This is a genomic window from Streptomyces sp. DSM 42067, assembly GCF_055792885.1.
On record NZ_CM147706.1, the window covers coordinates 3067748 to 3295504 of the forward strand.

206 protein-coding genes, 5 tRNA genes and 7 pseudogenes (2 of these 218 only partly in view) are annotated in these 227757 nt (G+C 69.7%); 94 read left to right on the plus strand and 124 right to left on the minus strand.

Features of this window, described 5'->3' with window-relative positions:
• Positions 1–982, plus strand: partial view of an MFS transporter gene (locus ACSMXV_RS14285; protein WP_473178003.1) — the 3' portion only. It extends 329 nt beyond the left edge of the window; only the last 982 of its 1311 coding nucleotides appear in the window; its start codon lies beyond the left edge, outside the window; its stop codon occupies positions 980–982.
• Positions 983–1013: 31 nt separating this feature from the next.
• On the opposite strand, the gene ACSMXV_RS14290 is transcribed toward ACSMXV_RS14285, so the two are convergent.
• From ACSMXV_RS14290 to ACSMXV_RS14320, 7 genes and pseudogenes are all read right to left on the minus strand, one after another.
• Positions 1014–1220: a hypothetical protein gene (locus tag ACSMXV_RS14290; RefSeq protein WP_473178004.1), complete on the minus strand. Its 207-nt coding sequence runs from the start codon at positions 1218–1220 to the stop codon at positions 1014–1016.
• 90 nt (positions 1221–1310) lie between these two features.
• On the minus strand, positions 1311–2363 hold the full coding sequence (locus tag ACSMXV_RS14295) for a threonine aldolase family protein (protein ID WP_473178005.1): 1053 nt from the start codon (positions 2361–2363) through the stop codon (positions 1311–1313).
• A gap of 14 nt (positions 2364–2377) precedes the next feature.
• Positions 2378–2947 (minus strand): helix-turn-helix domain-containing protein, encoded by a 570-nt coding sequence (locus ACSMXV_RS14300; protein ID WP_473178006.1) that lies wholly within the window; start codon positions 2945–2947, stop codon positions 2378–2380.
• Entirely contained in the window at positions 2944–3639 is a 696-nt protein-coding gene (locus ACSMXV_RS14305; RefSeq protein WP_473178007.1) for an alanyl-tRNA editing protein, read from the minus strand. Before ACSMXV_RS14305 ends, ACSMXV_RS14300 begins: the two co-directional genes overlap by 4 nt.
• Before the next feature lie 139 nt (positions 3640–3778).
• The gene (locus ACSMXV_RS14310; RefSeq protein WP_473178008.1) at positions 3779–3997 is read right to left on the minus strand and encodes a DUF7427 family protein; all 219 of its coding nucleotides are present in this window, start codon (positions 3995–3997) and stop codon (positions 3779–3781) included.
• Between the two features lie 40 nt (positions 3998–4037).
• Entirely contained in the window at positions 4038–4283 is a 246-nt protein-coding gene (locus ACSMXV_RS14315) for a hypothetical protein (protein ID WP_473178009.1), read from the minus strand.
• Positions 4284–4622: 339 nt separating this feature from the next.
• A pseudogene (locus tag ACSMXV_RS14320) lies at positions 4623–5546 on the minus strand (peptidoglycan-binding protein); the annotation flags it as partial.
• Between the two features lie 628 nt (positions 5547–6174).
• Here ACSMXV_RS14320 and ACSMXV_RS14325 point away from each other — a divergent pair.
• Positions 6175–6492 (plus strand): hypothetical protein, encoded by a 318-nt coding sequence (locus ACSMXV_RS14325; RefSeq protein WP_473178010.1) that lies wholly within the window; start codon positions 6175–6177, stop codon positions 6490–6492.
• 15 nt (positions 6493–6507) lie between these two features.
• On the opposite strand, the gene ACSMXV_RS14330 is transcribed toward ACSMXV_RS14325, so the two are convergent.
• From ACSMXV_RS14330 to ACSMXV_RS14380, 11 genes are all read right to left on the minus strand, one after another.
• Positions 6508–6948 carry a hypothetical protein gene (locus ACSMXV_RS14330; RefSeq protein ID WP_473178011.1) on the minus strand — a complete coding sequence of 147 codons (441 nt, stop codon included), beginning with the start codon at positions 6946–6948 and terminating at the stop codon, positions 6508–6510.
• A gap of 9 nt (positions 6949–6957) precedes the next feature.
• A complete protein-coding gene (locus ACSMXV_RS14335; RefSeq protein ID WP_473178012.1) occupies positions 6958–8070 on the minus strand; it encodes a hypothetical protein in 1113 nt (370 codons plus the stop codon).
• Positions 8067–8996 (minus strand): hypothetical protein, encoded by a 930-nt coding sequence (locus tag ACSMXV_RS14340; RefSeq protein WP_473178013.1) that lies wholly within the window; start codon positions 8994–8996, stop codon positions 8067–8069. The genes ACSMXV_RS14335 and ACSMXV_RS14340 overlap by 4 nt, the downstream gene beginning before the upstream one ends.
• A gap of 11 nt (positions 8997–9007) precedes the next feature.
• Positions 9008–9883 (minus strand): phage distal tail protein, encoded by an 876-nt coding sequence (locus tag ACSMXV_RS14345; protein WP_473178014.1) that lies wholly within the window; start codon positions 9881–9883, stop codon positions 9008–9010.
• Entirely contained in the window at positions 9880–14121 is a 4242-nt protein-coding gene (locus ACSMXV_RS14350) for a phage tail tape measure protein (RefSeq protein ID WP_473178015.1), read from the minus strand. Before ACSMXV_RS14350 ends, ACSMXV_RS14345 begins: the two co-directional genes overlap by 4 nt.
• Before the next feature lie 352 nt (positions 14122–14473).
• Positions 14474–14998 carry a hypothetical protein gene (locus tag ACSMXV_RS14355; protein WP_473178016.1) on the minus strand — a complete coding sequence of 175 codons (525 nt, stop codon included), beginning with the start codon at positions 14996–14998 and terminating at the stop codon, positions 14474–14476.
• Between the two features lies 1 nt (position 14999).
• Positions 15000–15590: a phage tail tube protein gene (locus ACSMXV_RS14360; protein WP_473178017.1), complete on the minus strand. Its 591-nt coding sequence runs from the start codon at positions 15588–15590 to the stop codon at positions 15000–15002.
• 125 nt (positions 15591–15715) lie between these two features.
• On the minus strand, positions 15716–16042 hold the full coding sequence (locus tag ACSMXV_RS14365; RefSeq protein WP_473178018.1) for a hypothetical protein: 327 nt from the start codon (positions 16040–16042) through the stop codon (positions 15716–15718).
• Positions 16043–16149: 107 nt separating this feature from the next.
• Positions 16150–16581 (minus strand): HK97 gp10 family phage protein, encoded by a 432-nt coding sequence (locus tag ACSMXV_RS14370; RefSeq protein ID WP_473178019.1) that lies wholly within the window; start codon positions 16579–16581, stop codon positions 16150–16152.
• A 39-nt stretch (positions 16582–16620) separates the two neighbouring features.
• A complete protein-coding gene (locus tag ACSMXV_RS14375) occupies positions 16621–17070 on the minus strand; it encodes a DUF6093 family protein (RefSeq protein ID WP_473178020.1) in 450 nt (149 codons plus the stop codon).
• A complete protein-coding gene (locus ACSMXV_RS14380) occupies positions 17060–17422 on the minus strand; it encodes a hypothetical protein (RefSeq protein ID WP_473178021.1) in 363 nt (120 codons plus the stop codon). The genes ACSMXV_RS14375 and ACSMXV_RS14380 overlap by 11 nt, the downstream gene beginning before the upstream one ends.
• 232 nt (positions 17423–17654) lie before the next feature.
• Between ACSMXV_RS14380 and ACSMXV_RS14385 the strand changes: the two genes are divergently transcribed.
• Complete coding sequence (locus tag ACSMXV_RS14385) at positions 17655–18167, plus strand: hypothetical protein (protein ID WP_473178022.1); 513 nt, start codon at positions 17655–17657, stop codon at positions 18165–18167.
• Between the two features lie 66 nt (positions 18168–18233).
• Here ACSMXV_RS14385 and ACSMXV_RS14390 read toward each other — a convergent pair whose 3' ends face one another.
• The 4 genes from ACSMXV_RS14390 to ACSMXV_RS14405 all read right to left on the minus strand — a co-directional run bounded on the left by ACSMXV_RS14390 (position 18234) and on the right by ACSMXV_RS14405 (position 22525).
• Positions 18234–19250 carry an FAD-dependent oxidoreductase gene (locus ACSMXV_RS14390; RefSeq protein WP_473178023.1) on the minus strand — a complete coding sequence of 339 codons (1017 nt, stop codon included), beginning with the start codon at positions 19248–19250 and terminating at the stop codon, positions 18234–18236.
• On the minus strand, positions 19247–20716 hold the full coding sequence (locus tag ACSMXV_RS14395; protein WP_473178024.1) for a carph-isopro domain-containing protein: 1470 nt from the start codon (positions 20714–20716) through the stop codon (positions 19247–19249). Before ACSMXV_RS14395 ends, ACSMXV_RS14390 begins: the two co-directional genes overlap by 4 nt.
• A 216-nt stretch (positions 20717–20932) precedes the next feature.
• Positions 20933–22084 carry a hypothetical protein gene (locus tag ACSMXV_RS14400; protein ID WP_473178025.1) on the minus strand — a complete coding sequence of 384 codons (1152 nt, stop codon included), beginning with the start codon at positions 22082–22084 and terminating at the stop codon, positions 20933–20935.
• Positions 22085–22105: 21 nt separating this feature from the next.
• Positions 22106–22525, minus strand: coding sequence for an NUDIX hydrolase (locus tag ACSMXV_RS14405; RefSeq protein WP_473178026.1), 420 nt, complete (start codon positions 22523–22525; stop codon positions 22106–22108).
• Positions 22526–22691: 166 nt separating this feature from the next.
• Here ACSMXV_RS14405 and ACSMXV_RS14410 point away from each other — a divergent pair, with 166 nt between their 5' ends.
• From ACSMXV_RS14410 to ACSMXV_RS14440, 7 genes are all read left to right on the plus strand, one after another.
• Positions 22692–23492, plus strand: a complete 801-nt coding sequence (locus ACSMXV_RS14410; protein WP_473178027.1) for a TauD/TfdA family dioxygenase — start codon at positions 22692–22694, stop codon at positions 23490–23492.
• Positions 23489–23944, plus strand: coding sequence for an ATP-binding protein (locus ACSMXV_RS14415; protein ID WP_473178028.1), 456 nt, complete (start codon positions 23489–23491; stop codon positions 23942–23944). The genes ACSMXV_RS14410 and ACSMXV_RS14415 overlap by 4 nt, the downstream gene beginning before the upstream one ends.
• The gene (locus ACSMXV_RS14420) at positions 23941–24360 is read left to right on the plus strand and encodes a DUF6415 family natural product biosynthesis protein (RefSeq protein WP_473178029.1); all 420 of its coding nucleotides are present in this window, start codon (positions 23941–23943) and stop codon (positions 24358–24360) included. Before ACSMXV_RS14415 ends, ACSMXV_RS14420 begins: the two co-directional genes overlap by 4 nt.
• Positions 24361–24373: 13 nt before the next feature.
• The gene (locus ACSMXV_RS14425; RefSeq protein ID WP_473178030.1) at positions 24374–25372 is read left to right on the plus strand and encodes a D-alanine--D-alanine ligase family protein; all 999 of its coding nucleotides are present in this window, start codon (positions 24374–24376) and stop codon (positions 25370–25372) included.
• 46 nt (positions 25373–25418) lie between these two features.
• Positions 25419–26480, plus strand: a complete 1062-nt coding sequence (locus ACSMXV_RS14430; RefSeq protein ID WP_473178031.1) for a threonine/serine dehydratase — start codon at positions 25419–25421, stop codon at positions 26478–26480.
• A gap of 112 nt (positions 26481–26592) precedes the next feature.
• On the plus strand, positions 26593–27135 hold the full coding sequence (locus ACSMXV_RS14435) for a C39 family peptidase (RefSeq protein WP_473178932.1): 543 nt from the start codon (positions 26593–26595) through the stop codon (positions 27133–27135).
• Between the two features lie 33 nt (positions 27136–27168).
• Positions 27169–28578 (plus strand): UDP-N-acetylmuramoyl-tripeptide--D-alanyl-D-alanine ligase, encoded by a 1410-nt coding sequence (locus ACSMXV_RS14440; RefSeq protein ID WP_473178032.1) that lies wholly within the window; start codon positions 27169–27171, stop codon positions 28576–28578.
• Here the strand turns inward: ACSMXV_RS14440 and murC are convergent.
• Positions 28575–30032 carry a UDP-N-acetylmuramate--L-alanine ligase gene (gene murC, locus ACSMXV_RS14445; RefSeq protein ID WP_473178033.1) on the minus strand — a complete coding sequence of 486 codons (1458 nt, stop codon included), beginning with the start codon at positions 30030–30032 and terminating at the stop codon, positions 28575–28577. The two genes, ACSMXV_RS14440 and murC, sit on opposite strands and share 4 nt — an antisense overlap.
• Positions 30033–30192: 160 nt before the next feature.
• Here murC and ACSMXV_RS14450 point away from each other — a divergent pair, with 160 nt between their 5' ends.
• From ACSMXV_RS14450 to ACSMXV_RS14470, 5 genes are all read left to right on the plus strand, one after another.
• Positions 30193–30630 carry a hypothetical protein gene (locus ACSMXV_RS14450; protein WP_473178034.1) on the plus strand — a complete coding sequence of 146 codons (438 nt, stop codon included), beginning with the start codon at positions 30193–30195 and terminating at the stop codon, positions 30628–30630.
• 216 nt (positions 30631–30846) lie between these two features.
• Positions 30847–30978 (plus strand): hypothetical protein, encoded by a 132-nt coding sequence (locus ACSMXV_RS14455; RefSeq protein WP_473178035.1) that lies wholly within the window; start codon positions 30847–30849, stop codon positions 30976–30978.
• Complete coding sequence (locus ACSMXV_RS14460; RefSeq protein ID WP_473178036.1) at positions 30975–31862, plus strand: aminoglycoside phosphotransferase family protein; 888 nt, start codon at positions 30975–30977, stop codon at positions 31860–31862. Before ACSMXV_RS14455 ends, ACSMXV_RS14460 begins: the two co-directional genes overlap by 4 nt.
• Positions 31859–32335: an NUDIX domain-containing protein gene (locus ACSMXV_RS14465; protein ID WP_473178037.1), complete on the plus strand. Its 477-nt coding sequence runs from the start codon at positions 31859–31861 to the stop codon at positions 32333–32335. The genes ACSMXV_RS14460 and ACSMXV_RS14465 overlap by 4 nt, the downstream gene beginning before the upstream one ends.
• 62 nt (positions 32336–32397) lie before the next feature.
• Positions 32398–34242: an ATP-binding cassette domain-containing protein gene (locus tag ACSMXV_RS14470; protein ID WP_473178933.1), complete on the plus strand. Its 1845-nt coding sequence runs from the start codon at positions 32398–32400 to the stop codon at positions 34240–34242.
• Between the two features lie 361 nt (positions 34243–34603).
• Here ACSMXV_RS14470 and ACSMXV_RS14475 read toward each other — a convergent pair whose 3' ends face one another.
• The 3 genes from ACSMXV_RS14475 to ACSMXV_RS14485 form a co-directional block, all read right to left on the minus strand.
• Complete coding sequence (locus tag ACSMXV_RS14475) at positions 34604–35824, minus strand: hypothetical protein (protein ID WP_473178934.1); 1221 nt, start codon at positions 35822–35824, stop codon at positions 34604–34606.
• Positions 35824–36690, minus strand: a complete 867-nt coding sequence (locus tag ACSMXV_RS14480; RefSeq protein ID WP_473178038.1) for a YwqG family protein — start codon at positions 36688–36690, stop codon at positions 35824–35826. The genes ACSMXV_RS14475 and ACSMXV_RS14480 overlap by 1 nt, the downstream gene beginning before the upstream one ends.
• A gap of 429 nt (positions 36691–37119) precedes the next feature.
• Positions 37120–38100: a phosphotransferase family protein gene (locus tag ACSMXV_RS14485; RefSeq protein WP_473178039.1), complete on the minus strand. Its 981-nt coding sequence runs from the start codon at positions 38098–38100 to the stop codon at positions 37120–37122.
• A gap of 225 nt (positions 38101–38325) precedes the next feature.
• Here ACSMXV_RS14485 and ACSMXV_RS14490 point away from each other — a divergent pair, with 225 nt between their 5' ends.
• Positions 38326–38976: an HAD family hydrolase gene (locus tag ACSMXV_RS14490; protein ID WP_473178040.1), complete on the plus strand. Its 651-nt coding sequence runs from the start codon at positions 38326–38328 to the stop codon at positions 38974–38976.
• A gap of 205 nt (positions 38977–39181) precedes the next feature.
• The gene (locus ACSMXV_RS14495; RefSeq protein WP_473178041.1) at positions 39182–40408 is read left to right on the plus strand and encodes a bifunctional class I SAM-dependent methyltransferase/NUDIX hydrolase; all 1227 of its coding nucleotides are present in this window, start codon (positions 39182–39184) and stop codon (positions 40406–40408) included.
• Between the two features lie 96 nt (positions 40409–40504).
• Here ACSMXV_RS14495 and ACSMXV_RS14500 read toward each other — a convergent pair whose 3' ends face one another.
• Positions 40505–40930 (minus strand): tautomerase family protein, encoded by a 426-nt coding sequence (locus tag ACSMXV_RS14500; protein ID WP_473178042.1) that lies wholly within the window; start codon positions 40928–40930, stop codon positions 40505–40507.
• Between the two features lie 446 nt (positions 40931–41376).
• Between ACSMXV_RS14500 and ACSMXV_RS14505 the strand changes: the two genes are divergently transcribed.
• Positions 41377–41904 (plus strand): DinB family protein, encoded by a 528-nt coding sequence (locus ACSMXV_RS14505; protein ID WP_473178935.1) that lies wholly within the window; start codon positions 41377–41379, stop codon positions 41902–41904.
• A 112-nt stretch (positions 41905–42016) separates the two neighbouring features.
• Here ACSMXV_RS14505 and ACSMXV_RS14510 read toward each other — a convergent pair.
• Positions 42017–42367: pseudogene (locus tag ACSMXV_RS14510) on the minus strand (aminotransferase class IV); the annotation flags it as partial.
• A gap of 33 nt (positions 42368–42400) precedes the next feature.
• Complete coding sequence (locus ACSMXV_RS14515) at positions 42401–42868, minus strand: helix-turn-helix domain-containing protein (RefSeq protein WP_473178043.1); 468 nt, start codon at positions 42866–42868, stop codon at positions 42401–42403.
• 55 nt (positions 42869–42923) lie between these two features.
• Here ACSMXV_RS14515 and ACSMXV_RS14520 point away from each other — a divergent pair, with 55 nt between their 5' ends.
• The gene (locus ACSMXV_RS14520) at positions 42924–44141 is read left to right on the plus strand and encodes an MFS transporter (protein WP_473178044.1); all 1218 of its coding nucleotides are present in this window, start codon (positions 42924–42926) and stop codon (positions 44139–44141) included.
• Between the two features lie 185 nt (positions 44142–44326).
• Here the strand turns inward: ACSMXV_RS14520 and ACSMXV_RS14525 are convergent, their stop codons facing one another.
• Complete coding sequence (locus ACSMXV_RS14525) at positions 44327–44956, minus strand: TetR/AcrR family transcriptional regulator (protein ID WP_473178045.1); 630 nt, start codon at positions 44954–44956, stop codon at positions 44327–44329.
• Between the two features lie 112 nt (positions 44957–45068).
• Positions 45069–46274 (minus strand): IS110 family RNA-guided transposase, encoded by a 1206-nt coding sequence (locus ACSMXV_RS14530; protein ID WP_473174882.1) that lies wholly within the window; start codon positions 46272–46274, stop codon positions 45069–45071.
• Between the two features lie 211 nt (positions 46275–46485).
• Between ACSMXV_RS14530 and ACSMXV_RS14535 the strand changes: the two genes are divergently transcribed.
• Positions 46486–47544 carry an aldo/keto reductase gene (locus ACSMXV_RS14535; RefSeq protein WP_473178936.1) on the plus strand — a complete coding sequence of 353 codons (1059 nt, stop codon included), beginning with the start codon at positions 46486–46488 and terminating at the stop codon, positions 47542–47544.
• A gap of 225 nt (positions 47545–47769) precedes the next feature.
• On the opposite strand, the gene ACSMXV_RS14540 is transcribed toward ACSMXV_RS14535, so the two are convergent.
• The 9 genes from ACSMXV_RS14540 to ACSMXV_RS14580 all read right to left on the minus strand — a co-directional run bounded on the left by ACSMXV_RS14540 (position 47770) and on the right by ACSMXV_RS14580 (position 56619).
• Entirely contained in the window at positions 47770–48075 is a 306-nt protein-coding gene (locus ACSMXV_RS14540) for a hypothetical protein (protein WP_473178046.1), read from the minus strand.
• A 60-nt stretch (positions 48076–48135) separates the two neighbouring features.
• Entirely contained in the window at positions 48136–48423 is a 288-nt protein-coding gene (locus ACSMXV_RS14545; protein ID WP_473178047.1) for a hypothetical protein, read from the minus strand.
• Between the two features lie 2 nt (positions 48424–48425).
• Entirely contained in the window at positions 48426–49472 is a 1047-nt protein-coding gene (locus tag ACSMXV_RS14550; RefSeq protein WP_473178048.1) for a major capsid protein, read from the minus strand.
• Between the two features lie 21 nt (positions 49473–49493).
• Positions 49494–49904, minus strand: coding sequence for a head decoration protein (locus tag ACSMXV_RS14555; RefSeq protein WP_473178049.1), 411 nt, complete (start codon positions 49902–49904; stop codon positions 49494–49496).
• Positions 49905–50024: 120 nt separating this feature from the next.
• Entirely contained in the window at positions 50025–50738 is a 714-nt protein-coding gene (locus tag ACSMXV_RS14560) for a hypothetical protein (protein ID WP_473178050.1), read from the minus strand.
• A 67-nt stretch (positions 50739–50805) separates the two neighbouring features.
• Entirely contained in the window at positions 50806–52512 is a 1707-nt protein-coding gene (locus ACSMXV_RS14565) for a hypothetical protein (RefSeq protein WP_473178051.1), read from the minus strand.
• A 560-nt stretch (positions 52513–53072) separates the two neighbouring features.
• Complete coding sequence (locus ACSMXV_RS14570) at positions 53073–53741, minus strand: HAD family hydrolase (protein ID WP_473178052.1); 669 nt, start codon at positions 53739–53741, stop codon at positions 53073–53075.
• 54 nt (positions 53742–53795) lie between these two features.
• The gene (locus tag ACSMXV_RS14575; protein ID WP_473178053.1) at positions 53796–55193 is read right to left on the minus strand and encodes a condensation domain-containing protein; all 1398 of its coding nucleotides are present in this window, start codon (positions 55191–55193) and stop codon (positions 53796–53798) included.
• A 289-nt stretch (positions 55194–55482) separates the two neighbouring features.
• On the minus strand, positions 55483–56619 hold the full coding sequence (locus ACSMXV_RS14580; RefSeq protein WP_473178054.1) for a serine hydrolase domain-containing protein: 1137 nt from the start codon (positions 56617–56619) through the stop codon (positions 55483–55485).
• A 215-nt stretch (positions 56620–56834) separates the two neighbouring features.
• Between ACSMXV_RS14580 and ACSMXV_RS14585 the strand changes: the two are divergent.
• Together ACSMXV_RS14585 and ACSMXV_RS14590 are read left to right on the plus strand one after the other, a co-directional pair.
• Positions 56835–57044, plus strand: a pseudogene (locus tag ACSMXV_RS14585) (hypothetical protein); the annotation flags it as partial.
• A 58-nt stretch (positions 57045–57102) separates the two neighbouring features.
• Complete coding sequence (locus ACSMXV_RS14590; RefSeq protein ID WP_473178055.1) at positions 57103–57534, plus strand: DUF3592 domain-containing protein; 432 nt, start codon at positions 57103–57105, stop codon at positions 57532–57534.
• 48 nt (positions 57535–57582) lie between these two features.
• On the opposite strand, the gene ACSMXV_RS14595 is transcribed toward ACSMXV_RS14590, so the two are convergent.
• The 15 genes from ACSMXV_RS14595 to ACSMXV_RS14665 all read right to left on the minus strand — a co-directional run bounded on the left by ACSMXV_RS14595 (position 57583) and on the right by ACSMXV_RS14665 (position 67612).
• Positions 57583–59037, minus strand: coding sequence for a phage terminase large subunit family protein (locus ACSMXV_RS14595; protein ID WP_473178056.1), 1455 nt, complete (start codon positions 59035–59037; stop codon positions 57583–57585).
• Positions 59034–59576, minus strand: coding sequence for a hypothetical protein (locus tag ACSMXV_RS14600; RefSeq protein WP_473178057.1), 543 nt, complete (start codon positions 59574–59576; stop codon positions 59034–59036). Before ACSMXV_RS14600 ends, ACSMXV_RS14595 begins: the two co-directional genes overlap by 4 nt.
• Before the next feature lie 78 nt (positions 59577–59654).
• Positions 59655–59855 (minus strand): hypothetical protein, encoded by a 201-nt coding sequence (locus ACSMXV_RS14605; protein ID WP_473178058.1) that lies wholly within the window; start codon positions 59853–59855, stop codon positions 59655–59657.
• Entirely contained in the window at positions 59852–60055 is a 204-nt protein-coding gene (locus ACSMXV_RS14610; RefSeq protein ID WP_473178059.1) for a hypothetical protein, read from the minus strand. The genes ACSMXV_RS14605 and ACSMXV_RS14610 overlap by 4 nt, the downstream gene beginning before the upstream one ends.
• Positions 60048–60515: a VRR-NUC domain-containing protein gene (locus ACSMXV_RS14615; protein ID WP_473178060.1), complete on the minus strand. Its 468-nt coding sequence runs from the start codon at positions 60513–60515 to the stop codon at positions 60048–60050. The genes ACSMXV_RS14610 and ACSMXV_RS14615 overlap by 8 nt, the downstream gene beginning before the upstream one ends.
• Positions 60512–60763: a DUF6354 family protein gene (locus tag ACSMXV_RS14620; RefSeq protein ID WP_473178061.1), complete on the minus strand. Its 252-nt coding sequence runs from the start codon at positions 60761–60763 to the stop codon at positions 60512–60514. Before ACSMXV_RS14620 ends, ACSMXV_RS14615 begins: the two co-directional genes overlap by 4 nt.
• Positions 60760–61665, minus strand: coding sequence for a ParB/Srx family N-terminal domain-containing protein (locus tag ACSMXV_RS14625; RefSeq protein WP_473178062.1), 906 nt, complete (start codon positions 61663–61665; stop codon positions 60760–60762). The genes ACSMXV_RS14620 and ACSMXV_RS14625 overlap by 4 nt, the downstream gene beginning before the upstream one ends.
• Before the next feature lie 5 nt (positions 61666–61670).
• The gene (locus tag ACSMXV_RS14630) at positions 61671–63014 is read right to left on the minus strand and encodes a putative antirestriction adenine methyltransferase (protein WP_473178063.1); all 1344 of its coding nucleotides are present in this window, start codon (positions 63012–63014) and stop codon (positions 61671–61673) included.
• Positions 63015–63202: 188 nt separating this feature from the next.
• Positions 63203–63274: transfer RNA gene (locus tag ACSMXV_RS14635), tRNA-Gly, on the minus strand.
• Positions 63275–63403: 129 nt separating this feature from the next.
• The gene (locus ACSMXV_RS14640) at positions 63404–63610 is read right to left on the minus strand and encodes a hypothetical protein (protein WP_473178064.1); all 207 of its coding nucleotides are present in this window, start codon (positions 63608–63610) and stop codon (positions 63404–63406) included.
• Positions 63607–64017, minus strand: a complete 411-nt coding sequence (locus tag ACSMXV_RS14645; RefSeq protein WP_473178065.1) for a DUF488 family protein — start codon at positions 64015–64017, stop codon at positions 63607–63609. Before ACSMXV_RS14645 ends, ACSMXV_RS14640 begins: the two co-directional genes overlap by 4 nt.
• A 252-nt stretch (positions 64018–64269) precedes the next feature.
• Positions 64270–65364, minus strand: coding sequence for a ParB/RepB/Spo0J family partition protein (locus ACSMXV_RS14650; RefSeq protein ID WP_473178066.1), 1095 nt, complete (start codon positions 65362–65364; stop codon positions 64270–64272).
• A 177-nt stretch (positions 65365–65541) separates the two neighbouring features.
• On the minus strand, positions 65542–65775 hold the full coding sequence (locus ACSMXV_RS14655) for a hypothetical protein (RefSeq protein ID WP_473178067.1): 234 nt from the start codon (positions 65773–65775) through the stop codon (positions 65542–65544).
• Between the two features lie 225 nt (positions 65776–66000).
• Complete coding sequence (locus ACSMXV_RS14660; protein WP_473178068.1) at positions 66001–66918, minus strand: recombinase family protein; 918 nt, start codon at positions 66916–66918, stop codon at positions 66001–66003.
• 496 nt (positions 66919–67414) lie between these two features.
• Positions 67415–67612 carry a DNA-binding protein gene (locus ACSMXV_RS14665; protein ID WP_473178069.1) on the minus strand — a complete coding sequence of 66 codons (198 nt, stop codon included), beginning with the start codon at positions 67610–67612 and terminating at the stop codon, positions 67415–67417.
• A gap of 337 nt (positions 67613–67949) precedes the next feature.
• Between ACSMXV_RS14665 and ACSMXV_RS14670 the strand changes: the two genes are divergently transcribed.
• Positions 67950–69497 (plus strand): tyrosine-type recombinase/integrase, encoded by a 1548-nt coding sequence (locus ACSMXV_RS14670; RefSeq protein WP_473178070.1) that lies wholly within the window; start codon positions 67950–67952, stop codon positions 69495–69497.
• A gap of 40 nt (positions 69498–69537) precedes the next feature.
• Here the strand turns inward: ACSMXV_RS14670 and ACSMXV_RS14675 are convergent, their stop codons facing one another.
• A complete protein-coding gene (locus tag ACSMXV_RS14675; RefSeq protein WP_473178937.1) occupies positions 69538–70410 on the minus strand; it encodes a LysR family transcriptional regulator in 873 nt (290 codons plus the stop codon).
• A gap of 94 nt (positions 70411–70504) precedes the next feature.
• Here ACSMXV_RS14675 and ACSMXV_RS14680 point away from each other — a divergent pair, with 94 nt between their 5' ends.
• Positions 70505–71245 carry a CTP synthase C-terminal region-related (seleno)protein gene (locus ACSMXV_RS14680; RefSeq protein WP_473178071.1) on the plus strand — a complete coding sequence of 247 codons (741 nt, stop codon included), beginning with the start codon at positions 70505–70507 and terminating at the stop codon, positions 71243–71245.
• 106 nt (positions 71246–71351) lie between these two features.
• On the opposite strand, the gene ACSMXV_RS14685 is transcribed toward ACSMXV_RS14680, so the two are convergent.
• A tRNA-Val gene (locus tag ACSMXV_RS14685) sits at positions 71352–71423 on the minus strand.
• 178 nt (positions 71424–71601) lie between these two features.
• Here ACSMXV_RS14685 and ACSMXV_RS14690 point away from each other — a divergent pair.
• From ACSMXV_RS14690 to ACSMXV_RS14700, 3 genes are all read left to right on the plus strand, one after another.
• Entirely contained in the window at positions 71602–73092 is a 1491-nt protein-coding gene (locus ACSMXV_RS14690; RefSeq protein WP_473178072.1) for a hypothetical protein, read from the plus strand.
• A 223-nt stretch (positions 73093–73315) separates the two neighbouring features.
• On the plus strand, positions 73316–73945 hold the full coding sequence (locus tag ACSMXV_RS14695; protein ID WP_473178073.1) for a DUF4383 domain-containing protein: 630 nt from the start codon (positions 73316–73318) through the stop codon (positions 73943–73945).
• 142 nt (positions 73946–74087) lie between these two features.
• Positions 74088–74318: an FmdB family zinc ribbon protein gene (locus tag ACSMXV_RS14700; RefSeq protein WP_473178074.1), complete on the plus strand. Its 231-nt coding sequence runs from the start codon at positions 74088–74090 to the stop codon at positions 74316–74318.
• 93 nt (positions 74319–74411) lie between these two features.
• Here ACSMXV_RS14700 and ACSMXV_RS14705 read toward each other — a convergent pair whose 3' ends face one another.
• The 4 genes from ACSMXV_RS14705 to ACSMXV_RS14720 all read right to left on the minus strand — a co-directional run bounded on the left by ACSMXV_RS14705 (position 74412) and on the right by ACSMXV_RS14720 (position 79719).
• Positions 74412–75071: an O-methyltransferase gene (locus ACSMXV_RS14705; protein ID WP_473178075.1), complete on the minus strand. Its 660-nt coding sequence runs from the start codon at positions 75069–75071 to the stop codon at positions 74412–74414.
• Between the two features lie 140 nt (positions 75072–75211).
• The gene (locus ACSMXV_RS14710) at positions 75212–76042 is read right to left on the minus strand and encodes an HAD family hydrolase (protein WP_473178076.1); all 831 of its coding nucleotides are present in this window, start codon (positions 76040–76042) and stop codon (positions 75212–75214) included.
• On the minus strand, positions 76042–78534 hold the full coding sequence (locus ACSMXV_RS14715; protein ID WP_473178077.1) for a phosphoribosyltransferase: 2493 nt from the start codon (positions 78532–78534) through the stop codon (positions 76042–76044). The genes ACSMXV_RS14710 and ACSMXV_RS14715 overlap by 1 nt, the downstream gene beginning before the upstream one ends.
• A 3-nt stretch (positions 78535–78537) precedes the next feature.
• Positions 78538–79719 carry an HpcH/HpaI aldolase/citrate lyase family protein gene (locus ACSMXV_RS14720; RefSeq protein WP_473178078.1) on the minus strand — a complete coding sequence of 394 codons (1182 nt, stop codon included), beginning with the start codon at positions 79717–79719 and terminating at the stop codon, positions 78538–78540.
• A gap of 187 nt (positions 79720–79906) precedes the next feature.
• On the opposite strand from ACSMXV_RS14720, the gene ACSMXV_RS14725 reads away from it, so the two are divergent.
• Positions 79907–80773, plus strand: a complete 867-nt coding sequence (locus ACSMXV_RS14725) for a TerD family protein (RefSeq protein ID WP_473178079.1) — start codon at positions 79907–79909, stop codon at positions 80771–80773.
• A gap of 305 nt (positions 80774–81078) precedes the next feature.
• Here the strand turns inward: ACSMXV_RS14725 and ACSMXV_RS14730 are convergent, their stop codons facing one another.
• The 6 genes from ACSMXV_RS14730 to ACSMXV_RS14755 form a co-directional block, all read right to left on the minus strand.
• Positions 81079–81822 (minus strand): TerD family protein, encoded by a 744-nt coding sequence (locus ACSMXV_RS14730; RefSeq protein ID WP_473178080.1) that lies wholly within the window; start codon positions 81820–81822, stop codon positions 81079–81081.
• 218 nt (positions 81823–82040) lie between these two features.
• Positions 82041–83189, minus strand: coding sequence for a DUF475 domain-containing protein (locus ACSMXV_RS14735; RefSeq protein WP_473178081.1), 1149 nt, complete (start codon positions 83187–83189; stop codon positions 82041–82043).
• A gap of 85 nt (positions 83190–83274) precedes the next feature.
• Positions 83275–83850 carry a TerD family protein gene (locus tag ACSMXV_RS14740; protein ID WP_473178938.1) on the minus strand — a complete coding sequence of 192 codons (576 nt, stop codon included), beginning with the start codon at positions 83848–83850 and terminating at the stop codon, positions 83275–83277.
• A 173-nt stretch (positions 83851–84023) separates the two neighbouring features.
• Complete coding sequence (locus ACSMXV_RS14745; RefSeq protein WP_473178082.1) at positions 84024–84599, minus strand: TerD family protein; 576 nt, start codon at positions 84597–84599, stop codon at positions 84024–84026.
• Positions 84600–84766: 167 nt separating this feature from the next.
• Complete coding sequence (locus ACSMXV_RS14750; protein WP_181865920.1) at positions 84767–85225, minus strand: peroxiredoxin; 459 nt, start codon at positions 85223–85225, stop codon at positions 84767–84769.
• A gap of 158 nt (positions 85226–85383) precedes the next feature.
• A complete protein-coding gene (locus ACSMXV_RS14755) occupies positions 85384–85821 on the minus strand; it encodes a DUF3052 domain-containing protein (RefSeq protein ID WP_181659752.1) in 438 nt (145 codons plus the stop codon).
• 511 nt (positions 85822–86332) lie between these two features.
• Here ACSMXV_RS14755 and aceE point away from each other — a divergent pair.
• Both aceE and ACSMXV_RS14765 read left to right on the plus strand, forming a co-directional pair.
• Complete coding sequence (gene aceE, locus ACSMXV_RS14760) at positions 86333–89080, plus strand: pyruvate dehydrogenase (acetyl-transferring), homodimeric type (RefSeq protein WP_473178083.1); 2748 nt, start codon at positions 86333–86335, stop codon at positions 89078–89080.
• Between the two features lie 101 nt (positions 89081–89181).
• A complete protein-coding gene (locus ACSMXV_RS14765; RefSeq protein ID WP_473178084.1) occupies positions 89182–89976 on the plus strand; it encodes a potassium channel family protein in 795 nt (264 codons plus the stop codon).
• Between the two features lie 257 nt (positions 89977–90233).
• Here the strand turns inward: ACSMXV_RS14765 and ACSMXV_RS14770 are convergent.
• Positions 90234–91863, minus strand: a pseudogene (locus ACSMXV_RS14770) (MFS transporter); the annotation flags it as partial.
• Between the two features lie 114 nt (positions 91864–91977).
• On the opposite strand from ACSMXV_RS14770, the gene ACSMXV_RS14775 reads away from it, so the two are divergent.
• The 3 genes from ACSMXV_RS14775 (at position 91978) to ACSMXV_RS14785 (ending at position 95042) form a co-directional block, all read left to right on the plus strand.
• Positions 91978–92679, plus strand: a complete 702-nt coding sequence (locus tag ACSMXV_RS14775; protein WP_473178085.1) for a TetR family transcriptional regulator — start codon at positions 91978–91980, stop codon at positions 92677–92679.
• 128 nt (positions 92680–92807) lie between these two features.
• Positions 92808–94076 carry an alpha/beta hydrolase gene (locus ACSMXV_RS14780; protein WP_473178086.1) on the plus strand — a complete coding sequence of 423 codons (1269 nt, stop codon included), beginning with the start codon at positions 92808–92810 and terminating at the stop codon, positions 94074–94076.
• Between the two features lie 57 nt (positions 94077–94133).
• Positions 94134–95042: a DUF4429 domain-containing protein gene (locus ACSMXV_RS14785; protein WP_473178939.1), complete on the plus strand. Its 909-nt coding sequence runs from the start codon at positions 94134–94136 to the stop codon at positions 95040–95042.
• Positions 95043–95154: 112 nt separating this feature from the next.
• On the opposite strand, the gene ACSMXV_RS14790 is transcribed toward ACSMXV_RS14785, so the two are convergent.
• A complete protein-coding gene (locus ACSMXV_RS14790; RefSeq protein WP_473178940.1) occupies positions 95155–96165 on the minus strand; it encodes an aldo/keto reductase in 1011 nt (336 codons plus the stop codon).
• Positions 96166–96170: 5 nt separating this feature from the next.
• Positions 96171–96731 (minus strand): MerR family transcriptional regulator, encoded by a 561-nt coding sequence (locus ACSMXV_RS14795; RefSeq protein WP_473178087.1) that lies wholly within the window; start codon positions 96729–96731, stop codon positions 96171–96173.
• 106 nt (positions 96732–96837) lie between these two features.
• Between ACSMXV_RS14795 and ACSMXV_RS14800 the strand changes: the two genes are divergently transcribed.
• The 4 genes from ACSMXV_RS14800 to ACSMXV_RS14815 all read left to right on the plus strand — a co-directional run bounded on the left by ACSMXV_RS14800 (position 96838) and on the right by ACSMXV_RS14815 (position 102086).
• Complete coding sequence (locus tag ACSMXV_RS14800) at positions 96838–97308, plus strand: GNAT family N-acetyltransferase (protein WP_473178088.1); 471 nt, start codon at positions 96838–96840, stop codon at positions 97306–97308.
• Between the two features lie 19 nt (positions 97309–97327).
• Positions 97328–98143, plus strand: coding sequence for a serine hydrolase domain-containing protein (locus tag ACSMXV_RS14805; protein ID WP_473178089.1), 816 nt, complete (start codon positions 97328–97330; stop codon positions 98141–98143).
• Between the two features lie 407 nt (positions 98144–98550).
• On the plus strand, positions 98551–100314 hold the full coding sequence (locus ACSMXV_RS14810) for an ABC transporter ATP-binding protein (RefSeq protein ID WP_473178090.1): 1764 nt from the start codon (positions 98551–98553) through the stop codon (positions 100312–100314).
• Positions 100311–102086: an ABC transporter ATP-binding protein gene (locus ACSMXV_RS14815; protein WP_473178091.1), complete on the plus strand. Its 1776-nt coding sequence runs from the start codon at positions 100311–100313 to the stop codon at positions 102084–102086. The genes ACSMXV_RS14810 and ACSMXV_RS14815 overlap by 4 nt, the downstream gene beginning before the upstream one ends.
• Before the next feature lie 100 nt (positions 102087–102186).
• Here ACSMXV_RS14815 and ACSMXV_RS14820 read toward each other — a convergent pair whose 3' ends face one another.
• The 3 genes from ACSMXV_RS14820 to ACSMXV_RS14830 all read right to left on the minus strand — a co-directional run bounded on the left by ACSMXV_RS14820 (position 102187) and on the right by ACSMXV_RS14830 (position 103950).
• Positions 102187–102741, minus strand: coding sequence for a PIN domain-containing protein (locus ACSMXV_RS14820; protein WP_473178092.1), 555 nt, complete (start codon positions 102739–102741; stop codon positions 102187–102189).
• Positions 102738–103223: a helix-turn-helix domain-containing protein gene (locus ACSMXV_RS14825; protein ID WP_181865877.1), complete on the minus strand. Its 486-nt coding sequence runs from the start codon at positions 103221–103223 to the stop codon at positions 102738–102740. Before ACSMXV_RS14825 ends, ACSMXV_RS14820 begins: the two co-directional genes overlap by 4 nt.
• A gap of 67 nt (positions 103224–103290) precedes the next feature.
• A complete protein-coding gene (locus tag ACSMXV_RS14830) occupies positions 103291–103950 on the minus strand; it encodes a pirin family protein (RefSeq protein ID WP_473178941.1) in 660 nt (219 codons plus the stop codon).
• Between the two features lie 62 nt (positions 103951–104012).
• Here ACSMXV_RS14830 and ACSMXV_RS14835 point away from each other — a divergent pair, with 62 nt between their 5' ends.
• From ACSMXV_RS14835 to fabF, 5 genes are all read left to right on the plus strand, one after another.
• Positions 104013–105218, plus strand: coding sequence for a PucR family transcriptional regulator (locus ACSMXV_RS14835; RefSeq protein ID WP_181659763.1), 1206 nt, complete (start codon positions 104013–104015; stop codon positions 105216–105218).
• Between the two features lie 89 nt (positions 105219–105307).
• On the plus strand, positions 105308–106228 hold the full coding sequence (locus ACSMXV_RS14840; RefSeq protein WP_473178093.1) for an ACP S-malonyltransferase: 921 nt from the start codon (positions 105308–105310) through the stop codon (positions 106226–106228).
• A gap of 16 nt (positions 106229–106244) precedes the next feature.
• Positions 106245–107276, plus strand: coding sequence for a ketoacyl-ACP synthase III (locus tag ACSMXV_RS14845; protein WP_181659765.1), 1032 nt, complete (start codon positions 106245–106247; stop codon positions 107274–107276).
• 65 nt (positions 107277–107341) lie between these two features.
• Positions 107342–107590, plus strand: a complete 249-nt coding sequence (locus tag ACSMXV_RS14850) for an acyl carrier protein (RefSeq protein WP_181659766.1) — start codon at positions 107342–107344, stop codon at positions 107588–107590.
• Positions 107591–107715: 125 nt separating this feature from the next.
• Positions 107716–108978: a beta-ketoacyl-ACP synthase II gene (gene fabF / locus ACSMXV_RS14855; RefSeq protein WP_473178094.1), complete on the plus strand. Its 1263-nt coding sequence runs from the start codon at positions 107716–107718 to the stop codon at positions 108976–108978.
• 174 nt (positions 108979–109152) lie between these two features.
• On the opposite strand, the gene ACSMXV_RS14860 is transcribed toward fabF, so the two are convergent.
• Positions 109153–109647: a DUF3145 domain-containing protein gene (locus ACSMXV_RS14860; RefSeq protein WP_473178095.1), complete on the minus strand. Its 495-nt coding sequence runs from the start codon at positions 109645–109647 to the stop codon at positions 109153–109155.
• Positions 109648–110054: 407 nt separating this feature from the next.
• Here ACSMXV_RS14860 and ACSMXV_RS14865 point away from each other — a divergent pair, with 407 nt between their 5' ends.
• Complete coding sequence (locus ACSMXV_RS14865) at positions 110055–110966, plus strand: SGNH/GDSL hydrolase family protein (protein ID WP_473178096.1); 912 nt, start codon at positions 110055–110057, stop codon at positions 110964–110966.
• 82 nt (positions 110967–111048) lie between these two features.
• Positions 111049–112062 (plus strand): aldose epimerase family protein, encoded by a 1014-nt coding sequence (locus ACSMXV_RS14870; protein WP_473178097.1) that lies wholly within the window; start codon positions 111049–111051, stop codon positions 112060–112062.
• 9 nt (positions 112063–112071) lie between these two features.
• Here ACSMXV_RS14870 and ACSMXV_RS14875 read toward each other — a convergent pair whose 3' ends face one another.
• Complete coding sequence (locus ACSMXV_RS14875) at positions 112072–114528, minus strand: glycoside hydrolase family 3 protein (protein ID WP_473178098.1); 2457 nt, start codon at positions 114526–114528, stop codon at positions 112072–112074.
• 229 nt (positions 114529–114757) lie between these two features.
• On the opposite strand from ACSMXV_RS14875, the gene ACSMXV_RS14880 reads away from it, so the two are divergent.
• Together ACSMXV_RS14880 and ACSMXV_RS14885 are read left to right on the plus strand one after the other, a co-directional pair.
• The gene (locus tag ACSMXV_RS14880) at positions 114758–115555 is read left to right on the plus strand and encodes an ArsR/SmtB family transcription factor (protein ID WP_473178942.1); all 798 of its coding nucleotides are present in this window, start codon (positions 114758–114760) and stop codon (positions 115553–115555) included.
• 81 nt (positions 115556–115636) lie between these two features.
• On the plus strand, positions 115637–116194 hold the full coding sequence (locus tag ACSMXV_RS14885) for a TetR/AcrR family transcriptional regulator (protein WP_473178099.1): 558 nt from the start codon (positions 115637–115639) through the stop codon (positions 116192–116194).
• Positions 116195–116211: 17 nt separating this feature from the next.
• On the opposite strand, the gene ACSMXV_RS14890 is transcribed toward ACSMXV_RS14885, so the two are convergent.
• Positions 116212–117024, minus strand: a complete 813-nt coding sequence (locus ACSMXV_RS14890; protein WP_473178100.1) for an EI24 domain-containing protein — start codon at positions 117022–117024, stop codon at positions 116212–116214.
• Positions 117025–117256: 232 nt separating this feature from the next.
• Here ACSMXV_RS14890 and ACSMXV_RS14895 point away from each other — a divergent pair, with 232 nt between their 5' ends.
• Positions 117257–118180 carry a hypothetical protein gene (locus tag ACSMXV_RS14895; protein ID WP_473178101.1) on the plus strand — a complete coding sequence of 308 codons (924 nt, stop codon included), beginning with the start codon at positions 117257–117259 and terminating at the stop codon, positions 118178–118180.
• Positions 118181–118605: 425 nt separating this feature from the next.
• Here ACSMXV_RS14895 and ACSMXV_RS14900 read toward each other — a convergent pair whose 3' ends face one another.
• Positions 118606–119091, minus strand: a complete 486-nt coding sequence (locus ACSMXV_RS14900) for a MarR family winged helix-turn-helix transcriptional regulator (protein WP_473178102.1) — start codon at positions 119089–119091, stop codon at positions 118606–118608.
• Between the two features lie 90 nt (positions 119092–119181).
• On the opposite strand from ACSMXV_RS14900, the gene ACSMXV_RS14905 reads away from it, so the two are divergent.
• Positions 119182–120213, plus strand: coding sequence for an NADP-dependent oxidoreductase (locus ACSMXV_RS14905; RefSeq protein ID WP_473178103.1), 1032 nt, complete (start codon positions 119182–119184; stop codon positions 120211–120213).
• Positions 120214–120297: 84 nt separating this feature from the next.
• Positions 120298–120441, plus strand: a complete 144-nt coding sequence (locus ACSMXV_RS14910; protein WP_473179257.1) for a hypothetical protein — start codon at positions 120298–120300, stop codon at positions 120439–120441.
• A gap of 245 nt (positions 120442–120686) precedes the next feature.
• On the opposite strand, the pseudogene ACSMXV_RS14915 reads toward ACSMXV_RS14910, so the two are convergent.
• Positions 120687–120959: pseudogene (locus ACSMXV_RS14915) on the minus strand (SCO2400 family protein); the annotation flags it as partial.
• A gap of 221 nt (positions 120960–121180) precedes the next feature.
• On the opposite strand from ACSMXV_RS14915, the gene ACSMXV_RS14920 reads away from it, so the two are divergent.
• From ACSMXV_RS14920 to ACSMXV_RS14955, 8 genes and pseudogenes are all read left to right on the plus strand, one after another.
• The gene (locus ACSMXV_RS14920; RefSeq protein WP_473178104.1) at positions 121181–122341 is read left to right on the plus strand and encodes a mandelate racemase/muconate lactonizing enzyme family protein; all 1161 of its coding nucleotides are present in this window, start codon (positions 121181–121183) and stop codon (positions 122339–122341) included.
• Positions 122338–123348 (plus strand): zinc-dependent alcohol dehydrogenase, encoded by a 1011-nt coding sequence (locus ACSMXV_RS14925; protein ID WP_473178105.1) that lies wholly within the window; start codon positions 122338–122340, stop codon positions 123346–123348. The genes ACSMXV_RS14920 and ACSMXV_RS14925 overlap by 4 nt, the downstream gene beginning before the upstream one ends.
• A gap of 150 nt (positions 123349–123498) precedes the next feature.
• A complete protein-coding gene (locus ACSMXV_RS14930; protein ID WP_473178106.1) occupies positions 123499–124461 on the plus strand; it encodes a hypothetical protein in 963 nt (320 codons plus the stop codon).
• Between the two features lie 135 nt (positions 124462–124596).
• Entirely contained in the window at positions 124597–125709 is a 1113-nt protein-coding gene (gene chvE, locus ACSMXV_RS14935; RefSeq protein ID WP_473178107.1) for a multiple monosaccharide ABC transporter substrate-binding protein, read from the plus strand.
• 45 nt (positions 125710–125754) lie between these two features.
• Entirely contained in the window at positions 125755–127305 is a 1551-nt protein-coding gene (gene mmsA, locus ACSMXV_RS14940) for a multiple monosaccharide ABC transporter ATP-binding protein (RefSeq protein ID WP_473178108.1), read from the plus strand.
• Entirely contained in the window at positions 127302–128546 is a 1245-nt protein-coding gene (gene mmsB, locus ACSMXV_RS14945) for a multiple monosaccharide ABC transporter permease (RefSeq protein ID WP_473178109.1), read from the plus strand. Before mmsA ends, mmsB begins: the two co-directional genes overlap by 4 nt.
• 133 nt (positions 128547–128679) lie before the next feature.
• Positions 128680–129744, plus strand: coding sequence for an aldose epimerase family protein (locus ACSMXV_RS14950; protein ID WP_473178110.1), 1065 nt, complete (start codon positions 128680–128682; stop codon positions 129742–129744).
• A gap of 128 nt (positions 129745–129872) precedes the next feature.
• Positions 129873–131174 (plus strand): annotated as a pseudogene (locus tag ACSMXV_RS14955) (pyridoxal phosphate-dependent aminotransferase); the annotation flags it as partial.
• Positions 131175–131564: 390 nt separating this feature from the next.
• Here ACSMXV_RS14955 and arfA read toward each other — a convergent pair.
• The 7 genes from arfA to ACSMXV_RS14990 form a co-directional block, all read right to left on the minus strand.
• Positions 131565–133073 carry an arabinosylfuranosidase ArfA gene (gene arfA, locus ACSMXV_RS14960; protein WP_473178111.1) on the minus strand — a complete coding sequence of 503 codons (1509 nt, stop codon included), beginning with the start codon at positions 133071–133073 and terminating at the stop codon, positions 131565–131567.
• Between the two features lie 136 nt (positions 133074–133209).
• Entirely contained in the window at positions 133210–134187 is a 978-nt protein-coding gene (locus ACSMXV_RS14965; protein WP_473178112.1) for an arabinan endo-1,5-alpha-L-arabinosidase, read from the minus strand.
• 21 nt (positions 134188–134208) lie between these two features.
• Positions 134209–135072, minus strand: a complete 864-nt coding sequence (locus ACSMXV_RS14970) for a carbohydrate ABC transporter permease (RefSeq protein WP_473178113.1) — start codon at positions 135070–135072, stop codon at positions 134209–134211.
• Positions 135069–136007, minus strand: a complete 939-nt coding sequence (locus tag ACSMXV_RS14975; protein ID WP_473178114.1) for a carbohydrate ABC transporter permease — start codon at positions 136005–136007, stop codon at positions 135069–135071. The genes ACSMXV_RS14970 and ACSMXV_RS14975 overlap by 4 nt, the downstream gene beginning before the upstream one ends.
• Entirely contained in the window at positions 136004–137353 is a 1350-nt protein-coding gene (locus tag ACSMXV_RS14980; protein WP_473178115.1) for an extracellular solute-binding protein, read from the minus strand. The genes ACSMXV_RS14975 and ACSMXV_RS14980 overlap by 4 nt, the downstream gene beginning before the upstream one ends.
• Positions 137354–137628: 275 nt before the next feature.
• Positions 137629–138477: an SMP-30/gluconolactonase/LRE family protein gene (locus ACSMXV_RS14985; protein ID WP_473178116.1), complete on the minus strand. Its 849-nt coding sequence runs from the start codon at positions 138475–138477 to the stop codon at positions 137629–137631.
• A complete protein-coding gene (locus tag ACSMXV_RS14990) occupies positions 138477–139247 on the minus strand; it encodes an IclR family transcriptional regulator (RefSeq protein WP_473178117.1) in 771 nt (256 codons plus the stop codon). The genes ACSMXV_RS14985 and ACSMXV_RS14990 overlap by 1 nt, the downstream gene beginning before the upstream one ends.
• 286 nt (positions 139248–139533) lie before the next feature.
• Between ACSMXV_RS14990 and ACSMXV_RS14995 the strand changes: the two genes are divergently transcribed.
• From ACSMXV_RS14995 to ACSMXV_RS15005, 3 genes are all read left to right on the plus strand, one after another.
• Positions 139534–140202, plus strand: coding sequence for a hypothetical protein (locus tag ACSMXV_RS14995; protein ID WP_473178118.1), 669 nt, complete (start codon positions 139534–139536; stop codon positions 140200–140202).
• Between the two features lie 75 nt (positions 140203–140277).
• Positions 140278–140538: a type II toxin-antitoxin system VapB family antitoxin gene (locus ACSMXV_RS15000; RefSeq protein WP_473178119.1), complete on the plus strand. Its 261-nt coding sequence runs from the start codon at positions 140278–140280 to the stop codon at positions 140536–140538.
• Positions 140535–140948 carry a PIN domain-containing protein gene (locus tag ACSMXV_RS15005; protein ID WP_473178120.1) on the plus strand — a complete coding sequence of 138 codons (414 nt, stop codon included), beginning with the start codon at positions 140535–140537 and terminating at the stop codon, positions 140946–140948. The genes ACSMXV_RS15000 and ACSMXV_RS15005 overlap by 4 nt, the downstream gene beginning before the upstream one ends.
• A gap of 62 nt (positions 140949–141010) precedes the next feature.
• On the opposite strand, the gene ACSMXV_RS15010 is transcribed toward ACSMXV_RS15005, so the two are convergent.
• The gene (locus ACSMXV_RS15010) at positions 141011–141730 is read right to left on the minus strand and encodes a FadR/GntR family transcriptional regulator (RefSeq protein WP_473178121.1); all 720 of its coding nucleotides are present in this window, start codon (positions 141728–141730) and stop codon (positions 141011–141013) included.
• Positions 141731–141947: 217 nt separating this feature from the next.
• On the opposite strand from ACSMXV_RS15010, the gene ACSMXV_RS15015 reads away from it, so the two are divergent.
• From ACSMXV_RS15015 to ACSMXV_RS15025, 3 genes are all read left to right on the plus strand, one after another.
• Positions 141948–143309, plus strand: coding sequence for an SLC13 family permease (locus ACSMXV_RS15015; protein WP_473178122.1), 1362 nt, complete (start codon positions 141948–141950; stop codon positions 143307–143309).
• A gap of 144 nt (positions 143310–143453) precedes the next feature.
• The gene (locus ACSMXV_RS15020) at positions 143454–144926 is read left to right on the plus strand and encodes an acyl-CoA synthetase (RefSeq protein WP_473178123.1); all 1473 of its coding nucleotides are present in this window, start codon (positions 143454–143456) and stop codon (positions 144924–144926) included.
• Complete coding sequence (locus ACSMXV_RS15025; protein WP_473178124.1) at positions 144919–146358, plus strand: carboxyl transferase domain-containing protein; 1440 nt, start codon at positions 144919–144921, stop codon at positions 146356–146358. The genes ACSMXV_RS15020 and ACSMXV_RS15025 overlap by 8 nt, the downstream gene beginning before the upstream one ends.
• Before the next feature lie 78 nt (positions 146359–146436).
• Here the strand turns inward: ACSMXV_RS15025 and ACSMXV_RS15030 are convergent, their stop codons facing one another.
• On the minus strand, positions 146437–150168 hold the full coding sequence (locus ACSMXV_RS15030; protein ID WP_473178125.1) for a S8 family serine peptidase: 3732 nt from the start codon (positions 150166–150168) through the stop codon (positions 146437–146439).
• A 322-nt stretch (positions 150169–150490) separates the two neighbouring features.
• Here ACSMXV_RS15030 and ACSMXV_RS15035 point away from each other — a divergent pair, with 322 nt between their 5' ends.
• Positions 150491–151528, plus strand: a complete 1038-nt coding sequence (locus tag ACSMXV_RS15035; protein ID WP_473178126.1) for a rod shape-determining protein — start codon at positions 150491–150493, stop codon at positions 151526–151528.
• 44 nt (positions 151529–151572) lie between these two features.
• Here ACSMXV_RS15035 and ACSMXV_RS15040 read toward each other — a convergent pair whose 3' ends face one another.
• The 9 genes from ACSMXV_RS15040 to ACSMXV_RS15080 form a co-directional block, all read right to left on the minus strand.
• Positions 151573–151929, minus strand: coding sequence for a VOC family protein (locus tag ACSMXV_RS15040; RefSeq protein ID WP_473178127.1), 357 nt, complete (start codon positions 151927–151929; stop codon positions 151573–151575).
• Positions 151930–151991: 62 nt separating this feature from the next.
• Positions 151992–153347 carry an FAD-binding oxidoreductase gene (locus ACSMXV_RS15045; protein WP_473178128.1) on the minus strand — a complete coding sequence of 452 codons (1356 nt, stop codon included), beginning with the start codon at positions 153345–153347 and terminating at the stop codon, positions 151992–151994.
• 11 nt (positions 153348–153358) lie between these two features.
• On the minus strand, positions 153359–153484 hold the full coding sequence (locus tag ACSMXV_RS15050; RefSeq protein WP_473178129.1) for a hypothetical protein: 126 nt from the start codon (positions 153482–153484) through the stop codon (positions 153359–153361).
• A gap of 320 nt (positions 153485–153804) precedes the next feature.
• On the minus strand, positions 153805–154164 hold the full coding sequence (locus tag ACSMXV_RS15055) for a hypothetical protein (protein ID WP_473178130.1): 360 nt from the start codon (positions 154162–154164) through the stop codon (positions 153805–153807).
• Complete coding sequence (gene ctaD / locus ACSMXV_RS15060) at positions 154161–155891, minus strand: aa3-type cytochrome oxidase subunit I (RefSeq protein WP_473178131.1); 1731 nt, start codon at positions 155889–155891, stop codon at positions 154161–154163. The genes ACSMXV_RS15055 and ctaD overlap by 4 nt, the downstream gene beginning before the upstream one ends.
• Positions 155892–156138: 247 nt before the next feature.
• Positions 156139–156726, minus strand: a complete 588-nt coding sequence (locus ACSMXV_RS15065; RefSeq protein WP_473178132.1) for a hemerythrin domain-containing protein — start codon at positions 156724–156726, stop codon at positions 156139–156141.
• 310 nt (positions 156727–157036) lie between these two features.
• Positions 157037–157113 (minus strand) — tRNA-Ile (locus ACSMXV_RS15070).
• Positions 157114–157334: 221 nt separating this feature from the next.
• A tRNA-Asn gene (locus ACSMXV_RS15075) sits at positions 157335–157407 on the minus strand.
• A gap of 5 nt (positions 157408–157412) precedes the next feature.
• Positions 157413–157485: transfer RNA gene (locus ACSMXV_RS15080), tRNA-Asn, on the minus strand.
• A 152-nt stretch (positions 157486–157637) separates the two neighbouring features.
• Here ACSMXV_RS15080 and ACSMXV_RS15085 point away from each other — a divergent pair.
• The 4 genes from ACSMXV_RS15085 to ACSMXV_RS15100 all read left to right on the plus strand — a co-directional run bounded on the left by ACSMXV_RS15085 (position 157638) and on the right by ACSMXV_RS15100 (position 163420).
• Positions 157638–157937: a YtxH domain-containing protein gene (locus ACSMXV_RS15085; protein ID WP_473178133.1), complete on the plus strand. Its 300-nt coding sequence runs from the start codon at positions 157638–157640 to the stop codon at positions 157935–157937.
• Between the two features lie 120 nt (positions 157938–158057).
• Positions 158058–159506, plus strand: a complete 1449-nt coding sequence (locus ACSMXV_RS15090; RefSeq protein WP_473178134.1) for an FGGY family carbohydrate kinase — start codon at positions 158058–158060, stop codon at positions 159504–159506.
• 201 nt (positions 159507–159707) lie between these two features.
• Positions 159708–161441 (plus strand): ABC transporter ATP-binding protein, encoded by a 1734-nt coding sequence (locus tag ACSMXV_RS15095; RefSeq protein ID WP_473178135.1) that lies wholly within the window; start codon positions 159708–159710, stop codon positions 161439–161441.
• Positions 161441–163420, plus strand: coding sequence for an ABC transporter ATP-binding protein (locus ACSMXV_RS15100; protein WP_473178136.1), 1980 nt, complete (start codon positions 161441–161443; stop codon positions 163418–163420). Before ACSMXV_RS15095 ends, ACSMXV_RS15100 begins: the two co-directional genes overlap by 1 nt.
• A 116-nt stretch (positions 163421–163536) precedes the next feature.
• Here the strand turns inward: ACSMXV_RS15100 and ACSMXV_RS15105 are convergent, their stop codons facing one another.
• The 5 genes from ACSMXV_RS15105 to ACSMXV_RS15125 form a co-directional block, all read right to left on the minus strand.
• Positions 163537–164877 carry an RNA polymerase sigma factor gene (locus ACSMXV_RS15105; RefSeq protein WP_473178137.1) on the minus strand — a complete coding sequence of 447 codons (1341 nt, stop codon included), beginning with the start codon at positions 164875–164877 and terminating at the stop codon, positions 163537–163539.
• Between the two features lie 165 nt (positions 164878–165042).
• Positions 165043–166953 carry a DNA primase gene (gene dnaG / locus ACSMXV_RS15110; protein WP_473178138.1) on the minus strand — a complete coding sequence of 637 codons (1911 nt, stop codon included), beginning with the start codon at positions 166951–166953 and terminating at the stop codon, positions 165043–165045.
• Positions 166954–167031: 78 nt separating this feature from the next.
• Positions 167032–168294: an NAD(P)/FAD-dependent oxidoreductase gene (locus ACSMXV_RS15115; protein WP_473178139.1), complete on the minus strand. Its 1263-nt coding sequence runs from the start codon at positions 168292–168294 to the stop codon at positions 167032–167034.
• Between the two features lie 212 nt (positions 168295–168506).
• Entirely contained in the window at positions 168507–169820 is a 1314-nt protein-coding gene (locus ACSMXV_RS15120) for a deoxyguanosinetriphosphate triphosphohydrolase (protein WP_473178140.1), read from the minus strand.
• A gap of 97 nt (positions 169821–169917) precedes the next feature.
• Positions 169918–170838: a sirohydrochlorin chelatase gene (locus ACSMXV_RS15125; protein WP_473178141.1), complete on the minus strand. Its 921-nt coding sequence runs from the start codon at positions 170836–170838 to the stop codon at positions 169918–169920.
• Between the two features lie 272 nt (positions 170839–171110).
• Between ACSMXV_RS15125 and ACSMXV_RS15130 the strand changes: the two genes are divergently transcribed.
• Together ACSMXV_RS15130 and ACSMXV_RS15135 are read left to right on the plus strand one after the other, a co-directional pair.
• Positions 171111–171785 carry a SanA/YdcF family protein gene (locus ACSMXV_RS15130; RefSeq protein WP_473178142.1) on the plus strand — a complete coding sequence of 225 codons (675 nt, stop codon included), beginning with the start codon at positions 171111–171113 and terminating at the stop codon, positions 171783–171785.
• A 670-nt stretch (positions 171786–172455) separates the two neighbouring features.
• Complete coding sequence (locus ACSMXV_RS15135; RefSeq protein ID WP_473178943.1) at positions 172456–174657, plus strand: molybdopterin oxidoreductase family protein; 2202 nt, start codon at positions 172456–172458, stop codon at positions 174655–174657.
• Between the two features lie 317 nt (positions 174658–174974).
• On the opposite strand, the gene ACSMXV_RS15140 is transcribed toward ACSMXV_RS15135, so the two are convergent.
• Both ACSMXV_RS15140 and cutA read right to left on the minus strand, forming a co-directional pair.
• Positions 174975–175382: a gamma-glutamylcyclotransferase family protein gene (locus ACSMXV_RS15140; protein WP_473178944.1), complete on the minus strand. Its 408-nt coding sequence runs from the start codon at positions 175380–175382 to the stop codon at positions 174975–174977.
• On the minus strand, positions 175382–175753 hold the full coding sequence (gene cutA, locus ACSMXV_RS15145; RefSeq protein ID WP_473178143.1) for a divalent-cation tolerance protein CutA: 372 nt from the start codon (positions 175751–175753) through the stop codon (positions 175382–175384). The genes ACSMXV_RS15140 and cutA overlap by 1 nt, the downstream gene beginning before the upstream one ends.
• A 404-nt stretch (positions 175754–176157) precedes the next feature.
• Here cutA and ACSMXV_RS15150 point away from each other — a divergent pair, with 404 nt between their 5' ends.
• From ACSMXV_RS15150 to ACSMXV_RS15165, 4 genes are all read left to right on the plus strand, one after another.
• A complete protein-coding gene (locus ACSMXV_RS15150) occupies positions 176158–177828 on the plus strand; it encodes a M4 family metallopeptidase (protein ID WP_473178945.1) in 1671 nt (556 codons plus the stop codon).
• 22 nt (positions 177829–177850) lie between these two features.
• Entirely contained in the window at positions 177851–178663 is an 813-nt protein-coding gene (locus ACSMXV_RS15155) for an aminotransferase class IV family protein (protein WP_473178144.1), read from the plus strand.
• Between the two features lie 256 nt (positions 178664–178919).
• Positions 178920–179438 (plus strand): hypothetical protein, encoded by a 519-nt coding sequence (locus tag ACSMXV_RS15160; protein WP_473178145.1) that lies wholly within the window; start codon positions 178920–178922, stop codon positions 179436–179438.
• Between the two features lie 124 nt (positions 179439–179562).
• A complete protein-coding gene (locus ACSMXV_RS15165; protein WP_473178146.1) occupies positions 179563–180243 on the plus strand; it encodes a class F sortase in 681 nt (226 codons plus the stop codon).
• 241 nt (positions 180244–180484) lie between these two features.
• On the opposite strand, the gene ACSMXV_RS15170 is transcribed toward ACSMXV_RS15165, so the two are convergent.
• Entirely contained in the window at positions 180485–181267 is a 783-nt protein-coding gene (locus tag ACSMXV_RS15170) for a sulfite exporter TauE/SafE family protein (protein WP_473178147.1), read from the minus strand.
• A 254-nt stretch (positions 181268–181521) separates the two neighbouring features.
• Here ACSMXV_RS15170 and ACSMXV_RS15175 point away from each other — a divergent pair, with 254 nt between their 5' ends.
• From ACSMXV_RS15175 to nirD, 3 genes are read left to right on the plus strand one after another with little or no spacing between them, the layout of a single operon-like run.
• Positions 181522–182742 carry an NAD(P)/FAD-dependent oxidoreductase gene (locus ACSMXV_RS15175; RefSeq protein ID WP_473178148.1) on the plus strand — a complete coding sequence of 407 codons (1221 nt, stop codon included), beginning with the start codon at positions 181522–181524 and terminating at the stop codon, positions 182740–182742.
• 1 nt (position 182743) lies between these two features.
• Positions 182744–185335: a nitrite reductase large subunit NirB gene (gene nirB / locus ACSMXV_RS15180; protein ID WP_473178149.1), complete on the plus strand. Its 2592-nt coding sequence runs from the start codon at positions 182744–182746 to the stop codon at positions 185333–185335.
• Positions 185332–185700: a nitrite reductase small subunit NirD gene (nirD, locus tag ACSMXV_RS15185; RefSeq protein ID WP_181660072.1), complete on the plus strand. Its 369-nt coding sequence runs from the start codon at positions 185332–185334 to the stop codon at positions 185698–185700. Before nirB ends, nirD begins: the two co-directional genes overlap by 4 nt.
• A 166-nt stretch (positions 185701–185866) precedes the next feature.
• Here the strand turns inward: nirD and ACSMXV_RS15190 are convergent, their stop codons facing one another.
• Positions 185867–186799, minus strand: coding sequence for an oxidoreductase (locus tag ACSMXV_RS15190; RefSeq protein ID WP_473178150.1), 933 nt, complete (start codon positions 186797–186799; stop codon positions 185867–185869).
• 203 nt (positions 186800–187002) lie between these two features.
• Here ACSMXV_RS15190 and ACSMXV_RS15195 point away from each other — a divergent pair, with 203 nt between their 5' ends.
• On the plus strand, positions 187003–188160 hold the full coding sequence (locus ACSMXV_RS15195) for an alkaline phosphatase PhoX (protein ID WP_473178151.1): 1158 nt from the start codon (positions 187003–187005) through the stop codon (positions 188158–188160).
• Here ACSMXV_RS15195 and ACSMXV_RS15200 read toward each other — a convergent pair.
• Positions 188126–189874 carry a SulP family inorganic anion transporter gene (locus tag ACSMXV_RS15200; RefSeq protein ID WP_473178152.1) on the minus strand — a complete coding sequence of 583 codons (1749 nt, stop codon included), beginning with the start codon at positions 189872–189874 and terminating at the stop codon, positions 188126–188128. The genes ACSMXV_RS15195 and ACSMXV_RS15200 overlap by 35 nt on opposite strands.
• A gap of 53 nt (positions 189875–189927) precedes the next feature.
• Positions 189928–190659, minus strand: coding sequence for a carbonic anhydrase (locus tag ACSMXV_RS15205; RefSeq protein ID WP_473178153.1), 732 nt, complete (start codon positions 190657–190659; stop codon positions 189928–189930).
• A gap of 170 nt (positions 190660–190829) precedes the next feature.
• Between ACSMXV_RS15205 and ACSMXV_RS15210 the strand changes: the two genes are divergently transcribed.
• Positions 190830–191714: a response regulator transcription factor gene (locus tag ACSMXV_RS15210; protein WP_473178154.1), complete on the plus strand. Its 885-nt coding sequence runs from the start codon at positions 190830–190832 to the stop codon at positions 191712–191714.
• Between the two features lie 28 nt (positions 191715–191742).
• Positions 191743–193242 carry a sensor histidine kinase gene (locus ACSMXV_RS15215; RefSeq protein WP_473178155.1) on the plus strand — a complete coding sequence of 500 codons (1500 nt, stop codon included), beginning with the start codon at positions 191743–191745 and terminating at the stop codon, positions 193240–193242.
• Between the two features lie 216 nt (positions 193243–193458).
• Here the strand turns inward: ACSMXV_RS15215 and ppdK are convergent, their stop codons facing one another.
• Positions 193459–196188 (minus strand): pyruvate, phosphate dikinase, encoded by a 2730-nt coding sequence (ppdK, locus tag ACSMXV_RS15220; protein WP_473178156.1) that lies wholly within the window; start codon positions 196186–196188, stop codon positions 193459–193461.
• Between the two features lie 470 nt (positions 196189–196658).
• The gene (locus tag ACSMXV_RS15225; RefSeq protein ID WP_473178157.1) at positions 196659–197870 is read right to left on the minus strand and encodes an ROK family protein; all 1212 of its coding nucleotides are present in this window, start codon (positions 197868–197870) and stop codon (positions 196659–196661) included.
• Between the two features lie 223 nt (positions 197871–198093).
• Here ACSMXV_RS15225 and ACSMXV_RS15230 point away from each other — a divergent pair, with 223 nt between their 5' ends.
• Together ACSMXV_RS15230 and ACSMXV_RS15235 are read left to right on the plus strand one after the other, a co-directional pair.
• Positions 198094–199596 carry an MGH1-like glycoside hydrolase domain-containing protein gene (locus ACSMXV_RS15230; protein WP_473178946.1) on the plus strand — a complete coding sequence of 501 codons (1503 nt, stop codon included), beginning with the start codon at positions 198094–198096 and terminating at the stop codon, positions 199594–199596.
• Entirely contained in the window at positions 199593–201575 is a 1983-nt protein-coding gene (locus ACSMXV_RS15235; protein ID WP_473178158.1) for an amylo-alpha-1,6-glucosidase, read from the plus strand. Before ACSMXV_RS15230 ends, ACSMXV_RS15235 begins: the two co-directional genes overlap by 4 nt.
• 137 nt (positions 201576–201712) lie before the next feature.
• Here ACSMXV_RS15235 and dusB read toward each other — a convergent pair whose 3' ends face one another.
• The gene (gene dusB, locus ACSMXV_RS15240; protein ID WP_473178159.1) at positions 201713–202885 is read right to left on the minus strand and encodes a tRNA dihydrouridine synthase DusB; all 1173 of its coding nucleotides are present in this window, start codon (positions 202883–202885) and stop codon (positions 201713–201715) included.
• Positions 202886–202962: 77 nt separating this feature from the next.
• On the opposite strand from dusB, the gene ACSMXV_RS15245 reads away from it, so the two are divergent.
• Complete coding sequence (locus tag ACSMXV_RS15245; protein ID WP_473178160.1) at positions 202963–204420, plus strand: MFS transporter; 1458 nt, start codon at positions 202963–202965, stop codon at positions 204418–204420.
• Here the strand turns inward: ACSMXV_RS15245 and ACSMXV_RS15250 are convergent.
• Positions 204387–205280, minus strand: a complete 894-nt coding sequence (locus ACSMXV_RS15250) for a helix-turn-helix transcriptional regulator (protein ID WP_473178947.1) — start codon at positions 205278–205280, stop codon at positions 204387–204389. The genes ACSMXV_RS15245 and ACSMXV_RS15250 overlap by 34 nt on opposite strands.
• A gap of 203 nt (positions 205281–205483) precedes the next feature.
• Between ACSMXV_RS15250 and ACSMXV_RS15255 the strand changes: the two genes are divergently transcribed.
• From ACSMXV_RS15255 to ACSMXV_RS15265, 3 genes are all read left to right on the plus strand, one after another.
• Positions 205484–206923 carry an MFS transporter gene (locus ACSMXV_RS15255; protein ID WP_473178161.1) on the plus strand — a complete coding sequence of 480 codons (1440 nt, stop codon included), beginning with the start codon at positions 205484–205486 and terminating at the stop codon, positions 206921–206923.
• A gap of 106 nt (positions 206924–207029) precedes the next feature.
• Positions 207030–208046 carry an aldo/keto reductase gene (locus ACSMXV_RS15260; RefSeq protein ID WP_473178162.1) on the plus strand — a complete coding sequence of 339 codons (1017 nt, stop codon included), beginning with the start codon at positions 207030–207032 and terminating at the stop codon, positions 208044–208046.
• A gap of 24 nt (positions 208047–208070) precedes the next feature.
• Positions 208071–208682, plus strand: a complete 612-nt coding sequence (locus ACSMXV_RS15265) for a TetR/AcrR family transcriptional regulator (protein WP_473178163.1) — start codon at positions 208071–208073, stop codon at positions 208680–208682.
• 44 nt (positions 208683–208726) lie between these two features.
• Here the strand turns inward: ACSMXV_RS15265 and ACSMXV_RS15270 are convergent, their stop codons facing one another.
• The gene (locus tag ACSMXV_RS15270; protein WP_473178948.1) at positions 208727–208936 is read right to left on the minus strand and encodes a hypothetical protein; all 210 of its coding nucleotides are present in this window, start codon (positions 208934–208936) and stop codon (positions 208727–208729) included.
• 283 nt (positions 208937–209219) lie between these two features.
• Positions 209220–210602, minus strand: a complete 1383-nt coding sequence (locus ACSMXV_RS15275; protein ID WP_473178164.1) for a glycine--tRNA ligase — start codon at positions 210600–210602, stop codon at positions 209220–209222.
• 206 nt (positions 210603–210808) lie between these two features.
• On the opposite strand from ACSMXV_RS15275, the gene ACSMXV_RS15280 reads away from it, so the two are divergent.
• From ACSMXV_RS15280 to ACSMXV_RS15295, 4 genes are all read left to right on the plus strand, one after another.
• Positions 210809–211819 (plus strand): metal ABC transporter substrate-binding protein, encoded by a 1011-nt coding sequence (locus ACSMXV_RS15280; protein ID WP_473178949.1) that lies wholly within the window; start codon positions 210809–210811, stop codon positions 211817–211819.
• A 50-nt stretch (positions 211820–211869) separates the two neighbouring features.
• Entirely contained in the window at positions 211870–212658 is a 789-nt protein-coding gene (locus tag ACSMXV_RS15285; RefSeq protein ID WP_473178165.1) for a metal ABC transporter ATP-binding protein, read from the plus strand.
• A 10-nt stretch (positions 212659–212668) separates the two neighbouring features.
• Positions 212669–213619 (plus strand): metal ABC transporter permease, encoded by a 951-nt coding sequence (locus ACSMXV_RS15290; RefSeq protein WP_473178166.1) that lies wholly within the window; start codon positions 212669–212671, stop codon positions 213617–213619.
• 102 nt (positions 213620–213721) lie between these two features.
• Entirely contained in the window at positions 213722–214141 is a 420-nt protein-coding gene (locus ACSMXV_RS15295) for a Fur family transcriptional regulator (protein ID WP_181660091.1), read from the plus strand.
• A 28-nt stretch (positions 214142–214169) separates the two neighbouring features.
• Here the strand turns inward: ACSMXV_RS15295 and ACSMXV_RS15300 are convergent, their stop codons facing one another.
• Genes ACSMXV_RS15300 through ACSMXV_RS15315 form a run of 4 tightly spaced genes read right to left on the minus strand, consistent with a single transcriptional unit; the run spans position 214170 to position 216657 of the window.
• Positions 214170–214709, minus strand: a complete 540-nt coding sequence (locus tag ACSMXV_RS15300; protein WP_473178167.1) for a YcxB family protein — start codon at positions 214707–214709, stop codon at positions 214170–214172.
• Positions 214710–214761: 52 nt separating this feature from the next.
• Positions 214762–215595 (minus strand): isoprenyl transferase, encoded by an 834-nt coding sequence (locus ACSMXV_RS15305; protein WP_473178168.1) that lies wholly within the window; start codon positions 215593–215595, stop codon positions 214762–214764.
• Between the two features lie 60 nt (positions 215596–215655).
• Positions 215656–216402 carry a DNA repair protein RecO gene (gene recO / locus ACSMXV_RS15310; RefSeq protein ID WP_181660094.1) on the minus strand — a complete coding sequence of 249 codons (747 nt, stop codon included), beginning with the start codon at positions 216400–216402 and terminating at the stop codon, positions 215656–215658.
• 39 nt (positions 216403–216441) lie between these two features.
• Positions 216442–216657: a hypothetical protein gene (locus ACSMXV_RS15315; RefSeq protein ID WP_181660095.1), complete on the minus strand. Its 216-nt coding sequence runs from the start codon at positions 216655–216657 to the stop codon at positions 216442–216444.
• A gap of 377 nt (positions 216658–217034) precedes the next feature.
• Here ACSMXV_RS15315 and ACSMXV_RS15320 point away from each other — a divergent pair.
• Positions 217035–217469, plus strand: a pseudogene (locus tag ACSMXV_RS15320) (helix-turn-helix domain-containing protein); the annotation flags it as partial.
• On the opposite strand, the gene ACSMXV_RS15325 reads toward ACSMXV_RS15320, so the two are convergent.
• From ACSMXV_RS15325 to leuA, 6 genes are all read right to left on the minus strand, one after another.
• Positions 217397–217639 (minus strand): type II toxin-antitoxin system Phd/YefM family antitoxin, encoded by a 243-nt coding sequence (locus ACSMXV_RS15325; protein ID WP_473178169.1) that lies wholly within the window; start codon positions 217637–217639, stop codon positions 217397–217399. The pseudogene ACSMXV_RS15320 and the gene ACSMXV_RS15325 sit on opposite strands and share 73 nt — an antisense overlap.
• Before the next feature lie 18 nt (positions 217640–217657).
• Positions 217658–218389 (minus strand): response regulator, encoded by a 732-nt coding sequence (locus ACSMXV_RS15330; RefSeq protein WP_473178170.1) that lies wholly within the window; start codon positions 218387–218389, stop codon positions 217658–217660.
• Complete coding sequence (locus ACSMXV_RS15335; RefSeq protein WP_473178950.1) at positions 218386–219708, minus strand: sensor histidine kinase; 1323 nt, start codon at positions 219706–219708, stop codon at positions 218386–218388. The genes ACSMXV_RS15330 and ACSMXV_RS15335 overlap by 4 nt, the downstream gene beginning before the upstream one ends.
• Before the next feature lie 67 nt (positions 219709–219775).
• Positions 219776–221872: an MMPL family transporter gene (locus ACSMXV_RS15340; protein WP_473178171.1), complete on the minus strand. Its 2097-nt coding sequence runs from the start codon at positions 221870–221872 to the stop codon at positions 219776–219778.
• Between the two features lie 189 nt (positions 221873–222061).
• Positions 222062–222766: a tellurite resistance TerB family protein gene (locus ACSMXV_RS15345; RefSeq protein ID WP_473178172.1), complete on the minus strand. Its 705-nt coding sequence runs from the start codon at positions 222764–222766 to the stop codon at positions 222062–222064.
• 172 nt (positions 222767–222938) lie between these two features.
• Entirely contained in the window at positions 222939–224687 is a 1749-nt protein-coding gene (gene leuA, locus ACSMXV_RS15350) for a 2-isopropylmalate synthase (protein WP_473178173.1), read from the minus strand.
• A gap of 312 nt (positions 224688–224999) precedes the next feature.
• Here leuA and ACSMXV_RS15355 point away from each other — a divergent pair, with 312 nt between their 5' ends.
• Entirely contained in the window at positions 225000–226088 is a 1089-nt protein-coding gene (locus ACSMXV_RS15355) for a M4 family metallopeptidase (RefSeq protein ID WP_473178951.1), read from the plus strand.
• Between the two features lie 25 nt (positions 226089–226113).
• The gene (locus ACSMXV_RS15360; RefSeq protein ID WP_473178174.1) at positions 226114–226380 is read left to right on the plus strand and encodes a protealysin inhibitor emfourin; all 267 of its coding nucleotides are present in this window, start codon (positions 226114–226116) and stop codon (positions 226378–226380) included.
• A gap of 14 nt (positions 226381–226394) precedes the next feature.
• On the opposite strand, the gene era is transcribed toward ACSMXV_RS15360, so the two are convergent.
• The gene (gene era / locus ACSMXV_RS15365) at positions 226395–227354 is read right to left on the minus strand and encodes a GTPase Era (protein WP_473178175.1); all 960 of its coding nucleotides are present in this window, start codon (positions 227352–227354) and stop codon (positions 226395–226397) included.
• Positions 227355–227696: 342 nt separating this feature from the next.
• Between era and ACSMXV_RS15370 the strand changes: the two genes are divergently transcribed.
• Positions 227697–227757, plus strand: partial view of an ammonium transporter gene (locus tag ACSMXV_RS15370; protein ID WP_473178176.1) — the 5' portion only. Its footprint extends 1280 nt past the window's final position; 61 of the gene's 1341 nt are visible here — the first part of the coding sequence; the start codon lies at positions 227697–227699; its stop codon lies off the right edge, out of view.

A 227757-nucleotide genomic window follows, 5' to 3' on the forward strand; every position in this document is an offset into this window, starting at 1 on the left:
GCTGCTGATCCCAGTGGCGTTGATCTTCGGCGTGCTCGACGCAGTATTCATGCCGGCGGTGGGCGCGCTTCCACCACGCATCACGGCACCGGAGCAACTCTCCCGGGTCCAGGGGATGCGCGGCCTTTCGATCCGGCTGAGCAATGCCATAGGCCCCCTTCTCGCGGGAGCCGTACTGGCAGTCGGCGGCGCGGCCGGTACGTTCGCATCCGCCGGCGTCCTCTTCGCCGCCTCGCTGGCCCTCCTGCTCACCGTACGGATGACATCTCCGCCACCAATACGTCAACCGACCTCGGCCTGGCGTGAGTTACGTGATGGCTTGCGCTACGTCCGCCAACACCGGATGCTCGCGCCACTGGTCACCGTGATCGGGTTGAGCGAGATGTGCTTCAGCGGTCCGGTCGCCGCCGGCCTGGTGCTCTTGGCAGACGAACGCGGCTGGGGCGCCTCGGGCATGGGCTGGATCGCAAGCGCATTCAGCGTCGGAGCCGCGGCCGCCGCGCTGCTGATCACGGTGTGCGCCCGCATACCGCGCGCCGGACTGGCAATGTCCGGCGCGTTGTTCGTCACGGCCGCGGGGGCGGTTGCCTTGGGGCATGCGCCCTCCTTGCCCGCCGCCGCCATGGTCGGCGCGCTGATCGGCCTGACCAGCGGGATCACCACGACGGTGACCAGTGCGCTGATCCAGACGGAGGCCGATCCCCGGTATCTCGGCCGGGTTACCTCAGTCACGACCCTGTGCGTACTGGGCCTCGCCCCAGTGCTTTTCCCCGCCGTCGGCATCACGGTGGCCGTATGGGGAGCGGCCGTGTTCTTCACCGGATGCGGCGGGATCTGCTTGCTCGCCGCTGTGCTCGGCATCTCCGTCCCGGTGTTGCGCCGCGCCGAACTCCGAGCGCCGAGGTCAGCAGGAGACCAAGGTCAACCGGGGCAGAACGAGAGGACCGGCAAGCTGCCAGGCAACACCACTCCTCCGTCGTGACCTGGTCCTACTCCATCCGAGCGCATGTGATTCATTGCCTCTGGTCCCGAGCATTCTGGATGCTTGCCTCCAGCGCGGCCATGAGGTCCACAGCGGGCTGCGGCTCGGGGGGCTCCACCAGCTTCCCGCCAGTGACCTTGGCCGTCACCAGCTGCTCGAGCGCTGCCGCGTACTCGTCATGCAGCTGATCGATGTCGACGCCGGCCTGCTGGTCCATGAGGAGCTCGGCGAGCTGCAACTCCCTGTCAATGACTGGGGCTGGGCTGGAGAGGTCGCCGGGGTCACGGATCTCCTCCGGCCACAGCAGTCCATGACTGAACGGGGCCTGTCAGGCGGTAAGTCGGCGGACGGCGTTCACCAGACCATCGACGTCCTCCGGTGTGGTCGCGAAGGAGGTGACGAAGCGGACGACTCCCGGCTCCCAGCGGTCGTGGTAGAAGGCGTAGCCCTCGGACAGGAGTCCGTCGATGACGTGCTGGGGAAGGCGGCAGAAGACGATGTTGGCCTCGGCCGTGCCGGGGAGGTGGATGTCCGGCAGGGCCTTCAGTCCCTGTTGGAGGCGGGCGGCCATGGCGTTGGCGTGGGTCGCGTTGCACAGCCACAGATCGTCGGCAAGGTAGGCGTCGAGCTGGGCGGCGTGGAAGCGCATCTTGGAGGCGAGCTGGCCGGCGCGCTTGGCGCGGAAGGAGAGTTCGGGGGTGAGGGAGCGGTCGAAGACGACGACGGCGTCGGCGGTCATGGTGCCGTTCTTGGTGGCCCCGAAGGACAGCAGGTCGACGCCGGCCTGCCAGGTCATCTCGGCGGGGGTGCAGCCGAGCGCGGCGACGGCTCCGGCGAAGCGGGCGCCGTCCATGTGGAGGCGCAGGCCCGCCTCCTTGGCGATGGGGCCGAGGGAGTGGAGTTCGTCGAGGGTGTAGACGGCGCCGGTCTCGGTGGCCTGGGTGATACTCACCACGGACGGCTCCACGCTGTGCACGTCCCCCCGCTTGTGCCGGGCATCCGCCCGTAGTGCGTCGGGGTCGATCTTGGCGTCGTCGCCGGGGAGCGGGACGAGCTTGGCGCCCGCGGTGTAGAACTCGGGTGCGCCGCATTCGTCGTTGTTGATGTGGCTGTCGCGGTGGCACAGCACGCTGCCCCAGGGCGGGGTCAGGGCGGCCAGGCTCAGGGCGTTGGCCGCGGAACCGGTGGAGACGAGCAGCACGTCGACGTCGTAGTCGAATATCTCGCACAGGCGGCGCCGGACGTCGGCGGTGATGCTGTCCGCGCCGTAGGGTGCGGCCGGTCCGGATGCGGCCCGGGCCACGGCGTCGATGATCTCGGGAGACGCTCCGGCGACGTTGTCGCTGGTGAAGGCGTGGGCGTAGGGAGTGGTGGTGCTCATGGTGTGGGCGTCTTTCAGCTGACGATGGGCGAGGCGATGACGACGGTGACGTCCGCCGGTTCGGTGTCGGTGCGGTAGATGTGGGGGGCGTCTCCGGCGAAGGCGAGCAGATCGCCCGCCCCCAGCAGGCGCGGGGTGTCGGTGGGTCCGGCGGTCAGCCGGCCCGAGGCGACCAGCAGGTGCTCCACGGTGCCGGTCGCGTGCGGCACGCCCGCCAGCTCGGTGCGGGGAGGCATCCGCAGCCGCCAGATCTCCAGGCTGTGGCCGCTGCTGATCCGCCGGAGCAGTTCCCGGCCGACCTCGTCCTCGGCGAGTTCGGTGCCGGCGACGAACACCGGGCCGGGGTCGGTGTCGCGGGTCAGCAGGTCGGTCAGCGGGATCCTGAGCGCGATCGCGAGCGCGTCCAGCGTCTCGATCGTCGGGTTGCCCTTGCCTGCCTCCAGTTGCGACAGCGTCGCCTTGCTCAGGCCCGCGCGCCGCGCCAGCTCCGAGCCGCTCATCCCTCGCTGTTCACGACGCCGGCGGATCTGCGCCCCCACCGCGGCGGCGGTGCTGCTCGTCGACTGCCCGGGCGGCGGGGTCATCGGAGTGGCCCGTGCGCGGCGGAGTACGACACGCGGATTCGGCCCCGCTTGACCTTCAGCGCGGGCAGGACCAGATCGTGGAGGTCGCCGAGGCTGCGCACGTGGGTTCCGCCGCAGGGTGCGGAGTGCAGGGCACCCAGGGAGACCACGCGCATCCCCTGCTCGTCGACCTGCGCGGTCACCGGCAGGTCCTCGGCGATGGCCGCCTCGACCGTCTTCCGCAGTTCGGCGAGCACCTCCTCCCGGCCCTCGGGCTCGGCCAGCCGAGGATCCGGCTGCGGGGCGGTGAACTCGATGCGCGCCTGGCCGGGGAAGTGGTTGTTCCCGGCCAGCTCCCATCCCTGGGCGCGGCCCGCTGCCTCGACCAGGTGCCCGGCGGTGTGCAGGGCCGCGTGCGTCATCCGCGTCTCCAGGTCGATGCGTGCCCGCACCGGCTGCCCGTCGGTGAAATCCGGCCACCCGCCTTCCTCGGAGGCGGGCACGGCCACGATCAGCCCCGACTGCTCGTCCCGGACGGGGACGACCTCGATCTCCTCCAGCCATCCCCGGTCGGCGGGCTGGCCGCCGCCCTGGGGGTGGAACAGGCAGTGCTCCACGGCCGCCCAGGGCCGCCCCTCCTGGTGCCCCACGGCGATCACCCGTGTATCGGCCTGCTCTGCATAGGTGTCATCGACATAGGTCCTGACCTGCATCACGCTCTCCATAACACTAAACGATGTGTTCACTATAACGAACGCTGGGCGTGTGCACCATGCAATCAAGCGCGGTGCCTGCATCGAGCGTGGGCGTGACCGCTGCGGTCAGGCGGTTCGGCGAGGGATCCGGTGCCTCCTATGGCTTCTTGACGCTGATGTGGGCGGCGAACCAGGCGGCAAAGCTGATCCAGGTGATCAGGAAGATGGCCCGGCCGGGCTCGGTGTGGACGGCGAACCAGGCACGGATGCGTTCGGAGATCGTGTCGCCCGGGGCACCGTTGGTCAGCGCATACACCTCGTAGATGAGGCCGGCAGCCAGCAGTGCAGCCCAGATGATGTTGGCCACTGTCACCACCGCTCGCTTCCTGTCCCGCCGTAGAGATTCAGGGGCATCGTTACGTTCCAAGGCTCTGTACCAGCACGATGACGGCCGACGTGATGGCTGCCAGGACGGAGAGGGTGGGCAGCGGCCAGCGTGTCTTCTCCAGCGAGGTGACCCGGGCCTCGAGGTCGGCGAGATCCTTGTCGGTCTGGTCCGAGCGCTGCACGAGAAGGGCGAGCTGTCCGTCGATGCTGGTCAGTCCCACCTCCAGGAGGCGGCGCAGCTCGGCGAGCGCCAAGGCGACCTCTCCCTCTGGCATACCGGTACTCCTGTCGTGTCGGACGGTGAGTGGGGGCGGGCAGGGGTGTCATGCTGCGGGATCTCGCTTGAACGGGAGCCACGAGGCGGTGCCGAGGCGCCCGATCAGGGTTCCGGCGGTGCTCTTCAACGCGGCGAGGGTGGCCGGCATGGTGGACACTGCCGCCGCGCCCAGCGTGGAGAGGTCGACGAGGCCGGTGGTCTTGGTGGCGATCAGCAGGCCGAGGAAGGATTCGGCGTACGTCATCACGGTGCGTTCGGCGGTGTCGGCCAGGGACTGGGGCAGCGTCACCCTTTTCTCCGCCTTTTCCTCCTCGTCTTCTGCGGTGGTTGTCTGCTGGGGAACCCGGAGCTTGTCCCAGCTGGTCTGGCCCGGGATGCCGTCCGCGTCCGGGCCGCTGTAGCCGCACTTGAGCTGCCAGGCGGCGTACGAGCGGCGGTGCGCAGCGTTCCATGCCGTACCGGGCTTGGTGGGGTAGGTGTTGCAGCCCTCGGCGACCAGGCGCTTGCCCATCGCGGCGATCAGCGGGGACTCGCGGCCGGTACGGAAGTAGTCGGCGCCGGGGAAGGTGGCGTACATCGTCTTGGGCTGCTCGTCGCCATTCTTGTCCGACTCCTTCGGCTTCGTGCTGGACGTCCTCTTCGCCGAGGACGTGGACGACTTCGCGCTACTGGTGAGGTGCTTGGCGACGCGGGCGCGGAACTTGTCCATGTCGATGCCGTGGGGGTCTGGTTTGCCGGGCTGCCACTCCTTGTGGCCGATGACGCTGTGCTCGTTCCAGCCGTGCGCCTCGCAGACCGCGGCGGCGGCGCGCGCCATGGCGTCCAGCTGGGCAGCCGGCCAGGCTTGGCCGGTGCCGGTGTTGATGGCCTCGAAGCCGTAGAAGTGCCGGTTGCCGTCGGTGTCGGCCTCGTTGTCGGCCGGAAGGTCTTCCTTCTCGGCGATGACGGCGAGCAGGACGTCGGTGTCGCCCATGCCAGCGTGGTTGGTACGGCCGTAGCCGACCAGATGGATCGTGCCGGATCGGTCGATGACGCCGTGGCAGAGGGGGCCGGGGAGGTCGTTGTAGCCGGTGCGGCACAGCTCGACCATGTCGTCCTCGGACGAGTAGGCACCGGTGTGGTGGATCATCACCCCGTTCACCGGGCCCCAGTTGCCGTGCTGGTTGCGGTTGTGGGTGCGCCACTTGCCGTGCTCGACCACGCCGAGGCGGGCGTTCTTGAGCACGGACAGGAACTTGTCCGCGGACAGAGGGGTGGCCATCCTCAGTTCACCTTCACCCGGTGCCTTCACGGCAGTTGGCCGTACCCGGGCTGTCCGGGCCGGTCCCTCAGGGAGGTCTGGCGCTGGCTCTTCAAGTGGGCGGAGGGTCGTCCACTGCCGGGCCGAGTCTATCGGCTTCGGGGAACGACTTCCGGCCGCCCGGCGTAAGGCTGATGGGCGAAGGGCTCCACGATCGGAGCCAGCGAGTCCGGGAGATTCCGTGACGGCCGGGCGAACCCGCCTGGATACATCGATTTTGCGTGAATGGGTGGTGCTGGACGCACCACGCCAAGCACGCAAACGGACTGTCCCGGAAGTCATGTTCCCGACAGGAGATGGGCTTGCGTACCGTGTGGCACGAGCCGCCAGGTGCGGCCACGGGGGACTGTGCCACCCGGGGGAGATGCGGCACAGAAACGGGAGGGGAAACATGAGAGGTGCACGAATTCTGTGTGCGACGGGGGCGGCCTTCGCGCTCGCCCTCACTTCTGCGCCGGCCCACGCCTCGCCGGACATTCCGTCAGGTAAGGATCAGTGCGACTCGTCCGCCGCCCACCTTGTCGGGGTATACGGCAACTCTGGGCGCTTCGAGCACGAGGGCCGAACCGTAACCCTCCTGACGGAGAAGGTGGGCGACAACTATGCCGTCGCCCGTGTCTGGAACGTGAAGCGAGGGGACAAGTTCTGGATCGACCGGAGCATCAACGTCTTCTTGATGGGCGACAAGCCAGGTCATCCAGATACGGATGTCGTGGAAGCCAACGGGGCCTGGAAGCAGTGCGGCCCCTTCACGGCGAGCTTGCTGGACGACATCGCGAACTACAGCGTGACCGACGGCGTGAACCTTCAGGCCGATAACCCGTGGAGCTATGCCGTACGGGCGTGTATCCGGCCGGCCGACTCCGACGACTCAAAGTGCGGCGACTGGTATGTGGACCACACCTGACAGGCATGGCCCAAGCTAGGCCGTCTCCGGGTCGTCGAGGCGGCAGTTGGCCCCGTCCAGGCTGATCCAACTGGCCTTGGTGGTACTCCCGGAGGAGAGGCGGAGCAACATCTGCCCGTCGGGGTGAATCTCCAGGTGGAGGGTCTTACGGGCCGCGTCGGAGGCGATCGGGAGGCGGTGCAGAGCGGCGGGGCGGTAGTCCTCCGGCAGGAGGGCGAGGACCGCCTCGTCGCTGGCCTTCTGGTCGGGGATGCTGATCTGGCCGCTGAGGTGCAGGGTGTTCTGTTCAGTGATCCGCATCTGTGGTGCGGGTTCATCGTCGGCGACCGCGGTGTTGCCGGTGAGCGGGAGGTCGCGCCAGGTGGGTGGCTGGATGCGGCGGGCGCGTTCCAGGGCGGTGACGCGGCGGCCCAGGCGGACGAGTTCCTTGGCGAGTTTGCTGATGGTGTCCGGCATGACGGACTTCTACGCCTCCTCGTCGATGTCGTCTGAGTCCTCGGGCTTGGTGGTGCGCTCCAAGGCGAGCGTGATCCGCTCGGGCTCCTCGCTCTGCGACGCGTGCAGGGTCCAGCCGGTGATGCGGTGCCAGCCCTCGTACTCGATGTGCTGCTCGTGGAGACGTACAAGGACGTCGTCGCCGACCGCGAACGAGCCGAGCGGGGCGGATGGGTGGTCAAGGACGTCGAGTTCGGTGAGGTCGGTCAGCGCTTGGCGGGCCAGACGTTCCTTGCGGGCCCGTGCCTGGAGCGCGGAGGCCGTCTTCTCGTTGGTCTCCAAGACGTGTTCCAGGCGCAGGCGGCCGTCACGGGCCGTGTCGACGGTGTTCACACGTTTGCTGCCCTCGCCCGCGCCCAGCGCGATGACGGTCTGCGCGTACGCGTCGGCGTCCTGCACCGCCTGCGGGGTGGAGGCGATGTTGATGCCCGAGGTGAAGCTGATGTCCTCGCGACGGCGGCCGAGGCGGGGTGCGCCGAGGAGGATGCGGTGCTCGGCGCGGTTTCCGCTCCAGGTGACGGCTTCGGTCCACTCCAGACCGTCGTCGATGTCGGCCATTTCGTCGATCACCTCGCCGAGGTTGCGCGCCTCCGTTTTGGCCAGGGCGTAGGGCGTCTTGGAGGTGCCGACGGTCGCCTCGGACTTGGTGTCGTCGACGACGACCTGGAGGTCGCCGTCCGGCTGGTCCTGCAGGTACGCCCATACGTCCCGGATGACCTGGCAGGGGTCGGCGTCGATGTAGGGGCCGCGGCCGTCGAGGTTGCCGTGCAGGTCGTTGCGGCGGTGCGGGTACGAGCCGAAGCCGGCCGATTCGATCGGGTACGCAGCGCCCTGGGGTTCGGCGCGCCAGACCAGTCCGCCCCACAGCAGTTTCCCGTTCCGCTCGGCGTACAGGACGGTGTTGCCCGGGTCGAGGATCTCGGACACGGGGCGCTCAAGGCCGGGCTCGAGGGTGGCGGTCAGGCTGCCGGGGCCGGAGAGCTCCGGGCCGAATTCGACGCCGGTCAGAGGCAGGTTCCAGGACAGGATGTCGCCGGTCAGGGCGTGGGCGGCGATGTAGCGGTAGTCGGGCACCGGGCTCACTCCGGGCTCTCGGTGAAGTCGATGGTCGCCACGATCGCCGTGCCCTTGGCGACGTACGGATTGCCCTTGCCGTACTTCGCGTTCTGGTTCGTCTGCACCGCCAGTCTCTGAGTGGTGCCGCGCAGGGCTGCCGTCAGGGAGTAGGTGTGGGCGAGAGTGCTACTCACGCGGTGGATTGGGCTCTGGTTGTCGTCGACCACCGTCGCCGTCCCCGTCGTACCGCCGAGAACGGGGCGCAGTTCGGCCCAGATGCTGCCGCCCTCGATCCGTAGTCCCGAGACAGTCATCGTGACCACGGCCTGCGTCGCCCAGGACGGGATCTCCACGTCCCAGGCCGCCTCGGCCGGCCAGGACTGCCAGGTGCCTCGTTCCCCGGGGAGCTGCTGCGTGGTGGTCGGATGGGCGGTGTAAGCGCGGTGCTGGTCGCGGGGGTTGGCGAGCTGCCGCAGGTCCGTGATCATTTCGGCGGTGACGGTGCCGGTGTCGCGGGGCAGGGTGATCCGGGCGAGCGGGATCGCGGACATCCCTTCCGGCGCGCTCGTGGTCTCGGCGTCGACGCCCTGGATGACGTGGAAGTAGCCGATATCCCCGCAAGCGGGGTCGCGATCGCCTTCGTACTCGGGGTCCTCGATGCGCAGCACCAGCAGGTCGGTGCGGGCGAACGGGCCGGTCGGCTCGATGTCGACCAGGGCGTCGCCGATGTTGCTCTGGCCGTAGGAGCCCTGCCAGGGGCGGGAGCCGTGGATGATGGCCGAGCCGTCCGCCACGCGCACCCCACAGGCCGGGCGTTGCAGCGGGGAGACCTTCAAGTCGCCTGGCTCAGCGATGCCCTGGCCGCCGCGTACCAGGTCGCGGATGAGCAGGCGTGCGGCGCGGGCCGGATGCCGGGCGCCGTGGACCATCAGCGGGGGCTGCTGAAGCGTCAACTCCCTCTCCTTCACAGGGTGGTGTAGGCCGAGCGCCACGACATGTCGAGGCGGCTGGTTCCCGTGGGATCGGTGCCGCTCCAGGCGACCTCGGAACGGCCGGGCGGGATGACGAAGCGGTCGAGTCGGGAGGCCGGGCTGAGCGCGTTGGCGGCGTTCGTGCGGCCGTTGCGCCTGACCCAGCGGGTACCGGGCCGGGTTTCGATGTCGATGTACTCGCCGGAACGGAGCGTCACATCCAGTTCCAGGGCCTGGCCGGTGGCCGTGTTCCAGACCTTCGGGTCCACGACCGGGCCGTTGATCCGCAGGCTCGGCCAGGCGGCCGCGTCACCGTCGCTGACGATCCGGCCAGGGCGCGCGGCCTGGTCCAGGCCGAGGCTGAGGCAGGTAGCGGTGTCGGCGTGGAAGAGTGGGTCCATCGCCACAAACTCGATGTCGAGGGGGATCCAGCCGTGCACGGCGCTGGCGGTGCTGGTGGCCTCCATGCGTCGGATCCGCCCGTACAGGCGGCGGGTCTGGTGGCCGGGCCAGCGGGCCCGCAGCACACTCAGCCTCCCGGTGCTGGTGCGCACGCCCTCCGCCCGAGCCGCGGCCTGGAGTCGGGTGAGGACGTGGGCCGCGGCGGCGGGATCGCCGGGGGTCTTGATGCCGGCCTCGATGCGTACCGTGCGCGGGCCGTAGAAGTCGATGCCGGGCAGCGTGCCGTCCCCGATGGGGTTATCCACATCCTGTGGACGCACGTCCGGGGCACCGAGTCCTTCCAGCTCGCCGATGGGAATCGGTGTGCCGGGGCCGAGGAGGGCGAGGCTGCCGATCTCGACCTGCCAGTCGGCGAGTGCGCGGTCGTCGTTGGATGCGGTGGTGTTGGGGGTGGTTGTGGGGGTCATCGGATCCTCCCGCCGCGTTGGGCGTTGCGCAGGCGGCGCATCATCTCGGTGCCGATCTGTTCGGGGGTGGCGCTGCTGTCGTGGACGGTGACGGGCATGGTGCCGATCAGCGGCTGCTGTTCGCGTACGACGACGACCTGCACGCCGCGGCCTGCGCGGGCATCCACCCGGGCGGTGGCCGAGAAGGTGTCGGCGGCGGGGCGGATCTCGAAGCGGCGGACGATGTCGGCCAGACTTCGGGCCATGGTGGCGCCGCGGGCGGCCGCGGTGATCGGGGCCGTGGGATCGGTGACCGTACGGCCGGTGGTGCCGCCGTCGGCGAACCACTGCACCTTCCCGTCGAAGCGTCGTACGACCTCTTGCACGATCTGTTTGCTGCGCTGCCGCTTGCCGGGCGCGAGCGGTACATACGCCTCGCCGCCCGTTTCCGGTTCACCCCAGACCCGCCATGAGCCGGCCGGGGCGATCTGCGCGACGTGCTGCTCGGTGGGGCGTCGCAGCCCACCCTGGGCGTAGTAGTCGATCACCCCGCCCTTCGCCTGCCCGAACTGGAAGGGAACGAGGTTCTTGCTGGCGTCCGCGATGTCCTGCTGCGCCTGCTGGATTTGCACGGAGATGGGGAGGGTCTTGCCTTTCAGCGCGTTGATGCGCTGCTGGATCTGGTCCGCCGCGGTCTTCGCCTGCTTGGTGGGGACGGTGATCTTGACGTTCTTGCTGCCGGGAACGTCCTTGATCCGGAAGCCGAGGGCCGCGAGCTCCTTGCGGGCCGCCGCCGTCGGCGCCTTGACCGTGATCGTCTTCGCGCCCGGCGTCGCCCGGATCTGCTTCTGGACCGCCTGGAGGCTGCTGATCGCAGCCGCGGTCGCCGCCGAAACGGTCACCTTCTTCGAACTCGGAGTCTTCCCCAGGTCGGCGATGAGCTCCGCCAGGCTCTTGCGCGCCGTGTCGGTAGGGGCGGTGATCTTGATCTGCCGCGTTCCGGCGACGGTCTCCACCGTGAAGCCGAGTTCCCTCAGCTTCTTCTGGGCGCCCTCGCTGACCGAGTCCACCTTGATGGTCTTCTTCTCCGGGAAACGGTCGAACTCCGCCTGCACCGCGAGGAGGTTGGCGAGGGTCGAGTCCATCCCCTCGGTCTGAAGGAGCAGGGACACCTTCGAGGGCAGCAGACCGAGGCTGTCGGCGACCTTCTCCGCCTCGCTCCTCGTCAGCCCGTATCCGCGCGCGGCCTTGATCGCTTCCTCCCGGGCCCGGGCCATCTCGGCCTGCGCCCTCGCCAGGGCGACGGGGAGTTCCTCACCGTTCTGCTGCGCCAACGAGTAGATCGCCGTCGATGCCTCGGCCGCGGCATCCGACAGCGACGTCATCTGGGTGTAGAGCTGCTGGCCGTTGCGGGTGGTGGTGTTGAGCGTCTTGTCCTTGTTGACCAGCTGCCCGCCGCCGTAGCCGTCGTCGCGGTTGACGTTCTGGGCCGAGTCGTTGATGTCGAGGACGGCCGCGTTGACCCGCGCCTTCGCAGCCTGCAGGGAGACCTGTCCGCCGGAGAGCAGGTCGAGGGCGTCCTTGAGGGCGCGGGTGCGCTGGTCGGCGTCGGCGGTCTCGTCGGCAAGGTCGCCGGCCGCGGTCTTCAGCCGGTCGTACGCCGAGGTGCCGGCACCCGTGCCGCGCTGCGCCTCGGCGAGTTCCTTGGCGCGCTTGACCGACTCGCCCATCTCGCCCTTGACCCGGCCAAGTTCGTCAGCGGCGTCCTTCGCCTGGCGGCCGACCACGTCGTAGCCCTGCCAGGTGTCGCCGTACTCGTTGGTCTGCCACACGTCGCCATGGGCGGCGGCGACCGACTGCAGCTGCCGCTGGAGGGTCCCCAGGGAGGTGCCCTGGCCGAGGTAGGCGTCGGTCAGCTGGGACAGGGAGACGCCCGCGTTCTTCATGACGTCCACCAGCCGCTGCTTGCCGTCAGCGGTCTTTGCGTCCATCAGGATCTGCGCGGCCTGGGCGCGGACGTTCTGGTCGATGACCCCGTTGGAGTCGCGCAGGGCCTGGGTGAGGTTGGCGATGCGCTGCTCGTGTTCGGCCGCGGCCCGGGCGGCACGCTGCTGGACGGAGGTGTAGATGCCCAGTCCGATGGAGGCTGCGGCCAGCGCCGCGCCCCACGGGCCGCCGAGAGCGTTCACCAGGCCGCGGCCTGCCGAGGCGACGGCCGAGCCGGCCGCGCGGCCCACCCCGTTGAGGGTGCCGATGAAGGTGGCCCCCTGGCCGTTCGCCGTACGGAAGGCAGCGGTCATCTGCCCCAGGAAGCCGACCCGTGCCTGGAGCGTGGCCCAGGCCGCCCCGTACCGGGTCAGCGATACTCCGGCCGTCGCCGCCAGCGCCCGCTGGACCTGCATCTGCTGGGCGAAGCCCTGGAACGCGCCGCGCACCGGACCGGTGACCGTGGTCGCCAGGCCGGTCAGCGCGGGGCGCATCCGCGTGAACAGCAGCAGCGCCAGGGCCGCGGACTGGATCGGCCCCGGCAATGCGGCGAAGGCGTCGACGATCCCGCCGACGAGGTGGCCGACCGGCACGAGCACCACCGAGAGACCGGCGACCGCGTCTAGAACCAGGTTCGCGGAGGTAGCCAGGACGTCGAGCGTTCCCGCGGCCCCGCCGGAGTCCTCGCCCAGCCCGGCCAGGGACGAGGCCACCGGCTCCACGCCGCCGACGAGGTTGCCGAGCACGTCGCCGAAGGTCTCCGCCACATTGATCAACAGGTTCAGCCCGGTGGCCAGGGCGTCCTCGCCGAGTTCCCGCAGCGGTCCGAGCAGCGCTTTAGCTTCGTCGATCAGGCCGCCCAGGCCCTGGGCGGCCTCGCGCTTGAGGTCCGGGCCGAAGATCGTGGCGAGGTCGTTGCCGTACTCCAGCGCCGCCGTCAGGTGCGGGGTCGCCCCGGCGAGGCCGCGGGTGAGGAGCCGTACGACGTACTCAAGCCCCGGGGCCATCCCCTCATACAGGGCGATGCCGGTCTGGCGTGCCTGGGTGTTGAGCTGCACCATCGCACCGGACAGGCCCTCGCCGCGGGCTGCGGTGATGTCGGCCGCAGCGCCGGTCTGCCGCACGGCGAGGGACAGGGCGTCGAAGGAGGCGGTGCCCTGGTGGGCCATCGCGATTGCGCCGGACATCGCGGGCTTGCCGAAGGCTTCCTTCACCGCGCCCGTGAAGTCCTGCTGCGACATGGTGTGCTGGGCCTTCGACAAGCCCTCGATCACGGTGCGCAGGCCGCGGAAGTTGCCCTGGGCATCCCACGCCTCGATGCCGAGCCGCCGAAGCGCGCTGATCATCTGCGGAGTCGGGGCGGCGAGGTTGGCCATCATCCCGCGCAGCGAGGTGCCGGCGGTCTGGCCGAGGATGCCCGCCTTGCCGAGCATGCCGACCGCGGCGGCCGCATCCTCCATCGAGACGCCGAGGCCGGCGGCGACCGGCCCGGCGTACCGCATCGCGTAGTAGATGTCGATGATGCCGCCGGAGGCGTTGTTCGCGGTGGCGGCCAGGATGTCGGAGGCACGGGCGGCCTGGTCGGCGCCCAGGCCGAACTGGTCCATGATGTCGCCGAGGTACTTCGCGGAGTCCGCGGCGTTCACATCTGCTGCGGCCGACAGCTGGAGGGAGGCGCGGACCGCGTCAATGGACTGGTCGGTGCGGAAGCCCGCCTTCGCCAGCTCGACCATCGCCTCCGCAGCATCGGCGGCCGTCGCGCTCGGCAGGCTCAGGTCGTTGCCGAGCTGCTGCGCCATCCAGGCCGCGCGCTGCATCTGGGTGGCGGTGGCCGAGGTGACCGCGCGGAATACGTTCATCTGCCGCTGGTAGCGGTTGCCGTCCTCCATCGCCTGCCCGGCACCGAGGGCCAGTCCGGTCACCGCCGCGACCCCGGTCATGCCGGAGGAACCGCGGCTGAGCGTGGCCATGGCCCGCTCCAGCTGCCGCAGCGAGGTCACGCCATCCCGGCCGGCCGCGCGCAGGCGCGTACGCATCGAACCCGCGCGCGTGGCGATGGTGCTGAGACCCGCGGCAGCGCGGCGCGAGCTGGTGCCGAGCGTGGTGAACTGCCTGGACGTATGTGTGCTGGTGGAGGTGAGTCGGGCGAGCGCGCGATTGGCGGCCGCGGTGCGGTCTGCCAGCGTGCGCGCCTCGCGGGAGGCCGCGCGCAAGCCACGGATCAGGCCGTTGACCTCGGCCCGCATCTGGACCGTCATCACGTACCCGCTCATGCGTCGCCACCGCCGTGCAGCCATACGTGCTCAGCACGAGGTAGCAGCTGGATCTTCACGCCGTACCCGGCGCGGCCGTCCGGGACCTGGTCGCGTTCCTGCTCGATCACCTCGCAGCCGGGGCAGCGAACGGTGTCCGGGACGTACGCGTGCGGATCGCCGCCCTGCTGCGGGTCCCACTCCTCCAGCCGCGTACGACACTCCGGGCACAGGCTGTGCTGCCAGGACCGCCAGGCCAGAGCCTTCGCACGGTCCAGTTCCGACCAACGGCCATCCCCGCCCAGGAAGCGCGAATGGGGGATGCCCCAGCGGTCACAAAGCTCCAGCTCGGCCCGCAGCCGCCCATCCGCGCTCAGCCTTTTCCCACATCGGCCCGGCTGACCTGCTGTACCTGCCAGGCCGCCTCCCACAGCGCGTTCGCATCCGCGGCCGACCACGAGCCGAGCAGTTCCGCGGCCTCCGCCTCGCTCATCCCGTCGACGGAGGAGGCGGCCACCAATGCGGCCGGGAAGGTGTCCGGGTTGAACGCCGCGCCCTCCGCCGCCTGTTCGTCGGTCGGCGGATGCTGGCCGAGCAGCTCCTCCATCACCGGGCGGGGCAGGGCCCGGAAGGTGAGGACGATCGAGGCGGCATCCAGGGCCGCTCGGGCGGCGGCCTGCTGCTCTGCGGTCTCGGTGACGCGTTTCGCGAGGTCTTCGTCGTCGGGGTTGGCGTTGGCCAGGTATCGCGTGCCCTCGGCGGCCTGTTCTGCACGGGCATCGGCCCTGCGCAGCTCGTCGTCGTCACAGATCCGTACGGTGTGCTGCGGCAGCGGACGCTCCCGCAGCCGCTGCATCTTCTCTGCCCACAGATCCTCGGCAGGCTCCGTACCGGCCACCTCACTGGCCGCCGTGATCGGTCACCGCCGCGGCGGCGACGACCGCGATGTCCACGTGCTCGTCGTCCTCGCAGTCCCCGTCCTCGGCTGGCGCCGGGAGCGTCTTCGGGGTGGCCGGCGGGACCGCGACATCCAGCGCGGGCGGCGCGGTGATCGTGTAGGAGACCTGGAACTTCGCCGCCTCATTTCCGGTGCTGTACTGCGCCGACCGCGAGGCGACCTGCACCGGGAAGACATCGACCGACTTCGAGCCCGGCACATCGCCCTTGCGCAGGAACACCACCCAGCCCTTCGCGCCCTTGGGCAGCAGCTGCTCGACCGCGTCGTTGACCTTGTCCTCGTAGAAGGTGAACGACGAATCCTCCGCCTTGTCCTCACCCGGGATGGAGCTGGTGAACGTCGACGCCATGTCCGGCGTCTCGATCGCCTCGTTGGTCAGCGCCCACCCCTCGACGTCAGAGATAGCCTCCGACAGCTCGGTCGCGTTGGGCTCGGACAGCTCCGCGCGCGTCGGACTCTTGGACTCGGCGCTGATCTCCCTCAGCCAGAAGATCTTGGTGATACCGCGCCGCATGAAACGCTGCTGGGACATGGGGGCTGCTCCCGCTTCTGGGGCAGCAACTCGCAGCGAATCACCGCCCCTTTAAGGTCCAGAGGGGACCGCCGGGCCAGCAGGTGGGCCGGGCGTCCGCGAGGACCTCCGCGGTAAGGAGAAGCTCAGGCAGGGCTCACAGTGATCGCGAACCGCTGTACGTAGGTAACGATATCGCCCTGCGAACCGTCAACCGGATCCCCGCCCGCATCGGCAGTCAACTCCCGGTCTACCACTGCCATTCCGAGCACGCCCAGTTCCCAGCACCAGCGCCCGTCCGCGCGATCGACGACCACCGCGCGCACCCGGTCGGCGAGCCACTGCACCTGATCGGCTCGCTCGCCCACGCTCGTGACCTGGTACGTCCACACCGCATCCGCATGCCAGTCCGCGAGCGGCGGCCCAGAGAACTCCCCGGCCAGACTGTCGAGGATCGCGTACGGAAACGCCACAGGCCCACCATCGGCAGCCCGAGGCAGCACCCCCAGCCCACACGGCCGCCCCGTCCCCGCCGCCAGTACCTCGACGAGCGCCCGAGTCAGCGGCAGCCTTGGCAGACTCACCCCAACACCCCCTTCTCCAAGGCATCGAGATAGCCAGGCTCGGTCTGCCGGAAGGCAGGCTCGATATGCGGATACGGCGGCTGCCGATACTGCCGGCCAATCCGGTCCACCCCGACGAACCCGTACTCCAACCGCCGCGACTGCGGCGCCTCCGTGAACACCACCGCCGTCACCCGGCCCCCGCTGACCGTGACCTTCACATCCCACGACGCCCGGTACTGCCCCGTGATGACGTTGGGGCCCGGCCGTCCCGAGGCGTTCCGCTGAATCCGCGCCCGCAACAACATCGCGTGATGCCGCGAGATCGCCCTCGTCCGTGCCCGCACCGCGGGGACCATCCGGGCCAGCGAGGTGGCCAGTGCGATCGGGTCACGGAAGGCGGCAGCGTCGGGATGGGCGTTCGGATGTGGGTTCACCGGCGTCGTCACCGGCGGAGCCTAATGACTCCGCGACTGGGACACCGCCCGTCAATCGACTTCACCGGACCCCGGACGGCATCGCGCACCGAGCAACTGCAATCGAACTATTCGCACCACCACAAAGGAGCTTGAACCAACTCCGGTAACCCGAAAGCGGGAACCTGAGAGCTGGGCATCCCGAGCCGAATCCGCCACCACAAGAAGGTCACCGGCCTGTACGCGGGGCACGCTGAGGGGCAGCATGCCCTGATACGCAGAGTCGAAGGGCAGCTTCGCCATCGCACCGTCCAGTGGTGGTGAGCCGGTCGGCAGTCCGGACAGGAGCACCGCTCCCGCTCCCTCCCAGACCAGTGAGGCCCCGGCCGGGGCGGGAGTCAGCACCCCAGACTCCTCATCGAGCACGTCATCGGCCTCCCCTTGGGGGTCACGCCACAGCTGCAGGGAGTCCTCAAGGAGGTCCTCCACCGCCCGTCGCACTCCGGAGAGATCAAGCCCCACGGGCCCACTCCGCCAACTGCCGCATCACTGCCGCGGTTCCACCACCTGGCACGCTCTCTAGGTCAGCGCGAGCGAGCGCCGCTCTCTCCACCTCGACAGGGTCCATGGCCTCAAGGAACTCGGCGGCTGCAGGGCCGGGCTCCGGCGGTACCCCGATCTGCACGCGGGCCAGCAGATCCAGGACAGCCGGGCGTGCTTTCGCCGACGCGAGCTGCAGCACGACGACAGGCAGCTGGTCGGGCTCCGCGTGCACATCGACGGACGTCACGAGGTCGCTCACGTCGTTCCCGTCCACGACGACCGCGGGAGAGCGGCCGTCCATGGTCATCTGAAACCGGTTCGGCATGGTCATCGGCGGAGCCTAATTCCATGCCCCGAGAGGTCAACAACCTGCGCCCACGCCCCACGCCGCGTACGATCAACTTCCCGCTTTATACGCCGAGTTGTATCCGTCGCGAGCCCATGAAGGTCGATGGCCAATGGCTGACTCCCGCCAGGACGAGCACTCCTCTCTCTATTACGCCGGGATCTGTACCGCCGTGCCTGGAGGACTCCTACTCCTCGTGGCGGGATGGGGAGGAGACATGGTGGGGGTCATCGGCGCTTTCGCGCTCGCTGCGGGCGCGATCCTGTATGCCCTGTCCCCCGAGGGCCGCGCAGCGCAGGCGCGTCACAGTGCGAAGGCTCGGGCCACACAAGCACCACACGTCGTGGCACGAACGAGCGGGGGCGGGGCATCGATTCCGGCGAAGGCCAAGCGACTCCTGCAGCTTGAAGTCTTCGGCAGCAGAGCCTCAGCTCCGGGCCAGGACGCGATCGACATCAAGGGCGCCCGCGCTACGGTCGAGACCTCGGGCTCGGTACACCGCCGGGCGACGGCGACACGCATGACCGCCGGGGCACTTCTTGCAGGGCCGATCGGTGCCGTGATTGCAGGTCTCGCCGTTCAGAAGAAGGTCGACGACCGGCACGTCTTCGTCGTCATCGAGAACCCTGCCGGAGGCCAGCTCCTCCTGGCGGCGGACAAGAAGTCCGAGACCGACATCCGCCGATGGACAGCACAGTTCAATACGTGGGCCGCTGAACTGGGCAATTGAGCGCCCGGGCACACCCAGCCCACCTGCCCCACCACGAAGGCGCCGATCGCCAGGCTCCCTCTCCGCTCATGTCTCTCCAGTGGGCTTCGCCCCGTCAGTCGCGGTCCCGCGCCGGTCCCTCTTTGACGCGGCGACGAGAGAAACGACCTCTCGTGCACAGCCCCAGGACAGAGTGACTCCGGCGCCGCCGTGTCCGTAGTTGTGGATCACGGGGGACGTGTCCGGGCGCTGTTCCCTCTCTACCCGGACTTCCGGCCGCATGGGCCGGGCCCCCGCACGTAGCGCGAGGACCCGTGCACCGGACAGGCGAGGGAAGACGTCGACACACCGCTCGACGATGCCGCCCGCCGCCGCTCCGTCGGCGTTCTGCGGGGCCTCCGCGCGGTCCATGGCAGTGCCGCCAAGCACCACGGTGTCTCCGTGCGGATAGATGCAGAGCAGCTCTGGAGACAGGCCGGTGTCCTCGGAGAAGAACTCCGAGATCCCGGGGTTCTCGACGACCACATTCTGTCCGTGGACGGGACGCAGGTCGATGTCGGCGGCGAGTTCGCGGGCACCCAGGCCGGAACAGTTCACAACGGCGAACGCTTGCAGGACTTCGAGCTCGTCAAGGGTCTTCAACCTGCGCTCTTCGCAGGTTCCGCCCAGCGCCTCGTAGCGGCGAAGGAGGTAGTCCAGATAGCGCGGCATGTCGATCAACGGGACTGTGAATCGGTAGCCCTCGTGGAAGCCGGGCGGCAGCTCATCCGTCGTGCAACGCCGGAAGTCGGGAAGCAGGTCGCTCCACTCCGGCGCGGCCATCGGGTGCCGGGCAGCCTCGACGCCGCTCACCATGCGCACGCCGGTCGCAGGGTCTGAGGCGAGGCGCTGGAAGACGCCCAGCGACACAAGGCTCCACCCCCGCACCTTTACCCACGGCTCGGCCAGATAGGGGCCCCACATCGCCCCCGCCGCCAGCGACGTACGCCCGGGGATCTCCTCCGCCACCAGATGAACGGACAGACCGGCCTCGAGCAGCGCGACTCCCGTCGTCAGGCCGGAGACACCCCCGCCCACGATGACGACCGTCCCCATGTTGCTCATACTCCGAACCTAGCCGCCGTCCGGCCCGGGGCAGAGCCCGCGTGCGCATTCAGTGCCTCCTCCAGTTCCGGAAGGAAGCTCCGGGCATGCGCATTCCGGGCCCTGCGGCGCAGCTCGGCGGCCAGCTCCTGCAGGAGCGCAGCGCTGCGCGGGGAGCGAACCGTCTCCAGGCGCGCCGCAGCCACTCGCCCGACCTCACAGGACCGCTCGAGTTCACCCGACGCGCTGTATCCCAAGGCCAGCCAAGCCCCTTCGAAGAGGGCCCTGCGCTGACTTGGGTGGCCCTTCGCCACCGCGTACGCTCCTGACTCCAGTAGCGCCTGCCCTTGCTTGACGTACTTCCGCCCGAGAGTTCGGCTGCCGTCACGGGATGTGGATCGGCCGAGGCTGATCAGCGAGTAACCAGCCTGGCAGTCCAGGTGGCTGGCCGTGAGGAAGTACATCCACCGGGGATCATCCTCGCCGTCGGACCGTTGTTCGATCAGCTCTCTGGCGGGGTCGCGGGTGCGCTCGAAGTCGCTGGTTCGCCCAGCCGCCGCGTACCCGTGTGCCAGCCGCGACAGGACCGATGCGCGTACGGATGTCGGCCCGCCCTCGCTCGCGCGTCGGGCGGCTTCGCCCAGTGCGACGGCGTCGGCAGGTTGCTGTCTGGTCGCCGCCTGGAAGGACATGTCGGCCAGGATGTGTGCACACAGCGGCCGGTCGTTGATCTGGTGTGCGGCGCGCAGGGCGGTCAGGAAGTATCGCTGCGCGAGTCCGTGATCGGCTGCGTCGAAGGCCATCCACCCCGCGAGTTGCCCCACCTCTGCGAGTGCCCTCAGGAGCCGCACCATGACGGCCTCCTTGATCCCCCCGTCGTGCAGGAGCAGACCCACGGCGCGGAACTGGGCGCCGACATACGGGAGATGACGAGCACCGCCATGCTCATCGTCAAGGCGCTGGAGGAGCGGAAGGTTCTGCTCGACCTGGGTCACGAGCGGATCCCCGGACATGTCGTCCGTCATCCGCGGGCTGAACGAACCGCGACCGGGACTAGCCATACCGTCCAAGTACCTCGCGACCGCGGTCGTCAGCCCAGCCCCCGAGATCGCCAGAAAGCGGCGCCGGTCAACAAGTCCGCCGATCACCCAGTCCTCCACGATGTGCATCAGCCCCTGGTAGGTCCAGGGATGTTCAAGGCTCTCGTCAGCCGGCACGAGCAGCGGCGCGTCGGGAGCCTTGCCCTGCCACAACTGGTTTGCGGAGATCACCCGTCCGAGTGCCTGAGAGAGGACGTACGCGGCCATGGCCGGAAGCGGTGACCTCGGCACGCGTCCGGCGTCGCGCCAGTGGTACGGAGCCGACTCAGCGACTGTGCCCGCTCCGAAGGCTCGGTTCAGTTTGCGGGCGAGCACCTTCGGGTTCCAGCCGAGTTCATCCAGGCAGGCAGCCAGCGCCTCGTTGCGCTCCCTCGGTGCTCTCGGCATGCGACACCGCCTCCCCGTGGATCGTCTCGCAGACGACACGTGCGCGTAGACGACATTCCCAGCCTGCACCACGCCTGATCAACCTGCGTGCAAGTTGACCGAGTTGACCGGTCGGGCGGCTGTCTAGCGCACGGCCGGGCGGGTGTTCTTGGTGACCAAGAGCCATCCCTTCCCACATCCGAGAGGCAGGTCGTGACAGGTCAAAACAGGCGATTGCTAGGCCGCCATCTCCTGACGCAGCTGGTCCAGCCCCTGCGCCGCAGCGCCCTGTACGTCGGGCAGCCGCTCCCCCGCCGTACGCATGATTCGCTGCAGCTGGTGCGGAAGTCTCTGCGCCACGGCTTCGCGCACCGCGGTATCCAGCGACTCAGCGGCCCCGTTCCGGTTCTCTGCGAGCAACCGCACGTGCGCGACGGTCACCAGCTCGATCACGCGCCACTGCGGCGCCACGGTCGTAGCCGGGACCGGGCTGTCCTCGGCCAGCCGTATGGCGATGTGGGTACGCCCCGTCGCGACGAGACCGCGGAGCCTGATCTCATGCAAGGCGTACGGGTTGAAGAGCGAGGTGTGCTCAGCCTCCTCGAGCAGGGCGTCGGTCTCCCGCATCACCGCGTCGAACATCTCCCGGTCCCGCATCGCTCCGGCCGCACGCGCGAGCAGGGGAAGCGCCGCAGCGCGGGCGTCCCGGTCAGGGGCGAGGGCGACGGCGCGGCGCAGGCGCTCGACCGCGGCGCCATGAATGCGGGCTTTTCGCAGTTCGTTGCCGTGCATGCGCAGGACGTACGACGAAAAGCGCGGGTCGTCGAAGTACCGGGCGATCTCCAGGCTCTTGGCCGTCCAGCGGGCGGCGGTGCTCAGGCGTTCCTCCGGCAGTACGTTGCCGAGCGCCACACCGAGTCCGACCCGGGCGCGGCCGAGCAGCCGCAGGACATCGCGTTCTGTGTGGCCGTCCTCGAGGCGGGCTTCCAGCCGGGCGACCAGGGGCCACAGCTCGGCGACGGCCTCGGAGGCGTGACCGGTCTGCCGGGCGATCTCCGCGAGACGGACGGTGGACTCGCCGAACTGCAGCATCGCGCGGTGGTCGGTATCGGCCGGATCGGTGACGCCCAGGATGTGCGGCGGCAGGCAGAGCCGCTCGGCGACGCGGCGCCTCGATGCCACGTCGTCCAAGCTCCGCTTCCGGATTTCAAGCGACGAGATATACGTCTTGTCATAGCCGAGGAGCAGCCCGAGCTGGGTCTGGTTCATGCCGCGTACGGCGCGGTAGAAGCGGAGGATCGCACCAAGGTCGCCAGTGGCCAGGACGCGTTCGGCCTGCGGAGTCGCCCAGTGCCACACGGCATGCTGGGCCGTCGGTCGAGACTGCAAGTCACCCCTGGGCACGGCGGGTTATCCCCGTCCGTACCAGGCGTTGATCGACTGCTTGTAGCCGTCGGGCATCCTCAGCGTGGGCACCTCATCCGCGCCGAACAGCCCGATCTGCTTGTGTTCGTGGCTCAGCGCGGGTTCGGCGTCCGGGGTGAGGACGGTGCAGCCGTACGTGACGATCAGGACGCGACGGTCCGGCATCGTCTCCGGGAGCGGCTGGTAGATCCACACGTCCAGCAGCGGTCCGGCCTTGACGACCCAGCCGGTCTCCTCGGCGAGTTCGCGCTCGACGGCCGACTCGGGGCTTTCGTCGGCGGGTTCGAGACGGCCGCCGGGCAGCTCCCACTCATCACGCTCGTTCTTGAGCAGCAGCACTCTGCCGCGGCCGTCCAGGGCCACGCCCTTGACGGAGACGGGCCAGGTGGGGGGTGTGTACGCCATGACAGTCCTCGTCGTTCGCGGCCGGACCCGGACGTTCGGAACGTAGCACGCAGGCTGCTGGCAGCCGTCCCGGACGGGCGAATTGCCCGAGTCGACAGTCTGTCGCTTTACCGCCGGACGTGCCGGCCCGAACAGTGAGAGCCCCGACCAGCGAAGGAGTCCCGCGATGCGACATGCCTTACAGCACCCCGACGACGTATTCACGCCCCACCGCGTGGAACTCACCTCATCACAGGCAGAAGCCCACATCGCCGTGCGGCTTCGCGATACCGGGCTGGTCACCTTCGACGGGCTGACGTCCCGTACCGCTGTTCTCGCCCTCGCCGCCCGGATCATGAACATCACCCCTCACCGGGACAGCGACACCGACGGGCTGACGACGATCCGCGACACCGGCCGTCACGCCCACCGCCCCGGGTTCGCCGGCCTCGGCAACGGTGAACTCGCCCCGCACACCGAACGGTCGGGCACTCCCACGCCGCCCCGTTTGATGCTGCTGGTGTGCGGCCGCCCTGCCGCGGAGGGCGGCGAGAGCCTGCTGACGGACGGTCGCGCGGTGCACGCCGACTTGAGCACTCACCAGCGCGAGGCGACCGCCGACCTCTCCCGGCCACGTACCGCTTTCTTCGGTGCGGGTGACGGCCACGCCACCCAGGTGTTCACCCTTGCCCAGGACGGCCGGGTGTCGCTGCGGCTGCGTCTGGATGGACTGGCCCGTTGGAGCCCGATCGTGCAACCCCATCTGCCGCGGCTGCGCGCCGCGATCACGCAGCACCAGCTGCGCATTCCGCTTACCGCGGGCCAGGGCTACCTGCTCGACAACGAACGGTGGCTGCACGCACGCACCGCCTTCACCGGCGATCGCCTGTGCTGGCGAGCCCTGGGCGATCCGCGCTTCTCCCTCCCCCGCGGCTTCGCTCCCGAGCCGGTCGCACTCACCTTGCCCATGACCCTGGAGTTCCTGTGAGAACAGCATCCACCGCGTCGCCAGAGAGCACGACCGTGGACGGTGACCATGTCACCAGAGCGCTCTCGTTCAGCATCCGGCCCGACCTCAGCGAGGTCCGCCGGGCACGGACGCTGGTTCACGGCTCGCTGACCGCATGGGGTCTGGAGGTGCTGGCACAGGACATGGCGCTCCTCACTTCCGAGCTCGTCGCCAACAGCGTCCAGCACGTCGGCGGATCCAGCTCCCTCGTGCTCCAGCAGCACGACGGCGCGGTCCTCCTCGAAGTTCGAGACACCTCACCGCGCCCGCCGCGCCTCTGCTGCCGCGACGAGGAGGCCGAAGAGGGCCGCGGCTTACAGCTCGTAGCGGCACTGGCCGAGACATGGGGCTGGCGACCGTACGAGACCGGTAAGGCGACCTGGTGCTTCCTATCCATCCCCCAGCGCCGGGCGTGGGAGGCCACACCATGACTGGTCCTGGCGCCGAAGCCGCCGGTCCCCCGATCGACCGGGAAACGATCCAGAACACCATCGACACAGTCCTTGATCGCTCCGCGTCACGCCTGCCGACCGCGGATGCCCAGCGCCTTGAGCTGCTGCTGCGTGGACACATCGGGCTCCTGATCCCGGAGACACAGGCGTACGCGGACCGCCTCTACAAGGGCGACCGGCGCTGGTACCTCATCCAGACCGGAATCGACGCCGCCCGCAACGACCTTGACGACGCGAGGACCGCCCCCAGCCTGGAGGCGCTTGCCCGCTCCTGCCGCTTCCTGCTCTCCGTCCTCCGTGAGGTCTACGAATCGCAGGGGCTGAGTCGTGACACCGACCGAGACCGCGCTGCTCGATGCGCGCCACAGATGCAAGCACTGCGCCGACCCCACTGACCAGGAGACCGACGTGAACGTGCCCCTGCTCGACCCTGCAGACTTCTCCGAGCCGATCGCGGTCATCACCGGCGGCTGGTCACGAGAACGCGACCGCTCGCTGCTCTCCGGCCGCACCGTGTTGGACTCCCTGAACCGACAAGGCATTAAGACCACCCAGATCGACCTCGAGGAAGCCCACATCACGCTCCTCGAAGACCTCGTCGGCGTCAGCCTGGCCTTCCTCGCGATCGCCGGACGCGGCGCCGAAGACGGAACCCTCCAAGGGCTCTTGGAAACCCTCGGCATCGACTACACCGGCTCCGGGGTACGCGCCTCCGCGCTCGGCATGGACAAGCCGCTCGCTAAGACCATCGTCGCGGCCGCCGGCATCCGCGTCCCCGAGGGAACGGTCGTCGACCCGGCCCGAAGCACATCGGATGAAGCCCAGCGCATCACCGACCAGCTCGGGCTGCCTCTGATCGTGAAGCCCTCCGGCGAGGGTGGTTCGATCGGCCTCCGCCTCGCTCGCGACGGGGACGAACTCGCCACTGCCCTGCATGCCGCTGAGGGCGAGGCCCTGATGGTCGAGCGATTCCATGCCAGCCGACCGGTCAGCGTCGGCGTCCTCGAAGAAGACGGCACACTGCGCGTTCTGCCGCCGCTGGAAGCCGTCACACCAAGCGGGCTCTACACCTACGAGGCCAAGCGCGCACAGGCCGAGTGCCACTACCTATGCCCTGCGCCCCTGCCCTCGCAGACCCTGGACCTCCTACGCCACCAGGCCATCACCGCGCACCGGGCGCTGGGCTGCCACAGCTACAGCCGCCACGACTTCATCATCGACCAGGCCGACGTGCCCCTGTGGCTGGAGGTCAACACGCTTCCGGGGCTGTCCGAGACCGGGAACCTCGCGCAGATGGCACGGGCCTACGGCCTCAGCTACGACCAGCTCATCGCCTTCATCACTCGTGGAGCACACACCGACCGACGCGCCCCCGCCACGGTCACATCCGCGCTGCTTGTGTCCTGATCTCGCCCACCCTGACTTGCGTACGCCCTCGCAAGGGAGCCCGCCCGTGTCGTCCTTCACCGACCTGTCCGCGCAGCACGTGGCCGTCGCGGCTGAACGCCTTCGCGGTATCGCTGTCCCCACACCGATCCTGACCTCGGAGGCCATCGATCGCAGACTCGGACGGCGCGTGCTGATCAAAGCCGAGAACCTCCAGCGCACCGGATCGTTCAAGTTCCGCGGCGCCTACCACGCCCTGCAGCAACTGCCCGATGCACAGCGCGAGCGAGGCGTGATCGGCGCCTCATCCGGCAACCACGCCCTGGCTCTCGCGCTCGGCGCAAAGCTCTTCAAGGTCCCCGTGACCGTGGTCGTCCCCCACGACGCGCCAGACGTGAAGCTCGCCGAGCTGTCATCGCTCGGCGCGAAGGTCGTCACCTACAACCGGGAGACCGAACGCAGGGACGCGATCGTCGCCCAGTACGCCCACGCCCACCACCTGACCGTGGTGCCTTCGGCCGGAGCACCCGACGTGATCGCCGGGGCCGGAACAGTCGCCTGGGAGCTGCTGCGCGCAGACCCCAGCCTGCAAGTGATGTTCGTGCCGGTCGGCGGCGGGGGCCTCGCCGCAGGCGCGGCACTGGCCGCATCCGCCCATCCCGGGCAGGTCCGGGTCATCGGCGTAGAACCGGAGGACGGGGACGACACCCGCCGGTCCCTGGCTGCAGGCCAGCGCGTCATCATCGACACCCCGGAGTCCATCGCTGACGGGCTACGGCACACCACGCCCACCGAGGAGACGTTCCGTATCAATCAGCGGCTTCTCGACGATGTGATCACGGTGCCGGACCAGCTCATCTCCGAGGCGATGGCCCACCTGTGGCGCCACTACCGCACCGTGGCCGAACCCTCCGGCGCCATCGCCTTCGCCGGCATGCTGTCCGCGGCCGCCGCCCGCTGGCTGCCGAACGGCCGCATAGGCGTGGTGCTGTCGGGCGGAAACGTCGACTGGTCCACCTTCCGGCACTTCGCCGGCCTCGCCCTCGACCGAATGGAACTCGGCCGTGCCCTCTCCCGCTCCTTGTCCGGCATGCAGCCCCACGAGGCCACCGGGGCCTCAACTGCATGACGGTGTACCGCTCATCACCCAGTACGCCAGCCCTGACCTGATTGCCCAGATCGCGTACGACAACCTGGCGCCGGACACCGACCCTGCCTGGGCGGTGTCCGGGGCCCCCGATGTGGACACGTACGCGACGTGGTGTCGGCGGATCTGTGGCATGGCCTGCCTGCGCATGATCCTCATGCACCGCGACGGGCACGCCCCACCGCTGTTCGAGCTGCTCGCGGGGGCCCGTAGCTACGGCGCGTACCGCGAAAACGAGGACGGCTCCAGCTCCGGCATGATCTACGCGCCGTTCGCCGACTACGCCAAGACGATCCACCAGCTCGACGCGATCGTCCACCCGCGCCTCAGCCTCGACGAGCTTCTCCAGCTCCTGGAGGCCGGGCGGATGGTCATCGCCTCCGTGCACAAGGAGATCCGCCGCATCGACCGCACCGCACCTGGGCGTGGCGGTCACCTCGTGCTCCTGATCGGCACGGACTCCGAGGGCTGCCTGCACTGGCGCAACCCGTCCGGGCACACACCCGCTGCCCAGAACGCCGCCGAGCCGGTCACCGCCTTCGAGTCGTTCTTCGCCGGGCGCGGCGTCTCCCTCGACCCAGGGTGTTCGCTGCGCGCCGGGCGTGCCCGCGACGCTTCCGTCGTATCCCGTCAGTAGCGTCACAGACCCCACCAGAACAGGAAGAAGACCATGCTGCCCATGTCGCTGCGCGAGATCACCGACGTCGTGAACGGCTCGCTCGCAGATGCCCCCGCCCCAGAGGCTCGTGTCACCGAACCCGCCGCATTCGATTCCCGCAACGTCCCCCGCGGGGGATTGTTCCTTGCGCTGAGCGGCACCCAGGCCGACGGACATGCCTACGCCGCCCAAGCAGTCGCCAATGGAGCCACCGCCGCCCTTACCACCCGCCCGGTCGGCGTGCCGGCCATCGTCGTTCCCGACGTCCTTCACGCCGCCGGGAAGCTTGCCCATCACCTCATCACCCGGCTCCCGCACACGAAGGTCGTCGCCATCACCGGCTCGGCGGGCAAAACAAGCACCAAAGACCTCATCGCCCGGCTCTTGCAGGCGGACGCGCCGACCATCGCGACCTACCAGTCCTTCAACAACGAGATCGGCCTGCCGCTGACGGTCTCACGCGCCGACACCACGACGCGCCACCTGGTGCTCGAGATGGGGGCCCGAGGGATTGGGCACATCCATGACCTGACCCGCATCGCGCGGCCTCACGTCGCGGTCGTCACCAACGTTGGTACCGCGCACGTCGGCGAGTTCGGCGGGCGCGAGAAGATCGCCCAGGCCAAGGGCGAGCTTCCCGAATCCCTGCCGCCCGGCGGGCTCGCCGTCCTCAACCACGACGACCCTCTCGTCCGGGCCATGGCCAACCGCACCCACGCCCGCATCGTCACGTTCGGCCTGGATCCGGCCGCCACTGTTCGCGCCCTCGACGCCCGCCTCAACGACGACGGCCAGCCCTGCTTCACCCTGCACACCCCCGAAGGAGAGGCGCCGATCGCCCTGCACCTCGTAGGGGAACACCACGTCCACAACGCCCTGGCCGCGGCCGCCGTCGCCCGCGAAGCCGGTCTGCCCGTCGAGCGGATCGCGGAACTCCTCAACTCGGCCAAGGCACAGTCTCGCTGGCGGATGGAGACTCACCTCCGCGACGACGGCGTCACGGTGATCAACGACGCTTACAACGCCAACCCGGACTCCATGCGGGTCTCTCTCGAGGCCCTCGCCCGCATCGGCCGAGGCAAGAACAAGCGGGCTATCGCCGTACTGGGGCAGATGAACGAACTCGGTGATGCCTCCCGCACTGCTCACGAAGGCGTCGGACGCATCGCCGCCCAGCTCGGCCTGGACGAACTCATCACCGTCGGAGGGGACGAGGCCCAATGGATGCAGAAAGCCGCTGCCGAGGCCGGAGCGATCACAGCGCACCACGTGCCCGACCCGGACGCCGCCCTGCATTTGCTGAACTCCATCCTGCGCCCCGGGGACGTTGTCCTGATCAAGGCGTCACGTGGGGTCCAGCTGCAGCAGCTCGCTCAGGCGCTGCTGCCGCCGGACCCCGATGGGGACCTGCCAGCCGTTTAGGCTGCGGCCGCAGCAGCCCGTGCCATCTTCGTCACCAGGTCGGCAGTCAGGTGCGCGCCGTACTCGGTGAGGTCTCCGGTGCCGATCAGCACGATGACGTCCCCGGGCTCAGCCGCTTCGGCTACTGCCTGCACGGCGGCCGCCCGGTCGGGCTCCACGGTCCGCACCGCGCCGCCGCCGTCGATCACTCCGGCTGCCAGCTCCTGGAGCGTGGCGGGCACCAGCGCCGAAGGGTTGTCGGTGATCACGACTTCGTCGGCCGCCGCCAGGGCCTGGCCGAAGTCACCGCAGAACGCGGCGAGTCGGGACTGGGCCGGGGGCTGGAAGACCGTCAGGACGCGGCCGGTCCCCGCCAAGGACTGGGCGGCGACCAGGTCAGCGGTGATCTCAGTCGGGTGGTGGGCGTAGGAGTCGTACACCCGCACCTGCGCCTGGGCGCCCTCCACCGGGCTGAAGCGCCGCTTGACCCCGCCGAACGCCGTCAGCTCGCGCACCACGGCCGCGACATCCAGGCCGAGCACATGGGCGGCGGCCACAGCGGCGGCCGCGTTGTGGAGCTGGTGCACGCCCGGAATGCTCAGCGCGAGGGCATACGCGATGCCGTTTGGGCCGTGAAGGGTGGCGGTGCTGGTGCCGTTCGCGGTGCGCACTGCGCTCAACCGCCACGCCGCATCCTCGGCCTGGCCGAAGGTCACCAACCGTGGCGGCTCCTCCATTCCCCTGACCCGGGCGGCGAGTTCACGGCTGGCGGGGTCGTCGGCGTTGAGGATCGCGATGCCGTCCACCCGCAGCCCTTGCAGGAACCTCTCGTACGCGTCGATGTGCTCGGACAGACCGGAGTACGTCTCGGGGTGGTCGTGCTCGATGCGCGTGATCACCGCGACGTTCACGCTCACGTCGTAGAAACTGCGGTCGGACTCGTCGACCTCGGCGACGAACAGGCCGCCCCTGCCGAGCCGGGCCCCGCTGGCCGGCCCGGCCAGCTCACCGCCGACCGCGTACGTGGGGTCATACCCGGCACCGGACAGCGAGGTGCCGAGCATCCCGGTCGTGCTGGACTTGCCATGCGTACCGGTCACCGCGACCGCCGTCCGGCCGACCATCAGGGCGTCCAGCACGGTGGAGCGGTGCACCAGCGGAAGGCCGCGCCGACGCGCGGCCGTCACCTCGGGGTTCTCCTCGCCGACCGCCTGCGTGAACACCACCGCGGTCGCGTCGACCGGTACCTGCTCGGCGGCATGCCCGATGTGCACCCGCACGCCGAGCTCGGACAGCGCGCGGATCGCGGCACTCTCCTTGATGTCGCTGCCGGACACCGTGTGTCCCATCTCGGCGCACAGACGCGCCAACGTCTGCATGCCCTGGCCGCCGATGCCGACGAAGTGCACGCGCCGGAGATCGGGCACCCCGGACAGCACGGTAGGGGTGATCTTCGGGATTGCCGTCTCAGCCATGAGAGTCCTCCTCCAGGCGGCCACGGGCCACCACAACCGGCCGGCGCCCCACAGCGAGCGCCGCCCCGCCAACGTCTCGGCCCCGCCGTCACCGCCGCTACCGCCTGCGGTGTTGCGAACACGACCGCAACACCCGCCCGCCCCCCACAAAGGAGCCGGCATGACGCAGAGCCCGAACTTCCCGCTTGCACACGCCATCACCCGCACCGGATGGAGCCACGGGGAGACCGCCCGGCGCCTCAACGCCTACGCCCTCGAGCGCAACATCACCGGCATCGCCGTCGACGCCTCTCGCATAGGCCGCTGGCTGCGTGACGGGGAGCGACCCCGCTCCCCTGTCCCGGAACTGCTGGCCGCGCTTCTCAGCAAGCACCTCGGCGAGCACATGACCCCGGCCGATCTCGCGCTCGGGCCTCTCGTCGACCTTCGCCTACGGCTCGATGCCGCCGATCACGAAGCACTGGTACGGCGCGCCACCCGCGCACGTCTCAGCCCCGAGCAATACGCGCGCGTCCTGATCCAGCGTGCCGTCGCATCAGCGAACTCTTCTGGTTCCACAACGCCACGGCAGAAAGGAATATCCGCCCCACCGGCATGACCGATTTCCGGGCTGAGCGCAATCCCCGAATCGGGTATCCAACCCCACTCGGGTGGTTCGAAAACTAGATCACGACCGCCCCTCCCCGCCCTGAAGGGCCCGTCCCGCCTGTTCGAACTTTCGATCGGCAAATAGCCCCTGCGACACCGTTACGCACCCCCGATCGGCCCCGTTCTCCGAGCACCTGTCCGGATCGACGTCGACTGAGGAGCCCACATGGAACCCCATACCAACGTCGTTGGTGTTCATCTCGTGTTCGAAAAGGACGGCTTCGTGCTCCTCGGACGGCGCGCCCTGGAGGGCATGGAAGCCGGCCGTTTCTACACCCCGATGGGGTGGGCCTCATGAGCCAGGGCAAGGCCCTCCCGGATGAACTGCTCGCCTGGGCCGAGCGGATCGTCACCACGGTGGATGACGTACGAGATGTGTCGCACGATCGTCCTAACTCTCGGGTATGGCGGCTCACGTGCGGCTCACGTCTCGTCTATCTGAAGGCTTCACCGACCCCGAAGTTCTTCGCTCGCGAGACGCGGGCCTACCGGCACGCAGCCCCCGCCCTGCCCCCAGGGGAAGTCCCGCACCTCCTGGAGACAAACGCGCAGCACCTCGCGCTGCTGCTGACCGCCGTGCCCGGCCGGGCTGTCAAGACACTCTCGCTCTCGCCGACCACGCACCGTGAGGTGCACCGTCAGGCCGGTGCCTGGCTGCGCCGCTTCCACGGCGCCCATGATCTGGCCCCGCAAGACCACGCCGAGGCGGAAGCCGAATTCGCACGCGCCACCCAGGGCGCGGAGACACACCTGGAACGCGCCGGAGACCTGATCGGCGAACAAGAACAGAAGCTCGTGCGCCGCCATGCCGCCCAGCTGGAACTACTGGAGGCATTGCCTATCGGCTTCGTCCACGGCGACTTCCAAGAGCGCAATTGGCTGTGGGACGACCAGACCGGTCGCCTTGCAGTGATCGACCTGGAGAGAGCCCGGCCGCACGCCGCCGTGCACGACATCGTCCGCCTCGCCTGCGGACCGTGGCTGGAGCGGAGTGATCTACGCACGGCTTTCCTCGACGGCTTCGGCCGCTCTCTGACGAAGACCGAGGAGATCGCGCTCAAGTGCCTGGCCGCGCTGGATGCGGCAAGCGCCATCTCCTGGGGCGTACCGAACAAGGACCACGAGGTCGTCGAACGTGGCCGGCGCACTCTGGACAGTCTCATGAGGGGGGACTTCGCATGACCGAGATCAGCGACCGCTACCGCAGCATCGTGGATGTGCTGATGCTGCTGCATCGCGACGACGGCCGGGTACTGGTGCTGCGCCGGGCGGCCGACACCCACGCCGAGGGCGCGCTGGTGGTCGTCGGCGGGCACTTGGAGAGCGGCGAGCCGGCCGACGCCGGCGCCCGACGAGAGGCGCAGGAAGAGGTAGGCGTCATCGTCGAGCCGCACGACACGGAGTTCTGCGGGCTCATGCACTACTTCAGCGGGGACACTGGCGGCCGTATCGGGGCAGTGTTCACCGCACAGCGCTGGCACGGGCAGCCCCGCAACATGGAGCCGGACAAGCACACCGCCCTGGTGTGGGTGGAGCCCGGTCATCCGCCTGCCGACTGCCACCCCTACAGCGCCGCCGTCCTGCGGGCGCTCGCCACCGGCCAGCTGTACGCGAACATCAACTGGCCTGCCGATCTCCCGGGGGAAGCAGCGTGATCAACCACACCCGTCGCTGGGGCGCCGAGACGACCGACCAGACCGCTCCCGACACCCCACCAATGCCGCCACCTGCGGATTTCAGCTTCGAGGGCCACCACGGCAAGAACCCGCTGGGCGATGCGTCCTTCAAAGCGATGTGCGCCCGGCTGCCCTCAGTGCTGCAGCAAACCGCCCGAATGGCGTGGGCCATCGACCGCCGGGCCGTCATAGTGCTGTTGGGCTGTCAGCTGTTGACCGGCATCGCAGCCGCCATCCTGCTGGCCTTCACTGCCCGCGCCATGCAGCCCATCCTCGGCGCCGGCCCTGTCGCGGAGCGGCTGCAAACGGCATTGCCCGCACTGCTCGTCGTGTCCGCCGCGGCCGCCGCTGGGCGGATCTCCACCGCCGTGTCCTCCTACGCGGACGGGCGGATCACCCCACGGCTGACCACCGCCGCCGACACCGCGCTCGTTGAGGCCGTGTGCCGGGTGGAGGCCACGGCCTACGCGGAGGATGGCTTCGCCGACCGGCAGGAGGCCGCAGAGATGGGCGTGGTCCGCTCGCACTTGATGGTGCAGGACGCGACGCGCTTCACCACCTCCTTGGTCCGCATGGTCACCGCCACCGGCGTGCTCTCCGTCCTTCACATGGCGATGCTGCCCCTGCTCCTCCTCGCCGTCGTCCCGGCCGGGATCGGGGCGGTGCTCTCCGCCCGGGTCACCTACGAGACCCACTACGCCAACGTCGGCGACCGCAACGTGCGCCACATGATGCGCTGGTGGTCCACCACGCCGAAATACACGGATGAGGTCCGCGCGAACGGAATGACCGCCTACCTGCTGTATTGGTACCGGACGGTCTCAGAACGCATCGACGAGCGCACCCTGACCGTCGCGCCCCGGATGCTCCGCATCGTCCTGGCCAGCTCGGCGCTCGGTGGTGTCTTCCTCGTCGCGACCTGGGCCGCGCTGGCTTGGCTGGCGATCACCGGGCGCGTGGATCTCGCCATTGCCGCAACCGCCGTCGTAGCGGTGCAGACCACCCTGGCCGCACTGAGCCAGGTTGTCATCTACGGAGCGGCCATGTTCCACACATCTCTGTACCTCGCGGACATGCGAGCGTTCCTCGATCTTGCCAACGAACGCACGCCGCAACGTGGCGAGTTGACCGTGTCCGCGCCAGTGGAGGAAATCCGGCTGGACGAAGTGGTGTACCAGTACCCAGGCAAGGAGAGCCCCGCTGTCGACAACGTCTCCCTCACTCTGCGGCGGGGCGAGATCCTGGCGATCGTCGGAGAAAACGGATCCGGAAAATCCACACTGACGCGGCTAATTACCGCAATCTATCTCCCCGACAAGGGGCGAGTGGCCTGGGACGGCCTCGACCTCGCTGCCGTCGACCCCAACAGCATCTGGGCGCACACCGGCCTGGTGCCCCAGAACTTCGCCCAATGGCCGCTGCGCGCACGGGAGAACGTCACCCTCGGCCAGCCCCGCACGCACGACGACCATCCGGTGTGGGAGGCGATCGACGCGGTCGGCATGCGCACTGCGATCCAGGAACTCCCACATGGTCTGGACACCCTGCTGGCTCGCGAGTTGTTCGGGGGTACCGAGCTTTCCGGCGGGCAGTGGCAGCGCCTGGCCTGCGCCCGCGCCCTGTACCGGCGGCCCGCTCTTCTGATCCTGGATGAGCCGACCTCCCAGATGGACGCTCGGGGCGAGCACGCAATCCTCGAGGAGATCAAGGCGATCGCCGCCGACCGCATCACCATCGTGATCACCCACCAGCTGGAGAACACCCGAGTCGCAGATCGGATCGTCGTCATGGAACACGGCCGGATCGCCGAACAGGGACGCTACGAGGACCTGGCCAGGGCTCACGGCCTCTTCGCGGAACTCCTCACCCTCTCCAAAGACCGCTGACCACCGGTGCCGCACCTCTAGGATCCGCGGCTTCGTTGGCAATGAAGGCGGTTCGTTAGCAGTGGATCAGCAAATCCGCGACTGCCTGAGCAACGGTGACGGTCAGTGGTGATCTGCTGGGGAGCACTTCCGAGTCCAGCTCCCCGGACACCGCACACGCCGGCAGCCGCCATCAGCCTGGGCACCCCCGCACTACGCTCCACCAGCGGGCCGCGCGCGTCATCGAGACGGCTGCCAGCTTCCAGGTCATCAACCATCGCCACCGCCCATCACAGCCACGAAAGCCGGTCAGGGCGTTGAGGCGAAGCGGCTGTTCACACTCCTCGACGAGCGGTAGCCCCTTCGCCCTGCTTGCTGAGGGTCAGCCATAGGCGGCCGCCCCGACATCCTCCATGACGAGGTCCGGGAGGATGGCCAGCCCCAAATCCCGAAGGGCGACGTTTGGGCTGGCGATCTTCTCCGCAACGCGTGGCAGCCACAAGGACAGTCGGTTCAGCGCTGCCTCCAAACGGTCTTGGTCTCCGCTGAGAAGCGCTGCCATCAGAGCCGCTACGTCGGCACGACCGGTGCCCATCGGGGCGGGCAGTTCTTCCAGCCTGGACAGCATGTGGGAGGCACGTCGGTCACAGACCGCAGTAAGGGCGGCGAGAACGAACCGGGCAGCGTCACTCTCCGCCTCCCAGCGAGACAGCAGGCGCGGCAGTTCGTGGCCGATGGCTTTCCGTGTCAGGTAGTCGGCGGCAGACTCCTGCCATGCGCCGCCGAGGGCGGCGATGCGGTCGGTCAGAGAGACGGCCGCCGCGGGCCCGCTGGCAGCGAGCCGCAGCAGATCACCGAGCAGGATCACCTGAGTGCCGGCGGGAACGCTGTCGTCGCAGACCAGCTCGGCCAGGAACGGAACGGCCTCGACCGTACCGTCGGTGCAAGTGCCCTGGTGGGCAACGGCGTCCGCCAGATCTCCCAGGAACTCGCCCGTGGTCTCGTACGGCTCGCCGAAGGCGAACTCCTCGCCGAGCAGCCACCCCACTGCATCCGGAGCATCCTCCGCGCTGCCGTACATCCGCTCGGCGGCCGCCACCACCGCCCGGACCACCGCCGTCGGCTCACCCGCCCCGGCGCAAGACCACGGCGGACCGGCCGGAGGCCGCGCTGGTTCCGTGGGCAGGGCGTTGGGGAGGAGCACCTCGGCCGCTACCTGTTCGTGCACCAGGCCGTCCCTCGTAAAGACCCGCTCAAGGGTCTCCGCGTGCCCCTCGCTGCAGCCCTGCTGGAAACCACCATGTGCACGGGCAACGCGGGCCACCCGTACCCGTTCACTGCGGAAGAAGGGCTCAAGAGCCATTCGGTCGTGACCGCTGTAGACGGCCAGCGAAAAGACCTGCCACCAGCCTTCCAGCTCGGGATCCATCGACGGTCTGCCGTACCAGAAGTTCGACGGAACGTACCGGAAGTGATCGTGAACCCGCACCGCAGTCAGACGGTGCCCCCAGCCGGCCAGCTCGACTGCGGCAGCCCTTGCCGCATCCTCGGTGGGCAGACACAGCGTGTACTGAACACCCCAGGTGGGTGGTCTGGCGGCCATCAGCTGCACTGCCAGGTGAACATCGCCCGGTCGAAACGCCGCTCGGCCAGATCCTGCGGACGGATCAGCCAGTACAAGGCCCCGCAGTCACCCCACATCATGTCCGCGGCGTCCTCGCTGTCGAACTGAGCCAGGAGCACCCAGCTGCCCGCCTCGTCGGACAGTCGAGGGTCGTCCCAGGACGCCGCTCCGTCGAGGACCGCTTCCGCTATCTCTATCTCCACTGGATTCTGAATCGAGTGCGCATGGCCGCCGATCTGGTGGCCCACGGCGTCGTCGAACTCCCACAGCGCGTCGAGGAACTCCTGAGCACACACCGGGTGGTCGTACCGCTGCCCGAGCGGAGTACCCGGCGCAAAGGTCTCGCGGATCTGTGGATGCCAAGGCTCGGCCGCCGTCATCTCCACCCGCGCGGCCAGCGGCACCAGCGGGTACGGCTTGAGTTCCCCGGGTGTGTCACGCTCCGACACTTGCCCTCCGGCCGGTACGTAGAGCACGCGGGCGCCCGCCCAGCTCTCCTGGTCCTCGGCCAGGACAAGAGTCTCGCCGTCATCCAGCTGGCCGTCGAAGTAGAAGAAGAGCAGCATCCCGTCGCTCGGGAGCTCGATGTCCAGAGCATCGACGGGCAGCGCCGCGCAGTCGATCGAAGCGATGAACGCGAGTGGCCCGTGCCCCTCCCATCTCGGCCAGTCCGTAGCGGCTGGAAGCTTCGGCAGACCACCGAGCTGCCCGACCCGCTTGTCCGAGCCTGCGGCAGCGTCAAGGCGCACACCGGGGCGCAGCAGACCAAGCCATTGCTCGGCTGTGTCAGGAGACAGATGCCGCAGAGCAAGGACGCGCAGGGCATCGGAGGATCCATGTGTCATGCGCTCGATCATGCCCGGCGCCACTGACAGTCCGCCCAGCAGTCGCTCCCCACTGGGAAATGATCAACCTGGGTGGGAAATGATCTCTACGCGCTCGCAGGCTCGCGGCCAGGACGCACCGGTTCCCGGACAGCAAGCGCGCTCTAGTGGGCCTGCTACAGCGGTGGGGCGCTGGACTGGCGGCCAACCGCACTGAGCGGCGCATGGCGGTGCGGCTGTCGCAGGAGCGGCTGCGGGTGGTCGGCGAGGACGAGGCGCCCAAGGACGAGAAGGACGAGGTCGCATCGCTGCCGTCGGTCCGGCGCCTTGCCGCCTTGAGTACAACGCCCCGCAGCTGGTCGCTCTGCACGAGGACCTGGCGGAGATCGTCGAGTCCAACCGGCACGACGGGGACAAGACAGCCCTCGGCCGCGGTCCGCAGCGCCGCGCTCAAACCGCCGAGACCAGCGCCAGCGCCTCGTTCAAGTTGTGCTCGGCGACTCCCTGCATGAACGCCCGGTCAGGGAAGTCCCCCTCAAGCAGCCGGAGCGGACCCGCCGTCAGTGACAGCCGCTGAGCGAGCATATAGAGCGCGAGTCGGTCTTCGTCGAGGCCACCCACCGCCAACCGCCGGTAGTGGCTGTCGGGATGGCGGATCCGCAGGAACACGTGCTCCCACTCGACATCGAAGTACATCAGATCCTCGATGTCGATCAGAACCGGATTGCCATCCCGGTCCACCAGCACGTGGTCCAACCCCAGCTCGCCATGAACGACCGAGTACTCGGCACGCGGCCGCACCGCTGCGGCGAGCTCTCGCAGCCGCTCCTCCAGCCGGCCGCGGGCACCAGCAACCCTGCGGTCGCGCGAAGCCGCCTCGGCGAGATTACGCAGCGCGAAGTCGAGCACGGCGCCCTCGCAGGACCTCCCCCGCGACGTTCCGCCTCCGTCGATCAGAGCTACCTTGCCGAAAGATGGCGCCCGGTGACTTCGCATCGCTGTCAGTGCATCGGCAAGACGCGCCATCGTCGGCTCTGCGGCGCGCGGGTCACGGTTGAGCAGGTCCATCAGGTCCTCGCCGGGGAAGTCCTCCACGATCGCGAGGTCGGCCGGGTAGTGGGTGCGGTCGCGGTCGACCAGATGGACCTGAGGAACCCGAAGGCCCAGAGAGCCCAACCGCGCGTGGGCGGCCTCGAACAGGTCGAGCCCGACACCGGGCGAGAACGGATCGGTGAGGTCGTCGTCGCCCTCGGTCGCTGGCCAGTAGTTCTCCGACCTCTCCCACAGATAGGCGATCGCCGTCGCAGCGTCGTCCATCGTCAGACGGTAGACGCCCTTCTTGCTGCCGCCCGCGAGCCGCTCGACCACCTCCAGCCGCCGCCCGCCACCCAGCGCAGCCCGCGCCGCCCCCGCCAACTGGTCTCGCGTCACTTTCCGAGGTGCCACGTCCACAACCCGCCTTTCCGGTTCAACAACTGGGGCACCCTACGCGGGCCACCGCTCAACGCCGAACGATTTTGTTCCGAAGCGTCACCCCTCGACCCCGCACGCTTCAGGAAGCGGCTCCCAGGCATCCGAGGCGGCAATCGACGTCCTCTGGAGGTTTCTGCCGAAGGTCACGAGCATCGGCTGTGAGGACATGATCTACTGCCGCCCATGCCGCTGCTGATGCTCGACCTCGACAACACCCTGGTCGACCGCGACGCCGCCTTCCGAGACGCGGCGATCGCCTTCCTGGCCGAGCACGCACTGCCGGAAGACGACCTCGCATGGCTGATGTCCCTCGACGCCAGCGGCTACACGCCGCGACAGGCTGTCGCCCACGCCATGACCAGCCGCTACGGCTCCGCCGTTCGCGACAGCGCCGTCCGGGCCTTTCTCGACCATGGCGCCGCCGATCGCGTCGTCCTGCCTGACACCACCCGCGAAGCACTCGGCAAGGCGATCGCCGATGGCTGGACCTGCGCGATCGTCACCAACGGCCGCGTCGCGCAACAGGAAACGAAGATCAGGAAGACCGGACTGGATCGGATCGTCCACGGCTGGGTGATCTCAGAGGCCATCGGCCACAAGAAACCCGCACCGGAGATCTTCCACGCGGCAGCGGCCGCCACCGACGCCTCCCTTCCCGGCGCCTGGGTGATCGGTGACTCACCGCACGCCGACATCGGCGGCGCGACGAGCATCGGCGCACACAGCGTCTGGGTGTCGGGCAGTCGGCCATGGACGGAAGCGGCATACCGGCCCACCCACACCACCGACGACGCCGCATCCGCCATCAACTACGCTACCGACACCGCCAGATGACAACACAGGACCAAGCACCGGCCGCGTCTCACCGAGCGTGACACCCGAAGACGTCGCTCAGCCGCCGATTGCGCACCAACCGCCGACAGCCCCACGCCCCCGCACTGCGCACGTCGGCAACACCGCAGGCCAATGGCCCGCCGCTGCTGACTAATCCGCGGACCCTACAGCACCATTCCGCCGCCTGCCCAGGAGTACGAACACGGTGAACAGCCACGACATCAACACGGCGAGCTGGATGACCTACGGCGACCACCACCTGACGCACGGGACAGAAATCGCAGAAGTGGACCAGATCCACTGGGGGTTTTGGAACACCGGCCCGGGCAGCGAGGTCCTGGGCTGTGTGGCGGGACGGCGCGTTCTGGACCTCTGCTCCGGCCTGGGCCGCCACGCGGCCCACCTCGCGCGCGACCACACCGCCCTCGTTGACGCGATCGAGTCCTCACCCACCCAGCACCAGCGGGCCCTCGCCCGCTACGCCAGCCTGGACAACCTGCGACTGGTCCGGTCCGACGCCGTCGACTTCCTCAAGGCGGTCGACTCCCCTTACGACGTCATCTACTCGCGGCACGGAATGGGCTACCTCGACCCGCATGCGGTGCTGCCCGTGCTCGCGCGGGCCATCCGGCCCGGCGGAAAGCTCGTCTTCTCGGTCATCCACACCACCAAGACCGGCGCGGCGCCCTCGACCTGCGTCGAGCCGAGGACCGAGGAACTCCCGCTGGGCACGGAGCGCAATCTGCCCGTACGGATGTGGATCCTCAGCGCGGAGCTGTGGGAGGACCTGCTTGTCGACAGCGGTTTCATCGTCGAGAAGATCGATGTGCTGGATGCGCCGGAGTCTCATAATCCGGTCTCCTGCCGCCTCTTCCACGCGCGCCGTACTGATCCGGTGCGTACGGCATGCATCACCAGCCGCCCGCGCAGTACTCGGGCCCCGAAGCCTCATGCGGCCCTTGGGGTGGGGGCCATCGTTCACGGGCCGCAGGGCCTACTCCTTGGCCAACACCGGCTGGGCACTTGGGATCTGCCGGGCGGGTCCGTCGAGCCCGGGGAAAGCCTGCACGCGGCGGTCGTGCGAGAGCTGGCCGAGGAAGCCGGGCTCGTCGCCCGTCCCGAGGACGTCGTCCTGCTGGGCTCCCTGCTCGACCACGTCCAGGACGTTGTCCGTACGACGGTCGCCGCCCAGGTCACAGCCTGGCAGGGCACCCCCGTCACCCGCGAGGCGACCATCGGCAACTGGCGGTGGTGGTCGCTCGGCGCCCTGCCGGACGGGCTGTTCGAGTGCTCGGCCCAGATCCTGACAGCCTGGCGCCCCGACCTGCCGATCAACCACCCGCCCGCCCACTACACCCCCTACGCCCCCGCCCAGGCGCTCGCCGGGAGCAAGCGCTCCGCCCTCAACGGCAACCGCCGTACTTCCGACTGACCGCCTTCATCCGCCCGGCGAGTCCATGACCGTAAGGACAACGGCGATGTCTTCGGCCTGATCAGGCATGGCTCGTACATCGATCTCGCTGTTGCTCTAGTTCCTGGCGACCGCCGATGGCGAGCTGGCCACATCGGAGGAAGCGACGTACTGCGCTACCCCGTCGCCGAACGACCAGTCAATCGACTCGTTCTCGGTCACGGTGACGAACATGTTCCGCGGCTCGGTTCCCGCGTACTCGTGGGCGAGCTCGGCGATCCGCCAGTACAGCGCCTGCTTCTGCGCGGGCGTGCGCCCGGAGCGCATCGTGATCGCGACAAACACGATGCCGTCATCACGGTGCACACCGAGGTAATTGTCGTAGCGCAGGGTGCTGTTGGTGCCGTCATGACTGACCAGGACTTGGAACCGGTCGTCGGGTGGGAAGCCAATCGTCTCGACCAAGGCGTCGTGCACGGCGCGGCCGAGCGCGTCGAGCCGATCACTGTCGGCCCTCAACGCGTCAATACGAACAAATGGCATGTCGGCGGTTCTCCTTCCAGAGCGCCTGGATCAATGACTCGTCACCGGTGAGTTCGCTCCTGGATCGCCTTCGGGCTCGCGGCCACGTAGCCGCGCCCCCAAAGCAACTTACGGATGCTCTTGACGAGTCGTTCCGTCGTGTCCATGACCGCGGGTGATCGTACATACCAGTAGGTACAATCGCCACTCCACCGCGCCCTCGTCACGTAAGGAACGAACCTGTCCCCGCGACCCGCAGCGGACATGCCGCGGAGCCGGGAAGCGTGGGTGTCCTCAACGGCACGGCACACGTGGCGTATCAGCAAGTAGCTACGTTGGTGCGCATGGCGCCCGACGAAAAGCCCATGCACACCGACCAGTTACTCACCGCGCTGGCTCCCTGGGGCTGCAGGTGGACTCGACTGAGAGACTCGTCGGCGCTCGGCTGCTTATGCAAGGGTGCGGTCATGACTATGACACCGGATGGGCGCCCTATCCCGCCCGCGCATGCCGATGAGCGCGCCATGCTGGAAGCTTGGCTGGACTTTCACCGTGCCACTCTCGTCCTCAAGTGCTCCGGCCTTAAAGGTGATCAATTACGTCTGGCCTCGGCGGCGCCCTCGTCGATGACGCTGTTGGGCCTCGTCCAGCACATGGCAGAGGTTGAACGCAACTGGTTCCAGCGTGTGTTCGCAGGCCAGGACGTGCCAGCGGTCTTCGGGGAGAGCAATGCCGACGGCTTTGCTCTTCAGCCCGACCGAGGACTCGACGAGGTGATGGCTGTCTGGCAGGCGGAAATCGCTCGAGGTCGCGAGCTCATCGCCGCCGCATCGCTGGACGACTCCGGCCACCTGTCTGAACAGGAAGCCGGCCATGTAGGCGGTGATGGGGTCTCACTGCGCTGGATCATGGTTCACATGATCGAAGAATACGCGCGACACAACGGTCATGCCGATGTGCTTCGAGAAAGCATTGACGGGGTCACAGGGGCGTGAGACGCGTCAGCACGGATGGGCGACTGCGCGAAACCCTCACTGTTCCTGCCGGGCGGGGAGGGCGATAGGCGATCGCCTCCCACCGGGTGACCGACCTGCGCAGCCCGGCGCGTCAGAGCGCCTCCCACGGCACGGACGCGTACACGTCCGCCACCGTCCCCATCAGCTTCTCGTCGACCATGAACTCCGTGGCGTCGATCCGCCGTACGGGAGCGATGCCCTGCGAGTTCATCACGAAGGCGGACGGGTACGAGGCCAGATCGCCGAGGCGTACGGGAGCGCGCCGCGAGCGCAGTCCCGCGTCACCGAGCCGCGGCTCGAGCAGCTGCAGCGTGATGCCCGCCAGGCAGTGCGCGTCGGGCCACACGACATCCGATCCGTCGTAGAAGGGGGTGTTCGCGACGGCGCCCTCGCTGACGGTGCCGTCGGGGCCGATCAGCAGCGCGTCGTCGAAGCCCGCCCGGCGGGCGAGGCGCCCACCGCCGCACGCGCGACCTCACCCCTCTCCCTCAAGCCCTGACCGCGCCAGCAGGAGCAAATCGAGGAGGCGGCCCAGATCCCGTTCACCGAGGTCGCCACCGGCCACCGCCGCCAGCGCGACCAAGGCTTCCCGCAGACGTTCCGTCACGATCGACACGTCCACCCGGTTTCTCCTGGCCAGTCGCCGGGCCACGGCCAGCGCACGCGGCGAGCCCATCAGCCGACGTACCGCCTCCGGCACCTCCGACTCGTCCGGGCCTCCGTTGTCACCGCGCAGGCCGATCTCCAGACGAGTGCCGAGCGCGGCGGCCAGCTGCTGCAGCGCCGACAGCGTCGGATTGCCCCGGCCGTTCTCCAGATTCGCGATGTACGGCACCGACAAGCTGGCGTCCACCGCCACCGACGCAATCGTCCGCCCAGCCTCCTGGCGCCGCGCCCGCAGCTCCCGGCCAAGTTGCACCCCGTCCACGCCAACCTCGCCCATTATCTCTGTAGAATAATATTTTCGAGAAGTATTCTACAGAGACACATTGCCCGGCGTGAACCTCTCCGTGCTGAAGAACCGCGGTTTCCGCCACCTCTGGACCAGCGGCATCGTCTCCGGACTCGGCTCGTGGCTGCTCGTCGTAGCCCTCCCCGTCCACGTCTTCCAGCTCACCGGTTCCCCGGCCGCGACCGGACTCGCCCTGGCGCTGGAGGCCCTGCCGGCGCTGCTGGTAGGCCCTTGGGCCGGCGCGCTCCTGGACCGCTGGAACCCGGCCCGCGCCATGTGGTTAGCCGACCTCGCCGCCGCCGGGAGCGTCGCCCTGATCCTGCTCGTGGACAGCCCGGACCACGTCTGGCTGCTCTACTTGGCCATCCTCGGCGAGAACCTGGCGACCACGGTCTTCCGACCGGCTGCCCGCGCACTGACGCCCGCCGTCGTCGGCACTGGGCCCCAACTCACCGCGGCGAACGCGCTCAACGCCGTCTCCGGCAGCGTGCTCCGCCTGGCGGCCCCTCCCCTCGGCACCCTATTACTGGCAGGGCCCGGCATCACCTGGGTGCTGCTCATCGACGTCGCCAGCTATCTGGCATCGGCGAGCCTGATCGCGCGGGTGGGACGCCACCTCACCATCCCCAATGCACCACCCCAGGATGAGCGGAACACACCGGCCGGCCTACGCGCCGGTCTCGCCCACGTCGCCCGCTCTCCACTACTGCGTGGTCCACTGATCGGCAACGGCGTGTTCCTGACCGCGAACGCGGCCCTGACCGCACTCCTCGTCCCGTTCGTCGCCGGCCCCCTGAACGCCCCCGGAGCCAGCGTCGGCTACATCATCTCGGGGCTGGGCGTGGGCTTCGTCCTGGGCTCCATCGTCAGCCGCACCCTTCTCGACCGGTTCGGCATCCGACAAGTGCTGGGCGCCACCCAACTCGCCAACGGCATCGCATACTTCGCCCTCTTTAACGCACCGACCCCGGCAGCCGCCGTCGCCGCCGCGGTCCTGATCGGCCTACCCGGCAGCATCCTGCTGATCTCCGTGGAGACCCACATCCAGCGCACTGCCCCACCCGACATGCTCGGCCGCGTCGGCGCCCTATTCTTCGCCACGGACTCCCTCGCCGCCATCGTCGGCGCACTCACCGCACCCGCCCTCGTCGCGGCCCTCGGCCTCACCGCCGCCCTCAACGCCATCAGCGCCGCCGCCCTGCTCGCAGCACCCCTCACCTGGACCCTGTCGCCAGGACCGACCCCCCGGAACAGCGTCCAGTGAGCGGCGGGCGCGCGAGCGAGCGATCCCCCACCTCGTCCTCCAGGCTCCCGCCCTCGTGGTCGCCCGGCATGCTCGGCTAGAGACCGCCGCCCAGCTCGCCGCCGAGGCCGGCGGGGCCTGGCGCCACTACGCCCCCGGAGATCACGCGCAGTGACCTGCACTCAGCGACGGATGCGGGAAGCCGGTTACACAAGGCCCCCTTCGCCCCGCAGGTACGCTCCCGCGCGCGCCGCTGCCGCGGCGGCCTCGGCGGCCCGGTCTGCGGCGGCTTCGTCGAGGCGGTCGTCGCTGGTCAGCAGGCGGTAGTAGAGGGGGGCGGAGACAGCACGGATCACCTCGTGGGCATCGGTGCCCTCAGGCACCTCGCCCCGGTCGATGGCCTGCTGGACGCAGGGTGCCCACTCCTTGACGCGGATGTCGTAGAAGCGGTGCAGGGCCTCGGCCGTCTTCGCCTCGCAGGTGGCAGCCGCGATCACTGCCTTGAACAGCGCTCCCTGCCGCGGGTCGGCCAAGGTGCGCTGCACGAGCCCAGCGTTGGCCTTGAGGTCGCCGAGCAGCGAGCCGGTCTCGGTACGTGGCAGTGACTGCTCGGCCATGTCCATCAGCAGGTCGGCCACCAGGCTGGTCACGGTTCCCCAGCGGCGGTAGACGGTGGTCTTGCCCACCTCGGCCCGGCGCGCGATGTCGGCGAGGTCCAGGTGGGCAAAGCCCCGCTCCGCCAAGGCGTCCCCAGCCGCCTGCAGCACCGCCGCCCGCACCCGCGCCGTGCGCCCTCCGGGACGGACGGTCCCTGGATCCGCACCCTCAAACCCCATAACGGGACTCCAGTTTCGTTAGTCGCTTGCTTCTGCTACGTTGAGGACACGCTAACGGAACTCCAGAACCATTAGCTAGTTCGGCAACAAGAGAGGAATCTCAATGATCGTGTCAAGCCGCCTGCGTGACCGGCGGGACGGAGGTGAACAGCCTCTTGTCACGCAGCATCGCCCACAGCACGTCGACGCGGCGGCGGGCGAGCGCGAGCAGGGCCTGGGTGTGCAGCAGCCCCTCGGACCGTTTCTTGAGGTAGTAGTCCCTGGAGGGGCCGGGGCGCATCATTGCGGTCTGGGCGGCCAGGTAGAAGATGTGCCGCAGGCGCCGGTTGTAGCGCTTGGGCCGGTGGTAGTTGCCGCTGCGTCGGCCGGAGTCCCGGGCGACCGGGGCCAGGCCAGCGTGCGAGGCGAGACGGCCCGCGTCACGGTAACCGGACAGGTCGCCCACGATGGCGACGAACTCGGCGCCCAGGATGGGGCCCATGCCGGGCATCGATTCGATGATCTCGGCGCGCTCGTCGGTGTGGAACGTCTCGCGAATCTCCCGGTCGTTGTCCTTGATCCGCTCGTCCAGGGCCAGAAGCTGGTGGGCGAGGTCGCAGACCAGTTTGGCGGCCCGCTTCTCGCCAGGCAGCGAGGTCATCTGGGACTGGGCCGCGTCCACCGCCTTGGTGGCAACGGTGTTGGCGCCGCGGACCTTGCGGCGTTCCAGCCAGGTCGTCAACCGTTTGGCACCGAGCCGGCGCAGGGCGGCCGGGGTCTGGTACTCGGTCAGCATGACGACCGGGCCCTTGGCCGCGGAGTAGTCGAAAGCCCTCTCCAACGCGGGGCAGATACCGACCAGCAGGTCGCGGAGCCGGTTGATCAGCCTCACCCGGTCGGCGATCAGGTCGGCCCGGTAGTTGGTCAGCACCTGGAGCGTGGAGACCAGTTCCGCAGGCGTGTCCAGCGGGGCGAAGTCCCGTGGGCGCATGCGGGCCTGGTCGGCGATGACCCGGGCGTCCTTGGCGTCGGTCTTGCCTTCGCCCTTGTAGGCGCCGGACATGCGGTTGACTGTGCGGCCGGGCACGTAGACGACCTGCTGGTCGTGTGCGATCAGCAGGGCCAGCAGCAGGGTGGAGGCCCGGCCGGAGATGTCCACCGCCCACCGCACGTCACCGGCCCGTCCGCGGGCGGTCTCGATAAGCGTGAGGATCTGGGCCTCGTCGTTGATCACCTTCGTCGAGAACAGCGTCTCGCCGTCGGCGTCGATCGCAACTGCCCAGTGATGCCCCTTGCCGGCATCGATGCCGACCCATATCCGCGCGTGAGACGTGCTCAAGCCCGTGGCTCCGTTCCTCCGTGACCAGCACTTCAGTGGCCCGAGGAACACTCCGCCGACAGGTCCCTAACCAGCGATGACCGCAGTTCTCAATCAGTGGTCGGAGCGTCCCGGAGGACCGGGCGGCCATTCCTTCCGAGCCATCAACGGCAAACAGCCATCAGCCATACCCGGTCCTCCCGGACCGGCCAACATTCTTAGGGAAACAGCCATGGAATACAGGCGGCTGGGTGCATCCGGCCTCAAGGTCCCCGCACTGAGCTTCGGCGCCGGCACCTTCGGCGGCCAAGGACCGCTGTTCGGCGCCTGGGGCAACACCGATGCGCAAGAAGCGCGCCGCCTCGTGGACATCTGCCTCGACGCCGGGATCACGATGTTCGACACCGCCGACGTCTACTCCGGCGGCGCCTCCGAAGAAGTACTGGGCGAAGCGATCAAAGGCCGCAGGGACCAGGTGATCGTGTCCACCAAAACCAGCCTGCCGATGGGCGACGGCCCAGGCGATGCGGGCTCCTCCCGTTCGCGCCTGATCACCGCATGCGAGGACGCGCTGCGCCGGCTCGGCACCGACTACATCGACCTGTTCCAGCTGCACGCCTTTGACGCCGGCACGCCGATCGAGGAAGTCCTGTCCACACTCGACGATCTCGTTCGAGCGGGCAAGGTCCGCTACCTGGGAGTCTCCAACTTCTCCGGATGGCACGCGATGAAGTCCCTCGCGATCGCGGAGAGGTACGGCCACCCGCGCTACGTCGCACATCAGGTCTACTACTCCCTCATCGGCCGCGACTACGAATGGGAGCTGATGCCCCTCGGGCTCGATCAGGGCCTCGGAGCCCTCGTCTGGAGCCCCCTCGGCTGGGGACGGCTCACCGGCAAAGTACGCCGCGACCAGCCGCTACCGGCCAACAGCCGACTGCACCACACCGCGGACTACGGCCCGCCGGTCGAGGACGAACACCTCTACCGCGTGGTCGACGCCCTCGACGAGATCGCGCAGGAGACCGGCAAAGACATTCCGCAAATCGCCATCAACTGGCTGCTGCAGCGACCGACCGTCTCCTCCGTCATCATCGGCGCCCGCAACGAGGAGCAGCTCCGTCAGAACCTCGGTGCCGTCGGCTGGACGCTCACGCCCGACCAGATGGCGAAACTCGATGCGGCGAGCGGCAAGACAGCGACTTACCCATACTTCCCCTACCAACGCCAGGAAGGCTTCGCCCGCCTCAACCCACCAGTGGGTGACGTCACGCCTTCGCCTGCTGCCTGACATTGGCGTCAAGTAGCTGGAACGGATAGGCACGCGTCCCAGGTTCGGGCTGGCGGGGTGCCACCGCGCCCAACGCCTACCCGAACCTGGGACAGCTGCGGTGATGGCCCCTCGCTCCCCATGTCTATCAACTCGGCCAGCGCGACAGCAGACGGTGGCCACGAGACCGCACACACCGAGGAATATGCGACAGCCGATTACGCGAGGTCGCCAGTTTCCCGACCCTTATCGGGTCCGGCAACGCTCCAATGCCACCGGAAGGACGGCTTGCGAAGGCGTCTCTTCAATCTCCACAAGGTCGGCCATCTGGCGTTCCAGCGCCTTGACGTTCTCCGTGTTGTTGACGGTCGCCACGCCCTGCACGGTGACTGTCAGCGGGTCCGCGACAAGCGACGCTCTGCGCTCACGGAGCACCTCCAGAGCCACGTCGCGGATATCTCTCAGCCGCGCGAAACGCTGGTCAAGGTCCTGCCGCTCAACCTCCCCGAGCTCGGAGCGGAGATAGGCGAAGTCATCATCGCTGAGTCGCATGAAATCAACGCCTCTGCAGAGAACGCAGGCAAGCGGAGCGCTGGCCGCCCGCCAGCTGGGTCAGGTGTTTGAACGGGTTCGGCGCCCGCCACGAGGAGACGGCGACGTCTCCTCCTCGGAAGCGGCGGCAGACGCATCCTGCGGAACTTCCACCGGCTCCGGCGCCGCTGCCTGATCGACAATTTCCCCAGCCCAGGCGGAGGGGTGAGTGATCTGATCAGCGAGCGCAGGGTCCGAGACCTCGCTGCCAGCCTTGAGCAGGATGGTGTCGTGCGTGGCCGGGTCGGTCACGAAGACCGTCTCCGCAAGGCGGCGGCTCAGCGGCTTTGGTGCGGCTTGGTTGGCCATGGTCAGAGGACCTTCGCGGTGATGTGGATGTCGGGAACGTACAGGACCGGCATGGCGACGGCGGCGCCCTTCGTCCAGACCTGGACCGGGTCGTCCTGGTGGCCGTTGGTGATGACGATGCCGGGGGCGTCCTCGCGCAGGATCGCCGGGTTCGTGCCGGAGGCGAGGACCAGTGACTCGGCGGTGATGCCGTACTGGGTCTCCGCCCAGGACTGCGGGTTTGGTGGGAGGAGGATCCAGCGATCCTCGGGGATGACGCGCTGGAAGGTGTCGTCGACGGAGATTTGGACGTCGTAGACGGTGATCGAGGGGAGGTTGTAGCGGGCGCGGACGACCTCGACCTCGTTGGGGGCGAGGACCGCAGTGGGGGTGGTGGAGCCGTTGACGCTTCCGTAGTACGCAGCCCGGTAGGCGTCGTTCGCTGCCAGGGTCGCGCGGGCCTTGTACGAGGTGATCACGCGGGATGGGAGTGGGGCGCCGATGGAGCGCAGGTACTCGATCCAGCGGAGTTCGTCGGCGATGGGGTCGCTTGTGGGATCCGACCAGGGCTTGGCGGCGGTGGGCATGTTGGCGGCCGGGACGCCGAAGTCGGCCTCCAGGTGCAGGCCATTCTCGCCGTTGAGCGTGAAGACGCCGTCGACCAGGAGGTCGCCAGCGGCCAGTTCCATGCGGTTGTGGATCGATTCGACGTGGCGCTCGATGTCGTCGTAGAGCAGCTCCACGAACTCGCTCGCGTCCGCGCCGCGGGAGGTGTCGAGGAGGATCTGCTCCAGTTCGCCGACGATCAGCTTCTGGCCCAGAGGCGGGAGCATGCCCTCGGTGATGATGCGTTCGGCCTGGCGGCGGGCGACGGCGGTCTGGGCGTCGTATGCGCGGAACTTCGCCGCGTTCACGCGGCGCTTGCCGCTCTTGATGCGGAACTTGACGGAGTTCAGGCGCCGTTCGGGCATGACCGTGCGGGTCAGCTCGAAGTCGGCGGGGGTGGTGATGGTGCGCGCGAACGCGTTGATGTCCGTGGCGTCGATGTCGCGCAGCAGGGTGTCCAGCATGGCTGTGGCGGCTCCCGTCGGCTACACGAAGTGGAGCTGGGCGGTGGAGCGGGTGACGGTGGCCGGGTCGAAGCCGCATGGGAGCTGGGCGGCTGCGATGACGCCGTGCCAGTGCAGGGCGCCTGCCACGCGGCGGGAGCCTGGGGCGAAATGCGCCTCGGCGAGCAGGACGCCGGCGAACACCTCGCGGCCGTCGCACGCCTCCGGATCCCACGGGCCGTACAGGCCGGTCGCCGTCACCCGGCCGAGGGGGATGCCGGACGTGAAGCAACACCGGGGCTGCGTCTCGTGGCCGGGGCTGTAGTGCTCGCCCGGCGTGAACAGCGCGATGTCCAGGGTGATGGAGAGCGGCGTATCGAGGCCGTGGCGGGAGACCAGCCAGGGCCGGTCGGCGGTGACGTGCTCGCAGATGGTGATCGGCTGGAGATCCATGGGGACGGTGTCCTTACGCGAGACCCGGTACACGGGTTGGCGGCGGGCGCCACGGGGGTGGTGGCGTCGTCCGTGGTCTCGAAAGTGGGCACGGTCCCCGGTGTGTCGATCTGTGATCAGTCAGGTGCTGGTCAGATGTCCGCGGCGGCGCGCCATGTCGAGGCCGGCGGCTCCAGGGCGTGGCGGGGTCTTGCCTGAGCGCGCGGGTACACCGCCGTCGGGGCTCCCGGATGGCGGAGGTGTGGGGGGCTGCTGCCCAAAGAGCTCCGGGCGGCGGGCCTTGAGACGCTCGCCGGCCTTCTGCAGCGCTGCGTCGTCGGCGTCCTCCTCGGTCGTACGGGTCAGGAGGAGGGCCGCGTCTTCCAGTTCCGTTCCGGCGGCGCCGAGGCCAACCAGGACCGCGCGCCGCGCGGCGTCGCGCTCCCTGGCGGCCGCACCTGCTTCTCGCTCAGCGGCTTGCTGCTCGCGGGTGGTGAGTTCCTGCTCGCGGCGGTCCAGGTCCGACAGTTTCGACTGCTCGGCGTCGCGCTGCGCCCGTACGAAGTCACCGAGTGCACGGGTGGAGTCGAAGCCGAGCTGGGCCAGCAGGTCTCGGATACCCGCCCGGCGGCCTTGGTCCTTCTCCCGAGTGAAGCGCCGAGACAGCTCATCCTGAGAGAGCGTGACCTGCCCTGTCTCGGCCGAAGGCGTGGTGCCGGGGTCGGCGGTGTCCTCGGTACGCTGCTCGTCGGGATCGTCACCGGAGGCACCGAGAATCGGCAGGATCGGCCGGCCATCGCGGCGGTAGCCCAGGGGCGCGAGGGGAAGCGGCGGCCGTGTCGGACGCGCGTTCATGGGCACACTCTCCTTGCCCAGCCGCCCCCGCGCCGACGGAGTCTAAACCCTCCCTGGCTCGCCATCGCTAGGCCGCCTCTGCGTCAGGCGTCTGCGCTGCTCCGCTAACTCCCTCATCCTCCTGGTCGTCGTCCCCTGAAGCACTGGCCCCATTCAGCGTCGCAGCTTGTCGGGCCGCGGCCGCGGTCTTCTCCGCCCGGATCCGCTCCAGTTCCTGCGCGGCGTCCTTGATCGGGAAGCCCGCGTCCGCCAGCATCCTGACCCCTGTCTCCAGAGAGAGCACTCCGGCCTGAACGCCGCGCGTCACTAGATCGAGGGTTCCGGCCTGGTCGCTGGGCAGGTACGAGCCGAAGGCCACCTCCGCCCGCGGGTTCTCCCCGGCAGGCAGCACCCCGCCCGCCTGGTACAAGCGGAGCACCATCTTCAGTAGTAGCGGGTACTTGCCCGCGCGGGCCAGTCGCATGGACCGCACCATCGCGTTCAGCGGTCCGAAGCTGAGCTGCATCGCGTATCCGGAGGGCACCTGCGACGGGTCGACCGTCCCCAGCACGCTGCCCGGCAGCCGGGTGACCATCGACAGGCGGTCGCGTAGTGCCTCCACGTATGCGCGCATCTCGGCGAGCTGGGCGGAGGTGTCGACGGTGCTGAGCTGCCCGCTCTCGCCCAGCGGCCACACCATTCCGGGCTCCACCCGGACTGGCAGCGGCTGGCCGGTCTTCCGGTCGACCGCCAGTCGGGCCCCGGACAGGCCGATGATGGGCGAGCCGGTCGTGGCAGCGGCGCGCTGGCTGTCGGTGTCGGCCGCGCCAAGGTCGTCGAGGAGCTGGGCAGCGGACATCAGGCTCGACTGCCCGTAGTGCTCTGGGCCGCTGACGGTGTTGGGGACGTGGACGATCGGGATGAAGTCCACTTGCAGGTCGAGGCGGTTGAGGAGGTCGCCGTCAGCGTTCTTGCGAAAGTGGGCGTGCTTCAGAGATAGCGTGTCGATGCCCTCGCCGCGGTTGACGTGCTCCAAGTCCCATTCGGCGTCGGTGAGATAGCAGGTTCGGGAGCTGGGGCGGGTCGACCAGGGGTAGCGGCGGGTAGCGGTGCCGCCCTCGCCGACGTCGCTGCTGTCACCGATCGAGCCGAGCTCGTATGTCACCCGGCGCAGCATGCCCTTGCGACCAGTCGCCGGGTCGGCCGGGATCTCCCATGCCAGGTGGATGCGCTCCGGGTAGGTGTCGGCGCCGATCGCGCCGTCCGCCAGTACGGGGAAGTAGAAGCCGGGGTCGATGGTCTCCAGGACCGGGCGCCCTTTCGCCCGTGACCAGGCCAGCAGGTACACAGTGTCGCCGAGGAGGACGGCGGCCCGTTCCGCGTGCTGCATGCGCAGCCACAGGTGCTCAGACTCCGCCCATTCCTCCAGCAGGGATTCACGCGCGGTCGCCGCCCCCGTGCCAGGCACGTCTGGCTCCTCACCGACCGCGTCCGGCACCGTGATCTTCTGGGTCTCCCCCAACAGATGGGCCAGGGTCTGGTCGACGATCAACGAGGGGTCGCCGTACTCGCGCCGGTCCGCACCGTCCTCTCCCAACAGTGCCGCTGCCTGGTTGGTGTCGTACGCGGCCAGCACGGTGTACGCCGCCAGACGACGGCGGTCCTCCTCCGGCACCCACGAGGCTGCGGCAGACCCAGGCAGACGCGACGGCCGCCCCTCGACTGCGGCCTGGAAGGCCGGCTTGTAGGCGAGCGCACCCCATGTGTCGATGACGAGCTTCTGCCAACGCCGCATTTCGCGCCCACTTCCGGCCGTGTCAACTTCAGGGGCGGGCAGCCTAAGACAACTCCTCAGGGTGCCGGATCCCAGCCATGGGACCTTGAATCCCCTCTTCGCGTTCCACCGCCTGCCCGCCGCTGCAGGGCGTGCGACCAGCACATCGGATGTCCTCCGTGAGACCCGTTGGTCACTCCGCGGCGCTGGGTGTGCTGCCTTATGGATCTCCAAGGGGTCGGCCCCGGGGAAACCGGGGGCGCCGGCTGGGCCGCGAGCGGCACGGTCCGGGGATGCGCGATGAGGGCGGCTACTTCGGTGAGGACGTCGCGGACACTTATGACGAGTCGGCGGTGGACATGTTCGAGCCGGACGTGGTGGACCCGGCGGTCGCCGTGCTGGCCGAGCTCGCCCACGACGGCGGTGCGCTCGAACTCGGCATCGGTACCGGCCGGATCGCGCTGCCGAAGCAGCGCGGACTCAGCCCGGCGAATGGGGCTACACAGGACGGCTCCGACGCCGTACGTCAAGATCGTGTCACAGCGGCCGGTTCCCTTGGCGGGCCTCGGGAGGCGAATCGCTCAGGTCACGGAATCCATGATCGTGCCAGACGCAAAAGCGAGGATTGCGGGCGCTGCCTCACGCAGGCTCTCGAAGTGGCGGTGCACGCCATCCACCGCGATAGGAAGGTTGACTCCCCACACCGTCATGCCGGCACGCATCCCGGACATCACCCCAGAAGGCGCGTCCTCAACAACCAGGCAATCCTCCGGCTCGGCACCCAGGCGCTTGGCCGCCAGTAGATAAGGGACCGGCGACGGCTTGCCCTCGTCGACAGCGGCAGCATCCACGAGAACGTCCGGAACGGGCAGACCGGTCCGGGCGAATCGTCCACGCACACGATGCTCGTAGTTCGAGGTCACCAGCCCCCAGCGCCCTGACGGCAGGGCGGACAGCAGTTCCGACGCGCCTTCGAAGGCGGTATACACGCCGGAGCGGACATCCTCGTCCTCCAGTTCATGCAATACAGCCAGACACTCACGCGGGTCCCGCTCCGGGACAACGGCCCCGAAGGTCTCCATGGGCCGCGTCCGCAGCGCCACCCGGTACACCTCATCAGGGTCGAGTCCGTATCGCGCCGCCCACGTTCCCCAGACACGGCGCTGGTTCTCCACAGCGTCGATCAACGTACCGTCGACATCAAACAGGACAAACTTCCCCGGAACGGGCTCTGCAAGTTCGCTGGTCACGCCGCGATCATGCCATCAGCCCATCGAGCGAGCAGTTGCGGGACAACCCTTCGCTTAGGCGCGCACGGCCAAGTCTTCTCGCGCCACCGAAACGATGAGTTCCCGCAGCTGCTCGACGTACAGCCGCATGTTCTTGTACGCGACATCGGTGTCCGGATAGCGGCAGGCGAACTGCAAGCCCTCGTGGAGCCTAGTGATCCACGCACACACCTGATCGCCGTACGAAACACGGATCAGCCCGTACGCCTTCAGGCCCTGCCACCGCTCGGATCCCGGGATGCCGCGCGCGTCGACGAACGAGACGATCGAGTACAGGTCCGGAGACGTGGGCCGGAAGTCGGATCCCAGTAGACGGAGCACGCGGGCGATGGGCATCCGCGACAGCGGCCGGTTCGCCCGCAGCGCGGCGCGGACCATCCGCAGTGCGCTGTCGAAATCCGGTGCCTGCGCCACGGGAATCTCGATCGGCGCGCCGCCCACGTACCAGCCCACCGAGTCCGACCACTGGGATTTCGCCCTGGTGTGGAACGGCACGACGGTGCGGTACACCTGCTGCCCGCTGATCTCGCGGACGATGAGGCCGGTGGCCGCGAGGACGCCGATCAAGCTTCCGCCGTACGGGCGGCAGTACGCCTCGAAGGCTGCCGCGTCCGCGTCGTCCACGAGCATCTCGTGCATGAACTTCTGGGTGGGCAGCGGCCCTTCGGGGTCGAGGCCGAGGTCGACGGGGAAGTTCGGCAGCTTCCCGTCGCACTGCGCGATGAACTCCCGCCAGCGAGCGACGATCCCGTGCGTGTCGTCGATCTGATCGGCGTTCGTGCGCTCGGTTGCGCAGAAGTCGACGTAGCTGGCGACCGGTGTCGTATCCACCACCCGGCCTTCGAGGCCGGCCGCGTAGAGTTCGTGGATCTCGGCGGTGATGCGCTGGATCGAGTACGAGTCGACGTTGCTGTGGTCGAACGCCATGTAGACACTTGTGCTGTCGTCCCTGACGACCGCGGCGTAGATGAAGTTCGGCCAAGTGAGCGCGTCCGCCGCGACGTCGAAGCGATCCTGCAGATACCGGGTCAGCGTCACCGCGTCGTGAAAGTCGCCGATGTCCTCGCGATGCAGTGTGACGGCATCGGCGTCCAGCGTGAAGCGCCGCATTTCGTCGCCGACCCAGCGGAAACCGCTGCGCAGCGTTTCGTGTCGAAGTGTCCAGGCCCGCAGCGCGCCTTGGAGGACGTCGAGATCGGCCTGTCCCGGGATATCGAATGCTGTGCCGAGCCAGGTCGGTACGAAAAGGCCATCTTGGCGTACCGATCGTGCCGTTCGGACGTGGGACTCCTGGACGTACGCGGGCGGTCGGGAATCTTCCGGCAAGCTGGTCGCGGCCTCGACCGTCGTCGGGTGCAGCATCCATTCCACGAGACGTCCAGGCCGGATCTCGCAACGCTGGATGTCGGTCATTCGCACAGGGCTCTCCTTCGCATGCCCTCGGGACACAGTAGGGCAGGGAGGCATCGGACAAATTGAGAGCGGGGCAGCGGCCGCCTTTCGTGTCGTGGGACATAGCCACCACCGGTCCGCCGTCGATCCACGCCCATGGGGGCATCGCTCAATGACACGACCAGACCAACGATCAGATGATCTGAAAGAAACGCTGCAGAAGAGACCCGACGGTGTCAGAGAATGGAGTGCAGTCGGCCGACCCTCCTTGTGTGGAGACCGGCGTCCAGAGCCCAAAGGGCATGCTTTCCTAGGTCGGTCTAGTAGGACTCCTGGTCTGGGCGATGCTCGGCCTCGACTGGTAGCGCACCGCCCGCGAGACGCCCGCCAGGAGCGACTCGACCTCCGCCCCCCAGCGCGAGCTGATCACCAGGTCACGTGCCGGGTCGACCCACAGCAGGTGGCTGCCGCCGTTGCCGCGGGCGCAGCGCCCGGTCGCGGGCGCTGCGGGCCACACTGTGCGGTCGTCGTTCAACCACCAGGACAGGCCGTAGTTCGGCTTGACGCGGCAGGGCGTCCACAGCTCCTCGATCCACCGCTGTGAGACGACCCGGCGCTCGCCCCACAGTCCGCCGCGCAGACAGAGATGGCCGATGCGAGCCAGGCTGAGGGCGCTGATCCACAGGCCGCCGCCCCAGTGTGCGCCGCCGGACACCACGGGCACCTGGGCACCGTCGATCTCGACCGCCGAGTTCTTGTAGCCGTGCCAGGACCACCGGTCGGATGCGCCGATCGCTGTCATGATCCGGTTGCGCAGTACGTCCGGCAGGGAGCGGCCATACAAGGCCGTGAGCGCGAGGGCGGTGAGGTTCACGCGTACGTCGTTGTAGGCCCAGCCCTCGCCGGGCGGGCCGCCCGCCGACTCCGTGCCCTCACGGGTGCTCTGCGCGTCGACTCGTGTCGGTTTGCCCCATAGCTCGCCCTCCCACTGGCTGGTCTGGTCGAGCAGATGTCGCCACGTGATCGCGCGCCCATGGGAGTCGGCGAACTGTGGCAGGTCGACCGACGCGGACACAGGTTCGTCCAGGCGCAGCAGCCCGTCATCGAAGGCGACGCCCGCCACCAGGCACAGGACGCTTTTGGTTGCGCTGTAGGCCATCTCCTCGCGCGTCGGGTCGCCCCACGAGGCGATGACCACGCCACGCCGGACCACGACGCCGCTGGCCCCCTGACCGTCGAGGAGCGGGCCCACCACCTCGCGGTGCGAGGTGTCCGACACCTGGGCCGCGAGATAGGACGCCATGTCCTCCACGCCGGGCACCGGCCGCTCGGACTGCTCACGGACGGCCCGCGACAGGGCGTCCCTGTCCACCCCCTGCCAGGGGTCGCCGAGCTGGGCCCCGCCCTCCAGGACGTCCCCGTCGCGCTCCGGCGTCACTGCACCCATCCCAATCTCCGTCAAACCGTCCGACAGCCGCATTCGACCGGCATGCTCCCTACCCGCGTGATCGGGAAGACCCGACGGAGCCCTACTGGCGCTATCTGTCCTTGAGGACATCTGGGCGGGCCAGGCTCCTACCGGCGATCGGTCAGACGACCGTCCGTTGCCCGTGAAGGCGCAACCGATACCGAGGAGTCGAGGAGCAGATCCGTCAGGGCCTCGAGTCGAATCCCGACGGCTTGCGCGACACGAGCGTGTACGACGCCTTCGAGTCCAACGGGAGGACGGCCGCGAGGACATCACCCCAGCAGCTCGCCGCACTCGCTGAGATGTCCGACGCCGTCATCCGCGAGTTCAAGAAGGCGCAGCCCCGGACCACGCCAAGCCCAGGTTCCGGGAGCACGCGCCATCGACTCGTCCGACCGCGTTGACTAACCTAGCCGAGGTACGTGGTCTGTGCATGAGAAGCAAACGGGGAAGGACGCGACCGTGCACTCGAACGACGTCGCGCTGCCATTCTTAGTCCCGCTTATTGTCGGCTGCTTCTGGGCCGGCGCTGGGATTCTGCAGCTGATGACCATCAACAACCTGCGACAGCATGGGGTTCGGATCCAGGCCGAGGTCGTCGGCCCGCAGCCGAACGCTCCCGCCTCGCAGTCCCGGATCCGAGCAGGTTGGGTGATCAACCCGCTGGTCAGCTGGACGACCTCCGACGGTCGGACGATCCAGCAGGGGATCGGCAGCAGAAGAAGGCCGATACGGGTCAGCGTGGGCGAGCAGATCACGCTGTTCCATGAACCAAACGATCCAGAGCAGCTTGTGGTCGACGGTCATGGGGTGCGCGGTCGCGCCTACACCGACATCGTTCTCGGGGTGCTGCTGGTCGCCATATCAATAGCGCTCCTCGTCGGGAGCCTCTGATCGGACTGGCCTGCCGCGCGGCCGTGGCTCACGCCGCCCCTTTGAGGACTATCGGCGGCCTCGGAGGCGGTGGTCCGCTGCGGTCCTTGGAGACCCCGGCACCGTGGCGTCGAGGAACAGATCCGTGAGCGCCCACACGCACGAGTCGAGAAGGTCTGGGGACTTCTCCTCCTGCTCGGAGGCCCCGACGTACGTCGTCATCTGCTCCTCGAGCGTGGTGAAGGTGCGCGGCGGCCCGGCGTGGCTGATGCGGGACTGCTCGTAGAGCATCGCGACCGGGGCGGCTCGGGCTCGCTTGTTGCGGGTGGCGTGGACGATGCGCCACTGGACGGTGGGGTCGAGTTCGGTGAGGAGGGCGGGGAGGTAGTCGCCACCGTTGTTGGCCTCGATGACCACGCAGTCGGCCTGGTGCTCGTGGTACAGCATGGCGGCGCGGCGCATCGCAGCCGTGGGGGTGTAGCGGTCCTGTTCGGTGTGCAGGACGTAACCGCGGGGGCGGTGATCGCCGTACATCTGCTCCAGGGGGTACGAGCGGCCGGCCACCGTGAAAGCTGTGAAGTCCGCGGTGTCGGTGGTGGTGACCGCCGGGTCGACCGCGATCACCAGGCGCTCCAGCGGCGGCACGGTGTGGAGGGCGATGCGGAAGCCCTCGACCTCGAACATCCACTGCTTCCACAGAGCGCCTTCGACGTCTTCGAGGAGTACGCCGTCAAGTTCCTGGCGACCCAGGCGGGTGCCGCCGTATTCGGAGTCGAGTTCGGCGAGCGCGGCCGGGGAGAGGTTGGCGCGGTTGTCCTCCGTACGGCCCATGGTCAGCACCACTGGCGAGTTCGCCAGACGGCCGCGCTCGACGAGCCGGATGACGTGCGGCAGCGGCTTGGGAGTCGTAGAGATGACGACCTGCGGCGACGGAGCCTCACGCAGGCAGAACCACAGCATGTCGTATACGGACTGGGCAGTGTGGCGGTTCCAGGCTGCGTATTCGTCCAGCCAGCCCTTGTCGAAGGCGAAGCCGCGCAGGTTGTCGGGGGTCTCGGCGCCGAAACCGTAGATCGCGGAGCCATTGGTGAGTCGGAGGGTGGTCAGGCCGTTGCCGGGGCTGTAGCGGCGGATGTCCTCGGGCGGGATGACCGCGAGGAGACCGGACTTGGGGGACTCGAAGCAGATCTCCTTGACCAAGGTGGCGTTCTTGGCGACGACAGCGATCATCGTGCCGCTAGTAGTGGCCCAGGCTCGTACGGCTTCGGCGGCGGACTTGCTCTTGCCCCAACCGCGGCCCGTCAGCATCATCCACGCTGTCCAATCCCCGTCCGGCAGGCGCTGGCTGGCGCGGGCGTGGTGGTGCAGCCAGCCCTCGTGCGGGAGACCGTTGCAGCCGGGCCGGTCGCAGGCCCAGCGGCGGGCCGCCTGGGCATCTGCCTCCAGCAGGGCCGCGACCTCGGCGTGCAGTTGGGCGTCCGACATGCCGGCCGGGTTCGGAAGGGCGGGACGCTGTGCGCTCACCCCGACTCTCCGTTCAAGGTGCCGATGCGGGCTTCGAGTTCGCGGCGCAGCTGCTCCATGCGTGCCCGTCGTTCCTCGTCGCTCAGCGCGGTCACGTCCGCCACGTCAAGGGCCGCGGGCCCTGTGGCGGACTCGGCGAGGTCGATGCCATATGCCTGGCGCTCAATGCGGACGGTGACCTCCAGCCAGCGGATCACATCGGCGGGGCTGAGCCTCGACGGATCGAGCTGCTGCAGCTGGGCGACGAGCTTGGCCTGGGCGGCGGAGGCGAGGCGGGCGTGGCGGCGGGCGACTTCTCGGGCCGCCTGCTGGCGCTCGGTGCGCCAGAGCCGGTCCTGTTCGCGGTCGAACGCCTCTGCCCTGAGCACCCACTGATGGGCGACCGACCACCGCTCGACGAGACTGCGGGCCTTGCGGAGGGTTTCGGCGACCTTGCTGATGCTGCGGGGCAGGCCGAGATCGCGGTAGCAGGCAAACGCCTCCCACGCGGCGGCCGACTCACCCGGCTGCCGCTCCCACTCCTCGGCCCGCTCTGCCATGACCGCTCGCTGCTCCTGCCTTCCTCCGCCCTCCGATGCCTCCTCGTGTCTGACCAGTTCCGATGTCGTACGCGTGCGTCACCGGGTGGTGGCCCGCAGCTCCGGGTCCAGGAGCCCGAGATGCGCCAGAAGAGACCGGACATCGTCCCGGCGCTGGGAACGGCTGCGCCCCACGGCGCGGCCGGCCACGTACAGGGCCGCCTTCCGGCGCACCTCTACAGGTAGCGGGGTGACGGAGAGAGTCTGCTGCCAGTTCGCGTTGTCCCTCGCGAGATTCACCCCAAACCTCCCGCGTCCAGGTCTTCGGGCTCCAGGCGTCCTTCGAGGAGACCGGCGAGTTGGTCCGCAAGACGGAACGGATCGTCAGCAAGGTGCTCGCTGAGCGCACGAGCCAAGCGGGCTGCGGTGCGGTGCACGGTGACCAGGTGATCAATCTCAGCGTGCAGCCGGTTGAGTTCTGCAGCATACGGGCTACGCATATGGCGGCCTCCGGAAGTTCGGCGGCAGGGCGGCACGCTGCCTGGCCGGGCCCAAGACGCGCAGCACGGTGCGCAGGTCACGGGGCCGCCATAGGGCCACCTCGAAGCCGCAGTCGGACAGGTGCGCCAGCCACGACCGTTGATCGGGACGTATCCGTCCGCTGTTGGTCTTGAACTCCACGAATAGCGTCCGGCCTTGCCCGATATGCCCGAACACCTCGTCCGGCCAGCCCGCATCAGACCGGCGCGAGTCTGCCGTGTGGTACTGGAGCTTCCAGCCGTAGCGGGTGGCGATCTCCCGGACCTGACGGCGCCACTGCTCCTCGCTTGCCCCAGTGGCCAGCCCCGGGACGGCATCGATGGCAGGGAAGCGCTCGGCTTCGAGGCGATTGAGCGGTCCGTACCGCTCGGTGAGCAGCTTCTCGTACAACTGCTGATCGGCGCGCAGGGCCGGGGTCACTCGAGAACCTCCGATCCACCCTCGTCAGGATCGGCGTCGGTGAGCAGCCGGTAGCCGGTACTCACCGGCTTCATCCGCTCCAGCAGGATCCGAACCGTGTGCCCGGTACGGCCGCCCGGAGTGGCCGCGGTGAGGACAACGCACTGGGCATGCCGGGCGGATACGGCCTCCACGCACAAGGTGCGGCCTTCGCAGCGCCTGTCGTTGTCGGCCCAGACCTGGCCGGGCCGTACGTCGGGGAGCGTCACGCGGCCCCCGCGAGACAGTCGGCGGCCCACAGCTCCAGGGCCCGCCACCGCTGCCCGGTGTCGATCTCCCCGTCGCGTTCCATGCGGTCGATGGCCTGCTGGACGACCGCGGCGGCATCGGCCGGCATGGTGCGGGTGGCCAACACCGTCTCGATAGGGGCACTGCCCTTGCGGCTGGCGAGCTGCTCGTCGGGGTCGTACCAGCCCTCGGCAAGTTCACCAAGGTGCCGCTCGACGACCGTGAGGAGGATCGCGAAAGCGGCGGCGACGTTGCCGATGTTGTGCGCGCCCTTCACCGTGTCCAGGGTGTCCAGCACGCTCTCGTACTGGTCGAGGCGCGCTAGCCAGCGGGCATCTGCGGAAGCCGCCTTGCGCGCCGCCTCCAGAGCCTTCTCCGCCGCCTCCTTCTCGTCGGGCAGGAAGACGATCTGCACGGTGGCGAAGTCGAGATTGGCCTCGGCCAGGCTCGGCACGCTGACCTCTTCGAGCAGCTCCAGGGTCTTGTCGTCCAACCCTGAGTACAGGCGCATCGAGACGTCTTCGAGCTCGTCGTAGAGCGCCTTGAGGGTGGCCGGGTCGTCCTCACCGGTGATCGCGTTGTGGGAGAGCTGCAGCGCGATCTGCCGCTGCCGTGGGAGCGGTTCGGTGATCTCCATCCACCAGATCCGCTCCAGCCCGGCCTCGATCGCGGCCTTGGTGCGGTGGTTGCCGGACAGCACGATCCGGCGGCCGGTCTCGGCGTCGTTCCACACCAGCGGTGTCGATGTCAGCGTGCCGTCCGCCCGGATGTTGGCCACGAGACGCTGGAACTGCTCGTGCCGCATGAACCGGGCGTTCACGTCCAGCAGCGTCAGCTCCCGAGGGTCGCCCTCGACCATCTGAGGCTTGAGTTGTTCACTCAACGGGCCTATTCCTCCCTGAGTCCTTCCGCCCGGCCGTGCTTGCTCCTCCACTGCGCGAACCCCTCGGCGAGCGTCCAACGGCCCAGCTCGGAGCCATAGTCGAGCTGGTAGCGATACAGCAGATCCGGAGAGTCCTTGCGGGAGTTGAGGCGCAGCAGGCCGCGGTACTTCATCGACACCGGCCGCTGCGTGAAGGCCGTCGTGTTCAGCCGGGTGAGGCGGGTGTTCATGGTCCGCTGCGCCAGGAACTGCGCCTCCGTCGACAGCGCCGCGTACAGCACGAGCTTCGCCAACCGCCCGTACGAGGTGGGGGCGACCGGGAAGTCGGACAGCAGGTACACGTTGTGCGGGTCGTACTTCGGCGTGGACAACGCGAACGCACCCACCACCACCCCGTCGACCAGGACCGCGAGCGCCATGGTCGGGGTGCCGGGCCGGATGTTGTGGTTCATGTACTGAGAGCGCAGGGTCGCGAACTGCCCCATACTCAGCGGCGCGAGCGTCAGCCGCTCCCCCAGAGCCAGCCCGGGCACGAGCCTCGGCGCCTTGACCATCTCAAGGCGCTGGCTCGGCCGCACGATCCGCGACCGCGGCACCGACGAGTACACGTTGATCGGCAGGCCGCGGTTGGCGGTCTGCACCTGCCCGCGCAGGTGGTCCGCGAGTTCGTCGACGTCGAAGTGCAGGCCGAGCACCCAGTGCGGCCGGTCCGTGATGCGCTCGATCAGCGTCTGCTTCGCCTCGTCGTCCAGCATCGGATACTCCGGCGCCGGCCACTCCAGATGCTGGTCAAGGGCGGCGAACTGCGACTCGTAGTCCCCGGCGAAGAACGGCGGGAAGGCCACCACCGGCGCGTCCGGCGGGACCTCCTCGGCAAGCCACTGGTTGACGTCCATCGGCGCGTACGAGGCGAGCCGTAGCGGCAGCGCCTCGATCTTGGCGACCGTCTTCGCGTGCAGCTCGGGGAACTGCTGCCGGTACGCGGCCAGCATCCGCCCGTAATACGGATGCCCCTCGCGCCCGAGCCACTGGAAGAACCGCGACCCGAGCAGCACCACGGCCAACGTCCCGGCCTGGCCGTCCATGTACGGGGCCAGCCAGGAGAGTTCGTCCGCCGACTCGGGCCGGATGGTGATGGGCAGTTCTTGCCCGGCGAGGTACCAGCCGATCGCCGACGAGTACAGCTGAACATCGCAGCCGTGCAACCGGAACCCGGCATCGTGCAGGACGCGTTCGATGGTGAAGTTCCCCGAGCAGCCGACGTAGATGTCCTCGGCCTGTCCGGCCCAGGTGGCGGTGTGCTCGTGGATGATCGCCCGGAGGTCGGCGGGGATCGAGCCGTGGAACACCGGGCCTCCCCGCCATCGCCTTGACCTGTACAGAACTGGGGTGGGATGTGGGCCCGGAGGGGCAGGGGGCTGAAGCCTGCCGTGCCGGGCCGCCTGGGGGAACCAGGAGGCGCGGGGGACGCCTGGAGGGATTGGCTCCGTCAGGGAACAAGCGCTCCGCACCACATACCCGTGCGGACACATCCTCGAGCGCCGGGCCCGACTCGAACGGGCTGCTCCCCACCGGGGGCGGGGCGTGCTGCCAGGTGCACTACCGGCGCGCGGCGGCACCCGCCCCGAAGGGCGGGCCCTCACCGACGCCTGAACGCTATCAGACGGATTACTGTCTCCACAGATGCTCGAGACGCTCTTCAGTGCTTGCCGTAGATCCGTACCCCCACCTGTAGCTGCTACTCGTCCGGCTCGGCGAGGCTCATGATGTCGATCGTCCCGTACGGGCACGGCTCCACCGGCGGAGTCCGCCGCGCCTTCCTCCGGGCCGGCGGCGGCTCGAACAACTCACCCTGTCCGGGCGGCGCGGGCTTTGGTTCCGGCCGCTTCTCAAAGTCCTCCGGCTTCATCTCCACCCAGTTCCGCAAAGGTTCCTGCTCGCTCACATCAACACTCCTTGCTCGTACGCCGGCCCCACAGGGCCGAGCTCCCTCACCTGCGCCCCGGTCCGCTCCAGCCACCACGAAGCGAACATCCGTCGATGGCACCACTCGCCCGGCTTAGCCAGATCCTCGAAGCACAGCAGTACCAGCCGCAGATCGCCCCCGGCGACCGCGATCTGCTGGAACCTCGCAGCCAGTTCCTCGATGCCGTGCGAGTCGAGCTGTGTCCGGTAGGCCGCTTCGAACTCCGGTCGTGCGGACCCGAAGTACGTCCGGCTCGGCGCCAACTCCCGTACCTGGTGCTTCAGTGGGTAGGGCAGGGTCCACCTGGGTGGGGCCAGGGTGATGCGTACCGGGGTCCCCATAGCGGGTTCGAACCCCTGGTAGCGGCACGTGAACAACTCGAACATGCTCCTCCTTGCCGAAACCCGCTGCTATTGCGCAGCTCAGACAATTAAATTCTATCAACAATTACTCTCCTATCAAGCATGATCTATCATGTGCTGCTGGTGCTGAAGGCGAGGGTCCCGAGGGGCTGCCGGGCGCTGAACCGCCCCACTCTCACCCCAGTTCCGCCCCACCGACACCACCCGAAGGCGCTTTGCCGGGACACGCAAGCGGCCAGGGTCCCGTCGGGATCCTGGCCCTCGCGCGCGGGGTGGTCAGGCGGCTGCAGGCTCGGCCTCGCGCTCTTCCGACTCCTGCTCGGCCGCCGCCGTCAGCTCGGCCAACTCCGCCGCTGCCTCGGCCAGCTCCGCCTCCGTCGGCTCTTCCTCGACCGAAGCCGCAGCTTCCGCGGACTCGCCGCCCTCGGCGTTCGGCTCGACCTCCAGCTCAGGCCGTACCGTCAGCTGCTTCGCCTCGGACATCGCCTTCGCCTTGCGCAGCTTCTTCACCACCTCGGCCGCGGCCTTGCGCACCCGCTCCACCGCGTCCAGGTGCTTGCCGACCTCGCCCTCGAACAGCTCGGCCAGCTCGCCCGGCGTCTTCTTCGCCAGCTCCTCCAGGAGCGCCCCGGCCCGCTCGACGTGGTCGACCTTGCCCTTGGCCTGCCTGCGCTCCTTTGCCTGCTCCTCCTTCTCCTTGTCGGAGAGCTCCTTCTCCGAGAAGAAACCCTCCTGCTTTTCCTTCATCCGCATGGCCTGCGCGAACGTGGACGCTTCGGTCTCCGACTTGAAGTCACCCTTCATGTACCGGGTTACGGCAGCCTTCTGGTTGGCCGGGGTGAGCCGTGACAGATGCCAGGCGAAGTCCGGCTTGATCTTGCCGTCCGAAACGAGCGCCGCGATGTCGGTGGTGAGGTTGAGCAGGTCCATCCGCCACTTCACGTAGTCGGCGCTCTTGCCGAACATCTCCGCGATGCGCTCGGCCTCGTACCCGAACCCGACCAGGTCCGCGTACGCCTGCGCCTCCTCCATGAGCGTCATGTCGGCACGGCCAATGTTCTCCGAGATGCCCGAGATGAACGCCTGCTCGTCATCGAGGCTCTGGACGATCTCGGCCCGGATGGTGGTGGCGCCCTCGACCAGGTGCATCGAGCGCCACCGCCGCTCGCCCATTACGATCTGGAACTTCTTCTCGCTGCCCTCAGCAGCCGGCCGGAGGACGATCGGCTGGAGCTGGCCGACTGTGCGGAACTGGGCGGCCAGCTCCTGGAGCTTGGCCTCGTCGAAGAACTTCCGGGGCTGGTCCGGGTTGGGCTCGATGTCCTCGAGGGGGACGTTCCTGACGGAGACCCGGGACTTGGTGGCGCTCATGATGTCGCTCTCCTCGCACTCTGAGGTCTCAAAGAAGTGGGCTTCTTTGAGGTGATGACATCACTTTATTATTCAACAACTTTTAGCGTCAAGTCTTTTATGTCATTGATCGGAGTAAGCGGGCACCCCTACCCGGCCTCACAGAGGTAGGGGTGTCGCGCCAGACCTTCACACTGTCTAGACAGAGCCGGGAGGCAAAGAAGAGCCGCCTTCATCCACGGTCCTGTCAGCCTCCCGGTTCACGCCGAGGAGGGCATCGAAGGCGGCATCTATGTCGAGCGGCTCCCTGAAGACGACTCTCACGTCAACCGCCTCGCTGCGTTCCGACCCCCGGGCGGGATCACCCCGCATCTTCCGCTCGTCGGCCGCCGAGGCGGCCCTCTTCTTCGCCGACGAGCCACGCGCTTCCACGTCTCAACTCCTCTGGCTATGCGCGGAGTTCGGGTCCGCGCTGTGATCCGCCACCCGGAACGGAGACGGACCCAGAGGCACTTACCTGCGGCAAGTTACTTTGGCGTAACCGGGCGGGGTCGCGTCAGGTTATGACGGTCCATGAGGGGCGCGCAAACATTTGATCAAGATTCCTGAGAACGATTCTGCGTGTGATGAGCAGCGCATCTGTTCCTGTGAACTTCCTTAGCGGTAGCCGATGGTGAAGCGGTCCTCGTCGAACCTGTTGGATCCCCTTCGGGCTGCTGGCTCGACCCGCACTTCGGCCACCACCAGCTGGATCAGCACGCGCCGCTGCTCCTCGTCTGCCGTCGTGTTCCACCACTCGGTCAGACCCTCGTGGGTGAGCTCCGGGAACTCATCGAGGTGCTTGCCGCGTCGCTGTACCTCGAGCGCGGCTCGCCTGCGCTGGTCCAGCTCCTTCTTCGCGGCTTGGAAGTCCTGCACGGTCAGCTCGTTCGCACCGAGTGCCTTGCGCAACTCCTCCTTGCGTACGTCCAGTTCAGCCAGCGTGCGTGATGCCTCCTTGGCCTGCTCCTTGAGATGATCACGCATCGCCGCGAGCTTCCGCAGAGTGTTGGGCCGGGCCAGCCTGGCCAGAACCCGATCGGAGACGTACGCGTCCAGCGGCGGCGCGGAGATCCAAATCTTCCCGCACCCTTCGGCTTCGCACATGTAGCCACGGGCCCCCTTGGAGCTCGACCGCGACACCAGCGGCGTATCGCACAGGTCGCACACCACCGTCCCACCCGACAGCCGGTACACATGCTGCGGACGCTGACCCCGCTCTTTCTGCGAGAAGTGTTCGTCCAGCTTGTCGAACAGCTCACGGTCCATCAGCGCTTCCGCGGGGCCCTCCACCAGCTCCCCCTCGGCGTTCCGCTTCAGGCCGGCGATCGCCGGATTCCGCAACCGGCGCCGCAGCGTCGTCGCCGACCACGGGCGCCCAAAAACCGTCGGCCCCGCCGTCTCGGTCATCCACTCCGCCGTGTTCCCGAGCGTCGCCCCCTCCACCTCGAGCAGCCTGCGCGCCGCAGCAACCAAATGCTCGGCCTCATGCGGCACCCTTGTCGTTCCATCGTTCTCGTGGCCGTACGCCCTCATGCCCTCTCCAGCCCACATACTTCGGACATCACGACTAAGGGTATGACGAGTCCCTCCACTGTCACCCCTGGATGCGGTCACGCCTGTCCAGCTAGCTAGACCCCCGAAGCGGGACTGTAGTGACGTCACGCACGTCCGTCTATCTACATGCGGCCAGTCCCCCCATTGGTCGCTTGCGAGCCTCATCCGCGCAGGTCAGGCGCGAGATCTGACATGTCAACAACACCATGCCGCAATTGCGCAGGTGGGAGGCAGTCCGTGGAAGGCGAGAGGGGGCGTCTGCGGTACCTCGAACATGGAGAGCAGAGTGGACGGCTCTGCGCCCTCAAGTTTTACGCGGCATGACAGATATCACGCACATGCGTACTGAGTTCCGTGGAGGCAGAGACCACGAAGCACCTCCCGTCCAGACCGAGCCCCTTGTAGCAAACTGACGAACACCCCGTGAGGCGCGAGCGGCGTCACGGGGTGCCGCCCCGCACTCCGGCACCGCCGACTATCCGGGACTGATACCCAACGCTGCCCACAAGTCCGCAGTGATGACCCGCTTCACACCGCCCCACGGGTGCACCGGCACGGGGAACTCCCCAGTCTTGATCAAGTCGTACGTCAGGTTCCGCCCCAGACCGAACGCCTTGCCGGCCGTCACCACGTCGACGGTCACCGGCAGGGCCAACAGCTCTTCGCGCGTCATACGGACACCACCGCCAACACGGCGCGGTGGCTGGCCGAAAAGCGTCGATCAAGCATCTTCAGGCACTCCCGTTCTGCCCCCGCGCCTCCCGGATCGCCTCTGGAGACCTTAGATTCTCCTCAGGCAGGCGACAAGATCCAGGCCGAGCAGAACCGCAGCTTCTACACGATTGTCTCCACATAGCTTGTTGTGTGCGCTCGAACGCACACACCTCTGTGATCCAGAAATCGGCAGCAGGGCGCCAGAGAGGCCACAGTTGCATACGTGAGGACACAGGATCTGTCTCCACATATGATCGCCTCGCTTTCGAAGCACCTACACACCATGGGAGGGATGCGTGTTCAAGGGCTCCGTCTACCGGCGCTGCACCTGCCGGACCGAAGTCGTCGACGAGCTAGGGAAGCCCGTACTCGCAGCCGACGGGGAACCCAAGCTCCGCGAACTCGGCGCCGACTGCCCCGATCTCGGCAAGCGTGACCACGGCAGCTGGTACTACTACGTCGAGCTGCCACCCGGGCCCGGAGGCAAGCGACGCCGACCCCGCAAGGGAGGCTTCGCCACCAAGAACAAGGCCGAGAAAGCGGCCCAAAGGCTCTGGGACGAGGCGCAGGACGGCATCGACGTCCTCTCCGACGAGACCGTCGCCGACTTCCTCCAGCGCTGGCTCAAGAAACGCGTGGACCTGAAGCGCTCCACCTGGATCGGCTACAAGGATCACGTCGACCGCTTCCTCATCCCCCACCTCGGCCATCTCAAGATGCGTGACCTGCGCACCAGGCACATCCAGGAGATGTTCGAGCACATCTGGCGAGACAACGAACAGCACGCCGCGAACCGACTCGCCGCCGCCCAGGCCAAGGACAGAGTCGACGCCGCACATGCCGACTGGAAGGCTGCGGCAAGGCCCCGCCCACCCGAACTACGCCACCGCTGGAACGAGGCCAAGCAGGCCCTGCGCGAGGTAAGGCGCAAGCCCCGCAACATCACCGGCCCCGGCGCCCAACTGAAGATCAGGAACGAGCTAAGTGCCGCACTCGACTACGCACTGCTCACCGAAAAGCTGATCAGCGAGAACTGGACCAAGCACGTCGTCCTGCCCAAGTACTCCCTGCCCAAGCCGATGATCTGGACCGACGAACGCGTCGCACGCTGGCGCGAGACCGGCGAGAAACCCGGCCCCGTCATGGTCTGGACACCGGAGCAGACCGGTGCGTTCCTCGACGCCGTCGCCGAACACCGGCTCTACCCGATGTTCCACCTTATGGTCTTCAGGGGCCCACGCCGTGGCGAGTCCGCCGGGCTGCCCTGGACAGAGACCGATCTGCAGACCGGCGTCATCCGCATCAGCGAACAGCTCGTCTCGTACTCCTACGAGCTCTGGGAAGACACCCCCAAGAGCGACAGCGGCGCCCGCACCATCCTCCTCGACACCCAGAGCCGCGAGCTGCTCCTCTTCTGGCGGCGACGCCAGCAGGCCGAACGCGCGGAGTGGGAGGAGAAGCACCGCAAGGAACCGAAGAAGTACGGCCCTTACGTCGATTCGGGGCGCGTCTTCACGTGGGAAGACGGGCGTCCGTACCACCCCGAATACCTCTCGCAGGTCTTCACCCGTCTCATCGCCAAGCTCGATCTCCCGCCTGTACGACTGCATGACCTGAGGCACTGCGCAGCCACGCTCTCCCTCGCCGCCGGCGTCCACATGAAGACAATCCAGGCCCTGCTCGGGCACTCCTCGTACCAGCTCACGGCCGACACCTACACCAGCGTGCTGCCGCAGCTCGAACAGGCCGCAGCAGACGCCCCGGTCGCACTCGTACCTCGAGGCCAGACGACGCAGCCGCGGCCCACACCGGAGAATCCGCAGCGCCGAGCGGAGAGTGCGTGAAGTGCGAGGACACCAATGCCGTCCCCACCGAGGCAGCCGCCTACTCGGCCTCGGCAACCGCGATCCGCTGGGCCAGCGTCGCGGCCGCGCCTCTCAGAGCCGCCCCGTAGAGCAGCTCCGTTCGGTGGACGATACGGGGCGCAATCAGGGGGACTGCCGCCACTCCGGCCGAATTGGTGACCGCGGAGCGGGGCAGCAGCGTGAGCCCATGGCCGGCGGCGGCCAAGGCCACGAGGGTGCGGACGTCCGTGCCCTCGTAGCGGAGGGTAGGGCGGAACCCGTCACTGCCGCTCGCGGCACGCAACTGCTCCAGGGGCAGGCCAGCGCCCGGTGCGTCGAGCCAGCGGGCATGGACGAGGTCGGCGAGCCTCAGCCCGGCGCGGCGCGCCAGCGGATGGCCCTCCGGCAGCAGGACGCAGACGGGCTCCTCGCCCGCGCCGCGCGCCGTGAGCGGCGCCACGTCGGGGATGCGGAGAGGATCACTGGGTGCGGCAAGCCCGTCCACAAGGGCCAAGTCGGCGGCGCCTGTTGCCACCTCGGCGGGGATGCCCTCTCGCGGCAGCACGCGAAGGGTGACGCCGACGGCGGGCAGTGCCTGGACGGTGCGGGGCCGAAGGGCGGTCGGCGTGGCCGCGAGGGTCAGCCCCTGCTCGGCCGCGCCAGCCATGCGGACGATGTCGGCGCGCGCGGCATCCAGCCGCAACAGCAGGGGGCGCGCGTGCTCCAGCAGCCGCTCGCCCGCCGGAGTAGCCGCGACGGGCCGGCGCGTGAGCAGGGGTGTGCCCAGGTCCTGTTCGAGCGCCGCGATGTGCTGGGACACGGCGGACTGCGTGTAGCCCAGTTCCCGTGCGGCCTCCGAGAAGGAGGCAAGCCGACTCACCGTGACGTAGGTACGCAGCAGATGCGGATCCATGCCGCACAGCGTCGCACAGGACATCAGCAGCACTTATGGATGGTTCAGAAACCATCGTTGGACGTGAATCACGGGTCGCGCTGATGATGGCCGCATGACTCGGACCGCTTCAGATAGCACTGCCCGGATCGCCCTCGTCGGGGACCGCTCGCCGAGCGTCGTCTCGCACACCCGCGTACCGCTCCTGCTGGACGCGCTCGCGCAGCGTGATCGCCTCTTCCTCGACGCGTACTGGATTCCCACCGAGGACGCGGAGGCCGAGGGTGCCGTGCGTGGGTTCGACGCTGTGTGGCTGCTGCCCGGCAGCCCGTACCGCAGCGAGGCGGGCGCGCTCGCCGCGGTCAGCACCGCACGCCAGGAGGGAATCCCGTTCCTTGGCACGTGCGCCGGCTTCCAGCACATGCTGCTCGAGTTCGCCCGCAACGTGTGCGGCCTGACGGGCGTGGCACACGCCGAGAACACCGCCGATGCCGAGGACCTGTTGATCACCCCGCTCGCCTGCTCCCTCAAGGGGCACGAAGGAGCCGTCCAGATCAGCCCCGGCTCGCTTGCCGAGTCCGTCATCGGCGCCACCAGGTCGGTCGAGCGGTACCACTGCGCGTATGGGCCTTCTCGCCACCTGGAAACCCTGCGCGCGCACGGCCTGCGCTTCACCGGCGAGGACGAGGACGGCCACGTCCGCATCGCCGAGCTTCCCGGCCACCCCTTCTTCCTGGCCACCCTCTTCCAGCCCGAACTGCACAGTGACGGTTCACGCCCGCACGCGATCGTGAGCGCCTTGGCCCGTGCGGCTGTCGCCCACGCCGCGGACACGGCGGCAGCCAAGGCTGCATGACGAGCCCCTGGCACTGCGTCCCCGCTGTGTCCCCGCACACGTGAGAAGGGCCCTCCGGAGTTGATCCGGAGGGCCCTTCTCGTTGCTGCTGCGCTGGTCGGCGCTGTGGGCGCGGACGGTTTCGAACCGCCGACATCTGCCTTGTAAGGGCAGCGCTCTACCGCTGAGCTACGCGCCCGGGACGACTCGACAGCCTACCTTGCCTGCGCCCCTGCCCCGCAAACCCGTATCGAGGCCGGGGGACCGAGGACGGCAAAGTCACGGTGCGGAGTGCGAACTAAACGGCCCGTGTGTTCGTCCTTAACGGGTGGGAGAATGACACCGGGCACTGCGGATGACAGCACGGGGAGAGGGACGTGACGGCGACACCTTCACAGCCGTACACACCACAGCCGTTCACGCCGTTTGTGCCGCGCAGTCAGTACGCGCGCCCCCGTGTTCGTAACAGCACCACGGCCGACGCCGGGACAACGCCTGACGCCGGGACCAGAGCAGCCGCCGGGACCAGGGCCGGTACGGCCGGCACCTTCCGCGACATGGCCACCCTGCTCCTCCTCCCCCTCCCCCTCCTCGCCGCGACGCTCCCGGCCGCGTTCGCCGGTGGTGGTACGCGGCGGTGGTTCGGCGGGCGTGGAGAGAGTCAGCGGGCCGAGGCGCAGGCCGCGAAGGATGCCGCCGCGGCCGCCTTCTACGAGCTGGACACGGCACAGCGCGATCTGAGGATCTCGATCGAGACGATCACCGCGGTCGACGACTCTCCCGCGGCCCGGCGGGCGGTGTCCGACTTCGAGTCGCTGGGCCGCCGTATCGACGAGGCCAGCCTGCAGTACATCACCGCGGTAGACGCCCATGACCTCGACCGGGACGATCTCGAGGCCTCGGTGGCGGCGCGTGCCCGGACCGAGCTGGCCAGGGCCAGGGACGAGCTGGGCAAGGTCAAGAAGGACCTCGACCGCTTCTCCGAGGGACTCGGGCCGCTGCTCGACAAGGCCGAGACGCAGCTGGCGCGCCTCGCCCCGGCCGTCGAGCGGGCCCGGCAGTCGCTGCTGGCCGCAAGCAACGCCCTCGACGCGGTACGCGGATCCGGGCTGAAGGCCGACGATCTGGCCGCCCGGCTGGCCGTCCTCGGGCCGGAGCTGACCAAACTCAACCAGGGCGCCGGGCGGCACGGCGTACCGGAGACCCTGCAGCGGGCCGAGCGAGTGGCGCGCGACGCGGAGGCCGTGCGGGCGGAGGCCGAGCGGCTGCCGGAACGGGCCGCAGAGATCGACCGCCGCCTCGTCTCGCTGCGGACGCGCGCGCAGGCCCTCACGACCCGCGCGGGGCAGGTCGACCCGGTGCTGAGCGAGCTGCGGCGCCGCTTCACGGCCGCGTGCTGGCAGGACCTGCAGCGGGTGCCGGAGCAGGCGGAGGAGAACGTCCGTCAGGCCGAGGCGAAGCTGAGGGAGGCGCAGCAGGCGCGTGAGGCGCAGCGCTGGCCGGATGCGACCTCGCTTCTCTCCACGGTACGGGCGCTGCTGAACGCGACGGACGAGGCGGTGTCGGCCGCCGGGGACCGGCTGCAGCGCCTCAACGCGGTGGCCAAGGACCCGCAGCAGGAGATCGAGCGCACCCGGTTCGCCATCCGCGACGCCCAGCGACTGGCGATGGCGGGCCGTCATACCCCCGATCCCCGGCATGCGCGACCGCTGGACGACTCGGTGGCCCGTCTCGAACGCGCCATCGCCACGCTGGAGGGGCGCCACCCCGACTACTGGCACTTCCTGACGGAGACGGAGACTGTGCGGCGTACGGTGGCGCGGGTTGTCGGCCAGATCCGGGACGAACGGGGGGCGGCGGGGGCCTGAGCCCGCGCGACCCGGGGCGGCGATGTCGCCACAGCCCGTGCCGCGACTTCCACGCTCCTGGCCGCCCGTGACCCGTGCCGGATGCAGCGCGTCCGGCACGAGCATTGGCGATGTCCGGGCCGCAGGCGGATCCTGGTGTTACGTACGCGGCGCGGCGCCATGCCGCGCCTCGCCGCGATACATCCCGTACGCGCGGCCTCCGCGAGCGACAAGGAGGGCGGACATGGCAACGCACATACTTCACCCGGAGACCAAGCGGCACTTCAGTCTCGACGAGCATCTGCCCGTCGACCACCGCCTCAGCAAGTTCTACCGCGTCGGCGCAGGTCTGATGGGTCTCGTACTGGTCGCCTTCGGGATCTTCGGGCTCATCGGCAAGGTCGGCTTCTTCGACACGCGCGGCGACACGGTCGCCGGGCTGAGTACCAACGGCGCGCTGAGCGTGCTGTCGATCTGCATCGGGCTTCTGCTCTTCGTCGGGATGGTGATCGGCGGGAACTTCGCCTCGACGGTCAACATGATCGTCGGCGTCGCCTTCATCCTGAGCGGCTTCGTCAACCTCGCCCTGCTGGACACGAGCTTCAACTTCCTCGCCTTCCGCATCCCGAACGTGCTGTTCAGCTTCGTGGTCGGGGTGATGCTGATGTTCTTCGGCATGTACGGCCGGGTCGGATCGGCCCTGCCGCACGACAACCCGTACTGGCGTCAGCGCCATCCGGAACAGGCGGCCGAGGAGGAGCGGCAGCGCTCGCTGCCCGGGCGCGGCCACCTGAGGCTGGACCCCAGGCTGGACGCCGGTGCCGACCGCAGCACCAGCATGGGCGTCGCACCAGGGCGGCCACCGCAGCGGTGACCCAGCGCAGAGCGACGCAGAGGCGACGCAGACGCAAAGGCGACGCAGAGGCGATGCAGACGTGAACGCGGCGGCCGAGCGCGCTCCATAACCGTCCGCGGTACTCCGTGCCGTCTCCGCACCCGCCCGATACTCTGTGGACATGCCTCGCTACGAGTACCGCTGCCGGACCTGCGGCGACACCTTTGAACTGAGCCGTCCGATGGCCGAGTCGTCCGACCCCGCGGACTGCCCCGCCGGGCACGAGGACACCGTCAAGCTGCTCTCGACAGTGGCGGTCGGCGGTACGGCGTCGGCGTCGGCCGCCTCCGGCCGTACCAGCCCCGGCGGTGGTGCCGGTGGCGGTTGCTGCGGCGGTGGCTGCTGCGGCTGACCGCCGCGCCGCTCGACGTGTGGGCCCGACGCCGCCACCAGGCGTCGCTCACGCTCACGCCTTCCAACGCGGCTGACACCTTCCCGGCGTCGCTCACACCTTCCGGGCCAGCGTCAGCCCGTCCGCCACAGCGAGCATCACGCTCTCGACCCGCTCGTCGACCTTCACCCGCTCGTTGAACTCCTTGATCGCCGCCGCCGGCCCGGTGGCCTCGGGATCTGTCACGCCACCGTGCAGGAAGACGTTGTCCACGACGAGCAGCCCGCCCTGGCGCATCCTCGGCACCAGGGCGTCCCAGTACCCGACGTAATTCTCCTTGTCCGCGTCGATGAACGCCATGTCGATGCTCGGCTCCGCCGGCAGCGCGGCCAGCGTCTCCAGCGCGGGTGCGATCCGCAGCTCGATCTTGTCCTCGACACCGGCCTTCGCCCAGGCCTCGCGCGCGTGCTTGGTCCACTCCTCCGAGACGTCGCAGGTCAGGAGCGTGCCGTCGGGTGGCAGCGCCTGCGCCATGGACAGGGCCGACAGTCCCGTGAAGGTACCGACCTCCACGATCCGCCGGGCTCCGGTCAACCGTACGAGGAACGCCAGCAGCGGCCCCTGCTCCTGAGCGACCTGTTTGCCCGCCACCAGCGGGAGCTGGGTGTGGGTGACGTCTACGAGCATGCGCTGCACCGGGTCGAGCGGGGGATTGTGTCCGAGCATGTACGCGTACAGCTCTTCGGTCAGCGGAGTGCTCTTGCTGTGGGTCACGTGGATCTCCTCGCTCAGCTCTCGCAGGGTGGAGTACCGCCGGCTCTCTGCGAGAGTAGTCCTCCCCCGGCGGGCAACAGCGGGCAAGGAGAGCCTCAGGCACCGTTCGAAGAGATTCTCAGCCCCGTTCGAAGAGAGCCTCAGACCTCTCCGTCGCCCGCAGCGGCCCCACCGACCCCCGTAGCGAACCGCCGCAGGATCTCCTCACCCGCGGCGACCCCCCGCTCCGCGAGAGCGGTGATCCCGGGTGCCGTCCAGCCGGTGTCCGCGAGTTCGCCGTGGCCGGGTCGCCAGGCCCGGTCGGCGGCGAGCAGGAGGTCGGCGTCGAGGAGGGAGTCCCCGGCTGCCAGGGTGAGTTCGGCGCCGGTGCGGCGGGCGAGCTCGTACACCGCGGCACTCTTGGTGAGCGGCTTCGGCACGGCGTAGATCTTGCGGCCCTGGAGGGACACGGTCCATCCCTTGCCGTCGGCCCAGTCGGCGAGCTCCTTGACCCAGCCCTCGGGGAGCAGGAGGCGCTCGACGACGAGATAGGCGAAGAGGTCCTCGGCGACGCGCTCCTTGCGCAGCCAGGACGGATCGGCGGTGGCCAGCATGTGGGCGCGAACCTCGTCGAGCGAGGCGCACTCGTCGGCGAGCCGGGCATCGACCTGCCGCCGCCAGTCGCGGTCGGAGACGCCGTCGACGAGCAGATGGCCGCCGTTGGCGCAGATCGCGTACCGCGGCTGCGGGCCGGGGAGGCGGATGCGGCCGTACTGCTTGCGGGTGCGGGTGGTGGTCGGTACGAACACGGCGGACCGGCCAAGCTCGGCGAGGAGACCGGCGGCCGTCTCCGTCATGTACGACAGGGGCTTGCTCTCGTGGACCTCGACGCAGAGCAGCCGCGGTGCCTCGGCGTCGGGCATGCCGAGGGCGAGGGCCGCTGCGGAATAGATGAGCGTGCGGTCGAGGTCGCTGGCGACGAGTACCGTCATCAGTTGCTCACCGCCTTGCCGTCGGCGCCCGTGGCGCCCCGGGTGTACTTGGGGTGGATCAAACCCACGCAGCTGTAGGGGAGTTCGGCTACTTCCTCGACGGGTACGCCGCGCTGTTCGGCCAGCAGCCTGACGTGGTCCAGGTCCGTGCCCGCACCGCTGTGGGCGAGGATCTTCCAGGGGACGCGGCGCAGCAGCACGCGCGTCGTCTCGCCGACCCCCGGCTTGACGAGGTTCACGTCGTGGATCCCGTACTCCTCGCTGATCCGCTCGACGGCGGCCCAGCCCTCCCATGTGGGGGTCCGGTCCGCGGAGAGCAGCTCCTTGACCTGCGTTTCCACGGCGTCGGCGACCTCGTCGAAGCGGGCCGCGACGGCGTCCAGGAAGGCGCCCGAGACGTCCGCGTCCGCGAGCTCGCGGTAGAACTTCGCGCCGTGGTAGTCGTCCGGCCCGACCAGGTCGGCGCGGAGCACGGTGCGCGATATCAGGCCGGAGACGGTGGAGTTGAGGCAGGCGGAGGGGATGAGGAAGTCCTCGCGGGTGCCGTAGGTGCGGACGCACGAGCCGGGGTCGGCGAGCACGGCGATCTCCGGGTCGAACCCGCTGACCCCCTCCGCCTTCTCGAACTCCACCAGGGCCTGGGCGAGTTCCCGTGTGATGGCTCCCTTGCCGGTCCAGCCGTCCACGAAGACGACGTCGGCGGGGTCGTGGTGGGCGGCCAGCCAGCGCAGGGCGTTGGCGTCGATGCCGCGTCCGCGCACGATGGAGACGGCGTAGTGGTGCAGATCGAGGCCGTGGCGGTGCTGGGCCCAGCGGCGCATCAGTACGCCGACGGGCGTGCCGGCGCGGGCGAGCGAGACCAGCACGGGGCGGGGTGACCGCTCGGCGAGCACGGTCTCCGTCACGACGCCGACCGCCTGTGCGATACGGGTGGCCGAGGCCTCCAGGGCGGCGTGGAAGAGCTCCTGGTACGCGGGGCTGGGCTGGTACTCCACGGGCAGCGACTCGGCGTAGTGCGCGCCGCCGCTCTGGATGGCCTCCTCGCGCTCCTCCGTCGGCGCCTCGAGCGGGGCGTCCGAGAGGTCCTGGAGCAGCCAGCCGACCTCGTCGGGTGCGTACGAGGAGAAGGCCGGGCCGCGGAGGGGCTCTGGCAGCATGGAGTGCCTTTCGGTGGCGCGCGGGCGCCCGGGGGCGCGCGACGGAACGTACGCGGCGGCGTACGACGGGACGTAGGACGGGACGACGGCCAGCACGACGTGCGGGGCGTGCGCGGCGAGCTGCGCCAACAGCCCATCGGGCGCGTGCAGTTCGGGGGTGTCGGCCGCGGAGTCGACGACGGCGACGACGGCGTCGAAGCCCGCCCCCGCGACGTTGTAGGCGTAGCGCTCGCCCGGTCCGTCGTCCGGGGCGTCGTGGGCGGGGAAGACGATGCGGCTGCGTATCGCATAGCCGGGGTCGTCGACCGCCAGGACGGGTGAGCGGGTGGTCGTGGAGTACCGGACGTCGGCCTCCAGGATGCGCTCCAGCTCCCCGGCCAGCCGGAGAGGCGCGTACATCAGCTCCTCGAAGCCGAGGACGAGGACGCGCCGGGCGTCGGCGGGCAGGGCGTCGGCAATACGTTCCGCCATGGCGGGCAGGGCGTGCTCCAGGCGCTCGCGGTGCGCGGGCGTGAAGCCGTGGCGTCCGCCGTCGGGGACGTCCTGCGGCCAGTGAAGTTCGACGCGCGTGGCCGCCGCAGCAGCCTGTGCGGCCCGGACGCCCTGCTGCTGCGCCGACTCGTAAGCGGCGACCAGCTCCTGGCCCTTCTGCAGCACCCCCTCCGGCAGCCGCACCGTCCCGCTCGCCGCCGTCACGAGGTCCACGCGCGCGTCGATCTCGCGGGCGAACTCGTCGAGGCGTCCCTGGTCCCCGGCCGACCGCATGTCGACCAGGGCCACGATCACGTACCGCTCGCGCGGGTAGCGGCCGTGGAGGGCGCGGATGGTGTTGAGCACCGTGTTCCCGGTGGAGAACTCGTCGTCCACCAGCACCAGCGGGCCGTCGCCTGCGAGCAGCGCGGGGTCCTCGGGGAGCAGCAGATGCGAGGTGGCGTGCGAGTGCGACTCCTCGAAGCCGCCGGCCTGCGCTACTCCCGGCACGGAGCGCCGCGTCGAGTGCAGATACGGGGCGAGCCCCACCCCGTCGGCGACCGAGTGGCCGAGCCCGGTGGCCGTCTCCGCGTACCCGAGGACCACGGCGCGCCCTGCCTCGTCGGCGCCGAGCAGCTCCCGCACCCGCTCGCCGAGCTCGAGCCCCTGGCCGTACACCACCGCCGGCGACTGCGGCACATGCTTGCCCAGGACGTTCGACACGAGCAGATGCGCCCGCTTGGGGTTGCGCCGCAGCGCGAGACCCAGCAGGTCGTGCAGCTTCTCGTCGCCCTTGAGCTCGACACCGAGCCGCTGGGCTACCCACGTCCCGGACCACACCACGTTGTTCACAGTTCCTTGCATTCCTCAGTCGACCAGACCGGCGGTGAGCAGCTCGACGAAGCTGACATCCTCCTTGACGACGCCGAAGACCTCGGCGCGCTGCATGGTGCGCTCTGCCCAGGCGCGGTGCGGTTTCACCTCGTTCATCTTGTTCGTGTACGCGGACCGCATGACGCCTCCGCCGCACCGCTCGGGCCGCAGGATGTCCTGTGCGTCGCTGAACTCCTCATGGCTGACGACCGACAGCGCGTGCACGGGCAGCACGTGCGACGGGTGGATGCAGGTCTTGCCGAGCAGGCCGTTGGCGTGGTCGAGGGCGATCTCGCGGAGCAGGCCGTCCATGTCGTGCTCGATGAGCGTCTCACGCAGGTTCTCCGCGCGGCCCTCGAGGAAGGGGCTGCGGCGCAGCTGGGGCTTGAACATGCGTTCCTGGACCCGGAAGTACTCCCACACCGGTCCTGTCACCGTGAAACCCGTGCCGTCGGCCCGGCCCAGCAGATTGACCACGTCGGCGATCACCGAGGCCACGATCCGCACGTCGTACGCGGTCATGTCGGGCGACCTGCGCAGCCCGTACGCCGAGCAGAAGTCGGTGACGCCGAGCCGCAGCGCGAGCACGCGCTCCCGGTACTTGTCGACGGTGCGGAAGATGCCCGTCAGCGTTTCTACGCGCGTTTCCAGGTGCAGAAGCTCGGGCGACTCCAGCACGGGCATCGCGAAGAGCCGGAGCCCGCTCGCGGCCTCCGTCGCGGCGATCGCCTCGAGAAAGGGCACGCCGCGCTCCTCGGTGAACTTGGGCAGCACGAAGCCGGACACCAGCCGTGCCGCGGCACCGAGGCGCTGAACGAGGTTCGGGATCTGCTCCGGGGCGCGGACCCGGACGAACAGGAGCGGCAGCTCCTGGTCCGTGGCCACTACGGCGGGCCGCTCCGCGAGGTCGCTGAACTGACGTACGAGGTTCTCCTCGGCGTCCCGGACATCCGCGTCGCCGATCGAGTCTTCGAGACACACCACCATGGAGACGACACCCCGGCCGGCCTGTTTGACGATGTCGTCGGCCAGGCGTGGTCTGGTCGCCGGGCTGTACAGGGTCGCGCCGAGGGCCACGGAGAGGATCCGCGCCGGAGAGCCGGCAGTGAAGTCGCACGGCTCCTGGTGGAAGAGGCGCTGACGCACCTCAGGGGCGATGTGCCCGAAATGACGCATGTGACTCCCCGTATCGCCAAGGTGGCCCGTTGATGGTGGCCGGTAATAGTACGTAGACATCCATGTCGGAGGTTCCCGTCGGCCATGAAATTCAGGTAACCCGCCCATGTCGGAAGTGCGCAAGACGAAAGTCGGCTCTGGGAACCCCACGTTGTCCCCACCCGTACCGGGAGGGCAGGATGACCGCATGACGCACGCGATGCTGAAGGGCTCGAACGTCCCGATCAAGGCCACGGCGGTGCGCGCCGTGCTGCGCTGGACCCCGGGCCAGGGTGTCCCGGACGTGGACGCGTCGGCACTGCTGCTGGGCCCCGACGGCCGCGTGCGGTCCGACGAGGACTTCGTCTTCTACAACCAGCCCCGCCACCCCTCGGGCAAGGTCTGGCGGCTCGGCAAGAAGCGCGTGACCGAGGGCCTGACGGACACGATCCAGACGGACCTGGCGGGGATGGCCGCCGAAGTGAGCCGGGTGCTGCTCGTGGCGTCGGCGGACGATGTGTCCTTCGACCAGGTCCGGGCGCTGCGCATACTGCTGCACGACGCCGCCGACGCGGACGGTGAGCCGCTCGCTTACTTCGACGTCAAGCCGGAGACGGGTGCGGAGACCGCGCTGATCTGCGGCGAGCTCTACCGGCGCGGGGACGGGTGGAAGTTCCGTGCGCTGGGCGAGGGCTATTCCAACGGGCTGGTGGGGCTGGCCACGGATTTCGGCATCTCCGTGGACGAGTCGGAGGGTGCCGGCGAGGCCGAGCCGGACGCTCCGGCGTCGCTGCCGCTGCCGCCGGAGCAGACGACTGTGCAGCCGTCGGCCGCGCGGCCTGCGGCGGCGCCTACGACAGCCCAGCCGACGGCCCAGCCCGGGTACGGCTATCCGCCGCAGGCGCCCGCTCCTGTGCCTGCGCCGCAACCTGCGTACGGCTATCCCGGCCCCGCGGCCGCGCAGCCCGCGGCCGCGCAGCCAGGGCCCGCTTACGGCTATCCGCAGCCGATCGCCCCCGTGCCGGATCCGAACTTCAGGCTGCCGCCGCAGGGTCCGCAGTTCCTCGGCCGGTGAGCGGCCGGGCCCCTCTCAGCCGTTTACGGCCCCCGAGCGCAGGCCGTACGGAACGCACCCGCCGTCGTGGGTTGCGCCCGCCCTCCCCCAAGCTCTCGGCTTCTCCCCCAGCCAACGCTGGGAGGTGCCCCCAGAGCAGGGGGACTCCCATCGCCCTGCATAACGCCTGCCCACAACAGTGACCCCGTCGGCCCGCAGCTGCAGACAGGGGGCGCGGCCCCGACACACAGAGGTGCGCGCGCGGCCACCCACGGCAGCAGCCCGGCGGCGTACGGCACGCACTCCCGGCCTGCCAGCGGAGCGCCTCAGCGGCCGCCCGTCTTCGTCTTGTACCCCCGCCCCCACTGCAGCCCCCACCCGTAGAGCCGGTCCAGCTCCGCCTGGAAGCCGTAGACGAACTTCACCTCGCGGCGCACGATGAGCTCGCCCTTGATGTTCTCGATGGACACCACGGCGCAGGAGCGGGCCTGGGGCGCCCGCTCGTCGAGGCTGATCTCGATCCGGGGCCCGTTGTTGGGGTAGAGCGTCACCTTGGCGTGCGTACGGTCGAAGGCCGGGGTCTGGTCGTAGATGTAGACGAAGACGAGCAGACGCTTGATGGACTCGCGGTGGTCGAGATTGACGTAGATCGTCTCGCCCGACGGGGAGCCGAACCGGTCGTCGCCGCTGAGCTTCACGAATGGCGGGGCGTTGAGGGCGCCGAAGAAACTGCCGAGCGGCTGCACCACTCCCTTGTCCCCGTCCATCAGCTCGTACAGGCAGCCGATGTCGAGGTCCACATTGACCACACCCTGGGTGTGTGCCTGCACCACATCGGGCTTGAACAGTTTGAACGGATGCCGCAGACTGCCGCTCCCCCGCGGCTTGCCGATGATGTCCGACGTACGCATCTGCCAGGACAGATTGATGCGCAGATTGCCGGTTGCCGCGCCCTGCTGGGTGAGCGAGACCGACGGGTTCCGCTTGGTGAGTTCGATGGAGTTGCTCGCCGCGCTGCCCGACTCGAACTGCGTCGAGCGACCGCGCCACAGACCGTCCCAGAAGGACATACCGCCCCCCACGTCCTATGCGCCTCATACGCATGTGCGCCTCGTACACATGACCGCGGGGCGGCCACGAGGACTCGTCCTCGATGGCCGCCCCGCACTGAGCGTTCCTCACTCCGGCCCCGGTCACACACGGGAACCGGACAAGCCCCAGCCGCTGCGGGCCGGATCAGACCAGGGCCGCTCAGGCCGGATCAGACCCGGGGCCGCTGCCGGTCGGATCAGACCCCGGACGAGACCTCGGCCTTCTCGCCCGAGGCCTCAGCTTTTCCCTCGGCCGCCGCCAGAGCCCGGTTGCGCCGCACCGACGACCAGAAGGACCAGGCGATCAGGACGACGCCGACGAGGCCGGTGATGATCTCACTGATCTCGTACTGGATGGTGACGAGGAGGATCACGGCGAGGGCGCCGATCGCGTAGTGCGCGCCGTGCTCCAGGTAGACGTAGTCGTCGAGGGTGCCCTGGCGGACCAGGTAGACGGTGAGCGACCGGACGTACATGGCGCCGATGCCGAGGCCGAGCGCCATCAGCACGATGTCGTTGGTGATCGCGAAGGCGCCGATGACGCCGTCGAAGGAGAAGGACGCGTCCAGGACCTCGAGGTAGAGGAACATGAAGAACGCGGCCTTGCCGGCGAGCTTGACGGCCGAGACCGGCTTTCCGGCCCGCTTGGCCTCTTCCTCCTCCTCGTGCTCGCGCTCCTCCTCTTCCTCGAGCTTGTCCTCGAAGAAGCCGGAGAGACCGCCGACGACGAGATAGGTGATCAGGCCCGCGATGCCGGAGAGCAGCACGGTCTCCGCCTTGTCGACGTGCGCGCCGCCGTGCTGGTGGGCGTGTGTCGCGAAGGTCATCGCGGTGATCAGCAGCACGATCAGGGCGATGCAGACCGACAGCATGTCGATCTTGCCGAGCTTGGCGAGCGGCCGCTCCAGCCAGGCCAGCCACTTGATGTCGCGGTCCTCGAAGATGAAGTCGAGGAAGATCATCAGCAGGAACATGCCACCGAAGGCGGCGATCGCCGGATGGGCGTCGGTGACCAGCTGCTGGTACTGGTCCTTGTCGGTCAGCGCGAGGTTGACCGCGTCGATCGGACCGATCTTGGCGCTGATGGCGACGATCACGACGGGGAAGACCAGCCGCATACCGAAGACGGCGATGAGGATGCCGATCGTGAGGAAGATCTTCTGCCAGAAGGCACTCATCTTCTTCAGGATTCCGGCGTTGACCACTGCGTTGTCGAAGGACAGCGAGATCTCGAGGATGGACAGGATCGCCACGATCCCGAATGCGGTCCATCCCCCGTAGAACACCGCTGCGACCAAGCCGAGCGCGGTGACCGCGAACGACCAGCCGAAGGTTTTCAGAACCACTGGCTACCCAATCGTGTGTTGGGGGGTTACCCCGGGCTACCCCCGGACGAAATCCGGAGAGGGTCTCCCCCCGCCGTACCCGGCTTTACGAGACGTTGACCCCAAAGTCTAGAGCGATGCCCCGAAGTCCCGACGCGTACCCCTGACCCACGGCCCGGAACTTCCATTCGTCGCCGTACCGGTAGACCTCACCGAAGATCATCGCCGTCTCCGTGGAGGCGTCCTCGCTGAGGTCGTAGCGCGCGAGCTCCTGGCCGTCCGCCTCGTTGACGACGCGGATGAAGGCGTTGCTGACCTGGCCGAAGGTCTGCCCGCGGTTGTCCGCCTCGTGGATCGAGACGGGAAAGATGATCTTGTCGCAGCCGGCCGGCACCTTGGGGAGGTCCACCAGGATCGACTCGTCGTCGCCGTCGCCCTCACCGGTCAGGTTGTCGCCGGTGTGCTCGACCGAGCCGTCGGGGCTCTTGAGCTGGTTGTAGAAGATGAACCACTCGTCGCCCAGCACGCGGCCGCCGCTGCACAGCAGGGCGCTGGCGTCGAGGTCGAAGGGCGCTCCGGTGGTGGAGCGTGCGTCCCAGCCCAGCCCGATCATCACCTTCGTGAGGTTCGGTGCGGCCTTGGAGAGGGAGACATTGCCCCCCTTGGCTAGCGTGACGCCCATGATCTGGTCCTCCCCGAGCTGCTGCATGTACCGGGCGGCGTGACATCGGCGGCCGTCCGCCGCAGGCCCCCCGCACCCCCGGCCGGGGGTGGTTGCTGATCGCTTGAGTTTCCCAAGCCGTCCGGCGCCGCACTCGGTGTGCGGCGCCGGTCGGGAAAGCAGACGGGCCTGGCTCAGACGTTCACGCCGAAGTCCTGCGCGATGCCGCGCAGGCCCGACGCATAGCCCTGGCCGATGGCCCGGAACTTCCACTCCGCGCCGTGGCGGTAGAGCTCGCCGAAGACCATCGCGGTCTCCGTGGAGGCGTCCTCGGAGAGGTCGTACCGCGCGATCTCCGCGCCGCCCGCCTGGTTGACCACGCGGATGAAGGCGTTGCGCACCTGGCCGAACGACTGCTGGCGGTTCTCGGCGTCGTAGATGGACACCGGGAACACGATCTTGGTGACTTCCGCCGGCACGCCGGCGAGGTTCACCTTGATCTGCTCGTCGTCGCCCTCGCCCTCACCGGTGAGGTTGTCGCCGGTGTGCTCCACGGAGCCGTCGGCGCTCTTGAGGTTGTTGAAGAAGACGAAGTCCTGGTCGCCCCTGACCTTGCCGTCCTCCTTCGTCAGGATGGCGCTGGCGTCCAGGTCGAAGTCCGTACCGGTGGTGGTACGGACGTCCCAGCCCAGGCCGACCATGACCGCCGTCAGGCCCGGCGCCTCCTTGGTCAGCGATACGTTGCCGCCCTTGCTGAGGCTGACTCCCACGAGTCCTCCCAATGGTGTTCAGGGGCGGGGAGCCCCCGTCGTGCGTTGGCATCGGATCAACGAGTGGATCCTAGTGACGGGTTCCCGGCCTCCGCAGGCCCTGAGCCCTGACAATCAGGGTGTCGGGCATGAGACGCGGGGGCCGGGACATGCGGGCCGAGGATGCGTCAGAGGGTCTCGAGAGCCTTGACGTACTCGTTCAGGTCGCGGGCGTCCGGCAGACCGTTGACGACGGTCCAGCGCACCACACCCTCCTTGTCGATGATGAAGGTGCCGCGCACCGCGCAGCCCTTCTCCTCGTCGAAGACGCCGTACGCGCGCGAGACCTCGCCGTGCGGCCAGAAGTCGGACAGCAGCGGGTACTCCAGGCCCTCCTTCTCACCGAAGACGCGCAGCGTGAACGGGGAGTCGTTGGAGACGGCCAGCAGCTGGACGTCGTCGTTGACGAACGTCGGCAGCTCGTCGCGCAGGGCGCACAGCTCGCCGGTGCACACGCCCGTGAAAGCGAACGGGTAGAAGAGCAGCACCACGTTCTTCTCGCCACGGAAGTCGGAGAGCTTCACGGCCTGGCCGTGGTTGTCCTTGAGCTCGAAGTCCGGGGCCTTGGTGCCGACCTCGATCGCCATAGTCACGCATCCCTTCCATGGGGCTGTTCGGATGACGCCCACCCTACGCAGTGGCCCGTGCACCGCGATGCGCGAGGCCCCCGCCCGACGTGCGTCGGTGGGGGCCTCGCGGCGGCCGTGCCCGGCCCGGCAGGGCGAGCTGCCGGGCCGGGACCGGTTCAGCGCTTCTTGGCCGCCGCCTTGGGCGTGACCAGACGGCTGCAGATCCAGTCCTTGCCGACGCTGACGCTCTTGGTCTGGGACAGACCCGCGGTCTGCGCGGCCTCGTTGATGTCGCTCGCCTCGACATAGCCGTCGCGGCCGGTCTTCGGCGTCATCAGCAGCACCGGAGACCCCTCGTCGATCAGCGTGGTGGCGTCGACCAGCGCGTCGGTCAGGTCGCCGTCGTCCTCGCGGAACCACAGCAGCACGACATCCGCGACGTCGTCGTAGTCCTCGTCCACGAGCTCGCCGCCGATGACTTCCTCAATGGCCTCGCGGAGCTCCTGGTCGACGTCATCGTCGTAGCCGATCTCCTGGACCACCTGCTCGGGCTGGAACCCCAGCCTCGCGGCAGGGTTAGTCCGCTCCTCCGCGTGGTCCGCGGTCGCGCTCACGGGTTGCCTCCTGATCATGTTTCCTATGGGGGTTTCCCCCGGCTCCTGCGGAGCCCTGGGGGAAGTCTTCCAGCCACGCGCGTGCGCGAAGCATTGGCCGTAGTCCACACGGGCCGGACGGATCGCGCAAGTACCCGGCCCCCGAGACCGCCGAAACGGTGACGTTCCCGGCCGTCTCGCCGCAACTCCAGGCAGGAAATCGCGCCATCCGGCGGCCCGTGACCCACTGTTCTGTCCGAGTTTGCCAACTTCGCCCCCACGAGTGCCAGAGAGGGCCGAACTCCGTTACGGATCTGGGGGCACCTCCCAGGCCCTCAAGGCACTGGGGGAGGCGCAGACGGGCGTATCGTTGCGATGTGGACGAGCCCCCACAGGGCTGCCGGACAAGCGGTTACCTATCGGTAGAGATGACGTATCCGTCCCCTAGGTACACGATGGGGATCGCGCAACCAGCAGAACCAAGCCCCAGCAGTGGTCCCAGTCAGTGGCTCCCAGACAGTGAAGGAACAGCGTGGCTTCCGGATCCGATCGCAACCCGATCATCATTGGCGGCCTTCCCAGCCAGGTCCCGGATTTCGATCCCGAAGAGACCCAGGAATGGCTCGACTCCCTTGACGCCGCCGTCGACGAGCGGGGCCGTGAACGCGCCCGCTATCTGATGCTCCGGCTGATCGAGCGCGCACGCGAGAGGCGCGTCGCCGTGCCCGAGATGCGCAGCACGGACTACGTCAACACGATCGCCACCAAGGACGAGCCGTTCTTCCCCGGCAACGAGGAGATCGAGCGCAGGATCCTCAACGCGACACGCTGGAACGCGGCTGTGATGGTCTCGCGCGCCCAGCGCCCCGGCATCGGTGTCGGCGGCCACATCGCCACGTTCGCCTCCTCGGCATCGCTGTACGACGTGGGCTTCAACCACTTCTTCCGCGGCAAGGACGAGGGCGACGGCGGCGACCAGGTCTTCTTCCAGGGACACGCGTCGCCGGGCATCTACGCGCGCGCGTACATGCTCGACCGCCTCTCCGAGCAGCGGCTCGACGCATTCCGCCAGGAGAAGTCGAAGGCTCCGTACGGCCTGTCGTCGTATCCGCATCCGCGGCTGATGCCGGACTTCTGGGAGTTCCCGACCGTCTCCATGGGCCTGGGCCCGATCAGCGCGATCTTCCAGGCGCGGATGAACCGCTACATGGAGGCGCGCGGTATCGCCGACACCTCCAAGTCGCACGTGTGGGCGTTCCTCGGCGACGGCGAGATGGACGAGCCCGAGTCGCTCGGCCAGCTGTCCATCGCCGCGCGGGAGGGCCTGGACAACCTGACCTTCGTCGTCAACTGCAACCTGCAGCGCCTCGACGGGCCGGTGCGCGGCAACGGCAAGATCATCCAGGAGCTGGAGTCGCAGTTCCGGGGCGCCGGCTGGAACGTGATCAAACTTGTCTGGGACCGCTCCTGGGACCCGCTGCTCGCACAGGACCGCGACGGCGTCCTGGTCAACAAGCTCAACACCACGCCCGACGGCCAGTTCCAGACGTACGCGACGGAGACCGGTGCGTACATCCGGCAGCACTTCTTCGGTGACGACCACCGGCTGCGCAAGATGGTCGAGAACATGACCGACGACCAGATCCTGCACCTGGGCCGCGGCGGTCACGACCACCGGAAGATCTTCGCGGCGTACTCGGCGGCGCGCGCCCACAAGGGCCAGCCGACCGTGATCCTCGCGCAGACGGTCAAGGGCTGGACGCTCGGCCCGAACTTCGAGGGCCGCAACGCGACCCACCAGATGAAGAAGCTGACGGTCGACGACCTGAAGCGCTTCCGCGACCGGCTGCACCTGCCGATCTCCGACAAGCAGCTCGAGGACGGCCTGCCGCCGTACTACCACCCGGGCCGCGACTCGGAGGAGATCCAGTACATGCACGACCGCCGCAAGGGCCTCGGCGGGTATGTGCCGACGCGTGTGGTGCGCTCGAAGCCGCTGGCCCTCCCCGAAGACAAGACGTACGCGAGCGTGAAGAAGGGGACCGGTCAGCAGTCGATCGCCACGACCATGGCGTTCGTCCGGCTGCTGAAGGACCTCATGCGGGACAAGGAGATCGGCAAGCGCTTCGTGCTGATCGCGCCCGACGAGTACCGCACCTTCGGCATGGACTCGTTCTTCCCGAGCGCGAAGATCTACAACCCGCTCGGCCAGCAGTACGAGGCCGTGGACCGCGATCTGCTGCTCGCGTACAAGGAGTCGCCGACCGGCCAGATGCTGCACGACGGCATCTCCGAAGCGGGCTGCACGGCGTCGCTGATCGCCGCGGGCTCGGCCTACGCGACGCACGGTGAGCCGCTCATCCCGGTCTACGTCTTCTACTCGATGTTCGGTTTCCAGCGGACCGGCGACCAGTTCTGGCAGATGGCGGACCAGCTGGCGCGCGGCTTCGTCCTGGGCGCGACCGCCGGGCGCACGACGCTGACCGGTGAGGGTCTGCAGCACGCCGACGGACACTCGCAGCTGCTCGCGTCGACCAACCCCGGCTGTGTCGCCTACGACCCGGCCTACGGCTTCGAGATCGCGCACATCGTCAAGGACGGTCTGCGCCGCATGTACGGCTCGTCGCCCGAGCACCCGCACGGCGAGGACGTCTTCTACTACCTCACCGTCTACAACGAGCCGATCCAGCACCCGGCAGAGCCCGCGAACGTGGACGTCGACGGCATCCTGAAGGGCATCTACCGCTACAAGGCCGGTGAGCAGGGCGAGCTGCCCGCGCAGATCCTCGCCTCGGGTGTGGCGGTGCCCTGGGCGGTCGAGGCGCAGCAGATCCTCGCCTCGGAGTGGAACGTCAGGGCGGACGTCTGGTCGGCGACCTCCTGGAACGAGCTGCGCCGCGAGGCCGTCGACGTGGAGCGGTACAACCTGCTGCACCCGGAGGAGGAGCAGCGCGTCCCGTATGTGACGCAGAAGCTCTCCGCCTCCGATGGCCCGTTCGTGGCCGTCTCCGACTGGATGCGGTCGGTTCCGGACCAGATCTCGCGCTGGGTGCCGGGCACGTACCAGTCGCTGGGCGCCGACGGTTTCGGCTTCGCCGACACGCGTGGCGCGGCCCGCCGGTTCTTCCACATCGACGCGCAGTCGATCGTGGTCGCGGTGCTGACCGAGCTCGCCAACGCGGGCAAGATCGACCGCTCGGTGCTCAAGCAGGCGATCGACCGCTACCAGCTGCTCGATGTGGCGGCGGCCGATCCGGGCGCGGCCGGCGGCGACGCGTAGGACGTTCCAGCACGTCAGTTCGCTCGAAGGGGCGGCGGGCCGCGGGTCCGCCGCCCCTTCGGCGTTCCGCGCGTCCCGCCCGCTTTCCCTACGATGCGCGCATGAAAGTACAACCGGCACAGATCCGTTGGGAGCACCGCACACAGCGGCCGCTGATGGCGCTCGCGATGGCGTTCGCCGTCGCGTACGCCGTACCGATCGTGAAGCCGGATGCGGGCAGGACCGTCGAGGTCGCGTGCACGGTTGTCGAGTGGGTGGTCTGGGGCGCGTTCGCCGCCGACTACTTCATACGCCTCGTACTCGCCGAGGACCGATGGCTGTTCGTCCGATCGCACCGGCTGGATCTGTGTGCCGTGGTGCTGCCGCTGATCCAGCCGGTGCGGCTGCTGCGTCTCGTCTCCACGCTGCTGCTGGTCGGACGGCGGGCCCGGATGGCGTCGCAGGTACGGCTCACGACGTATGTGGCGGGCTCTGTCGTGGGCCTGCTGATGTTCGGCTCGCTGGCGGTGCTGTCGGTGGAGCGGGAGTCGCCGGACGGCAACATCAAGACGCTGGGCGACGCGGTGTGGTGGTCGTTCACGACGATGACGACCGTCGGGTACGGCGACCATGCGCCGACGACCGGGCTCGGCCGGGTGCTGGCGGTCGGGCTGATGCTGTCCGGTATCGCTCTGCTGGGTGTGGTGACCGCCAATATCGCGGCGTGGTTCATCGCGCGGTTCGACGACGACGTGGAGGAGCGCCGCCAGACGGCGGCGATCCAGGCGCTGACGGAGGAGGTCAGGGCGCTGCGGGCGCAGGTTGCGGCGCTGTCGGACGCGGGAGACGCCACGGCGGCGGGTGCCGCTGTGGCGGGCGAAGGCCCCGCCGGGGAGCGGCGGGGCCTTCGTACCTAGGGCCTGTGTCGGAAGTGGCGTCGTTCGCCCGAAGGGCGGGCCTCGCGGCGTCTGGTGCGTGCGATCGCAAGGCGCCGCAATGTCCTCGATGGGGGCACCTCCCATGCCCTTAAGGCAATGGGGGAGGAGCTACTAGGGCAATCCGGCAACGCGGCGTGGGGGCACCTCCCAGCGTTAGCTGGGGGAGTGCGTGCCAGGCGTCGCGAGGCAGGCGCCACTTCCGACACAGGCCCTAGGTGCGCCAGGACTGGATGTGGACTCCTAGATGTGGACTCCGCCGGCGCCGGCCTCCGTGTTGGCGCCGCGCTTTGTGAGCACGGCGACCAGGGCCGCGATCACCGAGACGATGCCGGCCACCGTGAAGGCCAGGCCCATGCCGGACATGAACGTGTCGTGGATGACTCCCGTGATCCTGCCGAGGATCTCCGGCGTCATGCCCTGCGCCTTGGCGATCTGCTCCGGCACGTAGCCGATGGTCGCGGCCTTGTCGAGGCCGGGGGGCGGCACGTCCGGCAGGCCGGCGCCCTTCCAGTTGCCCGCCAGTTCCGAGTTGACCTTGTTCGACATGACGGCGCCCAGCACCGCCGTACCGAGGCTGCCGCCCACCTGCATCGCGGCCTGCTGCAGACCGCCCGCGACGCCGGAGAGCTCCAGCGGGGCGTTGCCCACGATGACCTCGGTGGCGCCCACCATGACCGGGGCGAGGCCGAGGCCCAGGAGACCGAACCAGACGGACATCGGCAGTGTGCCGGTGTCGATGGTCATCGTGGTCATGCCGAACATCGCGACGGCCGTCAGGACCATGCCGCCGACCAGCGGCACACGCGGACCGAACTTGGTGATCAGGGCGCCCGCGAGCGGCGAGGAGACGATCATCATGGCCGTCAGCGGCATCAGGTGCAGACCGCTGTCGACGGGGCTCATCCCGTGCACGTTCTGCAGATAGAAGGTGACGAAGAACAGCCCGCCCATGAAGGCGAAGGCCATCAGCACCATCAACACCGTGCCCGCGGAGAGCGCCACGGACCGGAACATGCCCAGCGGGATGAGCGGTTCCTTGACCTTGGTCTCCCAGAAGGCGAAGACCGCGAAGCAGACCACCGCGGCGACGAGGAACCCCCACGTCTTGCCGCTGCCCCAGCCCCAGGAGTCGCCGGCCTTGATGAGCGCCCAGATGAGGGCGAACATGGCGGCCGACAGCAGGACGATGCCGGGGATGTCGAAGGAGCGGGGCGCGTTCTCGGCGCGGTGGTCCTTGAGGATCCACAGGCCGACGGCGACCGCCAGGACGCCCACCGGCACGTTGATGAAGAACACCGACTGCCAGCTGACGTGCTCGACGAGCACACCGCCGAGGATCGGGCCGCCTGCCGTGGAGGCGCCGATGACCATGCCCCAGATGCCGATCGCCATGTTGAGCTTCTCGGCCGGGAAGGTGGCCCGCAGCAGGCCGAGCGCGGCGGGCATGAGGAGCGCGCCGAACAGGCCCTGGAGCACACGGAACGCGATGACGAGGGCGACGCTGTTGGAGAGGCCGATGGCTCCGGAGGCGATGGCGAAGCCCGCGACGCCGATGAGGAAGGTCTGCCGGTGGCCGAAGCGGTCACCGAGCTTGCCCGCCGTGATCAGTGCGACGGCCAGCGCGAGGAGGTAGCCGTTGGTGATCCACTGGACGTCGGCGAGCGAGGCCCCGAGGTCCTTCTGGATGGCCGGGTTGGCGATGGCCACGATGGTGCCGTCCAGGGCGACCATCATCACGCCGATCGCGACGGAGATGAGCGTCAGCCATGGGTGGCCGCGCAGCCCCTTGGCCGGTGCCGGTGCGGGCGCGGCCGCCGGGGCCTCGTCCGCCGGACCGGTCTTGTCGACGGTGGTCTGACTAGTCATACGGGCGAGATTATGACAGTCACTGACAGTTGACAAACCAATTCACAAGTCGGTAACTGTCATGTTGCCCGGAGGTATTCTGAGCTGCCAAAACAGGCGAAAAGAGGCCTTGGAGTGAAGACGCGGCAAGAGGCGGCGGAAGCTGCGGAACCAGCCGCCGCGGCGGCGCGGCCCGGTCTGCGCGAACGCAAGAAGCAGCGCACCCGCGACGCCCTGCTCCGCGCGGCGCTCGAGCTCTTCACGACTCAGGGGTACGAGCAGACGACCGTGGACGAGATCGCGGCCGCCGTCGACGTCTCGCAGCGCACGTTCTTCCGGTACTTCGCCAACAAGGAAGAGACCACGTTCGCCGTCCAGGACATGATGGAGTCCCACTTCGTCGCCGCCGTGCGCGAAAGGCCCGCGCGCGAGGCCCCCTTGGATGCGCTGCGCCGCGCCCTCCTCGACAGCTGGGACACACTCGGCGAGGTCATCGAGCAGGTCATCCCGGTCGAACTGCACATGCGCACCTATCAGTTGATCGAGTCGACACCCACGCTCCTCGCCGCCCATCTGCGCCGCTCCTCGGAGCTGGAGGAGGAGGTCGCGCGCGTGATCGCCGAGCGTGAGGGCCTGGACGTGGACACCGACCCCCGGCCCCGGGTCGTGGTGGCCGCGTTCAGCGGGGTGATGCGACTGACCGGGCGGTTGTGGGGTGCGGGCGACGACACCAGCATCGAGTCGATGCGCCGCGTCACCGAGTCGTATCTCGACCAGATAGGACCGGCGCTGGCGGAGGACTGGAACCGCAGCGGCCGAGGACCCGAACGAGACTGAAGTGGCGTGCACGCTCTGTGACGACCCCGTGTAAGGTGTGCCCGTTTTAACCCAATTACCCCTCGCGAAACGTGATCTCCCTCACCGGTTGCATGGGTTGGCGCGCCGTTCTCCTAGGGTGTCCCGCAGTGACTTCTTTGGACTCGCACCCGCAACTCAACGTTTGGCGCGCACTGCTTGCGCTCGCCGTCGTTTTCGTCATGCTGGCCACCACCGGCTGGACGGCCGTACGCCATCACCGGGGCACTTCGTCGCCGCTCGAGGCCTCCCGGTCGGCCTGGGAACACGGTCACCTGCACGGGCGCCGGCTGCCGGGACTCGACTCCCCGCCCCGGAGGATCGCCCGCTTCTTCGCCTCGCTCAGCGCGTACCAGCGCACCGGGCTCGCCCAGCGCTACCCGCTCGCGGTGGGCAATATGAACGGTGCCCCGGTGAAGCTGCGCTATCGAGCGAACCGCATCGCCCTTGACCAGGCACGCAAGGTCGAACGGGGGCGCATGCAGGACAGAAGACTGTCCGCCGCCGGTCAGCATGGAGCGGCACGCCGGATGCACCGGCTGGAGTTGCTGATGCGGCCGGGACGCAAGATCCTCGCCTTCGACCCCATGGGCGGCGGTCGCGTGGCCGAGGTCTTCGGGAATCTCGACCGGGCCAAGCGGGTGTCCGTGGTGGTACCGGGTGTCGACACCAATCTGCTGACCTTTCAGCGGAGCGACCGCAAGTACTCGGCTCCGGTGGGCATGGCCCGGGCCCTGTACCGCGCGGAGCGCTCGGTCGGCCACCGCACCCACCACCGGACTTCGTCCGGGGGTGCCCCCGTCGCCGTGATCGCGTGGGCCGACTACACCGCGCCCGCCGGGCTCGGCGTGGAGGCGGCCACCGCCATGCGGGCCGAGAGCGGCGCGGTGCGCCTCAACGCACTCGTGCGGGCGCTGCCGGGGCGCTCTCACGTCGCTCTGTACTGCCACAGCTACGGCTCCGTGGTGTGCGGCGTCGCCGCCCGCGACCTGCCGGACCGGGTCACCGACATAGCCGTCGCCGGCAGTCCGGGCATGCGTGCGGACAAGGCCTCGAAGCTCGGCACCGGTGCACGCATCTGGGCCATGCGGGACAGCGACGACTGGATCCAGGACGTGCCGTATCTGGAGGTCGGCGGGCTCGGTCACGGCGCCGATCCGGTCTCCGCGGGGTTCGGCGCACGAGTCCTGTCGGCGGACGGCGCGACGGGGCACGCGGGCTACTTCGAGCCGGGCACCCAGAGCCTCGCCAACTTCGCCGAGATCGGCGTCGGTGCGTACCGCGCGGTGCGCTGCGCAGGCGAGGACGACACGTGCCTGAGCGGTTTGTCCGGGGCAGGGAGCGGTTTGTCCGGGGCGACGACGGCCCGACGCGCGTAGAAATCGAAGAAACACCGGCCCGTCGCAGGAGGGACGCACGCGCGCGTGCCGCATACGATGAGCCGCATGGGTGACGTACTGGCCGGATTTCATGCCGCCTGGGAGTTCGAGTCCGACTCCGTGCTCATCCGCTTCGAACGGGGGATCAGAGCGCCGAAGCTCTTCCATGTGCTCGGCGAGCGCCGCATCCCCCACGAGGCGATCGCGGCGGTGACCCTGACTCCAGGGAAGCGCGGGACCGTCGTCCTGCATGCCGTGCCGAGACCCGGCGCCGACCCGCTCATGGAGGCGGCCGCGGGCCAGCTCAAGGAGAGCAGCGACCCGTACCGGCTTGTGCTTCCCGCAGAGCGGGAGACGCTCGCCGAGTACTACGCGGACGAGCTGCGGGCCCTGCTCGTACCCGACGACGAACGCGACGACGGCGGGCACCCGGAGCGCTATCTCGTGGCCGCGCCCAAGCCGCCGCTGCACTTCAAGGCGTACGACGGGAAGGCGTCCTTCGACGGCGAGTCGGTGGCCTTCCGGTGGTTCTGGACGGGCGCTTCGTCGGCGAAGTGGAAGGCCGGCGACCAGAGCTTCCGGGTGGGAGAGCTGAGCGGAGTCGAATGGCGCTCCCCCGAGGTCTTCCAGGGCCATCTGCGGCTGCTGCGCCGCGAGGCGTCGGTCGCGCAGCCGGCGCAGGCGGACCAGGATCCTGCGTCGGTCGTCTTCGGGCTCGGCTACGGGCCGGTGCACGAGTCGCTGCCCTTCGCCGCGTCGGTACTGGCCGCGGTGCGGGCCTCCGGGCCGGCTGCGGTCACGGGGGCCGAAGCCGAGTCCCTGCCGGGCGCCCGGGTGCGGACCCCGCGGCCCGACCCGGCCGACATCGCGGAGCGCATCCGCCACCTCGGCGAGCTGCACAAGGCGGGTCTGGTGACGGACACGGAGTTCACGACGAAGAAGGCCGAGCTACTGGCCGAGTTGTGACCCGGGCCCACCCAGGCCCTTCGCCCGGCCGCCGCCCCTTGGACCCGCGCACTGGGCCCGCGTACCTCGGAAGCCGTCCGCGCCGAGCCGTTTCGGCTCGGCGCGGCCCGCGCTACTCCCGCCCCGCCGAGGTGAACGACATGTCGGGGTAGCGGTCTCCCGCGACCTTGGCGGCGATGGGCTCCAGCAGAGCGAGGTCCTCGTCGGTGAGGGTGATGCCCGTGGCGGCGACGTTCTCCTCGACACGGGTCCGCTTGCGGGTGCCCGGAATGGGGACGACGGGCAGCCCGTGGACAAGGGCCCGCTGCTGCACCCAGGCCAGGGCGATCTGCCCGAGCGAGGCACCGTGTGCGTCGGCGACGGCGCGCACCGGCTCCAGCAGAGCGGCGTTGGCCGCCGCGTTGTCGCCGGTGAAGCGGGGCTGCTGGCGGCGGAAGTCGTCGGCGGTGAGGTCCTTGTCCGCATGCACGAACGAGCCGGTGAGGAAGCCGCGGCCGAGCGGCGAGTACGGCACGAGCGTCACTCCGAGCTCGGCGGCCGTCGGCACCACGCCGTCCTCGATGTCGCGGCTGAACAGCGACCACTCCGACTGGACCGCGGCGATGGGGTGGACAGCCTGGGCTGCGCGCAGTTCGGAGCCCGTGACCTCGCTGAGCCCGAGGTGCTTCACCTTGCCGGCGGCGACGAGTTCCGCCATGACGCCGACCGTCTCCTCGATCGGCGCCTTCGGGTCGCGGCGGTGCATGTAATAGAGGTCGATGACGTCGATGTCCAGGCGCCGGAGACTGGCGTCGACGGCCTCACGGATGTACGGCGGGTCGTTGCGGATGATCCGCTTCGTCGGGTCGTCCGGCGGAATGGACAGGGCGAACTTCGTCGCGATGACGATCTCGTCGCGGTGCGCTTTGACGAAGGGGGACAGGAACTTCTCGTTCTCACCCATGCCGTACGCGTCGGCGGTGTCGTACAGCGTGACCCCGAGTTCCAGCGCGCGCTCCAGGGTGGCCCGGGCCTCGTCGGCGTCCGTCGGGCCGTAGGCGAAGCTCATCCCCATGCAGCCGAGACCCTGGGCACCCACCTCGGGCCCGTCGGTCCCCAGTCGCATCGTCGGCATACCACTCATCAGGCTCAAGCCCTCTCCGGCGCCGGTCGGGCGCCGCCATAGAACTGGATCTTGTAGTCGAGCACGGCCAGCGTGTCCTGGAGCTCGGCGATACGGGACAGAACGTCCCTGCGGGTCGACTCCAGCAGCTCCTGCCGCTCGTGGAACGTGTGGTCGCCCTCGCGCACCAGCTCGGCGTAGCGGACCATGTCCGCGACCGGCATCCCGGTCAGGCGGAGCTTGCCGACGAAGGCGAGCCAGTCCAGGTCGCGGTTGCTGTAGCGGCGCTGTCCGGTGTGCGAGCGGTCGATGTGGGGCATCAGACCGATCCGCTCGTACCAGCGCAGGGTGTGCGCGGTCAGTCCGGTGAAGGCGACGACCTCACTGATCGTGTAGCGGTCCTGGCCGTCCGGACGCGGATGCGCCTCAGGCGCCGAGGCGCAGACGTCGGTCCTGGTGTCGGCCTGGGAGTCGCTCGCTGCGGCGGTCGAGGAGCCGGTCCCGCCGGATTTGGTTCCGGTACTGGTACTGGTCCTGGTTCTGGTCGTGGTCCGTACGGGTGTGGCTGTGGTTTCCATCACCGTCATGGCCTCCACGCTATGGCCTTGGAGTGCACTCCAAGCAAGCGCAGACCGGTCAAATCCCGGCGAAAATCGGAGGACGGCGCGGAGCCCGGTCGCTAGCGTGCCGATCATGAATCTTGTACGCCGCGCCGGACCCGCAGACGCCGAGGAACTGATAAGGCTGCGCCAGATCATGATCGACTCAGCCTTCGCCGAGGGCGAGCGGACCGACTGGCACGCGGAGTCGGCCATCACGTTGCGGGGCAGACTCACGGATCCCGACGGGGATTTCGCGGCCTTCGTCCTCGACCATCCGGACCGGCCGGGTGCGCTGGCGACGATGGTGGCCGGGACGATGGAGTACCGGATCGGCCGCGCCGGCAATCCGCACGGCGCGGTGGGTTACGTCTTCAGCGTCGCCACGGATCCGGACCAGCGGCGGAAGGGGTACGCCCGCGCGTGCATGGGCGCGCTGCTCGACTGGTTCCGTGAGCGCGGGGCGGGCAGCGTGGACCTCAACGCCTCCGCGGAGGCGGAGCCGCTGTACGCCTCGCTCGGTTTCGTACGCAAGCCGGACCCCTCGATGCGGCTGATCTTGTAAGGCGCTTACGCTCGTACGCATGCAGAGCCTGGCGCTGATCGAGAACTGGCCGGTCCCGACCGCGGCCGCCGCCGTCGTCCGCGCGGACGGAACGCTCCTGGGGGCTCACGGTCCCACGGGCCACCGCTTCCCGCTCGCCTCGGTCACCAAGCCGCTCGCGGCGTACGCGGCGCTGGTCGCGTACGAAGAGGGCGCGATCGAACTCGACGAGCCGGCCGGACCCGAGGGCTCGACGGTCCGGCATCTGCTGGCCCACACGTCCGGTCTCGCCTTCGACGAGCACCGGGCGACTGCGGCGCCGGGCACGCGGCGGCTGTACTCGAACGCGGGTTTCGAGGTGCTCGGTGATCATGTCGCCAAGGCGACGGACATCCCGTTCGCCGAGTACGCCCGGCAGGCCGTCCTGGAGCCGCTCGGCATGGCCTCCACGACGCTCGACGGCTCGCCCGCCAAGGACGGCGTCTCGACGGTCGACGATCTGGTCAGGTTCGCGGCGGAGGTGCAGGCGCCGCGGTTGCTCGACCCTCGGACGGTGGCCGAGGCGATGACCGTGCAGTATCCCGGGACGAAGGGGGTCCTTCCCGGGTACGGGCACCAGAACCCCAACGACTGGGGGCTCGGCTTTGAGATCCGGGACTCCAAGTCGCCCCACTGGACGGGGAGTTCGTCCTCGGCTCGGACGTTCGGGCACTTCGGGCAGTCCGGCACGTTTCTTTGGGTCGACCCCGTTGTGGGGGTCGCTTGCGTGGCCCTTACGGACCGGGCGTTCGGGCCGTGGGCGGTTGAGGCTTGGCCTGCTTTTACGGATGCGGTTCTGTCCGAACTGCGCCGCTGATGACGCCGCGCCACAAACCCGAGACGGCCTGCTTCACCGCGTCCGGCACGTCGAACGGTCTCCGGCCCGTCATCGCCGAAGGCAAGACGCAGCTCGGCGGCAACTGCTCAGCCTCGGCCAAGCTGAGACGCAGCTGCCCATAGGGGGCGGACCTGCGTCGAGCGCCTGCCGTCGGCTTCGATACGGAACGTCTCGTTTGTGCTTTCGCGTGCCGCTGCGGGCTGGACGCACGACGCTGGCCTGCCGCTGGCCGTTCGTAATAATGGGCGCGGCGTGCACCCGCCGCGCGCCTGTTCCGCAACTCACCTTGCGGACGTTGCATCTGGGCGGAGTCCGACGTGTTCTTCGCGTGCATGTGTGAGGCCGAGCTGCTGCACGCCAGCGCGTGAGAAATGGGGTCTGCACCAGTGAGAGACCAGCACACGAGGCCTCGTGAACAGGATGTCAGCGGAGCTCTGCGGTACATCTGGTGGCTGGTCACAAGCCAGCGTCGGCGGGTCCTGCTCGCAATGCTGCTGGGGGTCCTCTGGATGCTGGGCCTCACGTTGCCGCCCTACGTACTCTCCCGCGCTGTCGACGACGGGCTACGACCGGGGCACTATTCCTCGCTGGTGGGCTGGGTCCTGGTGCTTCTCGCGGTGGGCGTGCTGAACGGTGTGGTTGCCATCACCCGTCACCGCACACTCACGAAGGTGCGTATGGATGCCGCTTTCAGGACGGTCAACGCGGTTGTCGAACAGTCCACGAGGCTGGGGAGCTCGCTCACACGCAGGGTCACGGCCGGTGAGATAACCACGATCGGGATCGGCGACGTGTGGGTCATCAGCCAGAGTCTGACCATCGTCGGCCCTGGAGTGGGCGCCGTAGTCGCCTACATCGTGGTGGCGGGAATGCTGCTGTCCATTTCGCCGTTGCTGGCGCTGATCGTGTTGCTTGGGGTTCCCGTTGTCGCGGCGGCCGTGGGACCGGTGCTCGGACGACTGCGCGAGGTCGGCTCGGACTACCGCCAGCGGCAAGGCGAGCTGACGGGCCATCTGGTCGACATCGTCGAGGGCCTGCGTCTGCTCAACGGCATCGGCGGGAAGGACCGATTCGCCGAACGCTACCGGAGGGAATCCCGGCAGTTGCGTGATGAGGGCTTCCGGGTCGCGTCTGTCGCCAGTTGGGTACCCACCCTCGGCGTCGGGCTCCCGCTGCTTTTCCTGGCTGCCGTGACGTGGCTGGCCGCCCGGATGGCCGCCCAGCACACCATCTCCATCGGAGACCTCGTCGCTGTCTACGGTTACGTCGCCTTCCTCGTGATCCCGGTGACGGAACTGATCGAGAACGGCTCGTACCTTTCTCAGGCCGTGGTGTCCGCGCGGCGGGTCATCGCGCTGTTGAACCTGCGACAGGACACGGCGGGCGTGCCCGCGACGGGCGACGGGCCGAGCGAAGCCGCCAGCCTGCGTGATCCGGCCTCCGGCGTCGAGGTCGCTGTCGGCCGATTCACGGCCGTGGTGAGCGCGCGGCCGCAGGACGCCCAGGCCGTCGTCGACCGCTTGGGGCGGTTTCAGCCCTCGGAGGCTGCCTGGGGCGACATCCCGCTCGATGCCGTAGCGCCTCGACGGATTCGTGATCGCATCCTGGTGGCGGACAACGAAGCTGACATCTTCGCAGGCACGCTGCGCGAGGTCGTCGCCGGCCGGCTGAATTCGGATGATCAGTCCGTCCTACGCGCGCTGCATCTGGCGGCTGCGGAGGACGTCGTCAAGGGCTTGTCCAACGGACTCTCCTCGACCGTCGAGTCCCAGGCCCGGAATTTCTCAGGCGGCCAGCGGCAGCGCATCCGCCTCGCTCGCGCGCTGTTTGCCGATCCTGAGGTGCTCGTCGCTGCCGAGCCCACGTCAGCGGTGGACGCGCGCACCGAGGCGACGATCGCGGCCCGACTGTACGACGGGCGCAGCGGCCGCACGACCATGGTCACCACCACCTCCCCGTTGCTGCTGGACCGGGCAGACGTCGTGCACTACCTCGTCGAGGGCCGCGTCGCCGCTACAGGGACCCACCACGATCTGTTGGAGCGGGAACCCGGATACCGTCGACTGGCATCCCGGGGCTTGGAAGACGAGCACGATCCTGGTCCGCAGAGAGGCATCGGGATTCCGCCGGCACCGAGCACAGCGCGATGAGCGGCGCCGCGCTGGCAGGTGACCAGCTTCCCACCGCTTCTCCGGCCGAGGCGCGTCGCGCGGCGTTCGGCCTCATCCGCCGCGAGAAGGGCCCGTTCAGCTCGATACTCCTGTTCAACTCGCTCGCTACCGTCGCTGGACTGGCCGGGCCATGGCTGTTCGGACGTATCGTCAACACCATCGAGGCCGGGGCCGGCAATGTTCACCAGATCGATCGTCTTGCAGTGCTTCTGGTGGTATTCGCTCTGCTGCAGATCACCTTGACCCGCTACGCGCGCTACCTCAGCGCACGCTTCGGGGAGCGGATCTCTGCACATGTGCGCGAGCAGTTCCTCGCTCGGATTCTCGGCTTGGAGCCCGCCACCGTCGAGCGGGTGGTCACCGGCGACTTGACAGCCCGTGGCGCCGGTGACGTCAGGAACGTGGCCATGACCATGAGTTCCGCCGCCCCTGACGTGCTCGTCGCGACCGTCCAGGCCCTGCTCATCCTCACCGCCGTCTTCCTCGTCGATCCCCTGCTCGGTACCTGCGGTGTGGTCGGCCTCCTCGGCATCGTGGTCGCCACCCGCTGGTATCTGAAGCGGGCGCGAAGCGCCTACCTCGACCTGGGCGATGCCAACTCGGCACTCGCCGAAGAGCTCGTTGCCACCGTGTCCGGCGCCCGTACCGTGGAGGCGCTCAGTCTTGAGCAACGACGGCTTGAGGCGACCGCCGCGGCCGTTGAGCGCGCCCGACGTAGCCGCCTTCGCACGCTGACACTGCGGACCGTGCTCTACCCCACCATCGACATCTCCTACTTCATCCCGATCGCCGGCGTCCTGCTCGTCGGCGCCGCGCTGTACGAGCACGGCGTCCTCAGCCTCGGGGCCGTCGTCACCTGCGCCCTTTACCTGCGGCAGCTCGCCGGTCCGCTCGAAACAATGGAGATCTGGATCGATCAGCTCCAGAGTTGTGCGGCGTCGTTCGCGCGACTCGAAGGCCTGAGCACGCTCCCGCGCTCCCGGCCCACCAGCACGGATGTGCCTACGGACGACCGCATCGAGGTCCTTGACGTCCGCTACGCCTACGACGGCGGGCCCGAGGTGCTCCACGGCGTCGACTTGACCGTACGGTCTGGAGAGCGCCTGGCGATCGTCGGACGGTCGGGCGCGGGAAAGTCCATCCTGGGCAGACTCCTGGCTGGCATCGACACGCCGCTTAGCGGTTCCGTGACCGTGGGCGGGGTCCCCGTCGCAGCCTTGCCGCCCGAGCAGTTGCGCCGCCAGATCATCCTGGTCACCCAGGAGCACCATGTGCTCCAAGCGTCGGTACGCGACAATCTGCTCATCGCCAAACCATCGGCCTCCGACGACGAGCTGCACGCAGCGATTGCCGCCGTCGGCGCGGGCTGGCTGGACGACCTGCCCGACGGCCTCGACACCGAGCTGAGCCCCACTCGACACCGGCTCGATGCCGGGCAAGCCCAGCAGCTTGCACTGGCCCGCGTCGTCCTTGCCGACCCGCACACCGTCATACTCGACGAAGCCACGGCGATGCTGGACCCAACCACCGCGCGCGATGTCGAACGCGCTCTTTCGTCCGTTCTCAAGGGCCGCACCGTACTGGCCATCGCCCACCGGCTGCACACCGCTCACGACGCCGACCGGGTAGCCGTCATGGAGGTAGGCAGAGTCATGGAAATCGGCACACACGACGATCTTGTCGCCAGTGGCGGACCCTATGCAGAACTCTGGCACTCGTGGCACGGCGACCGGCCCCGCCCGTCGGTTTAAGACGTACCTGATCAGATAGCGCCTGTCCCTTTTGCGGATATCGCGTCAATCGGCGTCTCCCCTGCCAACGGCCCGCACCCCGGAACCAGCGACTGGCCCCCTACCAGATATGCCTCCGCACCTCCTCACCGAACTCAGGAACGCCGCATCGATCCAGTCGAGCCAAGAGGGCTCCCAGATCCATCGGCGGTCTGCGGTAGCGCTTGCTCTGGTCGGTCAGCGCGCTGATCACCGAGGTCGGGGACTCGTCGAACCGATCGATCAGAAACGCGTCGGGATGGAAGATCTCGATGTCGCCAGGCAGTGGCTTCGGACCGAGGAAGTCGCTGGTGTTGAAGGTGACGATCGCATGGGCCCGACCGCTGATCGCAGCCGCCAGAACGTGCCGGTCGTCCGGGTCCCGGACTTCGATATCGGGGACGAGAGGCTCCCAATCCTCGACGAGGGCGTCGTCAAAGGCGCTGTTCATCAGCGCGATGGTGCGGTCCAGTGCCTGCGCGTCCACGGGCCGCTTCGCCAGCACGTTGCGGCGCACCTCGCTGAGGATCTCCAAGGACCACAGCGGGCGGAACAGATCGCGCTCGGCCAAACTGAGCATGGTGTCCCGTAGGACATTGGGAAAGAGCACGCAGGCGTCAAGTACGGCGTTGATCATCGCGAAGGGCTGCTCGGCTCTTCCGACCCATCGGTCCCGTTCTCGTACAGGCCCAGATCCTCGCTTTCACGCACCAGGTCGTCGAGGCGGCGCCTGCGCTCGGCCCTGCGCGCCTCCTGATACGCGAGCACATCGTCGAGCCGCACTCGTCGGTGGCGCCCAGGCTGCTCGTACGGGATCTTCCCCTCGTCCAGAAGTTTGACCAGGGTGGGACGACTGACGCCGAGCACGTCGGCGGCTTCCTGGGTCGTCAGGCGCTGCGCGCGTGGGGCGATGGTGATGGCCCGGCCGGCGTGCATGGCGAGGATGACCTGCACCAGGATTTCGTGGACGGCCGGTGGCAGCCTTAGCAGTGTGCCATCCGGCCCGACAAGTGCCGCGCTTTCGGCTGTGTCGGTGACCAGCGCGGCCAGCTCGTCTAGCTCCTGGCGCTCCTCCGGGACGCTGGGAGGCAGTACCGTCCGGTCTGTCATAAGGGTCATAGGGGCAAGGATTCTCGTAATTCGAAAGAATCGCAAGGCGCATCGCCCAGCTGTCTCAAGCGAGGGCTCAGGGCGACATCTCCCACACCAGTACCTCCGCCGGCCCCTCCGCTCCCGTCTCCAGCTCCAGGCCCTTCGCGTCGGCGATGCGGGCCGAGTCACCCGGGGCCAACTGCACTCCGTCCAGGCGCACTTCGCCCCGCACCACGTGCACGTACGCGAAGGCGGCGTCAGGTACGGCGGTGCGCTCGCCCGGTGTCAGGCGGCGGACGTGCAGCATCGCGCCCGCCTCCGGCACCGCGTACGGCGTCGAGTCCGCGATGCCGTGCACGACCTCGTACGCGGGGTCGCCGCCCGGTTCCTCGGGGGCCAGCCACATCTGGATGAAGACCAGCGGGTCTGCGCCGTCGTTGCGCTCGACGTGCCGTACGCCGCCGCCCGCGCTGAGGCGCTGCACGTCGCCCGGCCGTACGACGGACTCGTGGCCCTGCGAGTCGCGGTGTGTGAGTTCGCCCTCTACGACCCAGGTCACGATCTCGGTGTGGCTGTGCGGGTGCTCCGTGAAGCCGGCACCGGGCGCGAGGCGCTCCTCGTTGCACGCGATGACGGCGCCGAAGCGCAGATTGCCGGGGTCGTAGTGGGGCCCGAAGGAGAAGGCGTGCAGGGACTCGATCCCGGTGGCCGGGTCCCCTCCTGGGTAGCGCTCGCCCGCGCGCCGTACGTCCATCACGGATTCCACGGTAGACCCGACTGGCGGACCGTCCGTCCGGATGAGGCAGTCTTGTCCATGTGCCCGAACCCGAAGCCGCGCTGCCTGCGCATCCCGCATCCGTCCCGCATCCGCATGCCGCGACCCTGAAGCGGCTGGAGAAATCCTCCGGCAGCCTCGCCGCGCAGGCCATCGCCCGGATGGACGAGACGCTGCCGTGGTACCGGGCGATGCCCCCGGAGAACCGTTCCTGGATCGGTCTGGTCGCACAGGCCGGTATCGCCGCGTTCACCGAGTGGTTCCGGCACCCGGACGCGCCCCAGGCGATCTCCACGGATGTCTTCGGCACGGCGCCGCGCGAGCTGACCAGGGCGATCACCCTGCGGCAGACCGTCGAGATGGTGCGTACGACCATCGAGGTGATGGAGTCCGCGATCGAGGAGGTCGCGGCGCCCGGGGACGAGTCGGTGCTGCGCGAGGCCCTGCTCGTATATGCGCGGGAAATCGCCTTCGCCACCGCGCAGGTGTACGCGCAGGCGGCCGAGGCCCGCGGTGCATGGGACGCCCGCCTCGAGTCGCTGGTGGTGAACGCGGTGCTCTCCGGCGAGGCCGACGAGGGCGCCGTCTCCCGGGCCGCCGCCCTCGGCTGGAACTCTCCCGAGCATGTGTGCGTGGTGCTGGGCACGGCACCGGACGGTGACAGCGAGCTGACGGTCGAGGCGATCCGCCGCGCGGCCCGCCACGCCAAGCTGCAGGTCCTCACCGGGGTACTGGGCGACCGCCTGGTCGTCATCGCGGGCGGCGACGACAATCCGCTGCGGGTCGCGAAAGCGCTGATCGGGCCGTATGCCCCGGGGCCCGTGGTGGCAGGACCCATCGTCCCCGACCTGCTGGCCGCCACCAGGTCCGCGCAGGCCGCCGCGGCCGGGCTCAAGGCGTGCCTCGCTTGGCAGGACGCTCCCCGTCCTGTGCTCGCGGACGATCTGCTTCCGGAGCGTGCGATCGCCATGGATCCCTCCGCACGCGAACAACTGGTGGAGGAGATCTACAGACCGCTGGAGGAGGCCGGTTCGGCGCTCCTGGAGACCCTGAGCGTCTATCTGGAGCAGGCGAGCTCCCTCGAAGGGGCGGCCCGGATGCTTTTCGTTCACCCGAACACCGTCCGCTACCGGCTCCGACGTGTGACTGACGTCACCGGCTGGTCGCCTTCCGATGTACGCTCCGCGTTCACATTGCGCATCGCCCTGATTCTCGGGCGCTTGACCAACGGCGATCCTCAGTCGTAGCCAATTGTCGGGGGCCTACAATTCCCCCTGCGGTTCTTCGTCCCTGTCCCCACGGGCGGCTGCGGCCGTCCACAAGAGAGAGTGTGAGAGTGCTCGTACTCGTCGCTCCCGGCCAAGGCGCCCAGACGCCCGGTTTCCTGACCCCCTGGCTCGATCTCCCCGGCGCCGCCGACCGCGTCGCCGCATGGTCGGACGCCATCGGGCTCGACCTCGCCCACTACGGCACGCAGGCCGACGCGGACGCGATCCGCGACACCGCCGTGGCGCAGCCGCTGCTGGTCGCCGCAGGTCTTCTGTCGGCCTCCGCACTCGAGGTGACGCCGGGCGCGGTCGCAGGACACAGCGTCGGTGAGATCACCGCAGCCGCCTTCGCCGGCGTCCTGGACGACACCGCCGCCCTCCAGCTCGTACGCACGCGGGGCCTGGCCATGGCCGAGGCCGCCGCCATCACGCAGACCGGTATGTCCGCCCTGCTGGGCGGGGACCCCGAGACCGTGGTTCCGCACCTGGAGAAGCTCGGCCTGACGCCGGCGAACGTGAACGGCGCGGGCCAGATCGTGGCCGCCGGCACCGCCGAGCAACTCGCCGCGCTGGCCGATGACAAGCCCGAGGGCGTACGCCGCGTGGTGCCGCTGCAGGTCGCCGGCGCCTTCCACACCCGGCACATGGCGCCCGCGGTCGACAAGCTCGCCGAGGCGGCGGAGGCCCTGGCGCCCGCCGATCCGACGGTCGCGTACGTCTCGAACAAGGACGGCCAGACGGTCGAGACCGGTGCCGAGGTCGTCTCGCGCCTGGTCGGCCAGGTCGCCAACCCGGTCCGCTGGGACCTGTGCATGGAGACGTTCCAGAAGCTGGGTGTGACCGCGCTGCTTGAGGTGTGCCCGGGCGGGACGCTGACCGGCCTCGCCAAGCGCGCGCTGCCCGGCGTCCGGACGCTGGCACTGAAGACCCCCGACGACCTCGACGCTGCCCGCGAACTCATCGCCGAGCACAGCGCGCAGACGGCCTGAGAAGGAGCCCCGGAGCATGTCGAAGATCAAGCCCAGCAAGGGTTCCCCGTATGCGCGCATCCTCGGTGTCGGCGGCTACCGTCCGACCCGGGTGGTGCCCAACGAGGTGATCCTCGAGAAGATCGACTCGTCCGACGAGTGGATCCGCTCGCGCTCCGGCATCGCGACCCGCCACTGGGCATCGCCCGAGGAGACGGTCGCGGCCATGTCGATCGAGGCCTCTGGCAAGGCGATCGCCGACGCCGGGATCACGGCCGAGCAGATCGGTGCCGTGGTCGTCTCCACCGTCTCGCACTTCAGCCAGACCCCGGCCGTCGCCACCGAGATCGCCGACAAGATCGGTACGAACAAGGCCGCCGCGTTCGACATCTCGGCCGGCTGCGCGGGCTTCGGTTACGGCCTGACGCTCGCCAAGGGCCTGGTCGTCGAGGGCTCGGCAGAGTACGTACTTGTCATCGGCGTGGAGCGGCTCAGCGACCTGACCGACCTGGAGGACCGCGCGACGGCCTTCCTGTTCGGCGACGGCGCGGGCGCGGTCGTCGTCGGCCCCTCTCAGGAGCCCAACATCGGCCCCACCGTGTGGGGTTCGGAGGGCGACAAGTCCGAGACGATCAAGCAGACCGTCCCGTGGGACCGTTTCCGCGTCGGCGATGTCGCGCAGCTGCCGCTCGACGACAAGGGCGAGATCAAGTTCCCCGCGATCACCCAGCAGGGCCAGGCGGTGTTCCGCTGGGCCGTGTTCGAGATGGCGAAGGTCGCGCAGCAGGCGCTGGACGCGGCCGGAATCGCCCCGGACGACCTGGACGTCTTCATTCCGCACCAGGCCAACATGCGGATCATCGACTCGATGGTGAAGACTCTCAAGCTGCCGGAGCATGTCACGGTCGCCCGTGACGTGGAAACCACCGGCAACACCTCGGCCGCCTCGATTCCGCTCGCGATGGAGCGGCTCCTGGCGACCGGCGAGGCGAAGAGCGGCGACACCGCGCTCGTCATCGGCTTCGGGGCGGGTCTCGCATACGCCGCAACGGTCGTTACCCTCCCCTAGGCACCGTCCGGATCTTCCGGGCGGAAACCGCCACACCCTCTGGATACATACGAAGGAGCGCCAACATGGCCGCCACTCAGGAAGAGATCGTCGCCGGTCTCGCCGAGATCGTGAACGAGATCGCCGGGATCCCCACCGAGGACGTCCAGCTGGACAAGTCCTTCACCGACGACCTGGACGTCGACTCGCTGTCCATGGTCGAGGTCGTCGTCGCCGCCGAAGAGCGCTTCGACGTCAAGATCCCGGACGACGACGTCAAGAACCTCAAGACGGTCGGCGACGCCACCGAGTACATCCTCAAGCACCAGGCCTGATCGACCGATCAAGGGCTTGGGTCCGTGATCAGGGGCTGTGCCCGGATCAAGGACCAAGTGCCCGCCGCTCCGCCACCCGGCGGTGGCGCCGCTGAATCCTCTTATCCGTTGGAGAAAGAATTCCTGTGAGCTCGACCAATCGCACCGTGGTCGTCACCGGTATCGGCGCAACCACACCGCTGGGTGGCGACGCAGCCTCCACCTGGGAGGCACTGGTCGCCGGCCGTTCCGGCGTCAGCCTCCTCGAGCAGGAGTGGGCCGCCGAGCTGCCGGTCCGTATCGCCGCGCAGATCGCCGTCGACCCGGGTGAGATCATCCCGCGGCCGCAGGCCCGCAAGCTGGACCGCTCGGCCCAGTTCGCGCTGATCGCGGCTCAGGAGGCCTGGAAGGACGCCGGTTTCACCGGCAAGGCCGGCGAGGATGCTTCGGTCAACCCGGACCGTCTGGGTGCGGTCATCGCCTCCGGCATCGGCGGCGTGACGACCCTCCTCGACCAGTACGACGTGCTGCGGGAGAAGGGCGTACGCCGTGTCTCGCCGCATACCGTCCCCATGCTGATGCCCAACTCCCCGGCGGCCAACGTCGGCCTGGAGGTGGGTGCCCGCGCCGGTGTCCACACGCCGGTGAGCGCCTGTGCGTCCGGCGCGGAGGCCATCGGCTACGCGATCGAGATGATCCGCACCGGCCGCGCGGACGTCGTCGTCGCAGGCGGCACGGAGGCGGCCATCCACCCGCTGCCGATCGTCGCGTTCGGCAACATGATGGCGATGTCCAAGAACAACGACGACCCGCAGGGCGCCTCGCGTCCCTACGACTCGGGCCGTGACGGCTTCGTCCTCGGCGAGGGCGCCGGCGTGGTCATCCTCGAGTCGGAGGAGCACGCCAGGGCCCGCGGCGCCAAGATCTACGCGGAGGCGGTCGGCCAGGGCATCTCGGCCGACGGCCACCACATCACGCAGCCCGAGCCGTCCGGCAACGGCATCGCTCAGGCACTGCAGAATCTGCTCGACGGGACCGACCTCAAGCCGGCCGAGATCGCGCACATCAACGCGCACGCCACGTCGACGCCGCAGGGCGACGTCGCCGAGATCAAGGCGCTACGCAAGGTGTTCGGCGACGACGTCGACCACATGGCGATCTCCGGCACCAAGTCGATGACCGGTCACCTGCTGGGCGGCGCCGGAGGCGTGGAGACCGTGGCCACGGTCCTCGCGCTCCACCACCGCATCGCCCCGCCGACCATCAACGTCGACGACCTCGACCCCGAGGTCAACGCCGACGTGGTCCGCGGCGAGGCCCGCGCCCTGCCCGAGGGCCGGATCGCGGCGCTGAACGACTCGTTCGGCTTCGGCGGCCACAACGTGGTGCTGGCTTTCCGGACGGTCTAGCAACGTACGTACGTTGAAGGCCCGCCCCGTCATCCCGGGGTGGGCCTTCAACGTATTGCGTGCTGCGCATGGTGTTTGAAAGCGAAGAACACCGAAACCGTCAATTGAGGAACCCGCACGGCGAGCAACCAGGTCCGCGAGAGCGGCGCCGGTTTAGGCGCAAAGAGGGGTCCGTCACACGACCTGGTGGAGCCAGCGCACCGGCGCGCCCTCGCCCGCGTACCGGAAGGGTTCCAGTTCGTCGTCCCAGGGCTTGCCGAGGAGCTTGGCGATCTCCGCCTCGAGGTCGGTCTCACCGCGCTGTGCGCGGGCGAGCGCGGCGCGCAGCCGGTCCTCGGGGATCAGGATGTCGCCGTGGATGCCGGTGACGGCGTGGAAGATGCCCAGCTCGGGCGTGGCGCTGTAGCGCTCGCCCTCCGCGGTGGCGCAGGGCTCGGCCGTGACCTCGAAGCGCAGCAGATGCCAGCCGCGCAGCGCGGAGGCGAGTTGGGAGGCCGTGCCCACCTGGCCCTGCCAGGAGAACTCGGACCGCCACGTGCCCGGCGAGGCGGGCTGCCTGACCCAGTCGAGGTTGACGCGCGTGCCGAGCACGCCCGCGACTGCCCATTCGATGTGCGGGCACAGCGCGCGCGGTGCGGAGTGCACGTACAGAACTCCACGTGTCGTCACCGGGACCTCCAGGGTGGGACGAGGTGCGCCGTTCCCGGCGGCCTCGCGCCCGTGCCGAGCGATATTCCTCAAAAGGGGCAGAGCAGACTTGTTGTAATTTAGCGGAACCGGTACCGCGGGGTGCCGCTGGGTCGACCGGCCGCCCTGTCGCTGCCGAGCGGGCAGTGGCCGGGCGCCACGGGGCCGAGGCTACCGTGCGGCGGGGCAAGGAGTGTGACGTACCGTCGGTCCCGCTGCCGGGAAACGCCCGGCATTCACCCGGCGGGACCCCCAGGTGCCGCCGCCCGGGGGGCGGGTGCGTCCCCTCGCGTCCGGTCCGGGGATCCTGTCGCATACGGTCCGCCGGGAACGGCTGCCCCAGGTACGACGTTCTCCAGGGGTGGTCCGAACGACAGAGGAGAGCAGGGATGCGGAAGCGCAGCCACCGCGTGCATGCCGCCGTCGCCGGGGTGACGGCGGTTCTTCTGGGCGCCTCCGGTCTGGTCGCGTGCAGCGGCGGTGGCAACTCCCCCGGTCCGGGCGCCTCCTCGAAGCGTCAGGCGGCTGTCTCCCCCAAGCCCACCCCGACCTGGGACCGCAGCCCGGCCTCGGTGGCCGCCGTCGGGGACTCCATCACCCGCGGGTTCGACGCGTGTTCGGTTCTCTCCGACTGCCCCGAGGTGTCCTGGGCGACGGGCAGTGACACGACGGTGCGCAGCCTGGCGGTGCGGCTGCTGGGGAAGCAGCGTGCAGCCACACAGAGTTGGAACTACGCCGTGACCGGTTCCCGGATGGCGGACGTGGCCGCGCAGATGGAGAAGGCGGCGGCGCGCCGTCCCGCACTGGTGGCGGTGATGGCCGGTGCCAACGACGCATGCCGCTCGTCGACGTCCGCGATGACCAAGGTGAGCGACTTCCGCGACCAGTTCGAGGACGCGATGCGGACGCTGCGCCGCGAGCTGCCCAAGGCGCAGGTGTACGTGGCGAGCGTGCCGAACCTGAAGCGGCTCTGGTCCCAGGGGCGCACCAATCCGATGGGCAAGCAGGTGTGGAAGCTGGGCATCTGCCCGTCGATGCTGGGAGACGCCGATGTGGTGGACGCGGCCGCGATGAAGCGTCGGGACAAGGTGCAGAAGCGCGTGGTCGCCTACAACAAGGTGCTGAGGGACGTATGCGCGAAGGACGACCGCTGCCGGTTCGACGGCGGGGCGGTGTTCGAGTACCGGTTCGGGACCCAGCAGTTGAGCCACTGGGACTGGTTCCATCCCAGCAAGGACGGGCAGTCACGCCTGGCCTCCATCGCCTACCGCACGGTGACGGCGAAGAACGCGCCCGAGTAGCGCCGGTCAGCGGGGGTAGTGCCGGCCGGCAGCGGGCGCCCTGATCACGCGCCGCCCGTGGCCCGGGCGTAGGGTCCTGATCATGCACAGCGAACTCTTCGGCACGCTTCCCGACGGCACGCCCGTCCACCGCTGGACCCTGGAGCGCGCCGGTGTGCGCGTCCGCGTCCTGACGTACGGCGGGATCGTGCAGTCGGCCGAGGTCCCGGACCGGGACGGGCGTACCGCCCAGGTGGCGCTGGCGCTGCCCGGCCTCCAGGGATATCTGGAGAACTCCGGGCCGTACTTCGGCGCCCTGGTCGGACGCTACGCGAACCGGATCGCGCACGGCCGTTTCCGGCTCGACGGGTCCCTCCACCACCTGGCGCAGAACAACGGGCCGAACAGCCTGCACGGCGGCGAGGAGGGCTTCGACCGGCGCGTGTGGGACGCGGAACCGGACGGGCACGGCGTACGGCTGTCGAGGGTGAGCCCGCACGGCGAGGAGGGCTTCCCGGGCCGTCTGGAGGTCTCGGCGACGTACTCGCTGGACGAGTCGGGCGCGCTGCGCATCGCGTACGAGGCGGTGACCGACGCACCGACCGTGGTGAACCTGACGAACCACAGCTACTGGAACCTGTCCGGCGCCGACGCCGGTGCCGACGCCGCTGCGGGGCACGAGCTGCGCATCGAGGCGTCCCGGATCACACCGGCCGACGCGGACCTGATCCCGACCGGGGAGCTGGCGGAGGTGGCCGGCACCCGGTTCGACTTCCGCACACCGCGGAAGGTGGGCAGCGGGTACGACCACAACTTCGTGCTGGACAAGGGGGTCACGAGCGCTCCCGAGCCGGTCGCGGAGCTGTATGACCCGGCATCGGGTCGGGTGCTGACCGTCGCCACGACCGAGCCGGGCCTCCAGCTGTACACGGCGGACCACCTCGACGGCGATCCCTACGCCCCGGGCGCCGGTGTCGCCCTGGAGACCCAGCACTTCCCCGACTCCCCCAACCGGCCGGAGTTCCCGAGCACGGTGCTGCGGCCGGGCGAGGTGTACCGGTCGGAGACGGTGTACGGGTTCGGGGTGCGGGGTGCGGGGCTGACGCTCAGACCTTGATCGTCTCGCTCAGACCTCGATCGTCGTGCTCAGGCGGCGGTCCGCGACCGACCGGCCCGCCTGGATCTCGTACGCCCCCTTCACCGCCGCCCAGGCGCCGGACTGCTCGTCCCAGATCTCGAAGGCACGGCGCGGGAGTTCGACGGTGACTTCGGCGGTCTCGCCCGGTGCCGCCTCGACGCCCGTGAAACCTGCGAGTTGGCGCACCGGCCGGTCGGCGCCTGGTTCGGCGGGAGCGACGTAGATCTGGACGACCTCGCGGCCCGCGCGCTCGCCGGAGTTGCGGACGCGGACCGTCACCGTGGTGCCGTCCGTCTCGATCGATTCGTACGTCCAGTCGGTGTAGCCGAGGCCGTGGCCGAAGGGGTACGCGGGGGTCGTGCCCGCCTTGTCCCAGGCCCGGTAGCCGATGAACACGCCCTCGGAGTAATGGAGTTCGCCGTCGGTGGGGGTGATCCCCGTGACCGGGGCGTCCTCGAGCGTCGCGGGCCAGGTCGTGGGCAGCCGGCCGCCCGGTTCGTACGCGCCGAGCAGGACGTCGGCCAGCGCGGCGCCGCCCTCCTGGCCCGGGAACCAGCTGAGCAGGACGGCCGCGACGTCCTCGCGCCACGGCACCTCGACCGGGGAGCCGGAGTTGACGACCACGACCGTGTTCGGGTTGACGGCGGCCACGGCTCGTACGAGATCATCCTGGCGGCCGGGGAGCCGCAGGTCCGTGCGGTCGAAGCCCTCGGACTCGACGCGGTCGGTGGTGGCGACGACCACGATCGCCGTGTCCGCGTCGCGCGCGGCCTCGACGGCCTCGGCGATCAGCTCGTCGGCGTCGCGCTGCGGCTCGCGGTGGACGAGAGAGAAGCCGACGGCCTGGATGGGGGCGTCGTCGATCTTGGCGACGATGTGCTGGAGGGAGACCTCGACCGGTTCGCCGGCCGTCAGCTCGGTCCGGCCGCGCTCGACCGGCGCGCCGAAGAACGCCTCGAACGGGTCGGACTCCGGCCCGAGTCCCTGCGCCCCCTCGAAGAGCACCTCGCCCGCGACGGTGAGCCGGAAGCCGCCGAGGCCGCGGGTGCCGAAGGAGTGGGCGCCGCTCTCGCGCGGGGTGAAGGTGCCGGTGAGTTCGACGCTGTGCAGAGCATCGTAGGTGACCCCCTCGGGGAGGTCGTTGCCCAGCCACTGGATCTGGCCGCCCGGCACGGACGCCGTACCGATGATCTCTCCCGCGGCGTCGCGGCACACGGCCCGCAGCTCGAAACCCTTCCCGGCGGCGGCGAGTTCCTCGGTCGGATCGGCGCCGAGTGCGTACGTCAGCGTGGCGGCGGGCAGTGCCGCGGTGAGGCCGTCGAGCGGGGAGATGATGCGCCTCGGGAAGACGCTCGCCGATCCGCCGCCCAGCACGCGCGCGTCGCGGGCGGCGGCGCCGAGGAGCGCGATCTTGCGTACGCGGGCGGGGTCGATCGGCAGAGCCGGGCCGCCCTGAACGGCCTCGTTGCGTACGAGCACAAAGGAGCGGCGTGCGATCTCGCGGGCCAGGGCCTCACCGTCGATCTCGGCGGGCGGCTCGGTCACGACCGGGTCGGCGCCTTCGAGGGCGCCGACGCGGGCGGCGAGCCGCAGCACGTTGCGTACGGCCTCGTCGACCTTCGCCTCGTCGACCTCGCCCGCGCGGACGGCGGCGGCCAGCGCCTCGCCGTACACGGTCACCGGGCCGGGCATGGCGACGTCGAGGCCGCCCTCGATGGAACCGGCCGTCGACCGGGCGGCCAACCAGTCCGAGACGTTGAAGCCGTCGAAGCCCCATTCGCCGCGCAGGACCTCGTTCACAAGGTGGCGGTGCTCGGTCATCGTCGTGCCGTTGACCGAGTTGTAGGCGGTCATGATGCCCCATGGGCGGGCGTTCTCGACGATGGCCTCGAAGGGGGCGAGGTACAGCTCGCGCAGGGCGCGCGGCGAGACGACGTTGTTCACGGTGAAGCGGTCGGTCTCGGCGTCGTTCGCCACGAAGTGCTTCACGGTGGTGCCGACACCGCCGGACTGCACACCCTGCACATAACCCGTGCCAATACGGCCCGTGAGATACGGGTCCTCGCTGTACGCCTCGAAGTGGCGGCCGCCGAGCGGTGAGCGGTGCAGATTGACGGTCGGCGCGAGGAGGACATGGACGCCCTTGCGGCGGGCCTCCTGCGCCAGCAGGGTGCCGGCGCGGCGGGCGAGACCCGGGTCCCAGGTGGCGGCGAGCGCCGTGGGGGACGGCAGCGCGATGGACGGGTCGTCGGCGGTCCAGCGGACGCCCCGGACGCCGATGGGACCGTCCGACATCACGAGCGACGCGAGGCCGATCTCCGGCAGCGCGGGCAGCGACCACATGTCCTGTCCGGCGAGCAGCCGCGCCTTCGCGTCGAGGCCGAGCTTGCCGAGCGCGGCCTGCACCGCCGCCTCGCGGGCCTGGTCTGCGTGGGTCTCCGCCACGGTGGCACCTCCTCGTTGAAGTCCCTGACGCCCCTTGGACGCCCACCCATCCTGCACCTGGCGGCCTGTAGGGTGGTAGGTTTCGTTATGATCTCGTTATATTGCCCGGGATTTTGGAGCATCGACGCTTTGGAGCCAGGAGTACCAGGGGTACCCGTTGACGTGCAGCCGTATGGCTGCCTATGTTTCATGCAGCCATACGGCTGCATGAATGGGGTGGCGAGAGACGATGGACGAGGTGTTCAGGGCACTGGCCGATCCCAGTCGCCGCCGGCTGCTGGACAGCCTGAACGCCCGCAACGGGCAGAGCCTGCGCGAACTGTGCGCCGGGCTCTCCATGGCCCGCCAGTCCGTCAGCAAACACCTCGCGGTACTGGAGACGGCGAACCTGGTGACCACGGTGTGGCGCGGCCGCGAGAAGCTGCACTACCTCAACGCGGCACCGATCAACGCCCTCGCCGAGCGCTGGATCCACCAGTACGACCGTGAGCGGGTGCGCGCGCTCGCCGACCTGAAGCGAGCATTGGAGCAAGAGCCCATGACCAGCGACGAGTTCGTCTACACGACCTACATCAACACCACACCGGAACGGCTCTGGCAGGCGCTGACCGACCCGGCTTTCACCCGCCGCTACTGGGGCATGGCCTTCGAGACGGACTGGAACGCCGGTTCGGCGATGGTCTGGGAGGAGGGCGGGAACAGGACCGCCGATCCCGCTCAGGTGGTCCTCGAGTCGGAGCCCTTCCGCCGCCTGTCCTACACCTGGCACACCTTCACACCGGAATGGGCCAAGTCCGCCGGGGTGAGCGACGACGTGCTCGCCAGGATCTCCGCCGAGCGCCGTTCCAAGGTGACCTTCGAGATCGAACCGCTCGGGCAGATGGTCAAGCTGACCGTCGTCCACGACGGCTTCGACCCGGGCAGCACCGTCCTGGACATGATCCGCGGCGGCTGGCCGGCGCTGCTGTCCAGCCTCAAGACGCTGCTGGAGACGGGCGAGGCGCTGCCGGAGCCCGCGTCCGAGTGACCGCAGCTGTTCTACTGGTCCGGCTGAGCCGCCCCCAGCGAGCGAGGAGGAGCGGCAGGCCAAGGGAAGGAGACCGACACCATGGCTGCCAGGGCCAGAAGCCAGGAGCGCCGTGCGGAGATTCTGCGCGCCGCCCTGGAGGTGATCGCCGAGCGCGGTTACCGGGGCGCCAGCCTGGCGGCGGTCGCCGAGCGGGTCGGGCTCACGCAGCAGGGGCTGCTGCACTACTTCCCCACCAAGGAGACGCTGCTCGTCGCCGTACTGGAGGAACGCGACCAGTGGGACTCGGTGCCGGACTCCCAGTGGCGGCTCGACCTGCTGGGCTCACTCGTCGAGTACAACGCGATGCGCCCCGGCATCGTGCAGACCTTCTCGGCCCTGCTGGGCGAGAGCGTCACCGAGGGGCATCCCGCGCGGGAGTTCTTCACGCGGCGGTACGCGGCGGTGCGCGGGAACATGGCGCAGGTGCTGCGCGCCGAGTACGGCGACCGGCTGCCCGGAGGGCTGACCCCAGAGCAGGCGGCTCCGCTGATGGTGGCGGTGATGGACGGGCTGCAGTTCCAGTGGCTGCTGGCCCCGGACGAGGTGGACATGCCGGAGGTGTTCCGGGACTTCCTCCGGCTGCTGGGCGGCGGCTGACCCGTACCGCCCCGCGGTCATGAGGCGGTTGATTCGCCTTCCGCCATCTCGTTGTCCGCCTTTTCGTCGTCGCTGTCGTCCCGGGTGCTCTCGCCGAGCAGGTCCCGCGCCATCAGCGTCGCGCCGGCCACCGCGCCGGGCATCAGGAACACCGCGACAAACGGGACCAGGAAGGACACGACCAGCGGGGTCCCGAAACCCCAGGCCAGGGCCTTGCGGGCGCGCAACATGACGAGCCGGTCGCGGAGTTCGACACCGCGGCGCTGCATCGCGACCGACGTGAGCTCCTGGGAGAGGAAGAACCCGGTGACGAAGAAGCCGAGCACCGGGATCACCGTCTGGCCGATGAACGGGATGAATCCGAGGGCGAAGAGCAGTACGCCCCAGAGTCCGGCCCTGGCCAGCACGCGGAGGCTGTCCCGGGCGGAGATCCACAACTCCCGCCAGAGCGGCAGCCCCGACTCCGGCGCGGAGCCGTCGGGCGACACGGAGCGGTCGACCTTCTCGGACAGCGCCTCGTAGAAGGGCTGTCCGACGAGCAGGGTCACCGCCGTGAAGGTGAGGACCGCGAGCAGCAGCCCCAGGGCGTACAGGACGGCGGTCAGGAAGCCGCGGAACAGGCCGAGCCACGGCGAGGACCAGTCGTCGGCGAAGGGTGTGGCCCAGCCGACGAAGTCCCCGCCCCAGAGGGCGAGCGCGGTCAGTGCGGCGGCGTACAGCACGAGGGTGATCAGGCCGGGCAGCAGCCCGAACCCGTACTGGCGCCGGTGTCGGGCAACCCAGCGTTGGCCCTTGGCCAGGTATGCGAATCCCGCCCCAAGATCATGCATGGCCCGAACGATACCTGGCGGGGCGCCTTGGGTGGGCCGGTGCCTGGACTGGTACCTGCTTCCCGTAGCTGTCACCGGCGTCGGTGCCGATTCAACTCAGTCAACTCACCTGCACCAAGAGGGCCTTGGGGCAACGGCTGCCCCGACGGAACCCGTACGTTCACATGGGGAGGGCATGCTGAGTGCGGACCCGGCCGCCGCCACGCGCCGCACCGGAGCAACGAGGAGGGCCATGAACCCGATTCAGATCCCGATCCCGAGTCAGATCCCGATTCAGATCCCGATCGCGATTCCGATCCAGATCCCGTCCGTCCCCGGTGTGGAGTCCGTGGTGCGCATGGCGCGCAGTACGGGGGAGCTCTCCGGCCGGCTGCTCGACACCGCGGGGAACATCACGCGGATCGTCGTCAACACCCTTGATCCGCGTGACGGTTCGGGCTCCCAGATGCTGCGCATGCTGCAGGAGACCACTGCGGAGCTCGCCGAGGCCAGTGCGTCGCCGCAGGCGCAGGAGGCCTTCTACCGGATCGTGGACACGCTCACGCGGCTCGGCGCGACCGGTGCGCCGCTTGCCGTTCACCCCGTGAGTCAGCCCACGCAGGCGCTGCTCACCGCGCTCGGGGACAGCCTGCTGCCGGTGCTCGACGCGGTGGAGCCCGCGGTCGAGGAGTGCGCGGCCGCGATCAGTGAGCTGGTCGAGGCGTCGTCGCCGCTGCTGCCGGCCGTGGCGGGGGTGGCGGCCGGGGCGCTGCTCGTCCTCACACCCGTTCTGCTGGCCGCCGCCGATGTACTACGCGACTCGGGTCCCGAGCTGCGCCGGATCGCCGACGCGCTCACGACGGCGCTCGCCCCGCTGCTGCCGCTCCAGGTCGCGCTGGCGGAACGGGCGGCGGGTGCCGGGGCCGGGGTGGTCCGCTCCGCGCTCCCACCCCTCGCTGACGTCGTCGAGGCCGCGGCCGAGGCCATGAAGACGTTCCGCCCGGTCCTGATCGCAGGGGAGGAGCTCCTGGTCTCCGGCCTGGAGCAGCTCCAGCCCCTCCTCCTCGCCACCGCGGCCCGCACGGGCCACCTGGCCCGCGCCGCCGCGGTCCGCGTCACGGCGGCGGCTGCGCCTGCGGCGGACCAGGGGGTGGTGGTGGCGGTCCACGCGACGTGAGGGTCCACGCGACGTGACCGTCCACGCGACGTGACCGTCCACGCGACGTGCCGGTCCACGTGCCGGGACGACGGGCGTCGGCGGGAGCCGCGGCGCGGGTGGGCTACGCGCCGCAGGCCGGCCAGGCCACCACGCGCGCGGGCCAGGCCGCCATTCGGCAGGGCCGGGCGGCCAAGCCCGCCGCCGGGATCTCCGGACAGCGCGGCCACATCTGCGGCCCCGCCGCCATTCGCGCCATCGCGCTGACTCCCCCTCCACAGCGCGCTGGGGGGTGCCGACGCCCCGTCACGACACCCCGTCAGCCCCGGTCAGACGTCGGCGCCCCCCGCCGGGCCGACCAGACGTCGGCGCCCCCGCCGCGGCCCAGTCAGGCGTCAGCGGCCCGCCGCGGCCCAGTCAGGCGTCAGCGGCCCGCCGCGGCCCAGTCAGGCGTCGCTGTCCCCGTCCGTACCCACGATGACGGCGTCGGCGGCGTCACCGTCGGCGCCCACCATCCTGCGCAGCATGTCCCGCAGGGACACCCGTTCGTCCCGGGACAGGCCCGCCAGGGGCCGGCGTGCGAAGTCCAGTGACTCGCGCAGGCTTCGCGCCGTGCGCAGGCCCTCCTCCGTGGGTGCGGCCAGCTTCACCCGGCGGTCGGCGGGGTCGGGGCGGCGTTCCACGAGGCCGCGGGCCTCCAGCCGGTCGATGATCCCGGTGACGTTCGACGGCTCGCACTTCAGTTTCTGTGCGAGCTGCCGCATGGGCAGCGGCTCCAGGGACAGCAGCCCCAGTACACGGGCCTGCGCGCCCGTCAGCGCATGCCGGCCCGCCGCCTGCTCGTACTCCTCGTGGTAGCGCGCCACGACGGCGCCGATGAGTTCGACGACCTCGAGGGTCAATGAGTCTGTGCGGGTGTTCCGGCCGGTCATGGCCCCCAGGCTACCGCTTTACTTGACACCCTGAAATATTCAGGAGCATGGTTGTTTCAGAACATGAAACATCTCTGAAAGGCGCCTCCCATGTCCGTGAGCCCCGACCAGCTTCCCGCGACCAGCCGCGAATGGCACCTGGTCAGCCGCCCGCACGGCTGGCCCAAGCCGGAGGACTTCGCCCTGCGCGAGGTGGAGATGCCGCAGCCCGGCCCGGGCCAGGTGCTCGTGCGCAACCTCGTCCTGTCCGTGGACCCGTACATGCGTGGCCGGATGTCCGCGGCCAAGTCGTATGTCGCGCCGTACGAGCTCAACGAGCCGATGCAGGGCGGTGCCGTCGGCCGCGTCGTCGCGTCGGACGTCGAGGGCCTGCAGGTCGGCGACCACGTCCTGCACTACGAGGGCTGGCGCGAGTACGCGGCGGTGGACGCCAAGTACGCCGTGAAGGTCGACCCCGAGGCGGCGCCGCTGAGCACCTACCTCGGCGTGCTGGGCATGCCGGGCCTGACCGCGTACGCGGGACTGCTGCGCGTCGCCGGGTTCAAGGAGGGCGAGACGGTCTTCGTGTCCGGCGCGGCCGGCGCCGTCGGCAGCCAGGTCGGTCAGATCGCCAAGCTCAAGGGCGCGGCGCGCGTGATCGGCTCGGCGGGCTCGGACGACAAGGTCAAGCTGCTCGTCGAGGAGTACGGTTTCGACGCGGCGTTCAACTACAAGAACGGCCCGGTCTCCCAGCAGCTGCGCGAGGCCGCCCCGGACGGCATCGACGTCTACTTCGACAACGTCGGCGGTGACCACCTCGAGGCCGCGATCGGCTCCCTCAACAGGGGCGGCCGGATCGCCGTCTGCGGCATGATCTCGGTCTACAACGCCACCGAGCCCGCGCCGGGCCCGCGCAACCTCGCCCGCCTGATCCAGACCCGCGGCCGTATCGAGGGCTTCCTCGTCGGCGACCACTACGACCTGCAGCCGCAGTTCGTCCAGGAGGTCGGCGCCTGGGTCCGCTCCGGTGAGCTGAAGTACCGCGAGACGGTCGTCGAGGGCATCGAGAACAACCTGGAGGCGTTCCTCGGGGTGCTGCGCGGCGAGAACACCGGGAAGATGATCGTCACGCTCGAGAGCTGACCGTTGCGGCCATGGGGCGTGGGCCGATGCGGCCGACGCCCCACGACCCCGCCATCAGCTCAGGCGCACCACCACAGAAAGCGTGTGCACGTCTCCGACGGCTCCGGGTCCGGCGTCGGCGCGGAAGCGGTCGGCCGAGGTGCCGACGCTGGGGGCCTGGTCATCGTCGAGCCTTGGGACGAGGGCGTCGCGGCCGGGGCCGACGAGCCGGATTCCGAGCCTGACTGATCCTCCCCCGCCTTATCCCCTTCGTCCTTTTTCTTCTTTTTACCCTTCTCGGATGCCGACGCCGACGGCGAGGCACTGGAGGGCTCTGCATCCGCCGAGTCCGCGCCCGAGCCCACCTCGTCGCCGATCGACTCCGCGGTGCTCGCAGCAGTCGGCAAGTCGTCCATGGCATCGTCCGCCGCACCGTCGGACGCCGCGGAGGTCGTACTGTCGCCCGGCGCCTCGGAGGCCAGTTCGGCCAGACTCAGGCCGCCGACCGCGAGCACAACTCCCGCGGTGATCAACAGCGTTCGGCGGCGTCTGCGGCGGCGCGCCCGGACGGAGGCGCGGCCTCCCCGGCCGCGGCGACCTCCTTGGGCGTACTCCGTCTCTTCGCCGTACGCCTCGCCCGATCCGTCCGCGGCCTCCTGGGCGGTGACGGCCTCCGCATACTGGCGACAGGCTTCGGCGGGCGTTCCGCACCCCGGGCAGGCGAGGGCGCCATTGAGGTGCCTTCGGCACGGGTGGCAGTAGTCCATGACGCACGCAGGCTAGGCGTAGCGCCGGTTACGGAGAAAGTGACTGGTGTGAAAATTGTGTAGGGAATAGATCGTTCCGGTGCGCCGCGCGAGGCCTCTACGGCATGTCGCCGCAACACATATGTGCCCGAACCATTGACACTCGACCTGCGCCGTCCTTACTGTCTCGCCAGCATTTCGAACGTGAGCCGAAATTTCGAACAGCACTGGGGGCAATTGCCGTGCGCATCACCGGAATCAGCACATACGTGGTCGGGACGCCCTGGCGGAACCTGACGTACGTCCAGGTGCACACCGACGAGGGGATCACAGGTGTCGGCGAGACCCGGATGCTGGGCCACACCGATGCGCTGCTCGGCTATCTGCGCGAGGCCGAGGCCAACCACATCATCGGTTCCGATCCGTTCGCTGTCGAGGACCTGGTCCGCCGCATGAAGTACGGCGACTACGGCCGGGCGGGCGAGATCGTGATGTCCGGCATCGCCGTGATCGAGATGGCCTGCTGGGACATCAAGGGCAAGGCGCTCGGGGTGCCGGTGTGGCAGCTCCTGGGCGGCAAGGTCACCGACAAGGTCAAGGCGTACGCCAACGGCTGGTACACCACCGAGCGCACCCCGGAGGCGTACCACAAGGCCGCGCAGGAGGTCATGGCGCGCGGCTACAAGGCGCTGAAGATCGACCCGTTCGGGACGGGGCACTTCGAGCTGGACCACGAGCAGAGCCTGTACGCGGTGTCGCTGATCGAGGCCGTGCGGGACGCGATCGGCCCGGACTCCGAGCTGATGCTGGAGATGCACGGCCGCTTCTCCCCCGCGACCGCCGTCCGGCTCGCGCGCGAGCTCGCGCCCTTCAAGCCCGCGTGGCTGGAGGAGCCGGTGCCGCCGGAGAACCTCAAGGCGCTGGAGAAGGTCGCCGCGAAGGTCGACATGCCGGTCGCGACCGGTGAGCGCATCCACGACCGGATCGAGTTCCGCGAGCTCTTCGAGAGCCAGGCCGTGGACATCATCCAGCCCGACGTCGGCCACATCGGCGGCATCTGGGAGACCCGCAAGCTCGCGGCGACCGCCGAGACGCACTACATGCTGGTCGCCCCGCACAACGTCGGCGGCTCGGTGCTGACGGCGGCGAGCCTCCAGGTGGGCTTCACCGCGCCCAACTTCAAGATCCTGGAGCACTTCAACGACTTCGCGGACGCGGAGATCAAGAAGGTCGTCAAGGGCGCCCCGCAGGTCGTCGACGGCTACTTCCACATCTCGGACGCACCCGGTCTCGGCGTCGAGCTCGACACCGACGCGGCCGCCGAGTTCCCGCAGCAGCAGGCCCGGTTCGACCTGTGGGCCGAGGGCTGGGAGAAGCGGGACCCGAAGAAGGGGCAGCAGTGAGCACCGCCGTCGTACTGGACGCGCCCGGCTCCTACCGGCTGGTCGCGCACACGCCGCGCGACCCCGCGCCCGGCGAGGCCCTCGTCCGCGTGCACGCGAGCGGGATCTGCGGCAGCGACCGCGAGATCTACCAGGGCAACCGGCCCGAGGGCTATGTGCGCTTTCCCCTCACGCCCGGCCACGAGTGGTCCGGGACCGTCGAGGCGGTCGGCGACGGCGTGCCCGCCGGGCTCGTCGGCCGGAAGGTCGTCGGCGAGGGCTTCCGCAACTGCCAGGTGTGCGACCGGTGCCACGCGGGCGAGACGACGCTGTGCACCGCGGGCTACGAGGAGACCGGGTTCACCCAGCCCGGCGCCATGGCCGCCACGCTGACGCTGCCGGCCCGACTGCTCCACATCCTGCCGGACGACGCCGATCTGACGGCCGCCGCGCTCCTCGAGCCCGCCGCCTGCATCGCCGCCGCTGCGCTGAAAGCGAACGCACGGCCCGGCGAGCGGGTCGCCGTGGTCGGCACCGGAACGCTCGGGATGTTCGCCGTGCAGTTCCTCGCCGCGGGCTCGCCCGCCGAACTCCTTGTGGTGGGCACCCGCCCGGACCGGCGCGAGATGTCGCTGTCCTTCGGGGCCACCGATTTCCGCACCCGGGACCAGGAGCTTCCCGACGACTTCGACGTGGTGATCGAGACCGCGGGATCGGCCTCGGCCGCCCGTACGTCGGCCGCTCTGCTGCGCCGCGGCGGACGGCTCATCCTCACCGGCATCCCCGCCCCGGGCGCCGACGGGCTCGACCCGACAGACCTCGTCGTGCGCCAGCTCGAGGTGCAGACCGTCTTCGGCGCCCCGCCCGCCGCCTGGGCGCACACCGTACGGGCCTTCGGCGCCGGGCTGCTGAACCCGCTGCCACTGGTCACCCACGAGCTGCCCCTCACGGGCTTCGCCGAGGCGATCGAGCTGGTGGGCTCGGGCGACCCCAAGGTCGGCAAGGTCCTGCTCAAGCCGGCCGCCTAGACCGTACGCCGGTACGGGGCTCCTGACACCCCCGTACCGGCGTACACCCACAGCTCCGAACCTCGTACGAGATATCAAACGCGTAAACGCGGCCGCACAGGCGCCGTTGATCGACTATCAACACAGCTGAACGACTTATCGAGGAGAACCGTGCCCGAGCCCATCGCCCCCCGCCGCCCCGGCGACAGCGCCCTCGGCCCGCTCGGCTTCGGCGCACCCGCACCGGAACCGGCCGACGCCTCACCGCATTCCTTCCCGGACGGCGGCACCTGGCGCACCGAAATCCCGTCCGTGGAAGGGCCCGAGGCGCTCGCCGTGGTCCTCAAGGAGACCTCCCGGCTCGATGTGCCGGTCCACCGCATCAGCCAGGGCAGCGGCGTCTGGATGCTCACCGACGCCGAGATCACCGAGATGGTCGAGGCCTGCGCCGAACGCGACATCGAGCTCTGCCTGTTCACCGGTCCGCGCGGCACCTGGGACATCGGGGCGGCGACGCGCACCCAGTCCGGCGGCGCCGGTCTGCGGGCGCGCGGCCACGACGCCCTCGCGGGCTGTGTCGAAGACGCCCTGCGCGCCACCGAGTTGGGCGTGAAGTGCCTGCTCGTCGCCGACGAGGGCGTGCTGTGGCTGCTGCACCGGATGCGCGCCCAGGGCGTGCTGCCCGCCGACACCACCTTCAAGGTGTCCGCGCTGGTCGGCCCCGTGAACCCGGCCTCGTACTCGGTCTGGGAGCAGCTGGGCGGCGACTCCATCAACATCCCCTCGGACCTCACCTTCCAGCACCTCACCGAGATCCGGCGGGTCAGTCGCGCGCCGATGGACCTGTATGTCGAGGCTCCGGACGACCTGGGCGGCTACGTGCGGATGTACGACGCGGCGGAGCTCATCCGGCGCGGTGCCCCGCTGTACCTGAAGTTCGGGCTCTCCAAGGCCCCCGGCATCTATCCGTACGGCGGCCATATGCGGGACACCACTCTCGAGACCGCGCGTGAGCGGGTGCGACGTGGCCGTCTCGTTCTCGATCTTCTTGCCCGACACGGCGCCGACGGTGGCATGTCCCCGCTAGGCTCCCGACTGCCCGGCCAGCTGAACCGGTTCGCAATTCCCACATAACGTTCCGGCCAAACCCTCTTCACAGAAGAAGACGTAGCCGCGCAGAATCCGACACGACCTACACGGGTCCACCACATCTCGCTCGTCGCACTCTCTCGCCAGACCGAGCATCACCCCACATCAAGGATGTTGATCATGCGCAATCGCAGAGCCGTCACCCTCGCCACCGCCGTGACCGCTGCCATGGCACTCACTCTCACGGCCTGTGGCCAGAGCAGCGAGGGCGGCAGCGAGGAGACCAAGGACAGCGCCAAGGGCGGCACCATCGGCATCGCGATGCCGACGAAGTCCTCCGAGCGCTGGATAGCCGACGGCAACAACGTGGTCAAGGACCTGGAGTCCAAGGGCTACAAGACCAAGCTGGTCTACGGCGAGGACGACCCCGACCAGCAGGTCTCGCAGATCGAGAACCTGATCACCCAGGGCGTCAAGGCGCTGATCGTCGCGGCGATCGACAACAAGTCGCTGAACAACGTCCTGCAGCAGGCCAAGGACGCCGACATCCCGGTGATCTCCTACGACCGCCTCATCCTCGGCACCGAGAACGTCGACTACTACGCGTCCTTCGACAACGAGAAGGTCGGCGAGCTCCAGGCCACCTACATCGTCGAGAAGCTCGGCCTGAAGGACGGCAGCGAGAAGGGCCCATTCAACATCGAGCTCTTCGCCGGCTCCAACGACGACAACAACACCCGCTACTTCTTCGGCGGCGCGATGAAGGTCCTGCAGCCGTACATCGACAAGAAGCAGCTCGTCGTCAAGTCCGGCCAGACCAAGCTGACGCAGGTCACCACCCTGCGCTGGGACGGCGCCACCGCGCAGCGGCGCATGGACGACATCCTCACCAAGTCGTACAAGACCGCCGAGGTCGACGCGGTGCTCTCGCCGTACGACGGCATCTCCATCGGCATCCTCTCGGCGCTCAAGTCGGACGGCTACGGCTCCAAGGACAAGCCGCTGCCGGTCGTCACCGGGCAGGACGCCGAGGTCGCCTCGGTGAAGTCGATCATCGCCGACGAGCAGTCGATGACCGTGTACAAGGACACCCGCGAGCTCGCCAAGGTGGCCTCGAGCATGGTCGACTCCGTCCTCGGCGGCAAGAAGCCCGAGGTCAACGACACCGAGACCTACGACAACGGCTCCAAGGTCGTCCCGGCGTACCTGCTCGACCCGGTAGCCGTCGACAAGGCCAACTACCAGAAGGTCGTCGTCGACTCCGGCTACATCAAGGCAAGCGACCTCAAGTAACCCCGCCACCAACCGACGATTCACCACTGATTGGAAGGCAAGACCATGGCGGGACCCGTCCTGGAAATGCGCTCGATCGTCAAGACCTTTCCCGGCGTCAAGGCGCTCTCGGACGTCACACTGACCGTCCAGCAGGGCGAGGTCCACGCCATCTGTGGGGAGAACGGCGCCGGTAAGTCGACCTTGATGAAGGTCCTCTCCGGCGTCCACCCGCACGGCACCTACGAAGGGGACATCCTCTTCGAGGGCGAGGTCTGCGAGTTCAAGGACATCCGGGCGAGCGAGCACCGCGGCATCGTCATCATCCACCAGGAGCTGGCGCTGTCGCCGTACCTCTCCCTCGCGGAGAACATCTTCCTCGGCAACGAGCACGCCAAGGGCGGGTTCATCGACTGGAGGGAGACCCTGCGGCACGCCACCGAGCTGCTGCGCCGGGTCGGTCTCTCCGACCACCCGGAGACCCGCGTCGCCGACATCGGCGTGGGCAAGCAGCAGCTCGTGGAGATCGCCAAGGCTCTGTCGAAGAAGGTGAAGCTCCTCATCCTGGACGAGCCGACCGCGGCTCTGAACGACGAGGACAGCGGCAAACTCCTCGATCTGATCCTGGAGTTGAAGAAGCAGGGCATCACCTCGATCATCATCTCCCACAAGCTCAACGAGATCCGCAAGGTCGCCGACTCGGTGACGATCATCCGCGACGGCAAGTCCATCGAGACCCTCGATGTGAAGGCGCCGGACACCACGGAGGACCGGATCATCAGCGGCATGGTCGGCCGCGACCTCGACCACCGCTTCCCGGAGCGCACCCCGCACGAGGCGGAGACGGGCGCCGCCCCGGCGCTGGAGATCCGCAACTGGACCGTGCACCACCCGATCGACCAGCAGCGCAAGGTGGTCGACGATGTGTCCATCAACGTGCGGCGCGGGGAGATCGTCGGGATCGCGGGCCTCATGGGCGCCGGCCGCACCGAACTCGCGATGAGCGTGTTCGGGCGGACGTACGGCCGGTACGCCGGCGGCACGGTTCTCAAGGACGGCAAGGAGATCCGTACGAAGACCGTCTCCGAGGCGGTCGGGCACGGGATCGCGTACGTCACCGAGGACCGCAAGCACTATGGCCTCAACCTCATCGACACCATCAACCGCAACATCTCGCTGACCGCCCTCGGCAAGGTCGCCAAGCGGGGTGTGGTCGACGAGCACGAGGAGCGGCAGGTCGCCGAGCGGTTCCGCAAGTCCATGAACATCAAGGCACCGACCGTGTTCGAGCCGGTGGGCAAGCTGTCCGGCGGCAACCAGCAGAAGGTCGTCCTCAGCAAGTGGATCTTCGCGGGTCCGGACGTGCTGATCCTGGACGAGCCGACGCGCGGGATCGACGTCGGCGCCAAGTACGAGATCTACACGGTCATCGACCAACTGGCGGCCGAGGGCAAGGCGGTCGTCTTCATCTCCTCCGAGCTGCCGGAGCTGCTCGGTATGTGTGACCGCATCTACACGATGGCCGCGGGGCGGCTGACCGGTGAGCTCCCGCGTGCCGAGGCCACGCAGGAATCGCTGATGCGCCAGATGACGAAGGACAAAGAGGTAACGCGATGAGCACGGAACTGACCGCCAAGAGCCCGGCCCCGGCGCCGCCGGGCGGGACACGATCGGGTACGGGCGGGGGCCTGCTGCAGCTGATGCTGGACGGCCTGCGCCGCAACATGCGGCAGTACGGCATGCTGCTCGCCCTTGGCCTGATCGTCGCCCTCTTCGCGATCTGGACCGACGGCGACCTGCTGCTGCCGCGCAACGTCTCCAACCTGGTCCTGCAGAACAGCTACATCCTGATCCTCGCGATCGGCATGATGCTGGTGATCATCGCGGGCCACATCGACCTGTCGGTCGGTTCGCTGACGGCGTTCGTGGGCGCGTTCGCGGCCGTGCTGACGGTGCAGCACCACATATCGTGGCCGGTCGCCGTGGTGCTCTGCCTGCTGGCGGGCGCGGTGGCGGGCGCGGCGCAGGGGTTCTTCATCGCGTATCTAGGCATACCGTCGTTCATCGTCACCCTCGCCGGGATGCTGGTCTTCCGCGGTGTGACGGAGATCCTCCTCGCGGGGCAGACCCTCGGCCCCTTCCCCGACGGGCTGCAGAAGATGGGCAACGGCTTCCTGCCCGAGGTCGGCCCGAACACCAATTACCACAACATCACGCTGCTGCTGGGCTTCGTCCTGATCGCCTTCGTGGTCCTCCAGGAGGTCCGCGACCGCAAGCGCCAGCAGGAGTTCGCGCTGGACGTGGTGCCGCGCAACATCTTCCTGCTCAAGATCGTCGCCATCGTCGCCGCGCTCCTCGTGGTCACGATGCTGCTCGCCAGCTACAAGGGCACGCCGATCATCCTGCTGATCCTGGGCGCGCTGGTGGTCGGCTACGGCTACCTCATGCGCAACGCCGTCTTCGGCCGGCACATCTACGCGATCGGCGGCAACCTGCCGGCGGCGAAGCTGTCCGGCGTGAAGGACAAGAAGGTCACCTTCCTGGTCTTCGTGAACATGGGCGTGCTCGCGGCCCTGGCGGGTCTGGCGATCGCCGCCCGACTGAACGCGGCCTCTCCGAAGGCGGGCCTGAACTACGAACTCGAGGCGATCGCCTCGGCGTTCATCGGTGGCGCGTCGATGAGCGGCGGCGTGGGCACCGTGTTCGGCGCGATCATCGGCGGCCTCGTCCTCGGCGTGCTGAACAACGGCATGAACCTGCTCAGCGTCGGGACCGACTGGCAGCAGGTCATCAAGGGCCTGGCCCTGTTGGCGGCCGTCGGCTTCGACGTGTGGAACAAGCGCAAGGGCGTTTCGTAACCAGGCGAACCGAGCCGCAAATAGGGTGTCGCGGCGGCGGCAGCGGGTCTCGCTGCCGCCGCCGCGGCGCGCACGGCGTACGCAACGCAACACAGCGACAAGAGCAACAAGGACAGAGGACAGGAGGGGACCGGTGAGCCCGGTGATCCCGGTGAAGGAACTCTTCGGCAGGCTCGCGGACGGCACTGAGGTCCACCGCTGGTCGCTGGCCAACGGCGGCACGCGGATGAAGGTCCTGTCGTACGGCGGGATCGTCCAGTCGCTGGAGCTTCCGGACCGGCACGGCGAGTACGCGAACGTGTCGCTGGGCTTCGGCAACCTCGACGACTACGTGGCGTCCAGCCCGTATTTCGGGGCGCTCATCGGCCGGTACGGCAACCGCATCGCCAAGGGCCGGTTCACTCTCGACGGCGAGAGCCACCAGCTGTCGGCCAACGAGGGTGAGAACTCGCTGCACGGCGGCGGCTGCTTCGACAAGCGGGTGTGGGACGTCGAGCCGTTCGCCTCCGGCACGGACGTCGGGCTCGTCCTGCACTGCACCAGCGCCGACGGCGAGATGGGCTTCCCCGGCACGCTCATGTCGACGGTCACATACACGCTCACCGCGGACGGCGCCTGGCGCATCGACTACGAGGCGACCACGGACAGGGCGACGGTGGTCAACCTGACCAGCCACGTGTACTGGAACCTCGCGGGCGAGGGCAGCGGTTCGATCCACGACCACGAGCTGGAGATCGCGGCCTCCCGCTACACGCCGGTCGACTCGGGCCTGATCCCCACTGGTGACCTGGCGGAGGTGGCGGACACGCCGTTCGACTTCCGGCGTGCGAAGACCGTCGGCAAGGACATCCGGGCCGCTCACCAGCAACTGCTGTACGCCCAGGGCTTCGACCACAACCTGGCGCTGGACAAGGGCGTCACGGCGGAGCCCGAGCACATCGCGACTCTGAAAGACCCGTCGTCCGGCCGGGCGCTGAGGCTGGCCACCACCGAGCCGGGCGTGCAGTTCTACTCCGGCAACTTCCTGGACGGCACGCTGGTCGGGACGGGCGGCGGCATCTACCGGCAGGGCGACGCCCTGTGCCTGGAGACCCAGCACTTCCCGGACTCCCCCAACCAGCCGTCGTTCCCGTCGACGGTGCTGCGGCCGGGCGAGACGTACCGGTCGACGACGGTGCACTCATTCGGCATCGCGTAGAGACGGGGCGCATGTGCGGCGCAGTGCGCCTCATGCGCCCCTCGCGTTGAACGCGCCCCCTTCCGTATCCGTATGGAGGGGCGGCCCGCACCCCCCGCGGGCCGCCCACGGACGGAGAGGCAGATCCCTTGGCACCGGCAGGAAACGTCACCTCGCTGTTCCGCGCCACCGCAGCGCACAGCCCCTCGTACGCCGCGCTCACCAGGGAGAGCGAGGGGGACGGCCCGACGGACTTCTGCATCCCGTGCAATCCGTACTTCCCGTCGCCCGCCATGTTCGACGAGTTGTCGGTGCGGCTGCGCGAGATCCTGACGTACTACCCGAGCAGCGCGGACACCATCACCGCCGAGCTGTGCGCGGTGCTCGGGCTGCCCGCGCAGTGCGTCGCAATGGGCAACGGCTCGACCGAGCTCATCACCTGGATCGACCATCTGCTGGTCCGCGAGTCGCTCGCGGTGCCCGTCCCCACCTTCGGCCGCTGGACCGACCAGCCGATGGAGACCGGCAAGCGCGTCGACATGTTCCCGCTGCCGGAGGCGGACGGCTTCGCGCTGGACCCGGCGGCGTATGTGCAGTTCATACGCGCCAGAGGCTCCCGCGTGGCGGTGCTGTGCAACCCCAACAACCCGGACGGCGGCTACCAGCCGCGCCGCGCCGTCCTGGCCCTCCTCGACGCGCTGCAGGACCTCGACCTGGTCGTCATCGACGAGTCGTTCCTGGAGTTCTCCGACGCGGAGACCGAACCGAGCATCGTGCAGGACGCGATGCTCCGCCCGAACGTCATCGTGCTGCGCAGCCTCGGCAAGAACTTCGGGCTGCACGGGGTGCGCTTCGGCTATCTCGTCGCCAATCCGACGCTGGCGGGCAAGGTCCGCGCCGCCCTGCCGAAATGGAACCTCAACTCATTCGCGGAGACGGTGGTGTTCATGCTCAAGGAGCACGGCCGGGAGTACGCGGAGAGCCTCCACCTGGTCCGACGGGACCGTATGGAGATGTCCCGCCTTCTCGCGGCGCTGCCCGGCCTCACCGTCTACCCGTCGCAGGGCAACTTCCTCTTCGTACGGCTGCCCGTGGGCACCGACGGCACCGAGGTACGCGACCGCCTGCTGACCGAGCACCGGATCATGGTCCGCGAGTGCGGCAACAAGATCGGCAGCTCCAGCCGCTTCCTGCGACTCGTGGTGCGCCCCCAGCCGGACGTCCTGCGCCTGGTGTCCGGCCTTGAACAGGTGCTCTACGGGGGCGGGAGGGGAGCCGCCGTGCCCGAGCTGGGCCGAGGGACCCAGTACAGCTCGGGCACGGCGGCGGTGGACCGGCTCGTCAGTTCTACGAATGGAGCGGGCCTGGTAGGCCTGGCCGCGCAGGTCCGGTCGGCGGGCCTGGCCGCTCCGCCCCAGCCGCTGCCGGGGGCCCCGAGCCGGCCGGCGGCAGAGGTGGGACGGGCCGGGTGAGGGGTGAGCCCGTGACCGCGTGCACCTCATCGGTCTCTGCGGCCGTGCTGGGCGATACGTCGCTCGTGCAGACGGTGACCAGTGCGGCGCTGCCGCCGCCCGTGGTGCCGGCGCCGAAGCCGATGGAGGCGGTCTCGGCGGCCGAGGCGGACTGCGGGAGGCCGCCGAGGGCGGCGAGGGCGGCGGCGGCTCCGGCGGACATGACCATGAAGCGGCGCGTGTTGAGGTTCGTGCTCATTTCCGGATGTCCCTACCGTAGTGAGGCAACGTCATATCCGTGTCGCCGCGTACTACTGGAAAGTTGCCGGTCCCGGGCAAGCGATTTCCGCGGCGCCCGGGACCGGCCTGTCCTCAGGTCGGGTCGGTCGGTCAGGCCAGCCGGATCACGTTCCACGACAGCGGCTCCAGAGTGGCGCTCAGCGTGCCCTCCTGGACGGCCGTCCCCGCGACCGCGTGCGGGGTGACCCGCTCCGGCTCGTCGAGCGTGTTACTGGCCTCCGGATCGGCGTCGGCCACCGCGGTGTGCTCGACGACCGACGTCAGCTCGAGCCCATGCAGGCCCACTTCGAGCGGCAGCGGCTCCGTCTGGCTGCGGTTGACGGCGAACACCGTCACCGCGCCCGTCTCCGCGTCCCGGACGGCGGTCGCGTGCAGCAGCGGCACCTCGCCGAACCTCTTCGTCTCGTACGTCGGCGAGTCCACGCGTACGTCGAGGACCTGCCCGCGGCCGTACCGGGATGCCTGCGCGAAGGGGAAGAACGTCGTCTGCTTCCAGGCCGGGCCGCCCGGCTCGGTCAGGATGGGCGCGATGACGTTGACCAGCTGGGCGAGGCAGGCGACGGTCACCCGGTCCGCGTGCCGCAGCAGGGCGATGAGCAGGGAGCCGAAGACGACGGCGTCCGTGACGGTGTAGTTGTCCTCGAGCAGGCGCGGAGCCTCCTGCCAGTCCTCGACCTGGTACTGGTTGGGCCGGGACTGGTACCAGACGTTCCACTCGTCGAAGGAGAGGTTGATCTTCTTCTTCGACTTCAGGCGGGCGCCGATGTGGTCGCAGGTGGCGACCACGTTCTCGATGAAGGACTCCATGTCTACGGCGGAGGCGAGGAACGAGTCCCGGTCGCCGTCGGTCTCCTCGTAGTAGGCGTGCAGGGAGATGTAGTCGACGAGGTCGTAGGACTCGGCGAGGACCTTCGCCTCCCAGTCGGCGAAGGTCGGCATGCCCTGGCTCGACGAACCGCAGGCGACCAGCTCCAGCTCCGGGTCGATCTGGCGCATCGCGCGGGCGGTCTCGGCGGCGAGGCGGCCGTACTCCTCGGCCGTCTTGTGGCCCGTCTGCCAGGGGCCGTCCATCTCGTTGCCGAGGCACCACAGGCGGATGCCGAACGGGTCCTTGTCCCCGTGGGTGACGCGCAGGTCCGAAAGTGCGGTGCCGGAGGGGTGGTTGGCGTACTCCTGGAGCTCCAGGGCCTCCGCCACGCCGCGCGTACCGAGGTTGATCGCCATCATCGGCTCGGCCTGGGGGCCGATCTTCTTCAGGAAGGCGATGTACTCGGAGAGGCCGAAGCGGTTGGTCTCCGTCGACCGCCAGGCCAGGTCGAGCCGGCGCGGCCGCTCGTCCGCCGGGCCGACGGAGTCCTCCCACTTGTAGCCGGAGACGAAGTTGCCGCCGGGGTAGCGGACGGCGGTGACGCCGAGCTCGCGGATCAGCTCCAGCACGTCGGTGCGCAGGCCTGCCTCGTCGGCCGACGGGTGGTCCGGCTCGTAGATGCCGGTGTAGACGCAGCGGCCGAGGTGCTCGACGAAGGAGCCGAAGATACGGGGGTTGACGTCGCCGACGGTGAAGGCGGGGTCCAGGGTGAAGCGGGCGGGTGTGGTCATTTCTCCCTCAACTGCGTTCGATATTACGTACATTGACCGAGAAATCGGACGGCATCGGACAGACGCTAAGGCGGGCGCGACCGCTGGTCAATGGGTCGCGCCCGCCTGATCTGTCGCGCTCAGTCCCGGGCCGGTCTCAGTCCCAGGCCGCGACGGTCGGCCAGCCGTCCCTGCCCCAGCTCAGCGGGTTCAGGGCCAGCTTGGGCGTGCCGTTGTCGTTCGCGTCGTAGTAGTGGTACGCGAGGATGTCGCGGCCCTTGTCGCGGAAGACGGACTCGCCTCCGGTGCCGATGAACCGGCCGTGCCCTGCGAGCAGGAGGTCGCCGCCGCCCTCGAGGAGCGGGGTGCCGTCGCTGTCGACGTACGGCCCGGTGACGGACTCCGACCGGCCCACCCGGATCTTGTACGTGGAGTTCACGCCCGAGCAGCACGCGTCGTACGAGGCGAAGAGGTAGTAGTAGCGGCCGTGCTTGACGATGTACGGGCCCTCCACCGCGTACGGGGCGTCGGGGCGGGTCGCCAGGTGGTGGACGGCCTCGCCCGGCACGGCCTTCCCCGTCTCCGGGTCGAGCTCGACCATGCGGATGCCGGTCCAGTACGAGCCGAAGGCCATCCACAGCTTGCCGTCGGCCTTGATCACAGCCGGGTCGATGGCGTTCCAGCTGTCGGCCCTCTCGGAGCTGAAGGCCTTGCCGTGGTCGGTCCAGGTCCCCGGCAGTCCGCTCGGCGAGGTGGCGACGCCGATCGCGGAGTGGTTGGAGCCCCAGGACGAGACGGAGTAGTACAGCCAGTACTTCCCGTCGCGGTACGAGATGTCGGGCGCCCACGGGTCACCCGTGTCGTTGTACTCGTACCACCAGCTCGGCGGCTCGGCGAAGGCGTTCCCGGAGTCCGCCCAGTGCTCGAGGTCCGTCGAGAGGCGGGCGCCGATCACGCCACCCGTCGAGTAGGCCACGTACTGGCCGTTCTTGAGGTGGATGACGGAGGGGTCGTGGATGATCTCCTGGCCGGTGATCGGCAGGGGGTCGGGGTAGGCGGTGTCCGCCTGGGCGGTGGTGGGCAGGAGGGCGAGGAGGGCGGCGGCGAGGACCGCCGCGTATCTGAGGCGCTTCAACTGCGTGGTTCCTCTCGGGCGTTACTGGCCGGCGAGGCCGGTGTGGGCCACACCCGCCACGATCTGGCGCTGGAAGAAGACGAAGACGATGATCAGCGGGAGTCCGGCCATCAGGCCGCCGGCCATGAGCTGGGCCCACTGGATGCCGTAGGAGTTCATGACGGTCGCGATGCCGTTCGGCATGGTCATCAGGTCGGGGTTGTTGGTCACCATGTACGGCCACAGGAAGTTGTTCCAGGACGCGATGAAGGTGAAGATGCCGACCGCGGCGAGCGAGGGCCGGGCGAGCGGGACCACGATGGTGAAGAAGACCCGCCAGCGGCCGGCGCCGTCGATGAAGGCGGCCTCCTCCAGTTCGCGGGGGACGCCCTGGAAGAACTTGTAGAGGATGTAGACCATCGCGGCGGGCGCGCACTGCGGAAGGATCATGCCCCAGTAGGTGTCGACCATCCCCATCTGCTGGACCGTGGTGAACAGGGGGACGCCGAGGACCGCCGGGGAGATCATCAGGCCGCTCATCACGACCCCCATCAGGACGCCCTTGCCGCGGAACTCCGTGCGGGCGAAGCCGTATCCGGCGAGCGCGCTCACGACCAGGACGATGGACGTCACACAGACGGAGACGACCAGGGAGTTGACGAACCAGTTGGTGATGTTTCCGGTCTCGAAGAGGGCCTTCCACGCCTGGCCCGTCCAGACCTTCGGCAGCCAGTGCGGCGGGATCTCGGCCGCCTCGGCCTCGGACTTGAGCGAGGTGAGCAGGGACGCGGCGATCGGCGCCACGAAGACGGCGGAGACGGCGACGCCGATCAGCGTGAGGACGATCTGGCTGGGCGTCCAGGGCTTGCGGGACTTGGTGGGTACGGTCGTCGCGGCGGTGGTCATCGGCCGCCCTCCTCACGGTTGCGCAGCAGCCACATCCGCGCCAGGGCGACGACTGCGATGATCACGAAGAAGATGATGGACATCGCGGACGCGTAGCCCACGCGGTAGCTGGTGAAGCCCTGTTCGAGGGTGTACTGCACGAACGACCTGGTGCTGAGCTCCGGTCCCGGCCCGAAGTCCATCATCACGACGGCCTGGTCGAAGAGCTGGAGCGAGGCGAGGATCTGGAGCGCGATCACCAGGCCGGTGATGTTGCGCAGCATCGGCAGCGTGATGTGGACCATGCGGTGCCAGGCGTTGGCACCGTCCAACTTGGCGGCCTCGTACAGGTGATCGGGAATGCCCTGGAGCGCGGCGAGGTAGAGCAGGAAGGAGAAGCCGACCGTCCACCACAGGGTCATGATGACGATGGCGAGCATCGCGTACGACTTGTCGGTCAGCCAGGGCGTGTCAATCCCGAGGGTGTCGTTGAACAGGCCGATGCCCTGCTTGAACAGCCACTCCCACATGTTGCCCGCGACGGTCGACGGCAGCAGGAACGGTACGAAGAAGCACAGCCGCCACAGCCACTTCCCGCGCTCGATGTGGTGCGCGAGCATCGCGAGCAGGAAGGCCATGACGGTGATGCACGGCACGACGAGCAGCGTGAAGTACGCGCTGTGGCCGAGGGCGTCCCACATCGCCGAGTCGCGCAGGGCCTCGCGGTAGTTGTCGAGGCCGACGAAGCTCGTGCCCTCTCCGGAGATGTTGGCGTCCGTGAAGCTGAGCCAGACGCCGCGCAGCAGCGGCCAGATCACGAACAGTGCGAAGAGCACCAGGAACGGGGCGATGAACCAGCCCCCGTGCTGGAAGCCCTGCTTGCGGCGGACGGTCGCGACGGCGGTCGCGGACTTCACGCGCGCCGGCGCGACGACGGTCTGAGCACTGGTCGTCATGCGGCCGTACCTCCCTGCGCGGCGGTCCTGCCGTCCATCGGGTTCTTCGAGGCGAGGAGCTTGGCGAGACGCTTCTTCATCGTCTGCGCGACGGCGGCCGGCTTGGCGGAGCCCATCGTCGAGGAGACGACGACCGGGCCGAGGTCCTGGGCGAGCACGCCGGTGGAGCCCGCGAACCACACCTTCGGCTCGGTGGCCTGGTGGTCCATGGCGCTCACGTACTCGTTCTGCGGGGTGAGCTTCTGGTACTCGGGCGTGGAGAGCGTCGGCGTGTAGGCGGGGATGTGGCCGCCGGCCGCCCACTGCAGGGCGTGCTGGACGACGTACGCGGCCAGCCGGTGCGCGGCCTCGTTGGTGGCGCCGCCGCGGCCGGCCTGGTGGGGCAGGACGAAGGCGTGCGACTCGGCGTGGGTGGCCTGCTTGCCGAAGACGGGCGGCAGCGGGGTCGCGCCGTAGTCCAGCTTGGCGCCGGAGAAGACCGGCACGGACCAGTTGCCCTCCCAGGTGAAGGGGGCGCCGTTGATGAACTGCTCGCCGGTGGGGGCGCCGGGGATGACGTAGCCGTCGGTGACGTGCTGCCGGAGGAACTCCAGGACCTGGGTGGCCTTGTCAGCGTCGAAGAGGACCTCGGTGCGGGCGTCGTCGAACCACTCGCCGCCGAGCTGGGTGTAGAAGGCGACGAAGAACCACCACTGGAAGTTCTGGTCGTTGGTCCACAGGCCGATGGTCTGCAGGCCCTTCTTCTGGGCCTGCTTGGCCTTCTTCAGGACGTCGAACCACTCGTCGGTGGAGGTGACCGGGATCATCCGGCCGTCGTCGCCGAGCAGGTCCGCCTTCTTCAGCACGTCCTTGCGGTAGAAGCAGAGCTGGACGTGGATGTCGAGCGGGAGGGCGTAGAGCTTGCCGTCGATGACGCCGCGGTTCCACAGCTCGGGGTTGAAGTCCTCCCGCCGTACGCCGTACTTGGCGAGCAGGTCGACGTCCCAGGGATCGAGGAGGCGGCCCGGCGAGAAGCCGGCGACCCGGCCCACGTGCATGACGCCGAGTTCGGGGGCGCGATTGCCCGCGGCCGCCATGGCGAGCTTGGTGTAGAAGGGGTTGCCCCACTGGAGGGTGGAGTCCTTCACGTCGATGGCGGGGTTCGCCTTACGGAAGGCGTCCAGCATCGCGATCATGTTGGAGCCGTCGCCGCCGCTGAAGAGGTTCCAGTAGCGGACCCGGGTGCTCGCACTCGAGGCGAGCGCGTCCGCGCCGGTGCCGCCCGTCGCGAAGGCGAAACTCCCGGCTACGCCCAACCCGCCGATGCCGGCCAGGAGTTGTCTACGGCTCAGGGAAGGTCGTCCCATACCCCACCCTTACTGTTCGATATTCCGAATGATGCCCGTAACTTCGAACCCGGACCGTAAAGTCGAACAGTGTTTGCGTCAATGGGTCGTGCACGAATTTCCAACAACTTCAAACGCCATAGGGCTCAGCGCTGGTGAGGCGTCATCAGACAACAGAGGGGCCCTCGCCGGCGTATGCGGCGAGGGCCCCTCGATGTGGGGGTCCCTCCTGCTCTGGGGGTACGTCCCAGGCTCTTGAGGCACTGGGGAGGAGCCGAGAGCTTGGGGGAAGATCGTCAGCCGTCGAAGGCGGGCTGGACCAGTCCCTTGCCCGCTCCCGGCACCACCAGCAGCGAGCCGGACAGCGGATGCGGTGCCTCAAGTCCCGTACGGGCGGTGCTGATGTACAGATCGGTCAAGCCGGCGCCGCCGAACGCGCACGCCGTGGGCCGGCGCACGGGCAGCTCTATGACATGGTCCAGCTCGCCTGCGGGTGTGTAGCGGCGGATCGCTCCGCCGTCCCAGAGCGCGACCCAGACGCACCCGTCCGCGTCGACGGTCAGCCCGTCCGGGAACCCGGCGCCGTCCTCGATGACGGCCAACGGGCGCCGGTTCACGACGCGTTCGGCATCCTCGACGTCGAACACGTCGATCCGCCGCGTCGGCGAGTCGATGTAGTACATCAGCCGCCCGTCGGGGCTCCAGCCGGTGCCGTTGCTGACGGCGACGTCGTCGAGGACGACCTGCGTGGTGCCGTCGCCGGTGATCCGCGTCAGGGTGCCACCGCCCGGCGCCTCGTCGTAGCGCATGGTCCCGGCCCAGAGGGAGCCGTCGGACGCGACGGCCGCGTCGTTGGCGCGGCGGCCGGGCACGGGGTCGTGGTGCAGCCAGCGGAAGTCACGGCCGTCCGGGCCGTAGAGCCCGACACCGTCCCGGAGGTTGACGACGAGGCCGCCACCCGCGCGGGGCTTGGCGGCACCGACGTGCTGCTCGGTGACCATGACCGTCCGGCGGCCGTCGGCCGGGTCGTACGTATGGACACGCGACTGCAGGATGTCGACCCAGATCAGCCGCCCGGCGTCGGCGTCCCACGTGGGACCCTCACCCAGCTCGGCGTACTCGCGCACCGCAAGCTCGACGCCCATCACACCCCCCGGTAGCCGAGACGCTCGGACAGGTCGGCCGCACCCTTGGCGGCGAGCTCCTCCAGCTCGCCGAGGCGTTCGTCGCTCCAGCGGATCATGGGTACGGAGATGGAGAGCGCGGCGACGACGCGCCCCGTCCGGTCGCGCACCGGTGCCGCGACACAGCTCACGTCCGGGTTCGACTCACGGCTCTCGACGGCGACACCGCGCTCGCGGATCACCGCAAGGGCCTCGCGCAGCGCGGCCGGGTCGGTGATGCTGTTGGCGGTCATCGCGACCAGATCCGCGTCGTCCGGGACACGGGAGGCGAGCTCGTCGTCCGGGAGGGAGGCCAGCAGCATCTTGCCGACGGAAGTGCAGTGCGCGGGCAGCCTGCGGCCCGCGGCGGAGACCATGCGGACGGCGTGCGTGGAGTCCACCTTGGCGATATAGATGACGTCGGTGCCCTCGAGGATCGCGACGTGCACCGTCTCGTCGCAGGTCTCGGCGACGGTACGGGCCACCTGCTGACCCTCGGCCGCGAGGTCCAGCTGCTCGGCGTACCGGCTGCCGAGCTGGTACGGGCGCACGCCGAGCCGGTAGCGGCCCGGCTGGCCCTGGACCGGGACGATGTAGGACCGGGCGGCGAGCGTGGTGACCAGCTCGTGCACCGTCGTGCGGGGCAGCTGTAGCTTGCGGACGATGTCCGGCGCGGACAGGGTGCCGTCACCGTCCAGGAAGAGCTCGAGTATGTCGAGCGCCCGGGTCACGGCGGGTACGAGGCGGCCCACGACCCCTCCCTCATGTTCGAAATTTCAACGGTCGACCGGAATGACGAACACAGGTTATGCGGAGCGCTCTTTGCAGGGCAATGGGCGGGCGGCAGGGTGTCACTCTCCGCGCGTTCCCGGCGCGGGGCCGGGTGCCGCTCCCCGCGGTGGGGCCGGGTGTCGCTCCCCCCGAGGGCCGGGTGTCGCTCCCCGCGGGGGCCGGATGCCGCTCGTCGCTCCCCCCGAGGGCCGGGTGTCGCTCCCCGCCCGGGCCCAGGGCGCCCGCCTGTGCGCGACGATAGGCGGCATGCCCGCGCATTCCGAGCACCCGGATCAGCCGGATCAGCCCGATCAGTCCGACCGTCGTGACCAGCCTGACCGTCCGGATCATGGCGGGCGCCCGAAAGGCAGCCCATTCACGCGCCGCGACTTCCAGCTGGTGCTGCTTCGCCGCATGGCGGACCACAATCCGGACCTCGTCGAGGACGCCCGGCGCAAGCTGGGGGTCTCGCTCGCGGACATGCGCGAGGCGAATCGCCGCTGGCAGGCGATGGTCCGCTCCCCACGCGCGCGTGGCGCGGCCTCGCGGTACCGCTCCGTCCTCGGCGCTCCCGAGTCGACCACGGTCCGCAGGATCGGCGACCTCGAATGCGAAGCCCTGCTGTGGCCGGTCCCCCTCTGGCCCGACCTCCGCTTCGAGGTGCTCCTCGCCCCGAACGGCGCGGTGTGGAACGAGTGGCTGATCCGCGCGCCCGGCGCCCCGGGCCCGGCGCTGCGTACGGTCGAGGACCTGCGCCCGTGGTCCTGCACGGTCGACGAGGTGGCACGGGCCTTCGCGCCAGCCCGGCCGATGGAGGGCACGGCCCCCACGCGCTGGCGCCTCGCCTTCACGGCGCCGGACGAGGACGGGGTGCGACGGCGGGTCGTCGCGGAGTTCACGTGGGGGCTGCTGCAACGGCTGACGTCGGTGGAGTGAGGCGAGCAGGCGGCCGCCGATATACAGCAGCTTGTGTATCATGATATCGATCCCCGTATATCTCAGGAGGCAGCCATGAGCCGTACCGTCATCGACCTCGACGACGAAGCCCTGGAAGCAGCCGCCATAGAGCTGGGAACCAAGACCAAGCGCGACACGATCAACACGGCACTGCGAGAGGTCACCGCCCGCTACCGGCGACTGCGGGCCCTCGAGGAAGCGCGCCAGCTGGTCGCCGACGGCGCTCTGGACATGGACATCCTCCTGGACAAGCGCAAGTACCGCGATGGCGTTCGCGAAGCGGAGCACGTCGGCGGCACGGGGGGAGCTGAGTGAACGTCGCCGACTACCTCATCGACACCTCCGCCCTCGCTCGCGTCCTGCTCGGCCACACCACGACCGAGTGGGACGACAAGATCGCCGCCGGTCTTGTCGCGATCTGCGACATCACAGAGATCGAAGTCCTCTACTCGGCTCGCTCGGCCAGAGACCGCGAACGGATGGAGAAGACGTTCAGCACCCAGTACGCGTGGTGTCCCATCCCCGATGGCATCTACCGGCGCGCCCGCGTCGTCCAGCGACAGCTCATCGCCAAGGGCGAGCACCGCAGCGCGGGACCCATCGATCTCCTCGTGGCCGCCGTCGCCGAAGAGGCCGGCCTCACCCTTCTCCACTACGACCACGACTTCGACACGATCGCCCGGACGACAGGGCAGCCGGTCCGCATGATCGACCTCAAGGACTAGGTTCTGGAGGGGGGCCGAGGCCGACCGCGCTGAAGCCGCCGGCAGCCCGCACGACGCGGCCGTCAGTCGACAGGCGCGCGTTCGTCGTCCGGGTTCCAGTCCAGCAACCGCACCTTCGCGACCGTCCGTACATGCCGGCGCATCGCCGCGGCCGCCTGCTTGGGCTCCTGGGCCTCGATGGCATGCAGGATCGCACGGTGCTGGGTCAGGGACCGGGCGGGGCGGCCCGGCTGGCGGAGCGACTCGTTACGGCTCTCCGTGATCTGGTCGGCGATGGAGCGCATGAACTCGGCGAGCAGGCTGCTGTGCGCCGCGGCCGTCACCGCCGCGTGGAAGAGGCGGTCGCCCTCCACACCGGGTGCACCCTCGGCGATCTCGTCGGCCATATGGGAGAGCGCGAGGCGCAGGGCGGCGAGATCCTCGTCCGTACGGCGCTCCGCGGCGAGTTCGGCGAGCTTGGTCTCGAGCGCCTCGCGTGCTTCGAGTACGTCGGGAAGGCGCCGCCGCCGCTCGACCAACCGCTCCACAGGCTCCGCGTCGAGGCTGTCCCGCACCAGGTAGGTGCCACCGCCGTGGCGGACCTCCACCAGACCCTGGACCTCGAGGACCACGATCGCCTGCTTCACGGAGGCACGGCTGACTCCCAGGCGCTGCGCCAGATCGCGTTCGGGTGGCAGGCGGTCGCCGGACTGCAGGCCGCCTTCCGCCACGTAAGTGCGCAGCCGCTCGAGAACCTGCTCGTACAGGCGCGGTTTGGCCATCGGGCGCAGTGCGTCGGTCATGTGGTTCCCCCTCGCGTGATCCGCCCGTCGCGAGCGTAACACCGGGTTACGGTCAGTGGCTAAGTGGCTCATTGGCCAAGTGGCTGAGCCAATTTGCGTCAGACCCCTTGACGCTCGCTCGGGACGACGCCCAGTGTGGGGCAACCGCTTGGCCAAATGGCTCAGTGGCTCAGCCACTAGTCCACCTCAGACAAGGGACCCAGGGACGGGAGCCCGCATGTCCGCCGAACTGATATCGATCCTCGTGCTCGTCGTGGTGTTCGTCATCGCCACCACCCGCTCCATCAACATGGGCGCGCTCGCTTTCGCCGCTGCGTTCGCGGTCGGTGAGCTTGTTGCCGACCTCGACGCCGACGGCATCTTCGCAGGCTTCCCCGGGGACCTCTTCGTCGTCCTCGTCGGCGTCACGTATCTCTTCGCGATCGCTCGCGCCAACGGCACCACCGACTGGCTCGTGCATGCCTCGATCCGGCTGGTGCGCGGCCGCGTGGCGCTGATCCCCTGGGTGATGTTCGCCCTCACGGGTGCGCTGACGGCGATCGGCGCGGTCAGTCCGGCCGCCGTCGCCATCGTCGCACCGATCGCGCTGAGCTTCGCCGCCCGCTACTCGATCAGCCCGCTGCTGATGGGTGCGATGGTGGTGCACGGCGCGCAGGCCGGCGGTTTCTCGCCGATCAGCATCTACGGTTCGATCGTCAACGGCATCGTCGAGCGCGAGAAGCTGCCCGGCAGCGAGATCACGCTCTTCCTGGCATCCCTCGTGGTCAATCTCGTCATCGCGGGCATCGTGTTCGTCCTCTTCGGCGGGCTCAAGCTCTGGGCGAAGGGCAGCGTGACGAAGGGTGAGCAGGTCCCCGCGGCGGTGGGGGCCGCGAACGGCGGAAGCGGGATTGCGGGGAGCGGGAGCGGGGTTGCGGGCGGCGGGGGCGGGGTTACGGGCAGCGGAAACGGAACCGGGACGGGGACCGGGGATGACGCCCTCCTGACTCCGGCCCGCATCGCCACGCTCGCCGCCCTGGTCGCACTCGTCGTCGCCGTCCTCGCCTTCGACCTCGACGCCGGTCTGACGGCGATCACCCTGGCCGTACTGCTCAGCGCCTGCTGGCCGTCGGACAGCCGGAACGCGGTGGGCCAGATCGCCTGGCCGACGGTGCTGCTGATCTGCGGTGTCCTCACGTACGTCGGCGTCCTGGACGAGATGGGCACCATCACATGGGCCGGTGAGGGCGTCAGTGACATCGGCGTCCCGCTGCTGGCGGCGGTCCTGCTCTGCTACATCGGCGCGATCGTCTCGGCGTTCGCCTCATCCGTGGGGATCATGGGCGCGCTGATCCCGCTCGCGGTGCCGTTCCTCGCGCAGGGCGAGATCGGTGCGATCGGGATGGTGGCGGCGCTCGCGGTGTCGGCGACCGTCGTGGACGTCAGCCCGTTCTCGACGAACGGCGCGCTGGTCCTGGCCGCGGCGCCGGACGTCGATCGCGAGCGTTTCTTCCGGCAGTTGATGATCTACGGGGGGATCGTGGTGGCCGTGGTGCCCGCCGTGGTGTGGCTGGCGATGGTCGTGCCGGGGTTCGGGTGACCTGCGGCACGGCACAGCCCCGCCGGGGCACGGAACATTACTGGTAGAGCAGACCTGGCACCTGCCGACGACCGGCCCGCGACAACCCACCCAAGAGCCACACCCAAGAGCCACAGCGACAGCGACCAGCAAGGAGTACGACGCGTGTCCTCTCTCTTTCCGGCCATGAGCGCAGGTTCGGGCGCCGGTGCGGACCGGCCCGCCCTGCGGTTCGGTGACCGCGCCCTGACGTACGGCGAACTGGCCGCCGTGACCGGCTCCCTCGCCGAGCGCATCCGCGGTGCGGGCCGGGTCGCGGTCTGGGCCACGCCCGCCCTCGAGACCGCGGTCGGGGTGGTGGCCGCGCTGAAGGCCGGAGTCGCGGCCGTGCCGCTCAACCCGAAGTCGGGTGAGAAGGAGCTCGCGCACATCCTCTCCGACAGCGCGCCGTCGCTGGTGCTCGCGGCGCCCGGAGAAGAGCTCACCCCGGCGCTCGCCGCGCTGACCCGTATCGATGTGGATGCCGACGTACGGGCGGCGGCTGCGGACGGCCCGGCATCACGCCCCGCAGACGAGATCGACGACGAGGCCCCCGCCTTCGTCGTCTACACCTCCGGCACCACCGGCCCGCCCAAGGGCGCCGTACTCCCCCGCCGCGCGGTCGCCGCGACGCTCGACGCGCTGGAGGACGCCTGGCAGTGGACGGGCGACGACGTGCTGGTGCACGGGCTGCCGCTGTTCCATGTGCACGGTCTGATCCTCGGGATCCTCGGTCCGCTGCGGCGGGGCGGCTCGGTGCGGCATCTCGGCCGGTTCAGCACCGAGGGTGTCGCGCGGGAGCTGAACTCCGGCGCCACGATGCTGTTCGGCGTGCCGACCATGTACCACCGCATCGCCGAGGCGCTGCCCGCCGAGCCCGAGCTGGCCAAGGGCCTTGCCCAGGCCCGGCTACTGGTGTCGGGGTCCGCCGCGCTCCCGGTGCACGACCACGAGCGGATCGCGGCCGCGACCGGCCGCCGCGTCATCGAGCGGTACGGCATGACGGAGACCCTCATGAACACGAGCGTCCGGGCGGACGGCGAACCGCGCCCGGGCACGGTCGGCGTACCCCTCCCGGGCGTCGAGCTGCGGCTCGTCGACGAGGACGGTGCCGCCGTCGAGGCGTATGACGGGGAGACCGTCGGCGAGATCCAGGTGCGCGGGCCGAACCTGTTCACGGAGTATCTGAACCGGCCGGAAGCGACCGCGGCCGCCTTCGCGGACGGCGGCTGGTTCCGCACGGGGGACATGGCGGTACGCGATCCCGACGGATACGTACGCATCGTCGGCCGCAAGGCCACCGACCTCATCAAGAGCGGCGGCTACAAGATCGGGGCGGGTGAGATCGAGAACGCGCTGCTCGAGCACCCAGGGGTGCGGGAGGCGGCCGTGACCGGCGAACCGGACGAGGATCTGGGCGAGCGGATCGTGGCGTGGATCGTCCCCGCCGCACCCGATTCCCCGCCGTCCTCGGAGGAGTTGGCCGATCATGTCGCCCGCCGTCTCGCCCCGCACAAGCGGCCGCGCATCGTGCGCTATCTGGACGCGCTGCCACGCAACGACATGGGCAAGATCATGAAGCGGGCGCTCCATGCCTGACGGTGGCACCGGGCGGCCCGGGAGCGGACCTGGCGACGGGCCCGCCCGTCTCACCGCCCGCGAAGCCGTCGCCCTCCTGGCCGACGACTTCCGCGAACTCGCCTCCCCCACCGCCGAGTACGCTCCCGACGGCCCCCTCTCCTGGCAGGGCTACGACGACTCACGCGCGCGTGCCGCTGCCCGTACCGGCGAGCAGGAGTCGGTGGTCTGCGGCACGGCCACCGTGGGCGGCACGGAGGGACTGGGCGGCGACAACGGCGTGGGCGGCACGCGTTGCGTCCTGATCTCCTTCGAGTTCGGCTTCCTCGGCGGCTCACTCGGCGAGCGGACCGGCGACCGCCTGGAGGCGGCCTACACGTACGCGCGCGAGCACCGCCTCCCCGTCGTCTCCCTCATCGCGACGGGCGGCAGTCGTATGCAGGAGGGCATGCGCGCCCTGGCCCAACTCCAGCGGGTCGCCCGGCAGTCCGTCCTCACCCGCGAGGCCCGCCTGGCCCAGCTCGCCGTCCTCCGCGACCCGACGACGGGCGGCGGCTGGGCCACGCTCGGCGCGGGCGCCGACGTGATCCTGGCCCTCCCGGGCGCCCAGGTGGGCTTCGCCGGCGCACGCGTACGGCCGCAGGACGCGGACCCGTACGCGTACACGGCCGAGGCGCAGTTGGAGGCGGGGGCGATCGACGCGGTCGTGGCCCCGGACCGGCTCCGGGCCGAGGTCGCCCTGTGGCTGGAGCTGCTGACGACGGTGGACCCGGCGACCGAACGCGTCGCACCTCCCCCACCCCACGCCCTCGCCGCCACCCCACTCCCCCGCACCGGCTGGGACGCGGTCCAGCAGGCCCGGGCCCCCGAGCGCCCCCGCGCCCAGGCGTACCTGGATGCGTACTTCACCCGGCGGGCCGCCATCAGCGGCGACCGCTGCGGCGGCGCCGATCCCGGCATGGTGTGCGGCTTCGGGGAGCACGACGGACGGACCGTCGCGTACGCCGCGCAGTGCGGTACGGCAACCCGGCCCGCGGGATTCCGGACGGCGGCGCGGCTGGTCCGGCTGGCCGGGCGTCTCGGGATCCCGGTACTGACACTGGTGGACACGCCGGGTGCCGCCAATGACGCTGAGGCCGAGCGGGCCGCGGCCGGAGCGGCCATCGCGGACCTGTTCGCGGCCGTCGCCGCGTCACCCGTGCCGATCACCAGCCTGGTCATCGGCGAGGGCGGCTCGGGCGGTGCGCTGGCGCTGGCGGCGCCCGACAACACCTGGGCCACTCCGGACAGTTACTTCTCGGTCATCGCCCCCGAGCTCGCGGCCGCCATACTCAAGCGCCCGGGGGACGAGATCCACTCCACGGCCGACCAACTCCGCCTGCGCCCCCAGGACTTGGCCGAGCTCGGTGTCGTACGCGGCATCGTGGAGCAGGAACGGGAACAGACACACTGAGACACGTGCGGCGCCGCCTCCACCCGGACCCCGAAGGGCCGGAAGGAGGACGGCGCCGCACACCCATGTGCGCCGGGGCTACCTCACCCCCACCGCCCGAATGATCTCCTGGGTGACGGACCCGCCCCGGTCATCGCTCGCCGACGCGCGCAGCGACACGAACTCCGCACTGTCCGGCACCTTCAGAAGGCCCTGCCAAGCGGCCTTCTCTCCATCCCGTTCCAGGTCGACGGCCGTCCAGGTCGCGCCGTCGTCGTACGACACCTCGAGCGAGCCGCCCCCGATGGTCCCGGTGGCCTCGGCCCCCTTCACATACTCGGAGTGGATACCGACAGGAACGCGCTCCCCGCCCCGCACATCACCGGCGAGGTCGGTGTCGACGTCGAAGCCGAGGTTGAGCAGCGGCAGGTAGGTCCACCGGTCGTTCGGGGTCGCGGCGGACTTGAAGGTCCACTCGGAGTGGCCCTTCGTCGCCAGCTTCCAGCGCTCGGCGTCCAGGGCGGTGTCGGTGACGACCTTGTACGTGCGTTCGTCCGGAGAGGCGTTCCGGACGTACACGCCCGAACTGGTGCGGCGGTCGACCCGCACGCCGTCGACGTACACCTCGGTGACCTGCTTCATGGTGTCGTCGCTCCACACGTCCCCGAAGCCGGTGTGGTCGGGCCCGGAGTCGCCCCAGCCGGGGGTGTTGAACTGCAGCGTGCTGCCGCTGCGCTGCTGTCCCCAGCCGAGGCCGGTGCCCAGCCAGGGGTGCCAGACCGGTTTGAACCAGTCGAGCTCCGGGTGCGTGCCCCCGCGGTACGTCACCAGGCCGCCGCGCTGCTCGATGGCGCCGGGACCGGTCGTCACGGACTCGTGCCACAGCTGGCCGGGGCCCGTGGAGACGTAGTCGGTGCGTTCGACGGGGTAGTCGATCTTCTGCTGGAAGCCGAGGCCGACGGAGAAGGTGTCGGTGAGGGAGTACCGGTACTCGCTGCCGGCCGCGGGCTTGACCGCGTGGAACTTCGTCTTCACGGCGGCCAGGTCACCCGGGCCCGGCCTGTAGGCCAGGTCCCGGGGGATCGCGCCCGGGTGGCCCTCGGACAGGTCGTAGACGTACGGGGTGTTGCGCGTCCCGGTCGTCTCGATGCGCGTGCCGGTCTCGGCGGCCGCGACGAGCCGGGCCGCGTCGGCCGCGTTGACCGTGGCGATCTGCAGCGGACGTTCCGCGTAGTCCTCGGTGCCGAACCATGCCATGAGGCGGCCGGGCGCGTCATCGGTGACGAACAGCGCCTTCGCGCCCGCATCCTGGGCGGCCTGGGCGAGCTCCACCGGTTCGGTACCGGCCTCCAGGCGTGCGATCACGGCCTTGCCCTGCACGTCCTTGCCCGCGTACTCGGCGGGTGTCCCCGTCCCCGCGTCGACCACGGCGAGCTCGGTTCGGCCTTCGAGCAGGGAGCCGCCGGGCTGCACGACAGCCTCGCCGAGCCGCTCCCCGTCCTCGTTCCGCACCTCGAGCAGCGGCTTGCCCAACCGCCAGACCGTGCGGTACTCGAAGCTGCCCTCGGTCACCTCGGAGGTGGGCGCCGCGAAGATGCTGTCGTAGGTGAGCGGCACTTGGACGGCGTCGAAGAGGTCAGCTCCGTTCGCCTGCCGGTCGTACTCCATCACCAGCTGGCGGGTCTCGGTGCGGCGGCCGACGTCGGCGCTGATCTCCCGCAACTCCCGTCCGTCCAGGGTGACTTCGCGGTCCTGGGTGAGGTCGATCTCGGGTGCGGCGAGGAAGCCGAGGCCGAGCGAGTCCTCGCCCTTGCTGCCGCGCACGTCGAGGAACGACGTCAGGCTGTAGGTGCCGGGCTTCAGCCGCAGCTTGAGGGTGCCGGAGTCGCCGACCTGGGCCCGGGACGGGTCAGCGCCGTCGGCCAGCCGCTGGACGACGAGCCCGGCGGGCGTCGGGGCACCGTCGCGGTCCTTGACGTGGACGGTGAGCGTGTACCGCTCCTCCTCCTTGACCAGGCCGAACGCGGTGTGCGCCACCGGTATGCCGGACACGGAGGCGACGATCTGCCCCGAGGTGTTGCCCACGGGCGCCTTCGCGCCGTCACCGGTCACGGTGGTCGATGCGGTGCCGTGCGCCGGAACGGTGAGCACCGGGTCGGCGAGCGTGGCGACCCCGTCGGCCGCACCCTGCACGGCGAGGCTCAACTCCACCGGCTCATCGGAGGAGTTGGCGTAGGTGACCGTCCTGGTGACCGGCTTGTCGTCCTCGTACGGCCAGCTGTAGAAGCCCAGATCGGCGCTGCCCGTGGCGGTGATGAGCGCTGTGGTGGCGTCCGGCACGCTCACCCGCCCGGCACCCAGCTCGTAGACCGAGGCATCGAGCTGCTTCGACGTGGACATCAGCGCGTCCTTGAGCTGCGCGCCGGTCCAGTCCGGGTGCTTCTCGGCGAGCAGCGCGGCTACGCCCGCGACATGCGGAGTGGCCATCGACGTACCGCTCATCGACGTGTAGAAGCCGCTGCCGGAGTCGAACTGGGAGCGCGCGGCGAGGATGTTCACACCGGGCGCGGACAGGTCGGGCTTGAGCGCGTTGTCGCCGTAGCGCGGTCCCCGGCTGGTGAAGTACGCGGCGGTGTCGCCGGAGTCGACGGCGCCGATGGTGAGTGCGCTGTCGGCGGCGCCGGGCGAGCCGATGGTGCCGGGGCCCCCGGAGTTGCCGGCCGCGACGACGAAGAGGGCGCCGGTCTCCGCGGACAGGGTGTTGACGGCCTGCGCCATGGGATCAGTGCCGTCACTGGCCTCGGACGAACCGAGGCTCATGGACACGATCTTGGCGTGGATGTCCCGCGCGGCCCACTCCATGCCGGCGATGATCTGCGATTCGCTGCCGGATCCCTCGTCGCTGAGCACCTTGCCGACGGCGAGCGTCGCGCCGGGTGCGACGCCCTTCTCGGTGCCGTCGGACGCGGCACCGCTGCCGCCGACGGTCGAGGTGACGTGGGTGCCGTGCCCGTGGCGGTCGGCGACCTCCTGCCCGTCGATGAAGCTCTTGGATGCGGATATGCGGTCGGCGAGGTCGGGGTGGTCCGCGTCCACGCCGGTGTCCAGCACCGCGACCGTGACGCCCTTGCCGGTGAGCCCTGCCTCCCACGCCTTCGGCGTGCCGATCTGCTGGTTGCTCGCGGCCATGTCGGCCTCGACACGTCCGTCGAGCCAGATGCCGTCGATGCCCTGGGCGAACGCCCGACTCCCCGTGCTCCGGGCCGGCTCGGCGGCAGCGGGCGCCACGGCCCGCCAGAACGTCCGCCCCTTGTCCGCCTCGACGGCCGCCCCGCCGATGCTCGCCAGGGACCGCACCTTCTCGGCCCCGCGAGGCGTCCCGGCCGCGTCCCGGGCGGTCTTCTTGTACGTGACGATCAGCGGCAGCTCGTCGGTCTTCCGGTCGGCGAGCCCCTGCCGTATCAGCTCGGTCACGTCGAACAGCCGCTCATCGATCGTCCCGGCCCGCAGATAGGGCAGCGCCTCGTCCGGTACGACGGTGATGCTGCCGCCGGACATCTGCGTACGGACGGCTCCGGTCGCTCCTTCCGGACGGTCGACGGTGACGGTCTTCTTGCCGTCTCCGAGTTCGGTGACGGTGACCTTGTCGCCGGTCACCAGGGTCACGGTGTGGGCGGACCGGGCGGCCTTGGTGCGCGCGGCAGCCGGGATGCCGTCGGTGTCCGTTCCGGCTGCGACGGCGGGTCCCACCGTGCCCGCCGGGAGCAGAACGAGCGCGAGTCCGGCCGGCAACAGCCTCGCTCTGCGCCTCGCAGGTGCTGCTCTGGTCATGAAACCTCTCTTCGTCGGCCCCGGGACGGGGTGGTTCCCGAGTGCTGCGAAGCAGTCTCATCAGGCTTGTGTTGCAAGGGAGTTGACGCGTACTGGCGGGAAGGCGCCCCGGCGGCTTTCCGCCAGGCGGTTCCTGCCCTGCCGTCCGGAACCGGGGGATCCGCCCCCACACGGCCTCAAAGCACCGCGTTCGAGACCACCCGTACGGCCGTCCACTCGCCCGGCCCATCCCAGCGCGCGCACCCCGCACCAGCGTCTGACGATGCAGAGAAGGACCGCCGTCCGGCGGCCCGAACGGTCTGTGCTCTCGGGAGGACTCGCCATGACCGTCAATCTGGATCAGCTGCGTCGCTGCCATGTCGCCGTCGACCTGGGGGCTGCCAGGACCCGGGTGTTCGTGAAGGGGGCGGGCCTCGTCGTGGACGAGCCGAGCGCCGCCGCCGTCAACACCCGGACCGGCGCGTTGATCGCGGTCGGCGCGTTCGCCGAGCAGATGACGGGCCGCACACCCTCGTACATCCGTGTAGTGCGTCCCGTCTCCGGGGGTACCGTCGTCGACATCGACATGGCCCAGCGCATGCTGCGCGGCCTCATCGGCGAGAAGCTCCGCCGCAATCTGCGCCGCAAACCCCGGCTGCGGGCCGCCGCCTGCACCCCGCACGACGCCGACCCGCTGGCGCAGCGTGCCGCCGTCGAGACGCTGGTGGGCCTCGGTGCGCGCCGTGTGGAGCTGGTGGACACCCTCATCGCCGCCGCGGTCGGCTGCGGGCTGCCCGTCGAACTGCCCGAGGCCACCATGATCATGGTGTGCGGGGCTGCCACGACTCAGGTCGCCGTGCTCTCACTGGGTTCGATCGTGACCGCCGAGCGGATCCCGGTGGGCGGCGAGGCCATCGACCACGCGATCGTGCAGCATCTGCGCCACCACCACGAGTTGATGCTGCCGTCGCAGTCGGTGCGCCCGCTGCAGGTCGCGCTCTCCGGCAACGGCCTCACGCCGTACGGCCCGACGACCACGGAGATCCACGGCCGGGACGTGGCCACGGGCCTCGCCCGCTCCGTGTACGTCGACACCGCGGCCGTGCGCGACGCCATCCACACCCCGTTGACCGCCGTACTCGACGGCATCGGCAAGGTGCTGCGGGACTGCCCGCCTGACCTGGTGGCCGATCTGGCCGACCGCGGCATCGTGATGGTCGGCGGCAGCGCCCTGCTGCCGGGACTCGACCAGATGCTGCGTGATGCCACGGGTATGCCGGTGAACATCGCGGAGCGTCCCGACGTGTGCGCGATCCTCGGCCTGGGCGCGATGTTGGAGGGCAGGGTCCGGCCGCTGGTCCTGGACCAACTGGCGGGCTGACGGCTACGGCTACGGCTACGGCAGCCCCTCCGCCGTGGCGGCCCTCAGGCGTCGGCCCCGCCGTGCGCGACCGTGTGCCGCGGCTCGTACAGACCGAGTTGCGCGCCGCTGGGCAGCGTCACCGCGGTGAGCAGCCCCCACCCCTGATCATTCACGGGTCCCACCGTCACCCCCTTGTCCCTCAGTTGCGCCACCGTGCCCTCGATGTCGTCGCACATGAGATACAGCTCGTGGCTCGGCCGCTCCGTGGAGGGATGAACCGCGACCTCCGTGGGCGGCAGCGCGAAGATCAGCCAGCCGCCGCCGGCGTCGACTCCCGGAAACCCGAGCACGTCCCGGATGAAGGCACGATCGGCGACCGCGTCCCGGCTGTAGAGGATGACGTGAGCGCCATTGATCATGGCTTCATCGTCACACGGGTTCAGGGCCGGGGCCACACGGCCCACGCCGGGTACGCCGCTGCTCACGTCGTGAGGTACGTGTGGAAGAGGCCCTCCGGGTCGTACCGCGCCCGCAGGGCCTGCAGACGCTGCCACGCCTCGGGCGTATAGGAGCGCTCGGCACGCGAGGGCTCGGCGGTGAGGTCGGCCTCGGCGACGTAGTGGCCGGTGCCGAGGGGCTCGAGGGCGCCCATCGTGTCGCGAAGCCAGCGGATGTTGAGGTCGTCGTCCTCGGGATCGCTCCAGATGGCGAACGGGGCGACGTAGGTGTCGCCGAGCGCCGAGAAGGCCATGTTCCGCGACAGGCCCCTGTCCCTGGACGCGGGCCGGAAGGGTGCGAGGACGACCGACCGCTCGGAGGGGGCTTCCGCGACGAAGGGCGCGAGCCTGCGCAGCAGCGTCTCGAAGGTGTCGTCGGACCACAGGGTGTCGACCGCGCACCGGTGTCCCTCGGGCCACAGGGTCCCGGAGGTGGCGTAGAGGGATTCGTACGTTGTCGGCTTGTCGACCTGCCGGGAGAGGGCACGGTCGGCGAGGGGACAGGTCCGCAGCGGTTCCAGGGACCGGATCGCCTCGTCGCGCGAGGCGGCGAAGGCGGTGGCGGTGACCTTGACCACCTTGGGCCGGTACGGCGCGGCCGAGTCGGACGGATCGGCCGTCCCGAGGAGGAAGGACGCCTCGACGGTGGGCGGGAGCCGGTCCGCGGCTTCGGTGGCCCATGCCGCGACGGCCCCGAGCTCCGCGAGCGGGAAGGTGTAGGTGGTCTCCATGATCGCTGCCGGGAGATCCCACAGCCGCAGATGGAAGCGGGTGACGACGGCGAAGAAGCCGGGGCCCGCACCGCGGGCCGCCCAGAACAGGTCGGGGTTCTCGTGATCGCTGCACCGGACGCCGTGCCCGTCCGCGGTGACGGCTTCGATCGCCCGGACGCTTGCGCAGCCCGGTCCCCATGCGCCGGAGTTCCAGCCCAGGCCGCCGCTGAGCAGGTAGCCGCTGACGGCCACGCTCCCGCAGTGCCCGGCCGGGAAGGCGAGGCCGTACGGGGCGAGTTGAGCGGCGAGCGAGCTGCCCGTGACGCCGGGCTGCACGGCGGCCGTCCGTGCCTCCGGGTCCACGACGCACTGGCGGAGCCCGGACAGGTCGATGAGCATGCCGCCGTCGCGGACCGGGGAACCGATCCAGCTGTGGCCGCCCGCGCGTACGGCGATGCGGAGCCCACTGGAGCGGGCCAGCCGCAGGGCCTCCTGAACGTCCTGCTCCGACTCGGCCCGGACGATCATCTCGGGGAACCGCTGCGGTTTGAGGTCGTTCCAGACCATCTCCGACAGGATGGCTTCATACGCGCTGTCGCCTCGCCGGACGATTTTCGCCTGGGTCATGATCAGTTCCTTCAGCCCCCGATCAGGTCGGAGCCGGTTGTGGCCTTGTCGGCGGCCGTGTCGGGGGCTCTGCCGGCGACCCTGCTGTACGCCAACTGCAGCGCATCCGCCCCGGCCAGCGCGGTCAACGCACCCATGGCCGTCCTCGGGGCGGTCGGGCAACGGCCGGCCACGGTGCCGGACCACCGCGGCCCACGCCCCCGTGTACGCGCCGAACCCCGCCAAAGCCGCCAGGTAACCGCCCAGCGGCCGCTCGTGTCCGGCCGAGTAGGCCCGCTCAGTACGCCGGAGAAGCCTCTGCACGTGCCGTCCGGCTCGGCCACCAGGTGCTGTGCCCATTCGCCGTGCCGCTCCCGTCTCGGTTTCGCACAGATCGACACCTCAAAGGACCGGGCTGCCCTCGACATCACAGTAAGGCGATCGGACAGAACCGGCGCGATCGGTAGAGGCGTCGGGCTCAGCGGTACAGGGTGAGAAAGCCGGCCGCGGCCGACAGTGCACAGGAGACCAGCAGCAAGGCCACGCACCTGCACAACAGCCGCTGACGAAGAGCCAGGTACCGCGCCTCGTACTCGTCCTGCAGTTCGGCGCAGCGAGCCGCCACCGCCCCCAGCAGTTCCTTGGACAGCGCGAGCCGCTCGTCGGCGTAGTGTCGGGCGACCTCTTCGTGCTGGGCTGTGGTCAGCCAGGCCATACGCCGGGCGAAGGCATCCCCCTCCGCCCGGGCCGTGCGGATCTCTGCCTGGCACAGCAGGTACCCCTCGAGTTGCGCGATACCGGCCGCCGCCTCGGCGTCCTCCGGGGGGCGACGGCTCATCGGCTGTCCTCGTCACCGGTCAGCGGCCGGGCAGCTCGCTTGTCCGGCTCGACGACGTCCCGCTTGCCCAGGGTGATGTCCTCCTGCTGGATCTGCACATCGGGGTGGTTCATGACGAACGCCGGCGACTCGGAGCGGATTCGCGGGAGGGCGACGAAGTTGTGGCGCGGCGGCGGGCAGGACGTGGCCCACTCCAGCGAGCGGCCCCAGCCCCAGGGGTCGTCGACGTCGATCCGCTTGCCGTACCTGGCGGTCTTCCACACGTTGTAGAGGAATGGCAGCGTCGACAGGCCGAGCAGGAAGGACCCGATCGTCGACAGCGTGTTCAGCGCCGTGAACCCGTCCGATGCCAGGTAGTCGGCATAGCGGCGGGGCATGCCCTCCGCGCCGAGCCAGTGCTGGACGAGGAAGGTCATGTGGAAGCCGACGAACAGCGTCCAGAAGTGGATCTTTCCCAGTCTCTCGTCGAGCATGGTGCCGGTCATCTTGGGCCACCAGAAATGGAATCCGCCGAACATCGCGAAAACGATGGTGCCGAACAGCACATAGTGGAAATGACCCACGACGAAATAGGTGTCTGTGACATGCCAGTCCAGTGGGGGCGACCCCAGGATCACGCCGGTCAGCCCGCCGAAAAGAAACGTCACAAGAAATCCGATGGCCCACAGCATCGGCGTCTCGAACGACAGTGAACCGTTCCACATCGTGCCGATCCAGTTGAAGAACTTCACTCCGGTGGGTACGGCGATGAGAAAGGTCAGCAAGGAGAAGAACGGCAGCAATACGGCGCCGGTGGCGAACATGTGATGCGCCCAGACGGTAGCGGACAGTCCGGTGATGGAGACGGTGGCCCCGACCAGCCCCATGTACCCGAAGATCGGCTTACGGGCGAACACCGGGATGATCTCGGTGACCACACCGAAGAAGGGCAGCGCCAGGACATACACCTCCGGATGACCGAAGAACCAGAACAAGTGCTGCCACAAAAGCGCCCCACCGTTCTCCGCCGCAAAAACGTGAGACCCGAAGCGGCGGTCCGATTCCAGCACCAGCAGCGCGGCCGCGAGCACCGGAAAGGCCAGCAGGACCAGCACCGAGGTCAGCAGCACGTTCCAGGTGAAGATCGGCATCCGGAACATCGTCATCCCGGGCGCCCGCATGCCGATGATCGTGGTGATGAAGTTGACGGCGCCCAGGATGGTCCCGAATCCGGACATCGCCAGCCCCATGATCCACATGTCGGCGCCGATGTTGGGGGTGCGCTCCCCCCGGCTGAGCGGGGTGTACGCCGTCCAGCCGTAGTCGGCCGTGCCGTTGCTGGTCAGCATGCCCCCTACGACGATGAGACCGCCGAAGAGGAACAGCCAGTACGAGAGCATGTTCAGACGCGGGAAGGCCACGTCGGGGGAGCCGATCTGCAGCGGCATGATCGCGTTGGCGAAACCGGCGAACGTCGGGGTGGCGAACAGCAGCAGCATCACGGTGCCGTGCATGGTGAAGGCCTGGTTGTACTGCTCGTTGGAAATGAGCTGGATTCCCGGCCGGGCCAATTCGGCACGCATCACAAGAGCGAGCACCCCGGCAAAGAGGAAAAAGATGAAAGAAGTGATGAGATAAAGGTGACCGATCTTCTTGTGATCGGTGGTGCTCAGCCATGCCGCGATCACCGCTCCAGGTCCGCGACCCTTTACCGGAACAGGGGTTACCGGCTCGGTAGATGTGGCCATGGAATCCTCGATGCACAGACGGTCGGTGAGCCGGCCGGACGAGCAGTAAAAGCACCCCGGCCGACTCCGCAACCTATGCCCGTCACCCGCCCGCATTCGGATACGCCACGGCGTTCGGCATTAAACGTTTGATACAGACGCGATGGCGAAACGCCGAATAACCCCAGGCACAGCGGGCCCCTGCCCGCCTTGTTCCGCCGTCGGGACCGTAACGGAATTCCCTCGCGTAGATCAGTCCTGCTCTTGGTCAGCCGCCGGGTGCCGCGGCCTTCAGCGCGTCCTTCGTCCGGTCGACCAGGGAAGCGAACGGCCCGACCGTCCACTGGGCCATCGGAGATCCGGCTGCTCCGGGGTGCGGGTGGGTAGGGGCGATCTTCTCGGCCGCCCGCAGCATCGTGCCCATGCCCTTGCGCTTGCCCTCGGCACACTCGCGGACCACGATGGGGAACTCCTCCCGCTCCTCGTGCTCGGCATGATCGATGACGGACTGCTCGAACCTCGCGAACGTGGTGTCGAAATCTCCGCTGGACACGTCCATCTTCTCCAGGTCGGCGAGGACCTTGTTGGCCGCCTCCTCCTCGCGGTTGCGGGCCTCGGTCTCGTCCTGGCCTGCGGCGTCCTTCGCGACCGGCCGGAGGACCATCTCCTCGGCGGTCTCGTGCACCGCCAGCAGGGCCCTCAGTTCGTCGAAGGCCTGCCGCTTGTGCTCGCCCTCGGCGCTCTTCACATCCGAGAACAGATCCCGGATGCGGGCGTGCTGATTCAGCAGTATGCCGACCACGTCGCCTTCCGGAAGCCTCGCCGCCTCGGCACGCTCTGTCTCCGCGCTGCTCACGGCACTCCCCTCCGTCCCTTGGGAGATCACCTTCCCGCTTCCACCGGACATCCGGATGCGGAATGCCGCATGCCGCGGATGCCGTGTGGTGCAGGTACGGCCATCACGGCGCGGGTGACCCTGACGGGTCCGCTCAAACCGCACGACGCCGTGTGGGACCAGCTCATTGGCCCGGGCGGGAGGAGGACCACATCCGGAGGGACGGCCGAGCCGTCTTGGTCCAGAACGGTGAACGAGAGCCGCCGCGTCCGCGTGGCGACCCTCGTTCTCTCAATGCCGCAGCTAGAAACGATCCTGCTGCAGTGTGCGCTGGTGGGGCGGGTGGGACTCGAACCCACGGCCGACGGATTATGAGTCCGCTGCTCTAACCGGCTGAGCTACCGCCCCGTTACGGCGCGTCGCGCACATTTGTACGCGCCGTCTGCCGCAGCATAGCCGTTCATACGATCTCCTGCGTCCCATGGTCGGCCCAGCCACGACCATGAGGACTTCCGGCATGCCCACGTGGTTCCCGCGGACGGGACAGCGATGCCCCGGAGACCGAACCGGAACCCGACAGGACCCGGACCGGACATGAAAAAGGACCCCTGAGGGGTCCTTCCCGGCTGCTCCCCCGACTGGACTCGAACCAGTAACCTGCCGGTTAACAGCCGGCTGCTCTGCCAATTGAGCTACGGAGGATCGAGCTCCCCCGACTGGACTCGAACCAGTAACCTGCCGGTTAACAGCCGGCTGCTCTGCCAATTGAGCTACGGAGGATCGCCTCGTTGCATCGAACGTACCTACCTGGGTATTCGCCAGGCGGCGCGCGCTCGCTGCAGCACATACATTAGCGCAAGCAGGGGGGTGCTCCGCCAATCGGTACTTCCGACGACCGACTCCGACGTAAGAGCAAGGGAAGGGTGGCAGCCATGCGCTACCGGCTCACATTCATCGCCGGCCTGGCCCTCGGTTACGTGCTCGGGACCCGCGCCGGACGGGAGCGCTACGAGGAGCTGAAGAAGTCTGCCCGTTCCTTCACCCAGAACCCGGCCGTGCGCAACGCCGCCGAGTCCGCGGCCCAGCAGAGCCGTGTCTACGCGGGCAGGGCCCTGCACACGGTGAACGAGAAGGTCGGCGACCGCTTGCCGGACTCGGTGACCCAGCGCGTACGGGCCCTGCGCGAGCGCGGCCGGACCGGCGAGGACGACTGGGGCACCAGCAACACCTGACGTCCGGACTCGCAGCGCCCGCGGGCGTCACCGGTCGCAGGGACCGGCGGCGCACCGCTCCCTGGTCCCCGATGTTCACTGTGGTACGGAACACGTCTCGCGGTGCGGCAGAATTTCAGCATGGGGATAGTCGCCGGGCTGGACAGTTCGCCCGATTTCACTCGCATCGTCGTGTGTGACACGGACACGGGGGCCGTACTCAGGCAGGGGTATGCCCCTCATCCCGTCCCGGACGGCGGTGACGGTGGCCGGCTCTCCGATATCGATCCGCAGGCGTGGCTGCTGTCGCTAGGCGAGGCCGCCGGCGGCGGGCTGCTCGAAGGTGTGCAGGCCATCGGTGTCTCCGCACAGCAGAACGGGCTGGTGCCGCTGGACGCGCAGGGCGGCATCGTGCGGCCGGCGATCGTGGGCAACGACAAGCGGGCCCAGGTCGCGGCCGCCGACCTGATCGACCAGCTCGGCAGCCGCGAGGCGTGGGCGGCGGCCGTCGGCTGCGTACCGCAGGCCGGGCACCCCGTGACCAAGCTGCGCTGGCTGGCGAAGACGGAACCCGAGGCCGCACAGCGCACGGCAGTGATCATGCAGGCGCACGACTGGCTGGTGTGGCAGCTGCTCGGCCGGCCCTCGCGGCGTACCACGGACCGAGGCGGGGCGTCCGGCACCGGCTACTGGTCGGCGGCGACGGGCGCGTACCGCCCGGATCTGGTCGAGATGGCGCTCGGCCGGCAGGCCGCGGTGCCGGAGGTGATCGGCCCCGCCGAGGCCGCGGGCACGACGCCTGAGGGGCTGCTGATCTCGGCCGGCACGGGCGACACGATGGCGGCCGCGTTCGGGCTCGGTGTCGGGCTCGGCGACGCGGTGGTGTCGCTCGGGGCGTCCGGCTCCGTGATGGCCGTGCACCATGAGGCGCTGACCGACTCGACCGGGATGATCACGTCGCTGGCGGACGCGACGGGCGGGCATCTGCCGGTGGTCCACACACTCAACGCCGTACGGGTCCTGCGCGGGACGGCGGAGCTGCTGGGCGTGGACCTCGAGGGGCTGTCGCAGCTGGCGCTGAAGTCGACGCCGGGCTCGCACGGGCTGGTGCTGCTGCCGTATCTCGAGGGTGAGCGCACCCCGAACCTGCCGCACACCGCGGGCACGCTCGCCGGGCTGCGCCGGGAGTCGATGAAGCCCGAACACCTGGCGCGTGCCGCGTTCGAGGGCATGCTGTGCGGGCTCGCCGACGCGCTGGACGTGCTGCGCGGACGGGGTGTGGAGGTGCGCCGGGTCTTTCTGCTGGGGGCGGCCGCGGAACTGACCGCCGTTCAGGCCGCGGCGCCTTCGCTGTTCGGCGTGCAGGTCGTCGTGCCACAGCCCGCGGACTACGCGGCTCTCGGCGCGGCCCGGCAGGCCGCCTGGGCGCTGGGCGTCTCGCAGGGCACGCTCGACGCCCGCACCCCGCCGGCCTGGCAGGGCGCTGCTGCCCAGGTGTTCGAGCCGGGCGAGGAGTTGGCGGTCGGTCAGGCGGTGCGGCAGCAGTTCACGGCCGTGCGGGAGCAGACCCATCCGGCGGCGTTTGGCTGACCGGAGCCCCGGTGCGAGCGGTCGGTTGTTCGCATCGGCCACTCCTTTTGCCCTACTTGGCCCATTCTTGGCTCAATCATGGGTGGCGCTACCGGCGTAATTGCTTGAGGTAACGCAGGTGGAGTGTCGGACGATAGTGGGGTGGTGCACCCGATCCGTGGCCGGTGCACCGACCTTCCTGCCGACACCGAGAGATGAAGCGTGCTCATACGACTTCTGCGGACCTACCTCGGTCCGTACAAAAGACCCATCGCCCTGCTGGTGGTGCTGCAGCTACTGCAGACCAGCGCCACCCTCTATCTGCCCACCCTCAACGCGGACATCATCGACAACGGTGTCGTGAAGGGCGACACGGGATACATCCTCAGCTACGGCGGCTTCATGCTGGCGGTCGCCGTGGTCCAGATGGCGTGCAACATCGGCGCGGTGTACTACGGCGCACGCACGGCGTCGGCGCTCGGCCGGGACGTCCGCGCCGCGATCTTCGACCGCGTGCAGTCCTTCTCCGCACGTGAGGTGGCGCACTTCGGCGCGCCCTCCCTCATCACCCGCACCACGAACGACGTGCAGCAGGTCCAGATGCTCGTCCTGATGTCGTTCACGCTGATGGCGTCGGCGCCCATCATGTGCGTCGGCGGCATCGTCATGGCGCTCGGTCAGGACGTGCCGCTGTCCGGCGTGCTGCTGGCGGTCGTCCCGCTCCTCGGCATCGGTGTGAGCCTCATCGTGCGCCGGCTTCGGCCGCTGTTCCGGACGATGCAGGAGCGCCTGGACACCGTGAACCGCGTGCTGCGCGAGCAGATCACGGGCAACCGCGTCATCCGCGCCTTCGTCCGGGACGCCTACGAGACGAAGCGGTTCCGCGGCGCCAACGAGGAGCTGACCGAGGTGTCGCTCGGCACGGGCCGGCTGCTCGCGCTGATGTTCCCCATCGTCATGACCGTGGTGAACGTCTCGTCGATCGCGGTGGTCTGGTTCGGTGCGCACCGGATCGACAGCGGCGGCATGGAGATCGGCGCGCTGACGGCGTTCCTCATGTATCTGATGCAGATCGTGATGTCCGTGATGATGGCCACCTTCATGTTCATGATGGTGCCGCGGGCCGACGTCTGCGCCGAGCGCATCCAGGAGGTGCTGACCACCGAGAGCAGCGTGGTGCCTCCGGCCTCTCCGGTACGGGAACTCAGGCGCCACGGTCATCTCGAGATCCGTGCGGCCGGGTTCCGTTATCCGGGCGCCGAGGAGCCGGTCCTGAAGGGCGTCGGCCTGGTGGCGAAACCGGGTGAGACGACCGCCGTGATCGGGTCGACGGGCAGCGGCAAGTCGACGCTGCTGGGCCTCGTACCACGGCTGTTCGACGCCACGGACGGCGAAGTGCTGGTCAACGGAGTGGACGTACGGACCGTCGACCCGCAGCTGCTGGCGAAGACGGTGGGCCTCGTACCGCAGAAGCCGTACCTCTTCGCCGGGACCATCGCGACGAACCTGCGGTACGGCAACCCGGACGCGACGGACGAGGAGCTGTGGCACGCGCTGGCGGTGGCGCAGGCCAAGGAGTTCGTCGAGCGGCTCGAGGGCGGCCTGAACGCGCCCGTCGCACAGGGCGGGACCAACGTCTCCGGCGGCCAGCGGCAGCGCCTCGCCATCGCGCGGACCCTGGTGCAGAAGCCCGAGATCTATCTCTTCGACGACTCCTTCTCGGCCCTCGACTACGCGACGGACGCCGCCCTGCGCGCGGCTCTGTCGCAGGAGACCGCCGAGGCGACCGTCGTGATCGTCGCGCAGCGGGTCGCCACGATCCGCGACGCCGACCGGATCATCGTCCTCGACGAGGGACGGGTCGTCGGCACGGGCCGCCACCACGAGCTGATGGCGGACAACGAGACGTACCGGGAGATCGTGCTCTCCCAGCTGACGGAAGCGGAGGCAGCCTGATGGCCGGTCCTGGAGGGCGGATGATGGCCGGGGGCGGCCCGGACCAGCGCTCGATGGACTTCAAGGGGTCGGGCAAACGCCTGATCGCGCAGTTCAAGCCGGAACGCACCACGATGTACGCGATGCTGGCGGCCGGTGTGCTGAGCGTCGCGCTGTCCGTGCTGGGCCCGTGGATCCTGGGCCGGGCGACCGACCTGGTCTTCGCGGGCATCATCGGGCGGCAGATGCCCGAAGGCGCCACGAAGGAGCAGGCGCTCCAGGGCATGCGCGAGCGGGGCGACTCAGGCATGGCCGACATGCTCTCCGGGGTCGACTTCACCCCGGGCAAGGGCATCGACTTCGGCGCCGTGGGCTCCGTACTGCTTCTCGCGCTGGTCACGTTCCTGGTGTCCGGTCTGCTGATGCTGGTGGCCACCCGGCTGTCGACGTACGCCATCAACAAGACCGTGTACCGGATGCGCGAGGACATCCAGACGAAGCTGTCGCGGCTGCCGCTGTCGTACTTCGACAAGCGGCAGCGCGGCGAGGTGCTCAGCCGCGCCACGAACGACATCGACAACATCGGCCAGACGCTGCAGCAGTCGATGGGACAGCTCGTCAACTCGGTGCTGAGCATCGTCGGCGTGCTGGTGATGATGTTGTGGATCTCGCCGCTGCTGGCGCTGGTCGCGCTCGTGACGGTGCCGCTGTCCTTCCTGATCGCGACGAAGGTCGGCAAGCGGTCGCAGCCGCACTTCGTGCAGCAGTGGCGTACGACGGGCAAGCTGAACGCACACATCGAGGAGATGTACACCGGCCACACGCTGGTGAAGGTGTTCGGGCGTCAGGAGGAGTCGGCGAAACAGTTCGCCGAGCAGAACGACGCGCTGTACGAGGCCGGCTTCCAGGCGCAGTTCAACAGCGGCATCATGCAGCCGCTGATGTTCTTCGTGTCGAACCTCAACTACGTGCTGGTGGCCGTCGTCGGCGGGCTGCGCGTCGCGTCGGGTGCTCTCTCGATCGGCGACGTCCAGGCCTTCATCCAGTACTCACGGCAGTTCTCCATGCCGCTCACGCAGGTCGCGTCGATGGCGAACCTCGTGCAGTCGGGCATCGCGTCCGCCGAGCGGATCTTCGAACTCCTCGACGCCGAGGAGCAGGAGCCGGACCCCGTACTGGCCGCGCGGCCCGAACAGCTTCGCGGTCGCGTCGCGTTGGAGAAGGTGTCCTTCCGCTACGACCCCGACAAGCCGCTCATCGACGACCTGTCGCTCACCGTCGAGCCCGGCCACACAGTCGCGATCGTCGGCCCGACCGGCGCGGGCAAGACCACACTGGTCAATCTGCTGATGCGGTTCTACGACGTGACGGGCGGCCGGATCACGCTGGACGGCGTCGACATAGCGAAGATGTCGCGCGACGAACTGCGCTCCGGCATCGGCATGGTCCTCCAGGACACCTGGCTGTTCGGCGGCACCATCGCGGAGAACATCGCGTACGGGGCGGCAGAAGGAGGGGTGGCGCGAAGCGTCTCGGGCAAGGGCGGTGGTGGGAGACGGGTGGGCGTCACCCGCGAGGAGATCGAGGAGGCGGCGCGGGCGGCCCACGCGGACCGCTTCATCCGCACCCTGCCCGACGGCTACGACACGGTGATCGACGACGAGGGCACGGGCGTCAGCGCGGGCGAGAAGCAGCTGATCACCATCGCGCGGGCCTTCCTGTCCGATCCCGTGATCCTGGTGCTGGACGAGGCGACGAGCTCCGTCGACACCCGTACGGAGGTGCTCATCCAGAAGGCGATGGCCAAGCTCGCGGACGGGCGTACGTCGTTCGTCATCGCGCATCGGCTGTCGACGATTCGGGATGCGGACACGATTCTGGTGATGGAGAACGGGGCGATTGTCGAGCAGGGCTCGCATGAGACGTTGCTCGCCTCCGGCGGGGCTTATGCGCGGCTTTATCAGGCTCAGTTTGCGCAGGCCGTGGCTGAGGTGGACTAGAAGGGTTGCCCGGCGTCGGGGTGCCGCTGCCGCTGTGCCCACCCGTGCCGCCCCTGCGGCACGACTGCCCACAGCAGCAGCGGCGGCGGCGCGACTGCCCACAGCGGAACGGCGTCTCAGTCCAGGTATCCCCTCAGCTGGTCCGCGTACGCGTGGTCCCTGAGCTTGTTCAGGGTCTTGGACTCGATCTGGCGGATGCGTTCGCGGGTCACGCCGAAGATTCGGCCTATTTCCTCGAGGGTGCGCGGGCGGCCGTCGGCCAGGCCGTAACGGAGCTGGACGACTTTCCGCTCGCGCTCCCCGAGGGTCGACAGGACCGCGTCGAGGTGTTCGCGCAGGAGCAGGAACGCGGCTGACTCTACGGGGGATGCCGCGTCCCCGTCCTCGATGAGGTCGCCGAGCGCGACGTCGTCCTCCTCGCCGACGGGGGCGTGCAGCGAGACCGGTTCCTGGGCGAGCCGCAGGACCTCGCGGACCCTCTCGGGCGTCAGTTCGAGGTGGGCGGCGACCTCTTCGGGCGTGGGTTCGTACCCGCGTTCCTGGAGCATGCGGCGCTGGACCCGCACCACGCGGTTGATGAGCTCGACGACATGGACGGGGACGCGGATGGTGCGGGCCTGGTCGGCGAGCGCCCGCGACATCGCCTGGCGGATCCACCAGGTGGCGTACGTCGAGAACTTGTAGCCGCGTGCGTAGTCGAACTTCTCGACGGCCCGGATGAGCCCGAGGTTTCCTTCCTGTACCAGGTCGAGCATGGTCAGGCCGCGTCCCACGTACCGCTTGGCGACCGAGACGACGAGCCGCAGATTTGCCTCGATGAGACGGCGCTTGGCCATGCGCCCCATGACGACGAGTTTGTCGAGGTCGAGGGCGAGCTGGGAGTCGAGGTCGGGCGTTGAGCCGAGCTTCTCCTCGGCGAAGAGCCCGGCCTCGACGCGGCGGGCGAGCTCCACTTCCTCGGCGGCCGTGAGCAGGGGGATGCGGCCGATCTCGCGCAGGTACTGGCGGAACAGGTCGGCGGAGGGGCCGGCGGTCTCGGTGCGGCCGGAGGGAACCGGGAGCTCGACGGGCTCGGCGACGTCCACGAGGTCCGGCTCTGGCGGCCCGTCCACAGGGGCGGGGGGCTGGTCGGTGGGGGGCTCGGCCGGCCCCTGCGGATGGTCGGGGCTCATCACCGCCGTGCCGTGGTCGGGATGACGGCGGGCCCTGCCTTGCGGCGGCACCGCCGTCATGAGATCGATGTCCGCCTCCGAGTCCAGGGCGGTGTCGGTCTGGGTGAGGGTCTGGGTCTGCACGGGGGCGACCTCCAGGGTGATCGCTGCTGAGGCGTGCGACAGCGGTACGACGGGACCGGCGTGGGCGGCCTTGCCGCTGTCCGTCCCGTACGCGATGAGCGGAACCGCGGGGGTGTCGGGCCCGCTGTCTGCGGGCCGGCCGCGCTCCGAGGACTCAGGCACCGGAACCCAGTGTGGGGTACGACACATCACTGCCACGAGGGGCGTGCGGTGACTTTTTGAGGCCGGTCCGTGACTGGTCGGTTACGGTCGGGGCGCGCAGCCGGCCCGCTGGGCCCGGGACCGTGGCGGGAGACCGGATTCAGCCGGCCTCAGGCGCGGATGCGATCAGAGCGCGTCCGCGCCGCGTTCCCGCAGTGCCCGGCCGTACTGCTGCAGCACCCACAACTCGTTCTGGACGGCAGCCAGATGGGCCGGGTCGGCGTGTGGGCCGAGGCGGGTCAGGGTGCCCTGGATCTCGCGGATGCGGCGGTCCACGGCGCGGAGGCGGACCTGGACGAGCTGGCTTCCCGCATAGATCTCGTCGACCGTCTTGCGCAGGATCGGCTCGACGGCGAGTTCGGTGACCATCGCGCGGACCACGTCGTCGGGCGCGGCCTCGCGTACGCGGGCGAGATACGCGGAGGTGTCCTGGGCGCCCGGTTCGGCGCCGCCCGCTTCCTCGATGGTCTGCCGGACCGCGGCGTACGGCGGGGCGGTGAACTCGTCGACTCCGTACGCGTCGAAGGCCGGGGAGACCAACTCGGGGTACTGCAGGGCGAGTTTGAGGAGCTCGCGCTCGGTGCGGTGGGCCGGGCTGCGAAGGTTCAGGGCGGGGCCGGACGGTGCGCGCACCGGGGCGTACGACTGCGGCGCGCGCTGCTGTGCCGCCGCTGTCGCCGGGGCGGGGCCGCGGCCGCCGCGGTCCCGGGCCCAGCGGGCCAGCTGCGCGACCCGCTTCACCACGAAATGGATGTCCAGGATGCCCAGCATGCCGGCGAGCTGGACGGCGACCTCGTGCTGCGTGGCGCTGTTCTTGATACGGGCGACGATGGGTGCCGCCTCGTCCAGTGCTGCCGCGCGTCCGGCCGGGGTCTCCAGGTCGTAGCGGTTCACGATCTGGCGGAGGGCGAACTCGAAGAGCGGGGTGCGGGGTTCGACCAGGTCGGCGACCGCTTCGTCGCCCTTGGCGAGCCGTAGGTCGCAGGGGTCCATGCCGTCGGGGGCGATGGCGATGTACGTCTCGGCGGCGAACTTCTGGTCGTCCTCGAAGGCGCGCAGGGCCGCCTTCTGGCCCGCCGCGTCGCCGTCGAAGGTGAAGATCACGCGCGCGCTGCCGTTGTCCATCAGCAGTCTGCGGAGGATCTTGATGTGGTCGCCGCCGAACGCGGTGCCGCAGGTGGCGATGGCGGTCGTGACGCCCGCGAGATGACAGGCCATCACATCCGTGTAGCCCTCGACGACCACGGCGCGGCTGGCCTTGGCGATGTCCTTTTTGGCGAGGTCGATGCCGTAGAGGACCTGCGACTTCTTGTAGATCGCGGTCTCGGGGGTGTTGAGGTACTTCGGGCCGTTGTCGTCGTCGCGGAGCTTGCGCGCACCGAAGCCGACGACCTCGCCGCCGATGTCCCGGATCGGCCACATGAGGCGGCCGCGGAACCGGTCGATGGGGCCGCGGCGGCCCTCCTGGGAGAGCCCGGAGAGCAGCAGCTCCTTGTCGCTGAAGCCCTTGCCGCGCAGATAGCGGGTGAGGTGGTCCCAGCCCGCCGGGCTGTAGCCGACGCCGAAGTGCGCGGCCGCGGCCTGGTCGAAACCGCGCTCGGCCAGGAACTTCCGGCCGATCTCGGCCTCGGCGGAGGAGTCGAGCTGCTCCACGTAGAACTGCGCCGCGGTCTTGTGGGCCTCCACCAGGCGGATGCGTTCGCCGCGCTGGTTGCTCGGGTTGTACCCGCCCTCCTCGTACCGCAGCGTGATGCCCGCCTGTGCGGCGAGCCGCTCGACCGCCTCCGAGAAGGAGAGGTGGTCGATCTTCATCACGAACGTGATGGTGTCGCCGCCCTCCTGGCAGCCGAAGCAGTGGAACAGCCCCTTGCTGGGGCTGACCTGGAAGGAGGGCGACTTCTCGTCATGGAAGGGGCAGAGGCCCTTGAGGTTGCCGCCGCCCGCGTTACGCAGCTGGAGGTACTCGGAGACGACGGCGTCGATCGGGACCGCGTCCCGGACCGCCTTCACGTCCTCGTCATTGATCCTGCCTGCCACGGAGGAATTCTACGGGGGCGGACGGACACCCATGCGGCGGCGGCCGCCCCCGGTGAGCGGGGGCGAGGTCCGGACCGGTCAGTCGACGAGGCTCTCCAGCGGCACGGACGGGTCGGACAGGGCCTCGGGACCGACCCGAGCGCGAGACCGGATGAGCCGCTGGATCGGCTCCGTGACATCCCACACATTCACGTTCATCCCGGCCAGCACCCGCCCGTCCGCAAGCCAGAACGCGATGAACTGCCGCTTGCCCGCATCGCCCCGGATCACGACCTCGTCGTACGTTCCCGGCGGCGCCCAGCCCGAGTACTCGAGCCCCACGTCGTACTGGTCGGAGAAGAAATAGGGCACGCGGTCGTACGTGACCTCCTGGCCGAGCATCGCGCGGGCCGCGGCCGGGCCGCCGTTCAGCGCGTTCGCCCAGTGCTCGACGCGCACCGGGAAGCCGAAGAGCGGATGGAGGGCGGAGGCCACGTCGCCTGCGGCGTAGATGTCCGGATCGGACGTGCGCAGCGACGCGTCGACGGCGATGCCGCCGCCGTGCGCCCGGTCCGCGATGGTGAGGCCCGCGGCCTCGGCCAGGGCGGTCCGCGGGGCGGCTCCGATCGCGGCCAGCACGTCGTGCGCCGGGTGCTCCTCGCCGTCGTCGGTGCGGGCGGCCAGCACCACGCCGTCCTGGCCTGTGATCTCGGTGAGGCGGCGGCCGAAGTGGAACCGCACGCCGTGCTCGCGGTGCAGGTCGGCGAAGAGCTGGCCGAGCTCGGGGCCGAGGACGGAGTGCAGCGGTGTCGGCAGCGGCTCGACGACGGTGACCTCGGCGCCGTACTCGCGCGCGGCCGCCGCGACCTCCAGGCCGATCCAGCCCGCGCCGGCGATCACGAGGTGGCCGTTGTCGCGGCCGAGCGAGGCGAGGACACCCCGCAGCCGCTCGGCGTGCGCGAGCCGCCGCAGATGGTGCACGCCCGCGAGATCCGTGCCGGGGATGTCGAGGCGGCGCGGCTCGGCGCCGGTCGCGAGCAGCAGCTTGTCGTACTGGACAAGGGTGCCGTCACCGAGGCGCACGGCCCTGGCCTCGCGGTCGATGTCCACCACGATCTGGCCGAGGTGCAGCTCGATCTCGGCCTGGGCGTACCAGGCCGGTTCGTGCACGAAGACGCTGTCGCGTTCCTCCTTGCCGAGCAGATAGCCCTTCGACAGGGGCGGGCGCTCGTACGGGTGGTCGCGTTCGTCGCAGATGAGGATCACCCGTCCGGTGAATCCCTCCGCACGGAGCGTCTCGGCCGCCTTCGCCCCGGCCAGCCCTCCCCCGACGATGACGAACGTCTGATCAGCGTCGACCACTTGATGCCTCCTCGTCGGGACCGGGCGACATCGGCGGAAACCGCGGATGTCGGAGCCCGGAACAACACGGTGCCGCCACTCGAGCGTCCCGCACGGAGCGTGAGGGGGGAAGAGGGAGTGGCCCGATCAGGCCACGCTGGGTCACGTCCGTGTGCATATGCCCCTCAGCCGGGCGGCCGTCGGTGACGCGCTCATGGGCGGCGCGCCGTGGTTCACGTGCGGCGCGCTGTGAGCCTGTCGTGCAGGGAGCGGGCCGAGGCGTCGGTCAGGGACGCGATGTGGTCGACGATGACGCGCTCGCGCGCCCGGTCGTCATCCGCCGCGTCGAAGAGCGCGCGGAACTGCGGGTCCAGTCCTTCGGGCGCCCGCGCGGTGAGCGCTTCGGCCAGCTCCGCGACGACGATCCGCTGGTCGGCGCGGAGCCGCTCCTGCTCGGCGCGCTGCATGACGTAGCGGTCGGCTACGGCCTTGAGGACCGCGCACTCGTGGCGGGTCTCGCGGGGCACCACCAGCTCGGCCGCGTACCGCGTGAGCCGGCCGGAGCCCCATCGCGCGCGCGTGGCGCCCTCGGCGGCGAGGCAGAACCGCCCGATGAGCTGGCTCGTGGCGTCCTTGAGCCGGGCCTGGGCGACGGCCGAGCCGTCGTAGCCGTGCGGCCACCACTCCTGGTCGAGGAGGCGGTCGAGGGCTTCTGCGAGCTCCTCGGGGTCGATGTCGGCGGGGACGTACCGCCCGATGGCCACCGCGAAGATCTCCCTGCGCTCGGGATCGGCGTGCAGGCAGTTCGGGTCGATGTGTCCGGCGTGCAGGCCGTCCTCGACGTCGTGCACCGAGTACGCCACGTCGTCCGCCCAGTCCATGACCTGGGCCTCGAAGCAGGCGCGGGTGCCCGGGGCGCCCTTGCGGATCCAGTCGAAGACGGGGCGGTCGTCCTCGTAGACCCCGAATTTGGGCGACGCCGGGTCGGCGGGATGGGCACCGCGCGGCCAGGGGTACTTGGTCGCGGCGTCGAGCGCCGCGCGCGTGAGGTTGAGCCCGACGCTGACAAGATCGCCGCTCTCCTCGTCCCGCACGAAGCGCTTGGGCTCGATACGGGTGAGCAGCCGCAGCGACTGGGCGTTGCCCTCGAAGCCGCCGCAGCTCTGCGCGACCTCGTTGAGCGCCTGCTCGCCGTTGTGCCCGAAGGGCGGGTGGCCGAGGTCGTGGGAGAGGCACGCGGTCTCCACGAGATCCGGGTCGCAGCCCAGCGCGGCACCCAGCTCGCGGCCGACCTGGGCGCACTCGAGCGAGTGCGTCAGGCGCGTACGCGGGCTGGGGTCCCAGGCCTGGCTGCGGGTGCCGGGGGTGACCACCTGCGTCTTTCCGGCGAGGCGGCGCAGCGCGGCGGAGTGCAGCACCCGCGCGCGGTCGCGCTGGAAGGCCGTACGCCCGGGCCTCTTGTCGGCCTCGACGGCCCAGCGCTCGACGGCCGCCTCGTCGTAGTACGCGTTCGGTTCGGTGTACGCGCTCAGTTCGGTGCCTTCCATGCACCGACAGTAAACGCCCGCAGTGACAGAGGCGGTAACGGACGGAACACGGACAGTGAGCCTCCGGGGATCCCGGAGGCTCAGGCCGTGGCGAGCTTCAGGCCGTGGCGAGGTGCAGGGACGCGGCGGCGGAGGACATGCGGGCCTCGTCGTAGCGGTGCAGGACGAGACGGGCCATCGCGGCGTGCGCGCCCATCGGTTCTGCGGCGATCCAGGGGGCGGCCTCCGCGCACTCCGAGGCGAAACGTCCCGGCGCGGTGAAGTACGACGCGACGGCCACGCGGTGGCGGCCGCGGGCTGCCAGGGCGCGCACCGCGTCCGGCACGGTGGGGGCGGCCGCTGAGGCGTACGCGGGGACGACCGGCACTCCGAGGCGCTCGGCGAGCAGCTCGGCGGTGCGCTTGGTGTCGGTGGCGGCGTCGGGGTCGCGGGACCCGGCCGCCGCCAGGACGACCGCGCTGCTGCGCCTGTCGGCCGCGCTGAGCCGCGTCCGCCACCCGGCCTCGACGAGCCGCTCGTACAGCGCCTCGGCGAGCAGCGGGTGCGGGCCGAGCGGTGCCGCGATCCGTATGTCCAGGTGGGGCGCATCGGCGGCGGCCTCGGGGATGTCCTGCTTGATGTGGTAGCCGCGGCTGAGCAGCAGCGGTACGAGAACGGCGCGTCCGGGCCGGAGAGCGGCGAGGGTGTCGGGGAGCAGCGGCTCGTTCAGCTCGATGTGGCCGAGCTGGACGGAGAGACCGGGGCGCAGCTCGCGCACGCGTTCGGCGAGGGTCTCGACGGTGCTGAGCGCTCTCGGGTCGCGGCTGCCGTGCGCCACGAGGACGAGGGCCGGCGACTCGGGGCGGCGACGCCTGCCGTCGAGCGCGACGAGGCTGAGCTGGCTGCCGAGCTGGCTGGTGATCCGGTTCATGAGTTGCGCCGTACTGTCGAGGTGGCCGTCGGACTGTGCCGTGCCGGGCGGCAGGCTGCTGCCCGAGGGCTGGGTGGACTCGTCGCGAGGAGGGTTCGACGCCGTCATGAACCGATCGTGGCGGCGGTAGGTTGCCGCTGCGTTGCACGACGGTGACGGCTCATTTCCCCGGGGCTCACGCTGCGCCGAACGGCGGTGTCAGCCGGATCGCCCTCCAAGTCCGTCCGACGGCGGATTGTCGGTGGGATCGCCTACGGTTGATCACAGCTGGCCCGGTGCCGGGCGAGTACGGGGATACGGGGGTTTGGATGCTACGGCAAGGTTGGACGCGCACGCTGAGCCAAGCGGTTCAGACGCGTCTTCGGTGGCCGCCGAGGCCGGTGCTGCCGTCCTGGTTCCGGCCGCCTCGGACACGGACGGGACAGCGCCGGGCGGTGCAGGCGCTGATCCTGGCCTGCGCGCTGGCGCTGCTGCCCGCCACCTGGTTGTTCGTCTCGGCGGAAGGCCGGCTGCGTACGACAGCGGATGTGCCCCGCACCCCGGTGGCGGTGGTCTTCGGCGCGGGGCTCTGGAACGGCGAGCCGTCGCCGTACCTCGCTCACCGGCTGGAGGCGGCGGCCGAGCTGTATCGCGCAGGCCGGATACAGGTGGTGCTGGTCACGGGCGACAACAGCCGCGTGGAGTACGACGAGCCGGACGCGATGCGCGCCTATCTGACGGCTCATGGTGTCCCGGACCGGCGGATCGTGAGCGACTACGCGGGCTTCGACACGTGGGACTCGTGTGTGCGGGCCAAGAAGATCTTCGGCGTGGACCGGGCGGTGCTGATCAGTCAGGGCTTCCACATACGGAGGGCGGTCGCGCTGTGCGGGGCGGCGGGGGTCACGTCGTACGGCGTCGGGGTCGACGACCGGCACGATGTCACGTGGTATTACGGGGCGACTCGGGAGCTGGTCGCGGCCGGGAAGGCGGCGTGGGACGCCGTCTTCCGGCCGGATCCCCGGTTCCTGGGGCCCAGGGAACCAGGGGTCTCCGACGCGCTGGCGCCCGGCTGAGCCACGTCTTCGGGTGCGCCCACCCGAAGCTGCGCTGAGGCCGTACGCGAGGGCGCCGTACGTCGTGGGGTTGTGCCCACCCTCCCCCAGCTACCTCCCCCAGACTCCGTCCGGGAGGTGCCCCCAGGAGGTGCCCCCAGCCCTGCGGAACGACTGCCCACAACGGTAAGCGGCACGCCCGCCCACACCAGTCCCCCCATCGGCCTGCAGGCGCCCTCCGGCGGAAGGGGACGTGGCGGGATGTGCGCCCGCTGGCGGTACCTCCCAGGCCCTTAAGGCACTGGGGGAGGCTGGCGCAAAGTGTGGGCCAGACCGAGGACGTACATCCCGGCGCGGCCCCGACCCACCCACCGCCAGGTGGCGCACCAGCCGCCCACCGGCCGCAGCCGCGGGCGGTGACCGGCCACGGCGGACCGGCCATGGCGTGGGTGCGGGCGCTGCCTCCGTCCCGGGCGAAGCCCGCGGGGGCACCTCACGTCGCCGCCCACCCCACCGGGAGGTCCCCGTACCGGCCGCGTAACGGGCAACACCGCAGCACGTAACACGCACGACGCACGCTGGCAGCATGCACTCTGCCCCCGCGACGCCGACCCCGACGCCGACGCAGGCGCTCACGCCGACGCCGGCGCTGACGCCGACCCACTGCCCCTACTGCTCCCTGCAGTGCGGCATGAATTTGTCGGCGGGCAAGGACGGCGGCGTAGAGGTGGTGGAGCGCATCGAGTTCCCCGTCAACCGGGGAGCGCTGTGCGGCAAGGGCCGCACGGCGCCCGCACTGCTCTCCTCCCGAGTGCGCCTGACAGAGCCGCTGGTCCGTCGCCCTGCCACCGGCGAGCTCGAACCGGCCACCTGGGAGGAGGCCCTCGACCGTATCGCCGAGGGGCTGACCCGCACGCGCACGGAGCATGGCCCGGACGCGTGCGGGGTCTTCGGCGGCGGCGGGCTGACGAACGAGAAGGCGTACGCGCTGGGGAAGTTCGCCCGGGTCGTCCTTGGCACGTCGCAGATCGACTACAACGGCCGGTTCTGCATGTCGTCGGCGGCGGCCGCGGGCAACAAGGCCTTCGGCCTGGACCGCGGGCTGCCGTTCCCGATGGAGGACATCCCGCGGACCGGCTGTCTGATCCTGGTCGGTTCGAATCTCGCGGAGACGATGCCGCCGGCGCTGCGCTTCCTGACGGAGCTCAAGGAGAACGGCGGCAAGCTGATCGTCATCGATCCGCGCCGTACGCGCACCGCCGAGCAGGCGGATCTGTATCTGGCGCCGCGCCCGGGGACGGACCTGGCGCTGGCGCTGGGGATGCTGCACCTCGTGGTGGCGGAGGGCCGCACGGACGAGGAGTTCATCCGGGAGCGTACGACCGGCTGGGAGGACGCGCGGGCGGCGGCGATGGCGCACTGGCCGGAGTTCGTGGAGCGGATCACGGGGGTGTCCGTTCCCGAACTCCGCGAGGCCGTAAGGATGTTCTGCGACGCCGAGTCGTCGATGGTGCTCACCGCGCGCGGACCCGAGCAGCAGTCGAAGGGCACCGACACGGTGGGCGCGTGGATCAACCTGTGCCTCGCCACGGGCCGCGCGGGCCGCCCGCTGTCCGGCTACGGCTGTCTGACGGGCCAGGGCAACGGCCAGGGCGGCCGCGAGCACGGCCAGAAGGCGGACCAGTTGCCGGGCTACCGCAAGCTGGACGACCCCGAGGCGCGACGCCATGTCGCGGAGGTGTGGGGCGTCGACCCCGACAGCCTGCCGGGCCCGGGCCGCAGTGCGTACGAGCTGCTGGACGCGCTGGGTCGCGACGTCCGGTCGCTGCTTCTGATGGGCTCCAACCCCGTGGTGTCGGCCCCCCGCGCCGCGCACGTCGAGGAGCGGCTGCGCTCCCTGGACTTCCTCGCCGTCGCCGACGTGGTCCTGTCGGAGACGGCGGCACTCGCGGACGTCGTGCTGCCGGTGACGCAGTGGGCCGAGGAGACGGGCACGATGACGAACCTGGAAGGTCGGGTGCTGCTGCGCCGTCAGGCGCTGACGCCGCCGCCGGGTGTCCGCTCGGACCTCGTCGTCATGAACGAACTGGCCTCGCGGCTGGGCGTGGAGAAGGGCTTCCCGACGGACCCGGAGGAGGTCTTCGAGGAGCTCCGCCGTGCGTCGGCGGGCGGTCCCGCCGACTACTCGGGCATCGACTACGGCCGGCTGGCGCGCGAGCAGGGCGTGTTCTGGCCCTGCCCGGCGACCGACGGGCCGCCGGCGGACAGGGCGCTGGAGGAAAGTTCCCTGGCAGACAGCTCCCTGGCAGACAGCTTCCTGGCGGACAGCGCGCTGGAGGACAGCGAGGACGCCGCGCTCGATGTCTCACCGGACGACCCGGCGGGAGACGCCGGAAGCCCGCAGGGGCCCGACGCCCATCCCGGCACCCCGCGTCTCTTCCTGGACCGTTTCGCGACCCCGGACGGGCGCGCCCGGTTCGTGCCGGTCACGCACCGGCCGCTGGCGGAGGAGCCGGACTCCGAGTACCCGGTGCTGCTGACGACCGGGCGGGTCGTCTCCCAGTACCAGTCGGGCGCCCAGACGCGGCGCGTCGACGAGCTCAACTCTGCTGCGCCGGGGCCCTTCGTGGAGATGCATCCGCGGCTGGCCGAACGGCTGGGGGCCGCGGAGGGGGACGCCGTGGCGGTGGTGTCACGGCGTGGGAAGGCCATCGCGCCTGCGCGGATCACCACGGCGATACGGCCCGACACGGTGTTCATGCCGTTTCACTGGCCGGGGGAGGGTCGGGCCAACACGCTCACGAATCCGGCACTTGACCCTACGTCTCGGATGCCGGAGTTCAAGGCGTGCGCGGTTCGGCTCGAACTCGCGCCCGCCACGACGACGGCCTAGGCCCTGTCGTCAAACTCCCGCCGTCCGCCCGAAGGGCGGGCCCCGCGGCGTCATGGGGGTCCCTCCCTGCTCGAGCGAAGCCGAGAGCTTGGGGGAGCGTGCGATCGCAAGGCGCCGGAAAGTCCTCGGTGGGGGTCCCCCCTGGTCCTTAAGACCTTGGGGGAGGAGCTACTAGGGCTTTTCGGCAACGCGGCGTGGGGGCACCTCCCAGCGTTAGCTGGGGGAGTGCGTGCCAGGCGTCGCGGGGCTGGGGGCACCTCCCAGCGGTAGTTGGGGGAGGGAGTTTGACGACAGGGCCTAGCGGCCGTGGCGGGCGCTCAGGTGCCGCTCCAGTCGCCGTTGTCGAGCGGCTTTCCGTTTGCTCGTAGGTGGGCTGCGACCGGCGGCGCCGCAACGTACACCCAGGCCCGTACCACTCTGCCGTCGTCGCACGTCACGGAGCGGGCGACGCGATCGTAGAGATTGGCGGGGTCGCCCGGGGCGTAGTCCTCCAACCGATCGAGTGCGGCGAGCAGTTGCTCGTACGCGTCGGGCGCGGCCGTCACCAGTTCCCCGCGTACGACGCCCTCGTCCTCCTCGACGGCGTACGGATAGCCCGGTCCCTCGTACAGCACCGCGCCCGCGAGCCGGGCCGGTTCCTCGGTGACCGTGCGGCCGCGCAGGAACAGGTCGTGGTTGCACTCTCCGGGCCGGAGCGTCCCGTAGACGAAGAACGGCAGGCGTATCACGCCTCGGTCTCCCCGGTCTCCCCGACCTTTTCGGCCTCGGCGGCCTCCCGCGTCTCGCGGGTCACCCACTCCAGATACGCGGCGCTCCCCCGCGTCACCGGCGTGGCGATGATCTCCGGCACGTCATAGTCGTGGGCCTCGGTCAGCCAGGATTCCAGCGCCTCGTACCGGTCGGCCGTCGTTTTGAACAGGACCTGCCACTCGTCCGCGGTCTCGACGGTGCCCTCCCAGCGGTAGACGGAGGTGACAGGCGTCGGGATCTGGGCGCAGGCCGCGAGCCTCGCCTCGACCGCTCCGCGGGCGAGCCGCTGCGCCTTCGCCTCGTCGTCTGTCGTGGTCAGCACGGTCAGCCACTCGGCCGTGGTCATGTGCGGGTTCCCTTCGCAAGCAGATCGGGGCCGACGTAACCGTCAGTTCCGGCCCCACAGAACCGGTCACATCGGGCTCCACAGAACCGGTGACATCCGGCTCCACAGAACCGTCGGCTCCAGTTCAGAGCCAGTCCGACGGAACCGATTGTCGCCCGTCCACCGTCGCCTGCGCGCCCGCCAAGCCGCGCCCCCTTCCCCGTGCGCCCCTCGCCCTCGCCCTTCCCCCCTCCCTACCTGCGCACCACAGCTCCACGACAGCGGCACAGGATCGCTATGGACATGACATGTCATGATCGCGTAAACCGGACGGCACGTCATCAGCGCACGTCAGCGCCACTTCCCCCAGGCCAGGCGGCCAGACCTCACTCCCGAGGAGACCGATGAGACGACCGACGACTGCGATGCGCCCGGCCTCGCCGACCCCGCCGACCCCGCCCGCCCCGACGGCATCGCGCCGTACCGCCGCCGGAACAGTTGCGGCGGCCACCGCCCTCCTGGCCGGCGCGCTCACCCCCACCGCGGCCGCGGCCGACCAGCCCCTCCCCAGCCGGGACGATGCGATCGGCCACGCGCAGACCGTGATCGCCTCGCTCGCCGGCCGGCTCGGCATCACCGACGCGCAGGCCACCACGGTGCGCGACGTCGTCGTCGACGCGGACGGCAGCCAGCACGTCCGGTACGACCGTACGTACCGTCAACTACCCGTCATCGGCGGCGACTTCGTCGTCCATCTGACCCCCGACGGGGGCTACCGCAGCGCTGACCGGGCCGTGCTCGGCGACCTCGCCGTGCCGTCCGTCAAGCCCTCGCTCACCGCGCCGAAGGCCGCGGACCTGGCCGCGGCCGCCCTGCGCGCGGTGAACCTCGGCGAGACGCTGCGCAAGGTCGTCGCCACGCCCCAGCTCGTCGTCGACGCTCTCCACGGCGAGCCCACGCTCGCCTGGCGCACCGAGGCCACCGGCCAGGACTCGCTGGGCAACCCGGTCGCCCGCGTCGTCCTCACCGACGCCCGCACCGGCCGGCAGATCGACGCCTGGGACAGCATCGAGACCGCGACGGGAGACGGCCAGTCCCTCTACAGCGGTACGGTGCCGCTGCAGACGACCCAGTCCGGCTCGTCGTACCAGCTCAAGGACGCCACGCGCGGCAACACCTACACCGGCGACGCGCAGAACAAGACGGACACCTGCCTCCTCGTGATCTGCCTGGAACGGGCGCCCGCGGCGGTCTTCACGGATGCCGACAACCACTGGGGGAACGGGGCCGCTTCGGACCGCGCCTCCGCGGCGGTCGACGCGCAATACGGCACGGACACCACGTGGGACTACTACAAGAACGTGCACGGGCGCAGCGGCATAGCCGGTGACGGCAAGGGCTCCTACAACCGTGTGCACTACGGGACCGACTACAACAACGCCTTCTGGGACGACACCTGCTTCTGCATGACGTACGGCGACGGTGACGGAACGACCTTCGGGCCGCTCGTCTCCTTGGACGTGGCCGGGCACGAGATGACACACGGCGTCACGTCGAAGACCGCGGGGCTCACGTACTCCCGTGAGCCGGGAGGCCTGAACGAGGCGACGTCCGACATCTTCGGCACGCTGGTGGAGTTCTACGCGGCCAACGCATCCGATCCCGGCGACTGGCTCATCGGCGAGAAGATCGTGAAGCCGGGCTTCGGCAAGTCGGCGCTGCGCTACATGGACCGGCCGTCAAAGGACGGCAAGTCCGCGGACTGCTGGAACTCCTCGGTCGGCAAGCTCGACGTGCACTACTCGTCGGGCGTCGCGAACCACTTCGCGTATCTGCTGGCCGAGGGCAGCGGCCCGAAGACGATCGGCGGGGTGCAGCACAACGGCACCACGTGCAACGGCGCGACGGTGAGCGGCATCGGCAAGGACAAGCTCGGCAAGATCTGGTACCGGGCGTTGACGGTCTACATGACGTCGTCGACCGACTACGCGGGCGCGCGGGCGGCGACGCTCGACGCGGCGAAGGATCTGTACGGGGCGGGGAGCGCGGAGTACGCCGCGGTGGGCGCTGCGTGGTCGGCGGTGTCGGTGGGCTGACCACCGCCCGTACCGTTGCGTCATGACGACGTCACCGAGCCCCCGCGTACAGCCCGGCCCGCCCCTCGTCCAGCGCGTCGAGATCGAGGGGCGGCCCGCCACCGCCGAGCAGTTGCTGTGGCCCGCTCTCGTCAACGACGGGCACTTCACCGCGATGCAGGTCAGGGCCGGGCGGGTGCGGGGGCTCGGGCTGCATCTGGCGCGGCTGGACTCGGCCACCCGCGAGCTGTTCGACCGCGGCCTTGACGGCGGGCGGGTGCGCGAGCTGGTCCGGCACGCGCTCGGTGACGACATCACGGACGCCGCAATACGGATCTATGTGCACGCGCCGGACGGCGAGCCGCGGATCATGGTCACGGTCCGGCCGCCCGCCGGGATGCCGGCGGACGCGCAGTCCCTGATGTCCGTGCCGTATCTGCGGCCCGTGCCGCACATCAAGCACGTCGGCGGCTTCGGCCAGATCCACTACGGGAGGCTGGCCCGCCGGGCCGGTTTCGACGGCGCTCTGCTGACCGGCCCCGACGGCACGGTCAGCGAGGGCGCCGTCGCGAACATCGCCTTCTACGACGGTTCGGATGTCGTGTGGCCCGACGCGCCCTGCCTGGCGGGCACCACGCTGCAGCTGCTCGAGCCGCGGCTGGGCGACGCCGGACTGCGCTCGCGCCGTGCCCCCGTGGGCCTCGCCGACCTGGCCTCGTACCCGTCCGCCTTCGTGATGAACTCACTGGGCATCGCCCCCGTACGGCGTATCGACGCCACGGATTTCACAGTCGACGAGAAGCTGATGGGCGCGTTGGCGGACGTGTACGCGTCCGTGCCGTGGGAGGCGCTCTGACGCGCCGGACGGCGCCCGGGAGTCACCCGTTCACACCTCCGCCGCGCCCTTTGGGGTTTCTTTTTGCCGACACGCCGGTGACCTGCTGGAACGTTCGCGCTCGAGCACCGGGGAACGGCCCGTCCCCGGATTTCTGATGGCTCATCAGCAGGCGTGTGCCGTCGAGTGCCACTTACCTCGGAAGGGCAGGGACGCGACCGACTCGGCGGCACATTGGGGGTGCCGCGGGCCGCGCCCTCTCGGAGGTGCAAGCACCATGCGCAGACGCCGCATGCTGACCGGTACCGTGCTCGCCGCCGCCGCGGCGGGCCTGTCGGCCGCCCCTGCCCTCGCGGGCGACGCGACCACCCTGGACCTGTATCCGTCCACCACGGCCCCGGGCGCGACGGTCTCGGTGAACACCAAAGCGTGCGGCACCGGGGAGACGGCGACGGGGGACGCCAGCGCGGTGGGTGCGGGCATGTTCACGCTGGCGCCCAGCGCGCACGACGGGGAGGCGATCGGCCAGTTCAAGGTGCCGCCGTCCGCACAGCCGGGCACGTACGAGATCGTCGCGAAGTGTTTCCGCGGGGACAAGGCGATGGCGGGCGATCTGAAGGTCATCCTGGCCGTCGCCGCGACGCAGCAGCAGCCCAAAGGACGTGTGGAAACGGGGGTCGGCGGCGCGCTAGGCCCCGACCCCGTGGAGACCGCGGCGGGTGTGGCGGCGCTGGCCGTGGCCGCCGCGGGCGGTACCTGGCTCCTGCATCGCCGGGCGAGAGGCGACAGGATCTGACGGACGCCCTCCGCTGTCCGCAGGTACCGCTTCCTCCCGCCCCCTCCGGGCCCGTAGCCCCTCGCGGCGCCCGGAGGGGGACGCGGAACCATCAGCCACCCGGATCAGCCACCCGGAGGTGCCCATGCGCTGGACCAGCAGGGCAAGGCCGGCACGGTCGGCACGGCCGGCGCGCGGCGCTCCCCGTCGGGGGGTACCCGACGCCGCGATAGCCACCGTGACCGCTGTCGCCCTCGTGTCCGGCATATGGCTGGTGCGCAGCGGCACCGAGGGCCACCTGCCGCCGCAGCCGTCCGCCGCGCAGGCCGACGCCCGCAGCGACGGCGAAGCGCCCGCGGCACCCCCGCTGCCGCCGTCGCCGCCCGACCGCATACGCATCCCCGCGATACGCGTGAACGCGCCCCTCATAGGCCTCGGCCTGACCTCCTCCGGCAGCCTCGAGGCACCACCGCCCGAGCGGAAGAACGTCGCCGGGTGGTACGAGGCCGGGACGAAGCCCGGTGAGACCGGAACCGCCGTCGTGGCCGGACACGTCGACAACGCCGAGGGCCCCGCCGTCTTCTACAACCTCGGCGCGCTGAAGAGGGGCAACACCGTCGAGATGGACCGCAGGGACGGATCGGTCGCCGTGTTCACGGTCGACGCCGTCGAGGTGTACGACAGCCGGAACTTCCCCGACGAGAAGGTCTACGGCCCCGCCCGCCGGCCCGAGCTACGGGTGATCACCTGCGGCGGCGGCTATGCGAAGAAGACGGGCTACCAGGGCAACGTCGTGGTCTTCGCACATCTGACCGGAAGCCGCTAAAGCAGGTCGGATGAAGTCGGCTGCGGTTCGGCAGCGCCCTGAAGGGGCGCGGGGCTGTGACATTGTGCGGCTCCGCCGCGATGGGGGTCCCCCCTGTTCGAGCGAAGCCGAGAACTTGGGGGAGCGACCAGCCACGACGCGCTGCAGCGAACCGACGGCACATCGCGGCCCCGCGGCGGAGCCGCACATCGGCACAGCCAGCGGAGCGCTTAGGCACATCCGGATCCCGGCAGCCGAAGTCTTAGGCCACCCACTGCTCGTACGCCAGATTGGCGACCAGCGCCAGGACCACCGTCAGCAGCACGATGCGGACGAAGCCGCTGCCCTTCTTCAATGCCGTGTGCGCGCCCAGGGTGCCGCCGGCCAGGTTGAACACGGCCATCAGCGACGCAAGTTGCCACAGCACCGTGCCCTGCCAGGCGAACATCGCGAGCGCTCCGGCGTTGGTGCAGCAGTTGACGATCTTGGCGGTGGCCGAGGCCGTCACCAGGTCGAGGTGGAGCACAGCGGTGAGCGTGAGCACGAGGAACGTGCCGGTGCCGGGGCCGATCAGCCCGTCGTAGAAGCCGATGCCGAGACCGGCCAGGCCGATGGCGGCGAGGATGCGGCGGCGGGAGGCGGGCCCGGCCGCCGGTGCGGTACCGAACGCGGGCTTCAGGATCACGAAGGCCGCGACGCCCAGCAGCACGACCATGATGACCGGCTTCAGCACCTCCGTGCTCATCCCGGCCGCGAAGAACGCGCCACCCATCGACCCGGCGACGGCGGCGAGACCGATACGGACCGCCGTCCACACATCCACGGGCGCTTTGCGCACATACGTCACCGCCGCGCCCGTGGTGCCGACGATCGCGACCGCCTTGTTCGTGCCCAGCGCGTACGCGGCCGGGGTACTGCCCGGCAGACCCAGCAGCAGAGCGGGAAGCAGCAGCAGCCCGCCGCCGCCCACCACGGCGTCGACCCATCCGGCCGCGCCCGCGGCGAGGCAGAGCACGAGCATGGTCGTCAGGGATATGTCGGGCATGATCGCGACCCTAGGCACGCTATACATGGGCCGTCCATCGAATACGACGAGACTTGAGGGCCATCTGAGGTTGGGACGACCGAACATGGCCGTGACCAGGACATCAGGGCTTCCCCGAGCGACCCGCGCCCGCCCCGCACCGGACCCCCAGGCCCAAACCCTCACACCCGCCCCCGGCCCCTGCTGAGCGCAGCGTTCCTCTCGGGAAACAGAGGGGATGCCGACGGGTAACACCCACGACGCACGCTCAAGGCATGACCTCGAAAACGCGTGTGGTGGTGATCGGCGCCGGCCCCGCGGGCGCACGGCTCGCCCAGCGGCTGGGCCCCGACGCCCTGCTCATCGGCGAGGAGGAGCACGCCCCGTACAACCGCCTGCTGCTCGCCGAGGTGCTGGCGGGCAGGTACGCGCCCGAGATCATCGCGCTTCCCGCCCCGTCGAGCGCCCAGCTGCATGCCCGCGTCGTCCGCGTGGACCGCGAGGACCGGCTGGTGCACTGCGACGACGGCAGCGTGATCGCATACGAGACGCTGGTCCTGGCGACCGGCTCCAACCCGGTGCTTCCTGCGCTGCGCGGCCTGTTCGAGCCGGGCGCCCGCGACCTCCCGAGGGGCGTGCACGCGTTCCGCACGATGGACGACTGCCTCGCGCTCTCCGCGGCGGTACGCGAAGGGACGCGCGCCGTCGTGATCGGCGGCGGCCTCCTCGGGGTCTCCGCAGCGCGGGCGCTCGCCGAGCGCGGCGTCCAGGTGGTCATGGCCCAGCAGGGCGAGCGCCTGATGGAGCGCCAGCTCGACGCCAAGGCATCGGAGCTGGTGCACCGCCACCTCACCGGAATGGGCGTGGAGATCCACACCGAGTGCCGCGTGCGCGGCCTCCACTGCGCCGACGGCGCGGTGCAGTCCGTGGAGCTCGCCGACCACTACCGGCTCGCGGCCGACCTGGTCGTCCTCGCCTGTGGCGTCCGTCCGCGCACCGGTCTCGCCGTCGCGGCGGGCCTCGAGGTGCGCAAGGGCATCGTCGTCGACGACGAGCTGCGCACCTCCGACCCGCACATCAGGGCCATCGGCGACTGCGCCGAGCACGACGGTCACGTATACGGCCTGGCCGCACCGGCCCTCGACCAGGCCGACCACCTGGCGGCGCTCCTCACCTCTGACGCCGCACCCCGCTACACCGGCACCCGCGCCCTGACCCGGCTCACCCTCGCCGAACAGGGCACGGGCCCACTGGACGTCGCCGCCTTCGGGGAGACCGAAGCCCTGCCCGGCGACGACGTCGTGCAGCTCACCGACTCGACCCGCCGCACGTACCGCAAGGTCGTCGTCCGCGGGAACCGGCTGGTCGGCGGGGTGCTTCTCGGCGAGCTCCGCAGTGTCGGGGCGCTCGCCAGCGCCTGGGAGAGCGACGAACCGCTCACGGAGTCCCCGTCGGCTCCGCTGCTCCACCTGCTCACCAATGATGGAGGCTTCTGAGATGTCCACGTCCACCCCCACGATCGTGGTCGTCGGCCACGGGATGGTCGGCCAGCGGTTCCTGGAGGCCCTCGCGGACAAGGGAGTCACCGAGCGGTCCCGCGTCGTGGTGCTCTGCGAGGAGCCGCGCCCCGCGTACGACCGCGTCCAGCTGACCTCGTACTTCTCCGGCCGGACGCCCGAGGAGCTGTCGCTCACGCCCGACGGCTTCATGGAGCAGCACGGCATCGAGCTGCGCGTCGGCGACCCGGCCGAGCACATCGACCGGGACAGCCGGACCGTGACGGCCCGCTCCGGGTTCACCGTCACCTACGACCACCTCGTGCTCGCCACCGGCTCGTACCCGTTCGTGCCGCCGGTGCCCGGCAAGGACGCCGACGGCTGTTTCGTGTACCGCACGATCGAGGACCTGTTCGCGATCGAGGAGTACGCGAAGAACCACGCCACGACCGGCGCGGTCGTCGGCGGCGGTCTGCTGGGCCTCGAGGCCGCGGGCGCGCTGAAGGGCCTCGGGCTCGACACGCACATCGTGGAGTTCGCGCCGCGCCTGATGCCGGTGCAGGTCGACGACGCGGGCGGCGCCGCCCTGCTGCGCACCATCACGGACATGGGCCTGACCGTGCACACCGGCACCGGCACCCAGGAGGTCGTCGCGAACGACTCCGGTGCGGTCACCGGGATGAAGCTGTCGGACGGCTCCGAGCTGGCCACCGACATGGTGGTGTTCTCGGCGGGTGTGCGCCCCCGCGACCAGCTCGCCCGCGACTGCGGCCTGACGGTCGGCGAGCGCGGCGGCATCACGGTGGACGAGCAGTGCCGCACCAGCGACCCGCAGGTGTTCGCGATCGGCGAGTGCGCGCAGGCCGTGGACGGCCGCGTGTACGGCCTGGTCGCGCCGGGCTACGAGATGGCGGAGACAGCGGCCACCGCGATCGCGGACGACTCCCCGACCGCTTCCTTCACCGGTGCCGACATGTCGACGAAGCTGAAGCTCCTCGGCGTGGACGTGGCGTCCTTCGGCGACGCGCACGGCACGGCCGAGGGCTGCCTGGACGTCGTCTACTCGGACTCGCGTTCCGGCGTGTACAAGAAGCTGGTCATCGGCCGGGACGGGGAGCTGCTCGGCGGCATCCTCGTCGGCGACGCGGAGAACTACGGCACGCTGCGCCCGCTCACCGGCTCCATCCCGCCGGTCGCGCCCGAGCAGCTGGTCCTCCCGGCGGGCGCGGGGGGCCCGGTGCAGCTCGGCCCGTCGGCACTGCCGGACTCGGCCGTCATCTGCTCCTGCCACAACGTCACCAAGGGCACGATCCGCGGCGCCGTCACGGACCACCAGTGCACGACCGTGCCCGAGGTGAAGAAGTGCACCAAGGCCGGTACGGGCTGCGGTTCCTGCGTGAAGGTGCTCGGCCAGCTGGTCACGGCCGAGCTGGAGGCCTCGGGCGTCGAGGTCGACAAGGGCCTGTGCGGCTGCTTCGGTCAGACCCGCCAGGAGCTGTACGAGATCGTCTTCGCCCTGCGGATCACCTCGTACCAGGACCTCCTCGACCGGTACGGCCGGGAGGGTGCGCGCGGCGGCGACGGCTGCGAGATCTGCAAGCCAGCGGTCGGCTCGATCATCGCCTCGCTCGCGCCGACGCTGGGCGCCAGCGGGTACGTCCTGGACGGCGAGCAGGCATCGCTGCAGGACACCAACGACCACTTCCTGGCCAACCTGCAGAAGAACGGCTCGTACTCGATCGTGCCGCGCATCCCCGGCGGTGAGATCACCCCGGAGAAGCTGATCGTGATCGGCGAGGTGGCCCGCGACTTCGGCCTCTACACGAAGATCACGGGCGGTCAGCGCATCGACATGTTCGGCGCGCGCGTCGAGCAGCTGCCGATGATCTGGGCGCGGCTGGTGGACGCGGGCTTCGAGTCCGGGCACGCGTACGGCAAGGCGCTGCGCACGGTGAAGTCCTGCGTGGGCCAGACCTGGTGCCGCTACGGCGTGCAGGACTCGGTCCGCATGGCCATCGACCTGGAGCTGCGCTACCGGGGCCTGCGCTCCCCGCACAAGCTCAAGTCGGCGGTCTCCGGCTGCCAGCGCGAGTGCGCGGAGGCCCAGTCCAAGGACTTCGGCGTGATCGCCACGGCCAACGGCTGGAACCTGTACGTGGCGGGCAACGGCGGCGCGACCCCGCGCCACGCGGACCTGCTGGCCCAGGACCTGTCCGACGCCGAGCTGATCCGGCTGATCGACCGCTTCCTGATGTTCTACATCCGTACGGCCGACCGTCTTGAGCGCACCTCGACCTGGCTGGAGCGCATCGAGGGCGGCCTCGAGCACGTGCGTGACGTCGTCGTCCACGACTCGCTCGGCATCTGCGACGAGCTCGAGAAGCTGATGGCCGACCATGTCGCGAACTACCGCGACGAGTGGGCCGAGACCATCAACGACCCGGAGAAGCTGTCCCGCTTCGTCTCGTTCGTGAACGCGCCCGACACCCCCGACCCGACGGTCAGCTTCGTCCCGGAGCGCGACCAGATCAAGCCGGATCTGCCGCTGCTGACGATCGGCACCCGACCCCTGGAAGGAACCGCCACCCGATGACGCTCGCCCCGGAAACCACAGATCTGAAGGTGCAGCTGCTCCTCGACGGGACCGGTGACTGGTTCACGGTCTGCGATCTGGCGCTGCTGACACCCGGCCGCGGTGTCGCGGCCCTGCTGCCGGACGGCCGGCAGGCCGCGATCTTCCTCGACCGGTCCGGTCGCCTGTACGCGATCGACAACCGTGACCCGTTCACGGGCGCCGCGGTCCTCTCACGGGGCCTGATCGGCTCGGCGCAGGGGCGCCCGTTCGTCGCCTCGCCGCTGCTGAAGCAGCGCTTCGACCTGGAGTCCGGGAAGTGCCTGGACGACGACGAGGTCGCTGTGACGGCGTACGAGGTGCGGAGCGCGGGCGTCGCGGTCTGAGCACGGACGATCGGGTGACGGCTCCGCGGTTCCGCTGCGGGGCCGTCACTCGTTGAGCGCTCGGCTGCGGGGCCGTCGCTCGTTGAGCGTCTGCCACGGGGCCGTCACTGGTAGAGCATTCGGCTGCGAGGCGGCCGTCGCTCCTTGAGCCCTCCGCGCGGAGTCGTCACGCCTTGAGCGCGTCGTACGTGACGCCCGTCAGCTCCTCCGACGCCGCCCACAGTCGCTCGCCCGCCGTGTCGTTCAGTGTCCACGGTGCCCGCCAGGATGGCGCGGGCGCGCCGCGCCAGCCCTGGAAACGGGGACCGGTGAAGGAGTCCGGTGCGACGCCCGGTGCCGTGGCCGCGTACAGCGTGGGCAGCGCACCGGCCTCCGCCGACTGCGCGAAGACCCGGTTGCCGAACTCCACCACCCGCTCGACCGCCTTGCGGCCCTCCATCCTCGGCCCGGCGGTCTGCAGGTTCGTGGATGCGTAGCCGGGGTGCGCGGCGGCCGCGACGACGCCGGAGCCGATGGCGGCGAGCCGCCGGGACAGCTCGTGGACGAAGAGCAGATTCGCGGTCTTGGAGCGGGCGTAGGCGATCCAGCGCCGGTAGCCGCGCTCGCTGTTCAGGTCGTTGATGTCGATGTTGGCGAACGCGTGGGCGCTGCTGGAGACGGTGACGATCCGGGCCTCGGGGGCGGCCAGAAGCCGGGGCAGCAGAAGTCCGGTGAGCGCGAAGTGGCCGAGGTGGTTGACGCCGAACTGCGTCTCGAAGCCGTCCGCCGTCCGGCCGTACGGCAGGGCCATCACGCCCGCGTTGTTGATCAGCAGATCGAGCCGGCCGTGGTCGCGGTCGTAGGCGGCCGCGAACTCCCGTACGGAGTCCAGCGAGCCGAGATCGAGCGGGACGAACTGCACGTCCGCGTCCCGGACTTCCGCCCGGATCCGGTCCGATGCCTCGATGCCGCGCGTCTCGCTGCGGCAGGCGAGGAGCACCCTGGCGCCGCGACGGGCCAGTTCACGTGCCGTGACGTATCCGATGCCGCTGTTGGCACCGGTGACCACGGCGACACGTCCGCCCTGGTCCGGGATGTCGCTCGCGTTCCAGCCCGTCATGAGGGAGCTCCCTTGTGGCGATGGTGGGTCACTTCACCGTACGACGGCGGGGCGATCACTTCTCGGCCATCCGATGCCAGGACGCCGTCATGAGTTGTCCATGGCCCGTCAACTCGGCGCGTCTAGGGTCCATGACCGGCCCCCCACGCTCGACCCCGGCGCCGCCCGGTGCCGGGGCGGTCACGGCACCCCCTGGAGCGAGAGTGGAACGTCGTACCTTCCTGCGCGGAGCAGTCATCGGCACCTCGGCCGCCGCCTTCGGCGGCACGCTCATGCACGGCGCCGCCTACGCGGCCCCGGCCCAGAAGGGCCCCGGCCCGTACGGGGCGCTGGGCGCGGCCGACGCCAACGGGATCCAGCTGCCCAGCGGCTTCACCAGCAGAGTCATCGCCCGGTCCGGACAGGCCGTCTCCGGCACCTCGTACACATGGCACAACGCCCCTGACGGCGGCGCCTGCTTCGCCGACGGCACCGGCTGGATCTACGTCTCCAACTCGGAGACCACCCCCGGTGGCGCCGGCTCGATCTCGTTCAACTCCTCGGGCGCCATCATCGGAGCCCGCCGCATCCTGTCGAACACCCGCAACAACTGCGCGGGCGGCGCCACCCCGTGGGGCACCTGGCTGTCCTGCGAGGAGGTGTCCCTCGGCTACGTCTACGAAACCGACCCGAAGGGCGTGAACGCCGCGGTCCGCCGCGACGCGATGGGCAAGTTCAAGCACGAGGCCGCCGCCGCCGACCCGGTCCGCAAGGTCATCTACCTGACCGAGGACGAGGGCACCGGCTGCTTCTACCGCTTCATCCCGACCACCTGGGGCAACCTGTCCTCCGGCACCCTGCAGGTCCTCGTGGCCGGCACCGCCACCTCCGGCAGCTTCACCTGGGCGACCGTGCCGGACCCGGACGGCGCCCCGACCGTGACCCGCAGCCAGGTCTCGAGCGCCAAGAAGTTCAACGGCGGCGAGGGCTGCCACTACGCCAACGACACCGTCTGGTTCACCACCAAGGGCGACAACCGCGTCTGGCAGCTCAACCTGCTGAACAGCACCTACGAGCTGGCCTACGACGACTCCCTGGTCAGCGGTGGCGGCGCCCCCCTGACCGGCGTCGACAACGTCACCGGCTCCTCCTCCGGCGACCTGTTCGTCGCCGAGGACGGCGGCAACATGGAGATCTGCATCATCACGCCGGACGACATCGTCGCTCCGTTCCTGCGGATCACCGGCCAGTCGAGCTCGGAGATCACCGGCCCGGCCTTCTCCCCCGACGGCAAGCGCCTGTACTTCTCGTCGCAGCGCGGCACGACGGGCAGCTCGTCCGGCGGCATCACGTACGAGGTGACGGGACCGTTCCGCTCCTGACCTGCTCGGCGTGGGCGGCGCCCGTGGCGTACGGGTGCCGCCCCTCGCCGTCCGGCCGGAGCAAGGCGTCCGGCCCGGGCGAGGCGTCGGGCCGGTGCGGGGCATCGGGCCGGTGCGGGGCATCGGGCCGGTGCGGGGCGTCGGGCCGGTGCGCGGCGTCCCGCCCTTGCGCAGCTTCCGGCAGCAGCAGTTCCACCGCCGCCCCGCGCCGCCGCTGCCGCTCCGCCCACTCCTCCACCTCCGCCCGGCTGGCCAGATCCAGATGGGTGACGCCCGTCAGATCCATCTGGACCCGCTCGCGCCCCGCCAGGGACTCCAGCGTGGCCGTCAGCTGCGGCAGCCGCAGGAACGTGGCGTTGCCGCTCATCACCAGCAGCGCGCTGTCGCCCTCCACGGTCGTCTCCGCGGTGAGCCGGGACATGCGCACGGCGGCCAGCAACACCGCCACCGCCAGGCCCACCAGGACGCCCTCCAGCAGATTGGCGACGACGATGGCGACCGTGGTGACCGCCATGACCACGCCCTCGCCGCGGTCCTTGCGCCACATGCGCGGGAACTGGCCGGGGTCCAGCAGCTTCCAGCCGCTGTGTACGAGGATTCCCGCGAGCACGCACACGGGGACCAGTCCGAGCACTCCCGGCAGCAGCAGTCCGAAGCCGAGCAGCCAGCCGCCGTGCAGGATGCGGGAGAGCTTGGTCCTCGCCCCGGCCTGGACGTTGGCGGAGCTGCGCGCGATGACCGCGGTCAGCGGCAGCGCGCCGGCGAGCCCGGCGAGCGTGTTGCCGACGCCCTGGGACAGCAGTTCGGGGTTGTAGCGGGTACGCGGCCCGGTGTGCATCCGGTCGACCGCCGCCGCGCTGAACAGGCTCTCGGCGGAGGCGATGACGGTGAAGGTGACGACCACACCGAGCACCGCGGGGTCGGCGAGGCCCGCCAACTGCTCGGCTCCGGGGAGACGTACGGCATCGCCGAGACTGCCGAAGACGACCTTCTTGACCTGCACGCCCGGCAGCGAGGCGACGGCAGCCCCGAGCGCGACCGCCACCAGCGGCGCGGGCACCTTGCTCAGCGGGGCCGGGGCCTTCTTCCACACGAAGCACAGGACGACGGTGGCCCCGCCGAGAAGCAGCGCCTGCGTGGCCGCCTGGCTGGCCAGGGTGCGCGAGAGCAGGTCCGGCAGGCCCGCGGCGTTCTTCAGGGCCGAGCCGCGCTGTGCGGAGTCGACGAGCGCGTACGTCTGGCCGAGCATCAGCGGCAGCCCGATGCCGGCCAGCATGCCACCCACCACGGAGACCGAGATCGCCTGGAAGAAGCGCCCCATCCGCAGCACGCCGAGGACGATCTGCAGCACTCCGGTGGCCAGCACGATCGGGCCGAGCATCGCCAGACCGTGCGCGCCGACCGCCTCGAGTACCAGCGCGGCGAGCCCGGCCGCGGGGCCGCTGACCTGAAGGCTGCTGCCGGGCAGAAAGCCGACGACCAGGCCGCCGATGATCCCGGAGACGATGCCGAGCTCCACGGGTACGCCGGATGCGGCGGCGACGCCGATGCACAGCGGCAGGGCGACGAGGAAGACGACGAGGGAGGCAACGACGTCCGTGACGAGGGTGCCCGGGTCGGCCGGAGTCCGCGCACCGGGAGGGGCACCGGTACGGGCGCTCGTACGGATTCGGGTTCGCGTACGGCTTCGGGCAGGGCGGGCATGACGGGCCATCGGTGCTCCTGGAGCGGGGTGTGGGGTGTGGGGGTGTGAGGGTGAAGGCGAGGTCAGGAACCGCTGAGCGGGCCTGGGTGCGGGCCACCGGGCGCACCTGGGTGCGGGCCACCGTGCGGCGGGCCTTCGAGCGGGTCGCCGCTCAAGGGGCTCTGGTACCGGGCTCCGAGCGGCTTCCGCGGGGGCAGGGGCGGCCGGAAGGCACCATCCGCGGCCAGCTCCTCCACCTCTCCGGTGTCGATCCGGTAGAACCAGCCGTGCAGCCGCAGTTCACCGGCGGCGACGCGGTCCCGTACGAGCGGATAGCCGTACAGAGAGGCGAGTTGGGCGGTGACGTGACGGCGTACGGCCTCCGTCAGGGCGGGGTCGCCGGGCGCGCCCTCGATCACGGGCGCGAGCGCGGGCCTGGCCAGCTCCAGCCAGCCGCCTACCTCCGGCAGTCCGCTCAGATCGGCCCCGCGCACCAGCGCGTCGACGGCACCGCAGTGCGAGTGACCGCAGACGACGATGTCGCCGACGCCCAGCACATCCAGCGCGTAGCTGATGGTGGCGGCCTCCGAGGAGATCAGCCGCCGCTCGTACGGGGGCACGATGTGGCCCGCGGTACGCAGTTCGAAGAGCTCGCCGGGGCCTGCCCCTGTGATGTGGGACGGGAGGACCCGTGAGTCGGAGCAGGTGATGAAGAGGACCTCCGGCCACTGGCCCTCGGCGAGCCTGCGATATTTGTCACTCTCGGCACTGATCCTGCGCTTGAACGCACGTGCGTTGTCCAGCAGTCGCTGCACGGCAACGCTCCTTCCGGGATCGGGTGGCAGGACGCTAACCAGCGCCGATGCCGCCTCGACCGGCTTCTGGCGGAGCGCTTTCGCCCTCCTTTCGCCTTGCTTCCCGACCCCTAACCAAGGCTTTACGGAAAGCAGTTGAGGTGTCAGAGGCCTGAGGTACCTTCCGGGGCATGCGAGTTCTGTTGGTGGAGGACGACGACACGATCGCCGAGCCACTGGCCGACGGGCTCCGCCGGTACGGCTTCACGGTCGAGCGGAGCAGCACGGGCGCGGCCGCGCTCGGCATGCCACCGGGCGACATCGTGCTGCTGGACCTGGGACTGCCCGACATGGACGGCATCGACGTGTGCCGCATGCTCCGGCAGGTCTCTCAGGTGCCGATCATCATGCTCACCGCACGCGGCGCGGAGGCCGACCGTGTGGTGGGCCTGGAACTGGGCGCGGACGACTACATCGCCAAGCCGTTCAGCATCCGCGAGCTGATCGCCCGGATGCGGGCGGTGGCGCGGCGCTTCCACGCCGTTCCCGAGCTCGTAGCGGAGGATCCGGCCGGGGACGCCGGAACGCGGATCGCCGGGGCGGGGACCGCCGGCCCTCTGCACACCGGCCCCCTGCACAGAGGCCGCCTGCGCACCGGCCCTCTGCACACCGGTCCCCTGGGCACCGGACCCGTGCACGCCGGCCCCCTGCACACCGGAGCCCAGCAGGCCGGAGCCCAGGCAGGCCGACCCCAGCAGTTCCGAGGCCCGAGCGGCCGACCCCAGATCATCGGCGCCCTCAGCATCGACCGCCGCACCCGCCAGGTCCTGGTGGACGGGCGGAGAGTCGACCTGACCCCGAAGGAGTTCGACCTGCTGGCCGTACTCGCACAGGACCCCGGCGCCGTGTACGAACGCGGGCACCTGCTCGAAACGGCTTGGACCGAGCGCTTCTTCGGCCCCACCAGGACCCTGGACGTCCATGTCGCCGCGCTGCGCCGCAAACTCGGCGACCCCGGCTCGATCGAAACCGTCCGGGGCGTGGGCTTCCGCCTGCGCGCCCCCGGCGGCGGCTGAGCCCCGACCGCGGGAATCGGCGCCTGACATGACGTACCGGCTGCTGCGGAGCTATCTCACGCTCGCCGCCCTGGTCCTCGTCGCGCTCGTATGGCCGCTCGGCCACTTCTACATCCGGTCGGAGCAGACCCGGGCGATCGCCTCCCTCGAGCACGACGCCGAGGCCCTCGCCGCCTTCGCCGACCATCTCATCGAAACGGACGCCACGGACCGGCTGCCGCGGCTGGCCCGCGAGAACGCCGCCAGAACCGGCGGCCGGGTGGTCGTGGTCGACAGCACCGGCCGCCTGTTCGCGGCATGGCCGCCCCTGGAGCCGCGCGAGGCGGCGGGACTGTCCGCCCGCCCCGAGATCGCGACGGCCCTGCGCGGCGGTTCGCGCGCCGGAGTACGCCGTGAGCGCTCCCGCCGCGGTGAACTGGTCCACCTCGCGGTGCCGACCCGGCAGGGACCGGCCGTCCGGGGCGCGGTGCGGCTCACCGTGCCGGGCCCGTCGGTGGACGGGAACAGCGGCCGGGTGTGGGGGTTCCTGGCCCTTGTGGGCGCCGCCGTGCTGGCGCTGGCAGCCGTGGCCGCCGTCGCCCTGGCCCGCTGGATCGGGCGGCCGGTGCGGTATCTGGAGGAGACCGCGGCCCGGATCGCGGCCGGCGGCGACCTCGTCGTCCCGGAGCGCACCGTCTCCGGACCGCCCGAATTGCGCCGCCTCACCGAGACCCTGCGCACCACGGCCCGCCGACTGCAGTATCTGCTCACGGCCCAGGGCGCCTTCGCGGGCGAGGCGTCGCACCAGCTCAGGACCCCTCTGGCGGCGCTCAGACTGCGCCTGGAGAACCTGGAGCGGGACGTCGCCCCGCGCTCCCGCCCCGACTGGGAGGCCGCGCTGACCGAGACCGACCGACTGGCCCGCACGACGGAGACCCTGCTGGCGATGGCCCGGCTCGACGAGGCGTCACTGGAGCCCGAACCCCTCGATCTGGACGCGGCGGTGGCCCGACACGTCCGGACGTGGGCGCCGCTGGCGGCGGAGTCCGGGGTACGCCTGACGGCGAGCGGCGGGCCGGTCGGCCGGGTGTGGGCGGTACCCGGAGGCGTCGAGCAGATCCTCGACAACCTGCTGGCCAACGCGGTGCGGGCGGCTCCCCCGGGCAGCACCGTCGTCGTGCACCGGCTGGCCCGGCGGCCCCGCCGCGGACTGCCGCCGATCGTGGAGCTGCACGTCGTCGACCAGGGCCCCGGCCTCGACGCCGCCCAACGCGAACGAGCCTTCGACCGCTTCTGGCGCGCGCCGGACGCCCCGAAGGGCGGCACGGGCCTGGGCCTCCCCCTGGTACGCCAACTGGCCCGCGCAAGCGGCGGAGAGGCCCTCCTCCTACCCGCCCCGGGCACGGGCCTGGACGCGACGGTCGTACTGCGCCCTGTCACCGAGTCCGTGAACGGCGGCCACAGCGGGGGCAGCACCGCCGGCGGGCAGTCAGGTGCGTCCGCGCGAGTGTCGGCGGCCGATGTCCTGGACTGGCCGGGAGCGGTCTGAGTGAGAGCGGCACGCGCCCCGACAGCAGCGGCATGCCCCGGCACCAGCGGCACGCCCGGCACCAGCGGCACGTCACGCCAAAAAAAGGGGCGGCACCCCCGCACAGGGTGCCGCCCCTCCTGGTGCACCGGAGCCTTCGTGAGTCGGTGAGGGTCGGGGACCGACAGTGGCTCCGGGGATCAGGGTGGTCGGCAACCGTCGCCGACCACCGGTGAATCAGCGGTTGTCGCTGCCCTTCGCCGTGGACGCGGCGCGCCCCGCCTCCAGGCGCGCCACCGGGATCCGGAACGGCGAGCAGGAGACATAGTCCAGGCCCACCTCGTGGAAGAAGTGGACGGACTCCGGGTCGCCGCCGTGCTCACCGCACACGCCGAGCTTCAGGTCGGGCCGGGTCTCACGGCCGGCCTTCGCGGCGTTCCGTACGAGCGAGCCCACGCCGTCCTTGTCGATGGTCTCGAACGGCGAGACCCCGAAGATGCCCTTCTCCAGGTAGGCCGTGAAGAACGAGGCCTCGACGTCGTCGCGGCTGAAGCCCCAGACGGTCTGCGTCAGGTCGTTCGTGCCGAACGAGAAGAACTCCGCCGCCTCGGCGATCTGACCGGCCGTGAGCGCGGCGCGCGGCAGCTCGATCATCGTGCCGAGCGCGAGCTTCAGCTCGACGCCGGTCGCCTCCTGGACCTCGGCGATGACCTGCTCGGCCTCGTCGCGGACGATCTCCAGCTCCTGGACGGTGCCGACGAGGGGGATCATGATCTCGGCACGCGGGTCGCCCTTGGCGTTCTTCCGCTCGGCCGCGGCCTCGGCGATCGCCCGTACCTGCATGGTGAACAGGCCGGGGATGACGAGCCCGAGGCGTACGCCGCGCAGGCCCAGCATCGGGTTCTGCTCGTGCAGCCGATGGACGGCCTGCAGCAGCCGCAGGTCGTTCTCGTTGGCGTCCTTGCGGGACTCGGCGAGGGCGACGCGGACCGACAGCTCGGTGATGTCCGGCAGGAACTCGTGCAGCGGCGGGTCCAGGAGGCGGACGGTGACGGGCAGCCCGTCCATCGCCTCGAAGAGCTCGACGAAGTCCTGCCGCTGGAGCGGGAGGAGGGCCTTGAGCGAGTCCTCGCGCTCCTCGTCGGTGTCGGCGAGGATGAGCCGCTCGACGTACTCGCGCCGCTCGCCGAGGAACATGTGCTCGGTGCGGCACAGGCCGATGCCCTGGGCGCCGAAGCGCCGCGCCCGCAGGGCGTCCTCGGCGTTGTCGGCATTGGCGCGCACGCGCAGCCGGCGCACCCGGTCCGCGTACGCCATGATCCGGTGTACCGCGGCGACCAGTTCGTCGGCGTCGTCGGCGCCCGCGTGCATGCGGCCCTCGAAGTACTCGACGACCGGGGACGGGACGACGGGCACCTCGCCGAGGTAGACCTTGCCGGTCGAGCCGTCGATGGAGACGACGTCGCCCTCTTCGATCACCGTGCCGTCGGCGGTGGTCATCCGGCGCCGCTTGGTGTCGACCTCGAGCTCCTCGGCGCCGCAGACACAGGTCTTGCCCATGCCGCGCGCGACGACGGCGGCGTGCGAGGTCTTGCCGCCGCGGGAGGTCAGGATGCCCTCGGCCGCGATCATGCCGTCGAGGTCGTCGGGGTTGGTCTCGCGGCGGATGAGGATGACCTTCTCGCCGGACCGCGACCATTTGACGGCCGTGTACGAGTCGAAGACGGCCTTGCCGACCGCCGCGCCCGGCGACGCCGCGATGCCGCGGCCGATCTTCTCGACCTTCGCGGCCTCGTCGAAGCGCGGGAACATCAGCTGCGCGAGCTGCGCGCCGTTGACGCGCTGCAGCGCCTCGGCCTCGTCGATGAGGCCCTGGTCGACGAGCTGGGTCGCGATCCGGAAGGCCGCGGCCGCGGTGCGCTTGCCGACGCGGGTCTGCAGCATCCACAGCTGGCCGCGCTCGATGGTGAACTCGATGTCGCAGAGATCCTTGTAGTGGTTCTCGAGGGTCTCCATGATCTGCATGAGCTGGTCGTACGACTTCTTGTCGATCTGCTCCAGCTCGGCGAGCGGCACGGTGTTGCGGATACCCGCGACGACGTCCTCGCCCTGGGCGTTCTGCAGGTAGTCGCCGTACACGCCCTGGTGGCCGCTGGCCGGGTCGCGCGTGAAGGCGACGCCGGTGCCGGAGTCGGGGCCGAGGTTGCCGAAGACCATCGAACAGACGTTGACGGCGGTGCCGAGGTCGTGCGGGATGCGCTCCTGGCGGCGGTAGAGCTTGGCGCGGTCGGTGTTCCACGAGTCGAAGACCGCGTGGATGGCGAGGTCCATCTGCTCGCGCGGATCCTGCGGGAAGTCGCGCCCGGCCTGGGTCTTGACGATCCTCTTGAACTTCGTGACCAGCTTCTTCAGGTCGGCCGCGTCGAGCTCGGTGTCGACCGTGACCTTCTTGGTCTTCTTGGCCTTCTCGAGCTCCTCCTCGAAGAGTTCGCCGTCGACGCCGAGGACGGTCTTGCCGAACATCTGGATGAGGCGGCGGTACGAGTCCCAGGCGAAGCGCTCGTCGCCGGCCTGCGCGGCGAGGCCGGTCACGGACTTGTCGGAGAGCCCGATGTTGAGGACGGTGTCCATCATGCCGGGCATGGAGAACTTGGCGCCCGAGCGGACGGAGACGAGCAGCGGGTTGTCGGCCTGGCCGAGCTTCTTACCCATCTTCTGCTCGAGGGCGTCGAGGTGCGCACTCACCTCGTCACGGAGTGCCGCCGGCTCTTCGCCGCTGTCGAGGTAGACCTTGCACGCCTCGGTGGTGATGGTGAAGCCCGGAGGGACGGGCAGGCCGAGGTTGGTCATCTCGGCGAGGTTGGCGCCCTTGCCGCCGAGCAGATCCTTGAGGTCCTTGTTGCCCTCGGTGAAGTCGTAAACGAACTTCACGCCCTCAGCTACGTGGGGATCTTTGTTTTCCGACACGGGACTCGACTCCTCGAGGACGCGGTGGCTGCCCTGACGGCGAGGAACATACCCAGATCGAAGGCACCTCGGTACGTCCACTTGCGCGTCATACGGCTGTAACCACCCGTCCGCCAGCAGATCGAAAGTGATGGGGCGGTTTCAGAATGATTGCGGATGTTTTTAGATCTTGAAGGAATCAACGCCCGTAGACGCCCTATTGCGCTCATGTGAGCGCCTCAAATCACACATGCTTCCACTTCTTGAATCCACGGAGGGTGGCACTCAGTGCCACCCCTTGGAGAAGTGCAGCCTCCCAAGATCCGCTCATCTGAGCGCACCAGCTATCAAGGGTGGCGAGAATCACGCTACAGACAGGGACCGGATTTCACTATCCGGACGGGCTTCCGGCGCACGGTGGGCGGTCTCGGTACGCACGGTGGACGGTCTCGGTACGCGGCCTCCACGCGGGCCGGGCGTCGCCGAAGCCGTCACAGGCCCATGGCCAGCAACCGCTCCTCGACCCGCTCCGGCGCGTACAGATGTTCCACGACCAGCGCCCCCGCCCCGACGAGCCCCGCGCGCTCGCCGAGCCGCGAGGTGACCACGTCCAGACGGGCCGTCGAGCGCGGCAGCGCACGCTGGTACAGCAGTTCACGCACCCCCGTCAGGAACGGCGTGCCGGCCAGATCCCCCGCGATCATCAGTACCCCGGGGTTGAGCAGCGTGACCACGGTGGCCAGCACCTCGCCGACCCGGCGCCCCGCCTCACGCGCCAGCCGCACCGCCTCAGGGTGACCGGCCGCCAGCAGCGCGCGCACGTCCGAGCCGGACGCCGCGGGCACGCCCGTCTCGGTCAGCCGCTGGGCGACGGCGCGCCCGCTGGCCACCGCCGCCAGGCAGCCGTACGAGCCGCACTTGCACAGCGCGTCCGCGCCCTCCGGAACCCGGATGTGCCCGATGTCCCCGGCGCCCCCGTCGATGCCCCGGTAGATCGCGCCGTCGACGACAACGCCCGCGCCGATACCCGTGGAGACCTTGACAAGTGCGAAGCTCAAGCAGTCCGGGTACCCGGTGCGCTGTTCGCCATACGCCATGAGGTTCGCGTCGTTGTCGACGAGCACCGGCACGTCCGCCGGGCCGCCCGCGTGCTCAGCGAAGGCGCGGCGCACCCGGCCCCGTATGTCGTAGCCGTCCCAGCCCGGCATGATCGGCGGCTGTACGACGCGGCCGGTGTCGCTGTCCACCGGTCCCGGCACGGCGAGGCCTATGCCGCAGACGTGGTCGGCGTGGGTGCCGGTCTGCTTCAGCAAGTCGGCGAACCAGCCGCCGAGTTCCGCGAGGACGGGTTCCGGGCCCTCCTCGACGAGCAGCGGGCCCGTGTGCTCGGCGAGCAGGTCACCGGTGAGGGTGAGAAGAGCCACGCGCGCGTGACGGGTGTCGAGGTCCGCGGCGAGCACCACCGCGTGGGAGTCGTCGAACTCGAGCCGTATGGAGGGGCGCCCGCCGAGTGGCGAGGCTGACTTGTCGAGGGGGCCGCCCTCGCCCTCGCGCAGCCAGCCCGCCCTGAAGAGCCGGTCGAGCCGCTGGCCGACCGTGGCCCGGGACAGTCCGGTCACCTGCTGCAGCGCACCGCGCGTCGTCGCGCGTCCACTGCGCACCAGATGCAGCAGCTCTCCGGCACTCGCCTGGCCCCCGGCCATGTTTCCTCCCTCTGAACCCTCTTGCGTTGGGCAACTCCACATTACATATTGGGTTTTGCGTGTTAAATAGACGTAACCCTACGGTACCCATTGCCGAACTGGTCGGCCGGACGTCTTCGGGGAGACATGCGTGGACCGCACAACCCAGCTCACCGCCCGTCGCAGAGGGCACGGAAGAACCGTGCGCAACGCCGCCTCACCCCCTGTTTCCGGCCATGGTGAGATCACGCATACCGGAGCGATTGGATTCAATCCATCGGACTCCGCGCGGTCACTGCACCTCAGCGCCGCCCGGGTCCTGGGTGCCAACTGGACCGGAACGTCCACCGTGCCCTCGCGTGGCCTGTATCCGCACCAGTGGTCGTGGGACTCGGCGTTCATCGCCATCGGACTGCGCCATCTGTCTCCGTACCGCGCACAGGTGGAACTGGAGACGCTCCTGGACGCCCAGTGGGACGACGGCCGGGTCCCGCACATCGTCTTCAACCCCGCCGTCCCCCTGGACGCCTACTTCCCCAGCCCGGACTTCTGGCGCTCCTCCACAGCGGGCAGCGCCGCCGGCGCCCCGCGCGCCGTACAGACGTCCGGCATAGTGCAGCCGCCGGTGCACGCCCTGGCCGCCTGGCTGGTGCACCGCGCCGACCCGGAGCTCTCCCGCGCCCGCTCGTTCCTCCCGAGGGTCTATCCCCGGCTCGCGGCCTGGCACCGCTATCTGCTGCAGCGCCGGGACCTGGGCGGCGGCGGTCTCGCGGCCGTCGTCCACCCCTGGGAGCAGGGCATGGACAACAGCCCCGCCTGGGACGCGCCCCTCGCGCGCGTGGAGCCCGCGTCTGCCCGTACGTTCCGCCGCGCCGACCTCGATCACGGCGCAGCGGAGGACCGCCCCACCGACCTGGACTACGGGCGGTATGTGCGGCTGGCGGCCGACTACCGCGACGGGCGGTACGCCGACGGGGCCGGAGAGTTCGCGGTCGAGGACCCGGCGTTCAACGCCCTGCTGATCGCCTCCGAGCACGCTCTGGCCCGGATCGCCGGCGAGCTGGGAGCGGCCGGGACCGCGCGGCACGCGCGCGCGGAGCGGCTGACCCACACCCTCGTGGAGCGGCTGTGGGACCCGGCCGAGGGGCTCTTCTTCTGCCGTGACCTGCGCGACCCCGCCACCGGTGGCCTGGGCTCGCTCGTACCGGCACGCAGTGTCGCTGGCCTGCTGCCGCTGATCCTGCCGACACTCCCCCGGCCCGTCGCCAGGGCTCTGGTACGCACCGCGCGCGGGCCCCACTTCGAGCTCGGCGGCAGCGCCCGGCTGGTGCCCAGCTACGACCTGAAGGGCCCGGCCTTCGATCCGCACCGGTACTGGCGCGGCCCGGCCTGGTTCAACACGAACTGGCTGCTTGAGCGGGGCCTTCGCCTGCACGGCGAACGCCCGCTCGCGGACGGGCTGCGCTCGGCACTGCTGACCACGGCGGCCGAATCGGACTTCGCGGAGTACGTGGATCCGTACACGGGCGAGGGGTGCGGCGCGCGCGGCTTCAGCTGGACGGCCGCGCTCACCCTCGATCTGCTGCACGGCGACGCGCGCGCCAGGAGGTTCCAGCGCGACGGGCTCGGTGAGTACGACGGGCTCGGCCGGCACGACGGGTTCCAGCAGCACGACGGCTTCGACAAGCACGACCGCTTCGACAAGCACGACCGCTTCGACAAGGACAAGGGAGGGGACCGGCGATGACGGATCGGCATCATCTGCTCGTGCACGGCGGGACGTTCGCGGCCGTGGGCCAGGGCGGCGACATCAGCGGGGTGCGCGGCAGCACCTCGCCCGACGGGCTGTTCGTGCGCGACGCCCGGCATCTCAGCCGCTGGCAGCTGACGGTCGACGGGGCGGTGCCGGACGTCCTCACTCCGGTAGCGGACGGGCCGGACGGGCTGCGCGCACCGGACGGCCGGGGCGCCGGGCAGGGGGCGGGCACGGCGCGCTGCGTGCTCGTGCCGCGCGGCGGTCGCCAGGAGCCGCCCGCGTACACGCTCTTCCGTGAACAGGCCGTCGCGGACGGTTCGTTCGTCGAGGTGCTGCGCATCGCCTCCAACCGCCCCGTCCCGGCGACGGTCCGCGTCGGGCTGACCGTCGACGCCGACTTCACCGACCAGTTCGAGCTGCGCTCGGACCACCGTACGTACGCGAAGACGGGCGCTGTCCGAAGCCGCCAGATCCTGGAAGACGGCGTCGAGTTCAGCTACCGGCGCGGGGAGTGGCGATCCTGTACCACCGTCACGTCCGAGCCGGCGCCGGACGCGGTCGAGGAGACCGGGACCGGCGCCCGGCGCCTCGTCTGGACGCTGGAGCTGGAGCCGGGCGCCACGGCCGAACTGACCCTGCGCGTCGCGGCCTGCCCGCATGGCGCCGCCGAACCGCGCGTGCCCCACTCCCCGTCCGCCGCAGCCGGTCAACTGGCCGATGCCGAGCGGGAGTTCATCGACGGCATCGCTCTCCCGGACACCTGGCCGGAGCTGGCCGCGGCCTGCGCGCGGGGCCTCTCCGACCTGGCCGTCCTGCAGGTCCCTGCGACCGGGCCCGACGGTGAGGAGCTGCGCGTACCGGCGGCGGGCGTCCCGTGGTTCCTCACGCTGCTCGGCCGCGACGCGCTGCTGACCTCGCTCTTCGCCCTCCCCTACCGCCCGCAGCTCGCCGCCGCCACGCTCCCCGCGCTGGCCGCGGTGCAGGCCACGGAGGCGTCCGCGGGCACGGTCGCCCAGCCCGGCAAGATCGTCCACGAGGTACGCCACGGCGAGCTGGCGCACTTCGGCCAGGTGCCGTACGGCCGGTACTACGGCTCGGTCGACGCGACCCCGCTGTTCCTGGTGCTTCTCGGCGCCTACGTCGAGCAGACGGGCGACGCGGCCCTGGCCCGCCGCCTCGAGCCGAACGCGCGCGCCGCGGTCGGCTGGATGCTGGACCACGGCGGGCTCACCTCGCGCGGCTACCTCGTCTACCGCGCGGACGAGGGCGGCCTCGCCAACCAGAACTGGAAGGACTCGCCGGGCGCCATCTGCTCGGCGGACGGCAGCCGCGCCACGGGGCCGGTGATGGCCGCGGGCGCCCAGGGCTATGCGTACGACGCCCTGCGCCGCACCGCGCAGCTCTCCCGCACCGTCTGGGGCGACGAGGTGTACGCGGACCTGCTGGAGCAGGCCGCCGCCGACCTGCGCGACCGCTTCCAGCGCGACTTCTGGATGGCCGACCACGACTTCCCGGCGCTCGCCCTGGACGGCGGCGGCCGGCACGTCGACGCGCTCGCCTCGGACGCGGGCCATCTGCTGTGGTCGGGCCTGCTCGACAAGGAGTACGGCAAGCTGGTCGGCCGCCGTCTGCTGGAGCCGGACTTCTTCTCCGGCTGGGGCGTCCGTACGGTCGCCGCGGGCCAGCCCGCCTACCATCCGCTGTCCTACCACCGGGGCTCGGTGTGGCCGCACGACAACGCGCTGATCGCGTTGGGCCTCGCACGGTACGGGCTGCACGACGAGGCGCGGGCGGTCGCCCACGCCCTCGTCGACGCGGCGACGGCCGACGGCCACCGCCTCCCGGAGGTCCTTGCCGGCTACGACCGGGCGACGCACCCGTCGCCGGTCCCGTATCCGCACGCGTGCGTACGGGAGTCCCGCTCGGCGGCTGCACCGTTGGCGCTGCTCACGGCGGTCGGCGGCGCGTAGACGTACGGCTCCACAGCCGCCTGTGGGCATGCGTTCCGCTCGCCCCGCTGTGGGCAGTCGTTCCTCCCCCAGTGCCTTAAGGGCCTGGGAGGTACCCCCAGGGCGGAACGGGGCACAGCTGGGCGGGCGGCGGCGCGTCAGCCCCCCGACGTGTCCAGTTCCGCCTCCTCGCCGACCCCAGCGCACTCGTACGGATCGGCCAACCACCCGTCCGGCAAAGCCACCCGGTTCTTCCCGGACGTACGCCCCCGGGGCCCATCCGCCCCCGCGGGCCACTCCTGGCCGAGGTCGAGCTCGAAGAGCCCCGCCTCGAGGTCGGCGAGCGAAGAGGCGACCGCAAGCCGCTTCCGCATCTCGGACCCGACCGAGAATCCCTTCAGGTACCAGGCCACATGCTTGCGGAAGTCGATGACACCCCGCGCCTCGTCGTTCAGCCACTCGCCGAGCAGTGTGGCGTGCCGCACCATCACGGTCGCGACCTCGCGGAGAGTCGGACGAGCAAGGTCGTCCCGCCCCTCGAACGCGGCGACGAGATCCCCGAACAGCCACGGCCGCCCCAGGCACCCGCGCCCGACGACCACCCCGTCGCACCCGGTCTCGCTCATCATCCGCACCGCGTCATCGGCGGACCAGATGTCGCCGTTGCCGAGGACGGGGATCTCCGGCACATGTTCCTTCAGCCGCGCGATGGAGTCCCAGTCGGCGGTGCCGCCGTAGTGCTGCGCGGTGGTCCGCCCGTGCAGGGCGATCGCGGTCACGCCCTCCTCGACGGCGATGCGTCCGGCGTCGAGGTAGGTGATGTGGTCGTCGTCGATGCCCTTGCGCATCTTCATCGTCACCGGCAGATCGCCGGCCCCGCCCACCGCCTCGCGCAGGATGGCCCGCAGCAGGTTCCGCTTGTACGGCAGGGCGGAACCGCCGCCCTTGCGGGTCACCTTGGGCACCGGGCAGCCGAAGTTGAGGTCGATGTGGTCGGCGAGGTCCTCTTCGACGATCATGCGGACGGCCTTGCCGACGGTCACCGGGTCCACGCCGTACAGCTGGATCGACCGCGGCTTCTCGCTCGCGTCGAAGTGGATCAGCTGCATGGTCTTCTCGTTGCGCTCGACCAACGCCCGCGTAGTGATCATCTCGCTGACGAACAGTCCCTTGCCGCCACTGAACTCCCGGCAGAGGGTGCGGAACGGCGCGTTCGTGATACCCGCCATGGGAGCGAGCACCACGGGCGGCTGCACCGTGTGCGGACCGATCGAGAGCGTGGAGGCGGCCATGGCGGATGTCGCGGACTGTGCGGTGGACGGCGTGGGCATTTCCTCATTGTCGCCCACGCGTCCCGCGTCGGCCGAAAGTTTTTAGTTAGGCGTACTACAGGAGTACCGTTTGCGTCATGCCGGAGCTCAGCCACCGCCGACGGATGCTCGTCCTGACCATCTGCTGCCTGAGCCTGCTGATGGTCAGCCTCGACAACACCGTTCTGAACGTCGCCCTGCCGGCCCTGCAGAGAGACCTCGACGCGAGCGTCTCGGGACTGCAGTGGACCATCGACGCGTACACGCTGGTGCTGGCCTCGCTGCTGATGCTCGCGGGTTCGACCGCCGACCGCATCGGCCGCCGCCAGATCTTCCAGGCCGGGCTTGTCGTCTTCACCGTCGGTTCGGCGCTCTGCTCGCTCGCGCCCAGCCTCGAACTGCTCGTCGTCTTCCGCATGGTGCAGGCGGTGGGCGGTTCGATGCTCAACCCGGTCGCCATGTCGATCATCACGAACACCTTCACCGAGCCTCGTGAGCGCGCCCGCGCCATCGGCGTCTGGGGCGGCGTCGTCGGCATAGCGATGGCGGCCGGGCCGCTGGTCGGCGGGCTTCTGGTGGAGTCGGTCGGCTGGCGCTCCATCTTCTGGATGAACGTGCCGGTCGGCGTCGCCGCGCTGCTGCTCACCGCGCGGTACGTCCCCGAGTCCCGGGCCCCGAAGCCCCGGCGCCCCGACGCGGTCGGGCAGTTGCTGGTGATCGCGCTGCTCGGCAGCCTCACGTACGCGATCATCGAGGCGCCCGCGGAGGGTCTCGCCTCCCCCCTCATCCTGACCTGCGCCGCGGTCGCGTTGTGCGCGCTGATCGGCCTGCTGATCTACGAGCCCAGGCGCACCGAACCCCTCATCGACCTGCGCTTCTTCCGCAGCGCTCCGTTCAGCGGGGCCGTCGGGATCGCGGTGAGCGCGTTCGCTGCGCTCGGCGGCTTCCTGTTCCTGTCGACGCTCTACCTCCAGAACGTACGCGGCCTGGACGCCCTCCACGCCGGTCTGTGGATGCTGCCCATGGCCGCGATGTGCTTCGTGTGCGCACCGCTGTCCGGGCGACTGGTCGGCAGCCGGGGGCCGCGGCTGTCACTACTGGTCGCGGGCGTGACGATGACGGCGAGCGGCGTTCTCTTCGCGGCCTTCGAAGCGGAGACGGCGAACTCCACGCTCCTGATCGGCTATGTCCTCTTCGGCATCGGCTTCGGCTTCGTGAACGCGCCGATCACGAACACCGCGGTCGCCGGGATGCCGCGCGCCCAGGCCGGCGTCGCCGCCGCGGTGGCCTCCACCAGTCGGCAGATCGGCGCGACGCTCGGCGTAGCGGTGATCGGCGCGGTTCTCGCCTCTGGCGTGAGCGGCTCCTCGTACCGCGACAGCTTCGTCGCCGCCGCCAGTCCCGCCTGGTGGATCATCACGGCCTGCGGCCTGGCCGTCCTGGTCGTGGGCGCCCTGACGAGCGGCGCATGGGCACGTCGTACGGCCCGGCGCACGGCGGGACGCCTGGAGACGGCAGAGATTCAGCAGGTGGCAGAGGTCCCAGACCGCGCGTAACCGACGCCCGGGCGCGTCCCGTCGGCGAGCGCCAGAGCGTGCAGCTTCTCCAGCCGCTGGCGCGACTCGGCGTCCGTCGGGGCGTACGTCACGAGGCGCGGGCCCTGCGCCGGGCCCAGCCAGAGGTCGGTGTGGTCGACGGTGAGCAGGCCGACGTCGGCGTTACGGAACTGCTTGGTCTTGCTCTGCGTCCCCACAACCTCGTGCCGCTCCCACACCTCGCGGAACTCCGGCGACTCCGCCTGCAGCCGCTTGAGCAGCATCTTCCAAGCGGGCTCGGCGAGATGCCCGGCCATCGCGGCCCGGAACTTGGCGGCCATCAGCCGCATCGTCTCGTCGGGCATCACGATCGACGCTCGCCACTCCTCGTTGGTGAACGCGAGGATCAGGCTGTTGCGGTCCTCGGGCGGGATCGCGTCGAGGTCGCACAGCAGCCGCCCGTACGTGCGGTTGTACGCGAGGATGTCGTACCGGCTGTTCTGGATGCAGGCCGGCAGCGGCTCGAGTTGCTCCAGCACCTGCCGCAGCGCCGGAGTGATCGAGGGGCAGGGCGTGCCGGGCGCGGGGTCGGCGACGCCCGCCAGCTTGAAGAGGTGGGCGCGCTCGCTGGGATCCAGCAGCAGGGTGCGGGCCAGCGCGTCGAGGACCTGGCCGGAGACCTGGATGTCGCGGGCCTGTTCGAGCCAGGTGTACCAGGTGACGCCGACCGCGGAGAGCTGCGCGACCTCCTCACGCCGCAGGCCCGGGGTGCGCCGACGACGTCCGCGCGCAAGGCCGACCTGCTCGGGCGTGATCCGCTCACGGCGGCTGCGCAGAAACGCGGCGAGCTCGTGGCGCCGGACCTCGGCCGCACCCTCCATGGCCTCCGCGGTCTCCGTGATCTCCGCGATCTCCGTGGCCGCCACCACGGACTCCCGCTTCCTCGCCTGCGGCGTCGTCGTCCGTGGCGTCATCGTCGTCATGCCTCCAGCCTGCCGAACCGCCGAGCCTGTTTCCAGGTACTCCTTCTACCAGGATAAAGAGACTCTGGTACCAGTCTGAGTTCCGGACCAGTCTGGCGTACGTGAGCGAATCCGGAACAACAACCCTGGCAAGCGCAGTCCGCAGCCCGACCGCCGCCATACCCTCACTCGGCGAACTCGGACTCTTCACCGTGCTGCTCGGTGCGGCACTCCCCCTCATCGACTTCTTCATCGTCAACGTCGCCCTGCCGACGATCGGCCACGACCTGGCCGCGAGCGAGTCGGTACTGGAGCTCGTCGTCGCCGGATACGGCGTCTCGTACGCCGTGCTGCTGGTGCTCGGCGGCCGGCTCGGCGACATGTTCGGCCGGCGCAGGCTCTTCATCGGCGGCATGGCCGCCTTCGGCCTCACCTCGCTGGCGTGCGGTCTCGCACCGGACGCCTGGACGCTGGTCCTGGCGCGGGCCGCCCAGGGTGCCGCGGCCGCGCTGATGCTGCCCCAGGTGCTGGCCACGATCCAGGCGGCGACGTCCGGGCAGCGGCGCGCACGGGCGATGAGCCTGTACGGCGCCACCGCCGGACTTTCCATGATCGCCGGGCAGATCCTCGGCGGCGTCCTGGTGTCCGCCGACATCGCGGGTTCGGGCTGGCGTTCGGTCTTCCTCGTGAACGTCCCGGTCGTGCTGGCCGGTCTTCCGCTCGCGGCACGCGTCGTACCGGAGACCCGCTCCCAGCGCCCGGAACCGGTCGACGGACCGGGCACCGTACTGCTGGCCGTGTCTCTGCTGACGCTGCTCGCGCCGCTGACCGAGGGGCGCGCGGCCGGGTGGCCGCTGTGGACCTGGGTGGCGCTGGCCGTCTTCCCGTTCTCGGCGTTCGCCTTCTACCGGGTGGAGCGCGGCGCGGAGCGCAAGGGGCGTACGCCGCTGGTGCCGCCGAGCCTGTTCGCACTGGAGTCGCTGCGGCGTGGCCTGGTGATGATCGTCCCGTTCTCGATCGGGTTCAGCGGTTTCATGTTCGTCATCGCGGTGGCGCTGCAGCAGGGCGCGCGGGTCGGGCCGGTGGCGGCGGGGCTCGCGCTGACGCCGATGGCGGTCGTCTTCTTCCTGACATCGCTGGCGGGACCGCGGCTCGTCACCCGGTACGGGACGCGTGTCGTGACCGCGGGCGGGCTCATCCAGGCCGTCGGTATCGCGCTGATCGTGCTCGCGACCTGGCGGAGCTGGCCGCACCTGGGCTTCGTGGAGCTCCTGCCGGGCGCGGCGGTGGCGGGCATGGGCCAGGCGATGCAGCTCCCGGTGCTTTTCCGGATCATCCTCTCCGAGGTCCCGGCGGCCCGCGCGGGCGTGGGCAGCGGCGTGATGATCACTACGCAGCAGTCGGCGCTGGCCCTGGGCGTCGCGACGCTCGGCACGCTGTTCGTGTCGCTGGTCCCGGGCATGGGCATGCGGGACGCGCTGGTGGCGACTCTGCTGGTGCAGCTGGCAGGCGTGGCCCTGACGACGACCCTGAGCCTCAGGCTGCCGCGCACGATCGGGTGACGCACGGCAATACACGAACATGACAGCTGACAGATATTGAAATCTGTCAGCTGTCATGCCATGGTGATGGTGTCCTGCTTTCCAGCAAATGAGCCATGGAGTCACCATGCAAACCCGCACCCTCGGGTCCACCGGCCCGCGCACCTCCGCCCTCGGCCTCGGCTGCATGGGCATGTCCGCGCTGTACGGCGATGCGGACCGGGCGGAGTCGATCGCGACGATCCATGCCGCCCTCGAAACGGGCATCACCCTGCTCGACACCGGCGACTTCTACGGCATGGGCCACAACGAACTGCTGATCAACGAGGCTCTGCGCACCGCCTCCGCCTCCCTGCGCGAACAGGCCCTCACCAGCGTCAAGTTCGGCGCACTGCGCGATCCGGACGGTGGCTGGTCCGGATACGACGGCCGCCCGGCCGCGGTGAAGAACTTCGCGGCGTACTCCCTGCAGCGGCTCGGTGTCGACCACATCGACATCTACCGGATCGCGCGCGTCGACCCGGACGTGCCGATCGAGGAGACAGTCGGCGCCATAGCCGAACTGGTGGAGGCGGGGCACGTCCGGCACATCGGCCTCTCGGAGGCGGGCGCGCACACCATCCGCCGGGCCGTCGCCGCGGCTCCCATCTCCGATCTCCAGATCGAGTACTCACTGATCTCCCGCGGCATCGAGGAGGAGATCCTCCCCACCGCCCGCGAACTGGGCGTCGGCATCACGGCGTACGGTGTGCTGTCCCGCGGCCTGATCTCCGGCCACTTCACCCGCGACCGGCAGCTCGCCGCGAACGACTTCCGCGGCATGAGCCCCCGCTTCCAGGGCGAGAACCTGCAGCACAACCTCGACCTCGTCGACGCGCTGCGGAAGATCGCCGAACAGAAGGGCATATCGGTCGCCCAGACGGCGATCGCCTGGGTGCTGGCCCAAGCCGACCGGCGGGGCGCGGACATCGTGCCGCTCATCGGCGCGCGCAGCCGCGACCGGCTGACCGAGGCGCTCGGCGCCTTGGACGTCGTCCTCGACGAGTCCGATCTGAGGGCCATCGAGGATGCCGTGCCGGCCGGAGCCGCCGCGGGCGACCGCTATCCGGCGGCCCAGATGGGACACCTCGACAGCGAGCGCTGATCCGCGAACGGTACGGTCAAGGCCATGGCACCCGAGCCCCTGACCTCTGAGCGCATCCTCGAAGTGACCGAGGAGGTGCTGCGCCGCCACGGCCCGGCCAAGGCCACCGTGGTCGACGTGGCCCGCGCACTGGGTGTCAGCCATGGCAGCGTGTACCGCCATTTCCGCACGAAGGCGGAGCTGCGCGAGGCGGTGACGAAGCGCTGGCTGGACCGCACGACCGAGACGCTGCAGCGGATCGCACGGACCGAGGGCGAACCGACACCGGAAGTGCTGCGGAAGTGGCTGGTGGAGCTCTTCGCCGCGAAGCGGCACAAGGCGGGCGACGACCCTGAGCTATTCGCCACGTACGAGGTGTTGCTCGACGAGAACAGCACCGTCGTCGAGCAGCACATCGCCGATCTGGTGGGACAGCTCACCGACATCGTCGAAGACGGCGTGCAGCGGGGCGAGTTCACGGCCGCGGGCACCGATGCCGCGGCGACAGCTCGCGCGGTGTTCGACGCGACGGGCCGCTTCCACGACCCGGCGTATGCGCCGGAGTGGTCGCGCCCCGGCATCGAGGCCGCCTTCGCGTCGGTACTCGGGCTGGTGCTACGCGGGCTGGGCGCCGACGCGCACAGTTCCGCCGGCTGACCCTCACGCCCCGATAGCGGGGGTCGCAACGGCCGCTACGGCCGCTACGACTCGGCCGACGGATCCAAGGTCGCCTGGTGCGCCTCCGTGAGATGCTCTTCCGCCTTGAGCCAGGGCAGGAACTGAGCACCTCTGCGCCAGCCGCAGGTGTCGCAGACCAGCGACCGCTGGACACCCGCGCGCCGCACCCGGACGATGTGCTCCCGCCCGTGCTGGTCCCACCTGCTCACCTTGCTCGTGGTCATCGAGGGCATCATGCCTCCCACCCCTGAGTAAGCGTCGCGCCTAGTGTGCACGACACCTACGCCCCGGCGGGCCACTTCCCTTCGTTGTGGGCAAACGTTCCGCCGGGAGGCTCCCGTTGTGGGCAATCGTCCGCTGCGGCGATGGGGGCACCTCCCATCCTTAAGGCAATGGGGGACGGTGGGCACAACCCCACGACGGCGGGTGCGCATCACATGGGGCCGGCCCCGGCGAGAACGACGGTGCCCGGGCCCCCTACAGGGACCCGGGCACCGTACAAGCACAGCGCAGCGCCTAGCAGCCGATCAGCCGGGCCGCCAGATACCCCTCGATCTGGTCCAGGGACACCCGCTCCTGCTTCATCGAGTCACGCTCACGCACGGTAACGGCGTTGTCCTCAAGCGTGTCGAAGTCCACGGTCACACAGAACGGCGTACCGATCTCGTCCTGCCGCCGGTAGCGGCGGCCGATCGCGCCCGCGTCGTCGAACTCGATGTTCCAGTTCTGGCGCAGCGTCTGCGCAAGGCCCTTGGCCTTCGGGGACAGCTCCGGGTTCCGCGACAGCGGAAGCACCGCGACCTTCACCGGGGCGATGCGGTGGTCGAAGCGCATGACCGTGCGCTTCTCCATCTTGCCCTTGGCGTTGGGCGCCTCGTCCTCGTTGTAGGCGTCCAGCATGAAGGCGAGCATGGTGCGGCCGACACCGGCCGCGGGCTCGATGACGAACGGCGTGTAGCGCTCGCCGACCTCCTGATCGAAGTACGACAGGTCTTGGCCGGAGGCCTTCGAGTGGGCCGACAGGTCGTAGTCGGTGCGGTTGGCGACGCCCTCGAGCTCGCCCCACTCGCTGCCCCCGAACTGGAAGCGGTACTCGATGTCAGCGGTGCGCTTCGAGTAGTGGGAGAGCTTCTCCTTCGGGTGCTCGAACCAGCGCATGTTCTCCTCGCGCAGGCCCAGGCCCGTGTACCAGTTCCAGCGCTCCTGCATCCAGTACTCGTGCCACTTCTCGTCCTCGCCCGGCTTGACGAAGAACTCCATCTCCATCTGCTCGAACTCGCGGGTGCGGAAGATGAAGTTGCCCGGCGTGATCTCGTTGCGGAACGACTTGCCCATCTGGGCGATGCCGAACGGCGGCTTGCGGCGCGAGGTCTGCTGGACGGCCGCGAAGTTCGTGAAGATGCCCTGCGCGGTCTCGGGGCGCAGGTAGGCGATGGAGCCGCTGTCCTGCGTCGGGCCGAGGTGCGTGGACAGCAGACCCGAGAACTGCTTGGGCTCGGTGAACTGGCCCTTGTTGCCGCAGTTCGGGCAGTTGATGTCCGCGAGGCCGTTCTCCGGGAGGCGGTTGTGCTTCGCCTCGTACGCCTCCTCCAGGTGGTCCGCGCGGAACCGCTTGTGGCAGGAGGTGCACTCGGTGAGCGGGTCGGTGAACGTGGCGACGTGCCCGGAGGCCTGCCAGACCTCGGTCGCCAGGATCACCGACGAGTCGATACCGACGACGTCCTCGCGCGAGGTGACCATGTAGCGCCACCACTGGCGCTTGAGGTTCTCCTTCAGCTCGACGCCCAGCGGCCCGTAGTCCCAGGCGGCACGCTGGCCGCCGTAGATCTCACTGCACGGGTAGACGAAGCCACGGCGCTTGCTCAGGCTGACGATGGTGTCGATCTTGTCGGCGGCCACGGTGCTCTCTTCATTACGACGACGGGCGACGAAGCGACTGCTTCAGAGCATTGCTTCACAGCGAATGATTCAGGTTACCGGCGCTCACACCCCCCGGATCAAATCGGTTCGCCCCTCAGACGCGCTGTGACCGCGCAGTGACCATGCACAGGGCTTCCCCTGATCTTTATTGACAATCGTTTCCAGATTTGTTGAAAATGACTGTCATGAACGTACGCCGCAATCCGGCCACCTCCCGACCCGGTTCCCGAATACGCACCAGCATCGCTGTCGCCGCTGCCACCGCGCTCGGCCTGGGGGCGCTCTCCGCCTGCTCCACCTCCAACGCCGCCGACGGCGACAGCAGCGGGAAGCTCGACGTCGTGGCGTCGTTCTACCCCATGGAGTTCCTCGCCGAGCAGATCGGCGGGGACCACGTGAGCGTCACCACCCTCACCGAGCCCGGCCAGGAGCCGCACGACCTGGAGATCAGCGCCCAGCAGACCGCGCAGCTCCAGGAGGCCGACGCCGTCTTCTACCTCAAGGGCCTCCAGCCCGCCGTCGACGACGCGGTGCAGCAGTCCGAGGTCAAGACCAAGATCGACGCCGCCTCGCTGACCAGCATGGAGGAGCACGGCGAGGAGGTCGGCGGCCACGCCGAGGAGCAGGACGAGCACGCCGAGGAAGAGGGCCACGACGATCACGAGGCCGAGGGCGGCAAGGACCCGCACATCTGGCTCGACCCGGTGAAGTACGCCGAGGTGGCCGAGGGCGTCGGCAAGGCCTTCGAGAAGGCCGACCCGGACAACGCCGCGGAATACGAGAAGAACACCGCCGCGTTGGTGAAGAAGCTCGACGGCCTGAACACGCAGTTCGAGGACGGGCTGAAGAACACCGACTCCAAGGTCTTCATCACCACCCACGCCGCCTTCGGCTACCTCGCCGAGCGCTACGGCCTCATCGAGGAGGCCATCACCGGTCTCGACCCCGAGACCGAGCCGAGCGCCGCGCGCGTCAGGGAGCTCCAGGAGATGGCCAAGGCCGACGGGGTCACCACCGTCTTCTACGAGACGCTCGTCAGCGACGACACGGCGAAGACCCTCGCGAACGACGCGAACCTCAAGACCGATGTCCTCGACCCGATCGAGGGCATCACCGAGAAGTCCCGCGGCGACGACTACTTCCAGGTGATGGAGTCCAACCTCCAGGCACTGCAGAAGGCACTCGGCGCCAAGTGACGCCGGCACCCCCCTCCGCACCGCCGGAGCAGCACGGAAAGGCGCGAGCCATGAAGGCCACCCGGCCCGAGAACCCCACCGACCCCGTCATATCCCTGCGGGGAGTGACGGCGGAGCTGGGCTCGCGCCCCGTGCTGCGGGGCATCGACCTCACCGTGCACCGCGGTGAGGTCGTCGCGCTGCTCGGCGCCAACGGCTCCGGCAAGTCGACGGCGGTCCGGACGGTCATCGGCCAGGTGCCCGTCAGCGGCGGCGAGATCGAGATCTTCGGCACTCCGCGGCGCCGCTTCCGCGACTGGGCGCGCGTCGGTTACGTACCGCAGCGCACCACGGCCGCGGGCGGGGTACCGGCCACGGTGACCGAGGTGGTCTCCTCCGGGCGCCTCTCGCGCGCCCGCTTCGGCATGCTGCGCAAGGCCGACCGGGAGGCCGTACACCGGGCTCTGGCGCACGTCGGCATGACGGACCGCGCGAAGGACTCCGTCAACGCGCTCTCCGGCGGTCAGCACCAGCGCGTACTGATCGCGCGGGCCCTCGCATCCGAGCCGGAACTGCTGATCATGGACGAGCCGATGGCCGGCGTCGACCTGGCCAGCCAGGAGGTGCTCGCGGCCACCCTGCGCGAGCAGGTCGCGGCCGGCGCCTCCGTCCTGCTCGTGCTGCACGAGCTCGGCCCGCTCGAGCCCCTCATCGACCGCGCCGTGGTGCTCCGCGACGGCTGCGTCGTCCACGACGGGCCGCCCCCGGCCGCTGTCGGCCAGCACGCGCTGCCCGGCCACGATCACGTCCACCCGCACACCGCCGACGCGGAGCCGGTCCGTACCGGCCTGCTGAGTTAGGACCCCGGCGATGGAAATCCTGAACTACGCCTTCATGCAGCGGGCCCTGCTCGCCGCCGTCCTCGTCGGCATCACGGCGCCCGCCGTCGGCATCTACCTCGTCCAGCGCCGCCAGGCCCTGATGGGCGACGGCATCGGCCACGTCGCGATGACCGGCGTCGGCCTCGGCTTCCTGCTGTCGACGTCCCCGGTGTGGATGGCGACGGCCGTGGCCGTGGTCGGCTCGGTGCTGATGGAGCTGATCCGCTGGTACGGCAGGACGCGCGGCGACATCGCCCTCGCCATGCTGTTCTACGGCGGTATGGCGGGCGGTGTGATGCTGATCAACCTCGCGCCGGGCGGCTCCAACGCGAACCTGAGCTCGTACCTGTTCGGTTCGCTGTCGACGGTGTCGCAGGGGGACGTGCTCGCCATCTGCGTGCTCGCCGCGTTCGTGGTGCTCGTCACGCTGGGCCTCAGGCGGCAGTTGTTCGCGGTCAGCCAGGACGAGGAGTTCGCGCGGGTGACGGGGCTTCCGGTGCGCGCCCTGAACCTGCTCACCGCCATCACCGCGGCGGTCACGGTCACCGTCGCCATGCGGGTGGTGGGCCTGCTCCTCGTCAGCGCGCTGATGGTGGTGCCTGTGGCGGCCGCCCAGCAGCTCAGCCGGAGCTTCGCGGCGACCTTCGCCATCGCCGTGACGATCGGCGTCGGCGTCACGCTCGGCGGTACGGTCACGTCGTACTACCAGGACGTGCCGCCCGGCGCGACCATCGTGCTGCTGACGATCGCCGTGTTCATCGCCCTGACCGCGCTGGCCACGCCGCTCGCCCGGCGCAGGGCACGTGCCGTGGCGGCCGCCGCCGGGGCCGAGGCGGGGGCGACGGACTGCGTGCTTCCGGAGGCCGCGGCCGGGGCAGGAACGGCCCCGCAGCCTGCTCCGGAGAAGGTGCCGGGCAGCCGCACCCCGGCGCCGAAGTGAGCGTCGTCCGGCGCCGGGACCGGGCGCTCGCCGAGGGCGAGCGTCCCATCGGGCCGCGGCCACCTGGCACAATGGCCCGGCAGCTGATGTGAGGAGGCAACGGTGACGACCGCTGGACCAGTACGGGGCCGGTCCACCCGGCAGCGTGCAGCCGTGGCAGCCGCGCTGGACGAGGTGGACGAGTTCCGCAGCGCGCAGGATCTCCACGACATGCTCAAGCACCGGGGCGACTCTGTCGGGCTGACCACGGTCTACCGCACCCTGCAGTCCCTCGCCGACGCCGGCGAGGTCGACGTGCTCCGTACGAACGACGGCGAGGCCGTCTACCGCCGCTGCTCGTCCGGTGAGCACCACCACCACTTGGTCTGCCGCGTCTGCGGCAAGGCCGTCGAGGTGGAGGGCCCGGCCGTCGAGAAGTGGGCCGAGGCCATCGCGTCCGAGCACGGCTATGTGAACGTGGCGCACACGGTGGAGATCTTCGGTACGTGCGCGGAGTGCGCGGCGCGGTCCGACGAGGACTGAGCCAGCGCCCCGTGCTTTCGGGCCCTTCTCAGACCCGGCTCAGATGCCGGTCGAGGAGGGCCCGCAGTCGTTCCGCGTCCTCCGGGGAGCGCAGCCCGCGCTTGGGCAGCACCTCCAGGACCAGGATGTTCGGGTCGCGGCTGAGCAGCACCATGTGGTCGCGCGTCTCGCGGTATCCGCGGAACAGCGACCACCGCTGCACCAGGGTCGTGTGCTCGGTCTCGGCAGCTATCCCGGCGTCGGTCACCGTCGTGCGGTATTCGCCCTGCCAGGAGACGAGTTTCAGCACGTGGTGGGCCTGAAGGTGCGGGAGGGACCAGATCAGCACCGGAAGCATGACCGCCAGGGCCAAGGAGAACGCGGCGGACGCGCTGGTCACCGCGTCCATGGTCACTACATGCCGAACGGCCAACGCCAGGAACATCGTCACCAAGGCCCACCGCAGCACCACGAGGCGCCGGATGCGGTCCCGCACCCCGATGCCCGTGCGTATGTCCCTGCGCGTCGGCCGGTAGGCCAGCTCGACGGCGTCCGTGCCCTGGATGATGTCCCGCCCCTGGTGATCCATGGGCGGAACCCTAACGTCCCGTTCCGCCCTGCGAAATCGAGAGCCGGACGGGCTACGCCTGCTTGCCCTCCATGGCGAGCAGCTCCTCGTTCGGGATCGCCCCGCCGAAGCGGCGATCGCGCGAGGCGTATTCCAGGCAGGCCCGCCACAGGTCGCGCCGGTCGAAGTCCGGCCACAGGACGTCCTGGAAGACCATCTCGGCGTAACTGGACTGCCAGATCAGATAGTTGGACGTGCGCTGCTCGCCGCTCGGGCGGAGGAAGAGATCCACATCCGGCATGTCCGGGTAGTACAGATACTTCTGGATCGTCTTCTCGGTGACCTTGGCCGGGTCGAGCTTTCCGGCCGCGACGTCGGCCGCCAGCTTCTGCGCGGCGTCCGCGAGCTCGGCCCGCCCGCCGTAGTTGACGCAGAAGTACAGCGTCATCGCGTCGTTGCCCTTCGTCTGCTCCTGTGCGACCTGGAGCTCCTGGACGACGGACTTCCACAGCTTGGGCATACGGCCCACCCAGCGGATACGGATGCCGAGCTCGTCCATCTCGTCGCGCCGGCGCCTGATGACGTCACGGTTGAAGTTCATCAGGAAGCGCACCTCGTCCGGCGAGCGCTTCCAGTTCTCCGTCGAGAAGGCGTACAGGGAGAGGTTCTTCACGCCCATCTCCAGGCAGCCCTTGAGCACGTCCATCACGACGCCCTCGCCGACCTTGTGGCCCTCGGTGCGCGGCAGCCCGCGCTCCTTCGCCCACCGGCCATTCCCGTCCATGACGATCGCCACATGGTTCGGGACCAGCTCGCCGGGCAGCTTCGGCGGACGCGCCCCGGACGGGTGCGGCTCGGGGGCCTTGTACTCGCGGCGGGGGCGTCCGAGCATCCCGCGTCGTGCCATGAGGCTCACGTCTCTCTGCTCTCGACTTTCTGCTTGCTGGGGCTTGCTGAGTGAGGGTTGCTACTTTTCCACGTACCGCAGGGAGCGCAGTCCGCGCTCCAGGTGCCAGTGCAGATACGCCGACACCAGGCCGCTGCCCTCCCGTACGTGCCGAGGCTCGCACGCGTCCGCGGTCTCCCAGTCGCCGGTCAGCAGCGCGCCGAGGAGGACGAGAGCCTCCGGCGAGGGTACGACGCTGCCGGGCGCGCGGCAGTCGGCGCATACGGAACCGCCCGCCGCGACCGAGAAGAACCGGTTCGGACCGGGCATTCCGCATTGTGCGCAGTCGCCGAAGCTCGGGGCATAGCCGTTGACGGCGAGGGAGCGCAGCAGGAACGCGTCCAGGATGAGGTTCGGCGCGTGCTCGCCGCGGGCGAGGGTGCGCAGGGCGCCGACGAGCAGCAGATACTGCTGCACAGCCGGCTCGCCCTCATGATCGGTGAAGCGTTCCGCCGTCTCCAGCATGGCCGTACCGGCGGTGTAGCGGGCGTAGTCGGTGACGATCCCGCCACCGTACGGAGCGATTGTCTCGCTCTGCGTACAGAGCGGGAGCCCGCGGCCGATCAGCTCGCTGCCGCGCGCGAAGAACTGCACGTCCACATGGGAGAAGGGCTCGAGCCGCGCCCCGAACTTCGACTTGGTCCGGCGCACTCCGCGGGCGACGGCACGCACACGGCCGTGCCCGCGGGTCAGAAGCGTGATGATGCGGTCGGCCTCACCGAGCTTCTGGGTCCGCAGCACGATGCCGTCGTCCCGGAACAGACTCATGGAGCCATTCTCTCCCACGGCTCCGGGTGCCGTGGCGGGTCACGGCACCTCGCCCCGGCTGCGCGCGTTCGCGTACGCGGTGGCCGCACGCAACCGCTCCGCGGCGGTCGCGGCCCGTACGGCGCCGGGCTCGCAGTCCCACTCCCGGCCGCCACCGAGGGGTCTGAGCTGAACGTACGGCCCCTCGTGGCCCACCACCCGGCCCACCTTGCCGGTACGGGTGTCGACGGCGTACGAACCGATGGGGGGCTTCATCGTGCGGCGCCCCCGTTCGCAGCGGGGGCCGAATCCTGCGTACGGCCGCCGAGGGCCGCCGCCAGGCGGGCGGCGACAGCGACGGAACATCGGCCCAATTCGATCAGCGGACATGGGGCATCGCGCGCCACGGTCACCAGGTCGATCCGTAGGGAAGGCAATGTAATTCCCGCCCGCGCAAGCGCCATGCGCAATTCCGTCACCGTCTCCTCCGCCCCCTCGACGCACCGCGCCGAGTGTCGCCCTCTATCTTCCGCCTTCACCGGTTCCCTTTCCCATCGACATTCCATACTTCACATCTCCACGATGCCGCTGCGCACCTACACTCGAAAGGAGCCCGATCTCTACAAGTGCGTTGCTCGGCAAGGGGGTTGGCCATGGCCAATGGTTCACGGCAGGCTGCTTGGGAGTTCTTCGGGGCAGAACTGAAACGACGCCGCGAAGACACGGGTTTCACCCAGGTGGAGCTGGGTGCGCGGGTCTTCGTATCCGGCGCATACATCGGCCAATTCGAACAGGCAATTCGCAAGCCCCAGTTGGACGTCGCCCAACAGATCGACGACGTCCTGCAAACCGGCGGCCTTTTCGAGCGGATGTGCAGGAAGCTTGTCAATGACCGGCGCTATGCGGATTACTTCGCGCCGGTAGCAGAACTGGAAGCTTTGGCCACGAAAATCTGTGAGTTTGCCCCTTCGGTTGTCCCGGGCCTACTCCAGACCGCTGAGTACGCCCGCGCGATCTACTTGGCGAGCAACCCGCTCGCCACCGAGGAGTACGCCGAGGAAATGGTCAGGCTGCGTATGGACCGCACGCAGCTCGTGAGGACAGCGGCAGGAACTCCGCGATCTGTCAGGGTGATGTGCTCGTGCTGAGCCGCACGGCGAGCGAGCTCGCCAAGCCTGCCTCGGGCTTCGGCGATCGGATAGGTAGCTGACATGCATCTCGTGAACACCTGGATGCATGTCGGTATTGAGTACCGCATGGCTCGAGGCGGCACGACTCAGCCGGTGGTGCCCGGCGTCACCAGCCCCGACTCGTACGCCACGATCACCAACTGGGCCCGGTCCCGCGCCCCCAACTTCCCCATGATCCGGCTGACATGCGTCTTCGCGGTGAGCGGACTCAGCCCCAGCGCATCGGCGATCTCCGTGTTGTTGAGCCCGCGCGCCACCAGCGTCAGCACCTGCCGCTCCCGCTCGGAGAGGCAGCCGGGACCGCCCGTCGCTGACGGGAACGTATCCGCCCCGGGACCACGCAGGACACGGGCGATCAGGCGGGCCGTGGGCCCGGGTGAGAGCAGTGACTCCCCCGCGGCCACTGTACGGATGGCGTCCAGGAGTTCCGCGGGTTTCACGTCCTTGACGAGAAACCCGGAAGCCCCCGCCCGCAGCGCCTCGATGATGTGCTCGTCCGTGTCGTAGGTCGTGAGCACCAGGACTTTGACGCCCGCCAGATCCTCGTCGGCGGCGATGATCCGCGTGGCCTCGATGCCGTCCAGGTCGGGCATGCGGATGTCCATGACGATCAGGTCGGCGCGGGCGGAGCGGGCCAGTTCGACGGCTTCCCGGCCGGTGGCCGCCTGCCCGACGACCTGCATGTCGCGGGCCGAGTCGACGAGCATCGCGAAGGAGGCGCGCACGAGGGTCTGATCGTCGGCGAGCAGGACTCGGATGGATGGCGGCGCCTCATACGATGCGGTTCGTGTTGACTGCGAGTCATGGGGCGGAGTCATCGGTCCTCATTTCGTACCGGAATTCCCGGAGTCCGCGGAGTCCCCGGAGTCCCCGGACTGCGCAGAGGCAGGACCGCAGTGACCGCGAACCCTCCCTCCGGGCGCGGCCCCGCGTCCAGCGTGCCGCCCACGCTGCGGGCCCGCTCGCGCATGCCGACGAGCCCGAATCCGGGCGTGCCGACACGTCCGAACCCTGGCGTGCCGCCGGGCGAGGCAGTGCCGTCGTCGGTCACCTCCACATGGAGCGCGCCCTCAGCCGTGTGCAGCCCGACCCGGACCGTGACGTCCGGGCCCGCGTGGCGCACGGCGTTGGTCAGTGCCTCCTGCACGATGCGGTAGGCGGCCGCCCCCACGGCCGGCGGGGTGTCCTCGGCGTGCAGCGACACGTCGACCTTGGCACCGGCGGCGCGTGCGGCCTCCACGAGGTCGGGCAGGCCGTCGAGGCCGGGCAGAGGCCCGCGGGCGTCGCCGGTCTCGGGGTCCCGTAACACCTCGAGGGTCGTGCGCAGTTCGCCGCGTGCGGTACGGCAGGTCGCCGCGATGTCGTCCAGCGCCCCGGCGACGGCGTCCCGGTCGAGGCGGTCGGGGTCGGCGGCCAGCACATGTGCGGCCACCGAGGCCTGCACGCCGATGAGCGTGATGCTGTGCGCGAGCAGATCGTGCAGGTCGCGGGCGATGCGCAGGCGCTCCTCGGCGACCCGGCGGCGGGCTTCCTCCTCGCGGGTGCGTTCGGCCCGCACGGCCCGTTCGACGATGGAGGCGACGTACTGGCGGTAGAAGCGGACGTCGACCCCGAGGAACAGCACCGCGATGACCCAGCCGGAGGTTTGCAGCAGCTCCATCGCCTCATGGGTGTTGACGGTGAGCATGACGCTCACGGAGGTGCCGATGACACCGGCGCCGACCAGCAGCGTGCGCAGCGGACTGCCGGTGACGCCCACGGTGTAGAGCGCGACGAACGAGGCCGGGGTGGGCGCGGCATGGCTGTTGTCGAGGCCGTGGTACGGCGCGACGCAGGCCACCACCGCGGCCATGACGAGCAGCGGCCTGCGCCGCCGCCATGCCAGCGGCACATGGGCGGCGAGCAACAGGGTCCAGCCGAGTGCGTCGGGCCGGCGCCCGTCGCCGGTGAACAGCGCAAGGCCGATCGCGACCACGGCGAGGCCGACCGCGAGCAACGCGTCGTTGCGCATGGCGTGCGGTGCGGTGCTCGGGTCGCGGTTGACGGCCTCGATGATGCGCTCGCCGAGCGAGGGCCGGGCGGCGACGGTGTCGTCCCCCCGGTCCCGTAACACTGTGAAGGTTCCCTGGTCCTGCACGGCTCCATCTTCCGTCAAGGGGCGCCCCTCCGGGAGAGGAGGGGCGCCCGGGGGTGGTCAGAGGCGCTCAGGGCGTACGGACGGCTACCGCTTCCGGAGCGCGTGGCTCCGGGGGCCGTGGTGCCCGGGAGAGCTTTCCGGGCCACCACATGATGCGGCCGAGCAGGACACTCGCCGACGTCACCAGGTAAGTACGCACCAGGAACGTGTCGAGCAGGACTCCGACGGCGATGACGAAGCCCAGTTCGACGAGTTGCACCATCGGCATGTTCATCAGGACGGAGAACGTCGCGGCCAGGACGAGGCCCGCGGAGGCGATCACGCCGCCCGTGGTGCGCAGCGCGGTCAGCGCCGCGGACGCGGGTTCCGCGCCCGACAGGGACTCCTCGCGCATCCGGTGCATCAGGAAGATGCCGTAGTCGACGCCGAGGGCGACGAGGAAGACGAACGAGAGCAGGCCGAGCCCGGGATCGGTGCCTTCGAAGTCGAACAGCGGCTCGAAGACGAGGCCGGCGATGCCGAGTGCGGCGCCCCACACCGCCACGACCGCGACGAGCAGCAGCAGCGGCGCGACGATGCTGCGCAGCAGCGCGATGAGGATCAGCAGGACGGAGGCGAGGACCAGCGGGACGATGACGGAGGTGTCGCGCGAGTTGGTGTCCTGCAGGTCGATCTGCTCGGCGCTGGGACCGCCGACGTACCCTCCCTCGCGGTCGAGTTGCGACCTCAGCGACTTGATCGTGGCCGTCTCGCCCGCGGACTGGGGCTGGTCCTCGGCCATGACGGAGATCTCGGTCCAGCCGTCGCCATTGCGGCCGCGTTCGGCGCCGTCCACGCCCTGCGTGGAGCGGATCCGGGACAGGGCCGCGTCCGCCTTGGCGCTGGGCATGATCACGGTGATCGGCTGGGTGCTGCGCTCGGGATAGGCGGCGGCCAGCGTCTCCATCGCGACCACGGCCTCGGGTTTGTCGGTGAAGGAGTCCTCCTGCTTGAGGCCGCCGGGCAGGTTGAGCGCGCCCAGCGCGAGCGCGCCGAGCAGCACCGCGCCGGTTGCCAGCACGGCCAGGGGCCTGCGTCCGGCCGAGCTGCCCATCGCGGTGAACATGCCCCGCCGCTGCTTGGGTTCGCTGCCGAAGGCCGGCACCAGCGGCCAGAACACGCGGCGGCCGAGCAGCACCAGCAACGCGGGCAGCAGGGTCATCATCGCGGCGAGCGCGCACAGTACGCCGACGGTGCCGAGCGGCCCCATGCCGCGGCTGCTGTTGAGGTCGGCGGCCAGCAGGCACAGCAGACCGACGGCGACGGTCCCGGAGGAGGCGAGGACGGCGGGCCCGCAGCCGCGCAGGGCGGCGCGCATCGCGTCGTACGGGCGCGGGATACGCCGCAGCTCCTCGCGGTAGCGGGACACGATCAGTAGCGCGTAGTCCGTTCCCGCACCGAAGACGAGGATGGTCATCACGCCCGAACTCTGGCCGCTGATCGGTGTGTCGAAGATCTGGTTGAGGCCGTAGGCGACGCCCATGGCGAGGTAGTCGGCCACTCCGGCGGCGACGAGCGGCACGAGCCACAGCAGCGGGCTGCGGTAGATGAGAATGAGCAGGACGGCGACGACGGCGACCGTGGTGTAGAGCAGCGGGCCGTCGAGGGAGTTGTAGACCTCGCTCGCGTCGGTGGCGAGCGCTCCCGGGCCGCCGACGTCGACCGTGAGGCCGTCGCCTCCCTCGGCGATCTTCCGTACGTCGGTGACGAACGCGTCCCTGGCCTTCTCGTCCTGACCCGGCGCGTTGCTGGCGACCGGGTACATCAGGGTCGTCCCGTCACCGGACGGGACCCCCTCCGGCGTACCGGTGAGGTCGAACCCGCCTGCAATACGGTCGACTTGGCCGTCCGCCGTGGCGCGGTCGGCGGTGGTGAGGCCGCCGTCGCGGTGGTAGACGAGCACAAGCTCCGTCGTCTCGCCGCCCGGCAGCTGGTCCTGGATCTTCGCGACCTGCGTGGAGTCGGCGCTCGCGGGCAGATAGTCGACGGCCCGGTCGCGCTGCACGTCGCCGAGCTTTCCGGCGAGCGGCCCGGCGACCGCGAGCACCGCGATCCAGAATGCCAGCACGGCCCAGGGCACGGCGCGCCGTCGCCGCGAGTGGTTCGTTTGCGTTGCGGCCCCCATGTCGGGGTCCCCCCTCCTGACGGGTGTCCGGTCATGTCATGACCAGACTCCCGTCGCCGGGAGGGCGCTTCGTCGCGCGCGAGAGCGAGTTCGCCGGTACTTCCGGGGGCGGCTCGTAGGGGGTGTTACGCCCACGGGAGTACGCCGGGCGCAGGCACCTTTTCACGGCAACCGCCCTCGGGCGCGGCGTCAGAACGGCGTGCGTGCCGCCGCCAGCAAGCGCGTCACCTCGTCCTCGGGGATCGTCAGCGCCCGCCCCACCGTGCTGAGGACGTCCCGCTCGGCCGGTGTGTACGGGCCGTCGGCCAGGGCGATGCGGGCCGCCTGCAGGAGGACCGACTCGCGGCCCGCGGGGACGAGGTGGGGCGCCAGCGGATCGAGTGCTTCGTGGAGCTCTATGGCGAGACCGGCGAGGCTCGAACCGCACTGTTCGGGCAGCAGCCGGCCGGTGTCGTCAGCCAGGGCCTCGATGAGCGCGGCGAGCTGCTCCTCGGTGCAGTCGTCGAATCCGGCGCAGCGCACGGCGGCGGCGGCGCTCTCCAGCGCGGCACGCGAGGGGGTGCCGCCCGAGGTGAGGACGGCCAGGGCCACGGTGTGGACGGCGTCGCGCAGCATCGCCGCGAGGCGGGTGGTCGTCGGGTGGTCGAGAATGTCCGGGCCGAAGCGGTGCCCGCATGCGGTGCATTCGACGACCGGTCCGACGGCACCGCGCGGCAGCAGCGGGACACCGAGCAGAAGGAACCGGCGTCGCCCGGTCCTGCGCTGGTAGTTGCGATCGCCCCCGCAGCCGGGGCAGAAGAACTCACCGTCGCCGACGGTGGTCCACACGGTGCGATTGCCGAGAATGCGCGCGATGGCAGCACTACGGCTGTTTCGTCCCCATCCTGGCAGCACGTCGTCGCACCTCCGTAACCCCGCGGCACCATCGTCGCGTTGGCGTGATGTTAGCCACATCGGTGATGTGGCGTCAGTACGTAGGACCCACATGGCGCCGACATGGCCGAGACACGACGCGGCCCCGTCCGCCTCGAGGCGGACGGGGCCGGACAATCCCAGGTGAACGGGGTTACCGCGCCGCGCGGTTGACGGCGGAGACGACGGCCTTCAGCGACGCGCGTGTCGTATTCGCGTCGATGCCGATGCCCCACAGGACCTTGTCGTCGATCGCGACCTCGATGTACGAGGCGGCCAGCGCGGAGGCGCCCTCGCTCATCGTGTGCTCCTGGTAGTCCAGCAGGCGGGCGTCGACGCCGATGGCGCCCAGGGCGTGGAAGAACGCGGAGATCGGACCGTTGCCGGTGCCGACCAGGGTCGTCTCGACGCCGTCCACCTCGGCCTCGACGGTGAGCGTGTCCACACCGTCCTTGTCCGTCGTGGACTGGCCGTTCTTGACCTGGATGCGGCCCCACGGGTTCTGGGGGTTCGGCAGGTACTCGTCCTGGAAGACCGCCCAGATGTCGCTGCCGGTGACCTCGCCGCCCTCGGCGTCCGTCTTCGCCTGGATGATCTTCGAGAACTCGATCTGCATCCGGCGCGGCAGGTCCAGCTTGTGGTCGTTCTTCAGGACGTACGCGATGCCGCCCTTGCCGGACTGCGAGTTGACGCGGATCACGGCCTCGTAGGAACGGCCGACGTCCTTGGGGTCGATGGGCAGGTACGGCACCGCCCACTCGATGTCGTCGACCGTGACGCCCTTGGCCTTCGCGTCGGCCTCCATCGCGTCGAAGCCCTTCTTGATGGCGTCCTGGTGGGAGCCGGAGAAGGACGTGTAGACCAGGTCGCCCACGTACGGGTGGCGCGGGTGGACCTCCATCTGGTTGCAGTACTCCCACGTACGACGGATCTCGTCGATGTCGGAGAAGTCGATCTGCGGGTCGACGCCCTGCGAGAACAGGTTCATGCCCAGGGTGACCAGGTCGACGTTGCCGGTGCGCTCGCCCTGCCCGAACAGGCAGCCCTCGACGCGGTCGGCGCCGGCCATCAGCGCCAGCTCGGCCGCCGCGACGGCCGTGCCGCGGTCGTTGTGCGGGTGGATCGACAGGCAGACGTACTCGCGGCGGGACAGGTTGCGGCCCATCCACTCGAAGCGGTCCGCGTGCGTCGACGGGGTGGAACGCTCCACGGTGGCGGGCAGGTTGAGGATGATCTCGCGGCCCGGGCCGGGCTGCCAGACGTCCATGACCGCCTCGCAGACCTCCAGGGCGAAGTCCAGCTCGGTGTCGGTGAAGATCTCGGGCGAGTACTGGTAGCCGAATTCCGTCTCCGGGCCCAGCAGCTTCTCGGCGTACTCCATCACCAGCCGCGTGCCGTCGACGGCGATCTGCTTGATGTCGTCCTTGGAGCCGCGGAAGACCACGCGGCGGAAGACCGGGGCGGTGGCGTTGTAGAGGTGGACGGTGGCGCGCTTGGCGCCCTTCAGCGACTCGACGGTCCGCTCGATCAGGTCCTCGCGGGCCTGCGTCAGTACGGAGATCGTGACGTCGTCGGGGATAGCGCCGGGCTCCTCGATGATGGAGCGTACGAAGTCGAAGTCTGTCTGGCCGGAGGCCGGGAAACCGACCTCGATCTCCTTGTAGCCCATCTTGACCAGCTGGTCGAACATCCGGCGCTTGCGCTCGGGCGACATCGGGTCGATCAGGGCCTGGTTGCCGTCGCGCAGGTCCGTCGACAGCCAGCGCGGGGCCTTGGTGATCCGCTTGTTCGGCCAGGTGCGGTCCGGGATGTCCACGGCCTCGTACTGGCCGTACTTCTGGATCGGCATCGCGGTCGGCCGCTGGAAATGCGTCCCGTTGGTGATGGGCGTGGGATTCGACATGATGCGTGGGGCTCCTCAGGGGTCCGCGGGGGACGGCCGACGGGTCGAAGCGCAACACCGAACTCCGCGGGGAGGGGGTCGGCCTATCGACTACAGGCCCTCGCCGCGGCAGCTAAGGAGAAGCAGCCCGAAACGCATGATGCTCCGCAGCCTAGCCGAGACAGCGCTGTCTGCGGGGCCCGTATCAGTATGCGGGATCGTCGGCCGGTAACGGGCAGGAGGTGATCTGTCACTCTATTTCAGCAATCACTGTTGCAGTTAGTGACAACCGCATCACCCGGTGCCACATTGCACGCCATGACCGCCAACGCCATGACCCCCCACCCGACAGGCTTCGAGCCCGTCTTCTGCACCATCGTCCCGCCCCACATCCTGGACACCCTCGCCCGGCACGGGGACCCCGCGCTCGCCGGGCCCGCCCGCCGCACCCTGGAGCGAGACGCCTTCGAGCGCACGCACCGACGTTTGACCACGGTGCTCGGCACACCCTCGGTGGCCCCGCCCGGTGAGGCTGCACCCGGGAAGCCGCACCGCACGATCCACGACGCCGGTCACGGCACCGAGCTGCCCGGCCGCAAGGTCCGCGGCGAGGGCGACGAACCCGGCAACGACGCGACGGTCAACCGCGCGTACGCCGGTCTCGGCGCGACCTTCGAGCTGTTCCTGAGCGCCTACGCGCGCAATTCGATCGACGGCGGTGGCCTGCCGCTGAACGCGACGGTCCACTACGACGAGGACTACAACAACGCCTTCTGGAACGGCGAGCAGATGGTGTTCGGCGACGGTGACGGCGAGATCTTCCTCGACTTCACCATCCCCGTCGACGTCATCGGCCACGAGCTGACGCACGGCGTCACGCAGTACACCGCGAACCTGACGTACTTCGGGCAGCCGGGCGCGCTGAACGAACACTTCTCGGACGTCTTCGGCTCGCTGATCAAGCAGTACACCCTCGGTCAGACCGCCGACGACGCCGACTGGCTGATCGGCGCGGGCCTGCTGGCGCCCCGCGTCACCGGCAAGGCCCTGCGCTCCATGAAGGAGCCCGGCACGGCCTACGACGACGATGTGCTCGGCAAGGATCCGCAGCCCGCGACGATGGACGGCTATGTCCGCACGGGCCGCGACAACGGCGGTGTCCACATCAACTCCGGCATCCCCAACCACGCCTTCTACCTGGTCGCAGACGCGCTGGGCGGCAACGCCTGGGAGCGGGCGGGGCAGATCTGGTACGACGTGCTGACAGGCGGCGAACTGGACTCGCAGGCGCAGTTCACCGACTTCGCGCGGCTGACGGTCGCGGCGGCGGCGAGCCGGTACGGCGAGGGCGAGGAGCGGCAGGCCGTGCTCAAGGCGTGGGAGCGGGTCGGGGTGGCCGCTGCCGTGGCCACTACTGCCTGAGCCGCCGCCGTACTAGACAGGACCCATGCGTATCCACGTCACGCGCACCGGCGGATTCGCCGGCATCGAGCGGCAGGCCGAGGTGGACGTCAGCGGACGGGTCGACGCCGAGGAGTGGCGTTCCCTGGCCGAGCGGGCCCTGGCCGCCGGCCGGGGCACGCCATCGGTCGGGGTGCCGGACGGCTTCAGCTACGAGATCACGGTCGGCGACCGCACCGTGCACTGCGCAGACCCGCACCTGACGGAAGACCAGCGGGAACTGATCAGGAGGGTGCTGAAGGAGGGGGCGTAGCGCTGGAGGGCAGCTCAGAAGCCGAGCCGCCGCAGCTGCTTCGGGTCCCGCTGCCAGTCCTTCGCGACCTTGACGTGCAAGTCAAGGAACACGGGCGTGCCGAGCAGGGCCTCGATCTGCTTGCGCGACTTGATGCCGACCTCCTTCAGGCGCTTGCCCTTGGGGCCGATGACGATGCCCTTCTGGCTGGGGCGCTCGATGAACAGGTTGGCGTGGATGTCGAGCAGCGGCTTGTCCGCGGGGCGGTCCTCGCGCGGCAGCATCTCCTCGACGACGACCGCGATCGAGTGCGGCAGCTCGTCCCGTACGCCCTCGAGCGCGGCCTCACGGATGAGTTCGGCCACCATGACCTGCTCCGGCTCGTCGGTCAGGTCGCCCTCCGGGTAGAGCGTCGGACCCTCGGGCAGGAGCGGCACGAGCAGATCGGCCAGCAGCTGCACCTGCTTGTCGCCCACCGCCGACACCGGGACGATCTCCGCCCACTCGATGCCGAGGTCCTTGCCCATCTGGTCGATCGCGATGAGCTGTTCCGCGAGTGCCTTCGAGTCGACCAGGTCGGTCTTGGTCACGACCGCGACCTTGGGGGTCTTCTTGATCCCCGCGAGCTCCTTGGCGATGAAGCGGTCACCGGGGCCGATCTTCTCGTTCGCCGGCAGACAGAAGCCGATCACGTCGACCTCGGCCCACGTGGTGCGTACGACGTCGTTGAGGCGCTCGCCGAGCAGCGTGCGCGGTTTGTGCAGGCCCGGAGTGTCGACCAGCACCAGCTGGGCGTCGGGCCGGTGCACGATGCCGCGCACCGTGTGCCGCGTCGTCTGCGGCCGGTTCGAGGTGATCGCCACCTTCTGACCGACCAGAGCGTTCGTCAGCGTGGACTTGCCGGCGTTGGGGCGGCCGACGAAACAGGCGAAGCCGGACCGATGGATGGCCTCGGACGGCTCGGATGCCTCGGATGCAGGGGTGCGAACGCTCATGGCGCCCATTCTCCCTGATCATCCAGGCCCGGCCGCACACAGCCGGGCACCGCGGTCGTACAGAGCCGAGCTCCGTCGTCCTGCAGAGCCGAGCTCCGCCGTCGTACAGAGCCGTGCTCCGCCGTCGTACAGAGCCGTGCTCCGCCGTCGTACAGCGCGGTCGTAGGCAGCCGGGCGCCGCAGTCGTGCGCAGCCGGGCTCCGCGGTTTCGCGGTGAGGTTCCGGAAACTCTCGCGCAACACGAAACATGCCAGAAACGCGAAGGCACCCATTGCGAAACGTGTGCCGGTGAGGCTCTCCGTCGCCGACGTCCCCCCACCGCATCCCCGAGGAGAGACCCTCTTGCCTCCCCCGACCCTGGCCGCGGCTAGCATCGACACAGGCGACACCGCCTGGCTGCTCG

Bases quoted from the DNA above. Each gene is read 5' to 3' on its own strand.
- ACSMXV_RS14295 (WP_473178005.1), bottom strand. From the start codon at position 2,363: ATGAGCACCACCACTCCCTACGCCCACGCCTTCACCAGCGACAACGTC.
- ACSMXV_RS14300 (WP_473178006.1), bottom strand. From the start codon at position 2,947: ATGACCCCGCCGCCCGGGCAGTCGACGAGCAGCACCGCCGCCGCGGTG.
- ACSMXV_RS14305 (WP_473178007.1), bottom strand. From the start codon at position 3,639: ATGCAGGTCAGGACCTATGTCGATGACACCTATGCAGAGCAGGCCGAT.
- ACSMXV_RS14315 (WP_473178009.1), bottom strand. From the start codon at position 4,283: ATGCCAGAGGGAGAGGTCGCCTTGGCGCTCGCCGAGCTGCGCCGCCTC.
- ACSMXV_RS14330 (WP_473178011.1), bottom strand. From the start codon at position 6,948: ATGCCGGACACCATCAGCAAACTCGCCAAGGAACTCGTCCGCCTGGGC.
- ACSMXV_RS14345 (WP_473178014.1), bottom strand. From the start codon at position 9,883: ATGACCCCCACAACCACCCCCAACACCACCGCATCCAACGACGACCGC.
- ACSMXV_RS14350 (WP_473178015.1), bottom strand. From the start codon at position 14,121: ATGAGCGGGTACGTGATGACGGTCCAGATGCGGGCCGAGGTCAACGGC.
- ACSMXV_RS14360 (WP_473178017.1), bottom strand. From the start codon at position 15,590: ATGTCCCAGCAGCGTTTCATGCGGCGCGGTATCACCAAGATCTTCTGG.
- ACSMXV_RS14380 (WP_473178021.1), bottom strand. From the start codon at position 17,422: ATGACCATGCCGAACCGGTTTCAGATGACCATGGACGGCCGCTCTCCC.
- ACSMXV_RS14385 (WP_473178022.1), top strand. From the start codon at position 17,655: ATGGTGGGGGTCATCGGCGCTTTCGCGCTCGCTGCGGGCGCGATCCTG.
- ACSMXV_RS14390 (WP_473178023.1), bottom strand. From the start codon at position 19,250: ATGAGCAACATGGGGACGGTCGTCATCGTGGGCGGGGGTGTCTCCGGC.
- ACSMXV_RS14395 (WP_473178024.1), bottom strand. From the start codon at position 20,716: ATGCCGAGAGCACCGAGGGAGCGCAACGAGGCGCTGGCTGCCTGCCTG.
- ACSMXV_RS14405 (WP_473178026.1), bottom strand. From the start codon at position 22,525: ATGGCGTACACACCCCCCACCTGGCCCGTCTCCGTCAAGGGCGTGGCC.
- ACSMXV_RS14410 (WP_473178027.1), top strand. From the start codon at position 22,692: ATGCGACATGCCTTACAGCACCCCGACGACGTATTCACGCCCCACCGC.
- ACSMXV_RS14420 (WP_473178029.1), top strand. From the start codon at position 23,941: ATGACTGGTCCTGGCGCCGAAGCCGCCGGTCCCCCGATCGACCGGGAA.
- ACSMXV_RS14440 (WP_473178032.1), top strand. From the start codon at position 27,169: ATGCTGCCCATGTCGCTGCGCGAGATCACCGACGTCGTGAACGGCTCG.
- murC (WP_473178033.1), bottom strand. From the start codon at position 30,032: ATGGCTGAGACGGCAATCCCGAAGATCACCCCTACCGTGCTGTCCGGG.
- ACSMXV_RS14450 (WP_473178034.1), top strand. From the start codon at position 30,193: ATGACGCAGAGCCCGAACTTCCCGCTTGCACACGCCATCACCCGCACC.
- ACSMXV_RS14455 (WP_473178035.1), top strand. From the start codon at position 30,847: ATGGAACCCCATACCAACGTCGTTGGTGTTCATCTCGTGTTCGAAAAG.
- ACSMXV_RS14460 (WP_473178036.1), top strand. From the start codon at position 30,975: ATGAGCCAGGGCAAGGCCCTCCCGGATGAACTGCTCGCCTGGGCCGAG.
- ACSMXV_RS14465 (WP_473178037.1), top strand. From the start codon at position 31,859: ATGACCGAGATCAGCGACCGCTACCGCAGCATCGTGGATGTGCTGATG.
- ACSMXV_RS14470 (WP_473178933.1), top strand. From the start codon at position 32,398: ATGCCGCCACCTGCGGATTTCAGCTTCGAGGGCCACCACGGCAAGAAC.
- ACSMXV_RS14475 (WP_473178934.1), bottom strand. From the start codon at position 35,824: ATGGCCGCCAGACCACCCACCTGGGGTGTTCAGTACACGCTGTGTCTG.
- ACSMXV_RS14480 (WP_473178038.1), bottom strand. From the start codon at position 36,690: ATGACACATGGATCCTCCGATGCCCTGCGCGTCCTTGCTCTGCGGCAT.
- ACSMXV_RS14490 (WP_473178040.1), top strand. From the start codon at position 38,326: ATGCCGCTGCTGATGCTCGACCTCGACAACACCCTGGTCGACCGCGAC.
- ACSMXV_RS14500 (WP_473178042.1), bottom strand. From the start codon at position 40,930: ATGCCATTTGTTCGTATTGACGCGTTGAGGGCCGACAGTGATCGGCTC.
- ACSMXV_RS14505 (WP_473178935.1), top strand. From the start codon at position 41,377: ATGACTATGACACCGGATGGGCGCCCTATCCCGCCCGCGCATGCCGAT.
- ACSMXV_RS14515 (WP_473178043.1), bottom strand. From the start codon at position 42,868: ATGGGCGAGGTTGGCGTGGACGGGGTGCAACTTGGCCGGGAGCTGCGG.
- ACSMXV_RS14525 (WP_473178045.1), bottom strand. From the start codon at position 44,956: ATGGGGTTTGAGGGTGCGGATCCAGGGACCGTCCGTCCCGGAGGGCGC.
- ACSMXV_RS14535 (WP_473178936.1), top strand. From the start codon at position 46,486: ATGGAATACAGGCGGCTGGGTGCATCCGGCCTCAAGGTCCCCGCACTG.
- ACSMXV_RS14540 (WP_473178046.1), bottom strand. From the start codon at position 48,075: ATGCGACTCAGCGATGATGACTTCGCCTATCTCCGCTCCGAGCTCGGG.
- ACSMXV_RS14545 (WP_473178047.1), bottom strand. From the start codon at position 48,423: ATGGCCAACCAAGCCGCACCAAAGCCGCTGAGCCGCCGCCTTGCGGAG.
- ACSMXV_RS14550 (WP_473178048.1), bottom strand. From the start codon at position 49,472: ATGCTGGACACCCTGCTGCGCGACATCGACGCCACGGACATCAACGCG.
- ACSMXV_RS14555 (WP_473178049.1), bottom strand. From the start codon at position 49,904: ATGGATCTCCAGCCGATCACCATCTGCGAGCACGTCACCGCCGACCGG.
- ACSMXV_RS14560 (WP_473178050.1), bottom strand. From the start codon at position 50,738: ATGAACGCGCGTCCGACACGGCCGCCGCTTCCCCTCGCGCCCCTGGGC.
- ACSMXV_RS14565 (WP_473178051.1), bottom strand. From the start codon at position 52,512: ATGCGGCGTTGGCAGAAGCTCGTCATCGACACATGGGGTGCGCTCGCC.
- ACSMXV_RS14575 (WP_473178053.1), bottom strand. From the start codon at position 55,193: ATGACCGACATCCAGCGTTGCGAGATCCGGCCTGGACGTCTCGTGGAA.
- ACSMXV_RS14580 (WP_473178054.1), bottom strand. From the start codon at position 56,619: ATGGGTGCAGTGACGCCGGAGCGCGACGGGGACGTCCTGGAGGGCGGG.
- ACSMXV_RS14600 (WP_473178057.1), bottom strand. From the start codon at position 59,576: ATGGCAGAGCGGGCCGAGGAGTGGGAGCGGCAGCCGGGTGAGTCGGCC.
- ACSMXV_RS14610 (WP_473178059.1), bottom strand. From the start codon at position 60,055: ATGCGTAGCCCGTATGCTGCAGAACTCAACCGGCTGCACGCTGAGATT.
- ACSMXV_RS14645 (WP_473178065.1), bottom strand. From the start codon at position 64,017: ATGTTCGAGTTGTTCACGTGCCGCTACCAGGGGTTCGAACCCGCTATG.
- ACSMXV_RS14650 (WP_473178066.1), bottom strand. From the start codon at position 65,364: ATGAGCGCCACCAAGTCCCGGGTCTCCGTCAGGAACGTCCCCCTCGAG.
- ACSMXV_RS14660 (WP_473178068.1), bottom strand. From the start codon at position 66,918: ATGAGGGCGTACGGCCACGAGAACGATGGAACGACAAGGGTGCCGCAT.
- ACSMXV_RS14665 (WP_473178069.1), bottom strand. From the start codon at position 67,612: ATGACGCGCGAAGAGCTGTTGGCCCTGCCGGTGACCGTCGACGTGGTG.
- ACSMXV_RS14675 (WP_473178937.1), bottom strand. From the start codon at position 70,410: ATGGATCCGCATCTGCTGCGTACCTACGTCACGGTGAGTCGGCTTGCC.
- ACSMXV_RS14680 (WP_473178071.1), top strand. From the start codon at position 70,505: ATGACTCGGACCGCTTCAGATAGCACTGCCCGGATCGCCCTCGTCGGG.
- ACSMXV_RS14695 (WP_473178073.1), top strand. From the start codon at position 73,316: ATGGCAACGCACATACTTCACCCGGAGACCAAGCGGCACTTCAGTCTC.
- ACSMXV_RS14700 (WP_473178074.1), top strand. From the start codon at position 74,088: ATGCCTCGCTACGAGTACCGCTGCCGGACCTGCGGCGACACCTTTGAA.
- ACSMXV_RS14710 (WP_473178076.1), bottom strand. From the start codon at position 76,042: ATGACGGTACTCGTCGCCAGCGACCTCGACCGCACGCTCATCTATTCC.
- ACSMXV_RS14715 (WP_473178077.1), bottom strand. From the start codon at position 78,534: ATGCAAGGAACTGTGAACAACGTGGTGTGGTCCGGGACGTGGGTAGCC.
- ACSMXV_RS14720 (WP_473178078.1), bottom strand. From the start codon at position 79,719: ATGCGTCATTTCGGGCACATCGCCCCTGAGGTGCGTCAGCGCCTCTTC.
- ACSMXV_RS14725 (WP_473178079.1), top strand. From the start codon at position 79,907: ATGACGCACGCGATGCTGAAGGGCTCGAACGTCCCGATCAAGGCCACG.
- ACSMXV_RS14730 (WP_473178080.1), bottom strand. From the start codon at position 81,822: ATGTCCTTCTGGGACGGTCTGTGGCGCGGTCGCTCGACGCAGTTCGAG.
- ACSMXV_RS14740 (WP_473178938.1), bottom strand. From the start codon at position 83,850: ATGGGCGTCACGCTAGCCAAGGGGGGCAATGTCTCCCTCTCCAAGGCC.
- ACSMXV_RS14750 (WP_181865920.1), bottom strand. From the start codon at position 85,225: ATGGCGATCGAGGTCGGCACCAAGGCCCCGGACTTCGAGCTCAAGGAC.
- ACSMXV_RS14765 (WP_473178084.1), top strand. From the start codon at position 89,182: ATGAAAGTACAACCGGCACAGATCCGTTGGGAGCACCGCACACAGCGG.
- ACSMXV_RS14785 (WP_473178939.1), top strand. From the start codon at position 94,134: ATGAGCCGCATGGGTGACGTACTGGCCGGATTTCATGCCGCCTGGGAG.
- ACSMXV_RS14790 (WP_473178940.1), bottom strand. From the start codon at position 96,165: ATGAGTGGTATGCCGACGATGCGACTGGGGACCGACGGGCCCGAGGTG.
- ACSMXV_RS14795 (WP_473178087.1), bottom strand. From the start codon at position 96,731: ATGACGGTGATGGAAACCACAGCCACACCCGTACGGACCACGACCAGA.
- ACSMXV_RS14800 (WP_473178088.1), top strand. From the start codon at position 96,838: ATGAATCTTGTACGCCGCGCCGGACCCGCAGACGCCGAGGAACTGATA.
- ACSMXV_RS14805 (WP_473178089.1), top strand. From the start codon at position 97,328: ATGCAGAGCCTGGCGCTGATCGAGAACTGGCCGGTCCCGACCGCGGCC.
- ACSMXV_RS14815 (WP_473178091.1), top strand. From the start codon at position 100,311: ATGAGCGGCGCCGCGCTGGCAGGTGACCAGCTTCCCACCGCTTCTCCG.
- ACSMXV_RS14820 (WP_473178092.1), bottom strand. From the start codon at position 102,741: ATGATCAACGCCGTACTTGACGCCTGCGTGCTCTTTCCCAATGTCCTA.
- ACSMXV_RS14825 (WP_181865877.1), bottom strand. From the start codon at position 103,223: ATGACCCTTATGACAGACCGGACGGTACTGCCTCCCAGCGTCCCGGAG.
- ACSMXV_RS14830 (WP_473178941.1), bottom strand. From the start codon at position 103,950: ATGGACGTACGGCGCGCGGGCGAGCGCTACCCAGGAGGGGACCCGGCC.
- ACSMXV_RS14845 (WP_181659765.1), top strand. From the start codon at position 106,245: ATGTCGAAGATCAAGCCCAGCAAGGGTTCCCCGTATGCGCGCATCCTC.
- ACSMXV_RS14850 (WP_181659766.1), top strand. From the start codon at position 107,342: ATGGCCGCCACTCAGGAAGAGATCGTCGCCGGTCTCGCCGAGATCGTG.
- ACSMXV_RS14865 (WP_473178096.1), top strand. From the start codon at position 110,055: ATGCGGAAGCGCAGCCACCGCGTGCATGCCGCCGTCGCCGGGGTGACG.
- ACSMXV_RS14870 (WP_473178097.1), top strand. From the start codon at position 111,049: ATGCACAGCGAACTCTTCGGCACGCTTCCCGACGGCACGCCCGTCCAC.
- ACSMXV_RS14880 (WP_473178942.1), top strand. From the start codon at position 114,758: ATGGACGAGGTGTTCAGGGCACTGGCCGATCCCAGTCGCCGCCGGCTG.
- ACSMXV_RS14885 (WP_473178099.1), top strand. From the start codon at position 115,637: ATGGCTGCCAGGGCCAGAAGCCAGGAGCGCCGTGCGGAGATTCTGCGC.
- ACSMXV_RS14890 (WP_473178100.1), bottom strand. From the start codon at position 117,024: ATGCATGATCTTGGGGCGGGATTCGCATACCTGGCCAAGGGCCAACGC.
- ACSMXV_RS14895 (WP_473178101.1), top strand. From the start codon at position 117,257: ATGAACCCGATTCAGATCCCGATCCCGAGTCAGATCCCGATTCAGATC.
- ACSMXV_RS14900 (WP_473178102.1), bottom strand. From the start codon at position 119,091: ATGACCGGCCGGAACACCCGCACAGACTCATTGACCCTCGAGGTCGTC.
- ACSMXV_RS14905 (WP_473178103.1), top strand. From the start codon at position 119,182: ATGTCCGTGAGCCCCGACCAGCTTCCCGCGACCAGCCGCGAATGGCAC.
- chvE (WP_473178107.1), top strand. From the start codon at position 124,597: ATGCGCAATCGCAGAGCCGTCACCCTCGCCACCGCCGTGACCGCTGCC.
- mmsA (WP_473178108.1), top strand. From the start codon at position 125,755: ATGGCGGGACCCGTCCTGGAAATGCGCTCGATCGTCAAGACCTTTCCC.
- mmsB (WP_473178109.1), top strand. From the start codon at position 127,302: ATGAGCACGGAACTGACCGCCAAGAGCCCGGCCCCGGCGCCGCCGGGC.
- arfA (WP_473178111.1), bottom strand. From the start codon at position 133,073: ATGACCACACCCGCCCGCTTCACCCTGGACCCCGCCTTCACCGTCGGC.
- ACSMXV_RS14970 (WP_473178113.1), bottom strand. From the start codon at position 135,072: ATGACCACCGCCGCGACGACCGTACCCACCAAGTCCCGCAAGCCCTGG.
- ACSMXV_RS14975 (WP_473178114.1), bottom strand. From the start codon at position 136,007: ATGACGACCAGTGCTCAGACCGTCGTCGCGCCGGCGCGCGTGAAGTCC.
- ACSMXV_RS14980 (WP_473178115.1), bottom strand. From the start codon at position 137,353: ATGGGACGACCTTCCCTGAGCCGTAGACAACTCCTGGCCGGCATCGGC.
- ACSMXV_RS14985 (WP_473178116.1), bottom strand. From the start codon at position 138,477: ATGGGCGTCGAGCTTGCGGTGCGCGAGTACGCCGAGCTGGGTGAGGGT.
- ACSMXV_RS14995 (WP_473178118.1), top strand. From the start codon at position 139,534: ATGCCCGCGCATTCCGAGCACCCGGATCAGCCGGATCAGCCCGATCAG.
- ACSMXV_RS15000 (WP_473178119.1), top strand. From the start codon at position 140,278: ATGAGCCGTACCGTCATCGACCTCGACGACGAAGCCCTGGAAGCAGCC.
- ACSMXV_RS15010 (WP_473178121.1), bottom strand. From the start codon at position 141,730: ATGACCGACGCACTGCGCCCGATGGCCAAACCGCGCCTGTACGAGCAG.
- ACSMXV_RS15015 (WP_473178122.1), top strand. From the start codon at position 141,948: ATGTCCGCCGAACTGATATCGATCCTCGTGCTCGTCGTGGTGTTCGTC.
- ACSMXV_RS15025 (WP_473178124.1), top strand. From the start codon at position 144,919: ATGCCTGACGGTGGCACCGGGCGGCCCGGGAGCGGACCTGGCGACGGG.
- ACSMXV_RS15030 (WP_473178125.1), bottom strand. From the start codon at position 150,168: ATGACCAGAGCAGCACCTGCGAGGCGCAGAGCGAGGCTGTTGCCGGCC.
- ACSMXV_RS15035 (WP_473178126.1), top strand. From the start codon at position 150,491: ATGACCGTCAATCTGGATCAGCTGCGTCGCTGCCATGTCGCCGTCGAC.
- ACSMXV_RS15040 (WP_473178127.1), bottom strand. From the start codon at position 151,929: ATGATCAATGGCGCTCACGTCATCCTCTACAGCCGGGACGCGGTCGCC.
- ACSMXV_RS15045 (WP_473178128.1), bottom strand. From the start codon at position 153,347: ATGACCCAGGCGAAAATCGTCCGGCGAGGCGACAGCGCGTATGAAGCC.
- ACSMXV_RS15050 (WP_473178129.1), bottom strand. From the start codon at position 153,484: ATGGGTGCGTTGACCGCGCTGGCCGGGGCGGATGCGCTGCAGTTGGCG.
- ACSMXV_RS15055 (WP_473178130.1), bottom strand. From the start codon at position 154,164: ATGAGCCGTCGCCCCCCGGAGGACGCCGAGGCGGCGGCCGGTATCGCG.
- ctaD (WP_473178131.1), bottom strand. From the start codon at position 155,891: ATGGCCACATCTACCGAGCCGGTAACCCCTGTTCCGGTAAAGGGTCGC.
- ACSMXV_RS15085 (WP_473178133.1), top strand. From the start codon at position 157,638: ATGCGCTACCGGCTCACATTCATCGCCGGCCTGGCCCTCGGTTACGTG.
- ACSMXV_RS15090 (WP_473178134.1), top strand. From the start codon at position 158,058: ATGGGGATAGTCGCCGGGCTGGACAGTTCGCCCGATTTCACTCGCATC.
- ACSMXV_RS15100 (WP_473178136.1), top strand. From the start codon at position 161,441: ATGGCCGGTCCTGGAGGGCGGATGATGGCCGGGGGCGGCCCGGACCAG.
- ACSMXV_RS15120 (WP_473178140.1), bottom strand. From the start codon at position 169,820: ATGGAAGGCACCGAACTGAGCGCGTACACCGAACCGAACGCGTACTAC.
- ACSMXV_RS15125 (WP_473178141.1), bottom strand. From the start codon at position 170,838: ATGACGGCGTCGAACCCTCCTCGCGACGAGTCCACCCAGCCCTCGGGC.
- ACSMXV_RS15135 (WP_473178943.1), top strand. From the start codon at position 172,456: ATGAATTTGTCGGCGGGCAAGGACGGCGGCGTAGAGGTGGTGGAGCGC.
- cutA (WP_473178143.1), bottom strand. From the start codon at position 175,753: ATGACCACGGCCGAGTGGCTGACCGTGCTGACCACGACAGACGACGAG.
- ACSMXV_RS15150 (WP_473178945.1), top strand. From the start codon at position 176,158: ATGCGCCCGGCCTCGCCGACCCCGCCGACCCCGCCCGCCCCGACGGCA.
- ACSMXV_RS15155 (WP_473178144.1), top strand. From the start codon at position 177,851: ATGACGACGTCACCGAGCCCCCGCGTACAGCCCGGCCCGCCCCTCGTC.
- ACSMXV_RS15160 (WP_473178145.1), top strand. From the start codon at position 178,920: ATGCGCAGACGCCGCATGCTGACCGGTACCGTGCTCGCCGCCGCCGCG.
- ACSMXV_RS15165 (WP_473178146.1), top strand. From the start codon at position 179,563: ATGCGCTGGACCAGCAGGGCAAGGCCGGCACGGTCGGCACGGCCGGCG.
- ACSMXV_RS15170 (WP_473178147.1), bottom strand. From the start codon at position 181,267: ATGCCCGACATATCCCTGACGACCATGCTCGTGCTCTGCCTCGCCGCG.
- ACSMXV_RS15175 (WP_473178148.1), top strand. From the start codon at position 181,522: ATGACCTCGAAAACGCGTGTGGTGGTGATCGGCGCCGGCCCCGCGGGC.
- nirB (WP_473178149.1), top strand. From the start codon at position 182,744: ATGTCCACGTCCACCCCCACGATCGTGGTCGTCGGCCACGGGATGGTC.
- nirD (WP_181660072.1), top strand. From the start codon at position 185,332: ATGACGCTCGCCCCGGAAACCACAGATCTGAAGGTGCAGCTGCTCCTC.
- ACSMXV_RS15190 (WP_473178150.1), bottom strand. From the start codon at position 186,799: ATGACGGGCTGGAACGCGAGCGACATCCCGGACCAGGGCGGACGTGTC.
- ACSMXV_RS15200 (WP_473178152.1), bottom strand. From the start codon at position 189,874: ATGGCCCGTCATGCCCGCCCTGCCCGAAGCCGTACGCGAACCCGAATC.
- ACSMXV_RS15210 (WP_473178154.1), top strand. From the start codon at position 190,830: ATGCGAGTTCTGTTGGTGGAGGACGACGACACGATCGCCGAGCCACTG.
- ACSMXV_RS15215 (WP_473178155.1), top strand. From the start codon at position 191,743: ATGACGTACCGGCTGCTGCGGAGCTATCTCACGCTCGCCGCCCTGGTC.
- ACSMXV_RS15225 (WP_473178157.1), bottom strand. From the start codon at position 197,870: ATGGCCGGGGGCCAGGCGAGTGCCGGAGAGCTGCTGCATCTGGTGCGC.
- ACSMXV_RS15235 (WP_473178158.1), top strand. From the start codon at position 199,593: ATGACGGATCGGCATCATCTGCTCGTGCACGGCGGGACGTTCGCGGCC.
- dusB (WP_473178159.1), bottom strand. From the start codon at position 202,885: ATGCCCACGCCGTCCACCGCACAGTCCGCGACATCCGCCATGGCCGCC.
- ACSMXV_RS15245 (WP_473178160.1), top strand. From the start codon at position 202,963: ATGCCGGAGCTCAGCCACCGCCGACGGATGCTCGTCCTGACCATCTGC.
- ACSMXV_RS15250 (WP_473178947.1), bottom strand. From the start codon at position 205,280: ATGGAGGGTGCGGCCGAGGTCCGGCGCCACGAGCTCGCCGCGTTTCTG.
- ACSMXV_RS15260 (WP_473178162.1), top strand. From the start codon at position 207,030: ATGCAAACCCGCACCCTCGGGTCCACCGGCCCGCGCACCTCCGCCCTC.
- ACSMXV_RS15265 (WP_473178163.1), top strand. From the start codon at position 208,071: ATGGCACCCGAGCCCCTGACCTCTGAGCGCATCCTCGAAGTGACCGAG.
- ACSMXV_RS15270 (WP_473178948.1), bottom strand. From the start codon at position 208,936: ATGCCCTCGATGACCACGAGCAAGGTGAGCAGGTGGGACCAGCACGGG.
- ACSMXV_RS15280 (WP_473178949.1), top strand. From the start codon at position 210,809: ATGAACGTACGCCGCAATCCGGCCACCTCCCGACCCGGTTCCCGAATA.
- ACSMXV_RS15285 (WP_473178165.1), top strand. From the start codon at position 211,870: ATGAAGGCCACCCGGCCCGAGAACCCCACCGACCCCGTCATATCCCTG.
- ACSMXV_RS15290 (WP_473178166.1), top strand. From the start codon at position 212,669: ATGGAAATCCTGAACTACGCCTTCATGCAGCGGGCCCTGCTCGCCGCC.
- ACSMXV_RS15300 (WP_473178167.1), bottom strand. From the start codon at position 214,709: ATGGATCACCAGGGGCGGGACATCATCCAGGGCACGGACGCCGTCGAG.
- ACSMXV_RS15305 (WP_473178168.1), bottom strand. From the start codon at position 215,595: ATGGCACGACGCGGGATGCTCGGACGCCCCCGCCGCGAGTACAAGGCC.
- recO (WP_181660094.1), bottom strand. From the start codon at position 216,402: ATGAGTCTGTTCCGGGACGACGGCATCGTGCTGCGGACCCAGAAGCTC.
- ACSMXV_RS15315 (WP_181660095.1), bottom strand. From the start codon at position 216,657: ATGAAGCCCCCCATCGGTTCGTACGCCGTCGACACCCGTACCGGCAAG.
- ACSMXV_RS15325 (WP_473178169.1), bottom strand. From the start codon at position 217,639: ATGCGGTACTCAATACCGACATGCATCCAGGTGTTCACGAGATGCATG.
- ACSMXV_RS15330 (WP_473178170.1), bottom strand. From the start codon at position 218,389: ATGACTCCGCCCCATGACTCGCAGTCAACACGAACCGCATCGTATGAG.
- ACSMXV_RS15340 (WP_473178171.1), bottom strand. From the start codon at position 221,872: ATGGGGGCCGCAACGCAAACGAACCACTCGCGGCGACGGCGCGCCGTG.
- leuA (WP_473178173.1), bottom strand. From the start codon at position 224,687: ATGTCGAATCCCACGCCCATCACCAACGGGACGCATTTCCAGCGGCCG.
- ACSMXV_RS15355 (WP_473178951.1), top strand. From the start codon at position 225,000: ATGACCCCCCACCCGACAGGCTTCGAGCCCGTCTTCTGCACCATCGTC.
- ACSMXV_RS15360 (WP_473178174.1), top strand. From the start codon at position 226,114: ATGCGTATCCACGTCACGCGCACCGGCGGATTCGCCGGCATCGAGCGG.
- era (WP_473178175.1), bottom strand. From the start codon at position 227,354: ATGAGCGTTCGCACCCCTGCATCCGAGGCATCCGAGCCGTCCGAGGCC.